The sequence below is a fragment of the Micromonospora sp. WMMD1128 genome (assembly GCF_027497235.1).
Taxonomy (GTDB): domain Bacteria; phylum Actinomycetota; class Actinomycetes; order Mycobacteriales; family Micromonosporaceae; genus Micromonospora.
In genome coordinates, this window is sequence record NZ_CP114902.1 from 4269727 (window position 1) to 4500412 (window position 230686).

The 230686-nt window shown below is 72.7% G+C and carries 177 protein-coding genes and 1 pseudogene (2 of these 178 running past the window's edge); 92 read left to right on the top strand and 86 right to left on the bottom strand.

The features are described from left to right. From O7602_RS19010 to O7602_RS19035, 6 genes are all read right to left on the bottom strand, one after another. A protein-coding gene (locus tag O7602_RS19010; protein ID WP_281583985.1) for an ABC transporter substrate-binding protein crosses the window boundary here: on the bottom strand, nucleotides 1-1038 show its 5' portion. 156 nt of this gene lie to the left of the window's left edge; the window shows 1038 of its 1194 coding nt (coding positions 1-1038); its start codon is at nucleotides 1036-1038; the stop codon falls past the left edge of the window. Nucleotides 1039-1085: 47 nt separating this feature from the next. After that, nucleotides 1086-1490, bottom strand: coding sequence for a roadblock/LC7 domain-containing protein (locus O7602_RS19015; RefSeq protein ID WP_181567524.1), 405 nt, complete (start codon nucleotides 1488-1490; stop codon nucleotides 1086-1088). An 18-nt stretch (nucleotides 1491-1508) separates the two neighbouring features. Next, on the bottom strand, nucleotides 1509-3902 hold the full coding sequence (locus tag O7602_RS19020; RefSeq protein WP_281583986.1) for a nitrate- and nitrite sensing domain-containing protein: 2394 nt from the start codon (nucleotides 3900-3902) through the stop codon (nucleotides 1509-1511). A gap of 253 nt (nucleotides 3903-4155) precedes the next feature. Continuing rightward, on the bottom strand, nucleotides 4156-4593 hold the full coding sequence (locus tag O7602_RS19025; protein WP_281583987.1) for a helix-turn-helix transcriptional regulator: 438 nt from the start codon (nucleotides 4591-4593) through the stop codon (nucleotides 4156-4158). A gap of 166 nt (nucleotides 4594-4759) precedes the next feature. Next, nucleotides 4760-6028, bottom strand: coding sequence for a cytochrome P450 (locus tag O7602_RS19030; RefSeq protein WP_281583988.1), 1269 nt, complete (start codon nucleotides 6026-6028; stop codon nucleotides 4760-4762). Between the two features lie 227 nt (nucleotides 6029-6255). After that, nucleotides 6256-9471: an Ig-like domain-containing protein gene (locus O7602_RS19035; protein ID WP_281583989.1), complete on the bottom strand. Its 3216-nt coding sequence runs from the start codon at nucleotides 9469-9471 to the stop codon at nucleotides 6256-6258. Nucleotides 9472-10218: 747 nt separating this feature from the next. Between O7602_RS19035 and O7602_RS19040 the strand changes: the two genes are divergently transcribed. From O7602_RS19040 to O7602_RS19065, 6 genes are read left to right on the top strand one after another with little or no spacing between them, the layout of a single operon-like run. Further along, nucleotides 10219-22167, top strand: coding sequence for a non-ribosomal peptide synthetase/type I polyketide synthase (locus O7602_RS19040; RefSeq protein ID WP_281583990.1), 11949 nt, complete (start codon nucleotides 10219-10221; stop codon nucleotides 22165-22167). Further along, entirely contained in the window at nucleotides 22164-25436 is a 3273-nt protein-coding gene (locus O7602_RS19045) for an amino acid adenylation domain-containing protein (RefSeq protein ID WP_281583991.1), read from the top strand. Before O7602_RS19040 ends, O7602_RS19045 begins: the two co-directional genes overlap by 4 nt. Next, nucleotides 25433-26476, top strand: coding sequence for a TauD/TfdA family dioxygenase (locus tag O7602_RS19050; protein WP_281583992.1), 1044 nt, complete (start codon nucleotides 25433-25435; stop codon nucleotides 26474-26476). Before O7602_RS19045 ends, O7602_RS19050 begins: the two co-directional genes overlap by 4 nt. Further along, nucleotides 26473-27492, top strand: coding sequence for a TauD/TfdA family dioxygenase (locus tag O7602_RS19055; RefSeq protein ID WP_281583993.1), 1020 nt, complete (start codon nucleotides 26473-26475; stop codon nucleotides 27490-27492). Before O7602_RS19050 ends, O7602_RS19055 begins: the two co-directional genes overlap by 4 nt. Next, nucleotides 27489-32789 (top strand): non-ribosomal peptide synthetase, encoded by a 5301-nt coding sequence (locus tag O7602_RS19060; protein WP_281583994.1) that lies wholly within the window; start codon nucleotides 27489-27491, stop codon nucleotides 32787-32789. Before O7602_RS19055 ends, O7602_RS19060 begins: the two co-directional genes overlap by 4 nt. Next, a complete protein-coding gene (locus tag O7602_RS19065; protein WP_281583995.1) occupies nucleotides 32786-33958 on the top strand; it encodes an aminotransferase class I/II-fold pyridoxal phosphate-dependent enzyme in 1173 nt (390 codons plus the stop codon). The genes O7602_RS19060 and O7602_RS19065 overlap by 4 nt, the downstream gene beginning before the upstream one ends. 3 nt (nucleotides 33959-33961) lie before the next feature. Here O7602_RS19065 and O7602_RS19070 read toward each other — a convergent pair whose 3' ends face one another. From O7602_RS19070 to O7602_RS19085, 4 genes are all read right to left on the bottom strand, one after another. Then, nucleotides 33962-34606: a response regulator transcription factor gene (locus O7602_RS19070; protein WP_281583996.1), complete on the bottom strand. Its 645-nt coding sequence runs from the start codon at nucleotides 34604-34606 to the stop codon at nucleotides 33962-33964. Continuing rightward, nucleotides 34597-35805: a histidine kinase gene (locus O7602_RS19075; RefSeq protein WP_281583997.1), complete on the bottom strand. Its 1209-nt coding sequence runs from the start codon at nucleotides 35803-35805 to the stop codon at nucleotides 34597-34599. The genes O7602_RS19070 and O7602_RS19075 overlap by 10 nt, the downstream gene beginning before the upstream one ends. Continuing rightward, on the bottom strand, nucleotides 35798-36625 hold the full coding sequence (locus tag O7602_RS19080; protein ID WP_281583998.1) for a DedA family protein: 828 nt from the start codon (nucleotides 36623-36625) through the stop codon (nucleotides 35798-35800). The genes O7602_RS19075 and O7602_RS19080 overlap by 8 nt, the downstream gene beginning before the upstream one ends. A gap of 219 nt (nucleotides 36626-36844) precedes the next feature. Further along, nucleotides 36845-37420 carry a winged helix-turn-helix domain-containing protein gene (locus tag O7602_RS19085; RefSeq protein WP_281583999.1) on the bottom strand — a complete coding sequence of 192 codons (576 nt, stop codon included), beginning with the start codon at nucleotides 37418-37420 and terminating at the stop codon, nucleotides 36845-36847. Nucleotides 37421-37668: 248 nt separating this feature from the next. On the opposite strand from O7602_RS19085, the gene O7602_RS19090 reads away from it, so the two are divergent. Further along, nucleotides 37669-42069: a S8 family serine peptidase gene (locus O7602_RS19090; protein ID WP_281584000.1), complete on the top strand. Its 4401-nt coding sequence runs from the start codon at nucleotides 37669-37671 to the stop codon at nucleotides 42067-42069. A 570-nt stretch (nucleotides 42070-42639) separates the two neighbouring features. On the opposite strand, the gene O7602_RS19095 is transcribed toward O7602_RS19090, so the two are convergent. The 3 genes from O7602_RS19095 to O7602_RS19105 all read right to left on the bottom strand — a co-directional run bounded on the left by O7602_RS19095 (nucleotide 42640) and on the right by O7602_RS19105 (nucleotide 45878). Further along, complete coding sequence (locus O7602_RS19095) at nucleotides 42640-43356, bottom strand: winged helix-turn-helix domain-containing protein (protein ID WP_281584001.1); 717 nt, start codon at nucleotides 43354-43356, stop codon at nucleotides 42640-42642. Between the two features lie 256 nt (nucleotides 43357-43612). Beyond that, on the bottom strand, nucleotides 43613-44569 hold the full coding sequence (locus tag O7602_RS19100; RefSeq protein WP_281584002.1) for a hypothetical protein: 957 nt from the start codon (nucleotides 44567-44569) through the stop codon (nucleotides 43613-43615). Nucleotides 44570-44846: 277 nt separating this feature from the next. Then, complete coding sequence (locus O7602_RS19105) at nucleotides 44847-45878, bottom strand: sigma-70 family RNA polymerase sigma factor (RefSeq protein ID WP_281584003.1); 1032 nt, start codon at nucleotides 45876-45878, stop codon at nucleotides 44847-44849. 105 nt (nucleotides 45879-45983) lie between these two features. On the opposite strand from O7602_RS19105, the gene O7602_RS19110 reads away from it, so the two are divergent. The 5 genes from O7602_RS19110 (at nucleotide 45984) to O7602_RS19130 (ending at nucleotide 49985) form a co-directional block, all read left to right on the top strand. After that, the gene (locus tag O7602_RS19110) at nucleotides 45984-46802 is read left to right on the top strand and encodes an alpha/beta fold hydrolase (RefSeq protein WP_281584004.1); all 819 of its coding nucleotides are present in this window, start codon (nucleotides 45984-45986) and stop codon (nucleotides 46800-46802) included. 160 nt (nucleotides 46803-46962) lie between these two features. Beyond that, the gene (locus O7602_RS19115; protein WP_281584005.1) at nucleotides 46963-47847 is read left to right on the top strand and encodes an aminoglycoside phosphotransferase family protein; all 885 of its coding nucleotides are present in this window, start codon (nucleotides 46963-46965) and stop codon (nucleotides 47845-47847) included. A 170-nt stretch (nucleotides 47848-48017) separates the two neighbouring features. Continuing rightward, nucleotides 48018-48476, top strand: coding sequence for a helix-turn-helix domain-containing protein (locus O7602_RS19120; RefSeq protein ID WP_281584006.1), 459 nt, complete (start codon nucleotides 48018-48020; stop codon nucleotides 48474-48476). 91 nt (nucleotides 48477-48567) lie between these two features. After that, complete coding sequence (locus O7602_RS19125) at nucleotides 48568-48921, top strand: hypothetical protein (protein WP_281584007.1); 354 nt, start codon at nucleotides 48568-48570, stop codon at nucleotides 48919-48921. Then, complete coding sequence (locus tag O7602_RS19130; RefSeq protein WP_281584008.1) at nucleotides 48918-49985, top strand: alpha/beta fold hydrolase; 1068 nt, start codon at nucleotides 48918-48920, stop codon at nucleotides 49983-49985. Before O7602_RS19125 ends, O7602_RS19130 begins: the two co-directional genes overlap by 4 nt. 25 nt (nucleotides 49986-50010) lie before the next feature. On the opposite strand, the gene O7602_RS19135 is transcribed toward O7602_RS19130, so the two are convergent. Together O7602_RS19135 and O7602_RS19140 are read right to left on the bottom strand one after the other, a co-directional pair. Continuing rightward, entirely contained in the window at nucleotides 50011-50970 is a 960-nt protein-coding gene (locus O7602_RS19135; RefSeq protein ID WP_281584009.1) for an FAD-binding oxidoreductase, read from the bottom strand. A 128-nt stretch (nucleotides 50971-51098) separates the two neighbouring features. Next, nucleotides 51099-51353 carry a DivIVA domain-containing protein gene (locus O7602_RS19140; protein WP_281584010.1) on the bottom strand — a complete coding sequence of 85 codons (255 nt, stop codon included), beginning with the start codon at nucleotides 51351-51353 and terminating at the stop codon, nucleotides 51099-51101. A gap of 101 nt (nucleotides 51354-51454) precedes the next feature. Between O7602_RS19140 and O7602_RS19145 the strand changes: the two genes are divergently transcribed. The 9 genes from O7602_RS19145 (at nucleotide 51455) to O7602_RS19185 (ending at nucleotide 59208) form a co-directional block, all read left to right on the top strand. Next, the gene (locus O7602_RS19145) at nucleotides 51455-52336 is read left to right on the top strand and encodes a helix-turn-helix transcriptional regulator (RefSeq protein WP_281584011.1); all 882 of its coding nucleotides are present in this window, start codon (nucleotides 51455-51457) and stop codon (nucleotides 52334-52336) included. A 4-nt stretch (nucleotides 52337-52340) separates the two neighbouring features. Then, a complete protein-coding gene (locus O7602_RS19150) occupies nucleotides 52341-52523 on the top strand; it encodes a DUF397 domain-containing protein (protein ID WP_281590393.1) in 183 nt (60 codons plus the stop codon). Nucleotides 52524-52587: 64 nt separating this feature from the next. Beyond that, entirely contained in the window at nucleotides 52588-52770 is a 183-nt protein-coding gene (locus O7602_RS19155) for a DUF397 domain-containing protein (protein ID WP_281590395.1), read from the top strand. Nucleotides 52771-52888: 118 nt separating this feature from the next. Continuing rightward, the gene (locus tag O7602_RS19160) at nucleotides 52889-53476 is read left to right on the top strand and encodes an AAA family ATPase (RefSeq protein WP_281584012.1); all 588 of its coding nucleotides are present in this window, start codon (nucleotides 52889-52891) and stop codon (nucleotides 53474-53476) included. Nucleotides 53477-53821: 345 nt separating this feature from the next. Continuing rightward, on the top strand, nucleotides 53822-54241 hold the full coding sequence (locus O7602_RS19165) for a GNAT family N-acetyltransferase (protein WP_281584013.1): 420 nt from the start codon (nucleotides 53822-53824) through the stop codon (nucleotides 54239-54241). Between the two features lie 341 nt (nucleotides 54242-54582). Beyond that, nucleotides 54583-57792: a hypothetical protein gene (locus O7602_RS19170; protein WP_281584014.1), complete on the top strand. Its 3210-nt coding sequence runs from the start codon at nucleotides 54583-54585 to the stop codon at nucleotides 57790-57792. After that, a complete protein-coding gene (locus O7602_RS19175; RefSeq protein ID WP_281584015.1) occupies nucleotides 57789-58016 on the top strand; it encodes a hypothetical protein in 228 nt (75 codons plus the stop codon). Before O7602_RS19170 ends, O7602_RS19175 begins: the two co-directional genes overlap by 4 nt. 74 nt (nucleotides 58017-58090) lie before the next feature. Beyond that, on the top strand, nucleotides 58091-58771 hold the full coding sequence (locus O7602_RS19180; RefSeq protein WP_281584016.1) for an HAD family hydrolase: 681 nt from the start codon (nucleotides 58091-58093) through the stop codon (nucleotides 58769-58771). Continuing rightward, nucleotides 58768-59208 carry a VOC family protein gene (locus O7602_RS19185; protein ID WP_281584017.1) on the top strand — a complete coding sequence of 147 codons (441 nt, stop codon included), beginning with the start codon at nucleotides 58768-58770 and terminating at the stop codon, nucleotides 59206-59208. Before O7602_RS19180 ends, O7602_RS19185 begins: the two co-directional genes overlap by 4 nt. Before the next feature lie 11 nt (nucleotides 59209-59219). Here O7602_RS19185 and O7602_RS19190 read toward each other — a convergent pair whose 3' ends face one another. Continuing rightward, nucleotides 59220-60164: an FAD-dependent oxidoreductase gene (locus O7602_RS19190; RefSeq protein WP_281584018.1), complete on the bottom strand. Its 945-nt coding sequence runs from the start codon at nucleotides 60162-60164 to the stop codon at nucleotides 59220-59222. Nucleotides 60165-60275: 111 nt separating this feature from the next. Between O7602_RS19190 and O7602_RS19195 the strand changes: the two genes are divergently transcribed. Next, nucleotides 60276-61220 (top strand): LysR substrate-binding domain-containing protein, encoded by a 945-nt coding sequence (locus tag O7602_RS19195; RefSeq protein WP_281584019.1) that lies wholly within the window; start codon nucleotides 60276-60278, stop codon nucleotides 61218-61220. Here O7602_RS19195 and O7602_RS19200 read toward each other — a convergent pair. Together O7602_RS19200 and O7602_RS19205 are read right to left on the bottom strand one after the other, a co-directional pair. Beyond that, nucleotides 61192-61806, bottom strand: a complete 615-nt coding sequence (locus O7602_RS19200; RefSeq protein WP_281584020.1) for a dihydrofolate reductase family protein — start codon at nucleotides 61804-61806, stop codon at nucleotides 61192-61194. The two genes, O7602_RS19195 and O7602_RS19200, sit on opposite strands and share 29 nt — an antisense overlap. An 87-nt stretch (nucleotides 61807-61893) precedes the next feature. Next, entirely contained in the window at nucleotides 61894-62205 is a 312-nt protein-coding gene (locus O7602_RS19205; RefSeq protein WP_348651288.1) for a DUF664 domain-containing protein, read from the bottom strand. 213 nt (nucleotides 62206-62418) lie between these two features. On the opposite strand from O7602_RS19205, the gene O7602_RS19210 reads away from it, so the two are divergent. Beyond that, nucleotides 62419-62844 carry a hypothetical protein gene (locus O7602_RS19210; protein ID WP_281584021.1) on the top strand — a complete coding sequence of 142 codons (426 nt, stop codon included), beginning with the start codon at nucleotides 62419-62421 and terminating at the stop codon, nucleotides 62842-62844. A gap of 15 nt (nucleotides 62845-62859) precedes the next feature. Here O7602_RS19210 and O7602_RS19215 read toward each other — a convergent pair whose 3' ends face one another. Next, nucleotides 62860-63609 carry a hypothetical protein gene (locus tag O7602_RS19215; protein ID WP_281584022.1) on the bottom strand — a complete coding sequence of 250 codons (750 nt, stop codon included), beginning with the start codon at nucleotides 63607-63609 and terminating at the stop codon, nucleotides 62860-62862. Between the two features lie 117 nt (nucleotides 63610-63726). On the opposite strand from O7602_RS19215, the gene O7602_RS19220 reads away from it, so the two are divergent. The 3 genes from O7602_RS19220 to O7602_RS19230 are packed head-to-tail and all read left to right on the top strand — an operon-like array spanning nucleotide 63727 to nucleotide 64845. Continuing rightward, a complete protein-coding gene (locus O7602_RS19220) occupies nucleotides 63727-64050 on the top strand; it encodes a metalloregulator ArsR/SmtB family transcription factor (RefSeq protein ID WP_281584023.1) in 324 nt (107 codons plus the stop codon). Then, nucleotides 64047-64511, top strand: coding sequence for an SRPBCC domain-containing protein (locus O7602_RS19225; RefSeq protein ID WP_281584024.1), 465 nt, complete (start codon nucleotides 64047-64049; stop codon nucleotides 64509-64511). Before O7602_RS19220 ends, O7602_RS19225 begins: the two co-directional genes overlap by 4 nt. Continuing rightward, nucleotides 64495-64845, top strand: coding sequence for a nuclear transport factor 2 family protein (locus O7602_RS19230; RefSeq protein ID WP_281584025.1), 351 nt, complete (start codon nucleotides 64495-64497; stop codon nucleotides 64843-64845). The genes O7602_RS19225 and O7602_RS19230 overlap by 17 nt, the downstream gene beginning before the upstream one ends. A gap of 11 nt (nucleotides 64846-64856) precedes the next feature. On the opposite strand, the gene O7602_RS19235 is transcribed toward O7602_RS19230, so the two are convergent. The 6 genes from O7602_RS19235 to O7602_RS19260 form a co-directional block, all read right to left on the bottom strand. After that, complete coding sequence (locus tag O7602_RS19235; protein WP_281584026.1) at nucleotides 64857-65252, bottom strand: hypothetical protein; 396 nt, start codon at nucleotides 65250-65252, stop codon at nucleotides 64857-64859. Continuing rightward, nucleotides 65249-65767, bottom strand: coding sequence for a phosphoribosyltransferase family protein (locus O7602_RS19240; protein ID WP_281584027.1), 519 nt, complete (start codon nucleotides 65765-65767; stop codon nucleotides 65249-65251). Before O7602_RS19240 ends, O7602_RS19235 begins: the two co-directional genes overlap by 4 nt. A 23-nt stretch (nucleotides 65768-65790) precedes the next feature. After that, the gene (locus O7602_RS19245; RefSeq protein WP_281584028.1) at nucleotides 65791-66693 is read right to left on the bottom strand and encodes a sulfotransferase domain-containing protein; all 903 of its coding nucleotides are present in this window, start codon (nucleotides 66691-66693) and stop codon (nucleotides 65791-65793) included. 184 nt (nucleotides 66694-66877) lie between these two features. After that, nucleotides 66878-67357 carry a cupin domain-containing protein gene (locus tag O7602_RS19250; RefSeq protein ID WP_281584029.1) on the bottom strand — a complete coding sequence of 160 codons (480 nt, stop codon included), beginning with the start codon at nucleotides 67355-67357 and terminating at the stop codon, nucleotides 66878-66880. A gap of 71 nt (nucleotides 67358-67428) precedes the next feature. After that, complete coding sequence (locus O7602_RS19255) at nucleotides 67429-70200, bottom strand: hypothetical protein (protein ID WP_281584030.1); 2772 nt, start codon at nucleotides 70198-70200, stop codon at nucleotides 67429-67431. Nucleotides 70201-70371: 171 nt separating this feature from the next. Continuing rightward, entirely contained in the window at nucleotides 70372-71079 is a 708-nt protein-coding gene (locus O7602_RS19260; RefSeq protein WP_281590397.1) for a TetR/AcrR family transcriptional regulator C-terminal domain-containing protein, read from the bottom strand. 101 nt (nucleotides 71080-71180) lie between these two features. Here O7602_RS19260 and O7602_RS19265 point away from each other — a divergent pair, with 101 nt between their 5' ends. Further along, nucleotides 71181-72164, top strand: coding sequence for an NAD(P)-dependent alcohol dehydrogenase (locus O7602_RS19265; RefSeq protein WP_281584031.1), 984 nt, complete (start codon nucleotides 71181-71183; stop codon nucleotides 72162-72164). A 96-nt stretch (nucleotides 72165-72260) separates the two neighbouring features. Here the strand turns inward: O7602_RS19265 and O7602_RS19270 are convergent, their stop codons facing one another. Beyond that, a complete protein-coding gene (locus O7602_RS19270; protein ID WP_281584032.1) occupies nucleotides 72261-73616 on the bottom strand; it encodes a hypothetical protein in 1356 nt (451 codons plus the stop codon). Between the two features lie 361 nt (nucleotides 73617-73977). On the opposite strand from O7602_RS19270, the gene O7602_RS19275 reads away from it, so the two are divergent. From O7602_RS19275 to O7602_RS19330, 12 genes are all read left to right on the top strand, one after another. Beyond that, a complete protein-coding gene (locus O7602_RS19275) occupies nucleotides 73978-74979 on the top strand; it encodes a LacI family DNA-binding transcriptional regulator (protein ID WP_281584033.1) in 1002 nt (333 codons plus the stop codon). Nucleotides 74980-75043: 64 nt separating this feature from the next. Further along, nucleotides 75044-76648 carry an FAD-dependent oxidoreductase gene (locus O7602_RS19280; protein WP_281584034.1) on the top strand — a complete coding sequence of 535 codons (1605 nt, stop codon included), beginning with the start codon at nucleotides 75044-75046 and terminating at the stop codon, nucleotides 76646-76648. Nucleotides 76649-76670: 22 nt separating this feature from the next. Then, nucleotides 76671-77954 carry a sugar ABC transporter substrate-binding protein gene (locus tag O7602_RS19285; protein ID WP_281584035.1) on the top strand — a complete coding sequence of 428 codons (1284 nt, stop codon included), beginning with the start codon at nucleotides 76671-76673 and terminating at the stop codon, nucleotides 77952-77954. Between the two features lie 11 nt (nucleotides 77955-77965). Then, complete coding sequence (locus O7602_RS19290) at nucleotides 77966-78916, top strand: sugar ABC transporter permease (protein ID WP_281584036.1); 951 nt, start codon at nucleotides 77966-77968, stop codon at nucleotides 78914-78916. Beyond that, nucleotides 78906-79748 carry a carbohydrate ABC transporter permease gene (locus O7602_RS19295; RefSeq protein WP_281584037.1) on the top strand — a complete coding sequence of 281 codons (843 nt, stop codon included), beginning with the start codon at nucleotides 78906-78908 and terminating at the stop codon, nucleotides 79746-79748. Before O7602_RS19290 ends, O7602_RS19295 begins: the two co-directional genes overlap by 11 nt. After that, on the top strand, nucleotides 79745-80662 hold the full coding sequence (locus tag O7602_RS19300) for an ROK family protein (protein WP_281584038.1): 918 nt from the start codon (nucleotides 79745-79747) through the stop codon (nucleotides 80660-80662). The genes O7602_RS19295 and O7602_RS19300 overlap by 4 nt, the downstream gene beginning before the upstream one ends. Continuing rightward, on the top strand, nucleotides 80659-81378 hold the full coding sequence (locus O7602_RS19305; protein WP_281584039.1) for a putative N-acetylmannosamine-6-phosphate 2-epimerase: 720 nt from the start codon (nucleotides 80659-80661) through the stop codon (nucleotides 81376-81378). The genes O7602_RS19300 and O7602_RS19305 overlap by 4 nt, the downstream gene beginning before the upstream one ends. Before the next feature lie 42 nt (nucleotides 81379-81420). After that, complete coding sequence (locus tag O7602_RS19310) at nucleotides 81421-81792, top strand: metalloregulator ArsR/SmtB family transcription factor (protein ID WP_281584040.1); 372 nt, start codon at nucleotides 81421-81423, stop codon at nucleotides 81790-81792. A gap of 428 nt (nucleotides 81793-82220) precedes the next feature. Further along, the gene (locus O7602_RS19315; RefSeq protein ID WP_281584041.1) at nucleotides 82221-83741 is read left to right on the top strand and encodes an arabinofuranosidase catalytic domain-containing protein; all 1521 of its coding nucleotides are present in this window, start codon (nucleotides 82221-82223) and stop codon (nucleotides 83739-83741) included. A 32-nt stretch (nucleotides 83742-83773) separates the two neighbouring features. After that, nucleotides 83774-85555: a family 43 glycosylhydrolase gene (locus tag O7602_RS19320; protein WP_281584042.1), complete on the top strand. Its 1782-nt coding sequence runs from the start codon at nucleotides 83774-83776 to the stop codon at nucleotides 85553-85555. Nucleotides 85556-85566: 11 nt separating this feature from the next. Then, nucleotides 85567-86691 (top strand): ricin-type beta-trefoil lectin domain protein, encoded by a 1125-nt coding sequence (locus tag O7602_RS19325; RefSeq protein WP_281584043.1) that lies wholly within the window; start codon nucleotides 85567-85569, stop codon nucleotides 86689-86691. A gap of 79 nt (nucleotides 86692-86770) precedes the next feature. Next, entirely contained in the window at nucleotides 86771-88120 is a 1350-nt protein-coding gene (locus O7602_RS19330; RefSeq protein ID WP_281584044.1) for a ricin-type beta-trefoil lectin domain protein, read from the top strand. A gap of 60 nt (nucleotides 88121-88180) precedes the next feature. On the opposite strand, the gene O7602_RS19335 is transcribed toward O7602_RS19330, so the two are convergent. Beyond that, entirely contained in the window at nucleotides 88181-89947 is a 1767-nt protein-coding gene (locus tag O7602_RS19335) for a ricin-type beta-trefoil lectin domain protein (RefSeq protein WP_281590399.1), read from the bottom strand. A gap of 225 nt (nucleotides 89948-90172) precedes the next feature. On the opposite strand from O7602_RS19335, the gene O7602_RS19340 reads away from it, so the two are divergent. The 4 genes from O7602_RS19340 to O7602_RS19355 all read left to right on the top strand — a co-directional run bounded on the left by O7602_RS19340 (nucleotide 90173) and on the right by O7602_RS19355 (nucleotide 94909). Beyond that, on the top strand, nucleotides 90173-91420 hold the full coding sequence (locus tag O7602_RS19340) for an extracellular solute-binding protein (RefSeq protein WP_281584045.1): 1248 nt from the start codon (nucleotides 90173-90175) through the stop codon (nucleotides 91418-91420). 4 nt (nucleotides 91421-91424) lie between these two features. Further along, nucleotides 91425-92312 carry a sugar ABC transporter permease gene (locus O7602_RS19345; RefSeq protein WP_281584046.1) on the top strand — a complete coding sequence of 296 codons (888 nt, stop codon included), beginning with the start codon at nucleotides 91425-91427 and terminating at the stop codon, nucleotides 92310-92312. Between the two features lie 62 nt (nucleotides 92313-92374). Next, nucleotides 92375-93136 carry a carbohydrate ABC transporter permease gene (locus tag O7602_RS19350; RefSeq protein ID WP_281590400.1) on the top strand — a complete coding sequence of 254 codons (762 nt, stop codon included), beginning with the start codon at nucleotides 92375-92377 and terminating at the stop codon, nucleotides 93134-93136. Nucleotides 93137-93169: 33 nt separating this feature from the next. Beyond that, nucleotides 93170-94909, top strand: a complete 1740-nt coding sequence (locus O7602_RS19355; RefSeq protein ID WP_281584047.1) for a glycogen debranching protein — start codon at nucleotides 93170-93172, stop codon at nucleotides 94907-94909. On the opposite strand, the gene O7602_RS19360 is transcribed toward O7602_RS19355, so the two are convergent. After that, nucleotides 94906-95925 (bottom strand): LacI family DNA-binding transcriptional regulator, encoded by a 1020-nt coding sequence (locus O7602_RS19360; RefSeq protein ID WP_281584048.1) that lies wholly within the window; start codon nucleotides 95923-95925, stop codon nucleotides 94906-94908. The two genes, O7602_RS19355 and O7602_RS19360, sit on opposite strands and share 4 nt — an antisense overlap. A gap of 179 nt (nucleotides 95926-96104) precedes the next feature. Between O7602_RS19360 and O7602_RS19365 the strand changes: the two genes are divergently transcribed. From O7602_RS19365 to O7602_RS19385, 5 genes are read left to right on the top strand one after another with little or no spacing between them, the layout of a single operon-like run. Next, nucleotides 96105-98501 carry a ricin-type beta-trefoil lectin domain protein gene (locus tag O7602_RS19365; RefSeq protein WP_281584049.1) on the top strand — a complete coding sequence of 799 codons (2397 nt, stop codon included), beginning with the start codon at nucleotides 96105-96107 and terminating at the stop codon, nucleotides 98499-98501. Between the two features lie 33 nt (nucleotides 98502-98534). Further along, nucleotides 98535-99899, top strand: coding sequence for an extracellular solute-binding protein (locus O7602_RS19370; protein ID WP_281584050.1), 1365 nt, complete (start codon nucleotides 98535-98537; stop codon nucleotides 99897-99899). A 5-nt stretch (nucleotides 99900-99904) separates the two neighbouring features. Then, nucleotides 99905-100783 carry a sugar ABC transporter permease gene (locus O7602_RS19375; RefSeq protein ID WP_281584051.1) on the top strand — a complete coding sequence of 293 codons (879 nt, stop codon included), beginning with the start codon at nucleotides 99905-99907 and terminating at the stop codon, nucleotides 100781-100783. A gap of 4 nt (nucleotides 100784-100787) precedes the next feature. Continuing rightward, entirely contained in the window at nucleotides 100788-101654 is an 867-nt protein-coding gene (locus O7602_RS19380) for a carbohydrate ABC transporter permease (protein WP_281584052.1), read from the top strand. Nucleotides 101655-101682: 28 nt separating this feature from the next. Beyond that, entirely contained in the window at nucleotides 101683-102822 is a 1140-nt protein-coding gene (locus O7602_RS19385) for a mandelate racemase/muconate lactonizing enzyme family protein (protein ID WP_281584053.1), read from the top strand. Between the two features lies 1 nt (nucleotide 102823). Here the strand turns inward: O7602_RS19385 and O7602_RS19390 are convergent, their stop codons facing one another. Genes O7602_RS19390 through O7602_RS19405 form a run of 4 tightly spaced genes read right to left on the bottom strand, consistent with a single transcriptional unit; the run spans nucleotide 102824 to nucleotide 105065 of the window. Beyond that, nucleotides 102824-103591 carry an FCD domain-containing protein gene (locus O7602_RS19390; RefSeq protein ID WP_281584054.1) on the bottom strand — a complete coding sequence of 256 codons (768 nt, stop codon included), beginning with the start codon at nucleotides 103589-103591 and terminating at the stop codon, nucleotides 102824-102826. 43 nt (nucleotides 103592-103634) lie between these two features. Further along, the gene (locus tag O7602_RS19395; protein ID WP_281584055.1) at nucleotides 103635-104093 is read right to left on the bottom strand and encodes a hypothetical protein; all 459 of its coding nucleotides are present in this window, start codon (nucleotides 104091-104093) and stop codon (nucleotides 103635-103637) included. A gap of 19 nt (nucleotides 104094-104112) precedes the next feature. Then, complete coding sequence (locus O7602_RS19400) at nucleotides 104113-104610, bottom strand: YcxB family protein (RefSeq protein ID WP_281584056.1); 498 nt, start codon at nucleotides 104608-104610, stop codon at nucleotides 104113-104115. A gap of 50 nt (nucleotides 104611-104660) precedes the next feature. Continuing rightward, on the bottom strand, nucleotides 104661-105065 hold the full coding sequence (locus tag O7602_RS19405) for a helix-turn-helix domain-containing protein (RefSeq protein ID WP_281584057.1): 405 nt from the start codon (nucleotides 105063-105065) through the stop codon (nucleotides 104661-104663). A 79-nt stretch (nucleotides 105066-105144) separates the two neighbouring features. Here O7602_RS19405 and O7602_RS19410 point away from each other — a divergent pair, with 79 nt between their 5' ends. The 3 genes from O7602_RS19410 to O7602_RS19420 all read left to right on the top strand — a co-directional run bounded on the left by O7602_RS19410 (nucleotide 105145) and on the right by O7602_RS19420 (nucleotide 108219). Continuing rightward, nucleotides 105145-105948 (top strand): SDR family NAD(P)-dependent oxidoreductase, encoded by an 804-nt coding sequence (locus O7602_RS19410; protein ID WP_281584058.1) that lies wholly within the window; start codon nucleotides 105145-105147, stop codon nucleotides 105946-105948. Nucleotides 105949-106370: 422 nt separating this feature from the next. Continuing rightward, nucleotides 106371-107678, top strand: a complete 1308-nt coding sequence (locus O7602_RS19415) for a cellulose binding domain-containing protein (RefSeq protein ID WP_281590403.1) — start codon at nucleotides 106371-106373, stop codon at nucleotides 107676-107678. A 121-nt stretch (nucleotides 107679-107799) separates the two neighbouring features. Beyond that, nucleotides 107800-108219 carry a PPOX class F420-dependent oxidoreductase gene (locus O7602_RS19420; protein WP_281584059.1) on the top strand — a complete coding sequence of 140 codons (420 nt, stop codon included), beginning with the start codon at nucleotides 107800-107802 and terminating at the stop codon, nucleotides 108217-108219. Between the two features lie 40 nt (nucleotides 108220-108259). On the opposite strand, the gene O7602_RS19425 is transcribed toward O7602_RS19420, so the two are convergent. The 12 genes from O7602_RS19425 to O7602_RS19480 form a co-directional block, all read right to left on the bottom strand. Further along, the gene (locus tag O7602_RS19425) at nucleotides 108260-110164 is read right to left on the bottom strand and encodes a hypothetical protein (protein ID WP_281584060.1); all 1905 of its coding nucleotides are present in this window, start codon (nucleotides 110162-110164) and stop codon (nucleotides 108260-108262) included. Next, nucleotides 110149-110928, bottom strand: coding sequence for an ABC transporter ATP-binding protein (locus tag O7602_RS19430; protein ID WP_281584061.1), 780 nt, complete (start codon nucleotides 110926-110928; stop codon nucleotides 110149-110151). The genes O7602_RS19425 and O7602_RS19430 overlap by 16 nt, the downstream gene beginning before the upstream one ends. A 40-nt stretch (nucleotides 110929-110968) precedes the next feature. Continuing rightward, nucleotides 110969-111352, bottom strand: coding sequence for an AtzH-like domain-containing protein (locus O7602_RS19435; RefSeq protein WP_281584062.1), 384 nt, complete (start codon nucleotides 111350-111352; stop codon nucleotides 110969-110971). Nucleotides 111353-111388: 36 nt separating this feature from the next. Beyond that, nucleotides 111389-113014 (bottom strand): regulator, encoded by a 1626-nt coding sequence (locus O7602_RS19440; protein ID WP_281584063.1) that lies wholly within the window; start codon nucleotides 113012-113014, stop codon nucleotides 111389-111391. 12 nt (nucleotides 113015-113026) lie between these two features. After that, on the bottom strand, nucleotides 113027-113716 hold the full coding sequence (locus O7602_RS19445) for a cysteine hydrolase (RefSeq protein ID WP_281584064.1): 690 nt from the start codon (nucleotides 113714-113716) through the stop codon (nucleotides 113027-113029). A gap of 11 nt (nucleotides 113717-113727) precedes the next feature. Continuing rightward, entirely contained in the window at nucleotides 113728-114417 is a 690-nt protein-coding gene (locus tag O7602_RS19450) for an isochorismatase family cysteine hydrolase (RefSeq protein ID WP_281584065.1), read from the bottom strand. 35 nt (nucleotides 114418-114452) lie between these two features. Further along, on the bottom strand, nucleotides 114453-116282 hold the full coding sequence (atzF, locus tag O7602_RS19455; protein WP_281584066.1) for an allophanate hydrolase: 1830 nt from the start codon (nucleotides 116280-116282) through the stop codon (nucleotides 114453-114455). Between the two features lie 66 nt (nucleotides 116283-116348). Further along, complete coding sequence (locus O7602_RS19460) at nucleotides 116349-117014, bottom strand: GntR family transcriptional regulator (protein WP_281584067.1); 666 nt, start codon at nucleotides 117012-117014, stop codon at nucleotides 116349-116351. A gap of 47 nt (nucleotides 117015-117061) precedes the next feature. Then, nucleotides 117062-117637: a hypothetical protein gene (locus O7602_RS19465; protein ID WP_281584068.1), complete on the bottom strand. Its 576-nt coding sequence runs from the start codon at nucleotides 117635-117637 to the stop codon at nucleotides 117062-117064. 14 nt (nucleotides 117638-117651) lie between these two features. Then, complete coding sequence (locus O7602_RS19470; protein WP_281584069.1) at nucleotides 117652-118830, bottom strand: ABC transporter permease; 1179 nt, start codon at nucleotides 118828-118830, stop codon at nucleotides 117652-117654. Continuing rightward, nucleotides 118827-119507 carry an ABC transporter ATP-binding protein gene (locus O7602_RS19475; protein ID WP_281584070.1) on the bottom strand — a complete coding sequence of 227 codons (681 nt, stop codon included), beginning with the start codon at nucleotides 119505-119507 and terminating at the stop codon, nucleotides 118827-118829. The genes O7602_RS19470 and O7602_RS19475 overlap by 4 nt, the downstream gene beginning before the upstream one ends. Further along, nucleotides 119504-120601 carry a peptidoglycan-binding domain-containing protein gene (locus tag O7602_RS19480; RefSeq protein ID WP_281584071.1) on the bottom strand — a complete coding sequence of 366 codons (1098 nt, stop codon included), beginning with the start codon at nucleotides 120599-120601 and terminating at the stop codon, nucleotides 119504-119506. Before O7602_RS19480 ends, O7602_RS19475 begins: the two co-directional genes overlap by 4 nt. A gap of 101 nt (nucleotides 120602-120702) precedes the next feature. Here O7602_RS19480 and O7602_RS19485 point away from each other — a divergent pair, with 101 nt between their 5' ends. The 3 genes from O7602_RS19485 to O7602_RS19495 are packed head-to-tail and all read left to right on the top strand — an operon-like array spanning nucleotide 120703 to nucleotide 123617. Beyond that, nucleotides 120703-121395, top strand: a complete 693-nt coding sequence (locus tag O7602_RS19485; protein ID WP_281584072.1) for a response regulator transcription factor — start codon at nucleotides 120703-120705, stop codon at nucleotides 121393-121395. After that, nucleotides 121392-123194: a HAMP domain-containing sensor histidine kinase gene (locus O7602_RS19490; RefSeq protein ID WP_281584073.1), complete on the top strand. Its 1803-nt coding sequence runs from the start codon at nucleotides 121392-121394 to the stop codon at nucleotides 123192-123194. The genes O7602_RS19485 and O7602_RS19490 overlap by 4 nt, the downstream gene beginning before the upstream one ends. 48 nt (nucleotides 123195-123242) lie before the next feature. Then, nucleotides 123243-123617, top strand: a complete 375-nt coding sequence (locus tag O7602_RS19495; RefSeq protein ID WP_281584074.1) for a YciI family protein — start codon at nucleotides 123243-123245, stop codon at nucleotides 123615-123617. Between the two features lie 61 nt (nucleotides 123618-123678). On the opposite strand, the gene O7602_RS19500 is transcribed toward O7602_RS19495, so the two are convergent. Continuing rightward, entirely contained in the window at nucleotides 123679-124932 is a 1254-nt protein-coding gene (locus O7602_RS19500; protein ID WP_281584075.1) for a cellulose-binding domain-containing protein, read from the bottom strand. Nucleotides 124933-125185: 253 nt separating this feature from the next. Here O7602_RS19500 and O7602_RS19505 point away from each other — a divergent pair, with 253 nt between their 5' ends. The 4 genes and pseudogenes from O7602_RS19505 to O7602_RS19520 all read left to right on the top strand — a co-directional run bounded on the left by O7602_RS19505 (nucleotide 125186) and on the right by O7602_RS19520 (nucleotide 131506). Continuing rightward, entirely contained in the window at nucleotides 125186-127009 is a 1824-nt protein-coding gene (locus tag O7602_RS19505) for a hypothetical protein (RefSeq protein WP_281584076.1), read from the top strand. Next, nucleotides 126984-127958, top strand: a pseudogene (locus O7602_RS19510) (glycosyltransferase family 2 protein); the annotation flags it as partial. The gene O7602_RS19505 and the pseudogene O7602_RS19510, both read left to right, overlap by 26 nt. Nucleotides 127959-128113: 155 nt before the next feature. Next, nucleotides 128114-128839: a DUF2306 domain-containing protein gene (locus O7602_RS19515; RefSeq protein ID WP_281584078.1), complete on the top strand. Its 726-nt coding sequence runs from the start codon at nucleotides 128114-128116 to the stop codon at nucleotides 128837-128839. Between the two features lie 213 nt (nucleotides 128840-129052). After that, a complete protein-coding gene (locus O7602_RS19520; RefSeq protein WP_281584079.1) occupies nucleotides 129053-131506 on the top strand; it encodes a helix-turn-helix domain-containing protein in 2454 nt (817 codons plus the stop codon). A 28-nt stretch (nucleotides 131507-131534) separates the two neighbouring features. On the opposite strand, the gene O7602_RS19525 is transcribed toward O7602_RS19520, so the two are convergent. The 3 genes from O7602_RS19525 to O7602_RS19535 all read right to left on the bottom strand — a co-directional run bounded on the left by O7602_RS19525 (nucleotide 131535) and on the right by O7602_RS19535 (nucleotide 134815). Then, a complete protein-coding gene (locus O7602_RS19525) occupies nucleotides 131535-131912 on the bottom strand; it encodes a UBP-type zinc finger domain-containing protein (protein WP_281584080.1) in 378 nt (125 codons plus the stop codon). 25 nt (nucleotides 131913-131937) lie between these two features. Then, nucleotides 131938-133650 carry a DUF1996 domain-containing protein gene (locus tag O7602_RS19530; protein ID WP_281584081.1) on the bottom strand — a complete coding sequence of 571 codons (1713 nt, stop codon included), beginning with the start codon at nucleotides 133648-133650 and terminating at the stop codon, nucleotides 131938-131940. Nucleotides 133651-133879: 229 nt separating this feature from the next. Beyond that, the gene (locus O7602_RS19535) at nucleotides 133880-134815 is read right to left on the bottom strand and encodes an AraC family transcriptional regulator (RefSeq protein ID WP_281584082.1); all 936 of its coding nucleotides are present in this window, start codon (nucleotides 134813-134815) and stop codon (nucleotides 133880-133882) included. 85 nt (nucleotides 134816-134900) lie between these two features. Between O7602_RS19535 and O7602_RS19540 the strand changes: the two genes are divergently transcribed. Continuing rightward, complete coding sequence (locus O7602_RS19540) at nucleotides 134901-135632, top strand: class I SAM-dependent methyltransferase (RefSeq protein ID WP_281584083.1); 732 nt, start codon at nucleotides 134901-134903, stop codon at nucleotides 135630-135632. A gap of 12 nt (nucleotides 135633-135644) precedes the next feature. Here the strand turns inward: O7602_RS19540 and O7602_RS19545 are convergent, their stop codons facing one another. The 5 genes from O7602_RS19545 to O7602_RS19565 form a co-directional block, all read right to left on the bottom strand. After that, nucleotides 135645-136331 carry a glycosyltransferase gene (locus tag O7602_RS19545; RefSeq protein WP_281584084.1) on the bottom strand — a complete coding sequence of 229 codons (687 nt, stop codon included), beginning with the start codon at nucleotides 136329-136331 and terminating at the stop codon, nucleotides 135645-135647. After that, on the bottom strand, nucleotides 136328-136954 hold the full coding sequence (locus O7602_RS19550) for an SAM-dependent methyltransferase (protein WP_281584085.1): 627 nt from the start codon (nucleotides 136952-136954) through the stop codon (nucleotides 136328-136330). Before O7602_RS19550 ends, O7602_RS19545 begins: the two co-directional genes overlap by 4 nt. After that, on the bottom strand, nucleotides 136951-137694 hold the full coding sequence (locus tag O7602_RS19555) for a PIG-L family deacetylase (RefSeq protein WP_281584086.1): 744 nt from the start codon (nucleotides 137692-137694) through the stop codon (nucleotides 136951-136953). Before O7602_RS19555 ends, O7602_RS19550 begins: the two co-directional genes overlap by 4 nt. Further along, nucleotides 137688-138647, bottom strand: a complete 960-nt coding sequence (locus tag O7602_RS19560; protein ID WP_281584087.1) for an acyl-CoA dehydrogenase family protein — start codon at nucleotides 138645-138647, stop codon at nucleotides 137688-137690. The genes O7602_RS19555 and O7602_RS19560 overlap by 7 nt, the downstream gene beginning before the upstream one ends. Before the next feature lie 164 nt (nucleotides 138648-138811). Beyond that, a complete protein-coding gene (locus O7602_RS19565; protein ID WP_281584088.1) occupies nucleotides 138812-139669 on the bottom strand; it encodes a helix-turn-helix transcriptional regulator in 858 nt (285 codons plus the stop codon). Nucleotides 139670-139754: 85 nt separating this feature from the next. Between O7602_RS19565 and O7602_RS19570 the strand changes: the two genes are divergently transcribed. After that, nucleotides 139755-140537, top strand: coding sequence for an SDR family oxidoreductase (locus O7602_RS19570; RefSeq protein ID WP_281584089.1), 783 nt, complete (start codon nucleotides 139755-139757; stop codon nucleotides 140535-140537). Between the two features lie 287 nt (nucleotides 140538-140824). Beyond that, nucleotides 140825-141646 carry a formate/nitrite transporter family protein gene (locus O7602_RS19575; RefSeq protein WP_281584090.1) on the top strand — a complete coding sequence of 274 codons (822 nt, stop codon included), beginning with the start codon at nucleotides 140825-140827 and terminating at the stop codon, nucleotides 141644-141646. An 87-nt stretch (nucleotides 141647-141733) separates the two neighbouring features. Here the strand turns inward: O7602_RS19575 and O7602_RS19580 are convergent, their stop codons facing one another. Further along, complete coding sequence (locus O7602_RS19580; RefSeq protein ID WP_281584091.1) at nucleotides 141734-142747, bottom strand: hypothetical protein; 1014 nt, start codon at nucleotides 142745-142747, stop codon at nucleotides 141734-141736. 63 nt (nucleotides 142748-142810) lie between these two features. Between O7602_RS19580 and O7602_RS19585 the strand changes: the two genes are divergently transcribed. Further along, nucleotides 142811-143401, top strand: a complete 591-nt coding sequence (locus tag O7602_RS19585; protein WP_281584092.1) for a TetR/AcrR family transcriptional regulator — start codon at nucleotides 142811-142813, stop codon at nucleotides 143399-143401. Nucleotides 143402-143422: 21 nt separating this feature from the next. Here O7602_RS19585 and O7602_RS19590 read toward each other — a convergent pair whose 3' ends face one another. Together O7602_RS19590 and O7602_RS19595 are read right to left on the bottom strand one after the other, a co-directional pair. After that, entirely contained in the window at nucleotides 143423-144472 is a 1050-nt protein-coding gene (locus tag O7602_RS19590) for an NAD(+)/NADH kinase (RefSeq protein ID WP_281584093.1), read from the bottom strand. A gap of 119 nt (nucleotides 144473-144591) precedes the next feature. After that, nucleotides 144592-145767 carry a metallophosphoesterase gene (locus tag O7602_RS19595; RefSeq protein WP_281584094.1) on the bottom strand — a complete coding sequence of 392 codons (1176 nt, stop codon included), beginning with the start codon at nucleotides 145765-145767 and terminating at the stop codon, nucleotides 144592-144594. Nucleotides 145768-145948: 181 nt separating this feature from the next. Between O7602_RS19595 and O7602_RS19600 the strand changes: the two genes are divergently transcribed. Beyond that, nucleotides 145949-146332 (top strand): hypothetical protein, encoded by a 384-nt coding sequence (locus O7602_RS19600; protein ID WP_281590405.1) that lies wholly within the window; start codon nucleotides 145949-145951, stop codon nucleotides 146330-146332. Nucleotides 146333-146375: 43 nt separating this feature from the next. Here O7602_RS19600 and O7602_RS19605 read toward each other — a convergent pair whose 3' ends face one another. From O7602_RS19605 to O7602_RS19630, 6 genes are all read right to left on the bottom strand, one after another. Next, the gene (locus tag O7602_RS19605; RefSeq protein WP_281584095.1) at nucleotides 146376-147578 is read right to left on the bottom strand and encodes a helix-turn-helix domain-containing protein; all 1203 of its coding nucleotides are present in this window, start codon (nucleotides 147576-147578) and stop codon (nucleotides 146376-146378) included. Then, nucleotides 147565-147729, bottom strand: a complete 165-nt coding sequence (locus tag O7602_RS19610) for a hypothetical protein (protein WP_281584096.1) — start codon at nucleotides 147727-147729, stop codon at nucleotides 147565-147567. The genes O7602_RS19605 and O7602_RS19610 overlap by 14 nt, the downstream gene beginning before the upstream one ends. 188 nt (nucleotides 147730-147917) lie before the next feature. Next, entirely contained in the window at nucleotides 147918-149081 is a 1164-nt protein-coding gene (locus tag O7602_RS19615; RefSeq protein ID WP_281584097.1) for a helix-turn-helix transcriptional regulator, read from the bottom strand. 312 nt (nucleotides 149082-149393) lie between these two features. Beyond that, nucleotides 149394-150290 carry a hypothetical protein gene (locus O7602_RS19620; protein ID WP_281584098.1) on the bottom strand — a complete coding sequence of 299 codons (897 nt, stop codon included), beginning with the start codon at nucleotides 150288-150290 and terminating at the stop codon, nucleotides 149394-149396. After that, nucleotides 150287-150655, bottom strand: coding sequence for a helix-turn-helix transcriptional regulator (locus O7602_RS19625; protein WP_281584099.1), 369 nt, complete (start codon nucleotides 150653-150655; stop codon nucleotides 150287-150289). The genes O7602_RS19620 and O7602_RS19625 overlap by 4 nt, the downstream gene beginning before the upstream one ends. A gap of 60 nt (nucleotides 150656-150715) precedes the next feature. Further along, nucleotides 150716-151288: a TetR/AcrR family transcriptional regulator gene (locus O7602_RS19630; protein ID WP_281584100.1), complete on the bottom strand. Its 573-nt coding sequence runs from the start codon at nucleotides 151286-151288 to the stop codon at nucleotides 150716-150718. Between the two features lie 48 nt (nucleotides 151289-151336). Here O7602_RS19630 and O7602_RS19635 point away from each other — a divergent pair, with 48 nt between their 5' ends. Continuing rightward, nucleotides 151337-152119: a class I SAM-dependent methyltransferase gene (locus O7602_RS19635; protein WP_281584101.1), complete on the top strand. Its 783-nt coding sequence runs from the start codon at nucleotides 151337-151339 to the stop codon at nucleotides 152117-152119. A 67-nt stretch (nucleotides 152120-152186) separates the two neighbouring features. Here O7602_RS19635 and O7602_RS19640 read toward each other — a convergent pair whose 3' ends face one another. From O7602_RS19640 to O7602_RS19665, 6 genes are all read right to left on the bottom strand, one after another. Continuing rightward, nucleotides 152187-152768, bottom strand: coding sequence for a DinB family protein (locus O7602_RS19640; RefSeq protein WP_281584102.1), 582 nt, complete (start codon nucleotides 152766-152768; stop codon nucleotides 152187-152189). Then, entirely contained in the window at nucleotides 152758-153711 is a 954-nt protein-coding gene (locus O7602_RS19645; protein ID WP_281584103.1) for a GlcNAc-transferase family protein, read from the bottom strand. Before O7602_RS19645 ends, O7602_RS19640 begins: the two co-directional genes overlap by 11 nt. After that, a complete protein-coding gene (locus tag O7602_RS19650; protein ID WP_281584104.1) occupies nucleotides 153708-154043 on the bottom strand; it encodes a YrhB domain-containing protein in 336 nt (111 codons plus the stop codon). Before O7602_RS19650 ends, O7602_RS19645 begins: the two co-directional genes overlap by 4 nt. A 72-nt stretch (nucleotides 154044-154115) precedes the next feature. Beyond that, nucleotides 154116-169553 carry a DUF6531 domain-containing protein gene (locus tag O7602_RS19655; protein WP_281584105.1) on the bottom strand — a complete coding sequence of 5146 codons (15438 nt, stop codon included), beginning with the start codon at nucleotides 169551-169553 and terminating at the stop codon, nucleotides 154116-154118. A gap of 10 nt (nucleotides 169554-169563) precedes the next feature. After that, nucleotides 169564-170355 (bottom strand): hypothetical protein, encoded by a 792-nt coding sequence (locus tag O7602_RS19660; RefSeq protein ID WP_281584106.1) that lies wholly within the window; start codon nucleotides 170353-170355, stop codon nucleotides 169564-169566. Then, nucleotides 170352-170771: a YbaB/EbfC family nucleoid-associated protein gene (locus tag O7602_RS19665; RefSeq protein ID WP_281584107.1), complete on the bottom strand. Its 420-nt coding sequence runs from the start codon at nucleotides 170769-170771 to the stop codon at nucleotides 170352-170354. The genes O7602_RS19660 and O7602_RS19665 overlap by 4 nt, the downstream gene beginning before the upstream one ends. A 303-nt stretch (nucleotides 170772-171074) precedes the next feature. Between O7602_RS19665 and O7602_RS19670 the strand changes: the two genes are divergently transcribed. The 13 genes from O7602_RS19670 to O7602_RS19730 all read left to right on the top strand — a co-directional run bounded on the left by O7602_RS19670 (nucleotide 171075) and on the right by O7602_RS19730 (nucleotide 193003). After that, nucleotides 171075-171395 carry a WXG100 family type VII secretion target gene (locus tag O7602_RS19670; RefSeq protein ID WP_348651289.1) on the top strand — a complete coding sequence of 107 codons (321 nt, stop codon included), beginning with the start codon at nucleotides 171075-171077 and terminating at the stop codon, nucleotides 171393-171395. 30 nt (nucleotides 171396-171425) lie between these two features. Beyond that, nucleotides 171426-171728, top strand: a complete 303-nt coding sequence (locus O7602_RS19675) for a WXG100 family type VII secretion target (RefSeq protein ID WP_281584108.1) — start codon at nucleotides 171426-171428, stop codon at nucleotides 171726-171728. Nucleotides 171729-171822: 94 nt separating this feature from the next. Then, on the top strand, nucleotides 171823-172740 hold the full coding sequence (locus tag O7602_RS19680) for a hypothetical protein (RefSeq protein ID WP_281584109.1): 918 nt from the start codon (nucleotides 171823-171825) through the stop codon (nucleotides 172738-172740). A gap of 12 nt (nucleotides 172741-172752) precedes the next feature. Beyond that, on the top strand, nucleotides 172753-175494 hold the full coding sequence (locus O7602_RS19685; protein ID WP_281584110.1) for a hypothetical protein: 2742 nt from the start codon (nucleotides 172753-172755) through the stop codon (nucleotides 175492-175494). Next, nucleotides 175487-175834: a hypothetical protein gene (locus O7602_RS19690; protein ID WP_281584111.1), complete on the top strand. Its 348-nt coding sequence runs from the start codon at nucleotides 175487-175489 to the stop codon at nucleotides 175832-175834. The genes O7602_RS19685 and O7602_RS19690 overlap by 8 nt, the downstream gene beginning before the upstream one ends. Before the next feature lie 19 nt (nucleotides 175835-175853). Further along, nucleotides 175854-179810, top strand: a complete 3957-nt coding sequence (eccCa, locus tag O7602_RS19695; protein WP_281584112.1) for a type VII secretion protein EccCa — start codon at nucleotides 175854-175856, stop codon at nucleotides 179808-179810. 52 nt (nucleotides 179811-179862) lie between these two features. Then, the gene (gene eccD, locus O7602_RS19700; protein WP_281590409.1) at nucleotides 179863-181233 is read left to right on the top strand and encodes a type VII secretion integral membrane protein EccD; all 1371 of its coding nucleotides are present in this window, start codon (nucleotides 179863-179865) and stop codon (nucleotides 181231-181233) included. A 6-nt stretch (nucleotides 181234-181239) separates the two neighbouring features. Then, on the top strand, nucleotides 181240-182592 hold the full coding sequence (gene eccB / locus O7602_RS19705; protein ID WP_281584113.1) for a type VII secretion protein EccB: 1353 nt from the start codon (nucleotides 181240-181242) through the stop codon (nucleotides 182590-182592). Nucleotides 182593-182599: 7 nt separating this feature from the next. Then, nucleotides 182600-185449, top strand: coding sequence for a hypothetical protein (locus O7602_RS19710; protein ID WP_281584114.1), 2850 nt, complete (start codon nucleotides 182600-182602; stop codon nucleotides 185447-185449). A gap of 7 nt (nucleotides 185450-185456) precedes the next feature. Beyond that, on the top strand, nucleotides 185457-188783 hold the full coding sequence (locus O7602_RS19715) for a right-handed parallel beta-helix repeat-containing protein (protein WP_281584115.1): 3327 nt from the start codon (nucleotides 185457-185459) through the stop codon (nucleotides 188781-188783). Between the two features lie 11 nt (nucleotides 188784-188794). After that, nucleotides 188795-189100 (top strand): YbaB/EbfC family nucleoid-associated protein, encoded by a 306-nt coding sequence (locus O7602_RS19720; protein ID WP_281584116.1) that lies wholly within the window; start codon nucleotides 188795-188797, stop codon nucleotides 189098-189100. A 47-nt stretch (nucleotides 189101-189147) separates the two neighbouring features. Then, complete coding sequence (locus O7602_RS19725; protein ID WP_281584117.1) at nucleotides 189148-191235, top strand: hypothetical protein; 2088 nt, start codon at nucleotides 189148-189150, stop codon at nucleotides 191233-191235. 166 nt (nucleotides 191236-191401) lie between these two features. Then, complete coding sequence (locus O7602_RS19730; RefSeq protein WP_281584118.1) at nucleotides 191402-193003, top strand: protein kinase; 1602 nt, start codon at nucleotides 191402-191404, stop codon at nucleotides 193001-193003. Here O7602_RS19730 and O7602_RS19735 read toward each other — a convergent pair. Together O7602_RS19735 and O7602_RS19740 are read right to left on the bottom strand one after the other, a co-directional pair. Further along, the gene (locus tag O7602_RS19735) at nucleotides 192973-196446 is read right to left on the bottom strand and encodes a BTAD domain-containing putative transcriptional regulator (protein WP_281584119.1); all 3474 of its coding nucleotides are present in this window, start codon (nucleotides 196444-196446) and stop codon (nucleotides 192973-192975) included. The two genes, O7602_RS19730 and O7602_RS19735, sit on opposite strands and share 31 nt — an antisense overlap. Then, nucleotides 196443-198767, bottom strand: coding sequence for an AAA family ATPase (locus O7602_RS19740; protein WP_281584120.1), 2325 nt, complete (start codon nucleotides 198765-198767; stop codon nucleotides 196443-196445). Before O7602_RS19740 ends, O7602_RS19735 begins: the two co-directional genes overlap by 4 nt. Before the next feature lie 242 nt (nucleotides 198768-199009). Between O7602_RS19740 and O7602_RS19745 the strand changes: the two genes are divergently transcribed. The 4 genes from O7602_RS19745 (at nucleotide 199010) to O7602_RS19760 (ending at nucleotide 201890) form a co-directional block, all read left to right on the top strand. Beyond that, complete coding sequence (locus O7602_RS19745) at nucleotides 199010-199372, top strand: hypothetical protein (RefSeq protein ID WP_281584121.1); 363 nt, start codon at nucleotides 199010-199012, stop codon at nucleotides 199370-199372. 113 nt (nucleotides 199373-199485) lie between these two features. Continuing rightward, nucleotides 199486-200109, top strand: coding sequence for a response regulator transcription factor (locus O7602_RS19750; RefSeq protein ID WP_281584122.1), 624 nt, complete (start codon nucleotides 199486-199488; stop codon nucleotides 200107-200109). Between the two features lie 37 nt (nucleotides 200110-200146). Then, a complete protein-coding gene (locus O7602_RS19755; protein ID WP_281584123.1) occupies nucleotides 200147-201394 on the top strand; it encodes an NAD(P)/FAD-dependent oxidoreductase in 1248 nt (415 codons plus the stop codon). 7 nt (nucleotides 201395-201401) lie between these two features. Beyond that, nucleotides 201402-201890, top strand: a complete 489-nt coding sequence (locus O7602_RS19760; RefSeq protein ID WP_281584124.1) for a MarR family transcriptional regulator — start codon at nucleotides 201402-201404, stop codon at nucleotides 201888-201890. 96 nt (nucleotides 201891-201986) lie between these two features. Here O7602_RS19760 and O7602_RS19765 read toward each other — a convergent pair whose 3' ends face one another. The 5 genes from O7602_RS19765 to O7602_RS19785 all read right to left on the bottom strand — a co-directional run bounded on the left by O7602_RS19765 (nucleotide 201987) and on the right by O7602_RS19785 (nucleotide 207861). Continuing rightward, nucleotides 201987-203582: a cellulase family glycosylhydrolase gene (locus O7602_RS19765; protein ID WP_281584125.1), complete on the bottom strand. Its 1596-nt coding sequence runs from the start codon at nucleotides 203580-203582 to the stop codon at nucleotides 201987-201989. Between the two features lie 634 nt (nucleotides 203583-204216). Then, nucleotides 204217-205128, bottom strand: a complete 912-nt coding sequence (locus O7602_RS19770; RefSeq protein ID WP_281584126.1) for an NADP-dependent oxidoreductase — start codon at nucleotides 205126-205128, stop codon at nucleotides 204217-204219. A gap of 342 nt (nucleotides 205129-205470) precedes the next feature. After that, nucleotides 205471-206484, bottom strand: coding sequence for an acetamidase/formamidase family protein (locus tag O7602_RS19775; protein WP_281584127.1), 1014 nt, complete (start codon nucleotides 206482-206484; stop codon nucleotides 205471-205473). Nucleotides 206485-206588: 104 nt separating this feature from the next. Beyond that, on the bottom strand, nucleotides 206589-206954 hold the full coding sequence (locus O7602_RS19780; protein ID WP_281584128.1) for a darcynin family protein: 366 nt from the start codon (nucleotides 206952-206954) through the stop codon (nucleotides 206589-206591). Beyond that, on the bottom strand, nucleotides 206944-207861 hold the full coding sequence (locus tag O7602_RS19785; protein WP_281584129.1) for an NAD(P)H-binding protein: 918 nt from the start codon (nucleotides 207859-207861) through the stop codon (nucleotides 206944-206946). The genes O7602_RS19780 and O7602_RS19785 overlap by 11 nt, the downstream gene beginning before the upstream one ends. A gap of 109 nt (nucleotides 207862-207970) precedes the next feature. Here O7602_RS19785 and O7602_RS19790 point away from each other — a divergent pair, with 109 nt between their 5' ends. Next, nucleotides 207971-208909, top strand: a complete 939-nt coding sequence (locus O7602_RS19790; protein WP_281584130.1) for a LysR substrate-binding domain-containing protein — start codon at nucleotides 207971-207973, stop codon at nucleotides 208907-208909. 82 nt (nucleotides 208910-208991) lie between these two features. Here O7602_RS19790 and O7602_RS19795 read toward each other — a convergent pair whose 3' ends face one another. From O7602_RS19795 to O7602_RS19805, 3 genes are all read right to left on the bottom strand, one after another. Then, the gene (locus O7602_RS19795; RefSeq protein ID WP_281584131.1) at nucleotides 208992-212024 is read right to left on the bottom strand and encodes an NACHT domain-containing protein; all 3033 of its coding nucleotides are present in this window, start codon (nucleotides 212022-212024) and stop codon (nucleotides 208992-208994) included. Between the two features lie 68 nt (nucleotides 212025-212092). Continuing rightward, nucleotides 212093-212257, bottom strand: coding sequence for a hypothetical protein (locus tag O7602_RS19800; RefSeq protein WP_281584132.1), 165 nt, complete (start codon nucleotides 212255-212257; stop codon nucleotides 212093-212095). 194 nt (nucleotides 212258-212451) lie between these two features. Next, nucleotides 212452-213231 (bottom strand): Ig domain-containing protein, encoded by a 780-nt coding sequence (locus O7602_RS19805; protein WP_281584133.1) that lies wholly within the window; start codon nucleotides 213229-213231, stop codon nucleotides 212452-212454. 346 nt (nucleotides 213232-213577) lie between these two features. Between O7602_RS19805 and O7602_RS19810 the strand changes: the two genes are divergently transcribed. From O7602_RS19810 to O7602_RS19825, 4 genes are all read left to right on the top strand, one after another. Continuing rightward, entirely contained in the window at nucleotides 213578-214633 is a 1056-nt protein-coding gene (locus O7602_RS19810) for an SMP-30/gluconolactonase/LRE family protein (protein WP_281584134.1), read from the top strand. Between the two features lie 28 nt (nucleotides 214634-214661). Beyond that, entirely contained in the window at nucleotides 214662-216401 is a 1740-nt protein-coding gene (locus tag O7602_RS19815; protein WP_281584135.1) for a PQQ-dependent sugar dehydrogenase, read from the top strand. Nucleotides 216402-216576: 175 nt separating this feature from the next. Beyond that, nucleotides 216577-216738: a hypothetical protein gene (locus O7602_RS19820; protein ID WP_281584136.1), complete on the top strand. Its 162-nt coding sequence runs from the start codon at nucleotides 216577-216579 to the stop codon at nucleotides 216736-216738. Beyond that, nucleotides 216735-216866 carry a hypothetical protein gene (locus O7602_RS19825; RefSeq protein WP_281584137.1) on the top strand — a complete coding sequence of 44 codons (132 nt, stop codon included), beginning with the start codon at nucleotides 216735-216737 and terminating at the stop codon, nucleotides 216864-216866. The genes O7602_RS19820 and O7602_RS19825 overlap by 4 nt, the downstream gene beginning before the upstream one ends. 9 nt (nucleotides 216867-216875) lie before the next feature. On the opposite strand, the gene O7602_RS19830 is transcribed toward O7602_RS19825, so the two are convergent. The 3 genes from O7602_RS19830 to O7602_RS19840 form a co-directional block, all read right to left on the bottom strand. After that, nucleotides 216876-217511, bottom strand: a complete 636-nt coding sequence (locus O7602_RS19830) for a DJ-1/PfpI family protein (RefSeq protein WP_281584138.1) — start codon at nucleotides 217509-217511, stop codon at nucleotides 216876-216878. Between the two features lie 13 nt (nucleotides 217512-217524). Beyond that, complete coding sequence (locus O7602_RS19835; RefSeq protein WP_281584139.1) at nucleotides 217525-218439, bottom strand: GlxA family transcriptional regulator; 915 nt, start codon at nucleotides 218437-218439, stop codon at nucleotides 217525-217527. 196 nt (nucleotides 218440-218635) lie between these two features. Beyond that, nucleotides 218636-220075 carry a helix-turn-helix domain-containing protein gene (locus O7602_RS19840; RefSeq protein WP_281584140.1) on the bottom strand — a complete coding sequence of 480 codons (1440 nt, stop codon included), beginning with the start codon at nucleotides 220073-220075 and terminating at the stop codon, nucleotides 218636-218638. Nucleotides 220076-220203: 128 nt separating this feature from the next. On the opposite strand from O7602_RS19840, the gene O7602_RS19845 reads away from it, so the two are divergent. Beyond that, nucleotides 220204-220758: a hypothetical protein gene (locus tag O7602_RS19845; protein ID WP_281584141.1), complete on the top strand. Its 555-nt coding sequence runs from the start codon at nucleotides 220204-220206 to the stop codon at nucleotides 220756-220758. Nucleotides 220759-220889: 131 nt separating this feature from the next. Here the strand turns inward: O7602_RS19845 and O7602_RS19850 are convergent, their stop codons facing one another. Next, nucleotides 220890-221777, bottom strand: coding sequence for an NAD(P)H-binding protein (locus O7602_RS19850; protein WP_281584142.1), 888 nt, complete (start codon nucleotides 221775-221777; stop codon nucleotides 220890-220892). A 69-nt stretch (nucleotides 221778-221846) separates the two neighbouring features. Between O7602_RS19850 and O7602_RS19855 the strand changes: the two genes are divergently transcribed. Continuing rightward, nucleotides 221847-222464: a TetR/AcrR family transcriptional regulator gene (locus O7602_RS19855; RefSeq protein ID WP_281584143.1), complete on the top strand. Its 618-nt coding sequence runs from the start codon at nucleotides 221847-221849 to the stop codon at nucleotides 222462-222464. 71 nt (nucleotides 222465-222535) lie between these two features. Here the strand turns inward: O7602_RS19855 and O7602_RS19860 are convergent, their stop codons facing one another. Further along, entirely contained in the window at nucleotides 222536-223372 is an 837-nt protein-coding gene (locus O7602_RS19860; RefSeq protein WP_281584144.1) for a helix-turn-helix transcriptional regulator, read from the bottom strand. 82 nt (nucleotides 223373-223454) lie between these two features. Between O7602_RS19860 and O7602_RS19865 the strand changes: the two genes are divergently transcribed. Next, a complete protein-coding gene (locus O7602_RS19865; RefSeq protein ID WP_281584145.1) occupies nucleotides 223455-224288 on the top strand; it encodes an oxidoreductase in 834 nt (277 codons plus the stop codon). 85 nt (nucleotides 224289-224373) lie between these two features. Next, entirely contained in the window at nucleotides 224374-225282 is a 909-nt protein-coding gene (locus tag O7602_RS19870; RefSeq protein WP_281584146.1) for a pyridoxamine 5'-phosphate oxidase family protein, read from the top strand. A gap of 79 nt (nucleotides 225283-225361) precedes the next feature. Here the strand turns inward: O7602_RS19870 and O7602_RS19875 are convergent, their stop codons facing one another. Then, complete coding sequence (locus O7602_RS19875) at nucleotides 225362-226564, bottom strand: helix-turn-helix domain-containing protein (RefSeq protein WP_281584147.1); 1203 nt, start codon at nucleotides 226562-226564, stop codon at nucleotides 225362-225364. A gap of 333 nt (nucleotides 226565-226897) precedes the next feature. Between O7602_RS19875 and O7602_RS19880 the strand changes: the two genes are divergently transcribed. After that, on the top strand, nucleotides 226898-228310 hold the full coding sequence (locus O7602_RS19880) for a helix-turn-helix domain-containing protein (RefSeq protein ID WP_281584148.1): 1413 nt from the start codon (nucleotides 226898-226900) through the stop codon (nucleotides 228308-228310). A 3-nt stretch (nucleotides 228311-228313) separates the two neighbouring features. On the opposite strand, the gene O7602_RS19885 is transcribed toward O7602_RS19880, so the two are convergent. Beyond that, complete coding sequence (locus O7602_RS19885) at nucleotides 228314-228880, bottom strand: NUDIX hydrolase (RefSeq protein WP_281584149.1); 567 nt, start codon at nucleotides 228878-228880, stop codon at nucleotides 228314-228316. A gap of 428 nt (nucleotides 228881-229308) precedes the next feature. Here O7602_RS19885 and O7602_RS19890 point away from each other — a divergent pair, with 428 nt between their 5' ends. Next, complete coding sequence (locus tag O7602_RS19890; protein ID WP_281584150.1) at nucleotides 229309-230454, top strand: hypothetical protein; 1146 nt, start codon at nucleotides 229309-229311, stop codon at nucleotides 230452-230454. A 200-nt stretch (nucleotides 230455-230654) separates the two neighbouring features. Here O7602_RS19890 and O7602_RS19895 read toward each other — a convergent pair whose 3' ends face one another. Next, nucleotides 230655-230686: the 3' portion of a hypothetical protein gene (locus tag O7602_RS19895; protein WP_281584151.1), read on the bottom strand. Its footprint extends 634 nt past the window's final position; only the last 32 of its 666 coding nucleotides appear in the window; its start codon lies off the right edge, out of view; the stop codon is at nucleotides 230655-230657.

Sequence of the window (230686 nt, forward strand, 5' to 3'; positions counted from 1 at the left end):
GATGCTGGCGTTGATCTTCTCCGGGGTGGCGTCGTCGCCGGCCGCCGCGATCGCCCGGTCCAGCACCGCCGCCGCGTCGTAGGAGGCCATCGCGTAGGTCGTCGGGGAGCCGTCGTGCTCGGCCTTCCAGGCGGCCACGAACGACCGGTTCTCCGCGTTGTCGAGGTCGGGCGAGTAGTTCAACACCGAGTAGATGTCCCGCGCGGCGTCGCCCTGCGCGTCGAGCACCCCGCCCTCGGTCAGGAAGCCGGCGGCGTAGAGCGGTACGTCCCTGATCTCCGACTGGGCGTACTGCTTGACGAAGTCGATCGCCGCGCTGCCGGCGTAGAACGTGTAGACCGCGTCCGCCCCGGACGCCTTGATCCGGGCGAAGTACGGGGTGAAGTTGGTGGTCGCCGGGAACGGCGTGAACGTGGTCTTGCCGTCGGGGTTGGCGAGCTTGCCGCCGGCGGAGGCGAACGCCTCGGTGAAGCCGCGTAGCTCGTCCCAGCCGCCCTGATAGTCCGGGCCGATGGCGTAGACGCTGCCGCTGACGTCCTCGCGTACGTGCGCCGCGATCGCCTGGCCGGGCTCGTCGGACAGGTAGGAGGTGTGCCAGACCCGGGACACGTCCTTGAGCTCCGGCCGTCCGTTGGACCCGACGAACGGCACCTTCGTCTCGTTGAGCAGCGGATAGACCGCGGCCACCGAGCCGCCGCCGACGATGCCGGTCAGCGCCACCACCCGGTCCTGTTTGAGCAGCTTGGTGGCGGCGGGTACGGCGGTCGCCGCGCCGTTGCCCTCGTCCGCGACGACCAGCTCGACCCGCCGGCCGCCGAGCTTGCCGTCGTGGGCGGACAGGTAGAGCTGGAAGCCGTCGCGGATGTCCTTGCCGACCGACTGGTAGGTGCCGGAGAGCGACGCGAGCAGACCGATCTTGACGGGGCCGCCGGAGCCGGCGGACGGTCCGTCGTCGGCGCAGGCGGGCGCGGCGAGCAGGACGAGCGCGAGCAGCGCCGCGGTGCGGGCACGACTGCGCCCGGGCAGGGTCAGGGACATGGTGTCTCTCCTGTGTCAGGGGTGCGGATCCGGCGGGACGCCGGCGGTCAGCGGCTGCGGCTCAACGCCGCCCGGGCCGCGGGGGTGAGCGCGTCACCGATGCGGTTCGCCAGCTCGGTCATCTCGTAGGAGACCTTGCCGACGTCGCACCGCGGGTCGGCCAGCACGAGCAGTGAGGCGCCGTCGTTGAAGGCCATGGAGAACATGAAGCCGCCCTCCAACTGGGTCACGTTGGAGATCACCGCGCCGGCGTCGAAGAACGCCGCCGCGCCGCGCAGCAGGCTGACCAACCCGCTGCCGGTCGCCGCCAACTGGTCGGCCCGGTCGGGTGGGAGGCCGCGGGTGGCGGCCACCATCAGCCCGTCGCTGGAGATGGCGATCGCGTGGGTGACCTCGGTGGCGCGCTCGGCGAAGGCGTCCAGCAGCCAGCCGAGATCCTGGTGATCGGTCACGTGCACTCCCTTGTCGGGTCAGTGGGTGATCAGGTTGGGCCGGCGGCCGGCGACACCGCGGGCGTACGCGGCCATCGCGGTGGCCACCCGGGCCGGGTCGCGGTGCTCGTTGGTCGGGCGGGACGCCGGCACGCCGCCGGGCACCAGGTGCTCCTGCGGCTGCCGCCGGGGCAGTCCGGACGTGGTGGTGCCGGTGACCCGGGGCTCGTCGGCACGCGCCGCGGTGCGCCAGGCGTCGTCGGCGGGGCCGGACCAGGACGGGCCGTCGCCGTCCGGCCGGTCCGCCTGGAACCAGTGGTTGACCTGGTGGAAGATGACCAGTTCCTCGGTGGGCGCCTCGCCGGCGCCGGCCGGCACCGGCTGGAAGACCGGGGCGACCGGGAGCGCCCGGTCGGCGGCCGGACCGCCGGCCCACGGCTGCGGGGCGGGCCGTGGGCCGGCGGACACGACGGGGGCCCGCCCGGCCGGGGAGGCGACCGTGTTGCGGGCCGCCCGGCGGGACGGCCGTTCGGGGGTGAGCAGGAACTCCTCGGGGGGCAACGACCGGATCAACGCGGCCGGGAGCGCCACCTCGGCGATGGTGCCGCGACGCGGCCCGGACCGGAGCTGGACGGCGGCGCCCAGTCGCATGGCGAGCTGCCCCACCACGACCAGGCCCATCGCCCGGACGGTGGCCACGTCGATGGCGGGCGGCTGGGCGAGCAGGTCGTTGAGCTGTTGCCGCCGGTGCGGGGGCAAGCCGACGCCCTCGTCGCTGATCTGCACGATCACCCGGTCGCCGAGGCTCCGGCCGGTCACCCACGCCTCGGTCGCCGGCGGCGAGTAGCCGGTGGCGTTCTCCATCAGCTCGGCGAGCAGGTGCACCACCTCGTCGACCGACTCGGCGGCCACCGCCACGTCGCCGTCGACCAGACCGAGGCGGATGCGGGCGTAGTGCTCGATCTGGCTCTGCGCGGCCTGGAGCACCTGCGGCAGCGGCACGTCGTGGTGGCGGACCCGCCCGACGCCCACCCCGCCGAGGACGAGCAGACTGGCGTTGATCCGCCCCATCCGGGTGGCGAGATTGTCGAGCGCGTAGAGCCGGTGCAGCCGGTCCGGATCGGTCTCGTCCCGCTCGACCAGGTCCACCTGGGCCAGTACGGCGTCGACCAGGCGCTGCTCCCGCCGGCTCAGGTGGATGAAGATCTCCTGGGTGTTGGCCCGCATCACGGCCTGCTCCGCCGCGGTGCGCACGGCGGCCCGGTGCACCGCGTCGAACGCCTGCCCGACCTCGCCGATCTCGTCGTCGCCGGAGACCTCGATCGTGTCGAGGGCCTGCCTGCGGGCCAGTTCGTCCGGGTCCACCGAGGCGCTGTCCCGCTCCTGCAACCGGGCCACCACCTGGGGCAGCCGCTCGTACGCGACCGCGTTCGCCGCGTCCCGCAGTCGCCGCAGCCGGCGGGTGATCTGGCGGGCCACCGCCCAGGTGACGAGCGCGGTCAGCAGCAGGGCCAGCACGGCCGCCGCCGCCTCCACGACGGTGCGCCGACGTTGGTCGGCGTGGGCGGCGCGGATGTCGTCGAGCACCGCACCGTCGACCCGCAGGCGCAGCTCGGCCAGGCGTACCGCCCATTGCCCGGTGGCGGTGAGCCAGGTGTCCAGGTCCAGTTCGAGGCGGTCCCCGGCGGCCGTCCGGGCCACCTGGTCGAGGATCCGTTGCAGCCGCACGGCGCTCTCGCCGCTGCCGGCCTGCTCCCACCAGCCCTGCCAAGCCGGCCGGGCGAGGGACAGGAAAGCCAGCGACGCCTCGGTGAAGCCGGTCCGGGCGGCGGTGATGTCCTGCTGCAACGCGGGCGTGACCTGGCCGGCGGTGACCGCGCGCAGCACGGCCACCTGTTGCTGGCCGACCGTCTCGGCCACCTTGGACAGCGCGGCGGAGGCCCGGATGCCGTCCGCGATCCGCGGGTTGACCACGCCGAGGGTGACGCTCTCGCGCAGGCCGAGCAGGTCGGCGATGACGATCCGGTAGCTGAAGGTCATCGCCGAGACCGAGGCGCGCTCGGCGGTGCGTACCTGCGCGCGTAGCGGGGCGAGGCCGGCGAGCGCCGCGTCGATGCGCGGCAGGACGGCCCGTTCGGCGGTGTCGCCGGCGGGCACCCGGGCGCGCTGCCGGCGGTATCCGGCGACCGCGGTGTCGGTGGCGGCGGTGGCGGCGGCGTACGCGTCCTGCTGCTCCGGAGCGCCCCGGGTCAGCAGGTCGGCGGCGACGATCCGCTCGTGCTGGAGGCGGTGGGCCAGACCGCCCGCCTCGGCGCCGAGCTGGGCGAGCTGCCCGAGGTCGCTGGCGCGGGCGGTCTGCCGGGCGCTCTCGGTGAGCGCCAGTCCGGCGAAGCCCATCACGGCGACGAGCGGGGCGGCCACGATGAGGCGCATGCGGCCACCGATGCGCCACCGGCGGCGGCGGGTCGGGTAGGGTCGGGCCGCGTGGGACCTCGTGCTCGACGCCACTGCTGACTCCCCGCGCTGATCGGCAACGTTCCATCTGCATTTGCGGATTGCACGTTCATTGCGCCGGAAGCCATGCGTCGAGACCAGACCCGACCGTGGTACAAACAGGCCGTACCAGCATCTGTACCCAGAGTTGGCGACACCGGCGACGCCCCGGAGGCGTTGGGCGCCGGGCCGGTCAGCGCCGGCCGGCCGCCGACGGCGGCGGGCCCTCGGGTTCGGGCTGGGCGAGCACCTGGCCGATCAACTCCCGCAGCTCGTCGATCGCCGCGACCACGGCCTGCGGATCGCGCGGGTCGCGTCGTGCGGTCGGACGGCCGACCGGCTCCGGCTCGCCGGGCCGGGGGCCCCGTCGCCCGTCCGCCGCCAACTGCTCCGCCGCGACCAACGGCCACAACTCGGCCAGCCGGCCGCCGGTGGTGAGCACCTCGTCGCAGCGGACGGCGAACTCCTGGCTGCCGAACCGCCGGCCGGACTCCACCGCGGCGACCGTCTCCCGGCTGAACCGCACCCGCTCGGCCAGCGCCCGCTGGGTCAGGCCGCGCCGGGTCCGCCAGCGGCGCAGCTCGACACGGAACTGGTGGCTGGCGGCGGAGGGAGCGGGTGTGCGATCCATGTGCTCACCTCCGCGACGCCGGGCCGGCATCGGCAGCAGATCGAGGGTGGGTGATGAATGGGCGTTCGCAGGGAGCCATTCTTAACCCACCGGCACGTGGGTGTGAAGACGTGAACGCGCTGCGTGTCCGCTCCCGCCGATCGTCGACACCCGCATCGGGACGCGGTCAGGCCGCCGGGCGGGCGGCCGGACGCCGACCGGCCGGCACCGCCACGTCGACGGTCACCGGCAGCGCGCGGTGCGCGCGGAACGCCAGGTTCGGCCGGAAGACCCGGTCGTGCCCGGTCGCCGGGCGCAGATCCGGCAGGGCCGCGGCGAGACGGGTGAGCGCGGTGCCCGCCTCCAGTCGGGCCAGCGCCGCGCCGATGCAGAAGTGCGGACCGTGCCCGAAGGAGAGGTGGTCGTGCGCGTCCGTCCGGTCCGGATCGAACCGGTTCGGATGGTCGAACACCGCCGGATCCCGGTTGGCCGCGCCGATCAGCAGCAGGCAGCGCGCCCCGGCGGGAATGGTGACACCGCCGAGCGTGACCGGCCGGTTGGTCACCCGCAGCCAGCCGTCGATCGCGGGCGCGTACCGCAGCGTCTCGGTGAGGAACGCCGGTACCCGCTCCGGCCGGTCCGCGAGCGCCCGCCACCGGCCCGGTTCGGACAGTGCCCGGTCCACCGCGTGGGCGAGCAACCCGGCGGTGGTCTCGTGGCCGGCGACCAGCAGGTTGAACACGATGCTGGCGGCCTCGGCGGCGGTCAGGACCTCGTCGTCGCCGCCCCGGTACGCCAGCAGCTCGGTCACGTAGTCGTCACCACCGACGTCGAGGCGGCACCGGACGAGGTCCTGGCAGTAGCGCCAGAACTCCAGCAGCCCGCCGGCCAGCCGGACCTGCTCGGCCGGGTCCGGGCTCCCCCAGACCAGGGCGATCTGGCCGTCGGCCCAGGCCCGGATCCGCGGCACGTCGCACGCCGGTACGCCGAGGATGTCCAGCAGGACCAGCAGCGGCAGCTCGGCGGTGAACTCCGGCACGAGGTCGACCTCGGCCCCGACCCGGGTGGCCAGGCGTGCCACCAGCTCGTCCACCCGGCGACGGACGATCCGGCCGTAGCGCTGCTCGACCCGTTCCGCGGTGTTGGCGAAGGTCACCCGCAACGCCCGCCGGGTCCGCGGATGCACCGGCGGATCGGCGGCGGCGGTGGTGGGTGGCGCATCGATCTGAGCGACCAGCGCCAGCGCTTCCGGGCAGATGTCGTACACCGGGGCGAGGGTGAGCGCGTTGCCGAACGCGCGCACGTCGGCGAGCGCCCGCCGCACGTCGGCATGCCGGGTGACCAGCCACAACCCGAGTTGCTCGTCGTGGTGCACCCCGCCGTCGCGGTCCAGCAGCCGGGCCCAGACGCCGGCCGGATCGGTGAGATACGCTCCCGCGAACGGATTCAACCGCATGACCGCCTCCTGCACTACCGGCCGCTTTCCTTACCGTGCGCTACCGGTCGAACACGAGTCAAGATATGCCGGCATCAATCTGTTTCTGCCGCTTTCCCGCACCTTGCGCCATGCGCCTTGCCATCCGGATGACCGTGCTCAAGGGATTGCCGTCCGCCCGAGACGGCCGCGGGCCGGCCCGGCGCCGAGAGATTCGACGCCGGACCGGCCCGCGGAGCGACGACGGCTCAGTCGGTGACGGTCACCGAGACGGTACGGGGCGGCTGCTGGTATTGCCCGTAGTTGTCCATCCCGCGGATCGTCACCGTGTACGTGCCGGCCGGGACGACCGGGGACGTGTAGGCGAAGTTCGACCCCGGGGACCCCGGGCTGGTGAGGAACGTCGCGATCCACGTGCCCGCCCGGCCGAACGTGCCGGCCGCGTTCATGCCCTGCCCGGCGCTGTTGGTGATCTGGAGCTCCACCTTCTGCATGCCGACGTCGTCGACGGCCCGGCCGGTCACCACGATCCGACCGCCGGAGTAGACCTCACCCTCGACCGGCGTGATGCTCGGCTCCAGCGTCGGGTCGAGGTCACCGGGGTAGACCAGGTACCTCGCGGTGGCGCCGGAGGTGTTCCCGTCCTGCTGGCCGACCGTGTCCACGGCCCACGCCTCGACGCTGTAGGTGCCCTTCGTGGGCAGGTCGATCGAGAGCGTGAACGCGGTGCTCGTCGCGTCCGGATCGGCGAGCGTCGCGTCGACCGTGGCGAACGCGGCGGCCATCGTGCCGTTGGGCTGCACGTACCGGCCGGTGTCCAGGTCGCGCAACGCCACCCGGACCGCCCGCACGCCCTTGTCGTCGGTGGCCGTGCCGGACAGGTCGAGGTGCAGCTGGTCGATGTTCTGGTCGGTGCCGGTGAAGTTGAGCCGCCCGTTCGGGAAGGCGTCGCCGGGCGTCTGCGCGGTGACGGTGAGCCGGCCCAGGTTGGAGTTGGACGTGGTCAGGCCGAGATTGTCGGTCGCGCGTACCCGGAAGTCGTACACCCCGGGGGTGAGCGGCACGCTGGTGAAGGACCAGTCGAACGTCGCGGCGTTCAGGTTGGTCGGTGAGATCCGGTGGTACGCGGCGACCGAGTCGGCACCCCAGGTGCCGTCGGCGGCCAGCGCCTCACGGGTGGTGTTGTTGCGCAGGTAGATCTCGACCGACCGCAGGGCGTCCTCGTCGGCGGCGGTGCCGGCGAACGTGACGGTTGCGCCGGGCTCCACGGTCAGCGGCGCGGCGGCGGTCGGCGGGGTCATCGCCACCGGCGCGGTGATCGCCACCGTCGGCGGGACGCCGGTGGCCGAGACGGTCCAGTCCCGGGTGTCGCCGCGCAGGTCGCTCTGCCCGGCGGTGTCGACCGCGGTGGCGGTCATCTTCCACTGCCCCTCGATCGGCAGCGTCACCTCGTACTGCCAGGTGGCGGACTTCGCACCGATCACGTCCGGCTCACCGCGGAACGTGTTGTAGACCGCCGCGACGCTGCCGTCGTCCTGGAGGTAACGGTTGTCCGGGGTGCGGAACGAGTAGATCAGCGAGCTGACGCCCTGGTCGTCGGTGGCGGTGCCGCTGGCCACGAAGCTCTGCGTGGCGAGCAGTCCGCCGGCCGGGGCGCTGATCCGGGTCGACGGCGGCAGATCGTCGAAGCGGAACGCCTCGATCTTCTTGACCGCCTTGGTGGTGTCGCCGGCCCCGCCGACGGCGAACGTCTTGGCCTGGATCTGGTAGGTGCCGGCGGGTAGCGACACCGGCAGCGTCCACGTGGTGGACGTGGCGTTCGGCTCGGCGAGCGTCGCCTTGATGCCCTTGAACGCGCCCCAGGTGGTCAGGTCGTCCTGGAGGTACCGACCGCTGGTGCGGTCCATGATCTCGACCTGGACCTTCGACACGCCGGCCGGGGCCAGCGCCTGCCCGGCGAGGTCGAACGACTCGCCGGCCTGCTTCACCGCGCCCTCGATCGGGGTGGTGATCGTGGTGTCCAGCGGCGACGGCGCGGGCTCGGCGGACAGGTCGAAGAAGGCCACCCGGCCGGTCGTCTTGCCGCCCTTGACGTTGCCGTCGCCGCCGACGAGCAGGCCGCGCGACGTGGCGAGCATCGCCTTCTCCCCCTCGTACGAGTTGGAGCCGGGGTTCCACTCCAGCGCGGTGCCGGTGACCGGGTCCAGCGCGCCGAGGTGGTCGCGGCGGACCACCTGGTCGCCGAGGCCGTAACCGCTCAGGCCCTGGCCGGTGCCGTAGCCGACGTTGTCCAGGCCGGGCCAGGGCACGTTCGAGGTGGGCGACTCCTGCCAGCTGAAGTGGCCGCCGACGTAGACGGCGGTGTCGGTGATCGCGACCGAGTAGATGCTGTCGAAGTGCCGGGAGACCCAGAGCGGCTCGACGTGGTCGTTTCCGGTCAGGGAGTACGCGATGGCGGTGTCGTTGATCGGCGGGCGGTCACCGCCGGAGCCACTGGTGACGACGAAGTACGAGTCGTCCGGCGCGATGTCGCCGGCGAAGACGCGCTGGATTCCGCCGACGAAGGAGAGGTTGTCCTCCCACAGCCGGGTCCGCCACGGCAGCAACGACTTGCCGGCCGTGTCGATCAGCGCCACCCCGTAGCGGTCCTGGCCGGCGATCTGGCGGCCGGTGTGCACGACGAGCAGCTTGCTGCGGTCGTGGGTGAGCTTGAGCTGCTGCACGGTGAGCATGCCGCCGACGCCGATGCCGCCGGTGAGCGGCAGGTTGAACGCGGTGTCGACCGCGCCGGTGGTGGGGTTGACCGCGGCGAGGCCGCTGCGGGAGACCCCGTTGACGGTGGCGAACTGGCCGCCGACGTAGACCGCGGTGGGGCTCACCGCCAGCGCGGTCGCCCGCGCGTTCGCGGTCGCGGTGAACGCGGCGACCGGCGCGCCGGTGGACGGGTTGAGCCGGGCGATCTTGCGCTTGGTGACCCCGTTGATCGTGTTGAACGAGCCCGCGATGTAGAGCGACGACCCGTCCGGTGACGCCTCGACGGCCGCCACCGCGCCGTCGATGGTCGGCTTGAAGCCGGTGTCCACCTTGCCGGTGTCGAGGTTGTAGGACGCCAGCGACCGCTGCGCGATCGCCGTGCCGCCGACATTGGTGATCGAGGTGAAGGTGCCGGCGATGAAGACCCGGTTGCCGATCACCTCGATGTCGGTGATCTCGCCATTGTTGATCCGCGGCGTGTCGGCGCGGGGCGTGGTCGGCATCAGCCGGGTGTCCCCCGGCGTCACCTGTGCCCTGGTGGCGACCGTACGGGCGGCGCCGAGCGCGGCGCTGCCCCCCATCGCCCGGGCGCCGGTCCGCCCGGCGGCGCCGGCGTCGGTGACGGTCGTGGTGGCGGCGAGCGCCGGCACCCCCGCCACCACGACCGCGCCCACGGCGAGCACCGCGACGGCGCGACTCCAAACTCGCATCGAGTCAACTCTCCCTGTCCGCGCGGACGGCGCCCTCGGGTGGCTCCCGACTCCCTCCGTCCGCGTGCCGGAGGTCACCGTAGGGAGGCAAGGAGTTCTCGCGATACGCCGCCGCGCCGGTTATCGACCGCTCGGCATCAATTTCGGCCACACCGGCGGGTCCCGTCCACCGATCGGGTGGACCCCACCCACCACCTCGGCGAAATGGTGTCGACCCAGCCGGATCTGACGCCTGGGCGACTGCCTTCGCGGGAAATGTCGACAAAGAACGGGGAAGTGTGTCGAGGAACGGGGTGCGACGCGGCGGGCAGCACGCCGACGCAATTGTCGAATCAATGACGGGGACGGCGCGATCCGCCCCGGACGAACGCGTCGAGCGGTCGCCCCAGCGGGCCGCGCGAAGATCGATCGTGACGGTAATCGATCAAGTTCGCTCTGTCAACGACGCCACCACACAAGGCCGTGAGCAGGAAAACTCTCGTCCGGTCGACATCGCCGGGGCCGGGATGCCGCAATCGCATTTCTTGCCGACGCTCGGGAATTGGCCGAAAGTGTTGCCTCAGGCACCGAACGCATCAACCGCCGACACGATCCGGGGATCGGCGGCCGAAGATCGCCGGTGCCATGATGGGCGTGGTTCCCCATCGAGGAATCCGGATCTTTTCCATCACCCGGCCGATCCGGGCGCGGTTCTCCGTGCCCGGACGACGCCCACCAGGCGGCCGGACAGTGACGAAGGCGGAGGCGATGACCGACGTCCTGCGGACCCGGCGACCGACCCGACCGGCGCGGCCCGACCCCGGCCGCTCCGCGCCGGCCACCGCCGCGCAGCGCCAGATGTGGCAACTGGACCGACTCGACCCCGGGTCGGCCGGCTACCTGGTGCCGTTGGCCTACCGGCTGCACGGGCCGCTCGACGTGCCGGCGCTGTCCGCGACGCTCGACGACCTGGTGGCCCGACACGCCGCGCTGCGGACCACGCTCGCGCCCGGACCGGGCGGCGACGGCGATGACGGCCGTCTGGTCCAGGTGGTCCACGAGCCTCGCCCGGGGCTGCTGCGGGTGCACGACCTCAGTGGCCTGCCGAGCTGGCAGCGCGACCGGGAGGTGCGGGCCCGACTGCGCGCCGCCGCCCGTGACCCGCTCGACCTGCTACGCGGGCCGGTGCTCCGGGCCGACCTGCTGCGGTGCTCGCCGGAGGAGCACCTGCTTCTGCTGACGATCCACCACGTCGCGATCGACGAGTGGTCGCTGGGCATCCTGACCGACGAGTGGGAACTGCTCTACGCGGCCCACCGCACGGGCCGACCGGCCGCGCTCGATCCGGTGGCCGGCGACTGCCGCGACCACGCGATCCGGCAACGGGACTGGCTGGCCGGGACGGAGTCCTCGGCCCAGCTCGACTACTGGCGGGACCAGCTCGCGGGCGCGCCGGCGGCGCTCGACCTGCCCACCCGGGGACCGCGCCCGGCGGTGCCGTCCGCCGCCGGCGCCACCCTCGCGGTGCCGCTGGAGGTGCCCGCCGAGGAACTGGCCGCGTTCTGCCGGCGGGCGCGGGTGTCGCCGTACATGGTGCTGCTGGCGGCGCTGCACGTGCTGCTGGCCCGGTGGACCGGCGAGCGTGACGTGGTGGTGGGCACGCCGGTGGCCGGCCGGCGCGGCCCGGAGACGCGGCACCTCGTCGGCCTGCTGCTCAACACCGTCGCGATCCGGGCCCGGCTGGACGACGACCCGTCCTTCGACCTGCTGCTGGACCGGGTGCGTGGCGCGGTGCTCGACGCCCTGAGCCGGGAGGAGTTTCCCTTCTCGACCGTGCTGGAGACGGTACGCCCGGCCCGGCGGGCCGGCTTCAGCCCGCTGTTCCAGGTGATGTTCGTGTACGGACGCGAGGCCGCCCCGCCCCGCCTGGACGGCCTCCAGGTGAGCGCCGTGGAGGTGCCGGTCGACACCGCGAAGTTCGACCTCACGGTCGCCGTCCGGGAGAACGACAGTGGTCTCCGGACCGTGCTGGAGTACCGCACCGACCTGTTCGACGCCGACACGATGACCCGCCTCGCCGGGCACTTCCAGACGCTGCTGGCGTCGCTGCTGGCCGAGCCGGGCGCGCCGGTGGGCTCGGCGGCGATGCTCACCGCCGCCGAGCACCGGCGGCTGGTCGCCGAGTGGAACCGCACCGCCACGCCGGCCGAGCCGGACGAGCTGGTCCACGTGCTGATCGAGGAGCAGGCCCGGCGTACCCCCGACGGGGTGGCGGTGACCGACGACGTGGCCGCGCTGAGCTACCGGGAGTTGCAGGCCCGGGCCGAGGCGCTGGCGGAGACGCTGCGCGCACGCGGGGTCGGCGTCGGCGCCCTGGTCGGGGTGCTGCTGCCCCGCACGGTCGGCTTCACCGTGGCGGTGCTGGCGGTGCTGCGGGCCGGCGCGGCCTACGTCCCGATGGACCCGGCGAACCCGCCGGCCCGGCTGCGGCACCTGATCGACGACACCGCCGCCCGGGTCGTGCTCACCTGCGCCGAGCTGGCGCACCTGGTGCCCGGGGACGCGGCGCTGCTGGTGCCGGGGCCGGACGACCAGGCGACTGTGGTGGAGCCGGCACGTGGTGGCGGGCCGCGCCGACGCCCGCGACGACGGCCCGCGCCCACCGGGGACGACCTGGCGTACGTCATCCACACGTCCGGATCGACCGGCCGCCCGAAGGGCGTGATGGTCACCCACCGGGGGGTGGCCAACTACGTGCGGTGGGCCACCCAGTCCTACCGGCTGCGCGCCGGTGACGTGGTCCCGCTGCACTCGTCGGTCGGGTTCGACCTGACCGTGACGAGCCTGCTGGTGCCGCTGGCCGCCGGCGCGACCGTCCGCATGATCGGTGCGCACCTCGGCCCGGCCGCGCTGGGCGAGGCGCTGCGCGACACCACCACCCCGTTCGGCCTCGTCAAGATCACTCCGGCCCAGTTGGAGCTGGTCACGCACCAGCTCCGCCCGGACGAGTTGGCCGGGCGGACCCGGTGCTTCGTCATCGGCGGCGAGAACCTGCGCGTCGACCAGGTCGCGCCGTGGCGGGCGCACGCGCCGGGGACCGCGCTCGTCAACGAGTACGGCCCGACCGAGACCGTGGTCGGCTGCGCCGCGTACGAGGTGGAGCCGGACACCCCGGCCGACGGTTCGGTGCCGATCGGCCGACCGATCGCCAACACGGCGCTGTACCTGCTCGACGCGTGGGGCAACCCGGTGCCGGTGGGCGTGGTCGGCGAACTGCACGTCGGCGGCGCCGGGGTGGCGCGCGGCTACCTGGGGCAGCCGGACCGCACCGCCGAGCGGTTCCGGCCCGACCCGTTCTCCGGCGTGCCCGGCGCGCGCCTGTACCGCACCGGCGACCTGGCGCGGCGCCGGCCGGACGGGGTCCTGGAATACCTGGGCCGCACCGACCGGCAGGTCAAGGTGCACGGCTACCGGATCGAGTGCGGCGAGATCGAGGCGGCGATCCGACGGCACCGGCCGGGCGCCGACGTGACCGTCCACCTGCGCCACGACGACCCGGCCGACCCGCGCCTGGTGGCCTACCTGGCCGGCGACGGGGCGGACCCGGCCGGGCTGGCCGCGGCGCTCGCCGCCGAACTGCCGTCCTGGCTGGTGCCGGCCGCGTTCGTCCGGCTCGACGCGCTGCCGCTGACCGGCAACGGCAAGCTCGACCCGGAGGCGCTGCCCGCACCGGGGCCGTCCGACGTCCGCCGGGTCACCGGCCCCCAGGCCGCCCGTCGGGAGCCGGCCGGTCCCGCCGCCACCGCCACGGCGGACCGGTGGGACGCCGACCGGGTACGCCTTCAGCGGCTCGTCGCCGACGTGTGGCGCGAGGTGCTCGGCGTGGACGAGATCGGCCCCCGGGACAGCTTCTTCGACCTCGGCGGGCACTCGATGCGGCTGCTGGCCGTGCTCGACCGGCTCCGCGCCCGCCTCGGTGACGTGCTGACCGCCACCGACCTGTTCCGCCATCCCACGCCCGAGTCGCTCGCCGCGTACCTCGTCGGAGTCACGACGACCGGCGCGGACCCGCAGCCGGCGGTCCTGCCCGTCGCGCCGCCGGCCGTGAGCGCCGGTCCGGCCGACGGCCCGGTCGCCGTGGTGGGCATGGCGTGCCGGTTCCCGGGCGCCCGCACGGTGGACGAGTTCTGGGCCAACATCCGCGACGGGGTGGAGTCGGTAGGTGAGTTCACCGTCGAGGAGATGCTCGCCGACGGCGCCGACCCGGCCCGCGTCGACGACCCGGCGTACGTGCGCGCCGGCACGTACCTGCCCGGCATCGACGAGTTCGACGCGGCCTTCTTCGGCTTCACCCCGCGCGAGGCGGAGACGCTTGACCCGCAGCACCGGCTGCTGCTGGAGTGCGCCTGGCACGCGCTCGAACACGCCGGCCACGACCCGTCCCGCCACGCCGGCCGGGTCGGTCTGTTCGCCGGCTCGGGCCGCAGCTCCTACCTGCTCGACCACCTCAACGGCCACCCGGAGCTGACCGGCGGGCTCAGCGAACATCAGATCTCGCTCGGCAACGACAAGGACTTCCTGCTCAGCCGCGTCGCGTACCAGCTCGACCTGACCGGCCCCGCGGTCACCGTGGCCACCGCCTGTTCGACCTCGCTGGTGGCCGTGCACCTGGGCCGGCAGAGCCTGCTCAGCGGCGAGTCCGACGTGGTGCTCGCCGGCGGCGTCAGCGTCTTCCCCGCCCAGCGACGCGGGTATCTCTGGCACGACGGCGGCATCTACTCCCCCGACGGGCACTGCCGTCCGTTCAGCGCCGACGCGCGCGGCAGCATCGAGTCCAGCGGCGTGGGCGTGGTCGTGCTCAAGCGACTGGCCGACGCGCTCGCCGACGGCGACACGGTCTACGCGGTGATCCGCGGCTCGGCGATCAACAACGACGGGGCGCGCCGCACCGGCTACACCGCGCCTGGTGTCGCCGGGCAGGTCGAGGTGATCAGCCGGGCGCTGGCCACGGCGGGGGTGAGCCCGCGCTCGGTGGGCTACGTGGAGGCGCACGGCACCGGCACCACCCTCGGCGACCCGATCGAGGTGGCCGCGCTGACCGAGGCGTTCCGGCGCGGCACCGACGCGCGGGGCTTCTGCGCGCTCGGCTCGGTCAAGGCCAACATCGGGCACACCGATGCGGCGGCGGGCGTGGCCGGCCTGATCAAGACCGTGATGGCGCTGTGGACGCGTACCCTGCCGCCGACCATCAACGTGGACCGACCGCACCCGGCGATCGACGTCACGACCGGCCCGTTCCGGCTCGACCACGCCGGCGGCCCATGGGCGGCCGACGGACCCCGCCGGGCCGGGGTCAGCTCGTTCGGCATGGGCGGCACGAACGCGCACGTGGTGCTGGAGGAGCCGCCGGCGGCACCGGCTCCGCCGCCGGTCCCGGCCGCGCCGGGGCCACGGCTGCTCGTGGTGTCGGCGCGTACCCCGGACGCGCTGGAGCGCGTCACCGGGCAGCTCCGCGACCACCTCGACGCCCACCCGGAGGTGGCGCTCGCCGACGTCGCGACGGCGCTTGGCCGCCGGCAGCCGATGACCCACCGGCGGTACGTGGTGGCGGCGGACCGCGCCGACGCGGTGTCCGCCCTGGACACCCCGGCGCGCCGGTTCACCGGCAGCCACCCGGGCGGCCGGCGGACGCTCGCGTTCGCCTTCCCCGGGCACGGCGCCCAGCACGTGGCGATGGGGGCCGGGCTCCACCGGTCCGAGCCGACCTACCGGGCCGTGGTGGACGAGTGCGCCGACCTGCTCGGCGGCGACCTGGGCCGGGACCTGCGCGCCGTGCTCGACCCGCCGCCGGGCCGGCACGCGGCGGCACAGCGGCTGCTCGACCGGCCCGCGCTGGTGCAGCCCGCGCTCTTCGTCACCGGGTACGCGCTGGCCCGCACGCTGCTGGCCCGGGGCGTCACCGCGGACCTGATGGTCGGCCACAGCCTCGGCGAGTACGTGGCCGCCTGCCTGGCCGGCGTCTTCTCCCTCGCCGACGCGCTGCGCCTGGTGCGGGTGCGCGGCGAGCTGGTGGAGCGGACCCCGGCCGGGGCGATGCTCGCGGTGGGGCTGCCCGAGGCGGCGGTGACCGGGCTGCTCGACGACGGGCTGTCACTGGCCGCGGTGAACGCCCCGGAGCTGTGTGTGGTCTCCGGCGACCCGGCGGCGGTCGGGCGGCTGCGGGACCGGTTGGCCGCCGACGGGGTCGACTGCCGGCCGCTGCGGGTGGCCCGCGGTTACCACTCCGCGCTGCTCGATCCGATCCTGGACGAGTTCGCCGCGCACGCCGCCGCCGTCGACTACGCCGAACCCGACCGTCCCTACCTGAGCAACCTCACCGGCGGGCCGGTCACGCCGGGCCTGGTCACCGATCCGGCGTACTGGGTGCGGCACCTGCGGGAGCCGGTCCGCTTCGCCGAGTCGGCCGCGTTCCTCGCCGAGCAGGAGGCCGCGCTCGTCGAGCTGGGCCCCGGGCACGCGCTCGGCGGCCTGGCCCGGCTCGCCGGGCTGCGCCCGGCCCACGCGGTGGCGGCGATGCGGCATCCCCGTGCCGACGCCGACGACCTGACGACGCTGCTCGACGCCGTGGGCCGGCTCTGGCTGGCCGGGGTCCCGGTCGACGCGGACCGCTTCCACGGCGACGGTGACCGGCGGGTGGCGCTGCCCGGCTACCCCTTCGCCCGACAGCGCCACTGGATCGCCCCCGCCAAGCCCGCACCCGCCGGGGCCTCTTTCCCGGAAAGCGTGGCTGTTCCGGGCGAGATGGCCACGCTTTCCGGGAATCAGCACGCGGCGGGCGAAGGGAATCGGCCGGCGTTGGGGACTGCCTTCGTGGTGCCGGCGGGGGCGGCGCAGGAGGTGGTGGCGGAGGTCTGGGGGGAGCTGCTCGGCATCCGGCCGATCGGCGCGCACGACGACTTCTTCGAACTGGGTGGACACTCGCTGCTCGCCACCCAGGTGGTGGTGCGGCTGCGCGCCCGCCTCGGCGTGGCGGTGCCGATGGAGACCGTCTTCGCCCGGCCCACCGTCGCCGCGCTGGCGGCGGCGCTGCCCGTACCGATCGACGGCTGGCCGACGGCCCAGCCCGCGGCGGACAGCCACGACGCGGCGACCCGGCCCACGGTCGTCGCCCCGGACGCGGCGAACGGGGAGCGCATCGCGCGCGCCGCGCCGGACGCCGGCCCGGCGCCGCTCTCCTCCGGCCAGCACCGCCTGTGGTTCCTCGACCAGGCGTACGCGCAGAACGCCTACACCGTCGGCACCACGCTGCTGCTCGACGGCAAGCTCGACCTGGACGCGCTGCGCGCCGCGCTGGCCGGACTGGTGCGGCGGCACGAGGCGCTGCGGACCGTGTTCCCGCTCGGCCCGGACGGCGACCCGGTCCAGCGGGCGCTCCCGGCCGGGCCGGTGGAGCTGCCGGTCCGGACCGCCCCGACGGACCCGGACCCGGACGCGCCGCCGAGCATCGTCGAGCCGGCGGTGGCCGGCGCGCTGCCCGGATGGGTGCACGCCGCCCTCGCCGCCGACGTGCGGCGCCCGTTCGACCTGGCCGCCGGGCCGCTGTTCCGGGCCGTGCTGCTGCGCGTCGCCGACGACCGGCACGTGCTGTCGCTGACCATGCACCACGGCGTCTCCGACGGGTGGTCGCTCGGCGTGGTGGCCCGCGAGGTGGCCACACTCTACGCCGCCGCGCGGGAGGGACGCGCCGACCCGCTGCCCGAACTGGCCGTCCAGTACGGCGACTACGCGCGCTGGCAGCGCGGCCGGCTGGCCGACCCGGACCACCCGGACCTGGCGTACTGGCGGGCGCAGCTCGCCGGGGTGCCGGCCGCCCTGGAACTGCCCACCGACCGGCCGCGCCCACCGGTGCAGACGTTCGACGGGGCGGTCCGCACGCTGGTCCTGCCCCGACCGGCCGCCGACGCGCTGCGCCGGTTCAGCCAGCAGCACGGTGCCACGCTGGCCATGACGTTGCTGGCGGCGTGGCAGACGGTGCTCTTCCGCTGGACCGGCCAGCGGGACTTCTGCGTCGGCACCCCGGTCGCCGGCCGGGTCCGCGCCGAGCTGGAGCCGATGGTCGGCTTCTTCGTCACCATGCTGCCGATGCGGACCGTGCTGGACGGCGACTGGACGTTCACCGAGCTGCTCGGTCGGGTCCGGCGCACCGCGCTTGACGCGTACGCGCACCAGGAGGTGCCGTTCGAGCGGCTGGCGGACCTGGTCGACGCGCCCCGCGACCTGAGCCGCAACCCGCTGTTCCAGGTGATGTTCAACCTGCTCAACGTGCCCGAGCAGCGGGACGTGGACGCGGCCGGGGTGCGGATGACCCCGTTCGCGGTCGAGCCGGGCATCGCCCAGCAGGACCTGGCGCTGTACGCGTACGAGGTGGCCGAGGGGCTGCGGTTCCGGCTGGAGTACAACACCGCGCTGTTCGACGCCACGACCGCCGAGCGGATGGTCGGCCACCTGGAGACCCTGCTCGCCGCCGCGGTCACCGACCCGGGCGTCCGGCTGGCGGCGCTGCCGCTGCTCACCGCCGCCGAGCGGGCCCGGCTCGCCGAGTGGAACGACACCGCCACGCCGGCCGGCTGGGACACCCCGCCCGACCGGACGCCGACGCTCGTCGACCTCTTCGCTCACCAGGTGGCGACGGACCCCGACCGGCCGGCGGTCACGTTCGGTCCGACCACAATCGACTACGCCACGTTGGACACCCGCGCCAACCGGCTCGCCCACCGGCTGCGCCGGGCCGGCGTCGGCCCGGACGTGCCGGTCGCGCTCTGCCTGCCCCGCTCGGCCGAGCTGCCGGTCGCGCTGCTCGGCGTGCTCAAGGCCGGTGGCGCGTACGTGCCGGTGGACCCGGAGTACCCGGTCGAGCGGCAGCGCTACGTGCTGACGCACAGCGGCGCCCCGGTGCTTGTCACCGACCCGGGCCTGGTCGACCGGTTCGCCGACTTCGACGGCACGGTGGTGACGCCGGACGCGGCCGGGGAGCCGGACACCGCGCCCCCGCCGTCGGTCCGGCCGAACCACCTGGCGTACCTGATCTACACCTCCGGCTCGACCGGCCGTCCCAAGGGCGTCCGGGTCACCCACGGCGCGGTGGTCAACACGCTCGGCGCGATGCGCGAACGCCCCGGCCTGACCCGCGACGGCACCATGCTGGCGATGGCCAGCTTCGCGTTCGACATGTCCGTGCCGGAGCTGTTCCTGCCGCTCGTGGTCGGCGCCCGGATGCTGCTGGTGGACCGCGACGTCGCCTACGACGCGTCCCGGCTGGCCGCGCTGCTCGCCGCCGAGCGGGTCACCCTGGCCCAGGGCACGCCGACGACCTGGCGGCTGCTGATCGAGTCCGGCTGGACCGGCACGCCCGGGCTGACCGCGGTCTGCGGCGGCGAGGCGGTGCCCGCGCCGCTGGCCCGGCAACTGGCCGACCGGGTGGACGCGCTGTGGAACCTCTACGGCCCGACCGAGGCCGCGGTCTGGGCGACCATGGACCGGATCACCCCGGACGAGAGCCGGCCCACGATCGGCCGACCGATCGGCAACATGCGGGCGTACGTGCTCGACGCGACGTCGCACCCGGTGCCGGTCGGCGTGCCCGGCGAGATCCACCTGGGCGGGCCGGGGCTGGCCCGGGACTACCACGGCGACGCGGCGCTGACCGCCGCGCGTTTCGTGCCCGACCCGGACGGCGGCGGCCGGCTCTACCGCACCGGCGACCTCGGCCGCCGCCTCGCCGACGGCCGGATCGAGTTCCTCGGGCGGGGCGACTCGCAGGTGAAGGTGCGCGGGTTCCGGATCGAGCTGGGCGAGATCGAGTCGGTGCTGCGCCGGCACGACGCGGTCCGCGACGCCGCCGTGGTGGTCCGCGAGGACACGGGCGAGAAAGCCGTGGTGGCCTACCTGACCCTGGCCGGCGGGCCCGAGCCCGACGCCGGGAGCGAGCTGATCGCCGACTTCACCGCCGACCCGGGGCCGTGGCGGGCGTACGTCCGGACCTGGCTGCCGGACTACATGGTGCCGTCGGCGTTCGTGCCGCTGTCCCGGATGCCGCTCAACGCCAACGGCAAGGTCGACCGGGCGGCCCTGCCCGCGCCCCGCCGCGACCGCGTCGCGGCCGGCGCCGGCGAGCCGGACACCCCGCTGCGGGCGGCGCTGGCCCGACGCTGGGCGGAGGTGCTCGGCTACGACCGGGTCGGCATCGACGACGACTTCTTCGACCTGGGCGGCGACTCGTTCCGGGCGATCAAGGCGCTGGCCGGCAGCGACCCGGCGATCAGCGTGCTCGACCTGTTCCGCCACCCGACCATCCGGGCGCTGACCACGCACCTGGACGCCACCGGCGGCTCCGCCGGCCGGCTGCTGCACGAGCTGACCCCGGCCCGGCCGGGCACCCCGACCACGCTGACGCTGCTCTGCGTACCGTTCGGCGGCGGCTCCGCGATCACCTTCCAGCCGCTCGCGGACGCCCTGCCGGCCGGGGTGTCGCTCTACGCGCTGGAACGGCCCGGGCACGACCTGAACCGGCCGGACGAGCCGATGCTCGACCTGGACGAGCTGGTGGACCGCTGCGTGGTCGAGGTGGTCGAGCAGATCACCGGCCCGGTGGCGGTGTACGGGCACTGCGTGGGCGGCGCCGAGGCGGTGGAGCTGGCCCGCCGGCTGGAGGCGGCCGGCGTCGACGTGACCGGCGTGGTGATCGGCGCGCACTTCCCCGCGCCCCGGCTGCCCGGCCGGGTGTTCGGCTGGCTGCGCCGGTGGTTCCCGGTGGAGCGCTGGGCGTCGAAGCGGCGGACGCTGGAGTCGCTGCGCGCGATGGGCTTCTTCACCGAGGTCTTCGACTCCGCCGAGAAGGACTTCGTGATGCGGGTGGTCCTCGCCGACGCGGCCCGGGGCGAGGACTACTACACCGACGTCTACGCGCGGGGGCTGCCCCGGAAGCTGTCCGCGCCGCTTGTGTGCGTGGTCGGGAGCGGCGACCGGGCCACCGAGTTGTACCAGGAGCGCTACCTGGAGTGGGAGTTCTTCGCCGACCGGGTGTCGCTTGAGGTCATCGACGGCGCCGGCCACTACTTCGCCAAGCACCAGCCGGCCGAGCTGGCCGGGATCATCCTGGCGCACTGCGCCGCCGCGCCGGACGGCGTCACCGCCGAATCCGCGCCGGACGGCGTCACCGCCGGACCCGCACCGGACGGCGTCACCGCCGGACCCGCACCGGCGGGCGGGGAGCGGCGCACCGGCGTACCCGGGACTGCGCGGCCGGGCGGGGCGGCCCGGACCGGCCCGACCGCCCCGATCGCGGCGGACGTCGCGGCCCGACGCCCGGCGACGCCCAGCCTGGCGGTGTTCTACCTGGTCGCGATCGGTCAACTGGTCTCGCTGATCGGCAGCGGGCTGACCGCGTTCGGGATGGGGCTGTGGGTCTACCAGCGCACCGGCTCGGTGTCGCTGTTCGCCACCGCCACCGTGCTGGCGCTGCTGCCGGCCGTGGTGCTGTCGCCGATCGCCGGCGCGCTGGCCGACAGGTGGGACCGCCGCCGGATCATGGTGCTCGCCGACTGCCTGGCCGCCACCGGCACGGTGAGCCTGGCGTTGCTGCTCTGGCTCGGTCAGCTCCACCTGTGGCACATCCTCACCGCGATCACCGTCACGGCCGTGGCCACCGCGTTCCAGCAACCCGCCTACCAGGCGGCGGTCACCCAGCTCGTGCCGAAGCGCTACTACGGGCGGGCCAACGGCATCGTCTCGCTCGGCACCGCCACCAGCACCGTGCTGGCCCCGCTTGTCGGCGGCGCGCTGGTGCTCGCGGTCGGGCTGCGCGGGATCGTGGTGATCGACCTGGTGACGTTCGCGGTCGCGGTCACCGTGACGCTGTCGGTCCGCTTCCCGGACACGCTGTTCGTCCGGCGGGAGGAGCCGTTCCGGCGCGAGGTGCTGGGCGGCTGGCGGTTCATCGTCCGGCGGCACGGGCTGGTCGCCCTGGTCGTCCTGGTCGCGTCACTGAACTATTTCTTCGCCATGGTCGAGGTGCTCGTCACCCCGCTCACGCTCTCCTTCGGCGACCCGGCGGTGCTCGGCCGGGTGCTCGCCGCCAGCGGCGTCGGCATGGTCGTCGGGTCGGTGCTGATGGGCGTCTGGGGCGGCACCGCCCGGCGGACCACAGGCATCCTGGCCAGCGTCGTGCTGCTCGGCGTCTCGCTGCTCACCGTCGGGCTGCGGCCGGACCCGCTGTTCCCGGCGCTCGGCCTGTTCGGCATGGGCCTGGCCACCGCACTTGTCAACACGCACTGGCTGGCCATCGTGCAGGCCAAGGTAGGACTGGAACTCCAGGGCCGGGTGCTGGCCATGGCGCAGATGCTGTCCTGGCTGATGGTGCCCGCCGGTTTCCTCAGCGCCGGCCCGCTCGCCGAACACGTGCTCGCACCGCTGGCCCGGCCCGGCGGCCCGCTCGCCGGACTGGTCGGCACCGGGCCGGGGCGCGGGATGGCGCTCGCCGCGATCCTGGCCGGGCTCTGCGCGCTGGCGCTCGCCGCCGGCGGCATCGCGTACCGGCGGATCCGGCGGCTGGAGGACGAACTGCCGGACAACGACCCGGGCCGCGTCGTGCTCGCCGACAAGGACCGCATCCAGGAGGAGGCGGACCGCCGTCTCGCGGCCGTGGGTGGTTCCCGGTGAGCGCGCCCGCCCGGCCCGCCGGACCGACCCGCCGCGCCGCCACCCGGCGGGCCGGCGGCGGCAGCAGCACCGTGGACTGTCTGCACCGGATGGTCGCCGCCCAGGCCGCCCGGACCCCGCAGGCGGAGGCGGTCCGGCACGGCGACGCCACGCTCTCCTACCGCGACCTCGACGAGGCGGCGAACCGGCTGGCCCGGGTGCTGCTGGCGCGCGGCGTCGCGCGCGGCGACCGGGTCGGTGTCTGCCTGCCGCGTACGCCGGACCTGGTGGTGGCGCTGCTCGCCGTGCTCAGGGCCGGCGCCGCGTACGTGCCGCTGGACCCGGCGTACCCGGCGGCCCGGGTGGCGTTCATGACCGCCGACTCGGGGGCGCGGCTGGTGCTGACCACCGCCGGCCTCGCCGACCGGTTCACCGGCCCGACCGTGCTCGTGGACCGGCTCGACCCGACCGGTGACGCCACCGACCCGGCCACGCCGGTCACGCCCGGGGATCTGGCGTACGTCATCTACACCTCCGGCTCCACCGGACGCCCCAAGGGTGTGGCCATCGAGCACCGCTCGGCGTCGGTGCTGCTGCACTGGGTGCGGCAGACGTTCGACGACACCGAGCTGGGCGGGATGCTCGCCGCCACCTCGGTCTGCTTCGACCTGTCCGTCTTCGAGATCTTCGGGCCGCTCGCCTGGGGCGGGCGGGTGCTGCTCGTCGACGACGTGCTGGCGCTGGCGACGCCGGGCGCGCAGCGGCTGCCGGTCACGCTCGTCAACACCGTCCCGGCCGCGATGGGCGAGCTGCTCACCGCCGGGGCGCTGCCGCCGGGCGTCCGCACGGTCTGCCTGGCCGGTGAGCCGCTCACCGCCGCGCTTGCCGCCCGGGTGTGGGCGCGTCCGCACGTGCGCCGGCTGTGCAACCTGTACGGGCCGTCCGAGGACACCACGTACTCGACCTGGGCCGAGGTGTCGCGCGACGGCGGTGACCCGCCGATCGGCCGTCCGCTGCCGGGCACCCGGGCGTACGTGCTCGACCCGGACGGCCGGCCGGTGCCGCCCGGCGAGGCCGGCGAGCTGTACCTGGCCGGCGCCGGGCTGGCCCGCGGCTACCTGGACCGGCCGGCGGAGACCGAGGCCCGCTTCCGGCCGGACCCGTTCCGGCCCGGCGAGCGGATGTACCGCACCGGTGACCGGGTCCGGCTGCGCCCGGACGGGCAACTTGCCTACCTGGGCCGGCTGGACGACCAGGTGAAGCTGCGCGGCTACCGGATCGAGCTGGGCGAGGTGGCCGCCGGGCTCGCCGCCCTGCCCGGCGTGCGGGAGGCGACCGCCGCCGTCCGGCCCGGCCCGAGCGGGGACCCGCTGCTTGTCGGCTACCTGGTCGGGGCACGACGCGACGACGTCCGGGCCCGGCTGTCCGAGGTGCTGCCGGCGCCCCTGGTCCCGGCGGCCGTGGTGTGGCTGGACCGGCTGCCCACGCTGCCGAACGGCAAGGTGGACCGCGCGGCCCTGCCCACGCCGGCGTTCGGCTCCACCGCCGACGCCGGCTCCGACGCCGGCTCCACCGCCGATGCCGGCTCCGACTCCGGTGCCGGCGCGGACCTGCTCGGCGCGACCGGCGCCCTGGTGGCGGCGGTGTGGCGGGAGCTGCTCGGCGTGCCGGTCACCCGCCCGGACGACGACTTCCTCGCGCTCGGCGGTGACTCGCTGCTCGCCCTGCGCTGCGCCACCCGGCTGACCGCCGCCACCGGCCGCCGGGTCCACCCCGGCGACCTGTTCACCCACCCCACAGTCGGCGCGCTCACCGAACACCTCGACGCCCCGTCCACACCTGACGATGAGGACCCCACTGGGCCGGAAGCGGGCACCACCGGGCCGGAAACAGGCGGCACCGGGCTGGAAGCGACCGGCGACCGGCCGGAGGCGGACGGCGGTGGGCCGGCACCGCTCTCCGCGGCGCAGCGGCGGTTCTGGTTCCTGCACCGGCTCGACCCGACCGACACGTCCTACCTGCTGGCGTTCGCGGTCCGCTTCGCCGCGCCGGTGGAGGCGGCACGGCTGACCCGGGCGCTGCACCTGGTGGTCGACAGGCATCCCGCGCTGCGTACCGTCTTCCCCACCGGCCCGCGGGGGCCGGTGCAGGTGGTCCGGTCCGACGCCCGGCCGCGCGTCGTCGTCGCCCCACCCGAGCCGGGCATCCCGCTCGACACCCGGCTCGCCCGGCTGACCGCCGAGGCCACCGCGACCCCGATGGACCTGGCGACCGGGCCGCTGCTGCGCGCCCACCTGCTCTCCGACGGCGAGGGGCGGGCGGAGGCGCTGCTGCTGGTCGTGCACCACGCCGTCGCCGACGACTGGTCGTTCGGGGTGCTGGTGCGGGACCTCGCGGAAGCCTACGACGCCCCGGACGCGCCACCCGGCGCTCCAGCGCCCGGCCCGGCCGTCTTCGCCGCCGCGCAGCGCGCCTGGCTGACCGGCCCCGCCGGCCAGCGCGCGACCGCCGAGCTGCTGCGCGAGTTGCACGGCGCACCCCACCTCCTGGAGGTAAGGAGGGGCCCCCGCTTAACGCATTCGGTAGAGGAAGGGGCCCCGCTTAACAGGCCGGGCCGAAGCGGGGCGGCGCTGCGGACCACCGTCGACCCGACGACCGCGAGGGCGGTACGGGAACTCGCCCGTGCCCGCCGGGTCAGCCTGCACATGGTCGGGCTGGCCGCGTTCGCGGCGCTGCTCGGCGTCGCCGCCGTCCGGGACGACCTGCTCGTCGGCGTCGCCTTCGCCGGGCGCACAAGCGTGGCCGCCGAACGCAGCGTCGGCTGCCACGTCAACACGCTGCCGCTGCGACTGCGCCCGGCGCCGGACCGGACGTTCGCCGACCTGCTCGCCGAGGCGCGGCGGGTCACGCTGTTCGCCGCCGCCCGCCAGGACGTCCCGTTCGACCTGCTGGTGGAGCGGCTACGTCCGGTCCGGCGGCCGGACCGCAACCCGCTCGTCCAGGTCGCGTTCGGGGTGCAGAACGCCCCGCCGGCCCGGCACCTCAGCGTCGCCGGTGGCGAGTTCACCGGCGTCGAGCTGACCCCGGACGCGGCCCGCCTCGACCTGACGCTCTGGCTGGACGACCGGCGCGACGCCCTGGACGCGCTCTGGACCTACCGCACCGACCTGTTCGACCACCACACGGTGGTGGAGTGGCACCGCCGCCTCACCGCGCTGCTGCGCACCGCCGCCGCCGACCCCCGGCGCAGTCTCGCCGACTGCGTCGACACCGCTGGGAGAGAGAGATGACCGATCAGATCCGGGTCGCGCGGCCCGTCCCCCGCCGCGGCCGGGAACGCACCCTGGTGGACGTACGACCGGACTGGCCCGGCGGTCCGCTGCCGGCGCTGGTGCGCGCCACCGTGCCCGACGTGTACCTGGCCGGCTGGCTCGCCGGACACCGCGACGAGGTGGACGAGCTGGCCCGACGCGCCGGCGCGGTGCTGTTCCGCGGCTTCGCGGTGGCCGGCGCGGACGACTTCCGCACCGTGATGGCGGCGCTCTCCGGCGACGTGCTGTCCTACGGCGAGCGGTCCTCGCCGCGCAGCCGGGTCGCCGAGGGCGTCTACACCTCCACGGAACACCCGGCCGACCAGCCGATCGTGCTGCACAACGAGCAGTCCTACACGGTCAACTGGCCGCTGCGCATCGTGTTCCACTGCGAGGTGGCGCCGGCCGCCGGTGGGCGTACGCCGCTCGCGGACAGCCGCCGGGTGCTGGCCCGGCTGCGCCCGGAGACGGTCGACGGGTTCGAGCGCCGGGGCGTGCTCTACCGGCGCAACTACCTGCCCGGGATCAGCCTGTCCTGGCAGACGGCGTTCCAGACCGACTCCCGCGCCGAGGTGGAGGCGTACTGCGGGCGCGCGATGATCGACGTAGAGTGGGTGGGCGAGGCGCAACTACGCACCCGGCAGGTCCGCCCGGCGGTACGGCGGCACCCGGTCACCGGGGAACGCACCTGGTTCAACCACGCGTTGTTCTTCCACGTCACCTCGCTGCCGGCGGACGTGAGCGCCGGCCTTCGGGCCGCGTTGGCCGAAGAGGACCTGCCCTACCAGACCGCGTACGGCGACGGCACGCCCATCCCGGACGAGGTGCTGGCCGAGCTGCGCGCCGCGTACGCCGCGGAGACCCGTTCCTTCGACTGGCGCGTCGGCGACGTGCTGCTCGTGGAGAACATGCTCGCCGCGCACGCCCGGGAGCCGTTCACGCCGCCCCGGCGGATCCTCACCGCGATGGCCGACCCGGTCGCCGCGCCGGAGCTGCACACCCAGGACGGCGCATCATGAGCGCCCCCGGACCGCGCCGCCGTGCCGCCGGCGGCACCACCACCGAGCCGGTGACTCGCCGCACGCTCGGGCCGGACGACTTCGTGCTGCTTGTCGAGGCCGCCGTGCCCGACCTCGACCTGGCCGGTTGGCTCGCCGGGCGGCGGGCGGAGCTGCTGGCCGACCTGGACCGGCACGCCGCGGTGTTCTTCCGCGGCTTCGACGTGCGCAGCGCCGACGACTTCGGCCGGGCGGCCCGGACGGTCGGCCCGGAGCTGCTGGGCTACCTGGAGCGGGCGGCGCCCCGGCACGAGGTGGCCGACAAGGTGTTCACCTCCACCGAGTTCAACGCCGCCCAGTGGATTCCGCTGCACCACGAGATGTCGTACTCGCACAACTGGCCAACCCACCTCTTCTTCCACTGTGCCCAGCCGGCCACCGGCGAGGGCGGCGCGACCCCGCTCGCCGCCGAGCGGGTGATCACCCCGCTGATCCCGGCGGAGGTGCGGGACCGGTTCGACCGCGACGGGGTCCGCTACGTGCGCAACTACGGCCCGCACCTGGACCTGCCCTGGCAGGAGGCGTTCCAGACCACCGACCGGGCGGAGGTGGAGGCGTACTGCGCCGCCTCGGCGACCGAGTTCACCTGGCTCGGTGACGACGGGCTGCGGACCGTGGCGCGGCGGCAGGCGACGGCCACCCACCCGCGTACCGGGGAGACGGTGTGGTTCAACCACGCCCACCTGTTCCACGTGTCGAACATGCCGCCCGAGGTGGCCGCCGCGCTGCTGCGCGAGTACGGCCCGGAGGGGCTGCCCCGCAACGCGTACCACGGCGACGGTGAGCCGATCCCCGACGAGGTGGTCGGCGGCATCCGTGCGCTGTACCGGCAGCACGCCCTCTCCGTGCCGTGGCGGCGCGGCGACGTGCTGGTGGTGGACAACTTCCTGGCCACCCACGGCCGGGAACCCTTCACCGGCGACCGGCAGATCCTGGTCGCCATGTCCGACCTCTACGTCAACCGGAGTGTGTGGTGAACGGATACCGTCTGTCCCCGGTCCAGCGGCTGGCCTGGGCCGGCAAGCAGGACCTGGTCCGGGCCCGGGTGCGGCTGGACCGGCCGCTCGACCGGGCCCGGTTGCAGGCCGCCGTCGACGCGGTGGTGGCCCGGCACGAGGCGCTGCGGTTGACCCTGGTGCACCACCCCGGCCTGCGGGTGCCGTTGCAGGACGTGGACGACGACCGTACCGTCACCGTCGGCGCGCAGGGCGAGCTGTCGGTGACGCTCACCGACGACGCGCTGGAGCTGGCCGCCACCCCGCTGATCGCCGACCCGGCGAGCCTGCGCCTGGTCCTGGCCGACCTGGCCCGGGCGTACGCGGACGACCTGCCGCCGGCCGACGAGGAGGCGTTGCAGTTCCTCGACGTCACCGAGTGGCAGGTGGAGGAGCGGGAGCAGGCCCCGGCGCCCGCGCCGGTCGCGCCGGCCGTCCGGCTGGTCGAGCCGCACGGTGACGACCCGGGCGCGGTGGTCACCGCCACGCTGCCCGCCGCCGACCTGGCCGGGATCGCCGAGGCCGCCGGCTGCGCCGCCGAGACGGTGCTCCTGGCCGCCTGGGCGGTCGCGGTCACCCGCCGGGCCGAGGCGCCCGCCGGGGTCGAGGACGCGGATCTGGTGCTGGCCCGCTGGCACGACGGCCGGCGGGCCGAGGGCACCGCCGCCGTGGTCGGCCCGCTCGGCGGCTACGGCCCGCTCCGGCTGGCCCTGCCGCTGCCGGCCGCGCCGGCCGAGCTGCTGGCCGCGGTACGCGCCACGGAGGCCACCGCCGACGAGACGTTCCACCTGGTCGACCCGGTCGACGAGGCGACCGGCGCGGTCGCCGGGTTCGCGGTGCAGCCGGCGGTCGCACCGGACACCCTCGTCCCCTTGGGCGCGGCGACCGCCGAGGTGCCCGTCCCGCCGCCGCCGACCGGCCCCCGGCTCACCGTGCTGACCGGCACCGGCGACGGCGAGGTCACGCTCCGGGTCAGCGGCGGGCGGTGGCTGCTCGACTCGCTGGTGGCGGTGCTGCGCAGTTTGCCGGCCGCGCTCGCCGGGGACGCGCCGCTGGCGGTGCTCGGCGCCGGGGAGGCCGGCTGGCTGTCCGAGGCCGGCGGATCGGCGGCCACCGCGTCGCCGCGTACCCTCGTCGACCTGCTGGACGCGGGCCTGGCCGGGATGGATCCGCAGGCCCCGGCCGTGGTGGCGGCCGACGGCGCGTACTCCGTCGAGGAGCTGGACCGGCGGGCCGCGCGGGTGGCCGCGGCGCTGGCCGCGCGCGGCCTGGCCGGCGCGCCGGTGGGCGTGCTCGCGACCCGGTCCCGGGACACCGTGGTGGCGTTCCTCGGCGTGCTGCGGGCCGGCGCGGTGTTCGTGCCGCTCGACCCGGACGCCCCCGCGCCGCGCGTGGCCGCGCAGCTCCGCGCGGTCGGCGCGGACTGCGTGGTGGGCGTCGGCGGGCCGGCCACCGTGTCCGTCGAGGAGCTGGTCGCGGCCGGTGGCCCGCCGCCGCCCGCGCCGGCACCGACCGACCCGGCGTACGTCATCTTCACCTCCGGCTCCACCGGCACGCCCCGGCCGGTGCGGGTGTCGCACGCCGCCGCCGCGCACCTGGCCGGCGCGCTGGAGGCGACCGTGTACGCGGACAGCCCGGCCGGCCTGCGGGTGGCCGTGAACGCGCCGCTGACCTTCGACGCCTCGATGAAGCAGCTCGTGCAGCTCGCCCATGGGCGCAGCCTCTTCCTGGTGCCGGAGGACGTCCGCCGGGACGGGGCCGTGCTCGCCGCCACACTCGCCGAGCACCGGGTGGACGTGCTCGACCTGACCCCGTCGCAGGCGCGCATCCTGCTCGCCGGGGCCGGTGACGCCCGGCTACCCCGGCTGCTGCTGCTCGGCGGCGAGGCCGTCGGCGACGACCTGTGGACCGAGATGGCGGCGCTGCCGGGCGTGCGCGCGGTGAACCTGTACGGACCGACCGAGTGCACTGTCGACAGCACCGTCGCGGAGATCCGCGCCGGGGAACCGCCGACGATCGGCCGGCCGCTGCCGGGCGTCGCGGTGCGGGTGCTCGACGAGCGGCTGCGCCCGGTGCCGCCGGGGGCGGCCGGGGAGCTGTGCGTGGCCGGTCCGCAGCTCGCCGACGGCTACCTCGGCGACAAGGAGGCGACCGCCCGCCGGTTCGTGGAGCTGCCGCTGCCCGACGGCGGCGTCGAGCGGGTCTACCGCACCGGCGACCGGGTCCGCTTCGACGCCGAGCGGCGGTTGCGCTACCTGGGGCGGCTCGACGACCAGGTGAAGATCCACGGGTTCCGGGTGGAGCCGGGCGAGGTCGCCGCCGTGCTGCGCGGCCACCCGGAGGTGGCCGACGCCGCCGTGGTCGCCCGCGACGACGACGGGTACGGCGATCGGCTGGTCGCCTACGTCCGGCCCCGCGCCGGGGCGTCGCTGGACCTGACCCGGGTGACCGGGATCAATCCGCACGAGACCCGTTACCTGTACGACGAGATCTTCACCCAGCGGGTCTACCTGCGCGACGGGATCGTGCTGCGCCCCGGCGCGACAGTGCTGGACGTCGGCGCGAACATCGGCATGTTCTCGCTCTTCGTGCACCAGGTCTGCCCGGACGCCACGATCCACGCGTTCGAGCCGGTGCCGGCCGTGGTGGAGGCGCTGCGCCGCAACGTCGCCGAGTTCGGCGTGCCGGCCACGGTGCACGCGCACGGGCTGTCCCGGGAGGCGGGCGAGGTCTCGTTCACCTACTACCCGGGCTATTCGATGATGTCCGGCCACGCCGCGTACGCCGACCCGGACGCCGAGATCGGGGTGATCAAGCGGTACCTGGCGAACGAGCGGGACGCCGCCGACGACGCCGGCGCTGATGCCGACGCCCGGGACGTGCTGCTCGACCGGGCCGACGAGTTGCTCGCCGAGCGGTTCGCCGGCCGGGAGCTGACCGTGCCGGTCCGGTCGCTGTCGGCCGTGCTGGACGAGCTGGCGCCGACCCGGGTCGACCTGCTCAAGATCGACGTGCAGCGCGCCGAGGCGGACGTGCTGGCCGGGCTGGACGACCGGCACTGGCCACTGATCGCGCAGGTCGCCATGGAGGTGCACGACGCGCCCGGCACCGCCACCGCCGGCCGGCTGGCCGAGCTGGTGGCGCTGCTGGAGGCGCGCGGCTTCACCGTGGTCACCCGCCAGGACGACCTGCTGGCCGGCACCGACCGGCACACCCTGCACGCGGTCCGCCCCGAGTACGCCGCCGCGCCCGGTGAGGTGATTGGCGGGGGCCCCGCCACAGCAGAATCCGATAACGCGGGCCCCCGCCTAACACTTCGGGAGTGGCTCGCCGAGCGGCTGCCGGCGCACCTGGTGCCGGCCGCGGTGGTGGTCCTCGACGAGCTGCCGCTGACCCGCAACGGCAAGCTCGACCGGGCGGCGTTGCCCGCGCCACGGCCCGACCGCCCGGCCGGCGACCCGGCGGTGACCCCCGCCAACCGGGCCGAGGAGATCCTGGTCGAGGCGTGGCGGGAGGTGCTCGGCGTGGCCACGTTCGGCGTGACCGACAGCTTCTTCGCGCTCGGCGGCGACTCCATCCGCAGCATCCAGATGCAGGTCGCGGCGCAGAAACGAGGACTGTCGTTCCAGCTCAACGACATCTTCACGCACCAGACGATCCGGGACCTGGTGACGCACGGCCGGATCACGCTGGACGGCGTGGCGACCGAGCCGGCCGCGCACGACGGGCGGTTCACGCTTGTCGACGCCGCCGACCGGGAGCTGCTGCCGGACGGGCTCGTCGACGCGTACCCGATGACCGCGCTCCAGCTCGGCATGGTCTACCACGGTGAGCTGACCGGCGACCCGGCCGTCTACCACAACGTCACCGCGCACGAGGTGGCCGCGCCGCTCGACGTGGCGGCGCTGCGCCGGGCGCTTGCCGTCCTGGTGGACGCGCATCCGGCGCTGCGGACCGGTTACGCGCTCGGCGCGTACACCGAGCCGTTGCAGCTCGTCCACGCGCGGGTGCCGGTCGACCTGCCGGTGACGGACCTGACCGGCCTCGACGCGCCGGCCCGCCGGGCCCGGATCGACGCGCTCGTCGCCGAGGAACGCCACCGTCCGTTCGACTGGGCCCGGCCGCCGCTGCTGCGGCTGCACGCGGTCCGCACCGGCGGCGACGGGTTCACGCTGCTGGTCGCCGAGCACCACAGTGTCCTCGACGGCTGGAGCCTGCACCTGCTCCTGGCCGACCTGCTCACCGGGTACGACCGGGAACGGGCCGGCACGCCCGCGGACGCCGACGCCGGGCTGCCGTTCCGGGAATATGTGGCGGCCGAGCGGGCGGCGCTTGCCGACCCGGTGATCCGGCGGTTCTGGCTGGACGGCCCCGGCGGCGCGCCGCCGCTGCTCGTCGGCGGCGCGCAGCCGAGGACCACCACCACCCAGCGGGTGCCGCTGCGGGACGGCACCACCGAGCGGGTGGCCGAGGTCGCCCGCGCCGCCGGGGTGCCGGTCAAGTCCTGGCTGTTCGCCGTGCACCTGCGGCTGATCGGCGAACTGGCCGGCCGGGACGACGTGGTCAGCGGCCTGGTGGTCGGCGGCCGGCCGGAGGGCGAGGGCAGCCCCGCCACGCTCGGGCTGTTCCTCAACACGCTGCCGGTGCGCCTCACGCTGGGCAGCCGGTCGGTGGCCGAGTTGGCGGCCGAGGCGTGGCGGGCCGAGCGGGAGCTGATGGGGCGCCACCGCTTCCCGCTCGCCGAAATCGTCCGGGCGGGCGGCGCGGGTCCGCGCTTCGACCACTTCTTCAACTGGACCCACTTCCCGCCGCGCCCGGCCGGCGACGGCACCCGCATCGTGGACAGTCGGGGCGTCACGGTGGACGTGGCGTTCAGCCTCGCCGTCGACGCCGAGCTGGATGCCGGGCGGCTCGGGCTGATGGTCCAGTACGACCACCGGCACGTACCGGCCGACCGGGTGGACGCGCTCACCGACGGCTTCCGCCGGTTGCTGGCGGCCGAGCCGGACGCGCCGTTGCCGCCGGTGGTCTCGCCGCCGACGGTCGCCGGGGGCGCGCGGGACCAGTGGGCGGACCGGGTGGCGGCGGCCTGGCAGGAGGTGCTGGGCGCGGCCCCGCGCGACCCGGCGACCGGGTTCCTCGCCGCCGGCGGTGACTCGCTGCGCGCGCTGCGCCTGGTCACCGTGCTGCGCCAGCGCCACGGCAGCGACCTGACGCTGCCGGAGTTCACCGCGCTTGGCAGCTACCGGGAGCTCGTCGACCGGGTGGCCCGCGGATGACCGGGTTCGGCACCGCCGCGGTGCACGGCGACGACGGCCTGGTCCCCGGCGGGGCGGTCGCGCCGCCGATCGTGCAGAGCGCCACGTTCAGCGCCGAGTCCGACGAGCGGTTCACCGAGATCGCCACCGAGACGCGGGGCAGCGCGTTCTACACCAGGTACGGCAACCCGAACCACGCGCAGGTGGCCGCCGTGGTCGCCGCGCTTGAGGGCGCGGAGACCGGGCTGGTCACCGCTTCCGGGATGGGCGCGATCAGCACGGTCGCGCTGGCCCTGCTCGCCGCCGGCGACCACATGGTGGTGCAGCGCAGCACGTACGGCGGCACCACCTCGCTGGCCACCGGGCTGCTGGCGCGCTTCGGTGTCGCCTGCACCCAGGTCGACCAGACCGACGCGGACGCGTTCACCCGGGCGCTGCGGCCGGAGACCCGGCTGGTGCTCGTGGAGACGCCGAGCAACCCGCTGCTGGAGCTGACCGACCTGGCCGCCGTCGTCGGGACGGCGCACGCGGCCGGCGCGCTCGTGGTGGTGGACAACACGTTCGCCACGCCGGTCAACCAGCGCCCGCTCGCCGCCGGCGCGGACCTGGTCTGGCACAGCGGCACGAAGTTCCTCGGCGGGCACTCCGACGTGTCCGCCGGGGTGGTGGTGGGCGGCGCGGAGCTTGTCGAACGGGTGTGGCGGACGGCGATCGTCACCGGCGCCACGCTCGGCCCGGTGGACGCCTGGCTGCTGCTGCGCGGCCTGCGGACGCTGTCGCTGCGGGTGGAGCGGCACAACGCCAACGCGCTGGCCCTGGCCGAGGCGCTGGAGGGCCATCCGGCGGTGGCCCGGGTCCGCTATCCCGGGCTGCCCTCGCACCCGCAGCACGCGCTGGCCCGCCGGCAGATGACCGGGTTCGGTGGGGTGCTCGGCGTCGAGCTGGCCGCCGGCCGCGACGGCGCGGCGGCGCTGCTGGCCGGGCTGCGGCTGGCCAAGCGGGCGGCCAGCCTCGGCAGCGTCAGCACGCTTGTGGTGCACCCGCGCTCGATGTGGGCCGGGATCGTGGACGCCGACCAGCTCGCCGCCGCCGGGATCGGCGCGGGCCTGGTGCGCGTCTCCACCGGTATCGAGGACACCGCCGACCTGGTGGCCGACTTCCGGACCGCGTTGGAGGAGGTGCCGGCCTGACGGTCAGGATCCGAGGTAGCGCAGGATCGCCAGCACCCGGCGGCTGTACCCGATGGCGTCGGAGAGGTCGAGCTTGTCGAAGATGGCGTTGACGTGCTTCTCCACCGCGCTCTGCGAGACGTGCAGCCGCTGGGCGACGGCGGCGTTGGTGTGGCCCTGCGCCATGTGGTGCAACACGTCGCGTTCTCGTGGGGTGAGACGGCTGAGCGGATCGGTGCGGCTCGTGCCCGACATGAGCTGCCGCACCACCTCCGGGTCGAGTGCGGTGGCGCCGGCGGCGACCCGGTCGAGCGCGTCGAGGAAGTCCTCGACCTGGGCGACGCGGTCCTTCAACACGTACCCGACGCCCTCGGAGCGGTCGGCGAGCAACTGCGCGGCATAGCGCTTCTCGACGTACTGGGACAAGACCAGCACCGCGACGGTGGGGAACTCGCGGCGGATCTCCAGCGCGGCCCGCAGCCCGTCGTCGCTGTTGGTGGGCGGCATCCGCACATCCGTGACCACCACCTCGGGACGGTGCCGCGCGACGGCGGAAACCAGGTCGTCGGCGTCGCCCACCGCGGCCACCACCTCGTGCCCCTCATCGACCAGCAACCGGGTGAGCCCGTCCCGGAGCAGCGTCGAGTCCTCGGCCAGGACTATCCGCACGGGAGCGTCGCCCGGATCGTGGTCGGACCGCCCGGCGGGCTGGACACGTCGAGGTTGCCGTCGAGAGCCGCGGCCCGCCGGGCGAGGCCACGCAGCCCGCTGCCGGCGGGATCGGCCCCGCCCCGGCCGTCGTCACGGACCCACATGTCCACTCCCCCGTCCCCGGCCCTGATCTCGATGTCGATCACGGAAGCGCCGGCGTGCTTCGCCGCGTTGGTGATCGCCTCGCAGGCGATGAAGTAGAGCACGGCCTCGACCGGACGCGGCGGGCGGTCGGGCAGTGCGTGGCTGATCCGCACCGGGATCGGCGTGCGCCGGGCCACCATGGTCAGCACCTCGTCCAGCGGGCTGTGGTCGAGCGCGGACGGATAGACCTGCCAGGCCACCTCCCGCAGCTCGTCGAGGGCCCACTGCACGTCGGCGTGCGCCTGGTCCAGCAGTGCCCGCGCCCGGTCCGGGTCGCGGCTACGTCGCGCGCGACCCAAAAGCATGCCGAGCGCGACGAGACGCTGTTGCACGCCGTCGTGCAGGTCCCGCTCGATCCGGCGGCGCTCCGCGTCGACCGCCGCCATGACGCCGGCCCGGCTCTCGGTCAGCTCGTCGATCCGGCGCCGAAGCGCGTCTTCGCCGTCGGGCTCCAGCATCCGCCGTGCGAGATGCCGATCCAGCGCGCCGACGCTGGCGACCGCCTGGAGGTTCACCAGGAGCAGGCCCGCCCCGATCACGACTTGCAGCAGCAGATCGGGCGCGGCGACGCCGCCGGACCCGACGGCACGGAGGAGAACGGCCGCGAGCACCACGCCCACGGCCAGCACCCCGACGGTGAGCGCACCGAGCAGGCCCGGCACGACCCGCAGCGCGAGGTAGCCGACGGCCCGCCGGCCGGTGGCGCGCAGCGGGGCGGGCGCCGGACGGTTCGCGGCCCAGGCCAGCCGCCGCCGCTCCCACCAGGCCGCCACCGGGGCGTACCGGAGGACGGCGGCGAGGACGCGGCGGCGCAGCGCCGGAACCGGCACGGTCAGGGCCAGCAGCAGGCCGGCCGCAACCAGGATCGCCACCTCGACGGCGGCGGAGACGACACCGGCGGCGACGCCGAGCACGGGCCGCGCCCACCGGCCGATCCGCACGCCTCCGGTCGGCGCCCCGGTCACCACCATCCGCCCCTCCCCGCCGGCCTGCCGGTGCCGCCGCTCACCCATCCTCCCCCAGGTGACCCCGGCTGCGGTACACCGTGCCGGATCGCACCGGCAGGCCCGGTCCGCCGACTCCGTCCGGCTCCGGTCGACGGCGGGCGTGTCCGGGGAGGGTACGGCATGAGCCACCCGGAGTCGGATCACCGGCGACCTCCGCGGCGACCGGACGTCGCCGCTGCCGGAGCAGGCCGGACACCACGAGCGCGCCGAGCACCAGCGCGCAGACGACGATGACGACGTTCTGGAGGGCACCCGCCCATTCCTCGACCACGTGCCAGTTGGCGCCGAGCTGGTAGCCGGCGAGCACGAACACGGTGTTCCAGACGAGACTGCCGAGCGTGGTGTAGAACAGGAACCTGCCGATCGGCATCCGTTCCACGCCGGCCGGGACGGAGATCAGGCTCCGGAAGATCGGAATCATGCGCCCGAAGAACACGGTCGCCGTGCCGTGCCGGGCGAACCACGCCTCGGTCCGGTCGAGGTCGCTCAGCTTGACCAGCGGGAGTCGCCGGACGACGGCCCGTACCCGGTCCCGGCCGAGCACCACGCCGACCTGGTAGAGGGCCACCGCGCCGACGACCGAGCCGAGCGTGGTCCAGGCGATCGCGGCGAACAGGCTCATCCGACCCTGGCTGGCGGCGAAGCCGGCCAGCGGCAGGATCACCTCGCTCGGGATCGGCGGGAACAGGTTCTCCAGCGCCACCGCCAGCCCGGCGCCGGGAGCGCCGAGGCGCTCGACCAGGTCGGTCGCGAATCCGGCCAGGCCGCCGGTGTCACCGGGCGTCGGCGCGGCGGAGGGGGTCGTGAGGTGCCATGAATCGATCATGTCCCCGACGCTATGGCTGTGGCGGGGCCTGGACCATGAGGGTGAACGCACGCCTGAGCGGGCCGACCGGACCGCGACCCTGGGGTTTTCCGCACCCCCGGTCAGGGCGCCTCGTCGCCGTGCTTCTCCTCCTGCGCCAGCACCGCGTCGCGGCGCTGCGGGTCGGTGTGCTCGGCCAGTGCGGCGGCGAGGCGCGGGTCGGCGGAGAGCCGCTCGCCGTCAGCCCTCGCGCACGCGGGGGCGGCGGTGGTCGGTCAGCCGCAGCCCGACGCCGCGTACCGCGACGACCGTAACGCCGGTGCCCAGCTCGTCGAGCTTGCGGCGGAGCCGTTTGACCAGGGACTGCACGTCGGCCCGGCGCTGCGTCGGCGTGTCGTGCCAGACCGCGCGGTGCAGCTCGGCGTAGCTCCACACCCGTACCGGCTCGGTGGTCAGGCAGGTCAGCAGATCGCGTTCCAGCCGGGTGAGGGCGACCTGCCGGTCCCCCCAGCGGGCGGTGGACCGGCCGACGTCGATCACCAGCGCGCCGTCGGCCGGCGACGCGGGGGTGTTAGGCGGGGGCCCCGCCACCTCCGAATGCGTTAACGGGGGCCCCCGCCTAACATCCACCGTGGGGGCGATCAGCTCGCGCAGCTCGTCCAGGTCGGCGACCAGCAGCAACGGCGCCACGCCGTCCAGCAGCTCGGTGAGCCGCAGCCGCTCGGCCGGGGACGGCGTCACGCCGATGACAAGCGAGAACGGCCGCTCCGCCGGATCGGCGCCGGCAGGCGTCGCGTTCGGGTCGTCCGCTGTCACCGCGCCCCCACCGTGACAATGACTGTCAAACAGGCCCCGACCTGTTGGTGACAAGTTGCTTACTTACGGTCATTGATCGCCCTCTGCTGTCGATCATAGTGTCCACACAGGTGACCGGCGTAGACCCGCACGGCGCCTAGGGGGCCTGGGGGGTTCGTTTCAAACCGGTGTGACCAGTCGGGAGCGCAGTCTCCTGGCCCTTCTGTCATGGCTCGACCATCCGCGGGTCATCCGAGGAGGCAGCACCGATGCTGAGACGTCCACACAGAAGGGGTCCGGCCGCGCGGCTGGTGAGCGCGGGCGCCGCACTGGTCCTCGCCGCTACCGCCCTGGCCGCCACCGGCTCCCCCGCGTCGGCGCAGGCCGGCGCGGGCACCGGCGCGACCGCCGGCGACAAGATCCGCCCCGAACTCACCCGCCAGCTTGAGGGCAAGAGCGAAGGCGACTTCTGGATCCACTTCGCCGGTCGGGCCGACCTGGGCAAGGCCGCCTCGGTCAAGGACTGGAACCAGCGCGGCACGGCGGTCGCCGCGGCGCTGAAGAAGACCGCCGCCGACAGCCAGGCGAAGATCCGCGCCGAACTGGACCGCGCGGGCACCAGATACCAGACGTTCTGGGCCACCAACGCCATCAAGGTCAGCGGCGGCTCCCTCACGATGGCGCAGAACTTCGCCGCCCACGCCGAGGTGGACGGCATCTACGCCCCGGTCGAATACCAGCTTCCGAAGACCACGCCGGGCACCGCCGAGAAGTCGACGAACGCCCTGGAGTGGGGCATCGCCAACATCAACGCCGACGACGTCTGGAACCAGTACGGCGTCAAGGGCGCCGGCATCACCGTCGCCAGCATCGACAGCGGCGTCCAGTTCGACCACCCGGCGCTGGTGAACGCCTACCGGGGCAACAACGGCGACGGCACCTTCGACCACAACTACAACTGGTACGACGCGGCCGGCGAGTGCGACGACGGGCCGTGCGACTCCGACGGGCACGGCACCCACACCATGGGCACCATGGCCGGCTCGGACGGCGCCAACCAGATCGGCGTCGCCCCCGACGTCAAGTGGATCGCCGCGAACGGGTGCTGCCCGACCGACGCCGCGCTGATCTCGTCGGGACAGTGGATGCTGGAACCCACCGACCTCGACGGGGAGAACCCGGACGCCAGCAAGCGGCCGAACATCATCAACAACTCGTGGGGCACCACCCAGCCCTCGAACGAGCCGTTCATGGAGGACGTCACCGACGCCTGGACCGCCTCCGGCATCTTCGGCGTCTGGTCCAACGGCAACAACGGCCCGTCGTGTCAGACCAGCGGGTCACCGGGCAGCCTGGCCAGCAACTACTCGGCCGGCGCGTACGACGTCAACAACAACATCGCCAGCTTCTCGTCCCGGGGCACCGGGCAGAGCGGCGAGATCAAGCCGAACATCTCGGCGCCCGGCGTCAACATCCGCTCCAGCGTGCCGGACAACTCGTACGCCAGCATCAGCGGCACCTCGATGGCGGCGCCGCACCTGGCCGGCGCGATCGCGCTGCTCTGGTCCGCGGCGCCCACCCTGGTCGGTGACGTCACGGCGACCCGCGCGCTGCTCAACGACACCGCGGTCGACAAGGCCGACACCCAGTGCGGCGGCACCACGGACGACAACAACGTCTACGGCGAGGGCCGCCTCGACGCGCTCGCGCTGCTCGCCGCCGCCCCGATCGGGGACAACGGCACGCTGGCCGGCAAGGTCACCGACGCGGCCGGCGCCCCGATCGCTGGCGCCACGGTCACCCTGACCGGCGCGGCGGACCGGACGCTCGTCACCGGCGCCGACGGCACGTACTCCTCGCTGCTGCCGGCCGGCGACTACCAGGTGGTGGTCGCGGCGTTCGGCTACGCGAGCCGCACGCTGACGGCGACGGTCACCACGAACACGACCACCACCCTGAACGTCACGCTGACCGCGGTGCCGAGCGTCACGGTCGGCGGGCAGGTCACCGACGGGTCCGGGCACGGCTGGCCGCTCTACGCGAAGGTGAGCGTCGAGGGCACGCCGATCTCCGACTACACCACGCCCACCAACGGCCGGTACAGCCTGAAGGTGCCCGCCGGTTCGACCTACCGGCTGAAGGTCGAGCCGCAGTACGCCGGCTACCTGACCGTCACCAAGGAGGTCACGGTCGGCTCGGGCAACCTCACCGCGAACATCGCGGTGCCGGCGAACCCGGAGGCGTGCACCACCGCGCCCGGCTACACCGTCAGCTCCGACGGCGTGTACGAGACGTTCGACGGCACCGGCGTGCCGGAGGGCTGGTCGGTGGTGGACAACGCCGCCTCCGGCCAGGTCTGGGAGTTCACCGACGCGGGTGAGCGCGGCAACCTGACCGGCGGCGACGGCAACTTCGCCATCATCGACAGCGACAACTACGGCAGCGGCGGCAAGCAGGACACCTCGCTCGTCAGCCCGGTGGTCGACCTGACCGGGGTGAGCGCTCCGGTGATCCGGTTCAACCAGGACTACAACTGGCTGAACAGCGACCGCGCGGACGTCGACCTGAGCCTCGACGGCGGCGACACCTGGAGCAACGTGCTCCGGCAGGCGGCCGACGTGCGCACCAAACTGACCGAGGTGCCGATCCCGCAGGCGGCCAACCAGTCGCAGGTGCGGGTGCGCTTCCACTACTACGACGCGAGCTGGGAATGGTGGTGGGAGGTCGACAACGTGCTGATCGGCAGCGGGCTCGTCTGCAAGCCGGTCGACGGCGGCCTGGTGCTCGGCCACGTCCGGGACGCCAACGACGACGGGTACGTCAACGGCGCCACCGTGACCAGCAAGGACCGTCCGGCGGAGAAGGCCACCACGGTCGCCACCCCGGACGACACCGAGCTGCCGGACGGCTTCTACTGGATGTTCTCGTCGCTGACCGGCACGCACCCGTTCACGGCCACCGCCGGCAACTACGTGAGTCAGACCAAGCAGGTGGACGTCGAGACGGACTGGGCCACCGCGGCCAGCTTCAGTCTCGCCGCCGGCCGGCTGTCGGTGCAGCCGACGTCGCTGACCGGCACGGCCCGGATGCCCAGCGGCAAGGTCAGCAAGACGTTCACGGTGAAGAACACCGGCGGGGCGCCGGTGAACGTCGAGTTCTCCGAACGGGACGGCGGGTTCGTGCTGCAACGCGCGGACGGCTCGCAGCTCTCCGAGCAGGCGCTGCTCGGCTCGACCGGCGCGGCGGCGCAGCGGCTGACCGCGGCCACGTCGTTCGCCGCCCGCCCCTCCGGCAAGTCGGCCACCTCGGCCGCCGCGCCGGCCGCTCCGCAGGCGGACCCCTGGACCACCATCCCGGGCTACCCGGCCAACGTGATGGACAACCGGGTCGTCACCGTCGACGGCAAGGTCTACTCCATCGGTGGCGGTGACGGCACCACGTCCAGCACCAAGAACTACCGCTACGACCCGGTCGCCCAGACCTGGTCCGCCATCGCCGACCTGCCCGGCGCGCGTACCGCGATGACGGTCGGCGTGATCGACGGCAAGATCGTCGCCAGCGGCGGCTGGGGGGCCTCCGGCCCAGACGGCACCACCTGGTCGTACGACCCGGCGGCGAACACCTGGACCGCCAAGGCGAACAACCCGGCGCCACGGTCGGCGGCCGGCCAGGCCGTCGCGGGCGGCAAGTTGTACGCGGTCGGCGGCTGCACCACGGCCAGTTGCCTGCCGATGTCCAACACGGTGGTCAGGTACGACCCGGGCGCGAACACCTGGGAGACCCTGCCGTCCTACCCGAAGTCGGTGGCGTTCCTGTCCTGCGGCGGGATCGACGGCATCGTCTACTGCACCGGCGGCAACGACGGGACGGTGTCGCAGAAGGCCGGCTACGCCTTCGACCCGGCCGCCAACGCCTGGACCGCCATCCCGGACGCGCCGGCCGACAACTGGGCCTCGTCGTACGCGGTGGCGAACGGCAAGCTCCTGGTCGTCGGCGGATCGCAGGGCGGCGCCATCACCAACGCCGGATTCGCGTACGACCCGGCGACCAACTCCTGGGCGAACCTGCCCAACGCCAACACCCCCCGTTACCGGGGCGGCGCCGCCTGCGGGTTCTACAAGATCGGCGGTTCGTCGGGCAGCTTCACGGCCACCAAGGACAGCGAGGTCCTGCCCGGCTTCTCCGAGTGCTCGGAGGTCGCGGCGGACGTCAGCTGGCTCACCGTGGACAAGTCCAAGGTCACGCTGGCGCCCGGCGCGAAGGTCAAGGTCACGGTCGGCATGACCGCGAACGTCGACCAGCCGGGTACGTACTCGGCGACCGTCGCGATCAAGGAGGACACCCCGTACACGGTGGCGCCGGTGGCGGTCACCATGGTCGCGCAGCCGCCGAACACCTGGGCCAAGCTGTCCGGCACGGTCTCCGGCAAGAGTTGCCAGGGCGGCACCGCGCCACTGCCGGGCGCGACCGTCCAGGTCGACTCGTGGGCTAGTTCCTACACGTTCACCACGGACGCCGAGGGCAAGTACGCCTACTGGATGGACCGGCGCAACAACCCGCTCACGTTGATCGTCGCCAAGGACGGCTGGAAGCCCCAGACACGCCAAACGAAGATCAATTCCGCCACGCCCACCGTGGAGGACTTCACCCTCGCCCCCACCCGCTGCTGACCCGTAGCGGCCGACAGGTCCGGCCCGCCCGGTGTTCCCCACCGGGCGGGCCGCTCCACGTCACCCCTTCCGCCCCCCGTCATCCGCGCAGCCCGCCCCGCCCCGCCCTACATTGCCCTACCCTGCCCCCGGCCTCGCCCTGTTCCCACCTGCCCTGCCCTGTTCCCGCCCTGCCTCGCCCTGCGTTGCCCTGCCTCGCCCCGCCTTGCCGATCATGGACTCTGCGGCTCTTGAAATGCGGCTCTTGCGACTTTTGCCACTTGCCACAACTCCCTGATCGACGAAACCGGAGGAAGCAGCCCGTCGATCATGAAGTTAGTTGCACGCAGCGTCCGAATTGTCGTCATTAACTTCATGATCGACGGCGCGGGCGGGTCGCCCACCTTCCCGCCCGATCCTCTTCGTTGATCAAGGAGTTTGCGTCGCGCGGGAGCGAATTCGGCTACCCAAACTCCTTCATCACGCCGGGGAGAGGTGCAGCGCGGGGCAGGACACCAACGCGGGGCAGGACACCAACGCGGGGCAGGACACCAACGCGGGGCAGGACACCAACGCGGGGCAGGAGACAGGTTAGGCGGGGGTCAGGCGGAAGCCGACGCCTCGGACGGCGTGGATCGTGGCGGCGGCGTCCAAGCGGCCCAGCTTGTGCCGGATACGGCGGACCACCGAGTGCATGTCGGAGCCCCGTCCGAGATGATCATTGCCCCAGACCGCGCGGTGCAGTCGCGCGTACGTCCACACCCGGCCCGGAGTGCCGACGAGGCAGACCAGCAGGTCGTGCTCCAGCGGCGTCAACCCGATCTCCCGCTCCCGCCAGCGCAACACCCGCCGGTCGGAGTCGACGGCCAACTCCAGCCCCGGAAACTCGACCGGTGCGTCGGCGTCGGCAGCCGGGCCCCGCACACCGGAACGCGCGCCCAGGGCGTCGACGGACGCGGCAGTGGCGGCGACCGGCAAGCCAACCTCTACCGACGAGCCAACCTCTACCGACGAGCCGGCATCCACCGACGAGCGAACATCCACCGGCAGAACAGCACCGGCTGGCGCGACAGCGTCGACGTCGGTCAAGGTTGCGGGCACCGCGGGCACCGGCGGCACCACGGGCGCCGGCGGCACCACGGGCGCCGGGGGCGCCGGCGGACGGCGGACCAGGTCGAGGAAGCGGCGGGCCTGGTGCGCGCTGGAGACGATCAGGAACGTCTCGGTGCCGCCGAGCAGTTGGGCGAGCTGCCGGCGCTCGGTCGCCGAGGTCGCAATGCCGATGACCAAGGACGGGATCGCTGTCATCCGTTCCCACCTTTCCGGCAGGCTGGCGCAGCGCCCGGCAATTGCCCGCGCCATTGCTGACGCGGCGGATCGGGCCGCCCACCTACGCGGAGCACGCGGTGCGGAGCGCGGCCTGAGGCGTGCTGGAGCTGCTGTTTCGTGAGGCTACGAGGCGAGCTACCGGGGATCATATAGCCGCCCACCGATGATTGGTATAGCAGTTAACGTCGATGTAACGGCATCCGACAAGATGACCTGAGCAAATTGCGGGCCGAGGTCACGCCGGCACCGCGTCCCACAGCGTCCGCATCGACCGGATGGCCGACCGGGTCTCCTGGAGATACTCGGCCGTGGTCAGCGACTGCCGCAGGCGCGCGTCCGGCACCGCCGCCGGGTCGACACCCACCGTCTCCACCGCGCAGCCGTACGGAATGCCGAGCGTCCGGATGGCGTCCGCCTGCTGGAACGGTACGAAGTGCTCGGTGGTGATCAGGAGGATGCGTTCCCCCGGCTGCGGCCGGGCCCGGGAGTCGGCCCAGTATGCACACGTGTCGGCGGTGTTGGCTCGCCGGTTCGGGTCGGACGACGGCGCGGCCAGGACGCTCAACCGCCGGCCGTCGGGAGCGTCGTAGTCGCGGGTCAGGGTTGACGCACCGACGTCGCCCCGCGGGCGGTAACCGGGGAACGCGGCCCGGACCGCGACGTCCATGGCGTCGAACTCGGTGGGGCAGGCGTCGACGCCCAGGTCCGCCGCCAGGGTCTGCTCCTGCGTCGAGGTGGGACGGAGGCTGCCCAGGCCGCACAGCGTGCCGCCGGTGACCCGGCCGCCGAGCAGCGCCGCCGCGTGCCGGGCCCGGATCAGGCAGCTGCGGAGCAGGCCACCGTGGATCAGGACGTGCTCGTACCGGTCCTGGCTCGGCACGCCGCGGTGCCGCAGGCCGAGCGCGGTGACCGCCGCACGCACCCGCTCGGTCACGTCCGCGGTGAAGTCCCGCCGCAGGGCGGTGGCGCGTTCGCCGCCACGGCGGAAGTCCCAGTGCCGGGCCGAGATCTCCCCCAGCCCGCGGAGCACATCCCCACGGAGCACATCCCCGGTCGGCCATCTCTCCTCGAAGCACTCGACCAGGTCGCGCATCGCGGGCGAGGTCGCCCAGGCGGCGATCTCCGCACGCAGGGCCACCGGATCGCCGTGCCGGCTCCATCGTGGCAACCCGATCCGGGCGTACGCGGTCATGGTCCTCGCCTTTCCACGAGCGATGAGATTCGGGCCGTACGGCGGTCTGATCCGGGTGACCACACTCGTGCTGCGGCTGGCCGATCGGACGCCGACCCGCGCGGAGATCGCGGTCCGCTGCGCCGAGACGGTACGCGGTCGCGAGCGGGGTGTGGTGGTCTGCGACGTGTCCGCGGTGACCCGGCCCGACGTGGTGACGGTCGAGGTGCTGGCCCGGCTCCGGCTGACCGCCCGGCGGTTCGGGTGGCGGTTGGAGGTCCGCGGCGCGGGCGTCGGCCTACGCGACCTGGCCGACCTGCTCGGGCTGGCCGACGCCCTCTTCGAGCCGGGCCGGCAGACCGAAGAGCGGGAAGAGGCGGTCGGTGTCGAGGAAGTGGTTGAGCGAGGTGATCCGCCCGCCGGAGAGCCCGATCACGATCAGCGACCAGGGCACGTGCCCTGAGTCGGGGTCGCGCCGGTACTGCCCGAACGCCGGCATGCCGTTGGCGGCCACCGGCACCAGGCGCGAGCCACGGCAACCGTTGCCCGTGCCGGTCATCCAGGCCGTGATGTGGTCGGGCCCGCGCAGCCACAGCGGCACCGGCGGCATCGACAGCGTCGCATCCTCGTGCAGCAGCTCGGTGAGCGCCGTCAGGTCGTACGCCTCGAACGCCCGCACGTAGCGGGTCAACAGCGCCTGCTGCTCCTCGTCGAGCGGCCGGCGCACGTCGGCGGCGGTGTCGGCGGACGCGAGCGTGGCCCGGGCGCGTTGCAGCGCGCTGTTGACGCTCGGCACGGAGGTGTCGAGCAGGTCCGCGACCTCCTGCGCCGACCAGGCCAGCACCTCGCGCAGGATGAGCACGGCCCGCTGCTTCGGCGGGAGGTGCTGCAACGCCGCGACGAACGCCAGCCGGACGGACTCCCGCCCGGCGATCACCTCGGCCGGGTCGCCGGCCGAGGGCAGCACCCGGTCGTCCGGCATCGGGCCGAGCCAGATCTGCTCCGGCCGGGGCTCGCCGGGGTGGGTGGCGGTGCCGCTGCCCGCCGGGCCGAGGTCCATCGGCCGGACCCGGCGCTGCGCGCTGGCGGCCATGTTCAGGCAGACGTTCGTCGCGATCCGGTAGAGCCAGGTCCGCAGCGCGGACCGCCCCTCGAACCGGTCGAAGTTGCGCCAGGCCCGGACGAAGGTGTCCTGCACCGCGTCCTCGGCCTCGAAGGCCGACCCCAGCATCCGGTAGCAGTAGCCGGTCAGTTCCGACCGGTACGCCTCGAGTTGCGTCTCCACGGGGACGCTCGCCACCTCGCTCACCTGTTCGAAACTAGCCCACATGCTGCGCGAACGCGAGCACCCGAAGTCGGGTGGCGCGCACCGATGAGTTCGCCGGGCGGGTCCGGTCCACCAGTCGTCAGCACGGAACATGCGAAGGAGCATCCGATGGCCACCATCGAGACGAGCGCCCCCGGGCGGTACGCCGACGTCAACGGCCTCCGCCTCTACGTCGAGTCGCACGGGTCCGGCCGGCCGATGATCCTGCTGCACGGCGGGCTCGGCTCGGGCGAGATGTTCACGCCGATCCTGCCCGCGCTGGCCGCCGGGCACCAGGTGATCCTGGTGGACCTCCAGGGGCACGGCCGCACCGCCGACATCGACCGGCCGCTCGACATGGCGCTGATGGCCGACGACATCGCCGCGCTCATCGACCACCTCGGCCTGGACCGGCCGGACCTGGTCGGCTTCTCCCTCGGCGGCGGCGTGGCGATGCACGTGGCGTTCCGGCACCCGGAGAAGGTGGGCCGGCTGGTCTCCGCGTCGGCGCACATCCGGCGCGACGCGGTCTACCCGGAGCTGCTCGCGCAGCAGGGCCAGATGAACGCCGCAGCGGCGGAGTTCCTCAAGGAGACCCCGATGTTCGAGTTGTACCAGCGGGTGGCGCCGCGTCCGGAGGACTTCCCCGGGCTGCTCGACAAGATCGGCGCGGCGATGCGGGTGGACTTCGACGTCACCGAGCAGGTGCGCGCCCTGCGGGTGCCGACGCTCGTGGTCGCCGCGGACGCCGACATGGCCCCGCCGAGCCACTACGTCGAGGTGTTCACGCTGCTCGACGGTGGGCTGCGGGACGCCGGCTGGACCGGCGAGGGCCGCCCGGCGGGCGGGCACGCGCTGGCGATCCTGCCCGGCCTGAGCCACTACGACCTCCACGACTCGCCGCTGTTCGCCGCCGTCACGCTCGCCTTCCTCGACGGGGGCCGCTGAGCCACCGCCGCCGGGGCGTCGCCGCGTCGTGCACGGGGGACGATGGGGCGACGCCCCGGCAGCGGGCAGGTGGGCGCGGGTCGGCCCGCGGCGGCGTCCCGCAGCGTGCCGCGACCCGAACTCGATTGACGGGACATCGAGCGGGTTCTACGGTCCCGCGATGCGCCCTGGAGAAATTGTCGTCACGGTCCAGCAGGTGCGCGCCCTGATCGACGAGCAGTTCCCCGAGTGGTCGGACCTGCCGGTCGTGGCGCAGCCGCTCAACGGCACCGATAACGCGCTGTTCCGGCTCGGTGACTTCCTCACGGCGCGGCTGCCGCGGGCGCGGTGGGCGGTCGACCAGGTGACGACCGACGCGACCTGGCTGCCGCGGCTGGCGCCACACCTACCGGTGCCGGTGCCGGTGCCGATCGCGGTCGGGCAGCCGGGCGGGGACTACCCGTGGCCGTGGACGGTCGTCCCGTGGCTGGACGGGCACAATCCGGAGGTCGGGCGGGATCTCTCCGACCTCGCCGTCGACCTCGCCGGCTTCGTGCACGCGATGATCGCGATCGATCCGATGGGCGGGCCGGTCAAGGAGGGGATCCAACGCGGCGTGCCGCTGGTGCGACGGGACGAGCTGACCCGCCGTTCGATCGCGGCGCTGGGCGACCGGATCGACGGGCGGGCCGTGACCGCGGCGTGGGACGAGGCGATGGCGGCGGACGAGTGGTCCGAACCGCCGGTGTGGCTGCACGGCGATCTCCTGGCAGGCAATCTGCTGGTCGATCGGGGCAGACTCACCGGAGTGATCGACTTCGGCGGTCTCGGCCGGGGCGATCCCGCGGTCGAGGTGCGGCCGGGCTGGAGTCTGTTCGACGCCCGCGCGCGGACCGTCTACCGGGAGGCGCTCGGGTTCGACGAGGCGACCTGGGTACGCGGGTGGGCCTGGATGCTGTCGGGCTCGCTCTACTGGTTGGCGGACCTCTGGGACTCGATCAGGGCGGACGACCGCGAGGACACGCTCCGCCACATCGACCACATTGTGCGTCACCGCCACGACTGACCGGGCCGCGCCCCTGCGGTGCCGTCTACCTTGACAAGCCGTACGAGATCCAGACCTACGCGGACGCGCGGCGCTCGCTCGGTGAACGGGCGCTCGACTCTGATGAGTCCCACACGGATGAGGAACGATCGTTCTTGACTGTTCGTTCCTAAACGGTTAGTGTTCTCGGCATGGGTCGCCCGAGGGGTTTCGACGAGGAAGTCGTGACGGCGGCGGCGGCCGAGTTGTTCGCCGGCCGGGCCTACGACGGGGTGTCGGTCGACGATCTCGTCCAGCAACTGGGGGTGCACCGCAACAGTCTGTACAAGACCTTCGGCAGCAAGCGGGGGCTCTATCTCGCCGCCCTGCGGTGGCACATCGCGCACCGGCTGCCGGCGCTGACCGAGCAACTCGCCGCCGGCACGGGCGTCGCCGACGACCACACCCTCGATCTGCTGTTGCTGGCCGCGGTCGAGCGCGCGCCCAGCGACGTCGAGGTGGCCGCTCTGGTGGCCAAGGCGTGGCAGGCTCTGGAACAGGCCCTGCCACGGGCGCCGGCGGCTGACCGCCCACGCGCGAACGGGGTGGACGCGCTGCTGGGTGAGCGACTGCGGGCCCGCGCCGCGGCAGCACCGGCCGATCCCTCGTAACCGAACCCTCTCCCCGCCCGACGCTGCCCGCGCCGGTGCGCCACCACGCCCCGCGGCCGGTGTCGCCGGGACTTGCGAAAGGACCGTTGTCATGGCCAGTGTCCGCATCGACGGCGACGATGTCGTCGTGGAGATCGAAGGCATGGACCGGTTGTGGTCGCTCAAGAGCCGCCTGGTGATCCCGTTGGCAAACGTCCGCGGCGCCACCGCCGACCCGGGCATCGCCGCCGACCCCAAGGGGGTACGGGCACCGGGCACCCACCTGCCCGGAGTGATCACGGCCGGCACCTTCCACCAGGACGGTGAGCGCGTCTTCTGGAATATCCGTGACGGTGCCCGCGCCGTCGTCATCGAACTCGCGGACGAGCGCTACGCCCGCCTGGTCGTGGAGGTCACCGACCCGGCCGCCACGGTCGCCCTCATCGAGCAGGCGGTGGCGCGATGATCCCGCTCGCCCGGCGGGCCGCCATCGGCGCCGTCCTGGTCGGGAGCATCGCCGCCGGGGTGCTTCCCGCCGGCGCCGCGCAGGCCAGGCCGCTCACGCCGGCCACGGACCGCGAGGTCACGTTCACCGTGGACGGGACCGTCACGTACGGCACCCTGCACCTCCCCGTCCATCGGCGGGGGCAGCGGATGCCGGCGGTGCTGTTGCTGCCCGGCAGCGGTTCCACCGACCGCAACGGCGACCAGCCGCCCGCGCTCACCCCGCACACCCTGGCCAAGCTCGCCGACGCGCTGGCCCGCGACGGGGTCGCCAGCCTGCGCTTCGACAAGTACGGCTCGGGCCGGACCGGGCTGGGCGCGTACGCCGACAAGCCGGAGACGATCGACTATCCCGCATTCGTCCGCCAGGCCGACGCCGCGTACCGGCTGCTCGCCCGCCAACCCGAGGTCGACCGGCGAGCGGTACGCCTGATCGGGCACAGCGAGGGCGCGCTGACGGCGCTGATGGTCGCGGTCGCCGCCGAACCCCGTACGGCCGGGGTCGGGCTGCTGCAACCCCTGGCGGAACGGTTCCTCGACGTGCTCGCCCGACAACTGCACGAGCAGCTCGCCGCCGCCGTCGCGGCGGGCCAGATGAGCCCGGAGGAGCAACGCGCGATCGGGCGCGCCGTCGACCGGGCCGTCGCCGACCTGCGGGCGCACCGCCCGATCGACACCAGCGCCATGCCGGCCGCGCTCGCCGCGCTCTTCCAGGGCCTCGGCGGTCCCAGCCGGCGCTACGTGGAGTCCATCGACGCCGTCGACCCCGCCTCGGTCGCACGCCGGCTACCCCCTCGAACCCCGGCGCTGCTCACCTGCGGAACCATCGACCCGCAGGTCCCGTGCGACACGACCACGCCGCTGGCGACGGCGCTGGCGCGGGCGCACACAGCCGGGCCGGGCCGGGTCGTGCTGCCGGGCGTGGGCCACGACCTGACCGACCCCGCGGATCCGGATGTGCTCGCCCCGGCGGCACTCGACGCGCTGCACCGGTTCATGAGGTGCGGCGCCCCGGCCGCGCGCTGACGTCGCCGCTCGCCGCCGACCGCCGTCATCGCTCGCCGATCGTGGGCAGGCGCCGGTCGCCGGCGGGTACGGCGGCAGCGCTGAGCCAGCGGCGGGCGGCCCCGAGCATGGCGGGTGGGCCGCACACATGGACCTGTTGGCCGGGCCGGCGGTGGCGGGCGGCCAGGGCGATGGCGCTGCCGCGCTCGGCCGGCCCGGCCTCGGGGTCGTCGGAGAAGGCGGGCACGATCGTCAGCCGGTCGTGCGCCTGTTGGAGCTTGTCGAGGGCGATCGCGTCGTAGAGGTCGGCGAACGTCCGCGCCCCGAGGATCAGCGTGACCCGCCGGCCGCCGGGCGCGTCGACGACCTGTTCGACGAGTGCGCGCAGGGGCGCGAGGCCGGTGCCACCGGCCACGAGCAACAGGTCTCCGTCGCCCTCGGTCAACTCCAGCCCGGTGTCGGCGGGCGCGCCGAGGTGGAGCACGTCGCCGGGGCGTACCTCCTCGACCAGGCTGCGGGAGACGGAGCCGGCGGCCAGGGCGCGGACGTGGAACTCCAGCGTGCCGTCCGGGCGGGGCGCGTTCGCCGGGGACAGCCACCGCCACCGTCCCGGCCGGCGCGGCGTGTGCACCGGGACGGCCTGGCCGGGCCGGTGGGGCAGCCGCCGCCGCGGTCGTACCGTCAGCATGGCGATGGTGTCGACGGGCCGGTCGTGGTCGATCACCTCGACCGGCCACCACGGCGGCCCGTCGCCGAGACGGGCGGCGGTGCGCTCGATCAGCCGCCAGGCCCGCCACCAGCGCACGCCGGGCGCGGGCAGCAGGGCGTCGCCGATCGCCGCCGCGTGCCAGGGCCGCAGACCGAAGCTTCGGTACGCGGACCCGAGCGCCCGCAGCGACGCCACCCGCCCGGCGCGGTCGTCGTCGCCTTCGAGCAGCCGCCGCAGCGAGGCGTGCAGCAGCGGCGCGTCACGTTCCGGCAGCAGCCCCGGACAACGATTTTCCACTGCGGTCCAGAATTGACAGGTCTCGTCGGTCACGAAAACCGCCAGGCGTCGGTGCGTTCGGCAGACATCGGCGGGCGCCTCCATACGGATTGGACGAGGTGGGAATTGTGAATGTGGAATTCGCATGATCACGTGCCGTCCGGGAGGTCCGGGTCGCGGCGACGGCAGGCACGATGCTGGGACTGCCATTGGCGTAGCGCCTGGCGAACACGGTCGTTCTGGGTCCGCGCGGTGATCAGCTCGCGGTTCAGGCATTCGAGTTCGTCCGCCACCCGGTCGAGATGGTCGCGGACCTGCACCGGATCCAGCCCGCGCCAGCGCGTGTCGAAGACGGCAGCGCGAACGTGGTGTGGGAGCAGGCGTTCCGGACGCGCGTCGGTCATGCCCACGATGGTCGATTCCTTACTGGTGTCGGACAATGTTTTGCCGCAGAATGCGGACCAAGGGATGAGGTGTCTTACGCGACCGCAGCAGAGGAGATGACGTGGACGACTCGGGGAGCACCGTCCCGCGTAGGCAACTCGGCAGATATCTGAGGGAGATTCGCGAAAACGCGCACATCACGGTGAGCGCGGCGGCCAAGCAGTTGGAATGGTCGACGCCCCGGATCTGGCGTTACGAAACAGGCCAGGTCCCGATGCATCCGAACGACGTGGAGGCGATGTGCCGGGTCTACGGCGCGTCCCGCGAAACGATCGAGACGATGCGGGCGCTGGCCCGGGAGACCAAGGCCCACGGCTGGTGGCACAGCTACGGCGAGGCGGTCGAAGACTGGTTCAAGTTGTACGTGGGCCTGGAAGCGGCGGCGACCAAGATCCGAAAGTACGAATCCGACCTGATCCCAGGGCTCTTGCAGACAGTCGAGTACATGACCGAGGTGATCGCCACCGACAACCCTCATCTGAGCAAGGGCGAGCAGCAGGCGAAGGTGGATGTCCGGCTGCGCCGTCAGCGGCTGCTGGCTCGCGCGGTGCCCCGGGCCCCTTACCTGGACGTGGTTCTCAACGAATCGGTGTTACGTCGACCGCTGCGGGACCGGACTGCCATGGTTAGGCAGCTCGATTCCCTGGTAGTGGCCAGCCAGCGACACAACATCGGCGTTCGGGTGCTGCCGCTCAGCATCGGGCTCTATCGTTGGGCGTCGGCCGGCACGTTCACCATGCTCGATTTCCCAGACGACGTGCGGGAGCCAGAGCCAACCACGATCTACATGGACGGGCCGTGCGGCGCGGTCTACCTTGACAAGCCGTACGAGATCCAGACCTATGAGGAAGCGTGGCGCTCGCTCGGTGAGCGAACCCTCGATGCGGATGAGTCCCGTGAGCTGATCACGGAGATCGCGAAGGAGATGACCGATGGAACGTGACGGGGTGTGGCGCAAGTCGTCCCGGTCCGGCGGCAACGGGGACTGCGTCGAGGTGGCCGGCTTCGCCGACGCGGTAGGGGTACGGGACACCAAGGACCGGCGGGGGCCGGCGTTGAGCTTCGACCCGACGAGCTGGACCCGGTTCGTCGCGGCCACCCGCACCGGCCGCTTCGGCGACCGGCCCTGAGCGGACGAGTCCCGTGAGCTGATCACGGAGATCGCGAAGGAGATGACCCATGGGACGTGACGGGGTGTGGCGCAAGTCGTCCCGGTCCGGCGGCGAGGGCAACTGTGTCGAGGTGGCCGGCTTCGCCGACGCGGTGGGGGTGCGGGACACCAAGGATCGGCGGGGACCGGCGTTGAGCTTCGACCCGACGAGCTGGACCCGGTTCGTCGCGGCCACCCGCACCGGCCGCTTCGACAACCGGCCCTGATCCGCTGATGGCGAGTCGGGTGCCGGGCCGCCGGCACCCGGGTCGTCCGGCTGCTCCCCGGCAACTCAGACCCTGCGCGACATCCTCCGGCATACCGATCCGACGCAGGAAGGACGAGATGAGCAGCAGGTTCGTGGTGATCACAGGTGGTCCCGGGGCGGGCAAGACCACGCTGCTCAACAGCCTGCGGCAAGCCGGCCACGCCTGCGTCGACGAAGCTGGCCGACAGATCATCCAGGATCAGTTGTCGATCGGTGGTCAGGCGCTGCACACTCGGGACTCACGGCTGTTCGCCGAGATCATGCTCAGTTGGGAGATCCGCTCCTACCGCCAGGCCGGCCGGCACGCCGGGGTCGTCTTCTTCGACCGGGGCATTCCGGACCTGGTCGGCTACCACCTCCTGCTCGGCCGACCCGTTCCCGAGCACGTGACAGCAGCGGCCGAGAAGTTCCGCTACCACCGGCGGGTGTTCATCGCACCGCCCTGGCCGCAGATCTACGCCACGGACAGCGAGCGACAGCAGGACTTCGCCGAAGCCGTCCGCACCTACGAGGCGATGGTTGCCGCCTACACCATGCACGGCTACGACCTCACCGTCCTGCCGCGCAGCGACATCGCGTCCCGCCGCGACTTCGTCGCCCGCCACCACACCTCCGTCGATGTTGGAATAGCGGCATCTCCCGAAATTCGCGCAGCGGACATCTGAGGCACCCGGTCACACCACTCCGTCTCGCTCCCGCGCGTCAACGTCGATCTTGGACTTATGGCACCTCCGATACCAACCCGAACCGACATTCCTCGCACCACAAGCCCAAGATCGACGAGGAGACCAGCCCAACCTCACCCGCCCCGCCGGTAGCCGAGCGGGCGATCATGAAGTTGGCGGCATCAACGGAGATCAACACCGCCGTTAACCTCATGATCACGGCGGTGGAGGAGGGGGGCGCGCGGAGTGGATTCCTCGCTGACTGTTCGCCCGGCCCGGGTCGCGGACGTCGCTCAGATGGCGCGGACGCATGTTCGGTGCTGGCAGGAGACGTATCGCGGGCTCATGCCGGACGCGGTGCTCGATGATCCCGGTTTCCCGGCCGCTCGGGAGCGGTTCTGGACCGCTGCCCTGACCGACGAGCGCTATCGCGAGAACCGCGCGGCGGTGGCCGAACGGGACGGCGACGTGATCGGGATCGCGATGTCGGGTCCGCCGCCGGACGCCGTGGCGGCGTGGACACGGCAGCTCCATGTCCTCTACGTGTACGCGACCGAGCACGGCACCGGTGCGGGACAAGCGTTGTTGCGGGCGGTCATCGACCCGGCGGAGTCGGCGGCGCTGTGGGTCGCCGATCCCAACCCCCGCGCGCAGGCGTTCTACCGCAAGCACGGCTTTGTCTCCGACGGGACGATCCGGGTCGAGGGCGGCGTACGGGAGATTCGCATGGTCCGTGACGTGCGGGCGCCGTCGCCGGCGCGGTGAGGACCACGCGGTCGACGTGCAGCGGCGAGACGCGCCGACTCCCTGTTCGTCCGTACCGGCGGATGGCCCGCCGTGACCACCGTGGCCGCGTGGATCCGGTTCGTCGCGGCCACCAGCGCCGGTCGTGTCGACTGACGTCCCTGAGCGAATCCGATTCGACCACCCACTTCATCTCGCGTGACGAGATTGATGTTCTGCACCATGGAACCCGCAGAGATCTTGGTAAAAATCGGCCCCTATAGGGGCCATTTCGTTCCAAGATCTCTGCGGTCGCATGCGGCGCGCGAGGACGCCCTCTTCAGGGTGCTGGAGAGCCGATCCGCCAGCACTAGGATGCGAGCGTGGCTCAGGTTTGGCGTCCGTATCGTCTGGTCGCCGCCGTCGTGGTGGTGCTGCTGCTCGGCGCGGGCGTGGCCTGGGGTGTCGACGGCGCGCTGGGGCTGAGCCACACTCCGGCCGACGTGCCACGCGAGACAGCCGTCGCCGCGCCGCCCCGCACGCCGGCCCCGATGCCGCCGCTGACCTCCATCGTCGTGCCGGACCACCTTCGCACGGTCAAGGCCGCCGCAGCCGTGGCCGACGCGCTCGCCACGCGGGGCCACCCCCGCCCCACGATCACCCGGACCGCAACACCCGCGCCAGCCCGAAATACACGCGCCGGCACAACCGATCCAGCCGGAATCGGCCGGAGCACCAGCACCGGCACAACCGGCCCGAGCGGAGCCGGTCCGAACGCGAACACGGCTCCGACCGAAACCGGCCGGAACGCGACCGCCGCGAGCATGTCGGCGGTCACCACGCTGAGCGCGGAGCTGCGCGCCAGCGACACCCCGGAGTCGTACCGGATCGACGCCCGCCGGACGGAGCTGAGCGTCACCGGCGACCTCGCGGGGGTGAGCGCCGGGCTCTACCGGCTGGCCGACCGGATCCGCTCGGGCGCCGAGGTGCTGCCGGCGGCGGAGGTCGGCCGCCCGGTCGCGCCCCGGCTGGGGCTGCGGCTGACCGACGCCGGTTCGGTGGGGCGCGAGGCGGATCCGACGGCGTTCGGCGACGACTACCGCCTCAACACCGACATCGTCACGCCCGCGCTGCTGCCCCGGGCGCCGTGGGTGGACGCCACGGCGGTGGCTCGGATCGACGCACAGTTCCGGCAGTTCGTCGACCACGCGGCGGCGCAGGGCTACAACGGCGTCGTGGTGCCCGGCTTCCTGGAGTACGTCACGTTCGAGAAGGTCGGCGACGGGCACGCGGTCTATCCGGCCGGCGACCCGCACGTGGACCGGGCCCGCGCGATGGTGGCGGCGTTCGGGCCGGTCTTCCGGTACGCCGAGCAGATGGGCCTGAAGGTCTTCCTGCTCACCGACATGCTGGCGGTGTCGCCGCCGCTTGAGGCGTACCTGCACCGGACCGTGGGCGGGCTCGACACCACCGACCCCCGGCTCTGGGCGGTCTACCGCGCCGGGCTGGCCGAGGTGTTCGCCGGCATGCCGTTCGTCGCCGGCCTGATGGTCCGCGTCGGTGAGGGCGGCGAGGTGTACGCGGGCGACGGCTGGGACTACACCTCGAAGCTCGCGGTCACCACCGCCGAGGGCGTCCGCACGATGCTGCGGGCGCTGCTCGACACGGCGGGACCGGCCGGCAAGGAGGTCATCTTCCGCACCTGGACGGTGGGCGTCGGCGCGGTCGGCGACCTGCACACCAACCCGCAGTCGTACGCCGAGGTGCTGGGCGGGTTCGACGATCCGCACCTGATCGTGTCCACCAAGTACACGCTCGGCGACTTCTACAGCCACCTGCCGCTCAACACCACGCTGCTCGGCGGCGCGCACCGGCGGATCGTCGAGTTCCAGGCCCGGCGCGAGTTCGAGGGGTTCGGCGCGCTCCCGAACGACCTCGGCCCGCTGCACCGGGCCGCGCTGCGCACGTTCCTCGCCGCGAACCCGCACGTCGAGGGCGTGTGGAACTGGACCCAGGACGGCGGCCCGCTGCGCGCCGGGCCGATGTCGCTCTACCTGCGCGCCGGTTTCTGGCAGCTCTACGACCTGAACACGTACGCGGTCGCCCGGCTGGCCTGGGATCCGGACACCGACCCGGCGCGGATCACGGCGGACTGGGCGTACCGGACGTTCTCCGCCGACCCGGCGACCGTGGCGGCGATCGGGCAGGCCATGGCGTTGTCCCGCACGGCGGTCACCACGGGCCTCTACATCGGCCCGTACGCGGACACGTCGGTGCGGGCGCTCGGGCTGGAACCGCCGCCGATGATGTGGATCTTCGAGTGGGACATCCCGACCGGGGACTCGGCGGCGCAAGACAGCATCTACGCGGTCACCGGCGACCGGGTCGACGCGGCCGTCGCCGAGGGCGCCGACGCGGTCGCGACCGCCCGGCGGATGCGCGCGCTGGTCGCCGGCACCGACCCGGCCACGTGGCGGGACGCCGAGCTGCGGCAGCGCTTCGTCGACACGCTCGACTACCAGGTGGACCTGTTCGGGACGCTCGCCGCCTACCGGAGCATGGTGCTGCGGCACGCGCAGTGGCTGGACACCGGTTCCGACACCGCGTACGCGCAGTGGCGGTCGGCGGCCGACGCGTACCGGGAGGCGCGGGACCGGCACCGGCAGCGCTACGCCGGGGACGTCGACCTGCCGGCGTACCACTTCACCGCGGCCGACCTCGGCGCACAGCGCGCGGACCGCGACCCGGCGATGGCCTGGGCGGCGCGGGCGCTGCTGGTCCTGGTCGGCGCGGTGGTGGCGCTCGGCCTACGCGGGCGCGACAGCGGGCGCGGGCCGGGGGGCGCGGCGGCGTGGGCGTTGCTGCTCGGCGCGGTGCGCCCGGGGCGGCTGGCGGACCTGCCGACGCCGGCGTCCCGGCTGGACCGGGTGCTGGTGTGGCTGGTGCCGGCGGCGGTGCTGGTGGCGAGCCGGCTGGTGTTCACCTGGTTCGCCGCGCCCGCGCACCTGCTTGTCACGCTCGGCGCGTGGGCGCTGTTCGCGCTCGTCGCGCGCCTGGCCGTGGGCCGCCGCGATCCGTTCCATCTGTGGGCGGTGCTCGGCGGGGTGGCGCTGCTGCGCAGCGTGCTGCTGCTGCTGGCGATGCTGGCCGCGCGCGGGCCGGGCGGCTACTGGTTCGTGTTCTGGACCGCGCCGACCCGCCGGGCGATCTACCTGACCGTCGCGGTGGCGGCGTTCTGCTGGCTGTTCGTGGCGACCGCCGTGGTGCTGCGCGACCGTTACCGGCTGGCTCGCCGCCGCGCGGTCGGGGTGACGCTCGCCGCCGCCGGGGTGCCGCTGGCGGTGCTGGCCGGGCTGGTCGCGTGGGTCGGCCTGGAACGCGCGCTGACGGTGTGGAACGACCAGATGGCGTTGCTGCCGTGGGGGCTGTCCCGCATCCTCGGTATCACCGTCTACCTGGGCATTCCGACGAGCCTGCCCGGGTACGCGGCCACGGCCGGGGCGGTGCTGACCGCCGCCGGGTTGCTGCTGTCGGTTGGTCGCCGCGCCCACGGGGTACCAACGGGACAGGAACCGCTGAGGAGGACGAGATGACCGACCCCAGGTACGCACCGATCGGGCTGGCCGCCGCTGGGCAACTGGGCGATGACGACAGCGAGACCGGCGGTGGTGAGGTCGTCGGCGCGGACGACGCGGCGGCCGACGCCGCGCGGGCCGGCGCCGACGTGGACCTGTCCGGAGCCACCCGGGACAGCGACGGCACCCCGGTGGGTGCCGCCGACGCCGAGGCCGACCGCGAGCGCGCCGCCGGCGCATGAGGTGACGAGCCGCCCCGCCCCCGGACCGCCGGGGGCGGGGCGGTGCCACAGGTCGGTTTGACGGGGGTGACCAGATGATCGAGGCGGTCTTCTTCGACGTCGGGGGGACGGTCCTCGACGAGACGCGGGAGTTCGCGGACTGGGCGGACTGGCTCGGCGTGCCCCGGCACACGTTCTCCGCCGTGTTCGGCGCGGTGATCGCCCGGGGGCAGGACTGGCAGGAGGCGTTCCGCACCTTCCGGCCCGACTTCGACCTCGCCACCGAGGTGGCACGCCGTGTCGCGGCCGGTCGGCCGGAGTCGTTCGGCGGGGACGACCTCTACCCCGACGCGCGACCGTGCCTTGCCGCCCTCCGGGAGCAGGGCCTGCTCGTGGGCCTGGCCGGCAACCAGCCGGCGCACGCCGAGGCGAGCCTGCGCGCCCTCGACCTGCCGGTGGACGTGATCGGCACGTCGCACGGCTGGGGCGTGGCGAAGCCGGCACCGGCGTTTTTCGCGCGGGTCGTCCACGCGGCCGGCGGTGACCCGTCGTCCATCCTGTACGTCGGTGACCGGCCGGACAACGACGCGCACGCCGCCATGGCGGCGGGTATGCGGGCCTGCCTGATCCGACGCGGTCCGTGGGGGCACATCCTCGACCTGCCGGACGTGGCGCAGCGGTGCCTGTTCCGGATCGGGTCGCTCGACGAACTCCCCGCCCTGGTGGCGGAACACAACGCCGGCTGTCGGTCCGCCGCACTACCCTCGCGGTCGTGACGATTCAACGCATGGACAACGTCGGCATCGTGGTCGACGACCTGGACGCCGCGGTCGCCTTCTTCACCGCGCTCGGCATGGAGCTGGAAGGCCGGATGTCGATCGACGAACCGTGGGCCGGCAAGGTCGTCGGGCTCGACGACATGCGGAGCGAGATCGCGATGATGCGGATCCCGGACGCGCCGGGCCGGCTCGAACTGGCGACGTACCACTCCCCGAAGGCGATCGTCCCCGAGCCGGCCGTCACCCCGTCGAACACGGTGGGCCTGCACCGCGTCATGTTCGCCGTCGACGACATCGAGGCCACGCTCGCCCGCCTCCGCCCGCACGGCGCCGAACTCGTGGGCGAGGTGATGCGCTTCGAGGACAGCTTCCTGCTCTGCTATCTCCGCGGCCCGAGCGGCATCATCCTCGCCCTGGCCGAGCAACTGAACTGACGGCGAGGACGCTAGACCGCCAGGGCCAGGTCCGCCACCTCGGCGGCGCAGCCCCAGGACAGCGTCACCCCCGCCCCACCGTGCCCGTAGGCGTGCACCAGGCGCCCGCCCGCGGGATCCACCTCGACCCGGGGGCCGCCGTGCCGGACCGGCCGCAACCCGATCCGCTCCCCCAGCACCGGCGCGCCCGCCAACCGCGGCACCAGGGCGACGCACCGCCGGTGGATCGCCGCCGCCGTCTCCGGGTCGGGTCGGGTGTGGCCGACGCCGGGCTGGTAGGTGCCGCCGAGGACCACGTCGTGCCGGCGCGGGTGCACGTACGTGACGCCGGCCGGGTGGTCCTCGTCGCGTACCGAGACGGTCAGGCCGGGATTCGCCACCAGCACGATGTGCCCGCGCGCCGGGTGGACGGCCGGGTCGGCGGCGAGTCGGCCGGCGGCCAGGCCGGTCGCGTTGACGACGGTCGGCGCGACCTCGTACGCCTCGGCGAGCGTGCCCAGGGCGCGGCGGACGATCCGGCCGCCGGCGGCCTCGACCTGCCGGTGCAGCCAGGTCAGGTAGCGGGTCATCTCCACCGTCGGAGCGGTGAACCGCAGCAGCGCCGTGTAGGGCACGTCGGCCGGCTCCGCCACCAGGTCGCCGCAGGCGTCGGCCCACCACGGCGGCCCGGTGTACGGGCGGCGCAGCCACATCCGGGTGGGCCGGTCCACCACCCCCGGCACGCCGTCTGCCGCCTGGCGGCGCAGTTCCGCGTGCGTGTCCCGGGCCCAGCGCAGCACCCGGGGGTCCTCCTCGGTGTGGCTCGGATACCACACCGCGGCGGCCACCGTGGACACGATCTCCGCCGGGTCGTCGGCGGTCAGCACGGTGACCCGCGCGCCACGCCGCTGGAGGGTGACCGCCGCCGTCAGCCCGATCACTCCCCCGCCGACCACCACCACGTCCGCTGCCGCCATCGTCCGCTCCCTCGCTCGTACCCTCGGTGTTCTTCCGATGGTGGGTGCCGGCGGCGCTGCCGTCCAAGACGGATCGGACCGGCGGCGATAAGCGGCGCTTATGATAGTGGCGTGGTCGACGGAACGGGCGCCTGGTCGGACCTGCGCCGGCTGCGCTCCTTCGTGGTGCTCGCCGAGGAGCTGCACTTCACCCGCGCCGCGGCCCGGCTGCGCATCGCCCAGCCCGCGCTCAGCCAGCAGATCCGGGCGTTGGAACGCCAGCTCGGCGCGCCGCTGGTGCACCGCACCAGCCGGGGCTGCACGTTGACCGAGGTCGGCGCGCGGGTTGCCGGCGAGGCGGCGCGGCTGATCGCCGACGTGGACGCCACCACCGCCCGCATCCTCGACCTGGCACGCGGTCGGGGCGGCCGGTTGCGGCTGGCGTACACCCGATCGGCGCGCGGCGGCCGGGTCGACGCGCTGATCGACCGGTTCCGGGCCGCCCACCCGGGCGTCGAGCTGGTCTCCGAGACGGCCTGGACGGCCCCGAACGTGGCCGGCCTGCTCGCCGGCCGGCTGGACGCGGCGTTCGTCCGACCGCCGGTGCACGAGCGGGCGTTGGCCTGCCGCACGGTCGACACCGAGGAACTGCTGCTGGCGCTGCCGGCCGGCCATCCGCTCGCCGCCGGCCGCCGCCGGATCACCCGGGCCGAGGTGGTCGACCTGCCGGCGGTGATGTGGCCACGGGAGAACGGGCCGGGCATGTTCGACCGGACGATCGCCCAGGTGTGGCCGGGTGGCGGCTTCCGGCTGGTCCGGCACGAGCCGGACGACGAGCAGTTGCTGCGCGCGGTGGCGCGCGGCGACGTGGTCGCGGCCGTGCCGGCCGGCCGGGCCCGGGCGTTGCGGCTGCCCGGCGTACGGCTGCGCCGGTTCACCGCCCCGACGCCCACCGTGGATGTCGGCCTGGCCTGGCCGGTCGACAGCACCAACCCGGCGGTGCGGGCGCTGCTCGCCCTGCTCGACCGGACGGACCGGCGACCGACGGTCAGTTCCCCGCCGGCACCTGCTCCTTGACCTCGTCGTAGCCGACCGGGCCGGGAGCCTCGGCCGGCGTGTAGATCACCCGGAGCACGCCGGTCGGGTACGCCTCGGTCGCGGCCACCCGCAGGTGGTACGGCGCGTCGCCCTCGTCGAACAGCTTGCGCCCCTTGCGCGCCGCCACCGGGTGCACCAGCAACCGCAGTTCGTCGACAAGCCCGGCGGCGAGCAACTGCTGCACCACGGAGATGGACCCGGGGATGAGGATGCCCTTGACGTCGGGGTCGGCCTTGAGCGCGGCGACCGCCTCCGCCAGTTCGCCCTGGATCAGCTCGGAGTTGCGCCAGGAGAACTCCAGCGGCTGCCGCGAGACGACCACCTTGCGCATGTCGCCGAGCTGCTTGGCGAACGGCGCGTCCTCCCCACCGGCGGCCTCCCGGTCGGGCCACGCGCCGGCGAAGCTGTCGTAGGTGGGACGGGCGATGAGCAGGACGTCTGCGGTCTCGTAGTCCTCGGTGACGGCCCGGCCCATGTTGTCGTCGAAGTAGGGGAAGTGCCAGTCCGGGTCGATCTCGGCGACGCCGTCGGCCGAGATGAACAGCGTGGAGATGACCTTCGCCATGTGCGGTGCTCCTTCACGTCAGGGTGATGTCGACGGGTAGACCGCCGCAGCATGCCAAACTCATCGGCCCGGGAGCGGGTTACCGGCTCAGATCGTGAAGTCCGGCGGCGCGCCCTCGCCCACTCGCCCGTCGACCGCCTCGCGGAGGAGGTCGGCGTGCCCGGTGTGGCGCGCGTACTCCTCGATCATGTCCAGGAGCATGGCCCGGACCGTCGGGGTGCGGCCGTCGGGCCAGGTGAAGGCGGCCGGACCGGCGAGCCCTCGCTCCTCGACCACCGCCGTGACAAGCGTGCACGACCGCTCGACCGCGCCGCGCCACAGCGCGTGCGCCTCGCCCGGGGCGTCGAGCACCGACAGCAACGTCTCCGCCTCGGTGAGGACGGCCGACACTCCACTCATCACCGGATCGTAGGCCGCCCGTGCCGCTCCCGGCTGTCCCTCCGCACGCCCCGGGTTGTGAGAAGGGGCCCCTTCTATACCGGAGGCGTTAAGCGGGGGCCCCGCCTTGCACCTGAGGTGATCAGGAATCGAGAAGCGGGCGTACCGTCGCAGGTCATAGCGTTCCTCCTGAGCGGGCGGCACCACGCCGGCCGACCAGGAGGGGGAACCGAGATGTCCGACGGATTCAGCGCCGAGGAGCGCGCCGCCATGAAGGAGCGCGCCGCCGAGCTTCGCGCCGAGGGGAAGAAGGGCGCGAAGAAGGCCGACGAGTTGCAGACCCTGCTGGACCGGATCGCGCAGATGGCGCCGGCCGACCGGGAACTGGCCGAGCGCGTGCACGTGACGATCACCGCCACCGCGCCCGAGCTGTCGCCGAAGACCTGGTACGGCATGCCCGCGTACGCGAACGCGGCCGGCAAGATCGTGGTCTTCTTCCAGGACTCGGGGAAGTTCAACTACCGCTACTCGACGGTGGGCTTCCAGGAATCGGCGAACCTCGACGACGGCGACATGTGGCCGGCGTCGTACGCGTTGCTGAGGTGGAGCCCCGAGGTGGAGAAGAAGCTCGTGGAGCTGGTGCGGGCGGCGGTTTCCTGACGGGCGGCGCGGCCCCTATGTCTGCCAGGACTTGAGGCCGCGGACCGCGGCGTCGGCGAAGTCGTCGGCGAAGTCAGGGTTGTTGCTGCTCGCCTCCCAGCCCTGGTCGTGCACCACCGTCACGCCGTCCGCCACCCGCACCACCGTGATCTGGCTGGTCGCGGTGCCCTCACGTGGGCTGCCGTCGATGTTGGTCGCGGGCCGGGTCAACGTTACGAGCAGACCCTCGTCGCCGGTGTCGGCGAGTGGCCGCGACCGGACGGTGACGGTGTTGCCGGCGTCCGGGAAGGACCGGCAGGATTCCACCGCCTCGCGGACCCGGCGCAGGTAGTCCGCGGCGTCGGTGCCCGCGAAGGCGAACACGGTCTGGTTGAGCGTGCCGAAGGGGACGTTCTCCGGCGGGTCCTCGGGTGTCTTGTAGGTGCTCATCATGGCGGCGGCAGCGGTCGACCGGCCGCCGGTGGCGAACTCCTCGGCGCACAGCTTCGGCAGGGCGTCGGCGACCTGCATCGACCGTGGGGTGCTCTTGCGCAGCTCGGGCGGCAGGTCGACGAAGGCGGACTTCGGGATCGTCACGGCCGTATCGGTCCCGCCGGTCGTGGGTGACGCCGACGGCGTGGCGGCGGTCGTCGGCACCGAAGTCGGGGCCGTGGTGGCTCCCTGTCCCTGGTCACCCCTGTCGGCGGTGCACGCGCCGGCCAGCAGCGCGGTGGCGAGCAGCGGCAGGCCCAGCAGCCGCCGGTGACGTCGATCAGGTCCGTTCACGTCAACCTCCGTCCGATGGCCCCTGCCCGGGCACCTGCCCGCTGCCGGCCAGACCGAAACACCATGGATATGAAAACACAGCTTTGCACAAATGTATGTTTGTTCTAACATGGCGGCGTGTCCGATCTCGATCTCGCGTTCGCCGCCCTCGGCGACCCGGTCCGCCGCGCCCTGGTGACCCGCCTCGCCCGCGGCGACGCCACGGTGGGCGAGCTGGCCGCGCCGTTCGACCTGACCCCACAGGCGATCTCCCACCACGTGGGGGTGCTGCGCCGCTGTGGGCTGGTCGAGCAGCGGCGCGAGGGCACCCGGCGCCCCTGCCGGCTCCGTGCCGACCAGCTCGCGCTGCTCGGCACGTGGATCGACGAGCAACGCCGGGCCTGGCACGACCGGCTCGACGCGCTCGACCGCCACCTCGCCGCCGAGGAGGGCACCCGGTGACCGCCCGAGCCGAGCTGCACGGCGACGAGCTGATCGCCCGGCGCCACCTGTCCGCCGCGCCGGACCGGGTCTGGGCCGCCTTCACCACGCCGGCGAGCATCGCGGCGTTCTGGGGTGGCTCGCACGCCCGGGTGCCCGCCGGGTCGGTGACCGTCGACGCCCGACCCGGCGGTGAGTTCGCGCTCGACACCCGGGCGCCGGACGGCGCGACCCGCCGGCTGCGGTTCGTCTACGTACGCCTCGACCCGCCCCGCGAACTCGTGTTCGACGAACCGGTCACCGGCCTACGCACCACCGTGACGCTCCGACCCGCCGACGACGGTACGGACCTCACCGTCCACCAGCGACGGCTCCCGCCGGAGCTCCGCAGCACCCGGGCGGTCGACGGCCTCGCCGCGATCCTCGACGCCCTCGCCGCCCACCTGACCGAGAACGGAGATCCCCATGACCACTCAACGTGACCTCGTCGACGAATACTTCGCCGGCTTCCGGACCAGCGACCACCCGCGCATCCTGGCGACCCTCACCGACGACGTCGAATGGGTCATCCACGGCCACCGCACCACCCGGGGGCGCACCGAGTTCGACGGCGAGATCGAGAACCCGGCGTTCACCGGCAGCCCGCAACTCGACGTCGAGCGGGTGCACGAGGACGGCCCGGTGGTCGTGGTCACCGGCGAGGGCCGAGGAACAAGCGTGGCGCACGGCCCGTTCCGGTTCGCCTTCAACGACCTGTTCACGTTCCGCGACGGGCTCATCGCCCGCGTCGACTCGTACGTCGTGCCGCTGCCCTGACCCGATCCGCGTCAGTGACAGACCGTGAGCAGACTGAGCGCGAGACAGCAGGAACCGGTCGACGCCAGCAGCACGGCGGCCACCGCCCGCAGCGCGACCTCCGCCGGCCGCCGGTCCCGCCACGCCACCGGCAGTGCCTGCTCCACAAGCACCGCCACCAACCAGCCGAGGAGCAGCAGCAGGAAGAGGCCGTCCAGGCGGTCGTCGCCGAAGGCGCTCGCGTTCCCGCTTCCCCCGTAGTTGGGGCAATCCCGCTGGTCCACGACCGGGCGGAGGACGAGCAGCGCCACCGCGATGACGACCGCGCCGCCACCAAGCGCCCGGAAACCGCCGAACCGGACCGGCCGTCGCGGTGGAACGTCAGGGGTGTCCCCGTGCTCGTTCGATGCCGGTGGTGTTTGAATCATCGGTCAAGGTCGGCGCGGGTGAGGAGTGGACGCAGCGTGATGCCCTCGGCAGCAAGCGCCTCGGCGCCGCCCTCCTGGCGGTCGATCACGCAGACCGCGGTGTCGACCCGGGCGCCGAGAGCCCGCAACTCCCGCGTGGAGAGCACCACCTGCCCGCCGGAGCTCACCACGTCCTCCACCACGAGCACCCGTCGCCCGGCCACCTCCGCCCCTTCGGCGAGGCGCGCCGTGCCGTACCGCTTCGCCGCCTTGCGGACGAAGACGCAGGGCAGGCCGGTGTGGCGACCGAGCGCGGTCACGACCGCGATGCCGCCCATCTCCAGACCGGCCAACACGTCGGTCCCCTCCGGAACCAGGGCGACCATCTGCCCCGCGACGGCGTCCAGCAGCACCGGATCGGCCTCGAACTGATACTTGTCGAAGTATTCGTCGGCGACCCGCCCGGAGCGCAGGAGGAACTGTCCGGTGAGTCGAGACCGGGCCTCGATCTGACGTACGAGATCGTCACGCTTCACGCGGGGATCCTGACACGCCTTCCCTATCGGGTGGCGGGCTCCTGTCCGTCCTGCGGACCGGCGGACCCGTCGCGGGTGGGATAGCCCAGCACCTCGGCGAGGTCGCCCGCCGCCGCCGTGTACGCAGCGTAGATCTCGTCGTCGAAGTGGTTGCGCCAGTCGCCGGCCGCGCCCTTGCGGTAGTGCGAGATCCGGCCCGGCGTCTCCTTGTCCTTCTTCATCTTCGTGAAGCTGTAGCGGGCGAGGAGCGTCTCCAGCTCGGCCGGGGGCAGCGTGATGCCGCAGTGGCGCAGCAACCGGTCCACCTCGTCGGCCTGCCGCTCGCCGGTCAGGTCCTCGTAGCGGAACAGCCGGAACGTCTCGGCGGGCCGGGCCTGCGCCCACGACCGCATCTGCCCGAACTGCTTCTTGTCGCGGAGCCGGTCGATGACGTAGAGCATCCCGTCCTTCTTCGGCAGCTCCTGCAACGCCTCGCGTGCCTGCGGGATGTCGCCCATCGGGGCGTGCGAGTTCCGCAGCGAGAAGTAACTCGACACCACCACGTCGCGGGGGTCGCGGATCACGAAGAACGCGCGGTACGTGCCCGCCTTCGGGACGGCCTCGAAGCGTTTGTGGGAGAGGAAGATCGCCAGGCCGGTGCGCCCGGCCGGGACCGGCGCGGTCGCTCCGCCGGGATAGAAGCGGGGGTCGTAGGGCAGCAGCCCGCAGTGGCGGTAGACGGCCGGGTCGCTGAACAACGCCTTGATCCACTGACTGCCGGTCTTGCGGACGGTGCAGTGGAAGATGTTGTCGAATTCGCTCCGGGCGACCACCGGAACGGTCAGCCGCATTCGCGCGTTGCGCGCTTCCATCTGCGCTCGCCGGGCCGCGACGCGCAGCGAGTTCGGCGAATTGTGCTTGGCGAATTCGACGGCGCGATTGATCATTTCTCCAGACCCTGTCCGCACCCTGGTGATCAGGGCGCACCGACGCTTTCGCGCATCTCGGACAGCCACGTCGGCAGGCTCCGGCCACTCGCCCCCCGGCCCCGATGCGCCGCCAAAATATCCCCGACGACCCCTTTGATGTCAATCCGGGAAAACCTGGGAGCTTGCTGAAAGCACGCCGTCGTCACACCCAGTAGGTGTCGTGCGTCAGGAAGAACTCGGTCCGCTCCTCCTCGCTCATCTCCGCCACCCGGTGTATCCCCTCGAAGTAGCCCTCCCGGGGTGCGCCCGGCGCGAAGTGCAACAGCATCGACGCGGGCTCACCGGACTCGTTGCGGAACCCGTGGACCCCGCCCTCGGGCACGTGGACGAAGTCACCCGGGCCGCAGTCGATCCAGCTCCGCCCGTCGTAGATGCGGATCGTGCCGCTGAGCACGAAGAACGACTCCGAGATGCTGCGGTGGAAGTGCGGGGCCGGGCCGCTCGGCGTCGCGCCCATGTCCCACCGGTAGAGCCCGAACTGGCCGTTCGTGCTGGCGCCGGTGGCCAGGTAGTGCGCCCCGCCGCCGCTGGCGTGGCGCAGCTCGGGCGCGGTGTCGGCCGGGCGGTAGGTGGCGCTGGTCTCGCCGGTGGATCCGCGGTAGCGCGGCGGTGGGTAGGTCATCTGCTCTCCGTCCCCGATCGGCGGATCCCCGGAATGGGAACGCCTCAGGATATCCACCGGCCCGACCGGGCTCACGGCTCGATCTGCTCCTCGTCCGGGACCACGGTCTCGACGTCCAGGTCCGCGTCGTCGAGGACCTCGATGACCCACTGCCACCGCCGCGCGTGGCGCATGCAGAACTCGGCGTACGCCGTGGCGAGGTCGTGGTCCGCCACGTCCAGCACCCGCAGCACGCGGTCCTCGTCGTCCGCTTCCCCTTCGAAGGCGCCCGCCATCGCGTGGCCCAGCTGGTCGAGGCACGCGTTGACCCTCGACACCGAGGAATGCACCCGGTCCTCGACCATGTTTGCCAGGTACGGTTCGTCGTCGTCGATCCTGCTGACCTGTGGCAGGTCGAGGTCGTCGTAGCGCGGCACCGCCGGCGGGAAGTGGAGTTCGGCGGTGCGCACGAGCCGGACCGCTTCGGTGACGAGCCGACCGAACTTCGCCCGATCTTCCCAGTGCAGCCCGTGGTCGCGACCGATCCGCTCGACGACCTGCCAGGTCTGTCGGTCCAGCCGCACCCACCGGAGGACGTCGTGCAGGAAGGATGGCCGCGGGTCGGGCTGCAACCGCCGCCGGTGCCACTCCCGTTCCAGCAACCGGGCGCCCTCGCACAACAACTGCTTGACGTACGAGGCGACCCGCACCTTCGTGACGTCCATGGGACGCAGCGACACCGGTTGCAGGGACTGGTAGATGTCCTGCTCGAAGAAGCGGAACACCGCGTGGTGGCGCAGCCAGGCCAGGTCCGAGTCGCTGCTGAGGATCCAGGTCCGCAGCCGGGACGCAGTGCCGTACCGGGTGTCGGACTGGGTGACGACACGGCCGGCGCGCCCGCTCTCCGTGCTCTGCAGCGCAGCGCGCAGGTTGTCGACGGCCAGGTGGGTCAGGAGTTCCACCTCGCCCCTCGGGTTGGCCCGGGGCAGCCCGCACCTCCGTTCGTCCGGGTCCCGGTCGGGCAGCTTGCGGGGATACCCGCCCAGGGCGAAGGCCGCCACGCACGCCGCCGTGTAGTAGTCGAGGTGGTTCATCGGCCCGAACCAGTTCCATCGGCGCTGCACCCACCAGATGCGCTGCTCCAGCGCCCGGGGATCGGCCGGCCACCCGATCACCAGGGCCTGTCGCGCCTTCACCCGGTGGTGGCGGTGCCACCAGGTCGGTAGGCATTCCGCGTCCCGCACGTCGAACTCGATGCGTTCCAGCGGGGCGTCAGCACCGGGGCGCTCGCCCGACATGGCGGTTCCCGCGGCGCCACGCCGGTCGTCGTTCAACGCGCTCATCAGGCGCAGCGGCGCCCAGAGGTCGCGCATCGCGCGCAGCAGCCGGCGGCCGATCTCGCGGTCCACGGCCGGCACGAGCCGGGCCAGGGCGGCGTCGTCGTGCAGGCGGTGGAACTCCTGCCAGGCCGCGAGCGCCAACAGGGTACGGGCGGAGGACTCCTTGGTGAGCAGGACGCGCACGTGGTCCTTCGCCTGTTCCTCGGTGGCGAGGGTGGTGCGGTTCGCCACGGCTGGCCAGTAGCGGTCGGCCAGGGCGGCGCAGAGCCGCTGCCGGACCTGGTCGTGCACCCGGTGCCGCTCGGTCCGCCGGTCGTCGGACGGATCGTCGGCGAACCACTCCCCCACCAACCGCTCGGTGTAGCCGAGCGCGCGGGCGTACTGGTAGCGCAGTCGGATCCACTCCGGGTGGCGACGGAGCAGGCGCAGGGTGGACCAGGTGAACCGCCAGGGACGCACGAGGCGGTAACGCCTCCGGCTCCAGAGCGCACCCGTGTAGCGACCTTCCAACTCGACCACGGCGAGAGCCGCCTCGTAGGTGTGCAGGGCGTCGAGGAAGAGCCCGAGGTCCTCCTGCACGCTCGCCACCATCATCCTGATGTTGATGTTGAACGGGTCCAGGCGCAGCGCCTCCCGGTACCACCAGAGCGCGTCGTCGAGCTTCTGGTCGTCGTGGCGCTTCTTCGCCTCGTTGTAGCACTCGAACAGCTCGGCGGGCATGTCACGGCCGTACCACTTGCGCCACGGCGGGTTCTTCGCCAGCCGGGTGGCCGGCAGGATCTTGGCCATGGTCCAGTAGGCCGCCCGGCAGGTGGCGTCCTCCCAGCTCCGCCCCCACATGGTCGTCGTCGTGCTCTGGGCGCGGCCCAGCAGCGACGTGACCGTGACCGACAGCCCGAACTGCGGCTCCTGCGTCCGCTTCTGCAGTGTCGCGGTGACGAAGTATCCGTTCCGTGGCCACAGGGCCGCCACCACGCGCGTGATGACCTGCATCGGGGACGAGGTGTCGCCCTGCTTGGACAGCGCGTCCATGAAGCCCTGCGGCGCCGGGTCGGAGGGGCCGGCGTACGGCGGGTAGATGTCGGTGTCCGCCAACTGCCGGCAGAACCGGCTGCGCAGGTAGGTGGCGCACCCCTCCTCCTCGTCGGTCCCGTTCTCGAACTTTCGGATGTCGATCGGCCCGGGACGGTCGGCGAAGCTCGCCTGCCGCCAGGACCGCCACGCCACGTAGGTGAGCAGGCCGAGGCCGAGCAGGCCCAGTTGCCGCCACCGCAGCGGGCCGGCGGCGAAGAACATGATGCGGGCGCCCGCCAACACCCCCCGCACCCCGTCGGTGAGGGCCGGCCACACCTGGTGGGGCGCCCACCGGGGCACCTTGACGACGCCGTCCCCGGCCAGATAGAGGCAGACCAGCAGCGCCGTGCTGAACAGCAGGGCGAGCGTCAGCGCCGCCCTCGGGTGCGGCGTCGGGAGCGAGGCGGGCGCGGCCCGGGACCGCCGCCCGGTCCGGCGCGGGGCCCGCACGTCCCAAGCGTCAGGGCGAGGGACGTGGCACCGACGGTGCTCCCCCACACCCCACATCCGCCGCCCCCGCGCCTCTGACCTGCCCTTCAGCCTAGGCAGGAGGGTCTCGGACACGAGCCGGGAATGCGAAATCGCCTCCGGCCGTCCGCCCGGTTCAGCGGGCGCCCGCCGTCAGGGCGAGGAGGTCCAGCCCTGGCGGTGCAGCCGGTCGACGCCGTCCAGCAGCAGGTCCAGCGCGAACTCGAACTCGAACTGGTCGTCGCAGCCCGGCCCGACCACCGACGCGTCGTCGTGGGACGCCGCGCCGGCGATCGCGGCGAGGTGTGGGAACCGGGCGGCAGCCTCCGGCGGGAAGCCGGCCGCCGGGTCGGGTTCGGCCGGGCCGGAGCGGCCGGCGCGGCGGGTGGCGTCGAACAACTCCTGGCTGAAGCCGAGGATCCGGCTGCCCATCGCGTGCATCACGTGGTGGGCCAGGTCGGTGGAGAACCCACCGGCCCGGAACGCGCCGACCATCGAGTCGAGATAGCCGAGGACACCGGGCGTCGGCGTGTTCCGCGACTCGATCGCGAGCGCCGCCCAGGGGTGGCGGAGCAGCATCTGCCGCGCCGAGAGGATGCGTCCGCGGACCGTCGGCTTCCAGTCGGCGTCGGGCTCCGGCGGGTCGATCTCGCCGACCACCGCGTCGATCATGCCGTCGAGCAGTTCGTCCTTGTTCGCCACGTGCTTGTAGAGCGCCATCGGCACGACGCCCAGGTGCTGCGCGAGGTTGCGCATGCTGAGGGATTCGATCCCGCCCGCGTCGGCGAGCGCGACGGCGGTACGCAGGACGCGCTCCCTGCTCAGGGGCGTGCGGCGGAGCGCCTCGGCCTGCTCGACCATGTCGTCCTCGTCTTCCGGGGTCAGTGCTTGCACCCTAACTCCCTTGACAGGTGTACGGCGTACACCCATGATAGGCGTACGCCGTACACCTGGGAGGAACCATGAAGGCGATCGTGCAGGACCGATACGGCCCGCCGGAGACGCTGACGCTCGCGGACGTCCCCACGCCGAGACCCAACCCCGACGAGGTGCTCATCCGGGTCGAGGCCGCCTCGCTCAACGCGTACGACTGGCACGCCATGCGGGGCGACCCGCGGATGGCGCGGTTGGCGATGGGGCGGGCCCGGCCACGGGCGCGCATCCGCGGCCGGGACGTCGCCGGCCAGGTCGAGGACGTCGGCGCCGACGTGCAGGGCATCCGGCCGGGCGACGCCGTCTTCGCCGACCTCGGCGACGCCAACGGCGCGTTCGCCGAGTACGCGTGCGTACCCGAAGCCCTGGTCGCGCCGCGGCCGGCGAACCTGACGCCGCAGCAGGCGGCGGCCCTGCCGCTGGCCGGCGCCACCGCGCTCGCCGGGCTGCGCGACGCCGGGCAGGTCGAGCCCGGCCACCGCGTCCTCGTCAACGGCGCCTCCGGCGGCGTCGGCACCCTCGCGGTCCAACTGGCCAAGGCGCTCGGCGCGACCGTGACCGGCGTGTGCAGCACCCGCAACGTCGACCTGGTCCGTTCACTCGGCGCCGACCACGTCGTCGACTACACCCGCGACGACTTCACCCGGGCCGCCGGCCGCCACGACGTCGTGTTCGACCTGGTGGGCAACCGCTCGCTCACCGCGCTGCGGCGGGCGTCCACCCCGACCGGAACGCTCGTGCTCTCCGGCGGCGGCGTCTACCGGGGTGGCAGCCTCGTCGGGCCGGTCTGGTTGATGGCCCGTGGGCGGCTGCTGGCGCCGCTGGTCCGGCAGCGCGTCGTCGTCCTGTCCACCACGCCCGGCCGGGACCACCTCGACGCGCTGCGCGCCCACGCCGAGGCCGGGCACCTCACCCCGGTCATCGACCGCGCGTATCCCCTGCACGAGGTGCCCGAGGCCATCCGGTATCTGGAGGGTGAGCACGCCCGGGCGAAGGTCGTCATCACCCTCTGACGGATCTCTGAGGTCGGCGGCGGGACGGGGACGACTGCGGGGCGGTGCACCGCACCGCCCCGCAGCGCGCGGCCGAGAGCCGCGCCGGAGCACCCGTCAGCCGCCGCGCCGGTCGTGCGGGACGGTGACGGTGACGGTGCAGCCCGCCGGCCGGCCGATCTCGTCGTGACCGGCGTAGGTCAGGCGGTACACCCGGTCGCCGCCGTTGCCGGCGCGTTCCGCCCGCAGCTTGCCCCGGGTGTCGGCGGTGCCGGTGGTGAAGCCGCTGACGTCGGTGGCGTCGCCACCGGTCACGCCGCTGAGGGTAAACGCGTGCGGGCCGAGCACCCCGTCGCGCAGGTCCACGCGGACGGTGACGTCGACGAGCTTGTGGTTCGGCGGCCACAGGACCGGCCGGTCCACCACGCAGTCCAGCGGCCGTACCGGCAGGGGTGCGGCAAGGGTGGCGGTGGCGTGCCCGATCGTCGCGGTGAGCCGGGCGCCGGCCTCGTAGTACATGTGCGCGGTACGGCCGTCGAAGTAGAACGTGGGAGCGGCCGACCGGCCGAGGTCGGGCGCGGCGGCCATCGAGTCGTGCACGACGCCGAGGTGGACCTCCTGGTCGAAGTTCGCGCCCACGTCGACCGCGTGCATGTTGCCGTCGGCCGCATGGTAGATCACCAGGTTGCGGTCGTTCCAGCGGAGGAAGAACGGCCCCGAGGCGTTCGGCCCCTCGTCGCCCTGCGGGGTGACGATCGGCTCGGGCTGGATGGTCCAGGTCCGCGCGTCGTTCGAGACGGCCCAGCGGATCCGGCGGGACACCGGCCCGGTGGGGCCGGGCGCGCCGCCGGTGGGGTTGTCCATGAAGACCATGAGGTACCGCGTGCCGAGCCGGGCCACGGACTGTTCGAACACCCGGGCGTACGAGGTCTCGCCCCCGGTGCTCGCGTCCCGGCTGACGGCGGTGCCGCCGTAGCTGAAGTGGATGCCGTCGTCGGAGGTCGCGTACCGGGTGATCGAGTTCTCGCCGTGGTAGTAGAGGAACAGCTTGCGCTCGCCCTCGATCCACACGGCGTGCGGGGAGGAGACGTGGCTGACCGTGCTGTAGTGCGGCAGCCAGGTGTTGGCGACGAGCGGGTTCCCGTCGTACTCGGTCCACGGCCCGTCGATCGAGTCGGCGTACGCGAGCGCGATGCCGCCGGGGCGCTCGTGCGGCGCGTAGTAGAGGTAGTAGGCGCCGAGCGGGTTCGGGAAGTAGTCGGCCGCGCGGATGACGCTGGGGAAGATGAACTCGCCCGTCGGGTTGTAGGCGAGGTCGTCCTTGTCGAAGGCGGTGCCCGCGTAGGTGAACGCCGGGAAGCCGAGTCCGGGATCGGCGGCGGCCGGCACGGCGCCGGCCGCGGTGACCGCGAGCAGGGCGACGCCGGCGGTGGCGACGGCGCGTCGGGGTGACGGTACGGATGGTCTGGGCATGCGTCTTCTTCCTGTGCTGTCGGGTGGCACCGAGGGACAGGGGTAACTCTCGGTAGAGGTACAGGCGTCATCGACCGTCGGGGCCGAAGCGCCGCCGGGGTGCTAATACGTATTAGCTTCTATGTTTCTCAAATGTTGCGCGCCAACCGCCGCCACTGTCAAGGGGGCCACCCCGACGAGCCGCTAATGCGCATTACTTTAGGGAGTTCACCCGCCGGAAATCTTCATCTACCCCTTGACAGCGCTCCGGGTCAGCGGTCACGCTCCATCCCAACGCCGAGCGCTAATACGCATTAGCCGCCCCGGAAGGACCGACGTGACCGCTCCCCCCAAGCGTGTGACCCAGCGTGACATCGCGCGGATGGCAGGTGTCAGCCAGGCGACCGTGTCGCTGGTGCTGAACAACCGGACCGACGCCGACGTGCGCATCGCCCCGGAGACCCGGGACCGGGTGCTGCGGGTCATCGCCGAGACCGGCTACGCCGCCGACCCGGCCGCCCGCCGCCTCGCCTCGCGGTTCAACCGGATCATCGGCGTGTTCACGTACGAGCCCGCCTTCCCCAGCGGCAGCCGGGACTTCTTCCACCCGTTCCTGCTCGGCATCGAGGAGTACGCCGAACGGGTCGGCTGCGACCTGCTGCTGTTCACCAGCGCGCCGGTGGTGGACGGCCGGCGACGCATCTTCCACCAGGACAACCGGCTCCGGCTCGCCGACGGCTGCCTCCTGCTCGGCCGCGAGATCGACGGCGCGGAGCTGGACCGGCTCAACCGCGACGGATTCCCCTACGTCGCCGTCGGACGCCGCGACGACGCCAGCGGTCCGGTGCCCTACGTCGGCGCCGACTACGCCACGGCGGTGGCCCGCCTCGTCGAGCGGGCGTTGCGCGACGGTCACCGGCGCCTGACGTACGTGGGCATGGGCATGACCGCCGAGTCCTCGCAGGACCGGCGGCGCGGCTTCGACGCCGCGGCGACCGGCGCGGAGCACGCCCGGCAGCTCGTCGCGGCGGCCGGCGAGGCCGACGCCGCCGTCGACGAGCTGCGGGCCGACGGCAGCACGGTCGCCTTCGTGGAGGACTTCGCCACGGCCGTCGCGCTGGAGTCGGCCGCCCGCCGGCGCGGGCTGTCCGTGCCCGGCGACCTGTCGATCGTGACACTCGGCGACCCGACGTCCCCGGTGCCCACCGACATCGCGTTCACCGGCTTCCACATCCCGCGCGAGGAGATGGGCCGGCAGGCCGTCGAGGTGCTCACCGGCGTCATCGACGGCAGCGCGGCCGGGCCGCAGCAGCGCCTGCTCCCCTGCGAACTCGTCGAGGGCGACACCCTCGGCGCACCCGAACCGGCGGTCGGCCGGCACTGAGCTGTCGGACGGCACTGAGCGGTCGACCGCACCGAGCGGTCGACCGGGCAACTGGAAGGAAGCAATGGCAAAGATGCGTGCGGACGTCCTCGTCGTCGGCGGCGGACTGGGCGGCGTCGCCGCGGCGCTCGCCGCGGCGCGGGCCGGCCGGTCGGTCGTCCTGACCGAGGAGTTCGACTGGCTCGGCGGGCAGCTCACCAGCCAGGCCGTCCCGCCCGACGAGCACTCCTGGATCGAGCAGTTCGGCGCCACCGCCAGCTACCGGGAGCTGCGGGACGGCATCCGGGACTACTACCGCCGCCACTACCCGCTCACCGAACGGTCCCGGGCCTGGACCGACCTCAACCCGGGCGCCGGCTGGGTGAGCCGGCTCTGCCACGAGCCCCGGGTGGCCGTCGCGGTCCTGGAGCAGATGCTCGCGCCGCACCGGGGATCCGGGCGGCTGACGGTGTTGCAGCCGTACCGGCCGGTGGCCGCCGAGACCGACGGGGACCGGGTCACCGGCGTCACGCTCGCGCACCGGGACCGGGACGACCGGATCGAGGTGGTGGCGCCGTACGTGCTGGACGCCACCGAGACCGGCGAGCTGCTGCCGCTGACCGGCACCGAGTACGTCACCGGGTTCGAGTCGCAGGCGGAGACCGGCGAACCGAGCGCCCCGGCGCAGGCGCAGCCGATGAACATGCAGGCGGTGTCCGTCTGCTTCGCCCTGGACCACGTCGACGGCGATCACACCATCGACCGTCCCGCCTCCTACGACTTCTGGCGCGACTACAAGCCCGACTTCTGGGGCGACCGGATGTTGTCCTGGCGGTCGCCGCACCCCCGGACGCTGGAGATCGTCGAGCGCAGTTTCACCCCGAACCCCGACGACGATCCGCTGAGCGTCCACGCCGACCAACGGCTCAACCCCGGTGACGGCAACCTGTGGACGTTCCGGCGCATCGCCGCGCGGCGCAACTTCGTCGACGGGGCGTACGGCAGCGACATCACCCTGGTCAACTGGCCGATGATCGACTACTTCGAGAGCCCGGTCATCGACGTGCCGAACGCGACCTGGCACCTGGCCCAGGCGCGCGAGCTGTCGTACTCCGTCCTGTACTGGTTGCAGACGGAGGCCCCCCGTCCCGACGGCGGCACCGGCTTCCCCGGGCTGCGGCTGCGCGGCGACGTGACCGGCAGCGGCGACGGCCTGGCGCAGGCGCCCTACATCCGGGAATCCCGCCGGATCCGCGCCGAGTACACGGTGGTGGAGCAGGACCTCTCCCTCGCGGTACGGGGTGAGCACGGCGCGGTGAGCTACCCCGACTCGATCGGCGTGGGGATGTACCGCATCGATCTGCACCCGTCGACCGGCGGCGACAACTACATCGACGTCGGCTCCTGCCCGTTCGAGATCCCGCTCGGGGCGCTGATCCCGCAGCGGATGGAAAACCTGCTGCCGGCCGGCAAGAACATCGGCACCACGCACGTCACCAACGGCAGCTACCGGCTGCACCCGGTCGAGTGGAACGTCGGCGAGGTCGCCGGCCTGCTTGCCGACTTCTGCCTGACGCGGGGCGAGTCCCCGCGTGCGGTCCGCGGCACCCCCCGCCTGCTGGCCGAATTCACTGATCGCGTCTCGGCCGCCGGCGTCCAGCGCCACTGGCCGCAGATCGCGGGCTACTGAAACCCCCGGTGAGGAGAAGATAGTGAAAACACGAAAGGGTCTGGCCGCCGTCGCCGCGGCGTTGTCAGGTGTCCTCGTGCTGTCCGCCTGCGGCGGTGGCGGCGAGGCGAAGGACGACGGCCCGGCCAGCCTGCGGATGACCGTCTGGTCGGCCAACGAGGCGCACCTGAAGCTGTTCAACGAGATCGCCGACGAGTACCGCAAGAGCCACCCGGACGTCACGGAGATCACGTTCGACCCGCTGCCGTTCGACAACTACACCACCACTCTGACCACGCAGATCGCCGGCGGCAACGCGCCCGACCTGGCGTGGATCTTCGAGAACTCGGCCCCGGACTTCGTCGCCTCCGGCGCGCTGCGCCCGCTCGACGACACGCTCAAGAAGGCCGACGGCTACCAGTACGACGATCTCTCCGCCGCCACGCTCAAGCTCTGGCAGGAGGACGGCAAGCTGTACGCGTACCCCTTCTCCACCTCGCCGTTCGGGGTGTTCGTCAACACCGACATGGTGCAGAAGGCCGGGCAGAAGACGCCTGCCGAGCTGATCGCGGCCGGGCAGTGGACCTGGGACAACGCGCTGGCCACCGCCGGCGCGACCGCGGCGAAGTCAGGCAAGGCCGGCCTGGTGATCCGCGACTTCGACTACAAGGGCTGGGACAACCTGTCCACCTTCTGGACCGGCTGGGGCGCCCAGGCGTGGAGCGAGGACGGCCGGAGCTGCGGCTTCGCCAGCCCGGAGATGGTCGACGCGATGACCACCCTGCACAAGGCCATCTTCACCGGCAAGGCGTTGCCCGGGCCGGGCACCACCGCCGACTTCTTCGCCGGTGACGCGGCCATGACCGTCACCCAGATCTCGCGCGCCTCGCTGCTGAAGGACGACGGTTTCGGCTGGGACCTGGTCCCGCTGCCGGCCGGTCCGAAGGGCCCGTACGCGGTGGTCGGCCAGGCCGGCCTCGGGGTGATGAAGAAGAGCCCGCACGCCGAGCAGGCGGCCGACTTCCTGGCGTTCTTCACCAACCCCACCAACTCGGCGAAGCTCGCCCAGTTCTTCCCGCCGCCCCGCACGTCCCAGCTCACCGCCGAGACGCTCGGCAAGACGAACCCGAAGCTCAAGCCGGAGCAGCTCCAGAAGGTCGTCGTCGACGGCATCACCAGCGGCGTGGTCAAGCCCAGCCACGCCGGGCAGGCCGAGCTGAGCCAGCAGGTCCGGGCCGGTCTGGACCCGCTGTGGCAGCCGGACGCCGACGTCAAGGCCGTGCTCGACGGCCTCTGCGCCAAGATCCAGCCGCTGTTGGCGAAGTAGGGCCGAGAATCATGACCCAGACGGACACCAGGGTGGGCCCGGCCGCTGTTGCCGGGCCCACCCCGGGCCGGGCCCGGCCGTTCTGGACCAGCCGTCGCCGGGACCAGCTCACCGGTTACCTGTTCATCGCCCCGCAACTGCTCGGCAGCGTGCTCTTCGTGATCGTGCCGCTGGTCCTCGTGGTCTGGTACAGCCTGCACGAGTGGAACGTGCTCGCCGGCAGCTTCGAGTTCGTCGGCGCCGACAACTACACCGCGCTCGCCGACGACCCCAACCTCGGCTCGGTCCTGCGGGCCACCGGGCTGTTCTCCGTCGGCCTGGTGGTGTTCAACCTCGGCCTGGCGCTGCTGCTGGCCGTGCTGCTCAACCAGAAGCTGCGGGGCACCATCCTGTTCCGCACCCTGTTCTTCTCCCCCGTGGTCGTCTCCCTGGTGGCCTGGACCATCGTCTGGGGGTTCCTGCTGCAGAAGAACGGCGGGATCAACGGTCTGCTCGACACCGTCGGCGTCACCGGGCCGAACTGGCTGCGCGGCGAGGGCACCGCGATGCTGTCGGTCGTCGTCGTGCAGGTGTTCAAGAACGTCGGCCTGAACATGGTCCTGTTCCTGGCCGCCCTCCAGGGCGTGCCGGCGGACCTGTACGAGGCCGCGGAGGTGGACGGCGCCGGCCGGATGCGCCAGTTCTGGCGGATCACCGTGCCCCTGATCAGCCCGACCATCCTGCTGACGTCGATCATCACGGTGGTCGGATCGCTCCAGGTCTTCGCGCAGATCGCGGTGCTGACCCAGGGCGGGCCCGGCACCTCGACCACGGTGCTCGTCTACTACCTCTACCAGCAGGCCTTCCAGTTCCATCACTTCGGCTACGGCGCGACGCTGTCGATCCTGCTGTTCGTCATCGTGCTCGCGCTCACCGTGCTGCAGTGGCAGATGCGCAAGAGGTGGGTCTTCCATGAATCGTGAGCTGTCCCGCCGGGCCAAGCTGGTGCTCTACGGGGCGCTGCTGATCCTGGCCGTCCCGTTCGTCTTCCCCACCTGGTGGATGGTCACCTCGTCACTGACGCCGGTGGCGGACATCTTCGCCTTCCCGCCGAAGCTGCTGCCGACCGACCCGAGGCTCGACGCCTACCGGCGGGTGTTCGAGTTGCAGCCGTTCGGGCAGCAGTATCTGAACAGCCTCTACATCGCGCTGCTGGTCACCGTCGGCACGCTCGCCGTGGCGGCGCTCGCCGGGTACGCCTTCGCGCGGATCCGGTTCCGGGGCCAGAACCTGCTGTTCCTGGTCGTCCTCGCGGGCCTGCTCATCCCCAGCGAGGTGACGATCGTGCCGCTGTTCCAGATGTTCTTCAAGGCCGGGCTGATCGACACCCACTGGCCGCTGATCCTGGTGCCGATCTTCGGCGCGCCGAGCGTGCTGGCGACGTTCATCATGCGGCAGTTCTTCATCAGCCTCCCCGACGAGCTGGAGGAGGCGGCGCGGGTCGACGGGTTGGGCCGCTTCGCCACGTTCTGGCGGATCGCGCTGCCGCTGTCCCGGCCCGCGCTGGGCGCGGTGTCCATCTTCACCTTCCTGCACAGCTGGAACCTCTACCTGGAACCGATCGTGTTCCTCTCCTCGCCGGAGAAGTTCACCCTGCCGCAGGCGCTCACCCAGTTCGTCGACGCGTACGGCGGCCCGATGTGGGACGTCCAGCTCGCGGCGGCGTCGATGACCGCGCTGCCGGTCCTGGTGGTGTTCGTCATCGCGCAGAAGCAGTTCGTCGAGGGCCTCGCGCACACCGGCCTGAAGGGGTGACCGCGCCGGTGATCGGCGTCGACATCGGCGGCACCAAGACCGCCGCCGCGCTCGTCGACCCGGACGGACGGGTGCGGGCCCGCCGGGAGGCCCCCACCCCGGCCCGCGCCGGGCCCGAGGCGGTGCTCGACACCGCCGCCGGCCTGGCCGCGGACCTGTTCGACCCGGTCGGCGCCGGCCCGGTGGGGGTGGGCACCGCCGGCACCGTCGACCCGGCCACCGGCATCATCCGGTACGCGACCGACAGCCTCCCCGGGTGGGCCGGCACTCCGGTCGCCGGCGCCCTCGCCGCGCGGCTGGGCCGACCGGTGCGCGTCACCAACGACGTGAGCGCCGCCGCGCTCGGCGAGAGCTGGGCCGGTGCCGGGCGGGGCCGCCGGCACGTGCTGCTGGTGGCCGTCGGCACCGGGCTGGGCGGGGCGATGGTCCGCGACGACCGCGTCGAGACCGGCGCTCGCGGGGCGGCCGGCCAACTCGGGCACCTGCCCGCGCCCGGCGCGCACCGGCTGCGGTGCGGCTGCGGCAGGTACGGGCACCTGGAGGCGATCGCCTCCGGCACCGGGCTGTCCGCCGCGTACGCCGTCGCGACCGGAACCCGGGTCACCGGCCGGACCGTGGCGGAACGCGCGAACGCCGGCGACCGGATCGCCGGGCAGGTCGTCGACCGGGCCGGCGCCGCCCTCGGCGCGGCCCTGGCCGGGCTGGTCGCCCTGCTCGACCCGGAGACCGTCCTGGTCACCGGCGGGGCCGCCGCGGTCCTGCTGCCCGCCGCGTCCGCCGCCTACCGGGCGGAGCTGCCCGAGGGCTGGGCCGGCGTGCCGCTGCTGCCGGCCGCGCTGGGCGCCGACGCCGTCCTGGTCGGTGCGGCCCGGCTCGCCACTCGAACGACCGACGACGGAGGGACCGGACCGTGAGCGTCCTCGACGACCTGGCCGGCGGGCTCGTGGTGTCCTGCCAGCCACTGCCCGACGAGCCGGACGACCCGATGCGCGACCCGTACGTCCAGGCCCACGTCGCGGCGGCGGTCGTGCGCGGTGGCGCCGTGGCGGTCCGGGTGAACGGCCCGGACGACGTCCGGGCGGTACGCGCCGCCGTCGACGTGCCGGTGATCGGGCTGTACAAGCACGGCGCCGGGGACGTGTTCATCACGCCGACCGCGGCGCACGCGCTGGAGGTGGCGCGGGCCGGCTCGCACGTCGTCGCGGTCGACGCGACCGACCGTCCACGGCCGGACGGGCGCGGGTTCGCCGACACCGTACGCGCGCTGCGGGAGCGGACCGACGCGCTGGTCCTGGCCGACGTTTCCACCGTGGCCGAGGGGGTCGCCGCGGTGGCGGCCGGCGCGGACGCGGTCGCCACCACGCTGTCCGGCTACACCGCGAACAGCCCGTCCGCCGACGGGCCTGACCTGGGGCTCGTGGCGCGACTCGCCGCGCTGCTGCCGGTGCCGGTGCTCGCCGAGGGGCGGTACCGCACCCCGGAGCAGATCGGCCGGGCCTTCGCCGCCGGGGCGCACGCGGTGGTGATGGGCAACGCCGTCACCTCCCCACTGTGGATCACCCGTCGGCTGGTGCCGGCCACCCCCCGCGCGGGGCGCGGACCGCGTCCGAGGGAGATTCATCACCCGTGATGGTTGCCGTTTTGCCATCGCATCGATGGCGTTGGTGCGACTATGGAGGGCGTGGGAACTGCGAAAACTGCCATGCCGTCCATCTCGCCGCTGACCGGTGAGCCGATCAAGCGGGCCGACGCCGAACGCCTCGCCGGGGTGCTGAAGGCGTTCGCCGATCCGGCTCGGCTGCGGCTGATCAGCCTGATCCAGTCCGCCCCGCAGGGCGAGGCGTCGGTGAGCGACCTGACCGCCCCGCTCGGGCTGTCCCAGCCGACGGTGAGTCACCACCTGCGGATCCTCACCGAGGCCGGGCTGCTCGAACGGGAGAAGCGCGGCGTCTGGGCCTACTACCGGGTGGTGCCGGCCTCGATCGCCGCGATCGCGGACCTGCTGACCCCGCCGCGCAAGCGGGCGACGAAGCGCGCCCGCTGAGCGCGTTCACCTCGCCGCGCCGCATTCGGCCGAGTCGCATTCCGGCGCGTCGCATTCGGCTGCGCCATATTCCGCCGCGCTTGGCCGGCGGCACTCCGGACACGGCGTAGAGCCAGCACGGCGCGGCGCGCCTCGCGCCCTTCGACGCGTCGGCCCACGGCTCCGACCGGAGTCTGTCCGGTGCGCGCCGGCGCGTCCGGCCCGCCAATGTGTTCTAATTATTCGCGTCGATGTTCGCGCTAACATCGATGACCGGCTGCCACCACCGGCACCTCCGGCATCGTCATGCGTGCGGGCCTCGCGCCGGAACCGGGCGCCGGCGGTGGGTTCACCCTGCGCGGGTCAGCGTTCCATCGACGGCCATCACCACCCGTGAGGCTCCGCGCCGGTACGGACGGTCCCGGAGCCTGCGTATCCGAGGAGCCGTCATGCCCATCTCCCGTCCCCGAACGCTCCGGCACAGACGCCTACGCCTGGCGATCTCGGCCCTGGCCCTCGTGCTGGCTGCCGGCGGCACCGCCGTGGCGACACAGACACGGGTGGCCGTCGCCGCCCCCGGACCGGGCGCCGTCGTGGGCGCGCAGTCCGGCCGCTGCGTCGACGTGCCGAACGGCAGCACCACGAACGGCACCCAGGTCCAGCTCTACGACTGCACCGGCGTCACCGCGCAGAACTGGACGTACACGTCGGCCCGTCAGTTCACGGTCTACGGCACCAAGTGCCTGGACGCCAACGGCCAGGGCACCAGCAACGGCACCGCCGTGATCATCTGGGACTGCAACGGCCAGGCCAACCAACAGTGGAACGTCAACGCCAACGGCACCATCACCGGCCAACAGTCCGGCCTGTGCCTGGACGCCAACGCCGCCGGCACCACGAACGGCACCAAGCTGATCCTCTGGACCTGCAACGGCCAGGCCAACCAGCGGTGGACCACGTCGACGACGCCGACGTCCGCGCCGCCCACCTCGCCGCCCCCCACCGGTGGCCGGCCGTGCGACCTCTACGCCGCCGGCGGGACGCCGTGCGTGGCGGCGCACAGCACCACCCGGGCGCTGTTCTCGGCCTACGGCGGCAACCTCTACCAGGTCCGCCGGTCCTCGGACAACGCCACCCGCAACATCGGGGTGCTGAGCGCCGGCGGCTACGCCGACGCCTCCGGCCAGGACTCGTTCTGCGGCGGCACGACCTGCGTGATCACGGTGGTCTACGACCAGTCGGGACGCGGCAACGACCTGTGGTACCAGGGTTCGGCGCAGGTCCCCGGCTCGTCGTCCAGCCGGCCGGCCACCGCGACGAGCGAGTCGTTGACCGTCGGCGGCGCCAAGGCGTACTCGCTCTACATCAACCCCAACAACAGCTACTGGCGGGACGGCCACCTGACCGGCGTTCCCACCGGCAGCGCACCCGAGGGCATGTACATGGTCACCAGCGGCACCCACGTCAACGGCGGCTGCTGCTTCGACTACGGCAACAGCGAGACCACCCGCAAGGCCGACGCCGCGGGAGCGATGGACGCGATCAACTTCAGCACCAGCTGCTGGTTCGGCGGCTGCTCCGGCAGCGGCCCGTGGGTGCAGGCCGACCTGGAGTGGGGTCTCTTCCCCGGCGGCAGCTCGTCCTGGAATCCCAACCAGCGCGCCTTCACCAGCAAGTTCGTCACCGCCACGCTGAAGAACAACGGCACGTCGCGCTTCGCCATCAAGGGCAGCAACGCCCAGTCCGGCAACCTCTACACGCTCTACGACGGGTCGTTGCCCAACGGCTACAGCCCGATGAAGAAGCAGGGCGCGATCATCCTGGGCAGCGGCGGCGACTGCTGCAAGCCCGGCGGTGGCGCCAACCTCAGCGCCGGCACCTTCTACGAGGGGGCCATGGTGGCCGGCTATCCCTCGGACGCGACCGAGAACGCCGTCCAGGCCAACATCGTGGCCGCCGGCTACCGCTGAGACCACCGCACACCACCCCCGAAAGGACCGTGATGTTAACGCTCTCAAGAAGGCCGGCCCGGCGCGGACTCGCCGTGCTCGCCAGCCTGCTCGTCGTGATCGGGCTCTTCCCGGCGATCGCCCGGGCGGACAACCCGATCGTGCAGCACATCTACACCGCCGACCCGGCGCCGCTGGTCTACAACGGCCGGGTCTACCTCTACACCGGCCACGACGAGGACAACTCGACCTGGTTCACCATGAAGGAGTGGCGGGTCTGGTCGTCCGACGACATGGTCAACTGGACCGACCACGGGTCGCCGCTCAACCTCGCCACCTTCAGCTGGGCCAAGCAGGACGCCTGGGCCGGCCAGGCGATCTACCGCAACGGCAAGTTCTACTGGTACGTACCCATGGTCGTGCGGGCGACCGGCCAGATGGGCATCGGCGTGGCGGTCTCCGACAGCCCGACCGGCCCGTTCCGGGACGCGATCGGCCGCCCGCTGGTGAGCAACGGCGAGATCGACCCCACCGTGTTCATCGACGACGACGGTCAGGCGTACCTCTACTGGGGCAACCCGAAGCTGTGGTACGTGAAGCTGAACTCGGACATGATCTCGTACTCGGGCAGCCCGACGCAGATCCCGCTGACCACGGCGGGCTTCGGGACCCGGACCGGGGACGCGAACCGGCCCACCCTGTACGAGGAAGGGCCCTGGGTCTACAAGCGCAACAACCTCTACTACAACGTGTTCGCCGCCAAGTGCTGCTCGGAGTTCATCGGCTACTCGACGGCGCCCGGCCCGACCGGGCCGTGGACCTACCGCGGGACGGTCATGCCCACCCAGGGCAGCAGCTTCACCAACCACCCCGGGATCGTCGACTTCAAGGGCGGTTCCTACTTCTTCTACCACAACGGCGCGTTGCCCGGCGGCGGCGGTTTCACCAGGTCGGTGGCGGTGGAGAAGTTCTCCTACGGGTCGGACGGCTCGATCCCGACGATGTCCATGACCAACGCGGGCGCCCCGCAGGTCGGGACGCTGAACCCGTACGTCCGGCAGGAGGCCGAGACGATCGCCTGGGGGCAGGGGATCGAGACCGAGCCGGCCAGCGGCGGTGGCATGAACGTCGGCTTCATCGACAACGGGGACTACATCAAGGTCAAGGGCGTGGCCTTCGGCTCCGGCGCGACCTCGTACACCGCCCGGGTGGCCTCGGCCGGTAGCGGCGGCACCATCGAGTTGCGCCTGGACAGCACCAGCGGCCCGCTCGTCGGCAGTTGCCGGGTGTCCGGCACCGGCGGCTGGCAGACGTGGACGGACACGACCTGCGGGGTCAGCGGCGCCACCGGCACCCACGACCTCTACCTGCGGTTCACCGGTGGCAGCGGCTCGCTGTTCAACATCGACCACTGGCGGTTCAGCTCCGGCACCGGCACCCCGCCGACCACCGCGCCGCCCACCACCGCGCCGCCGACCACCGCACCGCCGACGACCCCGCCCCCGACCACCGCACCGCCGACCACCCCGCCGCCCACCAGCGGCGCCTGCGCCGCGACCTACCGCACCACGAGCACCTGGTCCGGCGGCTTCCAGGGCGAGGTGACAGTCACGGCCGGCGCCTCGGCGATCAACGGCTGGACGGTGGGCTGGAACCTGGCCGGAGGCCAGAGCATCAACCAGATCTGGGGCGGCACGCTGAGCACCAGCGGCTCCACGGCGACCGTCCGCAACGTGTCGTACAACGGCTCGGTGCCGGCCGCCGGCTCGACCACGTTCGGCTTCCTGGCCAACGGCTCGCCGTCGACCCCGTCCCTGACCTGCACCAGCCCTTGAGAGGAACACTCATGCGCAGAAGGACAGGGTGGCTCGCCGCAGCCGCCGCGTTGGCCATGGCCGTCGCCGGGGTGCTCACCCCGGCCGGCCCGGCCGCAGCCGAGTCCAACGGCGGGGTACGGGTGATGCCGCTCGGTGACTCGATCACCGAGGGCACCCAGGTCCCGGGCGGCTCCCGGATCGGTCTGTGGCAACGGCTCGCCGCCGGCGGCTACCGGATCGACTTCGTCGGCTCCCAGTTCAACGGGCCGGGCAACCTCGGCGACCACGACCACGAGGGACACCCCGGCTGGCGGATCGACCAGATCGACGCCAACATCACCGGCTGGCTGAACGCCTACCAGCCGCGCACCGTGCTGCTGCACATCGGCACCAACGACATCCTGCAGAACTACAACGTGTCCGGCGCGCCGAACCGGCTCTCCACCCTGATCGACCACATCACCGCGACGGCGCCCAACGCCGACGTGTTCGTGGCGCAGATCATCCCGCTTGCCAACTCCGGCCAGGAGTCGGCGGTACGCACCTTCAACGCCGCCATTCCCGGCATCGTGCAGTCCAAGGTGAACGCCGGCAAGCGGGTCCACCTGGTCGACCAGCACTCGGCGCTGAGCACCGCCGACCTGATCGACGGCATCCACCCGACCGCCGGCGGTTACGACAAGATGGCCGCCGTCTGGTATGCCGCGCTGCGGTCGGTGGACGGCAGCATCGGCACCCCGGGCAACGGCGGCGGCACCACCTACCAGAACGTGCAACTGGTCGGTGGCGGCTCGGGCCGGTGCCTGGACGTGCCGAACGGCAGCACCACCAACGGCACCCAGGTGCAGCTGTACGACTGCTGGGGCGGCACCCCGCAGCGCTGGACCTACACCTCCGCGAAGCAGTTGCAGGTGCTCGGCAACAAGTGTCTCGACGCGAACGGTAAAGGGACCGCGAACGGCACCAGCGTGATCATCTGGGACTGCAACGGCCAGGCCAATCAGCAGTGGAACCTCAACGCCAACGGCACCATCACCGGCGTGCAGTCCGGACGCTGCCTGGACGCGGCCGGCTACGGCACCGCCAACGGCACGAAGATCAACCTTTGGGACTGCCACAACGGCACCAACCAGCAGTGGAGCACCCGAAGCTGACGTGCAAGGCGGGGCCCCTTCTTAACGCCTCCGGTATAGGAAGGGGCCCCGCTTAACCACTCGAAGGAAGGAGGACGCCATGCCGAGACATCGGCTCATCGTCGGCGTCGTCGCGGGAGTGGCGGGACTCGTCCTCGCCATGGGCGGCGTCGCGTTCGCCGCCGGTCAGGATGCCGCCGGCGTCAGCCCGCTGGCGGCGACCGCCGGCTGCGGCAGGGCGCCGGCGCTGACGAGCGGCTCGCACACGATCTCCAGCGGCGGCCAGAACCGTTCGTACATCCTGCGAATCCCCGACAACTACGACAACAACCACCCATACCGGCTGATCTTCGGCTTCCACTGGAACGGCGGCACCGCGGGCGACGTCGACTCGGGCGGGACCAGCGGATACCCGTGGTCCTACTACGGGGTCCGGGCGCTGTCGAACAACAGCGCGATCTTCGTCGCACCGCAGGGCAACGGCAACGGCTGGGCCAACCCGAACGGCCAGGACCTGACGTTCGTCGACGACATGGTCCGCACGTTCGAGGCCGGCCTGTGCGTGGACACCACCCAGTTGTACGCGATGGGCTTCAGCTACGGCGGCGGCATGAGCTACGCCATCGCCTGTGCCCGGGCGAACGTATTCCGCGCGGTAGCGGTCTATTCGGGCGCGAACCTCAGCGGGTGCAACGGCGGCACCCAGCCCATCGCGTACCTCGGGATCCATGGTCTGCGTGACGGCACGCTGCCGATTTCGGCGGGCCGCGCGCTGCGCGACCAGTTCGTCCGCAACAACGGCTGCACCCCGCAGAATCCGCCGGAGCCGGCGCAGGGCAGCCTGACCCACGTGGTCACCTACTACTCGGGTTGCCGGGCGGGCTACCCGGTCGCCTGGGGCGCCTTCGACGGGCCGCACGCCCCGAACGCGGTGGACGGCACCGCCGACCCGTTCGCGCCGGGCGAGCGGTCGTGGACGCAGGCCGTGGTGTGGCGGTTCTTCACGCAGTTCGACGGCACCACCCCGACGAACCCGCCGACCACGCCACCGACCAGCCCGTCGCCCACCACCGGGCGGCAGCTCGCCGGCGAACAGTCCGGCCGCTGCGTGACCGCACCGACCCAGACCTCGGGTACGCAGGTGCAGTTGCAGGACTGCGCCGGGCAGTCCGGTCAGCTCTGGACCGCCGGCGCCGGCCGCCAACTGCAACTGGCCGGCAACCTGTGCCTGGACGCGAACGGGGCGGGCACCAGCAACGGCACGGCGGTCATCGTGTGGGGCTGCAACGGCCAGGCCAACCAGCAGTGGAACGTCAACGCCAACGGCACCGTCACCGGTGTGCAGTCCGGGCTCTGCCTCGACGCCAACGCCGCCGGCACCGCGAACGGCACGAGGCTCATCCTGTGGTCCTGCAACGGCCAGGCCAACCAGAGGTGGAGCTGGCGCTGAGGTGTTAAGCGGGGCCCCTTCCCATACCGCAGGCGTTAAGAAGGGGCCCCGCCTTGCATCTCAGGGGCGGAGGGTCCAGCGTTGGTTGGCGCCGTTCAGGCACTGCCAGAGCTGGATCTTGGTGCCGTTGGTGGTGCCGAAGGCGCTGGCATCCAGGCACAGGTTGGACTGCACGCCGGTGATGGTGCCGTCGGCGTTCAGGTTCCACTGCTGGTTGGACTGGCCGTTGCAGTCCCAGATGACCACCGGGGTGCCGTTCGCGGTGCCCTGGCCGGAGGCGTCCAGGCACTTGTTGCCGTACACCGTGAGCTGCTTGCCCGACGTGTAGCTGAACCGCTGGTTGGCGTTGCCGTGGCAGTCCCAGAGCTGGATCTGGCTGCCGTTCGTGGTGGTGGCGCCGGGCACGTCCGCGCACCGGCCGGACTGGCCGCCGACGATCTGGACGTTCTGGTTCGTCGGCCCTCCGCCACCGGGCGGCAGCAGGGTGACTGTGGACGTGTCGCTGATGGCCGAGTGCGACACGTTGACCGTGGTGCCGTTGTTCGACAGCGTCACCACGGTGTCCCGCACCGTGACCGGCCCGGACACCGCGCCGCCGTTGTTGTACGGGATGTTCTGCACCACCACCCGGACCTGGTTGTTGACCACGATGCCGCTTGTCGCGTCCAGGCGCTGGATGTTGACCGCGACGTTGCCGGTGGTGCGGTGGCCGCCGATGAGGATCTTCGCCGAGCCGGTGTCGCGGGTGGCGAACGCGTCGTAGGAGGCGCTCGGGGTGACGGAGGCGATCTGGCCGGTCATCGAGCCGTAGTACTGGTACGCCCACCACTCGCCCTTGGGCTGATACTGCCCGCTGGAGTTGTGGGTGAGCAGGTTGCCCAGGTCGTTGTGCAGGTTCTGGCCGCCGGCCCAGTTGGCCCGCAGCCCGTCCGCGCCGGCGCGTTCCAGCCGGGCCAGGTACCACGCCCCAGCGGCCGGGTTCTGCTCGTTGGACGCGCCGTACTCGTTGATCTGGTGCGGTCGCGGGTGGGCGATGCCCCGCGAGTCGAGCGTCTGGTTGGCGGTGGCCACGTTCGACACCGGGTCGCCGGGCAGCGAGTGCCAGCTGAAGATGTCCGGCACCACGTTGTTGGCCTTGACGTAGTCCAGGTACTGGGTCCACCAGCCGCTCGTGGACGGTACGCAGGCGCAGCTCGGCCCGACGATGAGCATGCCCGGGAACGCCGACCGGATCCGCTGGTAGGTGCGTCGCCACAGTTCGAAGTACTGCGACTGGGGCCGGTTCCAGAACAGGCTGATGTTCGGCTCGTTCCAGATGTCCCACTGCACGGTGATCCCGGCCGAACGGACGTCGGAGAAGAGCCGGTCCAGGAAGCGGTCGTAGTCGCTCCAGTCACCGTTGTCGCCGGGGAAGCGGCTGATCGAGGCGCCGTCGGCGCCCCAGAGGTCGTGGTCGAGCAGCACGAACGTGCCGCCGAGGGCGGCGGTGCGGCGGGCTTGGGCGACGGTGGCGTTCCAGCGTCGGTCGTAGCCGCCGCCGACCCAGCCCTGGCCGGGTAGTTGGGCGCCGCCGGCGCGCATGGCCCGGAACTTCACGTCCCGGAAGTAGCTGTCCGGCGGGTTCTGGCCGTTCTCGGTCATCCCGTAGATCCACCCCGATCCGCGGTACGTCGGCGTACCCAGGGAGGCGGAGAAGTTGACGGTGAGCGACTCGTCGGCGGCCCGTGCCGGGGACGCGGCGACCGCCAGCGAGCAGGCGACGGCGAGGGTACCGGCCGTGATCCGGGCGGCGAGGCCGCGGATCCGGGGTGCCCGGGCGTGGGGGATGTTCACTGCGACTCCTTCGGCAGTGTGGTGGGGCTGCGGAGGACGTCCTAGCGAATCGATTCGCCGGGCAGCCTAGGCGTCGACGTCTATGGATGTCAACGCCATGACCAGCCTGTGGCGAACCAGTTTCGCCCAGAGGCGATCGAGCACCTTGACCGCATACATCGACCGGCTTATCTTCGGTCGAACCGATTCGCCGTTTCGCTGCCCGAGAGGGGCCACACCATGACGACATCCGCCTGGCGGCGGGGCGTGGCCGGCGCCGCCCTGACCGCCCTCACGGTCGCCGGCACCGTCACCGGCTGCTCCGCGAACGACACCCCGGAAGGCGGGGCCGGCGGCGCCGCGTACACCGTCTGGGACCCGTACCCGCAGTTCGCCGGCGGATCCGACTGGGAGAAGCTGCTCGACACCTGCGGCAGCTCCGCGGGCGTGCCGGTGCGACGCACCGGCTACGACACCACCGACCTGACGAACAAGGCGCTGCTCGCGGCCCAGCAGGGCAACTCCCCCGACGTGCTGATCATCGACAATCCGGTCATCTCCACGCTCGCCCAGGCCGGCGCGCTCACCTCGGCGGACGAGACGAAGCTCGACACCTCCGCCTCGGCGCCCAACCTGCTCGGCGCCGGCCAGCTCGACGGCCGGACGTACGGCGTCCCGATCGGGGCGAACACGCTCGCCCTCTGGTACAACAAGGACCTGCTGGGCAAGGCCGGGGTGGACGTCGCGTCGGTCCGGGACTGGCCGTCGCTGACCGCTGCGCTGGCGAAGGTGAAGGGCGCCGGCAAGAAGGGCATCACGTTCTCGGCGATCGGCACCGAGGAGGGCAGCTTCCAGTTCCTGCCCTGGTTCTGGGGCGCGGGCGCCCAACTGACCGCGCTGGACTCGCCGCCGGCCATCTCCGCGCTGACGCTGTGGTCCGACTGGCTGACCCGGGGGTACGCGCCGAACTCCGTCATCAACAACACCCAGACCACCAGCTGGCAGGAGTTCGCCGGCGGCGACTACGCGTTCGCCGAGAACGGCACCTGGCAGCGGGCCAACGCCGAGAAGCTCGACTTCGAGTACGGGATCATCCCGGTGCCGGCGAGTGGCGGTGGCACCGCCCCGGCCCCGACCGGCGGCGAGTTCGTCTCCATCCCCGTGCAGCGCGACACCGGCCGGTACGAGGTCGCGCGGAAGCTGGTGACCTGCCTGACCAACCCGGAGAACCTGCTGACCACCGACACCACGCTGTCGTACGTCGCGCCGGTGGCGGCGGTGCAGGAGAAGCAGGTCGCGGCCGACCCGGAGCTGAAGGTGTGGGTCGACGCGGTCAACGCCGCCAAGGGTCGCACCGGCGACAACCTCGGCACGCGGTACCCGAAGATCTCCGAGCAGTTGTGGACCGCCGTGCAGGGCGCGCTCAGCGGCGCGAAGACGCCGCAGGCGGCCCTGTCCGCCGCCCAGGGCGCAGCCGCCACCAAGTAGATCCATGAGCCGAAACCGCACCGACCGGTGGACGGCGTGGGCGTTCCTCGCCCCGGTGACGGTCTACCTGCTGGTCTTCTACGCCTATCCGCTCTACCGGAACGTCGAGCTGAGCCTGCGGCGCTACACAGTCCGCTCGTTCGTCTCCGGCGACGCCCCGTTCGCCGGGCTGGACAACTACCGGGACGTGGTGACCCATCCGACCTTTCTGCCGGCGCTCGTGCACACGGCGGTCTTCACGGCGGTGTCGCTGCTGTTCCAGTTCGCCCTCGGGCTGGCGCTCGCGGTCTTCTTCCACCGGCACTTCCCGCTGTCGGCGACGCTGCGGGCGCTGTTCCTCGTACCCTGGCTGCTGCCGCTGATCGTCTCGGCCTCCACCTGGTCGTGGATGCTCAACAGCGATGCCGGCGTGGTCAACGCGGCGCTCGGCGCGGTGGGCCTCGACCCGGTCAACTGGTTGACCTCGCCGCGGTGGTCGCTGGTCTCGGTGATCGTCGCGAACATCTGGATCGGCATCCCGTTCAACCTGGTCGTCCTCTACAGCGGTCTCCAGGCCGTCCCGCCGGAGGTGTACGAGGCCGCGGCGCTGGACGGGGCGAGCGGTCCGCAACGGTTCTGGCGGATCACGTTCCCGTTGCTGCGGCCGGTGTCGGCGATCACGCTGCTGCTCGGGCTGATCTACACGCTGAAGGTCTTCGACCTCATCTGGATCATGACCAGGGGCGGGCCGACCGACTCGTCCACCACGTTCGCCACCTGGTCCTACCGGCTCGGTTTCGGCAGCCTGCTGCCGGAGTTCGGGCCGGGCGCGGCCGTCGGCAACCTGCTGATCGTGGTCGCCCTCATCTTCGCGTTGAGCTACGCCCGAGCGCAACGGAGGCAACGGTGGTGACGAGAAGACCCGCGCGTACCGCCTGGTGGCGGACCGGCCTCGGGCTGGTGTTCACCGCGCTGATGCTGTTCCCGGTCTACTGGATGGTCAACGTCTCGTTCACCCGCGACGGCGACCTGCGGGCCGACCCGCCGCACCTGTTCCCCGTCGACGGCACCGTCGAGGGTTACCGGGTGGTGCTGCGGGAGCAGTTGCCGTACCTCGGCACCAGCCTGCTCGTCGGGCTCGGCACGGTGGCGCTGACCGTGGCCCTCGCCGCGCCGGCCGGCTACGCCCTGGCGAAGTTGCGCCCGGCCGGCGGCGGCGTGCTCAGCTTCGTACTGCTGATCGCGCAGATGATCCCCGGGATCATCATGGCGATGGGGTTCTACGCCATCTATCTCCGCCTCGGGGTGCTCAACTCGGCCGCCGGCCTGGTGCTCGCCGACTCCACCATCGCCGTGCCCTTCGGAGTGTTGATCTTCGCGGCGTTCATGTCCGGCATCCCGGACGAGGTGCTGCACGCCGCGGTGGTGGACGGCGCCGGCCGGTGGCGGACGTTCTGGTCGGTGGTGCTGCCGCTGAGCCGGGGTTCGGTCATCACCGTGTCGCTGTTCGCCTTCCTCTGGGCCTGGTCGGACTTCCTCTTCGCGTCCACGCTCGACGCCGGGGGCGCGGCCCGGCCGATCACGCTCGGCATCTACCGCTACATCGGCAACAACAACCAGCAGTGGAACGCCATCATGGCCACCGCAGTGGTCGCCTCCGTCCCCGCCACCGTCCTGCTGATCGTGGCCCAGCGGTACGTCGCCGCGGGCGTGACAGCGGGCGCCGTCAAGGACTGAGCCATCCGTACCCCAGAAAGGCAGCCAGCGCAGATGACCGTTGCCCCCTCCGGTCCGGCGTTCTCCGTCCGGGAGATTCCGTTCAGCCACCGCGGGTCCTGGCTGAGCGTCTCCCCCGTGGTCGCCGAGAACACCTACGCCGACGATCTGCACCTCGTCTCGCACCGCAACGGCATGCACCCGGTGCTGCGGTTCAGCGCGCCGGCCGACGCCACGGTGACGGCCCGGCCGGCGCTGCTGAGCTGGCACGACCGGGTCGGCCGGGTCGAGCTGACCTACGCGGGCCCGGACACGCTCCGGCTGCGCGGGCGGGGGGCCGGGCTGCGGATCACCGCCGCCGCGGCCACCCTCACCCCGTTCAGCGGGACCTACCTGTACGACGACCCGACGGACTCCTCGGCCGTGTTCACCTCGTACGAGACCGGCCGCCGCTACCGGGTCACCGTGCTCGCCGGCACCGCCGAGACGGTCGGGGCGCAGGCCCTCGGCACCGCCGACCGGGGCCTGCTCCTGCCCGCCGACCGGCCGTGGGAGGTCGCGATCGAGGAGTACGCGACGGCCCGCCGGCCGTACCCGGACACCGCCGACTTCGACGACCTGGTCGACGCCGGCCACGCCGACTTCGCGGCGTTCGTCGAGGCGGTCGCGCCGTGGCGCGACGCGGAGACCCCGGCCGCCGAGCTGGCCGGGTACGTGTTGTGGTCGGCCACGGTGGGTGCGGCCGGCTTCGTCACCCGGCCTGCCGTCCTGATGTCGAAGCACTGGATGAACAAGGTGTGGAGCTGGGACCACTGCTTCAACGCGCTGGCCCTCGCGGACGGCGACGCCGACCTCGCCTGGCACCAGTTCCACCTGCCGTTCGACCACATGGACGACGCCGGTGCGCTGCCCGACTCGGTGACGCACTCGGAGATCCTGCACAACTTCGTCAAGCCACCGATCCACGGCTGGGCGTTGCGGCGGCTGCGTCAGCGGTCGGGCCGGTCGCCGTCGCGCGACGACCTGGTCGAGGTCTACGAGCGGCTGGCCCGGTGGACCACGTTCTGGCTGGACCACCGGCGGGCGCCCGGTCGATGCCTGCCGCACTACCAGCACGGCAACGACAGCGGCTGGGACAACGCCACCACGTTCGACGACGACCGGGTGATCGAGACGCCGGACCTCGCCGCTTTCCTGGCGATCCAGCTGGGGTGCCTGGCGGAGCTGGCCGACGAGCTGGAGCGCCCGGCGGAGGCGGCGCGGTGGGCGGGCGTCGCCGGCGAGGTCCGCGAGGCGCTGCTGGGTGAGCTGTGGACCGGCGAGCGGTTCACCGCGCGGGCCCCCGGGGCCGGGAGCAACCGGGCCGGGAGCAACCGGGCCGGGAGCAACCGGGCCGGGAGCAGCCTGCTCGACCTGATGCCGGTCGTGCTCGGCGAGGCGCTTCCGGCCGCTGTCGCCGCCGTCCTCGCCCGCCGCGTCGAGAGCCATCTCACCGAGCACGGGCTGGCCACCGAGCCGCTCGACTCGCCGTACCACGCCGCCGACGGCTACTGGCGCGGCCCGATCTGGGCCCCGGCCACCGTGCTGATCGAGGACGGGTTGCGCCGGGCCGGGCACACCGCGCTCGCCGACGAGATCAGCCGGCGGTTCCGGGTGCTGTGCGAGCGGTCCGGCTTCGCCGAGAACTTCGACGCCAAGACCGGCGCGGGCCTGCGGGACCGCGCGTACACCTGGACCGCGAGCGGCTATCTCCTGCTGGCCGGCGACGACCGGCGGCGGCGGGCCGGCGGTTAGCGGACGGTCCGGGGCAGCGGGCCGGTGCTGGCACGCAGCGAGATCGGCGGGCGGTAGAGCCGGTGCCGGGGCGCGGTCTCGGGCGCGGCGATCCGCTCCAGCAGGAGCGACACGGCCGCCGCGCCCATGTCGACGATCGGCACGTCCGCCGCGGTGAGCGGCGGGCGGAAGTTCTCCGCCCAGTGCCGGGCGGCGACCCCGGTGAGGGAGAAGTCGCGCGGCACCACGAGCCCGGCCGTCTCCAGCGCCCGCTGCATGCCGGGCAGGGCCGCCTCGTTCACGGTGGCCACGGCGGTGACGTCGGGATGGCTCGCCAGCAGTTCCTCGACGCACGCCTCGCCGGCGGTGACGTCGTCGCCGCAACAGACGTCGATGCCGACCAGGCCGCGTTCCCGGGTCGCCGTGGTGAAGCCGGTGAGCGCCCGGCTGCCCGGGCCGTAGCCCGCGGCGACGAGTTCGGCCGACCGGTTGACCAGGGCGACGGTGCGGTGCCCCAGGTCCGCCAGGTGGTGCACGCAGCTTGCGATGAGGCCGGCGTAGTCCACGTCCACCCAGCTCATCCCGTGCGGCTGGGCGGTGCGGCCGATGGTCACGAACGGCAGGCCGGTCTGCTCCAGCCGGGTCACCCGCTCGTCGGTCAACCGGATCTCCATCAGGACCACCCCGTCGACGCGGCGGCCGGTGACGATCCGTTCGAACGACCGGTCGTGGTCGCCGCCGGAGGGCGACAGCAACACGTCGAGGTCGGCCCGGGCGGCGGCCTCGACCACGCTTGCGACGAAGCCGAGTTGCATGTCGGTGAGGCGCTGGCTGGCGGGTGGGATGACCAGGCCGAGGGTGCGGGTCCGGCCCTCCTTGAGGGCACGCGCGCTGGCGTTCGGGCGGTAGTCCAGCTCGTCGATGACGGCCTGGATGCGCTGCCGGGTGGCCGCCGAGACCGGCCGCTTGCCGCTCAGCACGTACGACACGGTGCTGCGGGACACCCCGGCCCGCCGGGCGATCTCACCGATGTTCATCCCGCTCCCGGCAACGGTCGTCGAATCGGTTCACCTGGTGCGCAGACCCTAGGTCGGGGCGGTGACACCTGTCAACGCGCGGGCCCGCACATTATAGACGTATCTCTATATTGACCGGTCCGACATCGATGCTTAACATCAGACGTCATACCTATGTCCCCTCGACCGGGGAGGTCCCCGTGAAACCATTCGCCCTGCGACGGTCCGCCGCGGCCGGCCTCGCGCTGGCGACGGTGGCCGCCGGCATCGCGGTGGCGGCCTTCGCCTCGTCCGCGTCGGCCGCCGTCACCACGCTGTACGCGGCCCCCGGCGGCACCGGCAGCGCCTGCTCCGCGGCACAACCCTGCGCGTTGTCCGCGGCCCAGGCCACGGTGCGCACGATGACCGGCGGCATGTCCGACGACATCGTGGTGCAGCTCGCCGACGGCGTCTACCGGGTGACCTCGCCGCTGACGTTCGGCGCGGCCGACTCCGGGACGAACGGCCACACCGTGCGCTGGCAGGCCGCGTCCGGCGCGCACCCGGTGATCAGCGGGGCGAAGCAGGTGACCGGCTGGTCCGTCGCCGATTCCGGCCGCAACATCTGGAAGGCCACCGTCGGCGCCGGGCAGGACACCCGGCAGCTCTACGTCGACGGCCAGGTCGCCACCCGGGCCCGTACGCAGGTGAACCGGTCGGACTTCAGCGCCTCGGCCAGCGGGCTGCGGATCACCAACGGCAACCTGAACTACCTGAACAACGTCGCCAACGCCAACCGGGTCGAGGTCGAGGGCGTCAACTCGTTCACCGACCGCTACTCGCCGGTGCAGAGCATCAGCGGCGGCATGCTCACCATGGCGCAGCCGGCGTGGAACAACAACAACTTCGGCTACGACACCCTGATGAACCCGTTCCGGGCCGGGCCCTTCTACCTGGTGAACGCGTACGAGTTCCTCGACTCGCCGGGTGAGTGGTACGTCAACACCGGCACCGGCACGCTCTACTACATCCCGCGCTCCGGCCAGAACATGTCGAACGTCGACGTCGAGTTCCCGGTGGTGCAGTCCCTGGTCCAGGTCGGCGGCAGCTACGCCAACCCGGCGCACCACATCGCGTTCAGCGGCATCACCTTCACCGGCACCAGTTGGCTGGGCCCCAGCAGCAACCAGGGTTGGGTCGACCAGCAGACCGGCTCGTACATCGCCGGCAACTGGTCGTGGCCCGGGTTCGGCTCCTGCACCTCCGGCTGCCAGCAGTTCGAGGCGGCCCGGCCGAACTGGTTCCAGATGCCCGCCGCGGTGCAGGTCTCGGCCGCCAACACCATCACGTTCAGCGACTCCCAGTTCGTCAACCTGGGACAGACGGCCGTCGGCATCGGCAACGACGCCAACGCGCACGGCACCGGCGTGGGCCTGGGCGCCAGCAACATCACCGTCACCCGCTCCGAGATCGCCCGGAACGCCGCCGGCGGCTTCGTCATCGGCGGCGTGCGCGCTGACGCCCACCACCCGAGCGACACCCGGATGACCAACCGGGACATCACCGTCAGCAACAACCGGATCCACGACCTCGGCCTCGACTACCGGGGCATCAGCTCGGTGCTGCCCACCTACGTCACCAACGCCACGATCAGCCACAACGAGATCTACAACCTGCCCTACTCGGGCATCACCATCGGGTACGGCTGGGGATCGAACGACGCCGGCGGCAACAACGAGTACGCCAACCGCGGCCTCTACAACTACCAGCCGCGCTACAGCACGCCGACGACCGCGTCCAACAACCGGGTGGTCGGCAACTACGTCCACGACGTGATGCAGCAGATGAACGACGGCGGATGCATCTACACCCTGGGGTGGGACCCGAACGCGCTGATCAGTGAGAACTACTGCCTGCGCACCAACGGCTACTTCGGCGTCTACTTCGACGAGGGCTCGAAGTACTACACCGTCACCAACAACGTGTTCGCCAACACCGGCACCTGGGCCACCGCCAACTACTGGGGCGGCGAGAACATGGGCAACTGGACGGTCACCAACAACTGGTCGACCAACGGCAGCACGAACGTCACCAACGGCGACCGGGGCAACGTCGTCTACGGCAACACGACTGTCGGCAACGGCAGTTGGCCGTCCGGCGCGCAGAGCGTGATGAACTCCGCCGGCCCGCAGGGCACCGGCGGCCCCACCACCCCGCCGCCCACCGGCGGCGCCCGGCAGATCGTCGGCGGGCAGTCCGGCCGGTGCGTGGACGTGCCGAACTCGTCCACCACCAACGGCACCCAGGTGCAGCTCTGGGACTGCGGCAGCGCCAGCGGCCAACGCTTCACCGTCACCGCCGGCCGGCAACTCCAGGTGTACGGGACCAAGTGCCTGGACGCCAACGGCCAGGGCACCAGCAACGGCACCGCCGTGATCATCTGGGACTGCAACGGCCAGGCCAACCAACAGTGGAACGTCAACGCCAACGGCACCATCACCGGCCAACAGTCCGGCCTGTGCCTGGACGCCAACGCCGCCGGCACCACGAACGGCACCAAGCTGATCCTCTGGACCTGCAACGGCCAGGCCAACCAGCAGTGGAGCCTGCGCGGCTGACCGGGCCGGCAGCGATCGGGAAGGACCACCGACATGGCACACGTACCGCGCGTCAACGCCGCCCGCCGGTCGCTGCTCGCCGCCGGCGTCGTGGGGACGATCGCCGGCGTCCTGGCGCTGACCGGGTGCGGCAAGGACGAGTCCTCCCCTGGCGCCTACGGCTTCCCCCAGGTCACGCAGGACGACAAGGCCACCATCACGGTCTGGGTGGACGCCGACCGCTCGAAGGCGGTCGACGCGTTCCGGAAGGCGCACCCCGACGTCGCGCTCAAGGTGGAGTCGTACGACGGGTCGGCCAACGGCTCCAACTCGTTCCGCACCAAGATCCAACTCTTCGACCGGGCGGGCAGCGGCTGGCCCGACGTCGTGTTCTCCACCCAGAACAACGACGCGGCGTGGGCCAGCCAGCAGAGCAACGGCAAGCAGGCGTTCGCGGCCGTGCTCGACCGCGGACTGGTCCCGAGCGGCGTGCTCGACGGGTTCACCACGGGCGCGCTGAATCCGTGCACGGTGGACGGCAAGGTGTACTGCCTGCGCAACGACCTGGCCCAGGTGGTGCTCTGGTACAACCGGAAGCTGCTCGACGACTTCGGGTACACCCTGCCCGCCACCTGGGAGGACTACCAGGCGCTGGGCGAGCGGGTGGCACGCGAGCACCCCGGCTATCTGGTGGGCACGGTCGGTGACCCGTGGACCCCGGAGATCTACTTCTGGGGCAGCAGGTGCCAGGCCAACGGCATCACCGGCCCCCACGCGGTGACGGTGCACACGGACAGCACCGAGTGCCGGCGCGCCGCGACGCTCGTCGACACGCTGGTCCGCAACCGCACCGCACCCAACATCAGCGTCTTCACCCCCGAGTTCGTCAAGACGTACGCGGACAAGGTGCTGATGCTGCCCGGCCCGGCCTGGTACGCCGGTGCCATCTTCCACAACCCGCAGTCCCTCGACGTGCCCGCCGGACAGCTCGGCGTCGCGGCCCCGCTGCCCTGGCGGGGAGAGGAGCCGGTCACCGGCAACGTCGGCGGCGGCACCTGGTTCGTCAGCAGCCACTCCCGCAACCTGAAGGCGGCGGCGGCGTTCGTCGAGTTCGTCACGACCGCCGACGACTACCAGGTGGCGCTCGCTCCCGGCTACCCGGCGTACGCGCCGGCCGCCGAGAAGTGGATCAAGCAGCAGGAGGCGAGCGGTTACTACGCCACCGACCTCGGGCCGGTCACCGAGGCCGGGGCGATAATCTGGAACGGCTGGGGCTCCGGCGTCTTCAGCCAGGAGGCGATCTGGGCCAAGACGGTCACCCCGGCGATCGCGAGCGGCCGGCGCGTGGCCGACCTGCTCCCCGAGTGGGAGCAGGCGATCAGGAACCAGGCCCAGGTCAACGGCTACACGGTCAAGTGACGCCGATGGCGGCCGGCGGCACGAGAGGGCGCGGCGCGCTGAGCTACGGCTTCGTCGCGGCGTACGCGGCGCTGGCCCTGGCGTTCGGCGTGCTGCCCGCTCTCTACGCCCTCTGGCTGGCGTTCACCACCGGGGCCGGCGGCTTCGCCGGGCTGGACAACTTCACCCGGGTGCTCGGCGACTTCCGGTTCGGGCCGGCCGTCGCCCACGTCGCGCTCTACCTGGTGATCTGGCTCGCCGCGCTCGTCGTGCTGGTGTCGTTCCTGGCCGTCGTCGTGCACGCGGTGCGGGTGCGCTGGCTCAGCCGCACCCTCCGGCTCGTCTTCTATCTGCCCGGCGCGGTGGCCGGCGCGTCGAGCGTGCTGCTCTGGCTGTTCGTGCTCGACCCCACCGCGAGCCCGGTCAGCGGCCTGCTGCGCCTGTTCGGCTTCCACAGTTTCGTGCAGGTCATCGTGCCGGGGAACCTGCCCGCGATCTTCGCGATCATCGCGTTCTGGACCGGCGCGGGCGGGTGGGTCGTCATCATGTACGGCGCGTTGAACACCATCGGCGCGGAGGTGATCGAGGCCGCCCGCATCGACGGGGCGAACGCCGTCCAGATCGCCTGGCACGTCCAGCTCCCGCTGCTACGCAAGTGGATCTCGTACATGGGCATCATGTCGCTCGCCGCCGGCACCCAGCTCTTCGTCGAGCCGCAACTGCTCTCGCAGGCGAGCAACGCGGTCGTGCCGAACGACTACTCGCTCAACCAACTGGCCTACCAGTACGCCTTCCAACACAACGACTTCAACGGCGCGGCGGCCATCTCGCTGCTGCTCCTCGTCGTCGCCCTCGCCCTGTCCGCCGTCTTCGTGGTGCGCGGCGGCCTGTTCGGAACGGACTGACGCCATGACGGCACGCGCCGGCCGGGCGGTGCTCGGGGCCGTGGTCACGGTCTTCGTGCTCTTCTTCGTCGTCCCGATCGTCTGGCTGCTGGTGGCCACCACCAAGTCGGCGCGCGATCTCGTCGGCACCGACCCGTTCCGCCCCGGTAGCCTCGGCGACCTGAGCGACAACTGGCACCAGCTCTTCGGGTTCCAGGACGGCGCGGTCACCACCTGGGTCGCCAACTCGGCCCTGTACGCGCTGAGCGCGCTCGTCATCACTGTGGCCGTCAGCATCCCGGCCGGGTACGCGCTGGCGCTCACCGAGTTCCGCCTGCGCCGGCTGCTGCTGGTGCTGACGCTCGTCGTCATGCTGATCCCGAACACCGCGCTGGTGCTGCCGATCTTCCTCGAACTCAACGTGGTGGGGCTGATCGGCAGCCCGCTGTCGGTGATCCTGCCGATGTCGTTCTTCCCGTTCGGCGTCTACCTCGCGTACGTCTACTTCTCCACCGCGCTGCCGCGCGACCTGCTGGCGGCGGCGCGCATCGACGGGTGCGGCGAGTTCCAGGTCTTCGCCCGGATCGCGTTGCCGCTCGCCACCCCGATCGTGGCGCTCGTCGGGTTCTTCAGCTTCGTGCAGAGCTGGAACAACTTCTTCCTGCCCTTCGTGATGCTGCCCGCCAGCGACGGCTACCCGATCCAGGTCGGCCTGACCTCGCTGCTCGCCTCCACGCCGGCGTTCAACCCCAGTTCCGCCGGGGCCCAGTCGGTGCAGTTGCCGACGCTCGCCCTGGCCACCGTCGTCTCGGTGCTGCCGGTGCTCGTCGTCTTCGGATTCGCCCAGCGCTTCCTGGTCGCCGGCATGACGGCGGGCGGCACCAAGGATTGACCACGACGCCCACGGAGGGGACACCACTGTGAAGGTCACCGGCTACCGCAGCCGCACCACCGCGCACGACTGGGGACGGCTGATCGGCGACGCCAACGGGGTCATGCCGGATACCCGTACCGCCGTGCCGGTGCTGATCCTGGAGACCGACTCGGGCCTGGAAGGCGTCGGTCTCGGCGCGCACCCGGAGGTCGAGCGGGTGTTCCGCGCGATCGACGGCGAGGATCCCCGGTCCGCCCCGGCGTTGTACGACCGGATGTTGAACCAGGTCTTCAAGACCGGCCACGCCGGCGCGACGTTCGGGACGATCGGCGCGATCGACATGGCGCTGTGGGACCTCAAGGCGAAGGCCGCCGACGAGCCGCTCTGGCGCACCATCGGCGCCGCCGACCGGTTCGTCCCCGGCTACGCCTCCGGGCTGGACATCGCCCTCGACGACGACGCGCTCGGGCGGCTGTACGAACGCTTCGCCGAGCGCGGCTTCGGCGCCGCCAAGCTCAAGGGCGGCCACGACGTCGAACGGGACCGGCGCCGGCTGGAGGCGATCCGGGCGATCCTCGGCCGCAACTCGCCCCGCCCGGCCCTGATGTTCGACGCGAACGAGGCGTGGAACCGCGCGCAGGCCGTCCGGTTCGTCACCGCGCTGGAGCGTACCGTCGACCTGACCTGGATCGAGGAACCGGTGCGCCGGTGGGACGCGGCAGGTCTCGCGTCGGTCCGCCGCGGCGTCCGGGCGGGGGTCGCCACCGGCGAGAACCTCACCGGCCTCGAACAGTACCGGCCGCTGCTGGACGCGGACGCCGTCGACGTCGTGCAGGTGGGCAGCGTCTGGGGCATCACCCACTTCCTGCGTACGGCCGCCGTGGCGCACGGACGGGACCTGCCGGTCAGCCCGGTGGCATACCACGCCAATCCACTCGCGCACGCCGCCGCCGCCGTGCCCAACCACCTGGCCTGCGAGATCCAGGACTTCTCCTGGCCGATCGGGTTGACGGTGGACCAGGAGATCGCGGACGGCGGCATCGTCCTCGGCGACCTGCCGGGCCTCGGCATCCGGGTCGACGAGCGACGCCTCGAAGCCGCTCCGGCGCTCACCGACCCGCCCGCGGCGGCCGGTCCGCACGTCCGCCCCGACCGGGCCGGGTTGCGCCTCGTCCCCGAGCGCTGAGTCACGCCGGGGCGCCGCCGGGCTCCGGCTCCTCGGGCGGCCCCTGGAACCGGCGTCGTTGCCAGGAACCGACGATGTGGTCCCGCATCGCCCGCTCGGCGCCCGCCACGTCCTGGCGGGAGATGGCGTCGACCACCCGCGCGTGCTCGTCGAGCGTCGACTCGAACGCGCTCTCGTACTTCAGCCCGTGGTAGCGGCTGCTCTCCAGCGCCCGCCGGTAGAGACGCTTGCAGATGTTCTCCGCCAGGCGGTTGCGGGACAGCTCCATGATCGTGAAGTGGAAGACCACGTCCGCCTGCCGGAACGAGTCGGTCTCGTGCCGGATCTCGCGCATCGCCGCGAGCGCGTGCTCGACCCGGGTCAGCTCCTCGGTCGTCCGCCGGCTCGCCAGGGTGCCCGCCATGGCCCCCTCCAGGCTGCCCCGGACCACGGTCAACTCGTCCAGAACCCCCAGCGACTCATCGTTGTCGATGAGCGCGGACAGCACGAACGGGTCCAGCATGTTCCACGAGCCGACCCGGGCCACCTGGGTCCCGCGACCCTGCGAGACCACCACCAGGCCCTTCTCCTCGAGCCGCTTCACCGACTCGCGAATGACCGTGCGGCTCACGCCGAAATGCTCGCTGAGCGGCCCTTCCGGGGGAAGCATCTCGCCCTCGCCGAGCTGGCCGGTGACGACCAGCTCGACCAGCTCGCTCACCACCGCCACCCCCAGACGCTCCGCCGGGCGGCGAGGCGGGAAGGCGAACCCATCGACGCGAGCCGTCATGGCCACACCCTAGCCGTACGGTGCCCGTTGCCGGCCGGCACATCTAGGCGGTGAGCAGGCGCCGGATCCGCTCGTACTCGGCGGCCATCTCGGGTGTGGCGAGGAAGTCGTCGAGCGCGGCCGAGACCTGGTGGTCGACCTGCTCGATCGAGCGGATGGCCAGCTCGTAGATCTCGTCACGCCGGCCCGTCTCCCGGTAGGTCGTCAGGTGTTCGAGCGCCGAGACGACGGTCAGGAGCGCGGGATCCATGTCCCCGTCGCTGAGGATGCCGTCGTCGATGCGGGTCAGCAGCGCGCGCAGCTCGGCCGCGCCGGCCGTCCGGGCGCGGTCACAGGCGACGGCCAGCGCCGCCGCCGCGTCCTCGTCGAGCTCGTCCTCCGTCAGCAGGTCCTCGGCCCGGACCATGCGCTCCACCGTCTCGGCGCCGAAGACGCGGAGACTCTCGTCGCCGGCACCGGTGACCAGCCGTCGGATCTCCGCTTCGAGTTCGTCGTATCGCACCGCCGCAGCTTATCGATCATCACGGTCGCCGCAGCAGCCCACGTCCGGCCATGAAGGCGCGCAACGTGTCGTCGTCCCCGGGGGCCATCAGCCGGCGCGGGATCACGGTCGCCGGCATCCGGCCGACGTACACGATCCAGAACTCCGGGGTGTCCTCGACCCGGGCGACCCCGTCCCAGGCGATGCCGCCGGACTCCGAGCCGCTGCGCATCATGATGTTGTCGTCGGTGATGTCGTAGCCGCCGTCTACGGCGTAGCGGCCGGAGCGGCGTCGGGCGCGCCACCGCACCCAGGGTGAATAGAGCATCGACAACAGCCCGCCGACGATCAGCGCCGTCCACAGCGACGAGAACCGGCCGCCGGACGGGACCACCCGGGAGACGACGAGACCGACCACCCCGACCGCCGCGAGGGCCGCGCCGACGTATCCGAACCGGCGCAGCCGCACCCTGGCGAGCGCGGCGGCCACTCGGCCCGGGTAGGCGGGATCGGCTGGTACGTCGAAACGGATGTGCACGCCCGAACGATAGTGCCCGGCGCGGCGGCGGGCGCGGGCCCCGCCGAACCTCAGGCGGCTGCGCGTCGGGCGGCGGTGATCTCGGCGTGGTGGTCGACCGCCCAGCCGGCCAGCGCGGAGAGCGGCTCCAGCAGGCTGGCACCGAGGGGCGTCAGCCGGTACTCGACGCTCGGCGGCGACGTCGGCAGCACCTCCCGCTCGACCAGGCCGTCGCTCTCCAGCGTGCGCAGCGTGCGGGTGAGCATCCGCTGGCTGATGCCCTCGACGGCGCGGTTCAACTCGTTGAACCGGTACGGCCGCCGCCCCAGCAGGGTGACAAGCACAAGCGTCCACTTGTCACTGACCCGCCGCAGCACGTCGGTGACCGGGCAGTGCTCGTACTCGCCGGCCGGAACGGGCTCCGGCAACCGGTGCCCGGTCAGCGCGGTACGCACACCGGTGTTTCCTGTGGCCATGAAAGTGCCTTCTTTCGCGTCCGCCCGGCCCCCGCCCAGGATGAGCACGGTCAACGGGAGACGGTAGTCGGGGGGCGGCATGGCAGTCGTGGTGGTCAGCGGTGGCACCAACGGGATGGGACGCGCGTTCGCCCTGGAACGCGCCGCACGCGGAGACCGGGTGGTGGTCCTCGGCCGCAACCGCGAGCGTGGCGAGGCGATGGCGGACGCCTCCGTCACCTTTCTTCCCGTCGACCTGTCAAGCGTCGCCGAGACCCGGCAGGTCGTCGAGCACCTCGTCACGGCCTACCCCGTCGTGGACGCGCTGGCGCTGTTCGCCAACGCCGTGGCGCCTCGCCGCGTCGTCACCGCCGACGGCCTGGAGCGCACGTTCGCGCTCTACTACCTCAGTCGTCACCTGCTCAGCTTCGGGCTGCGTCCGGCGCTGGACCGGGCCGCCACGCCGGTGATCGTGAACGTCGCCGGTGTGGGTGTCACCAAGGGCGGGGTCCGCTGGTCGGATCCGCAGCTGGTGTCGGGCTACTCGGCCGTCACCGCGCAGCTCCAGGCCGGTCGCGCCAACGACCTGCTCGGCGTCGGCTTCGCCCGCCGGTCCGGCAGTCGCGCCCGCTACGTGCTCTACCACCCCGGCTTCACCAGAAGCGGCGACCGGAGCACCCTTCCGCTCGTCGTCCGCGGGCTGCTGGCGGCGGCCTCGGTGATGGCGCGCCCGGTCGCGGAGGCGGTGGCTCCGATCCACCGTTTCCTGGACGCGCCGCCGACCGCGCCGCTGACCGCGGTCGACCGGAACCGGCAGCTCCCGCTCAGTTTCCCCACGCTCGATCCGCGCGACGCCGACCGCCTGATGGACCTCACGGAGGAGCTGACGGCCCACCGGCTGTGAGCGTTAACAGTCATCGTGCCGTCCGGAAGTTTCCGGCGGTCCGGGCGAGAGTTTCGGTGGCGTCGGCGCGCTTCGCGGGTGGGGACCGCCGCACCTGACCGGGAGAAACGCGGCCGGCGCGGCCGGCGACCGGGGCGCGTTCCGGAACGCGGGCGGTTGAGAATGTTATCGATAAACTGCTATCTTTCGGAACAGGGAGCGAAGGGCACGCTCCCGGTCACCCCGGCAGTCGGAAGGTGCCGCCGAGGCACACCTCCCGCCGCTCGGTGACCAGTCCGGGCCGTCGCGCCGACGGCAGCGACCGCGGGTCGCTGCCGGACGATGTCGGCCCGCCGCATGCCCTGTCCCCCCGCCCTCCCGCAGGCGAACCCCGCGCGCGCCCGGGCACCGGATCACCACCACCACTGGCAAGGAGGCAAGCAATAGTGAAACGTACACAGCTTCTCTCGTCCCTCGCTGCCGCCACCGTGCTCCTCGCGGCGACCGCCGCCGGCGTACTGAACGCCGGCTTCGGCGGCGCGGCGGAGGCCGCGACGAACGGCACCCTCGCCGCGACCGCCGGCTGCGGCAAGGCACCCACGCTGTCCAACGGCACCCGCACCATCACCAGCAGCGGGCAGAACCGCAGCTACATCCTGCGGATCCCGGACGGGTACGACCGGAACCACCCCTACCGCCTGGTCTTCGGCTTCCACTGGCTGAACGGCTCGGCGAACAACGTCGCGTCGGCCGGCTACTACGGGCTGCTGCCGCTGTCGAACAACAGCACGATCTTCGTCGCGCCGCAGGGCATCGACGCCGGCTGGGCCAACACCAACGGCCGGGACCTGACCCTGTTCGACGACATCTCCCGGCAGGTCGAGAACGACCTCTGCGTCGACACCACCCAGCGGTTCGCGCTCGGCTGGAGCTACGGCGGGGCCATGAGCTACGCGGTGGCCTGCGCCCGGGCCAGCGTCATCCGCGCCGTCGCCGTCCTGTCCGGCGCCAACCTCAGCGGATGCAACGGCGGCACCGCGCCCGTGCCCTACTTCGGCATCCACGGCACCCACGACAGCGTGCTGAACATCTCCATGGGCCGGTCGCTGCGCGACACGTTCGTCCGGAACAACGGCTGCACCGCGCAGAGCCCGCGCGAACCGGCTCTGAACAGCTTCAGCCACATCACCACCACCTACTCCGGCTGCCGGTCCGGCTACCCGGTGCAGTGGGCGGCGTTCGACGGCGACCACACCCCCAGCCCGGTCGACGGCTCGGGCAGCCCGAACGACTCCCGGACCTGGACGTCGGGCGAGATCTGGCGGTTCTTCAGCCAGTTCGAGTCGACCACGCCGCCGACGACCGCCCCGCCGACCACCACGCCGCCGACGACCACCCCGCCCACCACGACCCCGCCCACGACCACGCCGCCGACGACTCCCCCGACGACCGGCTGCGCGGCCACCTACCGCACCATCAACACCTGGCCGGGCGGCTTCCAGGGTGAGGTCACCGTGGCCAACAACACCGCCGCCGGCATCAACGGCTGGACCGTACGCCTGACCATGGCCGGCGGCCAGGCCATCAGCAGCCTCTGGAACGGCGTCAACACGGGCACCACGGGCAACGTGAGCGTCCAGAACGCCGCCTACAACGGCACGTTGGGCCCGAACGCGTCGACCACCTTCGGGTTCACCGCCACCGGCAACGGCGCCACCGCACCAGGCAACGTCACCTGCACCACCTCCTGACCGCGGCGCAGACGCGGGCCCGGAGCCACCCGGCTCCGGGCCCCCGTCCCGCGGTACGGCGAGCGACGGCCGCGGCCGGTACGTACAGTGCGGAGACAGAGCCGTCGCGAAGAGGAGAGCCATGTCGAAGCCGCCGCTGCCCGAGCCCGCCGTCGCCATGCTGCGCAAGCCGAACCCCGCAGTCATCGCCACGCTGCGCCCCGACGGGCAACCGGTCTCCGCGGCCACCTGGTATCTCTGGGACGACGGCCGGATCCTGGTGAACATGGACGAGGGCCGCCGCCGGCTGGCGCACCTGCGCAAGGACCCCCGGGTCACCCTCACCGTGCTCGACGAGCAGGGCTGGTACACGCACCTGAGCATCATGGGTCGCGTCACCGAGTTGCGCGACGACGAGGGCCTCGCCGACATCGACCGGCTCGCGCGGCACTACACCGGCGACGCCTATCCGCGACGGGAGCGTGCCCGGGTCAGCGCGTTGATCGAGATCGACCGCTGGCACGGGTGGGGCGCGCTGAAGGACAGCAGCCAGGTCGGCTGACTCCGGCGAAGAAAACTCTCCGACCCGGCGTCCCGAGCGGTCAGGTCAGGCTCGGCTCCCGCGGTGACCGGTCGAGGCGGTGCCGGCGTTGGTGGCGCAGCGGGATGACCGTGCCGGTGACGATCAGGGCGAGACCGAGCGCGATGAACGCCAGGGCGACCGGGATGCGCCACGGGTCGTCGAGGTAGAGCGCGGCGAACCACACCCGGCTGTCGCTGCCGCTGTGGATCATCCAGAGCGGGATGAGGCCCTGCGGGATCAGCGGGATCCAGCAGAAGGTCCAGCAGAAGGTGACAAGCGTCGACGTACCCCTGGGCAGTTTCGGCACCGGCGCCGCGACCCGCCCCCGCTTGTCGACGGCGCCCAGGGACACCGTGCCGCCGCCGCGCATCGCGGCGAGCAGCTCCGGGCCGGTCGCCCGCAGCCGGTCCGCGGCCCGCCGGCCGCCCCACATCGTCAGCCATCCGCCGGTGGCCATCCCGACCGCGACCGCCGCCCAGCTTACCGCGGGCCGGTCGAAGTGGGTGCCGGCCCAGGCGACCGCGGCGGCGGGCGCCGCGGTGAGGCAGGTCAGCAGCAGGGCGCCGATGACCTGTCCGAAGATCGGGCCGGCTTCGAGCGGGTTGCCGCTGCGACGTTTCGGCTCCATCACCGGGACCAGGGCGTAGACGGAGATCAGGGCGAGCAGTCCGGCGCCGCCGCCGAGCGTGGCGGCCAGCAGGGCCAACGCCCAGGGCCAGGTCTCGGCGGTGCCGCCGAGGATCGTGCCGACGACGGTGAGCACGATGGTGACCGGGGCGACCTGGAGCAGCCAGGCGAGCTGCCGGCCGCGGATCTCGGCGCGCTCCCCACCGGGATTCACCAGGCCCAGCCACAGGGCGGTGCCGTCGAGGCCGATCAGGTTCGACGAGGTGGCCGCCGCCATCACCGCGACGATCAGCCCGGCCCAGGGCAGCATGCCCCACCAGTCGACGACCAGCGGGACGAGCGTGTAGAGGATCCCGAAGAAGACGGCGTAGCAGAACAGGTGGGTCCGCATCAGGTCACGGGACCAGGTGCGCAGCTCCTTCGCGGCGACCACGCCGGCGGCGCCGCGGTCGGCGAGCCGGTCGAGCGGCGACCCCTGCCGCCCGCTGCCCGTCGGCGCCCACTGGTTCGGGCGGGTGGTGAGCCGGCGCACCAGCAGGCGCGCCCAGATCGCCAGCGCCGCGACGATCAGCACGGTCAGCCCGGCCAGCGCGGCGGCCACCCGGACCCAGTCGCCGTCGCCGGCCGCCTCGATCGCGGTCATCCCCCACGACGACGGCAGCCAGGCCAGCACGGTGGCGAACCGGGGCGGAAACCCGTAGGTCAGCAGCTCCGAGTCGACCGCCGCCCAGATCAGCACCCAGGACTGGTTGAGCAGCACCGCCATGGCCGCGTTGACGAGCGCGGCCAGGGCGGCGCCGAGCCGGGACCGGACGGCGACCGCGAGCACCCCGACCACCAGCCGGGACAACACCAGGACCAGGACCAGTTGCAGCGGCACGGCCGCGACGGAGACCGCGACACCTGCCGCGCCGTGGCCGACGGCGTAGACGACGAGCGACGCGAAGGCGACCAGGCTGACCACCGGCGCGATGCCGACGAACCCGGCGGCGAGCAGGCCGGACGCGAGGCGCAGCGGTCGCAGGGGCAGGAGGCTGAAGTGCTCCGGCCGCAGGCTGTCCTCGCCGCCGCCGGTGTAGACCGGACCGAGGAGCCAGCCGAACATCCAGCCGGCCAGCAGCACGGCGAGCAGGTCGGCGCGGGCGGCGCCGGGGACGAGGTCGGTGCCGGCCAGCGCGATGGTGCCGACGGCCAGCAGCAGGCCCACCACCCCACCGGTGATCATGTCGGCCGCGCGGGAGCCGGTGAGCGAGTGCGCCAGCACCCGCAGGCGCATCGCGATCAGGACGCCAGCCACGACGGCACCCTCCCGGCGCCGGCGCCCTCGCCGACGAGCTCGACGAAGCGGCTCTCCAAACTCTCACCGCCCCGCACCTCGGCCAGCGTGCCGACGGCCACCACCCGACCGGCGTCGATCACCGCGACGTGGTCGCAGACCTGCTCGACGAGCGCCATGACGTGGCTGGAGAGCACGATCGAGCCGCCGCCGGCGACGAAGGTCCGCAGCATCCCCCGGATGGTCAACGCGGAGACCGGGTCGACCGCCTCGAACGGCTCGTCGAGCACGAGCAGTCGCGGGGCGTGCAGCAGCGCGGTGGCGAGGCCGATCTTCTTCCGCATGCCGGTGGAGTAGTCGTTGACGAGCGTGCGCTCGGCGTCGAGCAGGTCGAGGATGTCGAGCAGCTCCTCGGCCCGACCGGCCGCGGTGGCCCGGTCCAGCCCGCGCAACCGGGCCAGGTAGACCAGCAGCTCGCGGCCGGTCAGCCGCTCGGGCAGCGCCAGCCCGTCGGGCAGCACGCCGACGAGGGCGCGGGCCTCGACCGGCGCGGACCAGACGTCCACGCCGAAGATCGCGGCCCGGCCCGCGTCCGGTCGGAGCAGCCCGACCGCCATCGACAGCGCGGTGGTCTTGCCGGCCCCGTTGGGGCCGACGAGCCCGTAGAACGAGCCGGCGGGCACCGAGAGCGTGACGTCACGCACGGCGGTCTTGGGGCCGAAGCGCTTGACCAGCCCGGTCAGCTCCAGCGCGGGCGACGAGCTGTCCGGTGCGGGCAGTCGCATGGGGAGACACTTCCGTCCGACGGGGATGGTCGGGCCGATCCTAGTCGGGTGACGCGGGTTCGGAGACGTGCGCCGTGACGATCCGCCAGCCGGCCGGCAGGCGTACCCAGGTCTGGGTCTGCCGGCCGGTGGCGGGGGTCCCGGCGTACCCGAAACGGGTCGTCACGACCGCGAGGTCGGGTCCGAACGTGGTGACCATCGGGTCGACGAGCCGGCGGCCGGCGGGCAGCGGTGGCTGCGCGGCCCGCCACTTGCGCTGCTCGTCCAGGCCGTACTGGTGGTCGGCGAGGCCGAACCGCACGGTCCGGTCGGAATCCCAGAACCAGCCGCAGATCCGGTCCGCGTCGCCGTCGACCAACGCCTGCTCGTAGTCGGCGAAGGCCGCCGTGACCTCGGCCACCACGTCCGACCGGTCGATCTCCATGCGGTTCGTCCCCTTCCGCCGTCGGGTCCGCCGGCCTCAGCCGCGCACCGCCGGCGCCGGCTGTTCGACGGCGACCGGGCCGGTGGGTACGGGCGGTTCGTGCCGGCGGTCCAGTTCCCGTTCCTCCTCGTCGGGGACTCGGGGCGCGGGACGGCCCAGCGCGAAGACCGCGCAGATCACCGCGATGAAGAGGTAGCCGAGCGCCACCGGACCGTTGGCGTTCCACTCGATCTTCTCGCCGTGGATCAGCCCGACGAAGGACAGCAGCGCGCCGGTGCCGGCGAAGATCGCGGCCCGCAGGAACCGCTTGTCGATGATGAAGACCACCGTCGCGCCGAGCACCAGGCCGGCGAGGATCGCGCCCCGGCCGAGCACGAGCAGGCCGTCGTAGACCACGCCGGCGCCGTTGAGCGCGTCGTCGCCCACCGCGGCGGCGGTGGTGCCGGCCGCGGCCAGGGCGTTGTCGATCTGGCTGGTGGCCCACGCCGCGATGTTCGGGATGAGCGCGGCGACCACGGCGGCGGCGTGCGCCCGCGGTGTCGCCTGGAACGCCTGCGCGCCGATCAGCAACCCGATGTAGAGCAGGATCGGCACGATGGCAGGCGTCGGGAAGATCGTCGCCAGCAGGCCGAACATGCCCAGGAAGCAGAGCACCGCGATCACGATGCCGGTCGCCATCGAGTAGCCGCTCCGGCCGCCGGCCGCCTTCCAGCCCGGATGCCCGACGTAGACGGCGGGCGGGAACGGCGAGCCGAGCGCCGCCCCGATCACCGCACCCGCGCCGTCGGCGAGCAGCACACTGCGCAGGTTGTAGTTGTCCCCGGCGGTCGCCGCGCTCTCCACGTTGGACATGCCCTCGGTGAAGTTGTAGACCCCCAGCGGGATCGCCGTCGCCAGCAGCGGCGCCATGTCACCCAGCCCGGTGAGCAGCAGGTCGACCCGGAACGAGGGTACGGCGACCGCGACGTCCCGGGCGGCGGCCGTGACGTCCGGCACCGACATGGCCCCGCCGAGCCAGCCGATCGCGGTGCCCAGCAGCAGCGCGGCGAGCCCGATCGGGAAGTTGAACGGCAGTTTCACGTCGGTGAGCAGGCCGATCAGGAGCAGCGCGAAGACCGGCAGGGCGACCCAGGCCATCCGCCACATCTGCCCGGCCGGATTCATCGAGATGAACGTGACGGAGATGCCGGCGAGCGTGCCGAGCAGGGCGGCCCGCGGCGCGTACCGGCGGATGTAGGGACCCACGAACGCGCCGATCAGCACGATCACGCCGATGATGAACGCCCACGCCAGCCCGGCCTCCCACGCCCGCACCGGATCCTCGGTGCGCAGGTAGATCGGCAGCATGATGACGAAGATGACGATGAACATGTGCGGCACGCTCGGCCCGTACGGCAGGGCCGTCACGTCGGTGCGGTTCTCCCGCCGGGCCAGCCGCCGCGCCAGGTGCGTGTAGTAGATGTTGCCGGCCACCAGGGCGATGCCGAGCGCCGGCAGGATGGTGCCGAACACCTCCCCCTCGGGGAGGTTCACCACCGCCAGGCACAGCCCGGTCAGGGTGAGCACGTTGACCAGGACGTTGACGCCGAAACCGAAGAACGCGTTGGTGTCGCCGCGCACCCAGAACGGAAGCGGCACGGCGGCGGACTTGGTGGGGACCATGGCTGCTCCAGGTCAGGAGGAGGGCTGCGGAAGGGAGGCGGTGGGCAGCGCGGCGCGGACCGAGGTGGAGTCGGCGACCCACCCGAAGATCCCGCCCTGGGCGGCGATCATGTCGAGCCCGACCCGGTGGAACTCCGGGAAGTAGGACCCGACGCAGTCGGCGAGCACGAGGCACTCGTACCCGCGGTCGTTCGCCTCGCGGACGGTGGTGTGCACGCACACCTCGGTGGTGACACCGGTGACCAGGAGGCTGCGGACGCCCCGCGCGACGAGCAGGGAGTCCAGGTCGGTGGCGTGGAACGCGCCCTTGCCGGGCTTGTCGACGACCGGCTCGCCGGGTCGCGGCGCCAACTCGTCGACGATGTCGTGGCCGTACTCGCCCCGGACCAGGATCCGGCCGTTGGGTCCGGGGTCGCCGATCCGCCGGCTCGGCGCGCCCCGCCGCAGCTTGGCCGGCGGGCAGTCGGAGAGGTCGGGCAGGTGCCCCTCGCGGGTGTGGATGACGGTCAGGCCGGCGGCGCGGGCGTCGGTGAGCAGCGCGGCGAGCGGGGCGATGGTGCGGCGGAGCTGGCCGACGTCGTTGCCGAGGCTCTCACCGAACCCGCCGGGCTCCAGGAAGTCGCGTTGCATGTCGATGACGAGCAGCGCGGTGCTCGGGACGTCGAAGGTGTAGGGGGCGGGGCGGGCGGCGACGGTCACCATGCTGCTGCTCCTCATTCCGTGGTGGCGGCGATGACGTCGTCGGCGGTGGCGACGCAGCCGAAGACGCCGCCCTGCATGGTCACCATGTGCAGCGCCGCGTCGTGGTTGGCCTTGTCGGTCGCGCCGGTGCAGTCGGAGAGGATCAGGCACTCGAATCCCCGGTCGTTCGCCTCGCGCATGGTGGTGTGCACGCACACGTCGGTGGTGATGCCGGTGAGGATCAGGTGCGTGATGCCCCGGGTGCGCAGCACCAGGTCGAGGTTGGTGGCGTAGAAGGCGCCCTTGCCCGGCTTGTCGACGATCACCTCGCCGGGCGCCGGGGCGACCTCGGGCACGATCTCCCAGCCCGGTTCGCCCCGGACCAGGATCCGGCCGGCCGGGCCGGGGGCGCCGATCTCGGCGCCGATCCGCGCCGACCGCCAGCGCTTGTTCGCCGGCAGGTCGGACAGGTCGGCCTGGTGGCCCTCCCGGGTGTGCACGACGAGCATCCCGAGGGACCGGGCGTGCGCCAGCAGCCGGGCGGTGGCCGGCAGCCCGGCCCGGGTCAGGCCGATGTCGTAGCCCATCGCGTCGACGTAGCCGCCCGGGCCGCAGAAGTCGGTCTGCCAGTCGATGCAGAGCAGAGCGGTACGCGCGGTGTCCGCCGCGCCGTCGTACGGCCACGGGTAGGGGTTGGCCGGTACCGGCCCGATGCTGCCCATCCTCACTCCCTGCTGTCGTCGTCACGGGGTCGCGTTCACCGCCGGGCGGCGTGGCGCCAGGCCCGCCATCCGCCGGCTGCGCTGATGTCCTCGACCTGCGGTCCCACGGCGTACGCCTCGCAGAGGAAGCCGAGCACGTCCCGCCCGTCGTGCAGTCGCACCCAGCCGAGCGAGAGCGGCGCCGGCACCCCGGCCAGGAGCCCGCCCACGGCGGACGCCGGCAGCCGCCACAGCTCGACGTCGATCGGCCGCCCGTCCGGGGCGGCCGGGGCGGCCCGGACCAGGCCGGGTAGCCCTTCGCCGTCCGGGGTGTCCATCCGGTAGAGCCGGTAGAGCGGCGCGGTCCGGGCCGCGCCGACCAGGGTGGCCCCGAGGCCGGTCAGCTCGCCGTTGCGGGACTCGCCGGCCAGGTGCCGCCCGACGACCGCGATCAGCAGCTCCGCGCGCGGGCCGGCCGACGCGGGCGGCGCGGCGGTCCCGGCCCCCGGGCCGCCCTCGGCGGTCTCGCCCACCGGGTCGCCGCCGGTGGTGAGGGCGGCGGCGAGCCGGGCCAGGGTGAGGTCGCTGAACGCGGGACCGACCAGGGTCAGGCTCGCCGGCCGGCCGGCGTCGGTGAACCCGTTGGGTACGGTCACCGCGGCCAGGTCGAGCAGGTTCGCGAACTGGGTGTAGCGGCCGAGGATCAGGTTCCGCCCGATCGGGTCCTCGGCGATCTCGTCGAGTGTGAACGTCGTGCCGACGGTGGGCACCACGAGCACGTCGATCTCCTGCCAGAGCTGCTCCACCCGGGCGGCCAGCTCGCGGAGCCGGTGCCGGCCCCGGAAGGCGTCGATCGCGTCGTAGCCCCGGCCGGTCTCCAGCACGGTCCGGGTCACCGGGAGGACCGACCCGGGGCGCGCCCGCAGGAATTCGTCGAGCGCGACGAGCCGCTCGGCGACCCAGGGGCCCCGGTAGAGCAGATCCCCCGCCTGGAAGAAGGCGTCGAGCGGCACCTGCCGCACGCCGCCGACCAGGGCGCCCAGTCGCCGTACGCCGTCGTCGAACCGGTCGGCCTGCCCGTGGTCGCCGAAGAAGTCGAGGTCCGCCGCTCCGGGCACCCCGAGGCGGAGCGTCCCCGGCGCGCCGGCGACCGCCCGGTCCGCCGGCAGCGCGCGCCCCCACGGGTCGGCCGCCGAGACGCCCCGGGCGGCGTGCAGCACGTCGACGGCGTCCGCCACGTCGGTGGCGAAGACCGACACGCAGTCCAGCGAGCGGCAGGCCGGCACCACGCCGGCGGTGCTGAGCAGGCCCCGGGTGGGCTTGAGGCCGACGATCCCGTTCATCGCCGCCGGCACCCGGCCGGAGCCGGCGGTGTCCGTACCCAGGGCGAAGCTGACCTGGCCGGCGGCGACCGCGACGGCCGATCCGGAGCTGGAGCCGCCGGAGATGAGGCCGCCGCCGAAGACGCTCTCGCCACGGCCGTACGGCGATCGGGAGCCGGTCAGGCCGGTGGCGAACTGGTCCAGGTTGGTCTTGCCGACGAGCATCGCGCCGGCGTCGAGCAGCCGGCGCACCACCGGCGCGTCCTCGGTGGCCCGGTAGCCGAAGTCGGGGCAGCCGGCCGTGGTGGTCATGCCGGCGACGTCGATGTTGTCCTTGACCGCGAACGGGATGCCGTAGAGCGGCAGCACGGCGGGGTCGGGGTGGCGGGTCAGCGCGTCGGCGCGGGCCCGCAGCTCGCCGGCCGGGACGGTGCTGATCCAGACCGGCCCGCCCGCCTGCCCGGCGAGCCCGGCCAGGACACGTTCGGCCTGTTCGGCGGCGTTCGTCGCGCCGCTGCGGTAGGCCGCCCGCAGCGCCGCGATCGAGTCGATTCGCTCTGCCATACTGTCGATTGTCGACAGTATGGTTACGAACGACGGCGCGGTTCGTAACGACGCCGTGACGCGCGACTAGCCGAGGTACGAGCGCGCGCCGTGCGCGGAGAGCACAGCGAGCACCTCCTCCGGATCTCCCCCGGCGACCGCCTCGAACAGCCGCTCGTGCCGGTGCACCCCGTCCGACGGCTGGGCCAGCTCCGCCTCGCGACGCAGGTTGACCGCCATGTAGAGCTGCACCTTCACCAGGATGGAGTCGTACACCGCCGACAGTTGCCGGTTGCCGGCGAGCGCGACGAGCGCGACGTGGAACGCCCGGTGCGCACCGGCAACCGCCATCCGGTCGCCCAGCCGCACCGCCTCCCGCATCCGGTCCAGCGCCGCCCGCAGGCCGACCAGGTCGCTCTCCCGACCCACCGGGACGCCCGCCCGCACCGCGAAGCGCTCCAACACGTCCCGCAGCTCGTACAACTCCCGTACGTCGCGGTCCGAGAGGGTGGCGACCCGGGCCCCCCGGCGGGGCACGTGCTCGACCAGCCCCTGCTGGGCCAGCAGGCGCAGCGCCTCCCGCAGCGGTGCCCGGCTGATCCCCAGACGCCGGGTCAACTGCTCCTCCACCAGGCGTTCGCCCGGGTCGCTCCGGCCACTGAGGATCTCCCGGGTGAGCCGGGTGACGGCGAGGTCCACCAGGCTGACACTCTCCAGCTCGCCATCCGTCGGCGATGCGGCCACGTCGTTCACGCCGCCGAGTCTGCCACCTGAACCCCGCCGTCCGGATCGGGCCGCTCCTAGCCCTTCCTGCCGTCGAAGGACTTCGCCTGGCACTCCAACTCCATCGCCTCGTTCGGCGCCCAGTCGTTGAAGCCGGGGCCCGGCACCCACCTGCCGTCCTTCTTGACCAGGGGCTTGCCGTTCGCCACGACGCACCTGTGGTAGTTCTCGTTGTCGTCGGCCCAGTACGGGTTCTTGTCCTCGTCCAACTCCGGGGCCAGGACCGGCCGAAGCTTCCCGCACGCCTGCACGTACCTCGGTTCGTTCGCCAGGATGCGCCCGTTCGTCTCGTTGGTGTCGCCGCCGGCGAGATCCAGCAACCCGTCCGCCGTGGTGCGCGTCGGCACGCCCTCCTTCTTCAGGCACTGCAACCAGGGCTGGTTCATCCGGTTCTGCTCCTCGGTCGTGGTGTCCGGTCGGATCACCGGCGCCACCGGAGCGGGCGCCGTCGCGGCGGGAGCGGCGGCGCTCGACGACTCGAGCGTCGCCACCTCCGGACGGCCGGCGGGCTCCGCCTTCCGCGGCAGCGCGGCGCACCCGGCGAGGACGCCCAGGGAGACGGCGAGGACGGCGACGGGAAGCTTCGTACGCATGAGGGGACCTTTCGTCAGGTGGACGCGAGGGCTTCGGTGGGGGTGAGACGAGCGGCGCGCATCGACGGGTAGACCCCGGCGACCACGCCCACGAGCAGGGCGCCGCCGATGCCGGCACCGAGCGCGGCCGGCGGGATGACCGGCGGCCAGTCCTGGTGCGCCGCGTACCCGACGGTCGCGGCGACGCCGAGCAGGGTGCCGACGACGCCGCCGAGCAACGACAGGGCGACCGACTCGGCGAGGAACTGCGCGCGGATCTGGCCCCGGTGGGCGCCGAGGGCCCGGCGCAGGCCGATCTCGCGGCGCCGCTCCAGCACCGAGATGACCATCGTGTTGGCCACCCCGATGCCGCCGACCAGCAGCGCCACCCCGGCGAGGCCGAGGAAGAGCGCGCTGAACGTGGTTTCGGTGGTGCGTTTCGCGGCGAGCGCGTCCGAGGGGCGGGTGACCCGGACCAGGCCCGCCCGGCCCGGCATCACGGTCGCCGGCAGCACCTCGCGGACCGCTTCGACGGCGGGCTCGTCACAACGCACGTAGACCACCGTGGGCCGACCGTCGAAGCCCAGCTCGCGCTGCGCGGTGGGCCAGCCGACGAGGGCGGCGCGATCAATCTCGGGGGCCAGCGGGACCGGGTCGAGAATGCCCGTCACGGTGAACCAGCGGCGGCCGATGAAGAGCTGCGGGCCGCCGGCCGGGGTCTCGATGCCGAGCCGCCCCGCAGCCTCCGCGCCCAGCACGACGGCCGGGAACCGCGCGGTCGGGGCGTCGAGCCAGCGACCCGACCGGACGTGGCCGTCGAGGAGGTCGAGCAGTCGCGGCTGGGCGGCCAGCACGGTGGTGGCCGCCGAGTTGTCCGCGCGGTCGTTGCGCGCGATGGTGCTGCGTGTGTTCGCCACCGCCGCCGCGTCGGTGACCGGTCCGATCCGACGCGCCATCTCGCTTGCGTGCTCGTCGAACGCCGCCGGCGGTTGCTGGTCGGGCAGCGCGCTGGCCTGGAGCAGATTGGTGCCGAGCTTCGCCAGGTCGCGCATCAGGGCCTGCTCGCTGGCGGCCGGGATGCCCATCACCACGACCATCGTGGCGATGCCGATGGAGATGCCGAGCGCCGACAGGGCGGCCCGCGCCCGGCGTACCCGCAGGCCCACCAGGCCCAGGGCGAGAAGGTCTCTGGGGGACAGCCGCGTGGTCCTCATGCCGGCCTCGTGTCCGCGACGACGGCGCCGTCGCGCATCTCGACGCGGCGCGGCAGCGACCCGGCGACGTCCCGGTCGTGGGTGATCACCACGATCGTGGCGCCCTCCGCGTTGAGCCGGCGGAGCAGGTCGAGCACGGCCCGCCCGTTCGCGGTGTCGAGCGCGCCGGTGGGCTCGTCGGCCAGCACCAGGGCCGGCCGGGTGGCCAACGCGCGGGCGATCGCCACCCGCTGCTTCTCGCCGCCGGAGAGCTGGTGCGGCAGGTGCTCCGTCCGGTGCCCGAGGCCGACCCGGTCGAGCGCCGCCCGGGCCACGTCGCGGCGCTCCCGCCGGGGTACGCCGGCGTAGAGCAGCCCGGTGCCGACGTTCTCCGTGGCGGTGAGGCCGTCGGTGAGGTGGAACTGCTGGAACACGAAGCCGATGCTGCGCCCGCGTAACGCGGACACCTGCCGGTCGGAGAGCGTGCCGACGTCGTGTCCGCGCACGAGGACCGTGCCGCTGGTCGGGCGGTCCAACGTGCCCATGATGTTGAGCAGGGTCGACTTGCCGGAGCCGGAGGCGCCGACGATCGCCAGCAGCTCGCCGTCGGCGACGGTGAGCGAGACCCGGTCGAGGGCGGTCACGGCGCCGCCGTAGACCATGCTGACGTCGCGTACCGCCAGGACGATGTCGGTCATGAGGCGGTGACCACCCGGGTGCCCTCGTCCACGCCCGCGCCGCTGATCTCGACCATGCCCATGGCGAACATGCCCGTCTCCACGGCGACCGTCGGTCCACCCGCGACCTGGACGGCGTAGCCGCCCTCGCGCAGCGCGAGCAGCGCGGCGATCGGCACCGCGAGCACGTCCCGGCGGCTCTCCCCCGCGAACGACACCTGCACCGGCGCCGAGTCCAGGTTCCGGACCGCCGCCGAGTCCCCGAGCTCCACGGTCACGGTCACCTCGGCGGCGGTGGCGTCCTCGTCCCCGCCCGCCTCGGGGCTGCGGGCGTCGCGGTCGATCCGGGTGACCCGGCCCCGGGTCGTGTCGCCGGCCGGCAGTTCCACGTCGACCGTGGCACCGTGCCGGATCGAGCCCAGCTCGGCGGCCCGCACCGCGACGGTGACGACCTTCCGCGTGCCGGTGACGGTGAGCACGTCACCGGTCGCCGGGTCGCCGAGCTGGGCGGTGACCCGGCTGACCCGGGCCGCGCCGGGCAGCACGACCACGTCCACCGGGTCGAGCACGCCGGTCGCCGGCAGGCCGGCGTCCTTCTGCCACGCCTTGACCGCGCGGACCACCTGCGCGGTGAGCACCGCGTCGCCGGGCCGGACGGTGAGCGTGGCGGACTTCCCACTCGGCTCGTCACCGACCCGGTAGCCGAGGGCACGCAGGTTGTCCACCAGCACCCGGACGTCCCGGCCGACCAGGTCGGGGCCGTCCAGCTTGCGGAACAGCGGCGTAGTTCCGTAGAGGACCGTCACCGGGCGGTCGTCGTTGCGGTACAGCGGCCGGCCCCGCTTCACCGCCGCGCCGACGGCCGGCAGCCAGGTCACCGTCCCGCCGGTCGCCCGGATCGTGCGCGGCACCCCGTACCCGAGGGTGCCCGGCATCGTCCGCGCCGTCGACAGGTCGGTCCGCTCCACCGCCACGGTCGCCGCCGCGTTGTCGTGCTTCCCGGCCCGGACCGGCTCGTCGGCGGCAGCGAGCCACCTGGTCACCACGACCTGGCCGGCGACGCCGGCGGCCAGCACCACGGCGGCGAGCGCCAGCGCCCTTGCCCGTCTCGTCATGCCCACCACGGTGGCCGGGAGTCGTCCGGACCCGGTCAGCGGTTTGTCGAGCGGTTGTCAGGTTTCGCCGGCGGCGTCGTCGGGGGTCCTACAGTCGGACCGTGCTCGCCAGAATCCTGATCGCGGAGGACGACCCCCGGCAGGCCGAGATCGTGCGGCGTTACCTCCAGGCCGCCGGCTGGGACCCGGTGGTGGTCGCCGACGGCCGCGCGGCCATCGCGGCCGTCCGGCGGCGCGTGCCCGACCTGGTCGTGCTCGACGTGATGATGCCGGAGATCGACGGCCGGGACGTGTGCCGGGTGCTCCGGGTCGAGTACGACGTGCCGATCCTCATGCTCACCGCGCGTTCCGGCGCCGACGACCGGGTGCTCGGGCTGGAGGTCGGCGCTGACGACTACCTGACCAAGCCGTACGACCCGCGTGAGCTGGTCGCCCGGGTGCGGGCGCTGCTGCGGCGCGCGGCCCGGCGTCCGCCGCGGGAGGCCGGGCTGCGGGTGGGCGCGCTGACCGTGGACACGGCCGGACACACGGTACGCATGGACGACGTCGACGTCCCCTGCACCCGCCGCGAGCTCGCCGTGCTCGCGGTGCTGGCCGCCGAGCCGGGGCGGGTCTTCACCCGGCCGCAGCTCGTCGAACGGATCAACGGCCTGGACCGGAACGCCACCGACCGGGGTGTCGACATGCACGTGATGAACCTGCGGCGCAAGCTGGAACGCGACCCGCGCCGCCCGGCCTACCTGCTGACCGTGCACGGCGTCGGCTACAAGCTCGTCGACGGGTCGGCCGGGTGAGCCGTCCCGTTCCGCCGCACCGCAGCCTGGTGGTGCGGCTGCTGGGCACCTCGGTGCTGATCGTCGTGCTGTCGGTGGCGACCGCCGCCTGGCTGGCGGCGAAGACCGCGACCAGGGCGGCGCAGGAGGAGCGCGGCGAGTCGCTGGCCGGCGACTCGCGGATCTACGACACGCTGCTCGGGTACGCGGCGACCCACCCGGCGTGGGACGGCGTCGAGTTGACCGTCCAGGCCCTCGGCGAGGAGACCGGGCGGCAGGTCACACTCACCACGACCGACGGGACGCCGATCGCCGCGACCCATCCGGGGGCCGCGTCGCCGGACCGGCCGACGGCGGTCGTCGACCCGCTCGGCGCCGCCTCCGGCGTCATCGATCCCCGCGCGGTCGGCCCGTACGAGCTGACCCCGCGGGAGCGGGCCGAACAGCACCGGCTGGCCGAGCAGCGGGTGAGCTGCCTGCGCCGGCAGGGCATCGAGGCGACCGTGCACGAGGCGCCCAACGGTCGCGCGGTGGTGCGGCTGGGCTCGCGGAACCCGACACCGCGGGCGGACTGCCGGTTCCGCGAGACCACGGCCACCAGCACCGAGAAACTGGCGGTGGGCGATCTGCGGGACCGGGTCACCCCGTGCCTACGGGAGCGTCGGATCGGCGCCATCGACCTCGACTACGACCTCACCTGGCAGTTCCACGACCCGGAGGCGCCGGCCAGCCGGGTGGACGCCCAGGACTGCGTGGACGAGGCCCGGCGCGCGCAGCTCCGCCCCTACGTGGCCGAGCCGGCCCGCCTCTACCTCAGCCGGCCCGCCCGACCGCCGACCCCGGTGTTCGACCTGTCCGCCGGCAGCACGCTGCGGATCGCCGGGGCCACCGGGTTCGTGCTGCTGGTCGCGATCACCGCGACCCTCGTCGTCGGCATGCGCCTGGTGCGGCCGTTGCGGGCGCTCACCGCCGCGGCGGATCGGGCCACCCATCGGCCCGAGCCGGTGGCGATCGCCCGCAACGACGAGATCGGCCGCCTGGCCGGCGCGTTCAACGACCTCGCCGAACGCAGCGAGCGCAGCGAGGCGCAGCGCCGCACCATGGTCAACGACATCGCGCACGAGCTACGCAGCCCGCTGACCAACATCCGCAGTTGGCTGACCGCCGGCCAGGACGGGCTGGCCGACCTCGACCAGGACATGCTGCGGCTGCTGCTGGAGGAGTCGGGCCTGCTCCAGCACATCGTCGACGACCTCGCCGACCTCGCCGACGCCGACGCCGGCACGCTCGCCCTGCACCCGGGCGAGCACGACGTCGCCGAGCTGCTCGCCCAGGTCACCGAGGCGCACCGGGGCGCCGCCGACCGGGTGGGCGTCGCGGTGCGGCGCACCGTCACCGGTGATCCGGTGGCGGTGGTCGACCAGGCCCGCTTCCGGCAGATCGTGGGCAACCTGCTCAGCAACGCGATCCGGCACACCCCGGCGGGCGGCCGGGTGGAGGTGCGCGCCCGGGACGACGGTGGCGACCTCGTCGTCGAGGTCGCCGACACCGGGGTGGGCCTCTCGTCCGCGGACCTGCCGCACGTCTTCGACCGGTTCTGGCGTGCCGACAAGGCCCGCACCCGTGCCACCGGTGGCAGCGGGCTGGGCCTGTCGATCGCCCGCCGGCTGGCCCAGGCGCACGGGGGCAACCTGACCGCCGTCAGCACGCCGGGCGCGGGCAGCACCTTCACGCTGCGACTGCCCGGGCACGGGCGGGTCGCGCCGATCGGGAGCGAATCCGGCCGGCGCGGCGTCGAACCCGGGGTGACTCGTTCGTAGCACAGGTGAGGGCGACCGGGCACGGTCGCCGGGAGACGGGAGCAACGCATGGCGCGATATCTGATCTCGTTCAACGACGGCGGGATGGACCACATCCCCACCGAGGAGTTGCCCGAGGTGAGCAAGGCCACGCACGCGGTGACTCAGGACGCCGTGGACGCCGGCGTGTTCGTGTTCGGCGCGGGACTGGAACGCCAGCAGGCGAGCGTCGTGGCCACGGACGGAATGGTCACCGACGGTCCCTACCCGGAAACCAAGGAGGTCATCGGCGGGTTCGTGGTCGTCGACGTGGCGTCCCGCGAGGAGGCGCTGGCCTGGGCCGCCCGGTTCGCCGAGAGCTGCCGCTGCGCGCAGGAGGTTCGGGAACTCCTGCCCGATCCCGAGCTGGACGCGATGCTGTACCGGGCCGACCGGCGATGGTGACGGTCGAGGGTGCGCCCCGTCCACCGGGACACACCCTCGACCCCTCCACGTTCCCGCCGGGTCAGCAGCCGATCCGGCTGGACCCGACCGCGACGTCGTCGTACCAGAGGGTGTCCGACCCACCGCCGTAGCTCTCCCAGCCCAGCTTCAGGTCGGTGAGCTGCGGTCGCCAGGTGCGGTTGTACCACTGGCCGTCGATGTCGTGCGTCGGTGCGCCGTCCGCGGTCAGCCCGGCGACCGCGGACCCGTCCAGCCAGGTACGGAGCTGACCGGCCGAGCCGTCCACCATGAACTCCAGGCAGGCCCACCGGTTGGTGGGCAGCGGCAGGCTCTGCGCCACGCCGGCCGGGCTCTGTTCGGGCAGGGTCGCGTCGTCGGAGGCGCGGTTCCACTGCATGGCGCCGTTCTGGCCGCCCATCCGCAGGTCCTTGTTGCCGTCGGCGGCGTCGGTCATCGCCAGCATGGTGGTGTGGTCGGTGGGCTGGGCGGTGGTGTGCCGGACCCAGATCCGGGCGTACCGGACACTGCCCACGCTGCCGAGGTTCTTGGTGGCCCGGATGAAGACGTGGTTGCAGTATCCGGCGGCGCCGTTGATCCGGACCGCCCGGCTGCCGCTGTGGGTGGTGGTCGTGTCGATGGTGGCCGTGCCGGCGCCGGAGCAGTCCGGGTTCACCACGCTCCAGTCGCCGGACGGCGTCGAGCCGGTCTGGTTCTCGAAGCCGTCGCAGAGCACCGCCCCGGCGCACCCGACCGGCGGCGGCGCGGTGGTCGGCGGGTCCGTCGTGGGCGGGGCCGTGGTGGGCGGCGCGGTCGTCGGCGGGGCCGTGGTGGGCGGCGCGGTCGTCGGGGGCGGGGTGGTCGGGTTCATCGTGGTGGGCCCACCGGTCGGCTCGGCCCCGTTGCACGGCACGCCGTTCAGGGTGAATCCGGTGGGTGCGCCGCCGCCGGAGGCGAACGTGCCCTGCACGCCGAACTCGGTGGAGCCGCCGGCCGGGATGCTGCCGTTGTACGACACGTTACGTGCGGTCACCGTCGTCCCGGACTGGCTGACCGTGGCGTTCCAGCCGTTCGTGACGCGCTGGTCCCCGCCGTACGTCCAGGTGACGGTCCAGCTGGAGACGGCGGTGTCGCCTGGGGAAACCTTGATGTTGGCGGTGAAGCCGCCGGGCCACTGGTTGTTCGTGTAGTCGACCCGGCAGCCCTGCGCGGCGGCGGCCGGGCCGGTGAGCAGGGCCGTTCCGGTCGCGGCCACGGCGGCGGCCAACGCGGCGGCGGCGGCCAGGGTCGGGGCGGGGCGGGCACGGAGAATCGTCATGGAGGGTCCTTCTGCCATCGAGCGGGGCGGTAGCGGCACGGCGGCGCGCGTCCTGGACGGACGCGGTGCGACGACGCGCTCCGGTTGCGGCGCGGCGGTGCGCCACAGGGATTGGTCGGTGCTATGACCGATGTGCCCGGCTCGGGCGGTGCCCGCCCTCAATCTATTGACATATTGCTATTCAATCAAGCAGCCTGGTCCACACTTCGGACACTGATCGACATCGTCAATAGCATCGCGGAGCATCGATTCCATGAATGCCCGGTCCGCCGACGCTCGACCCACCACCGAGAGCGCGAGCCCCGAACAGACCCCCGCCGGAGCGTCACCGAGCGGGCGTGACCGGCGACGCCGACCGCGCCCCGAATGGGTTGTCGCGGCCCTGGCCAGCCTGCTGTTGGCGGTGGTGCTGACCTGGCCGACGATGCGACACCCGGCGACCACGATCCCGGGCGATCTCGGTGACCCGACGTTGCAGGCGTGGCAGGTCGCCTGGGCGGGACACGCCTTGCTCAACGAGCCCCTCAATCTCTGGCATTCGAACACGTTCTATCCCGAGAGATACACATACGCCTACAGTGACACGCTTCTCGGATATGCCCCGATCGGGATGCTCGGCTCCGGATTCGAGGCGGCCGTGGTGCGGTACAACGTGCTGTACGTGCTGCTGCACGCGCTTGCGTGCTTCGGGGCGTACGCGCTGGCGCGGCAGCTCGGGGCGAACCGGTGGGGCGGCGCGGTCGCCGGGGTCGCGTGGGCCTTCGCGCCGTGGCGGCTCGCGCACTCCGGCCACCTGAACATCCTGTCCAGCGGCGGCATCGCCCTCGCGCTGGCGATGCTGGCCCGTGGTCACGGCTGGTCGCTGCGCCACGGATACCGGCCGGAGCGGCGACGGCCCGGCTGGGCACTGGCCGGGTGGCTCGTCGCCGCCTGGCAGGTCACCCTCGGCTTCGGCATCGGGTTGCCGCTGGTCTACTTCCTGCTGGCCGCGGTGCTGGTGGCGGCCGGCGGCTACGGCTGGTCCTGGTGGCGTCGGCGGGAACGCCCACCGTTCGGCCGCCGGCTGCTGCTCGCGGACCTGGCCGGCGGCGCCGTGTTCGGCACCGTGACACTGCTGCTGGGCCTGGTCTTCCTGCGCGTGGTCGACCTCAACCCGCAGGCCCAACGGACGTTGGACTGGACGAAGATGTTCTCCCCACCACTGATGGGGTTCCTCACCGCGCCGGCCGACTCGTGGATGTGGGGCGAACGGCACGCCGCCGCGCGCGAACAGTTGAGCTGGCCGCCGGAGATGGCGCTGCTGCCGGGGATGACAGTGCTCGGGCTCGCCGCGGCCGGGCTGATCGTCTCGGCGTACCCGCTGCGGCGCCGGATCGCGCTCGGGCTCGGCGTGCTCGGCACGGTGCTGCTGGGCCTGGGCGCCACGCTCGGCGGGGACGGGGACCCCGGCTACCTGACGTTGTCCACGCACCTGCCGGGCTGGGACGCGCTGCGCACCCCGGGCCGGATGATGCACTGGACCAGCCTGCTGCTGGCCCTGCTGGCCGCCGGGCTGGTGACCGCGCTGGCCGAGTCGCCGGGCCGGCACGCCCCGTCGACCGCGCCGGACGGGTCGCCGGAGCGGCACACCCCCCGCCGTGCCACGCGGATCCTCATGCCGCTGCTCCTGCTGGTGCCACTGGGCCTGGTCACCGCGGAGGGGGTCAACACCACGCCCCACCCGGCCGTGCCGACGCCCCCGGCGGCGATGCGGGCCGCACCGGAACCGATGCTGGTGCTGCCCGCCGGCGGGGTGGGCGACCTGACGTACATGCTGTGGACGACCGACGGATTCCCCCGGGTGACGAACGGGTTGGCCGGGTTCGAGCCGGTCAGCCAGGCACAGACCAAGGCCGCCATCGCGTCCTTCCCCGACCCGGGCAGCGTGGCGTACCTGCGCGGGATCGGCGTGCGTTCGGTGGTGGCCGTGCCGAGCCGAGCTGCGGGGACGCCGTGGGAGGGCATCGAGACGCGACCCGTCGACGGACTGGGCATCACCCGGGAGGAGCTCGATGGCGCGCTCGTCTACCGCCTCTGACCGGGACGGCGCCGGGACGGCGACCGTACGGTTGTCGCTCGTGGTGCCCTGTTTCAACGAGGAAGCGTCGGTGGAGCGGTTGCACGAGACGGTGCACGCCGCGCTCGCCGGGCTACCCGACGTGGAGGTCGAGGTGGTGTACGTCGACGACGGCAGCACCGACGGCACCCTGGAGGCGCTGCGCCGGCTCGCCGCCGCCGATGCGAACGTCCACTACACGTCACTGAGCCGCAACTTCGGCAAGGAGGCGGCGATGCTCGCCGGCCTGCGGCGGGCGACCGGCGACGCGGTCGTCATCATGGACGCCGACCTCCAGCACCCGCCGCGGCTGCTGCCCGAGATGGTGACGCTCTACCGGCAGGGCTTCGACCAGGTGATCGCCCGCCGGGACCGGCGTGGTGACCGGTTCGTCCGCACGATGGCCTCGCGGTCGTTCTACCGGGCCATCAACTGGTGGATCGACGTGCGCCTGCTGGACGGTGCGGGGGACTTCCGGCTGCTGTCCCGGCTCGCGGTGGACGCGATCCTGACCATGCCGGAGTACAACCGGTTCTCCAAGGGCATGTTCTCCTGGATCGGCTTCCGGACCGTGGTGGTGTCGCACCGCAACGAGGTCCGGCAGGCGGGGCGGAGCCGGTGGACGTTCGGCAAGCTCTTCAACTACGCCTTCGACGGCCTGCTGTCGTTCAACAACCGGCCGCTGCGCCTGGCGATCTACGGCGGCCTGTTCCTCACCCTCATCGCGGTGGTCTACATGGCCTGGGTGGTCGCGGACGCCGTCGAGAAGGGCATCGACGTCCCCGGCTACACCACGATCATCGTGAGCGTGATCGGGCTGGGCGGCATCCAGATGATGCTCCTGGGTGTGATCGGGGAGTACATCGGCCGGATCTACTACGAGACCAAACGCCGGCCGCACTATCTGGTGCAGGAGACCGAGCGCCCGGCCGAGCGGTGAGCCCGCGTCTCCGCACGGGCGGCGGCGCCGGTTCGCGGAGCGGGTGCCAGCACCACCGGGAATGCGGGAGCCTGCACCGCTGATCCGGCGGCCCGGACGGCGCATCGTTCTCCCCATCAGGTTCGTCACTGCCACGGGGAGGCGACATGCCCACGAGGATCGACAGTCCGGCCGCGGCCGGCGTGCCGGCCGGTCGACGCCGGGTGCGCCGGCAGTTGCGCTGGGCGGTGCCGTTGCTGCTGGTCGCGATCGTTTTCGTCGGGTACGCGCTGCCGCCCTACCTGACGTTCGATCCGAGCCGGTCGCGGTTGCCGGTCCCGGAGGCCCACCCGCAGTACTATCCGCTGCTCGTCGCGCACATCGTGTTCGGCTCGGTGGCGCTGCTCGCCGGATGTTTCCAGGTGTGGCCGTGGTTCCGCCGCCGCTATCCGGTCGCCCACCGGTGGATGGGTCGGGCGTACTTCTTCGGTGGCGTCTTCCCGGCCGGCGTCGCCGTGCTGGGGGTGGCGCCGCTGAGCAGCACCGGCTTCGTCTCCCGGGTCGGCAACACCATGCTGGCGGTGCTCTGGCTGGCCACCGCCGTCGCCGGCTACCGGATGGCGCGGCAACGCCGGTTCGTCGACCATCGCCGGTGGATGGTGCGCAGCTTCGCGTTGACCCTGTCCATCGTGGCGAACCGGCTCTGGGTGGTCCTCTTCGTCGTCCTGCTGACGCCCCAGCTCGACACGACCTACGGCGGCGACCAGGACGCCCTGATCCGGGCCGCGGCCGGCGCCAGCGTCTGGATGAGCTGGGTGGTCAACCTGCTGGTCGCCGAATGGTGGCTGGAGCGCGGCCCCGCCCGCGGCCGGACCCGGCCGGTGGGGACGTGACCGGCGCAGGCCGTCGCGGTGTTGGTGTCGTCGATGGCGGAGTGCCACGGCCGGATCCCGTCCTTCGGGAGGGAACTGTCGTACATCAGCGCGGGTCTATGGGTCTGCGTGTGCGCGGCCCTACCCTCCCGGTGGGCGGCCGGGTGGGGCCGGTGGGGAGGCCGGATGTCCGATCAGGTGGCGCGTCGTGGTGCCCGGAGAACACCGCCGGGCGTGACCGCGACGGACCGCTCCGCGAGTCCACTGATCCACGCCGCCGACGCGGCCCGGACCGTGCCGGAACTGGCCGGCCTGCTGCGCGAGCTGCGCCGCCGGGAGGCTCGGCAACAGGGCGAGACCCAGTTGACGTACCGGCAACTGGCGGCGAAGACCGGCTGGTCGCGAGGGGTGATCGGGGAGTACTTCGCCGGGAACATCCTGCCGCCGACGGAACGGTTCGACATCCTGATCCGGTTGCTCGGGGCGACCGCCGCCGAGCAGGGGGCGCTGGCCACCGCGCGGGACCGGGTGGAGGAGGCCCGACGGCAGCCGGACCGGGAGGAGACACCCGCGGTACGGGCCGGCGGCGGGCGGGCCCGCTCCCGGCCGGCACGGCTGCCCGTACCGCGCCAGTTGCCGCCGGCCCTGCCCGGCTTCGTCGGCCGCGCGGCGCAGTTGGCGCGGCTGGACGCCGGCGACGGCCGGGACGGGCCGGCGGCCGGCGGGCCCGCCTCGACGATCGTGGTCCTGTCGGGCACCGCCGGGGTGGGCAAGACGACACTCGCGGTGCATTGGGCGCACCGCGCCGCCGAACGGTTCCCCGACGGCCAGCTCTACGTGGACCTGCGGGGCTTCGACGCCACCGGTGCGGTGGTGACCCCGGCGGAGGCCGTGCACGGATTCCTGGAGGCGCTGGGGGTGCCGCCGGAGCGGATGCCCGTCCATCTGTCCGCGCAGGTCGGGCTCTACCGCAGCCTGCTCGCCGACCGCCGGATCCTGGTGCTGCTCGACAACGCCCGCGACGTCGAGCAGGTCCGGCCCCTGCTGCCGGGCAGCCCGGGTTGCCTGGTCCTGGTCACCAGCCGCAACCGGCTCGCCGGTCTGATCGCGGCCGAGGGCGCCCGGTCGGTCCCGGTGGGGCTGCTCAGCGCCGCCGAGTCGTGGCAGTTGCTGGCCCGACGCCTGGGCGCGGACCGGCTGACGGTCGAGCCGCAGGTCGTGGACGAGATGGTCGAGCGCTGCGCGCGGCTTCCGTTGGCGCTGGCGGTGCTCGCCGCCCGGGGCGCGGCGCACCCGGCCTTTCCGCTCGCCACCCTCGCCGCCGAACTGCGCGAGGCGGCCCGGCTGTCGGACGCGTTCGACACCGGGGACGCCGGCACCGACGTGCAGGCGGTTTTCTCCTGGTCGTACCGGAGTCTGACCCCACCGGCGGCGCGGCTGTTCCGGCTGATCGGCTGCCACCCGGGCCCGGAGATCGGGATTCCGGCGGCGGCCAGCCTCGCCGGCCTGCCCCGCGCCCGGATGCCCCGGCTGCTGGCCGAACTGGCCCACGCGCACCTGCTCACCGAGCACGCCCCCGGCCGGTTCGGCGCGCACGACCTGCTGCGGGCGTACGCGGCCGAGCTGACCGAGCGGCTCGACCCGGACGACGAGCGGCAGGCGGCGATCCGACGTGGACTGGACCACTACCTGCACTCCGCGCACGCCGCCGCGGTGCTGCTGCAACCGGGCTGGGATCCGGCCCCACTCGACGACGCCCCGCCCGGGGTGGTGCCCGAGGAGATCACCGACCCGGCGCACGCACTCGCCTGGTTCCACGCCGAGTACCGCGTGCTCCTGGCGGCGGTGGTGTACGCCGAACGTACCCGCTGCGACGGTCATGCCTGGCGGCTCGCCCGGACCCTGGTGGACTTCCTGCAACGCCAGGGACGCTGGTCGGACCTGGCCGACGCCCAGCGGACCGCCCTGACCGCGGCGCGGCGGGCGGGCGAACGCGCCGGCCAGGCCAACGCCCACCGCGACCTCGCCCGCGCCCTGGTCCGTCTGGGCCGGGAGGAGGAGGCCGCCGGCCACTACCGCAACGCGCTGGCGATCTTCGCCGACCTGGCCGACGACAGCGGGCAGGCCCGCACCCACCGGGCGTTCGGCGCCATGCTGGACACGCTGGGCCGGTACGAGGAGTCACTGCACCACGCGGCGCGGGCGCTGGCGCTCTACCAGCGCACCGGCCACCGGGCCGGGCAGGCCAGCGCCCGCAACGCGATGGGGTGGGCGCACGCCCGGCTCGGCCGGTACGGGGCGGCGCGCGAGCACTGCGAGCGGGCGTTGGCGCTGCTGCGCCGCACCGACGACCGGCACGGGGAGGCCAACACCTGGGACAGCCTGGGCCTCATCCACGACCGGCTCGGGCACCACCGCCGGGCGATCCGGTGCTTCGGCCGGGCGCTGACGCTCTACCAGCGCATCGGTGACCGGTACGACGAGGCCGACACGTTGACCCGGCTCGGTGACTGCCGGCACTCCTCCGGTGACCGGGCCGGCGCGCTCCGCACCTGGCGGCGGGCCCTGATCATCCTCGACGGCCTGGGCCATCCGGACGTCGAGGGGGTACGCGAGCGGATGGCCCGGGCGTCGGGTGCGTCTCCCGACGCCCGGGCGACGACACACGTGCCCGACGCGTCCTCGTGACGCCGGGCCGACCCAGCCAGCCTCACAGTCAGTGCAGCCGGGCCTTCCAGTCCTGCGGCACCCGACCCCGGGGGCCCGGGGCGGGCTGGTCGAGCGGGCGCGCGTGCGGCTCGGCCAGCTCCGGCCCGTCGGCGTGGAGCTTGTCGTCGGTGTAGTCCCAGAACCACGACTCACCGGGCTCGAAGCTCTGGACGAGCGGGTGACCCGAGGTGGCCGCGTGCGCGGTCGCGTGCTGGCCCGGCGAGGAGTCGCAGCAGCCGACGTGGCCGCAGGCGGCGCAGCGGCGCAGGTGGAACCACCACCCGCCGGCGGACTCGCACTCGAGGCAGCCCGTTCCGCTCGGCGGGGCGGCAGGATCGATCGCCGCGGTCACGGCCGGTGGCTCCGGCTGGGGCTGGTTGTCCATCTCCGGAGCCTACCCACGGGTGCGGTCATCGGCAGTTCCTGCCCTTGTTGAGGCAGGTGGCGATGCGTTGCATGGTCTGGGCGGAGTTGACGTTGACGAAGTCGTTGTGGTCGGAGAAGGGGTTGTGGTTCTCCTCCGGGAAGGAGTCGAGGGCGTACTCTCCCTTGACCTGCACGTTCCGCGGGATGTCGTAGGAGATCGTGATCCGGAGCTGCGGGATCGCGACGAAACCCGGCGGGCAGGCGCCGGTGGCCCGGTCGGCGAACGCGACGTGGTCGCGGTGGTTGGCGCTGTCGGTGTTCGCGCCGTCCCAGCAGCCGGGGAAGTCCTGGACCCGTTGCACCTGACGACCGGGCGGGCAGATCGGATACCTGTCGGAGAGCCGGTCGGTGAAGCCGGAGCAGGTCCAGGTGGCACGGGCGTTGGCCGGGCCGCGGCTGGTGGGTTTGGCGTCGCCGGTCAGTTCGCGCAGGAACTTGGGCATCGGCACGACCTTGCCGACCGGATTGCCGCGGTATTCGATGAGGACCGACGCCGGTCGCAGGATCTCGCCGGTGTTGTTGGGGAGTTCCAGGTTCGCGCCCTGCGGGTCGGGCAGCGGGCTCGCGCTGCCGGTCGGGGCCGGGGACGGTGGGCCGCCGCGCTGGTCGAGGGCGCACGGGGCGAGAGCGTCGAGGCCCTGGGGACGGGTGCCGGCGCGGCCGATGGCGATGGTGATCCGGTCGAGCACGGCGATCCGCTTGGCCCGCAGCGGGCCGAGGACGGCGTTCTCGACGAAGCCGGCGCCGCCTTCGCCGCGGCTGGTGACCAGCCGTTGGTTCGCCTCGGAGATCTGCCGGTCGAGTTCGCCGAGGCCGCGGTCGACCTCGGCGAGGGCCGACCGGGGCACGCCGGGCAGGCGATCCCGTACGGACGGGCAGGTCACCTGCGGGGTGGCCGACCTCGTGGCGACGGGGTGCCCGCCGCCGTGCAGTCGGGCGTGGATGGCGTCGTAGCTGACGTCGCAGTCGGTCAGTGAGCGCAGGCGGGCCGGGTACTGCCCGCCGGCTCGACGGATCGTGTCCCCGATCGCGACCAGCGAGGCCGCGCGGCGGGCCCGCAGCCACTGCAACACGTCGTTGTTGAGCTGGACGTGCACGCCGCGGGTGGCGGTTACCCGCCGGTCGGCGGCGACCCGGTACCGCTCCAGGTCGGCCAACTGACTGTCGACCGCCGCCTTCGCCCCGGTGGGCACGGCGGGGAGGCGGTCACGCACGGACGGGCAGACCACCGTCCCCGAGGTGGCGGCCAGCGCCCGCTGGATGTCCCTGCCGTCGGCGCGCACCGAGCGGTCGATCCGCACCACCGGCCAGAAGTACGAGGACTTGTCACCGTTGACGCAGGTGGTTCCCGAGGCGTCCAGGTCGGCGTCCGAGGAGTTCGCGGTGATGGCGAGGTTGCCGACGAAGTCGTGCACGTGCTCGGCGCCGTTCCGCACCCCGGGTTGGGCGACCGGGTTGTCCGGGCTGAACTTGCGGTTGCCGTTGGTCCCGCAGTCGACGGTGAACCGGCCGGTCGAGGCGTCCGGCCCGGTCCGGGGCCGGTCCACGTTCGGCGTGACCCGTTCGATCGGGACGAAGGACGACAGGTTCGTCGCCGCGTCCGCGGTGCCCTTACCGCCGCTGGAGACGAACGTGGCCGTCAGCGCGGCCGTCGCGGCGAGCACCACCGCGCCCGCGACGATCCGGGTGGGTGTCACACCACCCGACGGTCGCCTTCCGTAACGCCTTCTCATGTCGTCTTCTCCTCGGTCGCGGGGGCCGGCCTTCCGGTGCTCCGGCTGTCGCGTTCGGGTACGGCGTCGCCGGGTGCGGCCGATCAGCTTTTCCCGGCGCGTCACCGATCGGTAAGAACTCGGTCGGCCCTCGTCCGGCGGACCGGCGGTGTCCACCGTCGACCCGGGGACGCCGACCGCGGACAGGTCACGCTCACGACCCGGCGCGCTGGGAGCGACGCCACCGCTGGGGCGTGATGCCGTAGCGCTCGCGGAAGCGACGGACGAGATAGGCGGCGTCGCGCAGGCCGGTTCGGGCGGCCACGACGTCGAGCGGCAGGTCGGTCTCGCGCAGCATCCGCCGGACCTCGATCATGCGCCGTTCGGTGATCCATTCGAGCAGCGGGCGGCCGGTGCGGCGGCGGAGCACGGTCGTGAGGTGCCCCGGCGTGTAGCCGATCGTGCGGGCGATGTCGGCGGCGGAGACCGGTTCGCGGAAGGTCGCGTCGATCTCGGTGAAGACCCGCTCCACGAGCGGGTCCGGCGTGGCCGCGGCGTCGGGCGCGAGTCGCGCCGCCGCGACCAGGAGCCGGGTGAGCAGCGCGGCGACCGCCTCGCGGGCGCCCCGACGGTCCGGGTCGGCGAGTTCCCCGGCCAGGTCCACCAGCCACGCCGACCACGTCGCCCGGTCGGGCTCGGCGATCCGGCCGTGACCCGTGCCGGACGCGAACAGGGCCAGGAGCGGATGGTGCGCCCAGGCCAGCGGGGAGACCGAGGCCAGCGCCGGGACGGCGTCCGGGATGAACGCGACCGCCCACGCGCGACCGCGGGCGAGTTCGGCCGTGACCGCCCCGCCGATGACCTGACCGGGCGACACCGCGTGCACCTCGCCGGCGCGCAGCGACCGTTCCACGCCGTCGACGGTGAACGCGCCCGTGCCCTCCTCGACATAGACCAGGACGAGGAAGTCGTGGGCGTGCCGGTGCTCCGGCGGGAGGCTCGCCCGGGCGGCGTCCGGGTCGAAGCGGGTCACCGAGACGGCGGGCCGGCCGGGACGCTGCCGGTAGCGGTAGACAGGCGTCCCGTCGGGCCGCACCGTGCGCAGCCCCCGCGCCGCGTCCGGCGGGTCACCTACCGAAGAAAGTCCCATGGTTGCCACGTTAGGTCCGGCACGACAACCCCGGAAAGTCCAAGACTCGGAGGCGGCCGACCCGGCCCGTCACCAGGAGGCATCGATGGCAGCTCCGACCCACGTCCGCATCCTCGACAACCGAACGCCGCAGGAGCGGGACCGCGCGTTCCTGCCCGGCGCGGGCAAGACCTGGCTCCTGCCGCTCTACGACACCTTCAGCCGCGTGGCCGGCATCCGCGCGCTGCACGAACGCGCGGTCGAACTCGCCGGCATCGAACCCGGCCAGGCCGTGGTCGACGTCGGTTGCGGCACGGGCAACCTGTCGTTCGCCGTGCTCGCCGCCCGGCCGGACGCGCGGGTCACCGGCCTCGACCCCGACGCGGACGCCCTCCGCAGGGCGGCCCGCAAGGCACGCCGTCGCCGCGTCGGTCTCACCCTCGTCCAGGGGTACGCCGACCGGCTCCCCGCCGGGGACGCCTCGCTCGACCACGTGGTCTCCTCGTTGGCCCTGCACCACGTCGACGACGACGGTCGGGTCGCGTTCGCACGCGACGCGCGGCGTGCTCTTCGGCCGGGAGGCACGCTCACGGTCGTCGACCTCGGCGGCCCGGCGTCCACCGCCGGGCACCCCGCACACGGCCATGGACACAGCCCGTTCCGGGCCCTGACCCGCCCCATGCGTTCCCGCGTCGCGCACAGCCCGGTGGTGGCCCGCAACCACGGCAACGGCCTCGTCACGCTCCTGACCGACGCCGGGTTCGGCGACGCCCGGGAGGTCGCGCACGTCGACCACAGATTCGGCCGGGTCACCTTCGTGCAGGCGTCCCGACCCTAGGCGGTCGTTGCCTCAGCGGGACGCCGGCCGGCCGTCGAGGGCATCGAGGTAGCCGGCGAAGCCGTGGGGGGCCCGGCCGTGCCGCCGGGCGCTGGTCCGGACCGGGCAGCCGGCGTCGGCGACGACCCGCATGGCACGCCGGCGACCGCGCTCGACCAGGTCGTGGTCCTCGCCGGAACGCAGGTCGGAGAATCCGCCCAGCCGCTCGTACGCCGCCGCGGCACAGCCCAGGTTCGCGCCGTGGACGTGCCGGTGACCGGCGGTGGTCAGGCCCTGCCGATACCGGATCTCGAAGCGTTCCCGGACCTGCTGGGAGCGGACCGCCCAGTCGGTGACGCGCACGGTGCCGACCAGCAGGTCGGCGCCGGCGTTGGCGTGGCGCAACTGCCAGCCGCCCCACCGCCGGGGCACGCGGCTGTCCGCGTCGGTGGTGACGAGCCACAGGCCGTCCGAGCCGTGGCGCAGGGCGTACGCCATGCCGGCGGCGCGGGCCCGGCCGACGCTGCGGGCCCGTACCGTCACCACGACGGCGCCGAGGCCCTCGGCCACGGTGGCCGTCCCGTCCCGGCAGTCGTCGGCCACGACGATCACCTCCGAGCGCACCGGCAGGTGACGGAGCGCGCCGCGGACCGAGATCAGGCAACCGGGTAGCGACGCCTGCTCGTCGTGGGCGGGCACCACGACCGCGATCCGGTTCACCGCAGACCTTCGGCCTGCGCGACGGAGCGGGCCGGCGGCGGCACCCGGACGAAGACGTCCAGAAGGAAGTCCGCCTCCTCGTGGCGCACCGTCCGCACCAACCCGTCCACGTCGTCGAGCAGCCGGTGCACGTCGTCCCCGCCACGAACGTGTTCGGCCACCGCCGGCCGCCAGTGCACGGCGACGAGCGTGCCGCCCGGCGCGAGCGAGTCCACCGTCCGGGCCGTCAGCAGGTCGAGACCGGCGTCGTCGAGGTAGTAGCCCAGCTCGGAGAGCACGACCAGATCGAAGGGTACGTCCGTCGCGGCCGGCCACTCGTCGGGCACTTGCATCCGCTCCACCCGCACGTGGGCCAGGTCGGAGAGCCGTTGCCGGGCGCGGGTCACGGGCGCGGCGGCGAGGTCGACCGCCAGCAGCCGGTCGCACCGGGCGGCGAGGCGGCGGGTGAGCACGCCTGTCGAACATCCCGGCTCGAACGCCGACCGGTATCGCCGACGAGGCAGGCAGGCGACGGTCAGATCGTGCTTGCGCTGTTCGTACCAGCGGGTCTCGAAACTCCACGGGTCCTCGGCCCCGGCATACATGTCGTCGAAGTACGCCGCTGGAGTGCGTCGTGCGGTCATGGCACGAGCACCGTCTCGTAGGGACGCGCGAAGCGGGCGAGGACGTGCGGGGGAAGGATCGCGGCGTCGGCGGGGTCCGGTCCGAGCGGCCGGACCTGGCTGCGGAAGGCGTCGATCGCGTCCCGCTTGGCCGACCTGGCCGCCCCGGTCAGGTCGACCCGGCGCGCGCGGTGCCACGGCACCTCCGGATCGTCCGGCTCGGCCCAGTGCCACGTCCAGACGGGAAACTCCAGCAGCATCGCGCCGGTACGCCGGCAGGCCGCCGCGGCGGCCCGCCCGACCGCCTCGTGGTCCGGGTGGCCGTCGCCGCGCCAGGTCGTGACGCACCACCGGCCGGGGGTCAGCCGGGCGGTCAGCGTGTCGGTGAGCGCCGCCTCGTCGACCCCGCCGTCGGGATGCCCGAGATGGTCGATGGCGGCGGGCGCGACGCCGAGCAGTCCGCACGCGGTGACCGTCTCGGCCCGCCGGATCGCGGCCAGTTCCGCCCGGGAGTGGACCGTCGAACCGGGATGGGACGCCTCGCCGTCGGTCACCACCGCGATCTCGGCGCCGGGACCGTCGGCGAGCATGGCGACCAGGCCGCCGACACCGAGCACCTCGTCATCGGGGTGCGGGGCGACGACAAGCGGCGGCGACGACCACGCCGGGTCGTCCAGGGTCAGCGTGGGCCAGGTGGCCGGAGCTGTCCACGTACGCCACCTCGTCTCGTCGGTGCCCGCGCCGACGATCGGTCTCACCATCCGGGGTCCCCCTCTGCCGTCACCAGTTCGCCCAGGTGAGCCAGGTCCGCCTCCGCGTGGCTCTGGCGCACGTACACCGTCAGGTCGGCGACCCGCCTGGCGTGGTCGGCGTCCTGGCACAACGGGCCTGCCCCCAGCGCCCGGCCGACCCGGTCCACGACGGCGGTGGCGGTCGCCTCGACGGTGGCGCGGACCCGGTGCGCCAACCGATCCGCGTCGCCGGTCGGGTTCGCGTCGACCTCGTCGGCGGCGGCGAACAGGACGGCGCGGGCGGCGGTCAGGGCCACGTCGACGGCCCCGAGGTGCGCCATCGCGTGCGGGCCGAGGTCACGGCGCCGCGCCGCGGCGTGCAGGGTGTCGGCGATCCCGACCGCGCCGCCGTACCAGCAGGCCGCCACGCCCAGCCCGCCGTGCCAGAAGCCGGGCCGCGCGGTGTAACCGCCGGGACCGCCCACAGGTACGGCGGTCACACCGTCGAAGCGGACGGTCCGGCTGTCGCTGGCGGCCATGCCGACGGCGGGCCAGGTGCCGGCCAGCGGGGTGACTCCGGCCGCGCCGACGTCGATCGCGAAGAGTCGTACCTCGTCGGCGGCGACGGCGGTCACCAGGGCCCGGGACAGCAGACCCGCCCCGGAGCACCAGGGACGGTCACCGGTCAGCCGCCACCGGGAGCCGTCCCGGGAAGCGGTGACCGAGGCCGGTGCGGCGGCCCAGACGCCCCACGGTTCGCGGCGCCACCCGGGGTCGATCGCCGCACCCAGCTCGGCGAGGATCGCCAGCGCGTCGGCGTGCCCCTCCCCCAGCCGCGCCAGCGCCGGGTCGGCACGGCCGAGTTCGACGAGGCGCCGCCACCGCTCGGCCGTCCGTCCGCCGCCGGGCAACGGCAGGTCGAGACGCCCGTCGCGCACCGCCGACCGGAACGCCGCCGCCGTGTGCTGCTCCCCCGTGGTCACCCTCGGATCCCCACCCGTCATCGCGAACCCCCATCCCGGCAACCGACGTGGGTCGCGGCCGGAAGATGCCCTTCCCTCGGGGGGCGAAACATCGCCTGACATGGTCGGGCGCGCACCTGCCGCCGGTCGTTACCGGATCCCGGCCACCGGCTGCGCCGGTGCGGTCAGGGTGACCGGTGCGTCGGGGCGTAGTCGGGACCGACCACGGCGAGCAGGGCCAGGGTGTCGGCGTCCGGGGATCCGGCCGGTGCGGTGTAGAGCACGAGGTGCTGGTCGCGGTCGGTGAGGTCGAGCGAGTCGCAGTCGACGGTGATCTCGCCGACCACCGGGTGGTGGAAGGTCTTGGTGAGCATCGACGCGGCGCGTACGTCGTGGCGGTCCCAGAGGCGGGCGAAGTCGGGGCTGCCCTGGCGCAGCTCGGCGACCAGGCCGGTCACCGCGGGGTCGCGTGGATACCGGGCGTGGGTGGCCCGCAGTCGCCGGACGGCGTGCCGGCGGAACTCGGCGGCTTCCGAGACGCCGTACACCGGCGCGGTGCCGGGCACCGGCCCGAGGAACGCCCGGCGCGCGAGGTTGCGCTCCCGCGGGGTGAGCCGCCCGAAGTCCTCCATGAGCGCGGCGGCGAGATCGTTCCAGGCGAGCACCTCGAAGGTCGCGGACGTCACGAACGCGGCCGTGCCCGGCAGCCGGCCGAGAAGCGCGAGGATGCTCGGGCGTACGTCCCGGCGGTGCAGCCCCGCGCGGCTCGGCGTGGCGCCGGCGAGAACGTGCAGGTGGTCGGACTCGACGTCGGTCAGCCGCAGCGCGCCCGCGACGGCGGCGAGGACCTCTCCCGAGGGCCGCGGCGCGCGGCCCTGTTCGAGTCGCACGTAGTACTCGGTGGAGATGTGCGCGAGCACCGCGACCTCCTCGCGACGCAGGCCCGGCGTACGCCGTCGCCGGCCGGGGGCGAGGCCGGCGTCCTCCGGTCGCAGCCGCTCGCGGCGGCTGCGCAGGAACGCCCCGAGTTCGTGTCTGTCCATCCCCCAAGTCTGCCTCCCGCGTGGCGGCGGAGCCTGGTACCACCGGTACCTGTATGCGCGGTCGAGCCGCCACCACGCTTGGGGCATGACCAACGACGGGAACACCACACCGATCGGCCTGCTCACCGGCAAGGTCGTGCTCATCACCGGCGCGAGCCGCGGCATCGGGGAGGCCGCGGCCCACCTGTTCGCCCGCGAGGGCGCCGCGGTCGTACTCGCCGCCCGCGGCGCTGACGCCCTGCACCGGATCGTCGCCCGGATCCGCGCCGACGGCGGCGTCGCCGACGCGGTCACCCTGGACCTCGCCGACCGGGCGAGCGTGCGCGCCGCCGTCGACCGCGTCGACGAGCTGCACGGTCGACTCGACGGCGCCTTCAACAACGGCGCGGCACTCCAGCAGCCCGGGCCGCTCGACACGACAAGCGACGAGGACGTGGAACGCCAGTTCACCGTGAACTTCCGTGGGCACTGGACGGCGATGACCGCCGAGGCGGCCCTGATGCGGCGCACCGGCGGCGGCGCGATCGTCAACACCTCAAGCATCGGCAGTCGCCGTGCGAACCGGGACCTCCCCGCCTACGGGGCGATGAAACGGGCGCTCAACAGCATCACCGAGACTGCCGCCGTCACCTGGGCCAGGCAGGGCATCCGGGTCAACGGCATCACCCCGGGCGGCACCGCGACCGAGATGATCGACGCCTGGGAGGCGGCGTCCCCGGGCGTGATCGAGCGGATCAACACCCTTATTCCGCTGGGTCGGATGGCCGAACCACGCGAGGTCGCCGAGGCCGCCGCCTGGCTGCTCAGCGACCGCGCCGCCATGGTCACCGGCGCGATCGTCCCGGTGGACGGCGGCGCGGGCGCCTGACACCTCCCGCCCCCTTGACCCTCGACCTGGTGGAGCCCGCACCCTTCGTGCGTGACATCCGGAGAAAGTGAGACGCGACAAGGTGTCCGGTGATCGAGCTGGAGCGGCTGCGGCCGATCCTGCAGGGTGCAGCACCGGCCGCCGGGGCCGCCCGGGCGGTGCCGGCAGCAGTACGACCTTCTCCGGCAGCGCGTCCGGTCCGCCCTGGAAGCCGGTCCGGCACCGCCGACGGCGGCCGAGACGACCATGTTCGGGCTAATCTGTCCCAGTTCGGGTACGGCGGGACGATGAGCGAACAGCGCCGCAATGCCGACCGTGCCGAGGAGGCCACCCCCGAGCGACCAGAGCCGGAGCTCGAAGAGGCGTTCGACCGGTTGGTGGAGGAGGGCGACACGCGGTTGGCCCGGCCGTGGCCGGCGCTGATCGCCACCGGGCTGCTCGGCGGCATCGACGTGGGCACCGGGGTGCTGGCGTATCTGCTGGTCGAGCACGTCACCGGGCAGCCGCTGCTGGCCGGGCTCGCGTTCAGCATCGGTTTCGTGGCGCTGCTGCTGGCCCGCAGCGAGCTGTTCACCGAGAACTTCCTGGTGCCCGTCACCGCGGTGGCCGCCCGGCGCAAGTCGCTCGGGTCGCTGCTGCGGCTGTGGGCGGTCACGCTGGCGGGCAACCTGGTCAGCGGCTGGCTGCTGGCCTGGCTGATCGTCACCGGCCTGCCCGGGTTGCGCGAGACCGCGATCGAGTCCGGCCGCTTCTACGCCGACCTGGGCGTCAACCTGCGCTCGTTCGTCCTGGCGGTGCTCGCCGGCATGGTGATCACCCTGATGACCCGGATGCAGCACGCCACCGGGAGCCTCGGCGTGCAACTGGTGCCGGCCCTGCTGTTCGGCGCGCTGCTCGCCGGCGGCCAACTGTTCCACAGCGTGCTGGACTCGATCCTGATGTTCGCCGCGCTGGCGACCGGGCACGCCCCGTTCGGCTACCTGGCCTGGCTGGGTGCACTGGGCTGGTCGGTGCTGGGCAACGTCGTCGGTGGGGTGGGCCTGGTGGCGTTCCTGCGGCTGGTGCGGGTGGAGCACCGGCTGCTCCGGGAACGCGCCGACCAACCCTGAAGCGTTCCGGATCGGCGCCCCGGGAGGGTCGACGCTGCGCACGGGTGACGCCACCTGCCCAGCGCCATGGGGAATGACGCCGGACGGCTAGCCGGCGGGCCGGCTCGACGCGCGGGAGCGCCCGTACTCCGCGAGGGCGTGGAAGGCGGCCTTCGGCGTCCACGAGCCGTCCGGCAACACCCGGACGATCCCCCGCGCGGCCAGGTCGTAGTCGTGCTCGGGGTCGCCGGTGGTCGGCAGGTGCCGGTTGGCGAACGTGTAGACGAACGCCGCCTCCACCCCACCGGCCTCGTAGTCGCGCAGCAGGTCGACGAGGTAGCGGGCCTGGCCCTCCTCGTCGCGCTCCAACTCCGCGGTGAGCGTGGCGGCGCGGCCGTGCTCGTCGTACGTCACCGGCTCGGTCGCGCCCGCGACGTCGGCGGCGCCGCGGTACGTGCAGCAGCCGAACTCGGTCGCGGCGTAGGGTTTGCCCTGCCCCACCGCCGCCGCCAGGCTCTGCGGGAACGCCGCGGCGTTCGTCGCGTCGCGGTAGCCGGCGTCGCTGGCGATGATGTCGAACGGCGTCCAATCGACGTCTTCCAGCGGGATCGAGGCGTATCCGACGGGGCCACCGAAGCGTTCGCGCACCGCGGGCACCGCTTCGGCGAGGAAGTCGCGCACCGCGGCCCGGGCGGCCGGGACCGCTTCCCGCATCCGCATCGGATCGGTGAACAGCGCCATGCGCTCGGCCAGGTCGCGGCCGGGCAGGAAGCCGTCGGTGAACATGGAGATCTCGGAGCCGGTGAGGTACACGACCGGGACGCCACCACGCCGCAGCCGTTCGGCCCGCTCGGCGCCGTCGAGCACGAACGCCATGAGTTCGTCGCGGTCCAGGCCGTTGGTGAACGGGCAGTACCACACCTCGAGCCCCGCCTCGGCCGCCAGCCGCGCGGCCACCTCCAGCCGGTCCTGGACGCCGCCGGTGATCCGCACCGCGTCGCAGTGCAGCTCGTCGCGGATAACGCGCATGTCGTTGCGTACGGTGTCGGGGTCGAACGGCTCGTGGGTGGTGGATCCGGCGCTGACGAAGCCGGTGTCGTAGTTCATGCCGAAGACGCGCATCAGGAACCCTCTCCTTAAGGTACGCCTCGTACCCTATAAGGTACGAGGCGTACCCTGCAAGGCATGGGCACGAGGCGTCGGGGCGCGGAACTGGAACGGGCGATCCTGCTCGCGGCGGCGGCGGAACTGCGCGAGTCCGGATACGCGGGCATGACGATGGACCGGGTCGCCGCCCGCGCCGGCACCAACAAGAACGCCATCTACCGCCGATGGCCGCACCGCGCGGCGCTGGGCATCGCGGCGTTCCGCCACCTGTCCGACGCCGCCCTGCCGCACCCGGACACCGGCGGCCTGCGGGGCGACGCGCTGGAGATGCTCCGGCGGGCCAACGAGACGTGGTCGTCGCCGCACGGCGCGATCCTGCGCGGCCTGATCGCCGCCGCGGCCGACGACCCGGAGCTGCTCACCCTCATGCGCGAACGTTCCGGCGCCGACACCATGGACCGCGCGTGGATCACGATGCTCGAACGGGCCGTGGCCCGCGGCGAGGCGCCGGCCGCGGCCATCCACCGCCGGGTGGCGACCACACCGATGATGCTGCTGCGCGCCGAGTACGCGATGCGCGGCGTCCCCTCGGTCCCCGATGAGGTGCTCGTCGAGATCGTGGATGAGGTGTTCCTGCCCCTGGTGCGCGGTCGCGGCCGACCCGACTGATCGGCGGCCCGGTCCTCGACCTCAGGCCCTCATGTCCCGCAGGTGCCGCAGGTCTTCCGGCACCGGGCTGTCCGGCCGGTAGACCAGCGGGGCGTCCCCGTCCGCCGTGGCGGCGGGCGCGTCGGCGAGCGAGAAGCGGTCCCGCAGGCGTCCGAAGAAGTCGGTCGAGCCGAACCGGAGGATCCGCAACCGCCACGGCGCGGCGTACGCGGCCACCCAGTCGCCCGGGTCCAGCACCCCCCGCAACTGCCCGTCGATGCTCACCGCGACCTGCCCCGACCGGGGCAGCACCCGCACCCCCACCGACTCCTGCGGGGAGAACAGCAGGCTGCGGTTGAACGCCATGTGCGGGGCGACCGGAGTGAACACGAGCGCGTCGAGCAGCGGCGACAGGACCGGCCCGCCGGCCGCGAAACTGTAGGCCGTCGAACCGGTCGCGGTGGAGACCATCACCGCGTCGGCGGAGTACGAGGCGAACAACCGCCCGCTGATGTATATGCCCAGGCTCGCCTGCCGGTCCCGGGCGAGCTTCTCGAAGACCACGTCGTTGACGGCGACGACGTCCAACGGCACCCCCCAACCGACGGCCTCCGGCGTGCTGTCGCGCACCCCGGGCGGAGGCATCGCCGGACCCCGGCCGTAGCGCAGCAGCGTCCCGAGCTCCGGGGGGATCTCCAAGGGCCGGGAGGCGCGCATGGTCAGGGTCATCCGCTCCTCCACGTCCACCGGGCCGACCCGCGCGGCCTCAAGGGTCTCGATCGTGCGCTCCGGTGGCACCTCGGTGAGGAACCCGACCCGCCCGACGTTGACCCCGAGGACCGGGCAGTCGACCACCGCGGCGATGTGCACGCCACGCAGGAAGGTTCCGTCGCCGCCGATCGTGACGATCAGGTCGAGCAGGCCGATCGCCCGTGTCTCGTCCCGGCCGGTGCGCCGCTCGGTCGCGTGCCACACGTCCAGCTCGACCGTCTCGACCCCCCGGTCGACGCCCCAGGCCCGGATCTCCTCAGCGGCCCGGGTCGCCTCCGCCTTGCCGGAGTGCACCACCAGTCCGATCCGGTCCAACCGCATCCGTGCCCCCCGGTTCCGCGCCGCCACCCGCCGCCGACCTCCACCGTGACACACCGGGCCGGCGATGGCCGCGCCACCGCCGTAGTCACCGGATCGGATGGTGCGCCGAGCGGTCCGGACTACCCCGCCCGGAGGGTGAGCAGGGTGATCTCGCTCGGCGCGAAGATCCGGAACGGCGGCCCCCAGAACCCCGTCCCCCGGCTCGTGTAGAGCTGGGTCCGACCGTGCCGGCTGAGGCCCTGCACGACCGGCTGGTCGAGCCGGACCAGGTAGTGGAAAGGCCACATCTGGCCGCCGTGGGTGTGCCCGGACAGTTGCAGATCCACGCCGGCGGCCACCGCGTCACCGATCTGCTTCGGTTGGTGGGCCAGCAGCAGCACGGGCAACTGCGGATCGGTGCCCGCGAGCGCCGCGGCGTGGTCGGCCCGGTGACCGGCCAGGCCGGACGAGGCCGCGGTCACGTCGTCCACCCCGGCGACGACGAGCCGGGCGTCGTCCCGCTCCACCACGAGGTGCCGGTTGTGCAGCGGCTCCCAGCCGAGGGTCCGCATGTGCTCGACCCAGCCCTGCGCCTCGCCGTAGTACTCGTGGTTGCCCGTCACGTACACCCGGGCCAGCCGGGCCCGGACGGCGCCGAGCGGCGCGGCCTGCGCCCGGCGCTGGTCGACGGTGCCGTCCGCGATGTCGCCGGTGTGACAGACGATGTCGGCGGCCAGGTCGTTGACCACCTCGATGGTGCGGGCGGACCAGCGGGCCCGGTCGAGCGGGCCGTAGTGGGTGTCGGTCAGCAGCACCACCCGGGCCCCGTCGAGGCCCGCGCCGAGCCGGTCGACGGTGACGTCCACCCGCCGGACCCGAGGCACGCGCATCGCCTCGGCGTACCCCCAGACGGCCAGGACGACCGAGACGGCGCCCACGCCGACCGCCACGGACCGGGACCGGACCGGGTCCGCGACGCCCGCCGCGGCCAGCACGAGCCGGGCCACGTTGCCCAGCAGCGCCCAGACGAAGAGGATCCAGACCAGGCCGAGGAGCGTGTCGCCGATACGGGCTGCCGCGTCCAGCCGCCGGCGGCCGTGTCCGAGATACATCAGAGCGGGAAACGCGACGAGCGCGGCGACGAACACCGCCGTGCCGGCGGCCACCACCGGCGCCGGCCACCGCGCGGCCACCGTCAACGTCCACCAGGGCAGCCCGAACAGCAGTGCGAGGACCGCGACAAGCGTCGCGCCGGACACCAACGGTCGCAGCGACCGTCGCGCCGGCCGCGTGTGTACGGCGTCGCCAGCTGTCATCGTCGTCCCTCCGTCGGGTCCGTGCAGCATGACACGACCCGGCCCGGATCGACCACGCGCTGAGCCGGACGCCCGTGCGCGCATCCACAGGCATGGCGACACTCCGCAGGGGGAAGAGAACGGGGGTCGTGGGCGCGCTCCCACGGCTCGTCCCCTCGCAGAATGGAGGCTCCTCGTGGTCATGGCGCTACTGCTCGACCTCGCCAATATCGTCGGTGGGTTCCTGCTGGCTGCCGCGCTGCTGCGGCTGTTGCCACGGGTCGGCGACGACCTGGACCGGCTCGCCGGTCGAGCCGCTCCGGTCGCCTGGATCGTCGGCCTGGTGGCGCTCGTGACCGGCGGCTACTACCTGATCGTCCACCTCGTTTCCGGCCCCCGGGTGTTTCACTTCGAGGTGGTCGGCATCGGCGTCGGGTTGGCTCTGCTGTGGAGCCGGCTGACCGGGCGGCAGGAGCCGCGGGCCGAGCAGCCGGGCGGGGCCACGGGCGTCCGCCTGCTGCTCGCGGTCTTCGGTCTCATCGCGATCGCGGTCGGCATCCAGGGTCTGTTCACTCCGGACGGATGACCGGAATTCCCGTCGGCCCGGCCGCCGGGATGCGCGGTCATCGTCAGCCCGTGCCGAGGGTGGCGGCGAGGTCGGTGAGCGTCGTCGGGGCGCGCGGGTCGCGGGCGACCCGAAGGAGTACGTCCCGACCGGCTGGGCGGTGGCGGAGCTCGGCCGGCGCGATGCGGTCGACTGCGGTCAGCGCACGGCCGGCGTTGACCGGGTCGTCGGCGTGCAGGTAGGCGCGGGCGGCGTCGATCAGGTGCGCGGCGCGGTGTTCGGTGGGCAGCCACCGCCATCCGTCGCCGGTGGCGACCTGCTCGTGCCGGACGATGGCCTGCCGGGTCTCGCCCAGCTCGGCGGTGGTGGTGATCCGAGCCAGCTCCACCGCCGTGGGTCCGAACCCGGTCCGGTGGTGGTCGTGGCCCTCGCCCACCCGTGCGGCCATCTCGGCGGCCTCGTCGAGCAGCTTCGCCGCCGTACGGTCGTCGCCGTCGCGGGACGCGGCCAGGGCGGCCTGGACGAGCAGCGTCCCGCACAGCGACAACTCGGGCGGGCTGCCGTCCTCGATCACCGGCGGGGCGATCCGGTAGGCGGCGGCCAGCATCGCCGACGTCGCCAGCCTGGCCCGTCCCGACTCGCGCAGGACCGGGCCGAGCTGCACGGCGGCGGCAGCCACCGCCAGTCGGTCACCGGTGGCGGCGATCATCGCCCGGTCGACGGCCAGCCACGCCACGTCGACAGCGCCGAGCTTCGTCAGCAGCGACGCCGTCACCCGGTACGCCTCCACCAACAACGCGCGACCCGTCCCGGGTTCGTGGGCGTGGGTCCGCTGCGCGTCGGCCAACAACCGCGGCACCAGCTCGACCACCTGCGGATACCGGGCGTGCTGGAAGGTGCTCCACACGTGCCCGACCGCCCCCGCCAGCGCCTCGACCGGCAGCACCGGGCCACGGCCGACCGGGCGGCCCAGGGCGATCTCGTACGTCGACAGCGCCGCGCGGATCCGCTCCACCCCCTCGACGCGCTCGGCCACCCCGACCGGCTCGGTGTGCCGGCCGAGCAGCACCGCCGTGTCGATCCGCAGGGCGACGGCGATCTCCCGAAGCGTCGACACCTTGTCCAGCGACCGGACACCCCGCTCGACCTTGTCCACCCAACTCTTCGACTTGCCCAACCGGTCGGCGAGCATCTGCTGGGACAGCTTGCGCCGGCCCCGCCAGTACGCCACCCGCCGGCCGACCGGCAGCAGGTCACTGCTGTCCACGGCGCCACCGCCGGTCCGGCACCGCCCGGGTCGTCTCCTCGACCGGTATCCGGTCCGCCTCGGCCTGCTGGAGAAGCCGCCGCCGCGCGGCCTCCCGCTCCGCCTCCTCAATCTCCTCGCCTCGGCTTCCCGACGGGGTCTTCTCGCTCATCCCTACCTCCGCTGGCAGGGGCACGACGGCATGCTCGGCCAAGGACCGACACCGCCGCGCCCGACTCCATGCGGGTCACCTTCCGGCGACAACCGTGACCGAACGTGATCCGCCTGGTGACAGCATCGAGTGAATGGCCGGTTACCCCAAGGTGACACGTGTCCGCTGGACGAGCGGGCTGTCCGCTGTCAGGACGCGGGCCGGTACGTCTCGTAGACCTCGCGCAGCGCCGACACCTCTGTCGCACCGGTCTGCTCGACCCGCCGGAGTACCTCTCCTGCCCGCCACCAGTTCGACGGCACCACCCGCCCGGAGCGGATCGCCTCGGCGGCGACCGCGCTCGCTTCGTCGGGCTGATCGGCCGCGACCAGCGCCAAGGCCAGGTCGAGACGTGCGGACGCGGAGCGCCGAGGGCGGTCGCCGCCGTCTCCGCGCGGATCCAACTCCGCCAACACGACCCGGGCGACCTGCTCCGCAGCCGGGTCGCCGGCCCAGGACAGCGTCGTCGCCGTGTACGCCAACGCCTTCGTCGGGTCGTACCGGTAGTGATGCTCGGCCTGCTCCGGCACGGACAGGTTCGCGGTCAGCCGCTCCAACCGGTCCAGCGCATCGCGGGTCCGCCGGACATCACCCACGCGCGCCCACACCCTTGCCTCCTGCGCCGTCGCCTGGATGTACGCCGAGCTTCCGCGAGGTGCCACCCGCTGGGCCTGCTGCGCCAGTTCGAGCGCCTGCCGGTGCTCGCCCCGGGTGAGCCGGTCCCATGCCCGGGTTTCCAGGCACCACGCCTGGATCTCCGCATGCTCGCCGTGTCCGGCGAGCTTGGCAGCGGCAACCAGGTGCGCGCCGGCTGCGGAATGCTGCTCAAGGTCGATGTGCACAGTCGCCCGCAGCACGGTCAGCCAGCCGCCGGCAACGATCAGACGCCGCCGCTGCGCAAGGGTGCCCCGGCCGTCGAGCAGCCGACCCACGTACGCCAGATGCCGCCGCACCATCGGAAGCAGGTCCACCGGCGGCGTGGTCGCGTACGCGCTCGCCAGATCGTCGACGCCCGCCTCGATCCGGCTCAGCGTCTCGACGCTCACGTCACTGGCACGCACCCGAGCCAGCAGTTCATCGGCCTCCGCATCGTGGTCGACGGGCAGGCCGACAAGCCGCACGAGTGCCCCGCCGGCCTGAAGAATTTCATCGAGATGCCGAGCCGTCTCGGACGTCGGGGCCTTGGCGCCGGTCTCCAGATCGTGCAGGTGGCTCTTGCCCCGATGCGCGAGCTGCCCAAGCGCCCGCAGCGACAACCCACGGCCCACACGCAGCGCCCGCAACCGAGCCCCGAAACGCGGATCGACGTGCATCACAACGACGCTCCCAGCGCAGGAAGGAGGAACGCGCTTCAGCTCTCATCAGTGGACGACCACTACGGACGGTACACCGAATAGTCACGTCAACGTAACAGCCACCGCTGCCGGCTCGCGCCCGTGCCGGGTGGGCGGGATGCCTGCTGCGCGGACACACCCATCGCCCGGACGCGACACGGGTGGAACGGTATGGACGTCTGCGGCGCCCCGAGACGTCCATAGCGTTCCACCCATGGCCAGCGTGCGGCACGAGTGGAACGGTATGGACGTCTGCGGCGCGCAGCTGCCAGCGGGACGACGAAAGCTGGGTCAGGCGCGGGTGCGCTGCCGCAGCCGGGTCGAGACGACCGCGCCGACCGCCAGGAGGACCGCGACCACCAGCGACGGCAGGGCGTCGGGCCGGCGCAGCAGCTCCCCCGCCGACCCGGTGTCGCCCAGTTGATGGAGCGTGCCCAGCAGGAGGGTCGGCGCGACGGCGATCAGCAGGCGCTGGTCGGCTGTCGCCACCCAGAGGAAGGCGGCCAGTCCGACGGCCACCAGGGCGGCGGCGCCGATCCGGGCGCCCGTGTCGACCATGCGGAGGCCGTCCGCGGAGATCAGGTGCAGGGCGAGGATGCCGGCGGTGACCAGGACGGCGTTGGCCCGGGGCGTCGGCGGTACGTCTGCCGGACGCCGCAGGCCCGCCACGACCAGGGGTGCGGCGACGACCGGCGCCCACCACTGTGGCAGGCCGTTGAGGAAGAGGTACGGGGAGATCACGGTCGGTACCACCGCTGCGGACACCACCAGGGCGGCGGCGGTGCGGGTGCGGCCCGCGACGAGCGCCACGAGCGCCGCGCCGACCATGATCTCGTGGACGCCCTGATTCCGCAGGACGGTCAGCGGGTCGGAGAGGCCGCCGAACTGGAACGCCTCGATCAGGTCGTCGAGGCCGATGAGCGCGCCGAGCGCCAGCACCGCCATGGCGCCCAGGTGGATGCCCTGCCAGAGCAGCACGGCGGTGGGCCGGGGCGCGGTGCTGCCGCCGTGCACCTGGAGGGCGCCGCGGATCAGCGAGGCCGCCTCCCGGACGCTTGGCCAGCGGCGGGTGGTCGGCTCGTCGCCGATGAGCGTGTCGATCAGTTCGTCGGCGCGTTCGCGCCGGTAGTCGGCCGGATAGGCCCGCAGCAGCATCCGGTAGCGCTTCTCCAGAACATCGGCACTCATGCTGGTCTGATCCTCGCGGTAGAAGGTTGACGGGTGCTTTCCTGCGCCAGGCGGTCCATGACCACCCGGGCGGCCCGGGCGAGCCGGTCGGCTTCCTCGGCGAGCAGGCGGTAGCCCTCGTCGGTGAGCCGGTAGTAGCGACGGGCGCGCCCGTTGACGATCTCCTCACCGTCGGCGGTGACGAGGCCCTCGCCGAGCAGCCGGTCGATCACCGAGTAGAGCGAGCCGGCGGCGAGGGTCACCCGTCCGTCCGACAGCTCGGTGACCCGTTTGATCACGGCATAGCCGTGGAGCGGGCCACCGAGCAGGGCAGCAAGAACGAAGTACGACGGTTCCCGCAGCGCGGGACGCGAAGTCGATCGCATGAGCTGAATATACAAGCAACATGAGTATCTAGCCAAGGTGGCCCGCTCCGGCGTACCGCGTCAGCGCAGCACGCTCGCCACGACGTTGTGCACGTCGTCGACCGGCGGATCGCCGTGGTGCTCGGTGAACAGCAACTGCACGGCGCCGATCAGGGTCGGCGCCAGCACCTGCACGTCCGCGTCGGCGGCGATCCGACCGAGGTCGTGTTCGGCCGCCAGATAGCCGGCCACCGCGGCGACCGCCTCGCCCACCAGGGGAAACCGGGCGGTGCCGGCCGCGCGCAGGCGGTTGCGCAGCTCGTCGCGGGCGATGGTGAGCACGATGATCGCGGACATGACCGGCTCGAAGAGTTTGAACATCGCGTCGGTGAGGTTGCCGGCAACGGTCCCCGTCCCGGCCGCGTCGCGGAGTGCCACACCTTCCGCCTCCACCCACGCGATGCGGTCGAGCACCAGATCGACCAGGAACGCGTCGAAGTCGGCAAAGTATCGGTGCAGCACGCCCTTGGCGACTCCGGCCTCGTCGGTGATCGCGCGGCTGGTCAACGCCGTGACACCGCCGCGGGTCAGCACCCGCACGGCCGCGTCGAACAGTTGCTGGCGCGGATCGCGCAGAGCTACGCCGGTCGGCATGCAACGCTCCCGCTTCGTTAATGGGCGATCGCCCATTAGAGTGGGCACATGGTCACTCTACCGCCGCAACCGCACGAAGCCCGCCGCGTCGCAGAGTCGTTCGGAACCGACCCCGGGCGCTACGACCGCAGTCGGCCGCCGTATCCGGATGCGTTGATCGAGCACATCGTCGCCGCCGCACCGGGCCCCGCATTTGTCGACGTCGGATGCGGGACCGGGATCGCAGCCCGCCAGTTCCGCGCCGCCGGACGTACGGTCCTCGGGGTCGAGCCCGACCCTCGGATGGCCGAATTCGCCCGCGCGAGCGGCATCGACGTCGAGGTGGCGACCTTCGAGGCGTGGGAGCCCGCCGGCCGAAACTTCGACGCGATCGTCTCCGGCACGGCCTGGCACTGGGTCGACCCGGTCGCCGGAGCCGCCAAGGCAGCCGAGATATTGCGCCCGGGCGGCGTCCTCGCGCCGTTCGGCCACGTCTACGAACTGCCGTCGCCGATTGCCACAGCGCTCGCTGACGGGTTACGCCGGGCGGCGCCGAACCTGCCCTACCGACAGCCGACCGGTTCCATTCTCGACGGCTACCGCGCCCTCTACGACCGCGCCGCCGAGGGAGTCCGCGCGTCCGGCTGTTTCGCCGAACCCGAGATCCGCCGTTACGACTGGCAGCGGACCTACGCCCCGGACCAACTGCTCGAACTCATCACGACCTCCGGCGGCCTCGCGAGCCTGCCACCGGACAATGTCGCCGAGATCCTGTCGACGGTCACCCCCGCGGTCGACGGCGACGTCACCCTCGCCTACGCCACCTGGCGCCTGACCGCCGTCCGCACGTAACCCATTGACGCCGCTCGCCGCGACAGGGCAGCAGCAGAGCCAGAACAGTCCACTGCCGTCGGTCAGGTCATGTCGCCTCGTCAGCCGACCTGGCGGCCTGCTCGATCTTCGTGCAGTAGGCTGCGCGGGCTTCCTCGTCGATCTGGTTCTCATGTTCGGCGCGCAACCCGGTCCGGCCGTCGAGGCCCTCGCGCAGGATATCGGCGTGCCCGGCATGCCGGATGGACTCGCCGAGGACATGGACCATGACGGCGAACAGGTTCGTGTCGGCATAAGGCTCCGGCCACCACGGCACGTGGCCGGGGGCGTCGAGGGGAAGCGCGTTGATCGTCGCGTCCGAGTGTTCCCACATGCGCCGGTAGAACGCGATGATCTGATCGCGGGTCTCGTCCTCGGTCGCCCACAGATCGCTGCCGTTGGAGTCCTGCCACCGGGGCAGCGGTTCCGCGCAAGGGCGGTCGAAGACCTCGCCGAAGTACCTGGCCTCGACGGTGGCCACGTGTTTGACCAGGCCGAGGAGGTTGGTCCCGGTCGCTGTCAAAGGTCGGCGGGCGTCGTATTCGGACAAGCCGTCGAGTTTCCAGAGCAACGCCTTGCGGTCCCGCCGCAGTCTCCCGTGCAGGTTGGCTCTCGCGAAATCATCGATCATGCGGCATGAGCCTGCCATGGGCTACCGGTTGCCGAATGCCCGGGAACTGACCGGCGAGCGTCTCGGCGGTCGCCGTGCGTCGTCCGAAGTCGATGCCCGCGTACTCCTGATAGGCCGACATCGGGCGGACCGGGCCGCTGCCGAAGCCGCCCACGATGACGTACCGCAGCAGGGTCAGCACCCGGCGGCGGCCGGCCCGGTCCAGGTCGTACCAGTGACCGGCACCAGGTGTCCGGTGGTCCATCCAGTGCCGGGCCTGGTTCTCCCGCACGTAGTAGTGCCAGGCCAGCACCTCGACCGGGTGGAAGAGGTCGTAGCCCCAGGTGAACGCGCGGGTGGCGAGGTTGATCTCCTCGCCCTGGTAGTAGATGCGCTCGTCGTAGGGCACCTCGCGGACGAACGAGCCGGGGGCGAAGAGGAACCCGGCGGCCACGAAACGTGCCGGGACCGGCCCGCTCGCCTGCTGCCAGCCCGGGATCCGGAAGTGCCGGAACCGCGGCAGGCCGTCGTGGGTCCAGCCGTGGAGCGCGATGAGCGTCGGCTCGCCGCCTCCGGCGCGCTCCCGAGCCGGGTCGTAGGGCGAGGGATAGCAGCTCAGGATCGGTTTGGCCGCCCCGGTTCGCGCGGCCATCGCGATCAACCTGGTGTCCCAGCCCGGGGCGAACCGGGTGTGGCTGTCCACCTGGAGATACCAGTCGGAGTCGACGTAGTGGCGTTGGATCCGCGCGCGGGCCCAGCACACGCCGCGGCTGCGCCGGGCGTCGAACTCCAGCACCGTGACGCGGGGATCCGCCCGCAACGCCGACACGTCCTCGTCGCCGAGGTGCTGCCAGTTGACCACGATGCGCAGCTCGTCCGGGCGGTCGGCCTGCGCGAGGCAGTCGAGCACCGTCGGCACCAGCTCCGGATCGCGGTACGCCGCCACCGAGACGAAGATGCTCATGCGGCTCCCGCGAACGGGTCCGGCCTCGCCGGCTCGAAGACCAGGGGCAGGTCGTGCGCCATGGCGTACTCGTTGAGCCATCGCTCGATCGGCCCGCTCGACGGCGCGACCCACGGTTCGGCGTTGTTCTTCGGCACCACGAGCGGGCCGGTGGCGAGGCTCGCCATGATGTCGCCGGTCTCGATCGCCCGGACGGTGTCGAACGGGAAGACCCAGCACCACAGCCGTTCCGTGGCGGCCTCCGGCAGCAACGTCAGCGGCTCGCCCGGCCTCTCCTCCTCGACCCGCCGGAGCGCCACGGTGGCCCGGGCGAGTGCCCTGTCGGCGTTCATGTCTCGTCCTTCCGTCGTTCTTCCGGTGGGGTGCCTACCCCGGTCACCGTGGTGACCGGGGCAGGCGGCGGATCACTTGACCGGGGCGCCGATGCGGCGCTCGACCACCGTGCCGAGCGCGTCCCGGCTGAAGGTGGTGACCGCACCGGCCGCGTCGGTGTGCGCGACGAGCTGCCCCGCGGCGTCGTACGCGTACCGCTGGGTGCGGCCGTCGAAGTCGGTCTCCTCGGTCACCCGGCCGTTCGGGTCGTACGTGTACCGCCACGTCCGGCCCTGCGGGTCGGTGATGGTGGTCAGGCGCAGCTCGGTGTCGTACGCGTACCCGGTGCGGTTGCCGGCGTCATCGATCCGGGCCGTCACCAGGTCGAACGCGCCGTACTCGAAGCGGGTACGGCGGCCGGCGGCGTCGACGGACTCGACCAGGTTGCCCTCGCCGTCGTAGCCGAACTCCTCGACGCTGCCGTCCGGGTTCTCCCGCCAGGCCAGCTCCCCCTCAAGCGTCCAGCCGACCTGGGTGGTGCCGTGGTCGTCCTCGACGGCGGCGACGCGGCCGAGGTTGTCGTACTCGAAACGGGTCTGGGTGTCGCCCTTCGTCAGCATGGTGATCAACCGCGCCGCGTCCCGGACGATGGCCGTGGGACCGGCCTGGGTGACCGTGCCCGGCCCGTCCTCGACGGGTCGGTCGAAGCGCACCACCTCGCCCGCGGCGTCGGTCTCGGCGAGCACCCGGCCGTCGTCGTCGAAGGCTCGCTGCCGGGTGCTGCCGTCGAAGTCGGTCCAGGACGAGGGACGGCCCGACTCGTCGTACGTGATCGTCGACGTGCTGCCGTCCGGCCGGGTGACGGTCGCCAACCGCCCGTCGGCGTCGTGGTCCCAGGTGGTGGTGCGGCCCAGCGCGTCGGTCCGCGACCGCAGCCGGTTCGCGCCGTCCCACTCGGTGCGGGTCGTCCCGCCGAGCGGGTCGGTCTCCGCGACGACCTGGTAGCGGTCGTTCAGCTCGTACCTGCGCACCGCGCCGAGCGAGTCGGTGACGACGGTCAGTCCGTCGGAGTATGCGAACCGGTAGCGCAGGTGGCCACCCTTGCCGTCGGTGCTGACGCAGCGGCCGTCCGCGTCGTAGGTGTAGGTGTACCACTCGCCGTTGCGGTCGTCCCAGCGCACGATCCGCCCGTCGGCGTAGCCGAAGCGGGTGGCCGCGCCCGAGCTGTTGAACACGTCGACCAGGTTGCGCTCCCGGTCGTAACCGAACCGGTACGCGGCCACCATGACGCCGGACCGGTTCGGCAGCCAGAGCACGGTCAGCAGGCCGCCGGAGGAGCTGAAGCCGATCCGGGCGCCGCCGGTGGAGCGCAGCTCGGTCGGGGTGCCCGCCTCGTCGCGCGCGACCGACCAGCGGAGGTCACCCTCGGTCACGTCGCTGAGCAGCGACTCCGGGCCGTTCCCGGCGGCGAAGACCAGGACGCGTCCCGACGTCGGGTCGGTCAGCAGCCAGCCACCGCCCTTGAGCCGGCGCAGCGGCAGGGCCCGGCCGACCTCCGGCACCGCCTCCGCGCCCTCGGCGGGCAGCGGGTAGGTGAGCACGGACCCGTCCACGGCCAGGTAGCGGACCCGGTCGCCGTCGACGACGACGCGCTGGTCGAGCGTCGAGGCCCAGGACGGGCCGAAGGAGCGGCCCCACCGGTAGTCGGAGCGGTGCGTCCGCGCCAGGGTCAGGCCCGGCAGCACCGCGTCGGTCTCGGTCAGGATCATCCGGCCGGTGGTCACGTCGATCGGGTCACCGGCGGTCGGCGTCTGCTCGGTCGTCTTCGCGACCGTGGCCGGCGGCACGTCGGTGAAGGACGCCAGCGCCGGCTCCGGGGTCGGGCCGGGGTGGTTCGTGGTGTCGATGAGGACGGCCGTCCCGTCCGGGCCGATCGTCGGTACGGTGCCGAGGCCGCCGAGCTGGCGGTCGATGAAGACGACCGGGCCCGAGGGGAACCGCGTCACGTTCAACACCTGGACCGGAGTGCCGGCCGGGCCGGGGCGGACGGCCACGATGCCCTGGCTGCGGGTGCCCTTCGGCAGGTCGCCGAGCGCGTCCATCAGGCCCTGCGTGGTGCCGACCTCGGTGACGGCGCCGCCCGGGTACGACCTGCGCAGGTCGTCCAGGGTCTTCGGGACCGACGCCGGCGGCGTGTCGAGGACCCGCGCGGACCGTTGGTACTCGTCGACCATCAGGGCGGACTCGATGCCGGTCCGACCGTTCCCGTCGGCGCCGACCCGGCCGACCCAGCCGAGGTACCTGTTGTCGAAGGTGGCCAGGTCGGTGTCGGTGGTCGCGCCGTGCACGTTGCGCGCGATCACCTGAAGGTTCGCGCCGTTGGTCAGCGGCACGTCGCGCAGCAGGTCCCGCGGGTTGACGGCGGGGCCGTCGGTGGTCGACGACGGCGTGTGGCGGGGGAAGAAGTCCGCGTCGTCGAGCGTCGACTCGATCGCCGGCAGCGGGTGGTCCGGGTCGAGGCCGGTGATCCGGTCGTGGGTCTGCTCGTAGAGGTTGACGACCGGTTGCAGGTCCGCCTGGCCGCGCGAGTCGAGAGCCGCGACGAAGCTGTCCCACAGCGCGGTGGCGGCGTCGTGGTCGGGGTGCGACTCGTGCCGACCGAGGAAGTCGCGGACCGCGTCGGCGCGGTCGTCGGCGAGCGTGGCGAGGTCGTCGAGGATGCGCTGACGCCCCTCCACCCCGAGGCCGGGGTCGAGCACCCGCGGCGTGGGCTGGTTCGGGTCCGTCGCGGTGACGTCGACGAAGGCCATCCGGATGTACGGGTCGTAGGAGCCGTAGGGATTCGAGGACATGCCGGGATAGCTGCTGTACTGCACCGGACCGAAGGCGGTGGTGGTCGGGCCGTACGTGCCGGGGTATCCGGAACTCGGGTAGGAGGAACCCGAATAGCCGCCGCCGGGACCGTTGTTCCCACCGTACGACGGCTGGCTGCTCGTCGGCGCGGGTGCGTCGTCGAGATACCGCTGGATGCGGGCCACGAGCGCGTTCGCCGCCGCGGTCCGGTCCCGGGCGTTGTGGTGGTACGTCCGGGCGTTACGCCGGGCGGTGTCGTTGTGCCCGAACGTGGCCTGGGTGGCGTCCCGCAGCTCGTGCGCGTAGGACTCGTTGCGCCGGGCGCGGGAGGCCGCGCTCTGCGCCTGGCGCAGCAGGTCCGTCAGGGTGGCGTGCACCCGGTTCGGCGACCGGTCCCGCCGCAGGTCCCGCTCGATGTCGCGGAGGGTGTCCTCGATGCGCCCGTCCTGGCTGCGGACCGCCTGGATGATCTGGTGCGCCTGCGAGGAGGTGAGCGGCGGCGGCGCGGTGTTGTTCCGCACCATGGCCATGAGTTCGTCGGACTGGCGGTCGATGCCGGCGAGGTTGGCGCTGCGGGTCGTCAGGTAGCGGAACTCGGCGCCCACCATCTGTGGCGGGTCGACGTCGTCGTGCGTGGTGTTGATGCCGAAGTCGTTCTGCAGACTGAAGAACGGCACGTCCCGGCCGTCGGCGTAGCGGTATCCGTAGATGGCGTTGTCCGCCGCGTTCCGGATGGTCTGGTTGGAGAAGTAGTCGACCCGGTTCGTCTCGTAGTCGAAGAGCTGGCGGGTCTGGACGAACACCTGGTTGGTGTCGTACCTGCCGAACTGCTCCTGCATCAACCGCTTGATGTGGTCGGCGCGATCCACCAGGTAGTCCCGGATCGGCTTCGGCAGGGCCGCGCGCATGTCCCGGAACTCCTTGCGCGGGGCCAGCAGGAGGAAGTGCTTGTTCAACAGGCGGGTGCCGCTGCTCGCCTCCTGCGCCACGGCGACGATCGGCGTCGCGATGGCCGGGAAGGTCATGGCGATGTGCCCGTTCAGGCGGGTCTCGTGCCAGGGCAGCGCCCGGCCCCGGGTGTGGTCGCGGAAGTCGGCGGCCACCCGGCGGCCGAGGTCGAGGGCGGTCTCGGCGAGTTGTCGCGGGGTCTGGTTCGCGCTCGCGGAGTAGTTGTTCGCGGCGTACCCGAGGAAGCGGGGCAGCGTGTGGTTGTAGAGACCCACCGTCCACTGCGTGTACGGCGAGGAGAACTGGCCGCCCTGGACGCCGACCCCGACGCCCGCCGAGATGCCGCCGACGTGGTGGAACCGGATGCCCGGCACGTTCCGCAGCACGTCCCGCAGGGGGACGATCTCTCCCGGTGGCACCCGGAGGATGGCGTCGAGCGCCTCGTCGCGTGCCTCGCGGACCGTGCTGGTGCGCGGGGCGTCCTCCCACGACTCCACCCGGCTCGGCCCGGTGACCACCTCGATGATCATGACGGTGCCGGTGCGGTCACCGATGGTGCGGTTCTGGCTGTCGACCTTGAAGACCAACCCCGGGGCGCGGGCGATCGTGTCGCCCAGGTCGAGGCGGAAACCCTCGACCCGGACGCCGATCTGGATGGCGAGTTCCGTCTCGGTGGCGATCCGCCAGTGGGTGTCCGCGGTGGCGATGTCGGCGGCGGACGGGACCGGACCGCCGGGCATGTGGGTCTGGTCGTGGACGACCTCGGTGACCCGCCCGTCGGAGTCCGCGGTGTAGGTGACCCAGACGTCGTCGGAGAAGGCGTGCCCCCGGCCGGTGGTGAAGACGGTCGTCTGGGCGGCCGTGACCGGCACGTCCGGCAGCCGCTTCGCCAGGTCGACGGCGAAGAGCGGGCCCGCGTCGCAGGCGACGACGGTGATCGGTCGGTTGTTCCAGCCGGGGTCGTTCTCGATCAGACCGCCGATGACGTCCGGGTCGTAGGCGTGCCCACCGGCGACGATCTCGCCGTCGACGCCCTCCACCGCCAGCTTGTAGTCGGGCCCGACCGGGAGGGAGTCGGCGTGGGTCTGGTGGGCGACGTCGGTCTCGTGCAGCATGCGCAGACCGGCCGGGGTGAAGACCGGCCGGATCGGGCCGAACTGCGTCCCGTCGGACTCCTCGACGACCCGGCCCCGGCGCCGCGTGGCCGTGTCCCGGCCGCTCTCGGCCGGGGGCCGGTCGCCCCGCCCCGGCAGCGGCGGCAACTGCTGCCGGACGTCGTCCACCGTGGAGATCCGCGCCAGCGGCGTCGGCCCGACCTCGGAGAACCAGGTGTCGGCGGGTTGGACCGTGTTCACCACCTGCGTCAGCGGTGGCGTGCCGTACAGGGCCTCCGGCGACGGCGGGACGGCCCGGGCCGGCACCTGCCGCGGCTCACCGTCGGTGACGGTGGCGTCGGCAAGCGGGTCCAGGGCCGGCTGGGTCACCTTGCAGCTCGCCAGGCCGAGCGGGTCCGCGAAGGTGAGCGGGTCCGGCACGTACGCCGTGGGGTTCGGCCCGCCGACCAGGCCGAGCGGGTCGGGGCTCAGGTAGCGCGCGGTCGCCGGGTCGTAGAACCGGAACCGGTTGTAGTGCAGGCCGGTCTCGGCGTCGAAGTACTGCCCGGGGAAGCGCAGCGGCGTGGCGGCCGGGCCGTGGCCGCGGCCCCACAGGTCGCTACGCGCCCACCAGCGCAGCGCGCCGTCCGGCTCCACCAGGTGGGTCGGCGTGCCGATCAGGTCGGTCACGACGGTACGCAGCGCGTCGTCGTCGGTCTGGGTCACCGGCGCCGAACCGTCCGGCCGGTACTCCCACGAGGTGGTGGCGGTGGCGCCGGCCGCGTCCCGGTGGTGCTGCTCCACCATCAGGTCACCGGACCAGGCGAACCGCACCTCCTCGACCACGCTGTCGTCGGCGGCGAGGCGCTGCTTGGCGATCCGGCGACCGAAGCCGTCGTAGCGGTACCGCCACCGGTCCCCGACCGGCGTGACCACCGCCACGATCCGATCCTCGGCGTCCCAGACGAAGCGCCAGTCCCCGGCCGCGTCGGCGCGGGCGACCAACCGGCCCTTCGCGTCGTGCGCGAACGTGGCGTCGTCCGACCGGACGAGGCGGGTGCCGTCGAACTCCCACCGGCCGCCGCCCGCGCCGGCCAGGTTGCCGGCCGCGTCGTAGTCGTACCGCTCGCGCTCCGCCCCGTCGGCGACCACCCGGTGGATCCGGCCCGTCCCGTCGGCCTGGAAGGAACGCTGCCCGTCGAGCGTGTCGGCGACCGCGGTCACCCGGCCGGTGGCGTCGTAGCCGAAGCCACGTTCGGTGGCGCCGGCGATGTGCTGGGCGGTCAGCCGCCCGGCGGCGTCGAACGTCTGACGCAGTGCCGTCACGTCGTCGACGGTCCGGCTGATCTCCCGCCCGAGAGCGTCGTGCCCGAAGCGCACCAGGTGACCGCCGGTGCGCAGGCTCTCCGGCCGGCCGTCGGCGTCGTACGACCACCGGCTCGACCGACCCGACGGCGTGGTACGCGCCCGCACCGTGCCCAGCGCCGCGTCGTACGAGGTGCGGACGGTCCGGTCGTTGATCGTCTCGGCGGTCACCCGACCCTGCTCGTCGCGCTCGAAACGGACCACCGCGTCCGGGTTCGTCACCGTGGCGATCCGGCCGTGCTCGTCGTACTCCAGCCGCGTCACGGCGTCGCCGACGCGCCGCTCGACGACCCGTCCCCGCAGGTCGTAGCGGTAGTGGGTGGTGTCACCGGCCGGGTCGGTGTGCGTGATCAACTGCCCGGCGGCGTCGCGCGTGTACCGCTGGGTACGGCCGTCGAAGTCGGTCTCCCCGATCAGCCGGCCGGCCGCGTCATAGGTGTACCGCCACACCTGCCCGGCCGGGTTCGTGACCGAGGTCAGCCGTAGTTCGGTGTCGTATCCGTACTCCGTGCGGTTGCCGACCTCGTCGATCCGCGCGGTCGGCAGGTCGAACGGCCCGTATTCGAACCGCACCGCCCGACCCGCTGCGTCGATGCTCTCCACCAGGTTCCCTTCGCCGTCGTAATGCCATTCCTGCCGGGATCCGTCCGGGCCGACGCGCGACGCGAGGTCGCCCTCCAGCGTCCAGCGGAGTTCCGTGCTGCCCTCGTCGGTGTCGATGGCGACCACCCGCCCGAGGTCGTCGTGTACGTGGTGGATGTCGCCGGGCCCGCCGGCCGTCGACGCGGCAGGGGGTGCGGCGTCCGGCGCGGACCGGCTGCCGTCCGGCCGGACGACCACCGTCGGCCGCCCGTCGGCGTCGTACTCGTAGCGCGTCGTGCGGCCCAACGGGTCGGTCCGCGACAGCAGCCGGTACGCGTCGTCCCACTCGTGCCGGGTCGTCGCGCCGAGGCCGTCGGTCTCCGCCACCACCTGGAAGCGGTCGTTCAGCTCGTACCGGCGTTCGGTGCCGAGCGAGTCGGTGACCACGGTCAGCCCGGCGGCGTAGTCGAACCGGTAGCGCAGGTGACCGCCCCGGCCGTCGGTGTCGACGCAGCGGCCCGCCTCGTCGTAGGCGTAGCTGTACCACTCGCCGTTGCGGTCCGCCCAGCGCACGATCCGCCCGTCGGCGTACTCGAAGCGCTCGGGGTCGCCCGAGGAGTTGACCACCCGGACCAACCGGCGGTCCCGGTCGTAGTCGAACCGGTACGCCGCCACGGACGTCCCGTCCCGACCGGGCAGGCGCAGCGCGGTCACCAGCCCGTCGGCAGAGACGAACTCGACAGTCGCGCCGGCCGAGGAGCGCACGTGCGTGACGGTGCCGCTCCCGTCCCGCGCGAACGACAGGCGGTGACCGCCGTCGCTCACGTCGCTGAGCAGCGACTCACCGCGGATCGCCGGGGCGAACACCCGGACCTGGCCGGACGCCGGGTCGGTGAGCAACCAGCCGCCGCCCACCAGCCGGCGCAGCGGCAACGCGCGCCCGATCGTCGGCACCGCCGTCGCGCCCTCCGCGACAAGCGGGTACGTGAGGATCGACCCGTCCGCGGCCAGGTACCGCACCAGCGCACCGTCGACGACGACGCGCTGGTCCAACGTCGAGGCCCAGGACCGGCCGAACGAGCGGCCCCAGCGGTAGTCGGAACGGTGGGTACGCAGCAGCGGCAGCCCCGGCAGCGTGACGTCGGTCGCGGTGAGGATCATGCGGCCGGTGGTCACGTCGATCGGGTCGGCTTCGCAGTACGTCTCGTCGGTGCTCTTCGCCACCGCGGCCGGCGGCACGTCGCCGAACGGCTCACCCAGGTAGGCGTCCGGGTCCGGGTTGCTGGACCGGCGTGATCCGCCGGACCGGCGGTCGCTGTCGGACCGGCGGTCGCTGTCGGACCGGCGGTCACTGTCGGACGGCGCGATGCCGCTGGAGCTGTGATGCGCGTCGGCCGGCGGGAAGTCGTAGTTCTCCCAGTCGGGGGCGAAGGTGGCGGAGCCCGGGCGCTCCGGGAGCTGGCCGGATGCCGGGCTGCCCGACCCCACCGTGGTGTTGTGCCGCGCCGGGGGCGGGAAGACGCTGTCCATCAGGTCGGCGACCGAGGAACTGCTGTCCGACCCCTCCGAGACGTCCTGCGCGTACTCGATCACGGCAAGCATCTGGTCGAGCCGGGCCAGGGGATTGTCCGGCGTCTGGTGCTGCTGCGCGGACGACAGCTTCCGGGACAGGCTCTCCGGGCTCTCCATGATCTCGGGCTGGTTCGCGTCCGACACCACGAAGATGTAGTTGCTGTCCCGGCGCTCGAACGCCGGCACCTCGGACAGCGAGTTCTGCAACCCGATCCGGTTGTATTCCGCACGCCGGTAGGAGAGCTGGTCGTAGAGCTGCTGCTGATGGTCGTCGAACGACTTGGAGGTCTGCCCCTTCTGGAGCTTCGGCACCCGCTCGTCGTACGACTGCCGCGACCGTACGGTGTACTCGCCGGCCTTCGCGATCGTGTGGTCGTCGACGAACTCCCAGGCGACGACCCGCAGACCGTCGATCTCGCCCTGCCGGACCTTGTCGAACAGCACCTGCGCCTCGACGTCGTGCAGCACGCTCGGCACCATGACCGCCCGGTAGACGTGCGCGTCGACCATGCCGTCGGTGACCGCCACGAGCTGGTGGGAGAACTGCTCCCACATTCGGTTGAAGCCGGGCGGGTAGTTGGCGAAGGTGCCGGTGCCGAGCATGACGTTGTCGAAGATCTGCCCGCCGGGTGTCGCCTCGAGAATCCGCTGGCCGTTCTGCTCGGTGATCCGCTCGGCGACCGCCGGGCCGACCTTGCCCCAGAGGGCCAGGTTCGACCGGAACTGCCGCACCGCCTCCGGCAGGGTGGTGTCGAAGTCGCTGTCGTGCTGGTGCCGGTACCACCACTTGGCGGGCACGGAGAAGGCGTGGTTGTCCGCCATCACCTGCGCGAACGGGGTGGCCCGGTCCGCGCCGAACCGCCGGACGACCTCGGCGTCGATCTCGTCGTTCGTCCGGCCCTGGGCCTTCAGTTTCAGCTCGAACCGCATCTGGTGCTTGAAGTCGCGGTACGCCTTCCGCAGCTCGCGGTCGTGCCACAGCCGGTCGTACCGGGACATCCGATATTCGATCTTGTCCCAGTCCTCCTGCGCCTTCTGGAAGTCGACCGAGGAGTTCTGCGGGGGCAGCGGCTGGAGACTCTGCTGCACGTCGCTGTGGGAGGAGTCGTCCGACCAGGACAGCGGCGACGCGCGGTCGTCCTCGGCGACCGGCGTGTCGTACGGGCCGGACGGGGTCTGCGGCCCGCCGATCAACTGCTCCGGCGACGGCGGGGCCGCCTGCGGCGGCAGGATGCTCGGCTCGCCGCGCTCACCGGCCGGACCCGGCGAACGACTGCCGCTGCGGCCCGGCCTGCACGGGGTCAGGCCGAGCGGGTCGGCGAGGGTGAGCGGGTCGTCGACGTACGCGGCCGGGTTCGGCCCACCGGCCAGCCCGAGCGGATCCGGGCTGAGGTAGCGGGCCGTGACCGGGTCGTAGTAGCGGAACCGGTTGTAGTGCAGGCCGGTCTCGGTGTCGTGGTACTGCCCCGGGAAGCGCAACGGTGTGCCGGCCGGGCCGCCGGTGCGGCCCCACAGGTCGCCCCGCGACCGCCAACGCAGATGCCCGCCCGGCGCGACCAGGTGGGTGGGTGTGCCGATGCCGTCGGTGACGACCGTGTGCAGCCCGTCGGCGTCGCTGGCCTGGGCGACCGGCGCGGAGTCGCCGGGACGGTAGTCCCACGAGACGGTGCCGGTGGCGTCGGTCTGCTCGACCATCAGGTCGCCGGCCCAGGCGAAACGCGTCTCCGCCAGGACCGTGCCGTCGCCGGCCAGGCGCTGCTTGGCGACCCGGCGGCCGAACCCGTCGTAGCGGTACCGCCACCGGTCGCCGCCGGGCGTGGTGACCTCCGTCAACCGGTCCTCGGCGTCCCAGGTCAGCCGCCAGGTGCCCGCCTCGTCGACGCGGGTGGTCAGGCGGCCCTTCCCGTCGTAGGAGAACCGCGCGTCGTCCGCGCGCAGGAGCCGGCCGCCGGCGAACTCCCACTGCCCGTCACCGGCGCCGACGAGATTGCCGGCAGCGTCGTAGGCGTACCGCTCCCGGACGACGCCGCCGGCGGTCACCGCGCGGACCCGGCCGGTCCCGTCGGCCCGGAACGAACGGTCGCCGTCGAGCGAATCGGTGATCACGACGACCCGGTCGGAGGCGTCGTGGTCGAAGCCGCGCACGGCGGCGTCCGCGACGTGCTGCGCCGCCAGCCGGCCCGCCCCGTCGTACGCCTGCCGCAACGCGACCACGTCGTCGACGCTGCGGCTGACCTCCCGCCCGGCCGCGTCGTGGCCGAACCGCAGCACGTGCCCGCCGGTGACGAGCGTGACCGGCCGGCCCCGCCCGTCGACGGTCCACCGGCTGGCCCGGCCCGACGGGGTGGTCCGGACCACCACCCCGTTCCCCTCGTAGGAGGTACGGACGGTCCGGCCGTCGACGGTCTCCGCGACGATCCGGCCCCGGTCGTCGCGTTCGAACCGCACCACCGCGTCCGGGCTCGTCACCTCGGCGAGGTGGCCGGCGTCGTCGTATGCCAGCCGGGTGACCGCGTCGCCGGCCCGGCGCTCGACCACCCGGCCCAGCAGGTCGTAGCCGAAGTGGATGGTGTCGCCCGCCGCGTTCGTGCGGGCGATCACCTGCCCGGCCGCGTCGTGGGCGTAACGCTGCACGTGCCCGTCGAAGTCGGTTTCGGTGACGAGCCGCCCGGCCGCGTCGTAGGCGTACCGCCACACCTGGCCCAGCGGATTCGTGACCGCGACCAGCCGTAGCTCCGTGTCGTAGGCGAACTCGGTCCGGTGCCCCGCCGCGTCGATCCGGGCGGTCGGCAGGTCGAAGGGACCGTACTCGATCCGCACCTTCCGCCCCTCGGCGTCGGCGCCCTCCACCAGGTTTCCCTCGCCGTCGTACCGCCACCGCCGGGTGCCGCCGGCCGGGTCGGTGCGCCAGGCCAGATCCCCCTCGGCGGTCCACCCGAACTCGGTGACGGCACCGTCCGCCAGCCGCACCGACCGGGGCCGCCCCAGACCGTCAAGGTCAACATCAGTCCCGGGTACGCCGTCCGCCCGCTCGCCGTCGGTCCGCGTGCCGTCCGTCTGCGTGCCGTCCGTCTGCGTGCCGTCCGTTCGCGTGCCGTCCGGCGGGGCCGGGTGGTGGCTGCCGTCCGGGCGGATCGTCGCGACCGGGCGACCCGCCTCGTCGTAGTTGAACCGGGTGACCCGCCCGAGCGGGTCGGTGCGCGACCGGAGCCGGTTCGCCGCGTCCCACTCCTCGCGGGTCGTGGCGCCGAGCGGATCGGTGACCGCGGTGACCTGGAGACGCTCGTTCACCTCGTACCGGTGCAGCCCGCCGAGCGAGTCGGTCACGACAGTGACACCCTCGCCGTACGCGAACCCGTACCGCAGGTGACCGCCGTTGCCGTCGGCGCGCACGCACCGGCCCGCCCGGTCGTAGGCGTACGTGTACCACTCGCCGTTGCGGTCCTCCCACCGCACGATCCGGCCGGCGTCGTCGTAACCGAGCCGCACCGGGTCGCCGGAGGAGTTCCGTACCTCGACCAGGCGGCGCCTGTCGTCGTACCCGAACGTGGGTAGCTCGACCACGTCGGCGCCGTCGGCCGGCACGAACCGCGCGCCGGTCACCAGGCCGGCGCGGGTGTGCAGCTCCACCCGGTCCCCGGACGACGACGCCAGCAGCGTGGGGGTGCCGGCGTCGTCCCGGGTGACATGCCACCTGACGCGGTCCGTCGCGACGTCGGAGAGCAGGGCCTCGCCGTCCTCCCCGGCCGGGGCGAACAGCAGCAGCGTGTCCCGGTCGGTGATCGCCCAGCCACCGCCTCTCAACCGCCGTAGCGACGCGGGTCGCCCGAGCAGCGGCAGCGCCTCCGCGCCCTCGACGGGCATCTCGTAGGTGAGAATCGAGCCGTCGGCGGCCAGGAACCAGGCCCGCGTCCCGTCGGCGACGACGCGCTGGTCCAGCGTGGACGTCCACCTCGGGCCGAAGGTCCTCCCCCAGTGACAGTCCGATCGGTGGGTACGCTCCAGCGCCAGGCCGGGCAGCCGCGCGTCCGTCTCGGTGTAGATCATCCGGCCGGTCGTGACATCGATCGGGTCACCGACGCAGACGGTCTCACCTGTCGACTTCCACACCGAGGCGACCGGCACGTCCCGCAGCCACGCCCCCTTCCCACCCCACTCACGCCCCTGCCCCCGCGCCCCGCCCGCGCGCGTCTCGCCGGCTCGCGTCTCGCCGGAGGAGATCTTGGTATGCGGGCGCCCCTCGGGGGGCGGTTTCGTACCAAGATCGGTGTGGTCGGGGTCGGTTCGGGGCGCGTAGGGCGGTGGGGACGGGGGGAGGTCCGCGTAGGGGGGTGGGGGCGGTGTGTCGGCTACGGCTGGGTTCGGCGCGGGCTCGACCGAGTCGGCGTAGGACGGCGGAACCGATGCCGGCGGTACGGGGCGGCTGCCCGCGCCCGGCGTCGAGGTCTTCGCGTCCGTCGTGGTCGACGGCGTGGAGCCGGTGACCCTGGGGCCGGTGACCGGGACCGGGAGCGGCCCGATTGCCGGCGTGATCGTCGAGGTGGAGGCGGGTTCGGTTGCGGACGTGCGTGTCGGAGTCGACGGCTGTCCGGTTGCCGGCGCCACCGGTGCCGTCGCCGGCGGCTGACCCTCGGGTGTGGACCTCGGCGCGGCGGGCGGGTCGATAGCCGGCTCGGTCTCCGGTGCGGCGGGGGGAAGCACAGCGATGGGTTGGGTGCCGGTAGGGCCGGCGACCCGATCGGTCGGGGGCGGTACGGCCTCGCCGGCAGTCGTGTCCACTGGTCGAGCTGCCTGATCCTGCGCGCCCGGGGTGACGTGGGTCGGCCCGGGCCGACCCGGCTCGGCCGGCGTGTCCCGGGGCTGAACGGCGCCGGACTGGGCGGCGGCACCGGGCTGGGAGGCGGCGCCCGGCTGGACGGCGCTGGGCGGGGCGGTGCCGGGCGGGGCGGTGCCGGGCGGGGCGGTGCCGGGCGGGGAGTCGACAGGTCGGGACCCGGCGGGCTCGGTGGTGCTGGGTCGCAGGGTGACAGGTGAGGCGACCTCCGGCGACGACGTGGCGGGCGACGAGGTCTGCGGGGTCGCGACCTGGGTGGTGGGGGTCGGGGCCTGAGCGGTCGGCGGGCCGCCCGGCGCCGTATCGACCTCCTGGCCCGGCGTGGCCGGCGGGCTGGTGATCGGGCCGGGTGTCGCGGTGGACACGGGCACGGCGGGTGCCACCGGGGGTGACGTGGTCGGGCCGGTGGTCGATGGAGTGGATGACCCTGGAGTGTCGAGGCTGCCCGAGTTCGGACCCGTCGGGGTCGTCGGACCCGATGGGGTCGACTCGCCGGCGGCGGGGATCGGGCCGGACTGCGCGGCCACCGGCGGCGGGGTGCCCGGCGGCGAGGTGGCGGGCGCAGTCGTGTTCGAAGGCGTCGTCCCTGGCGGTGGTCCCGCCAGGTCGACGGCCGGCGGTGCGGCCGGCGGCGTAGAGGTCGGGAGCTGCGTGGTGGGTGGAGCCGGGTTCGCCGTCGGGACCGGAGCGGGCGGGGTCGTTGCGGGAGTCCCCGCCTGGGGTGGAGTCGCCGTCGGGGCGGTGGGCGGCGCGGGTTGAGCCGGAATCTCGTTCGGCGCGGCCGGAGCGGACGCGCGGTCGACGGTGGCCGGGTCAGCAGTGGGGTCCGGCACCGCGTCGACCGGCGACCCGACGACGGCCCGGTCAGCCGGCGGGGTCTCGAAGCCGGGTAGTCCGGCACGCGGAGTCCCGCCTGCCGAGGGCGGCCGTACCAGGTCGGTCTGCGCTGCGGGCGGCTGGACGATGGAGCCGCCGGCCGACGGATCCCCGGGTCGCCCCGGTTGCGGACGGCTGCCGTCCACGGCGGCGACCGGCGGCGTGGCCCGGGGATCGGGACCGGCCGGGGGCTGGGGAGCCGAACCGGCCGGGGGCACCTGAGCGGGCGGGGCGTTCGAGGTGGGAACGGTGGACGGCGGACCCCCGGACCCGGGGGCGGGGACTGTGGAGCCGGGCCCGGGGACCGTCGAGCCGGGCGCGGGGGCCGTCGAGCCGGGCGCGGGGGCCGTCGAGCCGGGCGCGGGGGCCGTCGAGCCGGGCGCGGGGACCGGGCCGCCGGGTCCGGACCGGACCTCGGACCGTTCGTCGGTGCCGACGCCACCGGGGCCGGTCAAGGCGGGGCCCGTGGCCGCCAGGTCCTTCGCGGGACCGGGACCGGTGATGCCGGGCGGGGTGGGAGTTCTGGGGCCGCCACCGAAGGCGCCGCCGAAGTCGTGGGCGTAGCGGCTGGCGTACGTGCCGACGCCGGACGAGATCGCGGTCGCGAGCGCGTTGAACTGGCCGGCGGCCCCGATCATGGCCATGTAGGCGAACTCGCCGAGCGTCTCCCCGATCGCGCCGAGCCCGGCCTGTCCGTGGGTGTTGCCGGCCAACCTGGGGAAGTAGCGTCCGCCGACCAGGAAGACACCGCTGGCGACGGCGCCGACGGCGACGCCCGCGCCGACCGAGTCCAGGACGTCCGAGCCACTGAACCCGTCGCTCTTGTTGCCCTTGGCGATCACGTAGGTCTGGGCGATGACGTTCTCCGCGCCCTCCTCGATGCCCTCGTCGACCGCTCCGATGACGAGCCGGGCCATCAGTTGCTGGAGTCGGCTCTGCAACCTGTCGAGCAGCGCCTGGGTGAGCTTCTGACCGATGTTGAGGTACGCGGGGACGAGCGTGGCGCCGAAACCGGTTGCCATCGCCGCGGCGATGTCCAGGACGATCATGAACGCCGCGACGACGATCTGGGTCTGTCCGTAGTCGATCTGTTCGTTTGCCTGGTTGGCGACGTCGCCGGCGATCAGGGCCGTGCGGATGCCCGCCGGAAGCGGCCGGGTGATGATCTGCTGGAACTGGGCGAACGCGTCGGCGGCCGGACCGTCGAGGTTGCCCTGGAGCCCGACGCCGAGCGCCTGGGTGGCGGCGATCCCGTTACGCAGGTTCGCGCTGAACTGTCGCAGCTCGGCGCTGAGTGCCTTGAGCTGCGACGGATCGCCCTTGGGAAACTGCTCACCGACGGTGTAGAGGATCGCGTCGTACGCCCACTGCCAGTTGGGGTCGTTGGGAATGTGGAAGTCGCCCATGGGTACGGCGTCAGCCGGGATCCACGGTCATCGGCGTCGCTGACCCGTCCGGCTTGAAACTGATCAGCAGCGGGCGGTAGCCGGGCGCGGAGGGTTCGACAGCGGCGTCCTCCTTCCGCTTGACCAGGAAGAACTGGTCGCCACTCGGGTCGACGGGCTGGCCGTCGGCGGTGGTCGGCTGCCGGGTACCAAGCGGGATGACCGAGTCGTAGTAGTTGGCGTCGATCCGGGAGGTGCCGTCCGGGAACGTGGTGAGCGTCTGCAACTGGTAGCCCGGGGGAATCGGTTCACCGTCGACGAACAGGCCGGTGGTGTCGTACGTCCGGAACGCCGAGATCGCGGGGATCAGCGGGGTGAGCTCGGCGGGCTCCTCCTCGACCCGGAAGGCCACCACCGCGTGTGCGGGAGTGAGCGGAACCGGGTCCTGCGCGTCCCCGTCGGGTCCGGCCGCGAACGACGCGGAGAGCGGTGTGAAATCAGCGGCGATCCTGCGTCCGGCCTGGGCCGCGTCCTCGTCCGCCTGCCGATAGCCCTCGCCGCTGACGCGCAGCCCGACGGCCGCGTACTCCAGGTAACCCCGGACGCCGAGGATGCTGCCCTCGACGCCGTCCATGGTCGAGTCGAAGCGCTTCTGGAACTGGTTGCCCATGTCGTCGTCGCCCCAGGCGAGCGCGTACCGCGCCCGCAGCAGGCCCAGATGACGGAGGCACTCGTCGTAGCGCTCGATGTGCTGGAGGTAGGTGTCGCCGACCGAGATGACGCCTTCGGGATCGACCCAGAGGGGTCCGTTCGGGTGGTTCACGGCTGTTCCGGGCTGAGGCCGAGCAGGGCGCGGACACCGCTCGTCATCCGGGGTCCGCCGGGCGGCAGGTACATGTCGGGGCCGGCCTCACCGCGTACCATCCTGGCCGCGTCCATGCCCGGTGGCAGCAGCGGCGCGATCAGCTCCGCCGCCTGTTCCATCACCTTCTCCTTCGCCTCGGCGAAGGTCTGCAGGATGGTGGTCTGCAACTCGGTGGGGGTCATCCGCCGGTACGCGCCGGTCGGGAAGGCGATCTCGGTCAGTACGCCGTTCTGCCCGACCGTGACGGTCACCTCGCGTCGGGGCGAGGTGGCGGAGCCCTGCACCTTCCTCATCCGTTCCTGAAGGTCGCTCAGGCTGCTGCGCTGCCGTGCGTACTCCGCGAACAGCTCCTCGACGCGATCGTCCACGTTCACCGGCCGGCCCCCTTCTGCGAGAGATCCAGTAGATGGCGGCCGTGCCGAGGCCGGAAGGGGCGCGGCGGTTGTCGGGCACGAACGTGCAGGGCTTCTTTCCCTACCGCACGGCCACGGCCCGTTACCGGCCCGGCGCGTGTGGCGTACCGGGGTGAAGTAGGCAGAGTTGCCTGTCATTCGGACATGCGCCCCGCGCGGAGCTTGCCGCGCCGGGGCGATCACCAGGATCTTCGGCACGGCGGACGCCGAGCACATCTGGTTCGACGTCGTCACCCCTCGACGTACGACGAAAGGAGTGTCGTTGTGACCATGCCAACGGTGCAGACCACCGACCCGGGTATGCAGGCGGCGGCCAACGAGTTCGCCAACAAGGCCCAGGAGTTCACCGGTCACCTCCGCAGCGTCAACTCGGAGATGGCCGCGCTCCAGGCGAGTTGGCACGGTACCGCCTCGAACAACTTCAACCAGGCGATGGACAACTGGGAGCGGTCCTTCCAGACCGTCATCAACCAGTTGCTGCACATGCTGGACGTGATGGGCGTCACGACCGCCGGCTACCGGACCGCCGAGGACGACGCGTCGCAGACCGCCCAGTCGTTCGGTTCGGCGCTCCCCGGCGTCTGACCCGTCACCATCTCTGCGAAAGGAACCTCGGTGTCCAACTACCGGTTCGACTTCAACCAGGCCGACGCCACCCTCTACGACATGAACCAGATCAACGGCCGCATCTCGAGCGCGCTCGACGAGATGGAACGCAACGTCGAACGGAGTCTCCAGGAATGGACCGGTGACGCGCGCAGCGCCTATTACGTGGCCAAGGCCGAGTGGCGCAACGCCGCCGGCGCGATGACGGTCCACCTTGAGCGGGCCCGACAGACGCTGCTCACGATCTCCGACAACTACGGGACCACCGAGCAGCGGCACTCCAAGATCTGGAACGACGTCCGCGGCGGCTGACCGTCGGCCGGCTGCCGGGTCTGGTGCCCCCGGCAGCCGGCACGCCCCGGGCACCATCTCCTCCGAGTCGGCCGCGCTGGAAAGGTTGTGACGGATGGCTTCCATCGATTTCGGCTATCCCAACGAGAAAGCCATCGACTACATCGGCATCCTGGACAAGTTCAACAACGGTGAGATCGACGGTTTCTCGAAGGAACATCCGGACGGTTGGATCCAGGCGGTCATCGACCGGGTTCAGTCGGACATCATGTCGAGCCGGACCAACCACGTCGACTGGTCGGACTACTCGGCGGAGGAGCGGGCCGCCTACGAGTGGTACCGGGACGAGGTCGTCGACAACTGGGACGACGTCGTCAAGGACTTCAAGGACAACGACGTCCCCGACGAGGATTCCGTCGAGTGGGACGAGTTCGGGGAGTCCGACAAGCTCGACATCGACGGGAAGATCGACACGCCGGACGTCAAGGCGTACACCGGGGGCGACAACAAGGACGGCGACCTGAAGGTCAGCACCGAGGCCATCCGATACTTCGCGAACTCCATCGGCGAGCTGTTCGACAACCCGAACGGCAGGGGCGGCAGCCTCATGCTCACGGTGGGCGACAAACTCGGCGACCTCGACGTGCTGCCCGGCAAGTTCGCGGTGGCCGAACTGATGCGCCGCAAGATCCACGGTGGCGGCGAGGGCGTCGGGCTGATCGGCGACACCCAGGGCCTGATGGAAAAGATCCACCAGACGCTCTACACCCTGCGCCAGGACCTGCTCACGATGGCGGACTCCTATGAGAAGACCGAGGACGGCAACGCGCGTACCGGCAAGGACTTCGAGGAGAAGACCGCCGAGTTCAACGCGATGACCGAGGAGGAGTTCAGCAAGGCCATGGGTGATTCGTGGGGGAACATCGGCGACATCGGTGACTTCGGCGGCGGCGACTCCTCGGGTTCGGGCGGCAGCGACGGCGACGGGGACGGCTCGGGCAGCGGCGACGGCTCGGGCGACGGAGAGAAGTAGGCACCGCGGGGCATGGCAGACAACGACTCGGACGACTGGACCAACTCCGTCGACAAGCCGGCGACCTTTCCGCCGCCGAACACCTCGGTCGAGGACGTCAACGACCTGGAGACCTGGGCGCGGATGGACCCGCCCGGGTGGCGCCGGATCAAGGCCGCGATCAGGGGCGGCTCGGCGATCGAGAGCGACGCCGGCCGGGAGTACGCCGCGACCCTGGTCAACTACCAGAGCCTGATCGACGCCGCCAACGCGTTCCAGGAGGCGTACAACCTGCTGCACTGGCTGGAGACGTTCGTCAGCGTCCACTCGCATGCCATCGCCGGTGAGGAGAAGCCCTGGCAGGGCACTGCGGCCCGGGCGTTCCTGGCCAAGATGGACTATCTCGGCGACTACCTGGGCAGCCAGGCCGAGCGGTTGCTCGGTGGCGCGGGCATGCCCGAGACGTCGAGCGTGCCATACCAGTTGATGATGAACGCCAGCTACCTCAAGTGGGCGCAGGAGCAGGTCGACTACCTCGACGTGACCTGGGCGCAGATCGCCGCCGCCGACGGCGCCAACCACACGGGCGGCGGCAACGTGGCGATCAGCTCGACCCGGTTCGCCCGGCCGATGACGGACCAGATGCTCCAGGTCGCACAAACACTGGCGAAGCAGTACGCGCGGCTGCGGTACGGCTCCGTCAGCGGACCCGACGGCGACGGCAGCCTCGGACCCGAGCCGCCGACGCCGCCGGCCGAGCCGACCCCACCGCCGGACCCGCCGACCCCACCGCCCGTCGATCCGCCCACGGCCCCGCCGGACCCGCCACCGTACGACCCACCGACGCCGCCGCCGACCGAGTTGCCGCCGACGCCGCCACCGTACGAACCGCCGCCGACCGAGTTGCCGCCTCCGACGGGCGTGGAGCCGCCGCCCGTCGCCGATCCGCCCGACCTTTCCACGGCCGAGATCCCCGACGTGGATCCGCCCGGCGGCCCGGGCGTCGAGCCGCCGGGATCCGGACCCGACGGGCCGGCCCTCGCCCCTCCCGTCGCCTCGAATCCACCCGATGGCCTGCCCGGCCTCAACGACCCGGAATTCCACAGTCGCATCGCCGATCCACCGGGTGTCAGCAATCCACCGGGCCTCGGCGGCGGGCCGGGTGGCGGTGGACCGGGCGGAGTCGTCCCGCCCGTGGTGCCGGCTCCGCCGGGCGGCGGCAACCAGGGCAACGGCAACAACAAGCCGGTGGTCCCACCCGCTCTCCACACCCCGCCGACCAACCCCGGTGGCGGCAACAACAAGCCGGTCGTCCCGCCAGCGGTCAGCGCCCCACCGACCAACCCCGGCGGGACCACGGGCAACGGCAACAACAAGCCGGTCGTCCCACCCGCTCTCCACGCCCCACCGAACGCCGCCGGCGGTGTGGACCTGCCGGGCGCACCCGGCGCCGGCGGCGGCCTGCCCGGCGGGGTCAACCCGCCGGGCGGGGTCAACCCGCCGCCCGGCGGTCAGGCGCCTCCCGGCCTGCCCGTCGGTAGTCCGCCGCCAGGCGCGCCGATGGGACCCATGCCGGGGACACCCGGCTCCCCCGGCGCCGGGCAGGGTGGCGGATCGGCGGCGGAACGTCCCGACGCCGCCGGACTTGTCGAAGGCGACCAGGACGACTGGACCCCGGTCGTCCCCCCGCCGGTCGACCCGTCCGCCCCCGGCGGCGCCAGCCCCGGCGGCATCAGGGAACCCGGGATCAGTCAGCCGCCGGCCGCGGTGGGACCGGGTGGGGTGCCGGTGGCACCGCCGATGCCCGGCTCGCCCGGCTCACCGGGTTCTCCGGGTGCGGGCGGCGGCGCTACGCCGGACCGCCCCGATGCGGGCGGACTCGTCGACGGCGATCCGAGCGACTGGACCCCACCCACGGATGAGGTCGGTCTGCCGTCCGCTCCCGACGGCGCCGCCGCCGGCGGCGCCGGTCTGCGGGATCCGCAGGTGGAGCAGCCGCCGGTCGGGGTGCCGCCGGTCGGGGCGCCGCCGGTCGGGCAGCCGCCGGGCGCGGCGGGACCGGGCGGGGTGCCGGTGGCGCCGCCGATGCCAGGTTCGCCCGGCTCACCCGGCACCCCGGGTGCGGGCGGCGGCGGGACGCCGGACCGACCTGACGCCGGCGGACTCGTCGACGGCGACCCGGACGACTGGACGCCACCCACGGACGAGGTCGGTCCGCCGTCCGCTCCCGACGGTGCCGCCGCCGGGGGCGCCGGTCTGGGGCTCGGCGAACCGCAGGTGCCGGTCGTCGCGCCGGTGCCGGTCATCGTGCCGGCGTCCACCGCGCCGGCCGCGCCGCGTACCCCGAGGACGCCGTCCCCGTCCGGGCCGACCCCGCCCGGCGGACGGGACCGGGGACCCGCGCCGCGGCCCGGGGCCGACGACCCGGACGTGGTCCCCGGGCCGGAGTGGCGGTCGGAGGACGCTCTCGCCGTACCCGTCGTCGGGGCCGACGCCCCGGTGGGTCCGGTCGCCGCCGTCCCGGCCGTACCCCTCCCGGTTTTCGGCGGCCCGGGGGACGACGACCGGACGCCGGCCGACCGCCCGGACGCGGCCGGGCTGCTCCGCGAGGAGGAACCCACCTGGACCGGGGCCGAGCCTCCGGCGGACGAGGACCGGGTGGTGATCGTGCGGCCCGCCGGAGCGGACGCCGAGACGTCGGCCTGGGACGACTACGGGGACGCGTGGTGGCTGCACGGCGACGTCGAGCGTACGGAACGGACGAGCGATGGCTGACCAGCTCGAACCGACGCCCTTCAAGGCGTGGAAGCGGGAACGGCCGGTGGCGTCGCCCGGCGGCACCCGGCCGGCGATGTGCGGCGGCCCGGAGTACACCGCCGCCCAACGCCTCGACCTGATGCGGGAGAAGCAGCGGGCCATGGACGAGGCGGCCCGCGAGCGGGCGGAGGCCGAGGCGCGCAAGGCCGCCAAGCGTCGCCGGCCGAAGCCGGCCGACGAGGACGACGACTTCCTCGCCGCCGAACGGCTCCGCAAGGACCGGTACGCGGTCAAGCTGCTCCGGCAGGACGACTCGGCCTGGGGCGGCGGCGGGGCTGGCACGGGGGTGCTCGGATGAGCCACGACGGGATGCCGACATGAGCACGGTCACGGTCAAACGCCCGCCCCGCGCGTCCGGGCCGGAAACCCCGGACGGGGAGGTGGAGTTGCAGGAACCGCCACTGATGGCGGAGGAGGCGCCACTCGACTTCCGCTCGTTCGCCATGATCGTGCCGATGGGGCTCGGCATGGGCGCGATGATGGCCATGTTCGGCCTCTACAGCCGGGCCCCGGTGTTGTACGTGATGGGCGGCGCGATGGCCGTCGGCATGCTGGTCATGGGCGTGATGCAGGTCGGCCGGGCGGCGGCCGAGCGCAAGCGCCAGATGCGCGGGGAACGCCGCGACTTCCTGCGGTACATCGCCCAGTTGCGCCGCCAGGCGCGCAAGGCCGCCGAGCAGCAGCGGGCGGCGGTGATCTGGAACAACCCGCAGCCGGACTGGCTCTGGTCGGTGGCGATGAGCAGCCGGCTGTGGGAGCGGCGACCCAGCCACGACGACTTCGCGCGGGTGCGGATCGGGCTCGGCCGGCAGAACGCCATGCTGCGGTTCCTTCCTCCGCAGACCAAGCCGATCGAGGACCTCGAACCGCTCGCCTCCATCTCGTTGCGGCGTTTCTCCGAGGCGTACCGGACGGTCTCCGGCGTACCCACCTCGGTGGGCCTGCGCAGCTTCACGAGCGTCGAGTTCGAGGGGGAAGCCGACGCGGCCGTCGACCTGGTCCGGGCGATGGTGGCCGCGCTCGTCACCCTGCACGCGCCGGACGAGCTGCGGGTGGCGGTGCTGGCGCCGGAGGTCCACCGGGGCCCGTGGAACTGGATCAAGTGGCTGCCGCACAACGCCCACCCGACCGCGTTCGACGCGGCCGGCCCGGTACGGATGTTCGCCGGCGGCCACGAGGAACTGATGGACCTGCTCGGCGCGGAGATCTCCGACCGGGGCGATCACGACCGGGAGTCCCGGCCCTCGTCCACCGAGCCGTTCGTGGTGATCATCGCGCACCTGGCCGACCTGCCGGACAGCTCGCGGCTGCTCGGCGCGGGCATCCGCAACGTCGTGATGCTCGACCTGACCGGCCGGATGCCGGGCGGACCCAAGGTGCTGCGGTTGACCCTGGACGGGGAACAGGTGACGTTCCCCGCCGGGGAGACCACCGGCTCGGCGGCGCGCGACGGGCTCGGCGCCACCGAGTGCGAGGCGCTGGCCCGGATCATCGCCCCCAAGCGGACGAGTGGCACCCTCGACGTGGTCGAGGAGCCGCTGGAGAGCGACTTCGAGTTGACCACGCTGCTCGGCATCCGCGACGCGCACACCTTCGACGTCGCGGCGCTGTGGCGGACCCGCGCGCCGCAGCGCAACCGCCTCACCGTCCCGATCGGTGTCACCGAGGGCGGCGAGGTCATCGGGTTGGACCTGAAGGAGTCCGCGCAGGGCGGGATGGGACCGCACGGGCTGCTCATCGGCGCGACCGGATCGGGCAAGAGCGAGCTGCTGCGGACGCTGGTCTGCGCGCTGGCCGCCACGCACTCCTCGGAGATCCTCAACCTGGTGCTCGTGGACTTCAAGGGCGGGGCGACCTTCCTCGGCATGGAGAAGCTGCCGCACACCTCGGCCGTGATCACCAACCTCGCCGACGAGCTGCCGCTGGTGGACCGCATGCAGGACGCGCTCAACGGGGAGATGACCCGCCGCCAGGAGGTGCTGCGGGCCAGCGGGTACGCCTCACTGTTCGACTACGAGAAGGCCCGCGCCGCCGGTGCCCAGTTGATGCCGTTCCCGGTCCTGCTGATCATCGTGGACGAGTTCAGCGAGCTGCTCTCCAGCAAGAGCGAGTTCATGGACCTGTTCGTCTCGATCGGCCGGCTCGGCCGGTCGCTCGGCGTGCACCTGCTGCTCGCCTCGCAGCGGCTGGACGAGGGCCGGATCAACCGGGTCGAGGGCCACCTGTCGTACCGGCTCGCGCTGCGGACCTTCTCCAGCATGGAGTCCCGGTCGGTGATCGGCGTAGGCAAGGCGTACGAGCTGCCGCCCGAGCCGGGCAACGGCTACCTGAAGATCGACACCACGAATCTGGTCCGCTTCAAGTCGGCCTACGTGTCCGGGCCGTACCGGGGCAGCGGGCTGTCCAGCTCGACCGACGAGGACGAACGGATCACCGCCGAGGTCGTCCCGTTCACCACCGGCCAGGTCGCGGTCCGGCACGATCCGGGCCGGGTCCGGACCGCCGACCCGGTCGAGGAGAGCGAGCCGGAGGAGACCGACAGCACTGCCGGGCCGAGCCTGGTCGAGGTGCTGCTCAACCGGATCGCCGGCACCGGACCGCCGGCCCGCCAGGTGTGGCTGCCGCCGCTGTCGACCGCGCCCAGCCTGGACACGCTGCTGCCGAGCGTCGTGCCGGATCCGCTGCGCGGGATGACGGTGGACGACCCGGGCGCGCAGGGCCGCCTCCGGGTGCCGGTCGGCGTCGTCGACCGGCCCGCCGACCAGCTCCGCGAACTGCTCACCATCGACCTCGGCGGAGCGGACGGGCACGTCGGCATCGCCGGTGCCCCGCAGAGCGGCAAGTCGGCGTTGCTGCGCAGCCTGATCCTCGGGCTGGCGCTCACCAACACCCCGCAGGAGGTGCAGTTCTACGGGCTCGACTTCGGCGGTGGCGGGCTCGCCTCGATCGCCGGGCTGCCGCACATCGGCTCCATCGCGACCCGGATGGAACGCGACCGGGTGGTCCGGACCATCGAGGAGATCTGGCAGGTGATGGAGCGTCGCGAGCACGAGTTCGCCAACCGTGGCCTCGACTCGATCGGCGCCTACCTGGCGGCCCGGGCCCGGGGCGAGATCACCGACGCGTACGGGCACGTGTTCCTGGTCGTCGACGGCTGGTACACGATGAAGCAGGACTTCAGCGACCTGGAGACGCGCTTCCAGGAGCTGGTCTCCCGGGGACTGTCGTTCGGCATCCACGTGATCGTCTCCACCACCCGCTGGTCGGAGATGCGTACCTGGCTGCGGGACCTGCTCGGCACCCGGCTGGAGCTGCGGCTCGCGGACTCGATGGAGTCCGACGTGGGCTCGCGCAAGGCGGCCACCGTGCCGCACCAGCCGGGCCGGGGCCTGACCAGCGGCGGCCTGCACTTCCTCGGGGCGCTCCCCCGGATGGACGGCAACTCGTCCGTCGACGATCTCGCCGAGGCGACCAAGTCGACGGTCGAGGAGATCAGCACGTTCTGGAGCGGCCCGCCGGCGCCGAGCGTCCGGATGCTTCCCACCCACCTGCCGGTGGAGAGCCTGCCCGTGCCGGAACCGGCCTTCAAGGTGTGCCTGGGCCGCGACGAACAGCGGTTGGCCCCGGTGTGGCACGACTTCCTGACCACCCCGCACCTGCTGGTCCTCGGCGACAACGAGACCGGCAAGTCGAACCTGCTCCGGCTGGTGCTGCGGGCGATCCAGCAGCACTACACGCCGGATCAGGCGAAGGTCGTCCTCGGTGACTCGCGGCGTGACCTCGACACCGCGATCACCGCCGACTACCAGGTCGGTTTCGGCTTCACCGGCGACCGGCTGCACGAGTTGGCCGGGCAGACAAGCGTCTCGATGAACCGTCGCGTGCCCGGGCCGGAGATCTCCTCCGAGCGGATGCGCCGGCGCGACTGGTGGGAGGGGCCGGAGCTGTTCGTCATCGTCGACGACTACGACCTGATGACCCGCTCGGCCGGCGTGGGCTCCGCGCTCGACCCGGTGTTGCCGCTGCTGGCCCAGGGCGTCTCCATCGGACTGCACGTGATCATCGCGCGCAGCACCTCGGGCGCCATGCGGGCCATGATGGATCCGGTCCTGCGCCGGATGTGGGAACTCGGCACCCCGGCCACGCTGCTGTCGTACCCGAAGGAAGAGGGCAAGTTCCTCGGCGAGGCGGCGCCCCGCAGGCTGCCGCCCGGCCGCGCCCAGCTCGTCACCCGGCGCAGCGTGAAGCTGATCCAGACCGGACACGTCTCATGAGGAAGGGACCACAGTGAGCGCCACGCTCAGTGCCGAACTCTGCCGGGTCACCGTGGTCGGTCCGGCCCGCAAGGTCGACCTGGCGGTCCCGGCGACCACCACGGTGGCCACCCTGTTGCCGCTGTTGGTGCAACAGACCACGGAGAGCACCCAGCACCCCGACGCGGGCGTCGGCGACGGGGCGTGGGTGTTGCAGCGCCTCGGCCAGGTCCCGTTCGAGCTGTCCGGCACCCCGGAGAGCCTGGACTGGCTCGAAGGGGAGGAACTGCACCTCCGCCCGGCTGAGGACCCGCTGCCGGAACTGGACTTCGACGACCTCGCCGACGGCATCGCCACCGCCGTCAACCGGCGCACCGACCGCTGGCAGCCCGAGTACCGCCGGGTCCTGTTCCTCCTGCTGTCGGTGGTCCTCATGGGTGCCGTCGCCGCAGTGCTCACCGCGCACGGTCCGGCCCTGCCGCAGGTCGTGGCCGGCGCTGTGCTGGCCGGCGCGCTCCTGGGCGCGGCGCTGTTCTGTGGCCGCCGACTGACCGACGGCGCGTTCTCGCTGCTCTTCGGCGGCGGAGCGGCCGGTTTCGCGGCGGTCGCCGCCGCGAGCGCGGTCGACGGCGATCCGGAGCGCATCGCGGTGACCGGCGCGGCCGTCCTCGCCGCCGCCGTCGCCGTCCTCGCCGTCGCCGCGCTCCTGTTGCTCGCGCACCGGACCGTCGCGCCCCACCTGCCGCTGCCGCCGCTGCTGGTGGCCGGGCTGACCGGCCTGGTCACCGCGGTGATGCTGCTGATGCGCGACGGCAGCGGGATGAGCATGCGACGGGTCGCCGCCGTCGCCATCCTGCTGATCTTCGTGGTGATCGTGCTGGCCCCCCGCATGGCGGTGAAGCTCTCCCGGCTGCGCGGTCCGCAACTGCCCAAGACCAGCGAGGACATGTCGTACGACATCGAGCCCGCCGCCTCCGACCAGGTCCACCGGCGGACCGACGACGCGGACACCTACCTGACCGGCGCGATGGTGACGGCGGCGCTCGTGCTGCCGGCGCTGTTCCACCTCACGATGGGTGTCCGCGGCTGGGCGGGGTGGAGCTTCGTGCTGGTGGTCGCCAGTGCAATCCTGTTGCGCTCGCGTACCTTTCTCGGTCTCTGGCAGCGCTGCCCGCTCGTCGTCGCCGGTACCGTCGGCTACCTCATGGTGATCACGAAGCTCGCCGACATGCTGTCGCCCGCCTGGCGATGGGTGTTGCTCAGCACGCTTGTCGGGCTGCTGGTGCCGCTGGTGCTGGCGGCGCTGCGGCCCTGGCCACGGCGGATGCTGCCGTTCTGGGAGTACACGGCGACCTTCTTCGACGTCGCGACGGGCGTGGCCGTGCTGCCGATCCTGGCGCAGGTCCTCGGCATCTACGCCTGGGCCCGCGGACTCTTCGGGTAGCCCGCCGTGCAGACCCAACGCGACCACGTGCACGCCCACAGCTTCATGACCGGGCGACTGAGTTCGGCGCTCGTCCAGGGTGAGCCGACGAGCGCGCAGATCCCCGGGCAGCGGGCGCTGACCGGCCTGCTGATCGGGATCATCGTGGTGCTCCTGGTCGGCGGCGGGTTCGCCGTCTACGGCTGGATCGTGCCCGGCGGCAGCCGGGCGTACGGGCAGGCCGGGGCGATCCTGGTGGAGAAGGAGTCCGGCGTGCGGTACGTCTACCGCGACGGCGTGCTCTACCCGACGCCGAACCTGACCTCCGCGATGCTGTTGCAGGGTCCGTCCGCCGCGGTGAAGCTCATCTCGCGCAACTCGCTCAAGGACCTGCCGCGCGGTCCGGAGATCGGCATCGCCGACGCGCCGCAGTCCGTTCCCGGCGTCGACGCGCTGGTCCGGGGTCCGTGGTTGGCCTGCCTGCCGGGGTCGGTGGTGGACCGGCCCGGCGCGAAGCTCGGCATGAACCTCGACCCGCGCGCCCCCGCCACGCCGTTGACCGACGACACCTTCGCGGTGGTACGCGGACCGGACCGGGTCACGTACGTGCTCGCCGGGCCGTTCAAGTTCCCGGTGGCGGACGAGTCGGTGCTTGTCGCCCTCGGCGCCGCGAACGCGCGGGTGGCGTTCGCCCCGGCCGCATGGCTGGACGAGTTGCCGACCGGCGCCACGCTCGGCGCGGCCCGGATCCCCGACGCGGGCACACCTGGACCCCGGGTCGCCGGGCGGGTCCGCCCGGTGGGCACGCTCTTCCGGCAGCAGCCGGCCGCCGGGGCGGAGCAGCTCTTCGTGCTCCGCCCGGACGGGTTGGCGCCCGTCAACCGGATGGAGTTCGTCCTCGCCACGGTGCGCGGCGGCGACGCGCCGGTGACCCTGGACGCGGCAGACGTCGCGGGCGCGCCACGGTCCCGCGACCGTACGCTCGCCGACCGGCTGCCCGACCTGACCGGACACCACTGGCACGACCCCGGCCGCGAGGTGCTCTGCCTGCGGCAACGGCCGTTCAACGAGACGGTGACCAGCGAGATCGTATTCGCCGAGCGGTACATCGCGGGGATCTTCGACGACGGCACACCCATGGTGGTGGCCGAACCGGGGTCCGGCATGACGGTGACGCCGATACCCAAGGCGCGTCCCGTCGCCGAGACGGTGTTGATCTCGGACGAGGGCATCGCGTACCGGCTCGCCGACGCGGATGCCGTCGCCTCCCTGAAACTCGCCTCATCGGCTGCCGTCCCGTTCCCGAAGGGCCTGCTGGCGGCGATGCCGCAGGGCCCGACGCTCAGCCGTAAGGCCGTCAACGGTCCTGCTAGGGGGTAGCGCGTCCATGACATCCATCCGGAATCTGCTGCGCGGCGGGCGGAGCACGCCCGGCGACGTGGTGCAGCACACGGTCGGCAACGCGCTCGTCCTGCACCACCCGGACGAGATCAGCGGCGAGGCACAGTCGCTCGCGCTCTCCGTGGTCGCGGACGGCGAGAACGACCTGGTCGTACTCGATCTGGGCAGCGGCATCCCGATCGGCTCCTGGGAGTCGATGGCGGGTGTCCTGCCGCGCCGCCGTCGCGGCATCCGGCTGGTCGCCTGCGGGCAGCGCAACGACACGGCGGCGATGGCCGGGCAGTGGCTGTCGGAGCGGCTGAACCGGACGGTCATCGCGCCCGACGGCGATCTGGTCCGCGGGTCGGCCGGGGCGCTCTTCGTGCACTCGAAGCCGGGCAGCGGCTGGGTGCGGTTCCGGCCCGGCAAGCCGCCGGCCTGGGACGCCAAGCGGTATCCGACGCCGGTCTGGGACACGGCCGCGACCGAACGCCGGGCCTCCAGCTCCACCGGCGAGATCGAGCCCCTGCCCGGCGGCGTGTGGATCCACGACGTACGGGCGCCGGAGGTCGTCGCCGAGCACCGTGGTCGCCTCGTCGCCGACCTGCCGTGCCAGCCGGACACGATGACAGTCCTGCTCGGCTGCCCGGGCACCGAGCCGCTCTCGCTCGACGACGTGGTCCGGTTCTGGCGGGACCTGGATCCGGACAACCGGCTGCGGACCCGGTTCGTGCAGTACGGCGAGGTACGCATGCCGGAGGGTGAGTCGTTCGGTCAGACGCTCGCCGACCAGCTCGGCGCGAAGGTCGTCTGCTACCCGGGGGTCCCGATCGGCGCACCGGGCAAATTCGAGATCCGGACGGTACGCGCCGACGGCGTGCTGGGCTGGCCGCCGTTCGCCCAGGAACTCGGCTACTCACCCCGGGCCCACCCCAACTCGTTGGCCCGCCGGCCGCTGCTGCTCAGCCACCGGGGGCCGCTGCGGTGGACCGAGGAGATCGCACCCCGGGTCTACTGGTACGCCCCGGACGCGGTGGTCGAGGTGATCGAGGCCGGGCTCTGGATCCGTCCGGCGGACGAGCCGGGCAACGCGGAACGGGTCCGGGCGACGCCGCTCGACCCCGAGGGCATCACCATGATCTTCGACGACACCGAGTCGAAGCGGACGGCGCGGATGCGGGAGCTCGCCGACGACCTGGCGGCCCGGATCGACCGGGCGATGGGGCAGCCGCACGCGTTGTTCCCGGCATCGGTGTTGGTGCCGGGGCAGAAGCCGGGCGGCCACGCGGCGGCGACCCTGACCTCGGCGTCGCCGTCGACGCCGCCCGCGCCGGCGGCCGGCGCCGCGCCCGCCCCCGAGGTGGCGGCGGAGATCCCGACCGTCGGCATCACGGGCATCCCCGAGCCGATCGCGTTGTCCCCGGCCCCGCCTGCGGCACCCGCCATCCAGGTGACCGTCTCCACCTCGGCGCTCCCGCCCGCTCCTACCGTCCGGTCCACTCCGTCGCTTCCGCCAGCTCCGGTGATCCGGCCCGCTCCTGCGGTCCTGGCCGCCCCGCCGGTTCCGCCCGTTTCGGCGGCTCCGCCCGAGCCGGTGGCTCAGCCCGCGCCGGTGGCTCAGCCCGTGGTCCCCGTGGCTCCGTCCGCTCCCGTGGCTCCGCCGGCGCCGGTCGAGATCCCGACCGAGTCCACGATCGACGGTCCCGCCCCGGTCGGTTCGCCGGGCCTGCCGGGAGCGACGGCGACGGCCGGTACGGCGCTGCCGCCGTCTCCGCCCACCACGCCACCCGTGCCCGCGCGGCCCGTGCCCGCGCCACCCGTTTCCACCCCGGCTGTCGTGCCCGCGCCGGTGTCGGAGCCGGCGGGCGGGGACGTGCCGGTGGGGCCGGCGGGCGGGGACGTGCCCGCAGGGCCGGCGGGCGGGGCTCTGTCGACGGAGCTGGCGGGCAGGGACGCGCGGGTGGGCGAGGACATGTCGACGACGTCCGTCCGCGCGACCGAACCGGCGGCGGACAGCCCGAGGCCCGGTGCCCGGCTCCAGCCGGTGGTGCGCCCGGACGCCGCCGCCCTGCTTCCGGCGCACGGGCTGGCCGAGGAGCGGGCCTGGCTGCGCCGGTCCCTGAGCCGGGACTTCGACGCCATGGCCAGCTCGGTCTCCCGGATCATGTCGGAACACCCGGGCATGAAGGCCGGCGGTGACAGCAGCGCGGACGACATCCTGGTCGACTCGGTGGCGACCCGGCTGTTCCTGACCCGGCGGGGTGCCGGCATCGACGCCGGCCTGCGGTCGGGTGCGATCGGTCCACACGTTCCGCTCGCCCGTTGCGCGGTCTCCGGCCTCTCCCGGCTGCCGTCGTACCGGGGAAGCACCATCGTGCGTACCTCGCCGACCGCGGACGAGTGGGACCTGTACCGGGGGCGGCGGCTGGTCACCGACTGGAGTTTCGTCGCCGTGCTGACCGCGCCCTGCGCCGGTCAGGACGGCGACACCGACGTGCTGATCTGGTCGATGACCGCCCGCCGGACCGCCCTGCTGGAGCCGGAGGGGGACGAGCGCGTCGAGGACCGGGTGGTGTTCCTGCCGGGTACCCACTTCAAGATCCTGGAGGCGACGGAACCGGACGGTGGGCGTCGCGGTGCGATCCTGCTCCGCGAGATCGGCGCCAACGAAATCGACGACGACGGCCGGGTCGACCGGAAACGGTTGTCGCTCGACGAACTGGCCGTCACGTCCCTGCGTCGCAGCGTCGACAGGTGGGCCGGCGCGGACCCCCGCAAGCGGATCGGTGTCGCCTCGGCCGGTCGGTTCGGCACGCTGCCCGGCCTCGTCGGCCCGCCGGCCGGGAAGAAGGGGTGATTCCGCAATGACTCGACAGGTCCTCACGGTGGGCGGCGGGCAGCCCGGTGCGTTCGCCACGATCGGCGCGGCGGTGGCCCGCGCGGAGCCGGGCGCCACCATCACCGTCCACGCCGGCCGGTACACCGAAAGGCTCGTCGTCGGTCACCGGATCACCATCGCCGCCGCGCCGGGCGCCCTCGTCGAGGTGCACACGGAGGAGGGCAGCGTCCTGGCCGTGCACGGCGAGGGCGCGCAGGTGCGGGGCGTCACGCTGTCGAGCGCCGACCCGAAGCTGGCGGCGGTCGACGCGTACGCCGGTGAGGCGGCCCTGGACGGCTGCCGCGTGGCCGGTGCCGCCTGGGTGACGCTGCTGGCCCGGCTCCAGGGGACGATCGCGCTGCGCAACTGCGAGATCAGTTCCGCCGCGGGCGCCGCGATCGTGGTGACCGCGCCGGGTACGAGCACGGTGGAGGACACCGTGATCCGCGACGCCGCCACCTCCGGCGTGGTGATCAGCGATCAGGGATCGCTGACGCTGCGCCGCTGCACGGTGGAGCGGACCGGGGCGAACAGCATCTGCGTCAACGGGGACGGCCGGCTCGTCGCCGAACACTGTGAGATCACCGCCGCCGGGAAACCGGCGCTCGTGGTGGACCAGCGCGGGCACGCCCGGATCAACCGCCTGCGGGTGCGCCAGAGCGCGAACGTCGACGTGTTCGTGCGCGGCGACGTCGACGTGGTCGTCACGGATTCCGAGTTCACCGGCGCGCTCTTCCAGTCCGTCCACGTCGCCGGTGGCGCCGCGCCGACGTTCCGGGGCTGCACGTTCGGCTCGGCCGGCCGCAGCGCCGCCCACGTGACGGGCGCGGCGAAGCCGACGTTCGCCGACTGCGTCTTCGCGGACTCGCCGGTCGGGCTGACGGTCGAGGACAAGAGCACGCCCCGTTTCGAGGGGGTGACCATCCGGGGCAGCGGTGCGCAGGCTGCGGTGGTGACCGGCGCGGCGTCGATGACCGTGCAGCGGTTGCGGCTCGCCGTCACCACCGGGTCCGGGCTCCTGGTCACCGAGGGCGCCGCGCTCGACGGCACCGACCTGGTGGTCGATTTCGCCGGCGCCGTCGCGCTCGAGCTGCGCGACTCGGCGCGCGGCACCGTCCACGACGCCCGGTTCAGCGGTACGGCGGCCACCGGCGTCCTGGTCGGCTCGGGCGCGTCGCTGACGCTGCGGTCGGCGGTGCTGGACGGGGCCGGGATGCGGGTGGCCGACCACGCGGACCTGCGACTGCAGGACACCGAGTTCACCGACGTGGCGGGTGACGGCCTCCAGGTCGGCGCGTCCGGCGCGGTGACCGCCGGCCGGGTGCGGATCCGCCGGGCCCGCCAGGCGGGGATACGGCTGGAGCGCGGTTCCCGGGGCACCTTCACCGACTGCGAGGTGCTGGAGAGTGGCGCCGCCGGGTTCGACGTGGACACCGCGGAGCCGGTGTCGATCACCAATTGCGTCGCCCGGGACAGCGGCGGCGACGACGTCCGGCAGGCCGACGACGCCGACCTCACCATCGCCTCGCTGACCACCGGGCGGGCCGCCCGGTCGGTGGCGCCGACCTCCCCGGCCCCGGTCGGCCCCGGGTACGCACCCGACGCGGCTCCGGCGGACGAGCCCGAGGTGGTGGCGGACGGTGAGCTGAGTGGACCGTTGCGGGAACTCGACGGCCTGATCGGCCTGCGCGGGGTGAAGCACGAGGTCACCGCGCTGATCAACCTGATCAAGATGGCCCAGGTCCGGCAGCAGATGGGCCTGCCGATGCCGCCGATGAGCCGGCACCTGGTCTTCGCCGGCCCGCCCGGCACCGGCAAGACGACTGTTGCGCGGCTCTACGGGGCGGTCCTGGCCGAGCTGGGCATCCTGGCCAAGGGCCACATGATCGAGGCGGCCCGGGCGGACCTGGTCGGCCAGTACATCGGCTCGACCGCGATCAAGACCACCGAGTTGGTCAACAAGGCGATCGGCGGGGTGCTCTTCATCGACGAGGCGTACACGCTGTCGGCCGGCTCCGGCGGGTCGGGCCCGGACTTCGGTCAGGAGGCGATCGACGCGCTGATGAAGATCATGGAGGACCAGCGCGACGAACTGGTGGTGATCGTCGCGGGTTACTCGGAGCTGATGGAGAAGTTCCTGGCCTCCAACCCCGGCCTGGCCTCCCGGTTCACCCGGACCGTCGAGTTTCCGAACTACTCCGTCGACGAACTGGTCACCATCACCTCGAACCTGTGCCGCAAGCACTACTTCGAACTGACCGACGACGCCGTCGCGGGACTGACCGCCTACTTCGAGCGGATCCCGAGGACCTCGACGTTCGGTAACGGCCGGGTGGCCCGCAAACTGTTCGAGGCGATGATCAACAATCAGGCGTCGCGGCTGGCGGCCACCCCACCGACCAAGGACGCGCAGATCAACCGGCTGACCGCCGAGGACCTCGCCCCCGAGCTGGAACTGCTCGCCGATCTGCCGGTGGAGCGGAAGAACCAGCCCGACCCCGGCCAGAACCCGGCCGCCGCGATCAACGCGGCCCGGAGCTGGCAGCGGATCGGGCAGTTGGTCGGCGCGACCGACGCCCGTGAGGCGATCGGCGCGACCCTGCTCCAGCTCTGCGAGTTGCGCAATCGCCGCCGCTCCTACGGCCGGCACGGCAACGCCCTGCTCTCCGGCGTACCGGGCAGCGGTCGCCGTGAGCTCGGCCGGCACTACGCCGCCGCCCTGTCCGAGCTGGACCTGGTCCCGGTCGGTCAGCTGGTGCGGGTCTCGACCGCCGAGCACCTCGCGCCCGAGTGGCCGGGGCAGACGCACAGCCTGGTCCGGAGCGCGCTCCAGGACGCGGCCGGCGGCACCCTGATGGTCGACTACGTGGACGACGGCACCGGCGCCGCACCGGAGATCGTCGAGGCGCTTGTCGAGCAGATGCCTCCCGGGCTGGGCGACCCGGTGGTCGTCCTGGTCGCCGAGCCGGCCGGGCTCGCCCGGCTGCGGGTCGCGGTGCCCGGTCTCACCGAGCTGTTCGGGCCGGAGTGGACCATCCCGGAACTCACCGTCACCGAACTCGCCGAGGTGGTGGCGCGCCACCTCGTACGCCGTGGCCACGAGATTCCCGACGACGTCCGGGTCGCGCTCACCGGGCTGGCCGCGCGGGCGCCCGAGCGAACCGTACGCGCCGCCCACCTGCTCTCCCGGAGCCTGAGCCGGGCCACCGGGTCCCGCACCCTCGCGCTGGCCGACGTGACCGGGCTGGTCAGCCGCAACGATCCGGCCACCACGGCGGCCCGCCACCACGGCGGCCTCGCCGCGGTCGGTTGAGAGGAGACGCGATGTCGCAGCAGCCCACCCGCGAGGAGATGATCGAGGCTGGCCGTGCCTTCGAGCAGCGGCTGCGCAGCGCGCAGGCCAGTCTCGAACAGGCGCTCGTCACCGGCCGGTCCGCCGACGGCGCCGTGGTCGTGCTGGCCAGCGGCCTCGGGCAGCTCAAGGCCGTGCAGGTCAGTCCCGCCGTGTTCGACGCCCGCGACGTGACGGCCCTGCAGGACGCGATCGCCCAGTCGATCCGGGCCGCCGCGGCCAACGCCGCCGAACTGGCCCGGGAAAAAATGGGCGCGGTCGAGATCAATCTCTACTGACCGGCACCGGTGCCGGGTGTGGTGAGGGGACGAGTCGAATGAGGATCATGCGCTCCCTTCGCGGCGGGCAGCCGGCGGGGATGTCCCGGCACCGGGTCGGCAACGCGCTCGTCCTGCACGCGCACGAGCGCATCAGTGTGGCGGCCCGGTCGCTGGCCCTGGCGGTCGCCGAGGACCCCGCGTACGACATCGTCGTCCTCGACCTCCACGACGAGCTGCCGATCGGCGCCTGGCGGGCGGTCGCCACGGCGCTGCGACGCCACCGGCGCGGTATCCGTCTCGTCGTCTGCGGCGCGTCCGCCGACACCGGCGCCCTCGCCGCGCAGTGGCTCTGCGACCGGCTGCGCCGCCCGGTCGTCACGCCGCACGGGCGGATCATCCGCGCGGCGGACGGGACCCTCCTGGCGGGCGCCGCCGACGGCGGTGGCTGGGTGCGCTACCGCCCGGGCCGGTCGCCGGTCTGGGACGCCCAGCGCTATCCCGCCCCGGCGTGGGACGCCGCAGCCGCGCGGTTCCGGGTGACGAGCGCGGTGGGCGCCGTCGAACCCCTTCCCGGCGGGGTCTGGATCCGCGACACCCGCGATCCGGCGGTGATCAGCGAACGCTGGCGGTGGCTGGTGTCCGCGCTGCCGTGCCAGCCCGACGTGATGACCGTCGTCCTCGGTTGCCCGGGCACGCCGCCGCTCGCCGTCGACGACGTCGCCCGCTTCTGGCGGGGCCTCGACCCGGACGGTCGGCATCGGGCCCGGTTCGTCCAGTACGGGCCGGTCGCGCTGCCGGCCGGCGAGGTGCTCGGCCAGCGGCTGGCGGACGTGCTGGAGTCGCCGGTGGTCTGCCTCGGCGGCATCCCCGTCGGGCGGCCCGACCGTACGCAGATGCGCACCGTCACTCCGGACGGCGGCCCCGGTTGGCAGGTCCTCGTCCGGGAACTCTGCTTCACGCCGCGCGCCACGCCCGGCGCCGCGGCCAAGCTGCCACGGATCCTCAGTCACCGGGCCCCGGCGCTGCTCGGCGAACCGGTCGGCCCGTTGAGCCACCGCTACGCCGCGGACGCGGTCGTCGAGATCGTCCAGTCCGGACTGTGGATCCGCGCCGACGACACGCCGCGCAACGCCGGCCGGGTCCGGGCCCACCCGGCCGACCCGAGCCGGCACGCCCTCATCGTCGACGACACGGTCCCGTCCCGGGTCGCACGGTTCCGTGAGCTCGCCGAGGATCTGGCCGCCCGGCTGGACCCGGACACGAGGGCCCGCAGCACCCTGCACCTCGCCTCGGCGGTGGCGGCCGGGTGGCGAGGACGGCCGGGGGGCCGGGCCGACGACAACGCCGGTGACGGACTGACCCACCGGTTCACCGCCGCGGACCTGGCCTTCCCGCCGACGCCCGCGCCGGACGCGCGGGGACTTCCCACCCCGGCGGGGCTCGACGCGGAGCGGGCGTGGCTGCGCCGACGCTTCGGCCGGGAGTTCGACGTCGCCGCCGACTCCGTGTCCCGGCTGCTCACCGAGCACCCACACCTGCACGTGGGGGGCGACTCGGTGGTCGACGCCGTCGCCGTACGCCTGTACCTGTCGGGGGCGGGCGAATCCGTGGACGGCGAGTTGCGATCCGGGTCGGCGGGTGACTCTGTCTCCTTCGCCCGGTGCGTGGCCGCCGGGGTGGCCCGGTTGCCGTCGTATCGGGGCGCCGCCTGCCTCTCCGCCACGCTGTCCGCGGCCGAGCTGCGGGAGATCGCCGCGCGGGAGACCCTTACCGATCGGGGATTCACCCACGCGCTGACCGAGCCGCCGATGAACGTGCCGGGAAATGTGGACGTCCTGCTCTGGTCGATGACCGCCCGCCGGACCCGGTTGCTGGAGCCGGCGGACGAGCAGCGCGCCGCCGGCCGGGTGCTGTTCCTGCCCGGCACCCGCTTCCGGGTGCTGGAGACGACGCCAGCGGGTGACGGCCGCCCCGGCCGCCTGTTGCTGCGGGAACTCTCCGCCGAGGAGCCGGTCCGCGAGCGCGGTCCCTTCGACGACCTCGCGCTGACCTCGTTGATCCGGTGCCACGAGCGGTGGGCGGCGACCGGGCGCCGGGCTCGGGTCGGCAGCGCGGCGGTGCCCCGCTTCGCCCACCTGCCGGGCCTCGTGTGACGCAGCGTGGCCACACCGTTCCGCCGCCCGGTCCCGCACGGCGCCGCCCGAATGTGCCGAGCGGTCACGATACGTGTCGTTGTCGATCAGTCGATGCCTTGATATACCTGACGATGCCGGCATCGGCGTTCGGTGCGGATTCGTCGACTCCGTCCATGAAGGAGACATGATCGACACGGCATACCGCGTGCGTCCGCTGGGCTCGGCCGATCCGGAACGCGTGGGTGACTACCTGCTCGTCGGCCGGCTCGGCCGGGGCGGCATGGGCATGGTCTACCTTGCGGAGAGTGACGACGGCAGTTACGCCGCGATCAAGCTCATCCATCCGGATCTCACCACCGATCCCGAGTTCGCCCGCCGCTTCCGCGGCGAGGTCGAGCGAGCGCGGCGGGTGCCGCCGTTCTGCACCGCCGAGTTCCTCCACGCCGATCTCGACCATGACCCGCCGTACCTCGTCGTGGAGTACATCGACGGTCCGAGCCTGGAGGAGGTGATCGCCGAACGCGGTCCGCTGCGCGGCGGGGCGCTGCACTCCCTCGCCGTCGGGGTGGCCACCGCGCTGACCGGCATCCACAGCGCGGGGATCATCCACCGCGACCTCAAGCCGGACAATGTCCTGCTCGCGCCGGGCAGCCCGAAGGTGATCGACTTCGGCATCGCGCGGCCGTTCGAGGCCACCAGCCAGCACACGCGCGCCGACGTGATGGTCGGCACGGTGGCCTACATGGCCCCGGAGCGGTTCTCCGGCGAGTCGGAGACACCCGTCACCGCCGCCGCCGACGTGTTCGCGTGGGGCTGCGTGATCGCATTCGCCGGCACCGGCAGGACGCCGTTCCACGGCGACTCGCCGTCCGCGACCGCAGCCCGCATCCTCACCCAGCCGCCGCGACTCGACGGCCTGCCGGAGTCCCTGCGGGACGCGGTCGGCGCGGCCCTGGCGAAGGATCCGACCGCCCGGCCGACCGCACCGGAGCTGCTCACGATCCTGCTCGGCAACCAGTCCGGTGCGCCGTCGACCGTCGACACGCAACCGTCGGCGCCGTCCGCACCGGCGGTCCGGCCGGCCCGGCGCGGGCGAGCGGTGCTGGGTGCCCTCGTCGCGCTGCCGGTGCTGGTCGGGGTGGCGATCGCCGGCCTGGTCGCCGACGCCGACGACACGCCCCAGGCGGGACCCGACCCGTCACCGTCCACCGGGTCGCCGTCGCCGTCGCCGACGAGCGGGGTCTCCGCGCAGGCGCCGCCGGCACCGAAGCCGACCGTCACCTCCGCGAGCACACCCGCACCGACCCGGTCGCGCCGCGCGGCCGACGACCCCGGCGAGCTCTTCAAGCCGGCGGCCAGCGCCACGGCCACGCCGACGGCACGGGCCTCCGTGAACACCTCCGGCCGGAACCTGGCCCTCGGTCGGCCCGTCACCGCCTCCAGCGTGGAGGGCGCCAACTGGGCCGCGGCGCACGCCGTCGACGGTGACCTCGGCACGCGGTGGGGCAGCCAGTTCAGCGACCCGCAGTGGTTGACCGTGGACCTGGGCGCGCAGTGGCGGATCAACGAGGTCGTGCTGCGCTGGGACTCCGCCCGCGCCTTCGTCTACCGGCTTGAGGTCTCCGTGGACGGTCGGCGGTGGACGAAGGTCTACGGCACCCTCCTCGGCGCGGGCGAGGTCGACCGGATCCCGGTCGACGGCGCGACCGGCCGCTACGTCCGGATGTACGGCACCCAGCGGAACGGCAACTACGGCTACTCGCTGCACGAGATCGAGGTGCGCTGAACGCGCCGTTGCGCCGGCGGGCGGTCGGGGGCCGGGAACACGCCGTACTCCCCCAGCCGGCGATGCGTTCGGCGCAGATCCCACCCCGCGCCGAGCACGGCGTACCGTTCCGCCGCCTCGCCGCCGGCCCGGGCCGCCGCGTGCGGGTGTCGGCCGGCCGCGAGCAGCACCGCCGCGTCCTCCAGCGCCGCGGCCAGTTCCACCACCCGGCCGACCGCGCGGTAGCGCGCCGCCGCGGCCAGCGCGGGCTCCGCGTCGCCGGTGAGCAGCGCCCGGCAGCGTAGCGCCGCCGGATGCGCCCGTGCCGGCCGGACCTCCCGGGCCGCCTCGTCGGCGCAGATCGCCGCCGCCCGCTCCGCCACGTCGCGTCGACCCAGCTCCAACGCGAGCCGGACGACACCGGGAAGCCACTGGTGCCGCATCAACAGCGGGGCGTACGCGGGCACCAGCAGCGGTTCGAGGACGTGCAGGGCCTGCTCCGGGCGGCCCTGCCGCTCGGCGACAAGCGCGCGGGCGACAAGCAGGAAGTCGGAGTTCTCGCGCTCCGCCTCGGTGGCCGGCACCAGGTCGGTCGAGTCCAGGTGCCCGCCGGCCAGCACGGTGTCGTCGCGGTGGGCGGCGACAAGAGCGGCGACGCCGTGCAGCACCATGGCGACCGCTCCCGGCTCCCGGGTGCCCAGCAGGGTGGATCCGAGCGGATCGTCGGTGACCGCACCGACCACCGTCAACACGTCGTCCCAGCGGCCCGACCAGTAGTGCTGCACGGCGGCGGCGACGTGCAGCCCGGACGGCAGTCGGTGCCGCAACGCGAAGAGCGCGGCCTCGCGCAGCGTCCGCTCGGCCTCCTCCAGCCGGTCCAGGTTCTGCAACGTGAACGTCCGGTTGTCCAACAGGTCCAGGTACAGGCCGCTGAAGGCCGGGTTGTCGCGCATGACGTCGAGCGCGCGGTCGGCGTACTCAAGTGCCCGCTCGTGGTCGCGCCGGATGGTGTTGGTCAACCAGGTGGTCTGCAGGGCGAACGCCGCCTCGTACGGCTGGTTCGCGGCGAGCGCGGCGGCGTGCAGCGCCGCCGCCGTCCGGTCCGCCCGATCGAGGTCGTCGAGGGGACCCCGGTGGAGGTTGGCCCGCAGCATCCGGTGCCGGGTGTGCCAGAGGGCGGGGACGGTCGGGTCGGCGAGCGCCTCCTCGACGATGCCGAGCGCCGCCGCGGCGTCGCCGCCGCGCCGGGTCATCGCGGCGAGCAGGTGACGCATCTCGGCCCGCTCGGCCGGGTCCGCGGCGAGCCGGACCGCCTCCCGTGCCTCGTCCAGAGCCGGACGCTCGCGCCGGAATTCGAGCCGGACCAGCGCGACAAGCAGACGTCCCCGCTGCCCCGGATCGGGCCGGTCGGTGCCGAGCACCCGACGCAGCAGCTCGCCGGCCAGCCACGGCGCCCGGCGGGTCAACTCGACGTGGTGGGTGGCCAGCCAGGACACCACCCAGCCGTCCACCGCCGAGGTCGCGGCGGCAAGCTGCTCGGCCACCCGCACCACCGGCCTGCCGCCGTTGGCCAACACCTCGGCGATGTGCCGGTGCAGGGCCGAGCGGGCCGGGGCGGGGACGCTCTCGTACAACATCTGCCGCAGGAACCGGTGTCGGAAGGCGAGGTCGGCGCCGGCGTCCACGACGACCCGCGCGGCGAGCGCCTCCTCCAGGCTGGACACCAGGTCGAGGGCGGGGTGACCGGCCACCGCGCCGACGTCGTCGACCGAGAAGCCGGCGCCGAGCAGCGCCGCCGTCCGGAGCACCTCCTGGGTGCCGGACGTGAGGCTGTCCATGGTGGCGCGGATCATCGCGAGCAGCGGACGTGGGGCGTCGATCGCCGTGCCGTCGGGGATGTCGGCCACCTCGTCGACCACCCGGACCACACCCCGCCGCAGCAGGTCCGTGGTCAGCTCGTGCGCGTAGCGGGGGTTGCCCGCCGAGTCGGCCACCACCTCGGCCAGGTTCGGTCCCGGTGGCGCGCCCACCAGGGCGGTCACCACCTGCTCGACCACGTCGGCGGGCAACGCGTCCAGGTGGAGCAGATGACCCTGCCGGGCCTGGACGGCGCGGCGCAGCCGGCCCAGCTCCCGGGCCCTCGGCTCCAGCCGGGCGGCGGCCACCAGGAGCAGCGGGAGCCGGCGGGTGAGCGCCACCAGACGTTCCCAGAACGGGGCGGCGCCGGAGCGGTCGGCGCCGTGCAGACCGTCGAGCACCAGCACGAGGGGGCCGGCGGCGCGTACCTCGGCCAGCACCCGTTCGGTCAGCTCCGCGGTGGCGCCGCCCGCCCCGCCGGGCCGCCCGGCGACCGGCGGGTGACCCTCGGCAGGGTCGGGGGCCAGCCCCAACGCGCGGAGCGTCGCCGAGAGCGGGCCGTGCTGGTCCGGCTCCGCGACGGAACCCCAGGCGACCCGGCAGCCACGCCCGGCCGCCTCGTCGACGGCGGCGCGGAGCAGGCTGGTCTTGCCGATGCCCGGTTCGCCCTCGACCCAGACGGCGGCGCCCCGGCCGGCGGCGACTGCGCCGACCAACTCCCGCAGCAGGCGCAGCTCCGCCTCGCGGCCCGGCAGGTCCGCCGGAGGTGACCCGTCGAGCGCCGTCGTCGGCCCCGGGCCGGCACCGGTCCGGACGTCCGGATCCGCGCCCGACCCGGAGACGATCCGGTGCAGCCGGGCGAGGGCGGCGCCCGGTTCGACTCCCAGCTCGGCCCGGAGGGTGTCCCGGGCGGCCCGCCACGCCGCGAGCGCCTCGGCCCGCCGGCCGCCGCGGTGCAGCGCGAGCACCAGCAGCTCGTGCAGGGGCTCGCGCAGCGGATGGTCGCGGACCAGCACGGCGAGGTCGGCCACCACGGCATCGTCGCCGATCTCGACGAGCATCCGGGCCCGCGCCTCGGCGGCGGCGAGACGCCGCGTGGCGAGCCGGCCACGCGCCGCGTCGAGGTGATCACCGGGGAGCCCGGCGTACGCCTCGCCGTGCCACAGCCGCAGCGCCTCGTCGAGCCGGGCCACGGCGGCGGTCCGGTCGCCGGCCGCGCGCAGCCGCTCGGCCTCGGCGGTGAGCGTCTCGAACCGCTCGCTGTCCAGGTCCTCGGGGCGCAGGCGCAGGGCGTACCCGCCCGGCCCGGAGGTCAGCGACCCGGGCCCGAGGCCGCGACGTAGCCCGGAGATGTAGGTGTAGACACTGCCCGCCGCGGTGGTCGGCGGCGACGGCCCCCACGCCCCCGCGATCAGCTCGTCCCGCCCGACGTCGCGTCCCACTGCCGCGGCAAGCAGCGCGAAGATCACTCGCTGCCGGGCCGGGCCCAACGGGATGTCCCGTGCACCGCGCCAGGCCCGGACCGGCCCGAGGACGGACACCCGCAGCCGATCCTCAGGGGTGGTCGTCGTCGACTCGTCGGGAGGCGAGGTGGCGCTACCGGTCACGACGGCCGTCCGTCGCCGATGAGGCCCGAGCGGGACAGGTGCGGCTGGGTCGGGTTGCCGGGCAGGCTCGGCCGGATCCGCCCGAGCAGCGCCCGCAGCCGGTCGATCCACTGCGGGCCGATCCGGCGTTCCCGCAGCGCCGCGTGGGCGATCTCCGCCGCGGTCTCGACGTCGCCCCGCCGCTCATGGCTGTGCGCGGCTATCCACCGCATCTCCCCCGCCAGCTCCGGATCGGCGGTACGCGCGGCGACCCAACCGGCCTCGGCCGCGGCGTGGTGATCGGCCCGTAGCAGCAGCCGGGCCAACCAGGCCGTCAACGTGAGCCGCCGGTCGGGGTCGAGGGCGTGCTGGGCGTGCGCCCGGGCGAGGGCCGCGACGGCGATCCGCGGCGACGCCTCGGCGACCCGCTCGACGTGCTCGGCCAGCCACCCGCCGGCGCAGTCGTCGACCGGCACCGGCCCGGCGAGCAGCAGCGCCGCCACCCGTTCGGGCGCCGCGCCCACGGTGGCGAGCCGCCCCGCGTACAGGCGGCAGAGGGCGACCCGGAGCGCGGCCGGCGTGCTCTCGTGCAGGGTGCGGGCGACCACCCGGTGCCGCAGGCGCAGCCGGTCCCCCGACGCGAGGATCCCGGCGGCCCGCACCGGTGCCACCATCCGGTCGAGGTCGTCGGGGTGGTGGTCGGTGGCCGCGGCCAACTCGGCCATCGTGCAGCCGGCCGGCAGCGCGCCCGGCACCCGCACCTCGTAGGCGCTGAGGAACGCGATAGCCCGCAGCACCTGGCGGAGATCGTCCGGGTACGGCGCGAGGTGCGCCCGGACCGTCGCGACCAGAGCGGCCACCGGGAACGGCTCGACCCCGTGCACGGCGAGCCGGCGCAGGTAGTCCGGGTGGCCGCCGGCCAGGTCGAGGATCCGGGCCAGGTCCGGTGGCTCGGGCGGTTGCGGGGCGACCGTCCGGACCAGCGCGCCCGCCGAGGCGGAGTCCAGCGGACCGATCGTGACGATCTCGGCGACGGACCGCCCGACCACCGGCTCCGCGCCGGAGTGGACAGCCACCGGCTCCGCGCCGGAGCGGACGGCGGCGACGAGCAGCAGCGGCAGCTCGGCCGCCTGCTCGCCCAGCGTGGCCCAGGCGCGCAGCGTGGTCGGGTCGGCCCAGTGCAGATCGTCGATGACGAGGACGAGCGGCCCGTCGGCGGTGGCGCGACGGACCAGTGTCACGGCCCGGGCCACGGCGTCGGCCTCCGCCCGGTCGAGGCCGTCGAGGCCGGCCGCGCCGTCGAGGTCGTCGAGGCCGGCCGCCAGCGCCGACTCGACGCAGTCGCGCAGGGCGCCGAGCGGGACGTCCCGGGTGACCTCGTCCCCGACCGCCCAGCCGACACGGCATCCGTCCGGGACGCTCCCGAACGCGACCGTGAGCAGGGCCGTCCTGCCGATGCCGGCGGAACCTTCGAGCATGATGCTGCCGCCCCGCCCGGCGGCGGCGTCGGCCATCCCCCGGCGAAGCCGACGCAGCGCCACGTCCCGGCCGAACAGCGGGTTCGCGCCGGCCCCGGAACGCGGCCCGGGCCCGCCCGCCGGGCCACCTCCGGGACGGACCTGCCCACCGGTGAGCGGTACGCCGGGGGGCCGCGTGCCGCCGCCCGTCACGACGGACGCGCCCGCGGCCGGGGCGGCCCCCGGCGGCGCGGCGGCGAGCCTGGCCCGCAGCTCCTCCCGGTGCGGGTACGCCTCCGCCAGCTCGCGCCGGACCTGGCCGGCCTCCTCGTGGCGTCCGCGCCCGGTCAGCAGCTCGGCGTACCGCTCGGCGGTGGCGAGCCGCAGCTCGGTCAGGCGCAGCCGCTGCCCCTCGGCGTACGGGCCGGGGACCCCGGCGAGCGCGTCGCCATGCCAGAGCCGCAGGGCCGCCGCCACGGTGGCCAGCTCCGCGTCGGCGTCCCCGGCGGACCGCTGCCGCCGGGCCGTCTCGCGCAGCGACTCGAACCTGAGCACGTCGACGGAGTCCGGCGGGAGCCGCAGCTCGTACATGCCGCCGCCCGAGCTGAACAGTCGCCCGGCCGTCCACCGGCTCCGGGCCGGCTCCAGCATCTGGCGCAGCGTGGAGACGTACGTGTAGATGTTGCCGGTCGCGCTCGACGGCGGGTCCTCACCCCAGACGGCGTTGACCAGCTGGTCGCGGGAGACACGCTGCCCCGCGTGCAGTGCCAGCACGCAGAGCACCGCGGTGCGACGGGTCGAGCCGAGGACCAGCTCGGTGCCGTCCTGCCAGGCTCGCACCGGACCCAACAGACGGAGGCCGATTCCCACCTGCTCCGCTGACATGCGGGTCTAACACCTCACTGCCGACGGAATCTCGATGAATGCCCCACCCGCCCGCTTGCTCCGCACCTGTCGATTGTCCCCCATCCACGCCGAGGCTGCCCGGTCAGGATGATCGTCCCGCATCGTCCTTGTAAACAGGAGCGGTCGTGGTAGGACGAAAGAGCGGGCAGACCGGGCCGGAGTCCGGGCAGTTCCGCTGCCGGCGCCTTCCCTCTCCATCATGGAGCTGGTGCACTCGCCGGGTGTCGGCTGATCCGAGAGCTCCGTCGAACCCGTTCGCCGGCGAGCTTCTGCTCACCCTCGCCCGTGAGGGGCGGTTCGTGCTGGCGCCGGACCAGGCCGACGAGGCCATCGCCGAGCTGGAACGCACTCTCTCGGCGGTGCGGGCCCGGCTGCGGATCCTGCGCATCTGGCAGCACGTGCCGACCCAGCGGGTGGATGAGATCCCCGACGACCTCGCCCTGGACGTCGTCGACGCCATCTTCGCCGATCAGCTCGCGCCCGGCCGGCTGGAGTTGGCCGCGACCGAGATCCCCAAGTACATCGAGGCGTTGCGCCGGGCTCGGCTGATGCCGCCGGGCACCGCCCGGCCGACCTGTGGCTGAGCTCCGGACCGGACACCTTCACGTGCCGAGGATGGGCCGTGAAGGCGGCGTGGAGATTTTCTGAAGGGCCGGTCCGCAGACTTCCACCGCTACCAGGAGACACGGAGGTTTCGGTGGAAAAGGTCAGACTCGTCCTACAGGCGTCCGACCCGTTCAGCTACGCGGGGCTGGACAGCTTCCTGCGGTCCTGTCCGGCGCTCGAACTGTTGCCCGCCGACGACCGCACCGGTGCGCAGGTGCTGGTGTTCGGCTGCGAGCAGCTGACCGTGGACGTGGTGGCGATGCTGCGCCGCTCGGCCGCCGAGACCGGCCTGCCGGTGGTCCTCGTACTCCGGGAGATCACCGAGAGCGAGTTGCTCACGGCGGTGGAGTGCCGGGTGGTGGCCATCCTGCCGCGCGCGGCGGTGACCGCCGACCGGCTGGCGCACAGCGTGGTGGCCGCGGCCGGCGGCGGCGGCATCATGCCGCCGAACCTGGTCGGCGAGCTGCTCAAGCACATCGAGCGGCTCCAGCGTGAGGTGCTCGCCCCGCACGGCCTGAACGCCTCCGGCCTCACCCCCCGCGAGGTCGACGTGCTCCGCCTGATGGCGGACGGATTCGACACCGGTGAGATCGCCGGCAAGCTCTGCTACTCGGAGCGGACCGTCAAGAACGTCATCTACGGCGTCACGCACCGGCTCAAGCTACGCAACCGTTCCCATGCGGTCGCGTACGCGCTGCGTGCCGGCATGATCTGACCCGCGCGGAAATCATCTTAATGGTTAAGATAACTGGGTGACCATATCGACAGACTTCTCGGTGGCGATCGCCGGCGCCGGACTCTCCGGACTCTGCCTCGCCCACTATCTGATGCGTTCCGGCATCGACGTGCACGTCTACGAACGGGACCCGGGGCCGTTCGTCCGGCGGCAGGGCTACCGGATCATCCTCGACCGGTACGGGCTGGAAGCGCTGCGCGAGAGCCTGCCCCGCCCGCTGTACCGGCTGGCGCTCGCCACCGGCGACGAGCCCGGCGGGCACATGCGCTTCACCGACAGCCGGTTGCGGGACGCCTTCACGATCACCTTCAAGGACGACCCGCACGAGACCCGGCAAGTGGACCGGCTGACCCTGCGGTCGATCCTGCAGTCCGGGCTGGACGGGCGGATCCACTACGGCAAGGCCGCCGTCGCGGTGGACGGCGACGGTCCGGCCGGGCTGCGGCTGCGGTTCTCCGACGGTGGGGCGGTGACGGCAACCGTCGTGGTGGGCGCGGACGGCGTCGGCTCGGCGCTACGCGCGCAGCTGATGCCGGACGCCGAACCGGCGGACACCCCGATGGTGGGCATCTACGGCCGGTCGCCGCTGTGGCGCGACGGCGCGAGCGTCATCCCGGACGCGCTGCGTACCAGCGGGGTCCTGGCCATCGCCGACCGGCCGGGCCGCGCCTTCTTCTTCACCTCCATGCGGTTCGGCGAGAGCCCGTCGGAGGCGTTCGCGCGCCTGGCCCCGGGCAGCTACGCCCCCACCGGCGACGACTACGTCATGTGGGCACTGCTGCTCCGGCGGGAGGAGCTGCCCGTCGGCGCCCGCGGGGACCTGCGGACGCTGTGGAAGTTGGCGGCCCGGATGAGTGCGGATTTCCACCCGCTCGTCCGGCGGCTGGTCGACACGGCCGAGTTGGACGCCACGGTGCTCAACCTCTTCGCCACCGGCCGGCGGCCACGCCGGTGGGCGGTGCCCCGGGCGACGATGATGGGCGACGCCGTGCACGTCATGCCGCCGTTCGGCGCGCACGGCGGCAACACCGCGCTCCGCGACGCCGCCCTGCTCGGCCGCCGGCTGGTCGAGGCCCGCGCGAACGGCACGCCGGTGGAGGAGGCGATCGCCGGATACCAGGACGAGATGATGCCGTACGCCTTCCGCGCCGTCGGCTCCGCCGCCACGCTGATGCGCCGCCTCACCGGAGACGCCGCCGCACCGCACTGGTTGCTGACCCGCGTGTTGCCTCGGCTGCACCGGGTCACCGTGCCGGAGGCATGATTGCGGGATGTCCCACGAGCCGGACCGTGCCGCCGCGATCGCCCACCTCATGCGCGCCGGGCGGGAGACGTCGCGGCTGTCCACGGTGTTCCGGTACGCCGTCGCGGAGCGACTGGGCCTCACCGTGAGCGATCTGGAATGCCTGGACCACCTCGCGGACGTCGGATCCGCCACCGCGGGGCAGATCGCCGAGCGCACCAACCTCACCACCGGGGCGGTCACCAGCATGCTCCGCCGCCTGCAACAGGCAGGCTACGTGACGGCCGAGCGCGATCCGGCGGACCGGCGGCGGGTCATCGTCACCCCGCGGCCGGAGCGGATCGCCGAGATCGAGCGACCGTACGAGCGCTTCGCCGAGCGGGCGCGGCGGCTCATCGAGGGCTACCGCGTCGAGGAGGTCCGGCTGCTGGTCCGGCACTACGACCGCATGCAGGCGATGTACCTCGCCGAGTTGGACCACCTCCGCGCCGACGACACCGCGCAGCGGTCCGCCTGAGTCATCTCACCCGGACGCCGTTGCCGGCCCGACGGACCTGACCGCGACCGCGTGGGCCGGGCGTCCGTGACGCCCGGCCCGTCGGTCACGGCCTGCTCAGCTCGCCGCGCAGGACAACGACGGTACGCCGTTGGTGCCGCTCGACGATCCCAGGAAGCCGAAGGTCGCGCTACCGCCGGCGCTTATCGAACCGTTGTAACTGACGTTGCGGGCGGTAACCGTCGACCCGCTGCTGGTCACCGTCGCGTTCCACGCCTGCGTCACCTGCTGCCCGTTCGCGTACGTCCAGGTCACCGTCCAACCGCTGATCGCCGAACCACCGGCGGTCACCCGTACCTCGGCCTGGAAGCCGCCCTGCCACGAACCGGTCACGGTGTACGACGCCGAACAGGACCGCCCGTTCGGCGGCGGACTCGTCGGCGGCGTGGTCGTGGGCGGGGTCGTCGTCGGCGGGGTCGTCGTGGGCGGGGTCGTCGTCGGCGGGGCGGTGGTTGGGGTGCCGCCACCGACGGCGCTCATGATGGCGTCGATGATGCCCTGCTGGGTGACCGTGGCGCTGCTGCGGTTGAACAACCCGAACCCGTACGCCCCGTTGTAGCCGTTGTCCCAGTAGGCGGTGGCCGCCCCGTACTTCTTGGCGGTGGACACCAGCGTGCGCGCGTAGTCCGCGCGGTACCTGTTGTTCGTCGAGTCGGCAGACGTCTTGTCGACCGAACCGTACTCACCGACGAACACCGGGTATCCACGCGAGACGAACGTGTCGCGCACCTTCTTGAGCTGGGCGTCCATGAAGTCCTGCTGTCCCCAGGTCGACTTCCGCGCCGGGTTGGTGGCGGCCGGCCCCCACTGCGTGATGGTGCCGTTCTCCTCGCCGGCGAAGTCCCAGGGGTCGTAGTAGTGCACGGAGATCATGAGCCGCTGCTCGTTGGCGGGCACTGACGACGACCGGTACTGGTCCGTCGGCAGCACGAAGCCGTAGTTGCCCACGGTGTAGTCGATGTTGGTGTTCCAGCCGGGGACGAGCAGCCAGCGCGAGGCGTTGTTCCCGCCGGTCCGGCGCACCGTGTCCACGAAGATCTGGTTGTAGGCGTTGATGTTCGAGTAGCACGGCTGGGTCGGATTGCCGTACTGCCCGTCGAACTCCTCGTTCATGGACTCGAAGATGAGGCGCTCGCTGTAGCTCTGGAACCTGGTCGCGACCTGCTGCCAGACCTTCTGGTACTTGTCCTTGATCGTGGTCTGGTTGGACGAGTCGCAGATCAGCCACGAGCCGGTGATGGTCTTGTAGCCGTCACCGTGCATGTTGATCAGCACGTACAGGCCGCGACCGTAGGCGTAGTCGACGATCTCCTGGATCCGGTTCAGCCAGGCGGAGCTGATCGTGTAGTTCGGGGCGGACCCGATGTTTCCCAGGTACGACACCGGGATCCGGATCGTCTTGAATCCCGCCGCCTTCACCCGGTCGATGAACGCCTGCGTCACGACCGGGTTGCCCCATGCCGTCTCGCTGGGGATCCCGTTGGCGTTGGCCTCGAGGGTGTTGCCCAGATTCCAGCCCGCCCCCATGTTGGCGACGAGTTGGGTGGCGTTCACCTGGGCCATGCTGTCGGCCGACGCGGAACTCGTCATCACGGCGGCGGATCCGGCCAGCGCCAGTACGCCGGAGAGTATGGCGAACTGAACCTTTCTCAATGTGGACTTCACAAGCATCTCCCGTCTTCGAACCAACCGTCACGCTGGGTTGTCGAAGCGTTTCGACGATAGTCGATTGCCTACGCTGGCAGTCGATGGGCTGCCAAGGATAGATGCATGTCCATAAATGGAGCAACTCGTGGGTCACCTGCCCTGCTGCTCCCACCACCTGACGGCGGTCTGCGACGTTACCTCGGTAGGCTCCCCTCGCACCGGAGGCAAGGATGGACAGCGGTTCGACTCCACCGGCTTCCGACGACGCGCGCGCCACGACCGTTGCCCACCGTCGGCGCCGGATCGTCGTGGCCCTGCTCGGGGTGCTGACCGCCATTCCGCTTGTCGCTGACGCCGCCCCCGCATCTGCGGGTGACACCCCCGCCAGCCGCTCCGCCGTGCCCTCGCCCGCGCTCGCCCAGGCACGGCTCCTCTCCGGCGTGATCGCCACTGCCGCCGGCTTCGGACACAGTCTCGCCCGGCCGGCTCTCCGCGGGGCGGCCGGGGCACGCCCACGCCGGGCGCGCTCAGCTCGGAGTCAGCAGGTCCGGGTAGCCGACGGCGCGGCCTCCCCTTCGCCACGTTGCTCGTGGTGGCCCCGCCCGGCGGACGTCGGGCAGGCTGGCCCCGGCCTCCGACCTCAGCCGAGCACGAGCGCCAACCGGCTCCGCACGTGGGCGTTCTCGCTGGCGCGGTGCGCCTCGGCGATCCGGTCGAAGGGGAAGGTGCGGTCGACGGGGAGCCAGAACCGACCAGCCTCGATCAACTCACCGATGTCGGCGAGTGAACGGAAGCCGTGACCGTCGACGAAGCCGTTGCTGAAGTGCACACCGTGTTCCTTGGCGCCCTCGATGTCGGCGATCGTCACCACGTTCCGGGCGTCGCCGGCCAGGCCGACGAGTTGGGGCAGGATCCCGTTCCCCGCGACGTCGAACGCGACGTCGACTCCGTCCGGTGCGAGGGCCCGGACCCGATCCACCATGCCGTCGCCGTAGATCACCGGCTGTGCGCCGAGCAGCCTGAGGTAGTTCTGGTTGGCGGCACTGGCCGCGCCGATCACCCGGGCGCCGCGGGCGGCGGCGAGCTGCACGGCCGTGCTGCCGATGCCACCGGACGCGCCGTTGACGAACAGGGTGGTGCCGGCGGTGACGCCGAGTTGATCGATGACTCGGGTCGCCGTCTCCAGCGCGACGGGCAGCGCGGCGGCGTCGACGAAGCCCAGCGACCGGGGGATCACCGCCCGGAACGTCAGCAACGCCAGTTCGGCCGCGGCGGCGCCGTCGTCGGAGATGCCGAAGACCCGGTCGCCGACGGTCACGTCGGTGACGCCCTCGCCCACCTCGTCGACCACGCCGGCGACGTCGCGCCCCGTCGTCTGCGGCAGCTCCGCCCCGAAGCTCACGGTCCCGGCGCGCACCTTGGTGTCCGTCGCGCTGATCCCCACCGCGCGCACGACGATGCGGACCTGGCCGGGGCCCGGATGCGGATCCGGCAGGTCGACGATCGTCAGGACCTCGGGGCCGCCGAACTCGCGGAACTGTGCTGCTCTCATGACGTTCTCCTCAGCTCTCCATGGGTCTGGTCAACTCAGAACGCCAGTGCGTAGCCGGTCACCACCCACCGCCGGTCGCCGTCGGAGAACCCGAGGTGGCCGTCCGCGCCCTGGACCGCAAGCGTCGTCCCGCCCGCTCACACGGCCCGCACACGCCGCTCACACGGCCGCGCACGAGGCACCGGCCCCGGATTTGGCGGTGCGGGGCGCGCGGGTGACGATCGTGGGGTGGACGGGGATGTGCGGCTTCGCCTCGAACTGCTCGGCGCCCTGCAGGTCTTCCGTGGTGACGTCGTCCTCCCGGTGCCGGGTGCGCGGTCGCAGGGCGGGCCGCGTCGACGGTCAACGGTGGGCCAGGTGGGCCCGGCCCGTCTCGCGCAGCCGCGCGTGCACGCCGTCGTACGCGGTCACCCCGCCCAGATAGCGCCGGGCCACCCGGGCCAGCATCGTGTAGTTCGGGTCGCAGACGTTGCCCACCGGCGCTTCACCGGCCTGGCTGACCAGCTGGTAGGCGTCGAGCTGGTCCAATCCCACCAGCTCGGCCGTCCAGGTGACCAGGTCGTGCTGGCTGATCCGGTACGCGTCCTCCAGCGGCCGGGCCGAGCCGGTGCTCATCAGCGCGTCGTCGGACTCCAGGCGCGGCCACGGCGTCGGCACGCCCTTCACCAGGTCGAGGATCAGCGTGGTGTGCATCGCCGCCTCGACCCCGCTGCCACACACCTCACCGTGGCCCTGCCGGCAGTGACCGTCACCCACCGCGAACAGCGCGCCCGGCACGTTGACCCCGAAGTACGCGGTCACGCCGGCCCGCAGCTCGGGCGAGTCCATGTTGCCGCCGTGGGCGTCCGGCACGATCGTCATCCGCGACTCGAACGCCGCCGGCGCCACCCCCATGGTTCCGTGCATCGGGTCCAGCGGCAGCGCCACCGTGTGGTCGCCGCGCCGGGCCCGGTACGTCACGGTGCCGGCGGCGACGTCGACGTCGTACACCCAGACCAGCTCCTCCAGCGGTGGGTGCAGCGTAGCCGTGGTGCGCGTGCCGGTCAGCGCGCCGAAGTGCGGGAAGGTGCTGGAGACCGCCCAGTCCCGGGCCGGTTCGATGGCCACCACGTGCACCGCGAGCGTGTCCCCCGGCTCGGCGCCCTCGACGTGGATCGGCCCGGTCACCGGGTTGAGGTAGGGGAACTCACACACCCGTGACGGCAGGTCGTCGATCCCCCGCACCCGACCGCCGTAGCAGTCCTCGGTGTAGAGCTGCACGATGGTGCCGGGCCGGACCCGCAGGACCGGCTCCCGGCCGCCGAAGGTGTACGACATCTCCGCCGGCTCGGGCCGGTAGGTGACGACCTCGGTCATGGCAACTCCTCGTCTCGGTCGGTGGTGGCCGGCACACGTATCCAGTGGCATACCGCACCACCCGCACGGACATCCCTACACCGTCACGCCGACGCGCAGAAGCGTCAGGTGGCGAGGGTCGCCAGGGGCTCCAGGCCGTAGGTGCGGGCGTAGCCGTTCTCGATGCCCACGAGCAGGTCGACGACCTGAAAGTAGCGGTCCCAGAAGGGAGTCTCACGCAGCGCGTCGATCAGCAGGCGGTAGGCGTCGTGGTCGTCCGCCTCCCAGACCCAGATGTCGGTGACCCGCGCGGAGTAGAACTCCGTGTCGTAGAAGCGGGAGCGGACACCGCGGGTGCGGGCCTGGATGACGGGGAGAACGTGGGTGGTGAATGCCTCGACGCGCTCGGCCACGGTCATCGCCAACCACTCGGGCGTGGTCTTGACAAGCATGAAAGCGGTGACCGGCGACTCGGTACGCTCAGTGGGCATCGACGATCTCCTTCGTGGCGAGGACAGCGGGCCGGAGCGTTCGGGCGCACCACTGCGCGAACGCGGTTGCCGGCTCCGCCTGCGGGGAGCGGTCGACGCCGGAGTCCAGGCCGTCGTCCTTGGCGCGTTTCATGTCGACCATCGCCTCGACGAACGCCTCGTTGAGGCCGTAGCCGAGCATGCTGGAGCGCAGTTCGTCGAGCGACTGACGCTGATAGCGGACCGGACGGCCCAGTTCCTCGGTCATGATGCGGGCCAGATCGTTGGGCGAGAGGTCCTGCGGGCCGAGCACAGGGACATGGCCCACGCCGGCCCACGCGCGGTCCGACAGCAGCCCGGCCGCGGTGGCGGCGATGTCGGCGACGGCCACCATGGGGGACGGACGGTCCGCGGCGACGGTGTCGGTGAAGACGCCGTCGTCGCGGATCGAGTCGACCTCCTCCAGCAGGTTCTCGAAGAAGGACGGGCAGGCCAGGGCGCGGTAGGCGACACCGGAGCCCGCGATCAGGTCGTCCATGGCCAGGGAGGCGGTGACCAGCCCGGCCCGGGCGGCCTGCGGGGTTCCACGGCCGAGCGCCGAGACGGCGACCACATGGCCGACGCCGTGAGCGGCGAAAGCCCGCGCGGCCGGGCGCGTGAAGCCGCTGTAGGCTTCGTCGGGCGGGACGGAGGCGTCCGGCGGCACCAGCCAGAAGACGGCGTCCGCCCCGGCGAAGGCTCGCTCCACGGTCGCGGCGTCGCCGTGCGAGCCGACGACCACCTCGACCCGTCCACGGACGGCCTCGGGCAGCCGGGCCGGATCCCGGACGACGACACGCAACTCCTCGCGGCGTGCGGGTGCGGCCTCGATCAGCAGCGACAGCAACTGCCGCCCGATGTTCCCGGTGGGACCGGTAATGACGATCATGAAACCTCGATTTGTTGGATCGGCAGGACCCACTCATCGTCCGGTGACCGCCGTGTTGCCACAATGGGAACCTCAGCATCCAATCATTGCCTGAAGTGGAATAAGTGCGGTGAGCAGCCCAACCTCGAACCTTGACGCCAACCTCGCCGTCGCTCTCGACGCCCTCCTGACCGAGCAGAGCGTCACCCGCGCCGCCGCGCGGCTGCGGACCTCCCCCGCGGCGATGAGCCGTACCCTGGCCCGGCTGCGCCGGGTGCTCCGAGATCCACTACTTGTGCGGGCCGGACAGACGATGGTGCCCACTCCGCGCGCCGAGGCGCTGCGGGACGAGGCCGCAGCGGTGGTACGCCGGCTGGAGGCGTTGCTCGCCCCGAGCGGCGGGATCGACCCCGCGGCACTGCGGCGCACCTTCACCGTGCAGGCTGCGGACCTGGTCGGTGCCGCGGTCGCGCCCGGTCTGCTCCGGCTCGCCCGACGCCAGGCGCCGGGTGTTTCACTGCGGGTGCTGGCGGAGGAGTGGGAGGCCGGCCCCGCACTGCGTGACGGACGGATCGACCTGGAGATCGGGGCCATCGACCACGTCGACCCGGAGACTCGGGTCGAAGAACTCGTCACCCTGCGGATGGCGGCCGGTGTCAGGGCTGGGCACCCCCTGACCGAAGGAGTTCTGACGGCCGCCAGGCTCGCCGCGGCCGAGCACGTGGCGGTCAGCCGCCGCGGACGCTTCACCGGGCCGCTTGATACGGCCCTGGCCGCGCAGGGGCTCAGTCGTCAGGTCCGCGCCGTCCTGCCCGGACACCTCGCCGCGATGATGCTGGCCGCAGCCGAGGACATGGTCTGCCTGGTGCCGACCGCCCTGCCGGGCGAGCCTCCGTCACGGCTCAGCGACACGGCGCACGCGCTGGGACTGCGCCTGCTGGCGATCCCGCTGCCACTGCCACCACTGACGATCGGCATGGCCTGGCACCCACGCCACAGCGTCGACGGTGCCCATCAGTGGCTGCGTGACGCCGTACGCCGAGTGCTCTGTCCCGCCGGAGAGGAATAGTCGAGGCTTGTTCAGGGCATGGTCGACGTGTTGATGGGGTGCCCGAACCAGAGGGTTCACCGGATGCGGGCAGGTCGCGCACTCAGGTGGGCGTGGGGCTCGTGGGCGGCGCGGCGGCGGGCCCGTCATGGACATTCTGTGGAGCGGACGGGCCGTCTCCTGGTTCGAGCAGGCGACGGATCAGCTCACAGGTGCGGTACGGATCTCGGACACCCTTGAGATGGGCGACGACTGTCCCGTCGGCGGTTGCCGCCACGTCATGCCAGCCGACACTTCGGCGGTTGACCCGTCGGACTGTCGCGCCGCCCCCGGCGACGTCAGCGGTGATGACCTCTATCTGTCCGTAGCCGAACAGCCGACCCAGTGGGGAATGCTCGTATCGCAGATCGATGATCCGTTGCAGGGGCACCTCGACACGGTCAGACAGCGCCACCACAAGCATCCGCCGGTCGGTGACGGTCACATGATCGTGGGAGGAGAGGAAGACCGGCACAACCACGGCGATGAGCAGCACGCCCGCCAGCAGGAGGCGGCTCGGAATCAGCAGGGAGAGACACGGAAGGAGGAACAGGCCGATGACGACGCCGGGTGCGGCCGTCCGGACAAGCAGCGCCACAGGATGCAGGCGCAGGTGAAGTCTCACCTGCTCGCCGGGAAGCATGGCGCTGCCGTCGGCCAGTCGACGCCAGGGACCCAACTGCCAGGTCTGGGCGACGGTCCAGTCGGTGAGCCATCCGTCGAGCGGCTCAGCGACGTGGGCGCCGGGAGCCGACGGGCGGGCGGCGAGCCTCGCGGCCAGGGCGGGGTCGCGCCAGCGTTGCCGGGACCAGGGCAGCGGCTGCATGACCAGCGCACCCGCTCGGGGAAGGTTTCGCCGCCGTTCGATCCAGGTGACGAACTGTTCCACGCGCTTCTGCACGAGGCTGTTGGCGTCGGCCTCGGCGAGGTGGTTCTGGAGCCGAAGGTGACGAAACTGGTAGACGGCGCCGATCTGCCGCAGGACGCCACGCCGGTGGGCGTCGATCAGAAATGGCATGAGCCGCCAGGGCAGGCGGAACCTGAGCGCGTAGGACAGCCGAACCGCCGCGAAGCGCTGGGACGCGGGGCCGAAGGCGCTGAAGATCAGGGTCCCAGCGGTGTCGGTCATGACATAGACCAGGTATCCGACGAGCATGACGGGGCCGGCGATCAGCCAGACGAGGATCGTGTGGAGGGCGCGCCTACCGACCATGGCGATCAGTCCGGCGCGTCTGTCCATTCGCATGAGCTGCGCGGGCCCGACGGCGCGGGAGACGTCCACCGGCTGCACCAGCCACGTCGGAGCGTTCGCCGCCACAAGGACACCGAACACCGTTGCCACCAGCAGGAAACCGTTGAGCTTCGGCACCGTCACCTGTGGTTGCCAGGTCCGCAGCACGCCGATGGTTACCAGCCCGGTGAGCGCGGCGGCGGCCCAGGCCATCGCCAGCCGGAGCCGCCAGGGCAGACGGCGGCGTTCCAAGGACGAGGGCAGTTGCGGGACCATTACGGCGCGGCCCAACGCGGTGAGCGTGCCACCCAGGATCATCCACAGCACCACCCACCACGCGAAGATGCCCGGTTCGAACAGCACGCCGACGTCAACCTCCGGCAGCCAGGAAGGCTCGAACAAGAAGTCGATTTCCTTCGGCACTTCCGGCGGGAGGGGGACACCGACGGGGCCTGCTGACGCCAGTCTGCCCATCTCGACGAAGAGGTTCCGCCCCGCGTCCGCGGCGTCCATGGCGACGACGAGGGCGACGACGCCCCAGAGAAGTGCCATGCGTACGGCGGAGCGCACCGCCGCGATGAGCGATACCCAGGCGACATTCGGATCGGCCATCCGCCACCAGGCGAGATCTCGGCTGTCCGCGCGGTTCAGGTCGGCGGCCAGCGCGGCCAGCCACCGCCGCGCCTGGTTGGGGCGGCAGCGAAACCCGGTAGGCCCCGGCCGATCGGCGTAGACCGCGGGAATCAATGCTTCGAGCAGGTGCTGTTCCATCGCCGCCGCATCGGCAAGACCGAGCAGCTCCGTCGGATCGTTGCGCCGGCGCTCGTACACGGTTCGGGCCAGCCACAGCATCAGCGGGTTCGTCAGCACCTGAGCCGGCGCGCCGTCCGGGGCGGCGGAGAAGTCATCGAAGACGGCCTGCCACCGCCCTGTCCGACCGCCTGCGGTGGCATCCAGGAGATATCGCCGCACCTCGTCGGTGGACAGCGGACGCAGACGCACCGCTGTGGCCAGAGCTATCGAACGCCCGGCGTGATGCTCCGCGAGCCGGTACTCCTCCGGTCGGCTCGTCATCACCAGCGGCCGGTCCGAGCCGTAGGCGTTGATCTGCTCGATCACCCAGGCGCGTTCCGGCGTGGACAGCTCGTCCAGGCCATCCAGGACGGGAAGGATTCCGCCGGCGTCGACAAGCGCCTGAGCGAGAGTGACGGGCGTGTCGTCTCCAGCCAGGACCCGGGTGGCGAGCGCCGGGCTGAGATTTACCAGTTCGTCGGCCAGCCACCGGGACAGTGTCGCTCCGGCCTGCCAATTGCCCAGCGGCACGACGACGGGTGCGGGGTCTCCGGCCGATCGTGCGGCCAGGAGATCGCGGACCAGCCGGGCCGCCAGCACGCTCTTGCCCGAACCGGCCCGGCCCAGGATGACCAGCCGTGGTGTGGTCATGGCGGTGAAGAACGCCGCGACGTCGGTGAACACGCCGGTGCTGCGACTCGGAGCGCCGGTTCCGCCGGCGGTGGTGGCCGGACCGTCGACGGTCTCCCAGCGCACCGGCAGCGGCCATGGATCGTTGATCCGCCGTAGTCGTTCCTCGTTCGCCCACACGCGCCCGAGCGCCACGGCCAGGTTCTCGGTAGCCTGCTCGATGTCGATGGTAGCCAGGGGCTTCGGCTGGGCCCATCCCATGAGCCGACGCAGGACCGCCGCCAGGGTGCCGGCGGCCAGGATCAGGAATCCGGCGATGCCCGCGACCTTGTTGCCCCAGTCGAGATCCCGTGCGCGGACCGCCCAGCCGACCCGGGCGAGCAGGGTGACAGCCGCGCCGATGACCATCACTGCGAGCAGTCGGCGTACCCGCACGCTCCGCACGCCTCATCATCACCGATGAGCCGGAGATGCTCAATCATCGACCGAGCGGACTTCCCGCCCCACGTGGGTCAGTCGGGGCGACGCTCCCCGCCCGCGTCGCTCAGGCCGTCAACAAGCCTCGCCGCCTCGTCCACCGAGATGGCCATCGTGGTGCTGAGCAGCTCGACCGCCTGCTCGCGCTGCCCGGCGTCCACAAGTGCCGCGATCCGGAGCCAGGCGAACGCGTCGACCATCGCGTCGTGCCTCTCGCCGGGCGCCAGCGGCCACCCGTCCGGCGGAACGGTGGCGTCCGGAGCCGACCGGTCGTCCCACAGGCGGGTGTCCGCCTGCGAGGAAGCAGCGGCGGCGGCGCGGCGCGGCAGGTGCTGGTCGAGGGCGCGGGCGGCCGAGGCACCGCAGCCAGAGCTTCCCCAGTGAAGGCAGTTGGTCAGCAGCGCGTGCAGGGGGACTCTTTTCGGACGCTCCAGGTGAAGGTGGTACTGCCCTGTCCGCCTCCATCGGCCGTGACCGTGACGTTATAGGTGCCGATGGTGCTGAGTGTGCCGCTGATCCGACCGGTCGAGGAGTCGATGGTCAACCCAGGCGGCAAGCCGGTCGCCGACCAGGTGTACGACCCGCTCCCGCCGGTGGCCTGCATCTGCAGCGCCACGCGGTCCGGCTTGAGCGAGCTCTGGGTGCCTGGATTGATGACCGTCACCGCCCCGCTCGGCGGGGTGGTGGGAAGATCCGGTGGCGGACACGTCAGCGATGCCAGCTGAGACTCTGCCGTTCTGGTGATGAACTCCGGAGTCCCCGAGAGGAATTGGATGGTGGCGGTCGCTCGACCCGAGTAGTAGCCCGAATCGCAGAGCGCACCCGGGCTGTTGACGCCAAGACCGAACAGGGTCACGTTGGTGTTCTGCCACACCTCCGTCCGGCCGTTCACTGTTTGGCCAGGGCCGGGGACCAGCCCGTGGTAGAGCAACTCCACGGTGAGGTCGACGCGACGCACCGTACCGTCACACTGGACAGATGCGGTGAAATTGATGATCTTGGGATCCTCGGTCTTTCCCGGCGGGCTGTCCGGCGAGATCCACCCACAGTAGTGACCGTCGGAAACCGCGGCGGACGCCGGTGCGGCGATACCCAGGGATGCGATGACCATGGCAGCCGCTGACATGGTCATCAGTAGGCGGGATCTGTTGCTACGCAAGAGTTCCGCATGCATCGATATATGGTCGCACGGCGGCGCCGGAGTCAGCAATGACGGCTTTCCACAGGGTCCATAACGGCCCCAGCCCGCCGCCAGAGCGAGGCTGCGCCGCAGCGCGGCGTCGAGACGTCGGATCCGGGCCGCTCAGCAAGCAGGCAATCCACCCACCGTCCGTGTCGACGCCGATGTGGAGTTGGGCAGGTGCCGAAGGTGATCGTGGGGATCTGATGCGGGGTGCCGCTTCCTCGCCTAAGCTGCGTCACGTAGACATCGATGTCTATCAATAGTAGGCGTCGGTGGTCGGATCCAGTTCACCGGCAACCACGGGCCTCGCATTCACCGACCCCGATTGGAGTACCCGATGACCTGGCGTCCAACCATCGCCGCACTCGCCGGCCTGGGCCTCGCACTCACCACCGCCGCAGGCCCCGCCGGTGCCGCGCCCCTTCGGCACGCCGCTGATGTGAACGCTCACACCCGACCACTCGCCGGCCCACCCGGCGCGCCCCCCGGGGTCTGCCCGGGCGGCACCGGGTACGGCCCGCCCCTGCCGGCCAGCTCCGTGTCCGCCACGAAGATCCGGAGCGGGTTCTCGTTCCTCGAAGGACCGGTCTGGATCGCCGACGGCGGCTACCTGCTGATGTCCGACATGGGCGCGGGCGCCGGGCCGGACAACGTGCAGCCCGCCACGATCCGCCGGTTCACCCCGCCGGGGACCTTCGACACCTTCATCGCCGACGCCGGCAGCAACGGCCTGGCGCTCAGCCCCGACGCCCAGCAGATCATCGCCGCCACCCACGACCAGCGGAACGTCTCCGCATACCGGCTGAGCGACCGGGCCCGCAGCACCGTCGCCGCCGACTACCAGGGCCGGGCGTTCAACTCGCCCAACGACGTCACGGTCCGTTCCGACGGCGTCGTCTACTTCACCGACCCCAACTTCCAGCGCGGCAACCGACCCGACCAGATGAGCGGACGTACCAGCGTCTTCCGCGTCTCCGGCGGCCAGGTGTTGCTCGTGGACGACCGGCTGCGGCAACCCAACGGCATCGCGCTCTCCCCGGACGGCAGCACACTCTACGTGGGCGCCTACTCCGAGAACAAGATCTACAAGTACGTCGTCCAGCCCGACGGCAGCACCGGCGCCCGCAGCGTCTTCGTGAACTACCTCGGCGGGCCCGACGGGGTCACCATCGACTGCGCCGGCAACGTCTACTGGGCCTCCGGCTCGGACGGGCTGATCCACGTCTACTCGCCCGCCGGCGCGCAGCTCGGCACGATCCGCTCCGGCGGCGCCGGCACCACGAACGTGGCGTTCGGCGGGCCCGACCGGCAGACCCTCTACATCACCTCCGGCCGGACGAACGACTCCGGCCTGTACAGCGTGCGACTCAACGTCCCCGGCTACCCGTACTGACCACGCACCCCCGGAAGGAAAAGCACCCGTGCGCACCACTTTTCACCAGCGCCGACACCGCGTACCACTCGCCCTGCTGATCTGCGCCGGCACCGTCCTGACCGGCGTACCCGCCAACGCCGCGCCGGCCGCGGCGGCGACCGGGAGCCGGCCGGCGGCCCGGCCGGCCGCCGACACCAGCCCACCCACCCGGCCGACCGGCCTGCGCAGCAGCCGGCTGACCTGCCAGTCCGTCACGCTCTCCTGGTACGCCTCCCGGGACAACGTCGGCGTCGCCTTCTACGACATCTACCACGACGGCCAACTCGTCACCTCGGTCTCCGGACGGACGCTGACCGCCACGCTCAGCGTCGTGCAAGGTGTCACCTGGGGCTGGTACGTCAACGCCCGCGACGCCGCCGGCAACGTCTCGCAGGCCAGCTCCACGCTCTCGGTCACCCCGCCGTTCTGCCAGCGGGACACGTCTCCGCCCAGCACGCCGACCAACCCGGCCGCGACGGTCAACGGTACGGACGTGACGCTCACCTGGTCGGCCTCCACCGACAACGTCGCGGTCACCGGCTACACCATCCTTCGCGACGGTACGGCGGTCGGCTCCACCACCGGCACCGCCGGCAACCCGCCGGCGACCACGTTCACCGACACCGGGCTGACGCCGAACACCGACTACCGGTACACGGTGACCGCCCGGGACGCCCAGGGCAATGTCTCGGCGGCGAGCGCCGCGGTCACCGCGCACACCGGCTCGGGCTGCACGAGCCCGGTCTGCGGCGCCACGGCGGTCACCACCGAGAGGGATCTGCCCTGGGGCCTGGTGCAACTACCAGACGGCACGGTCCTCTACGGCCGGCGCGACCTGTTCGACATCGTCGCCATGAACCCGGACGGCACCGACAAGCACAGCATCGGCACCGTGCCGAACGTGGCCGGCACCAACGGCGAGGGCGGCGTGCTCGGGCTGGCCGTCTCGGCCACCTTCACCACCGACCACTGGCTGTACATCTACCACACCACCACGACCGACAACCGGATCGTACGCATCCGCTACGACGGCACGCTGCAAACCGACACCAGGCAGGTGCTCGTCACCGGAATCCCGCGCAACAAGTACCACAACGGCGGCCGGCTGCGCTTCGGCCCCGACGGCAAGCTGTACGCCGCCGCCGGAGACGGACAGGACCCGGACGTGGCCCAGGACACCAAGAACCTGGGCGGCAAGGTGCTGCGGCTCAACCCCGACGGCACCGTGCCGGCGGACAACCCCTTCGGCAACTACGTGTGGAGCTACGGCCACCGCAACCCGCAGGGACTCGCCTTCGACTCCCAGGGCCGACTCTTCGAGCAGGAGTTCGGCAACAACGTCATGGACGAGACCAACATCATCGTCCGGGGCGGCAACTACGGCTGGCCCGTCTGCGAGGGCACCTCCGGCGACTGCGCCAACCCGAACTTCCGGGCCCCGATCCGGACGTACCCGGTGGCCGACGCCTCGTGCAGCGGCATCGCGATCGTCCGGGACGTGCTCTACATCGCCTGCCTGCGCGGCAACCGGATGTACCGGGCGGAGATCAGCGGCAACACGCTCACCAACGTCCAGCAGTACTTCGTCGGGACGTACTTCCGGCTGCGCACCGTCGAACCGACCCTCGACGGCAACCTGTGGCTGACCACGAGCACCGGCGGGGACAAGGACAGCATCCCGAACAACAGCAACGAGAAGATTCTCAAGGTGACGCTCGGTGGGGCGGCGTCCAGCCCCACGAGCTGAGGGCGAGCCGGGAATCCGACACCGCCGGCCCCGGAGGGGTTCCGCGTCACGCGGGCACCCTCCGGGGGGCGGTGGGCAATCCATCCACCGTCCGTTCCGACGCCGCCGCCGTCCCGGGCCGGCCGGGACCGGTGCCCCTGGTGGGCCGGGACGCCGCGGCGGTTGACTGCTCGGCATGACCGACACCTCGCCGGACCACATCCCGGCCCACGTCAAGAACTCCTACCCGACCTGCAACGAGTACACCCGCACGCCCCGCCTCACCCCGCCGCCGACCACCGCCGGCACCGACGAGGCCGTGCCGGCGGTGCCGGTGCGCCTGATGATCGTCCGGTGACCGTGGCTGCGGTGCTCACCGGAGGTCAGGCCAGCGGGTACGCGAACCAGCCGTCGGCTGGTCGGGTTGACGGGATGCACGTTTCACTGCTGGAGCTTGTCCTCCGGCGCTACAACCGGGCGGTGTGAGCCCTCGGCTCAGTTCACGATGCTCTCGCGGCGGGCGAGGACCGCCTGCACGACGGCGTGGGGCGCAGTGGCCGGGTTACCGGCCTGATAGGGCGGTTGCGGTTCGTACTCGTGGGCGAGTTGGATGGCCTGGGCGGTGATGTCACCGCCCAGGCGACCGGCAAGGGTGAAGGCCATGTCGAGGCCGGCGGAGACGCCGGCGGCGGTGATGTACTTGCCGTCGGCGACGACGCGTTCGCTCACCGGGACGGCACCGAGCGGGGCGAGGTCGTCGCGACACAGCCAGTGGGTGGTAGCCCGGCGGCCGGTCAGCAGGCCGGCGGCGGCGAGCAGCAGCGAGCCCGTGCAGACCGAGGCGGTCCAGGTGCTGTTCCGGTCAGCGGCACGCAGCCAGCGCTGAACCGGGCCGTCGTGCATGTGTGCATTCTGTCCCGGGCCGCCGGGGACGACGATCACGTCCGGGCCAGGCACGTCGGCGAGCGCCGCGTCGGCGTACAGGCGCAGGCTGCCGACCTCGTTGCCGACCGGGCCAGGTTGTTCGGCGACGAACGTGACGTGCGCTCCGGGCAAGCGGCTGAGCACGTCGTAGGGGCCGACCGCGTCCAGCGCGGTGAAGCGGTCGAAGAGCAGGATGGCGATCTGCATGGCTGTATTCCCATCAGAACCGGCGCCGGTACTCGGCGGGTGGGACGCCCAGGACGCGGATGAAGGCGCGGCGCATCGCCTCGCTCGTGCCGTAGCCGCATCGGGCGGCGATCCGGTCGATACTGTCGTCATTCTCCTCCAGTAGGCGGCGGGCCGTTTCCAAGCGCACGCCGTCGACGTAACGGCCTGGAGTCTCGCCGACCTCTGCGGTGAACGCCCGGGCGAACTGCCGCGGTGACAGGCTGGCTCGCCCGGCCAGCGCCGGAACCCGGAGGTCGGCGTGCGGGTTGTCGGCGATCCACCGCTGCACCTCCCGCAACCCGGGACGGCTCGCAACCTGGGCGGAGAGCTGGGCGCTGAGCTGTGTCTGGTTGGCCGGGCGGCGCAGGAACATCACCAGGTGCCGAGCGATGGCCAGCGCGACATCACGGCCGAGGTCCTCCTCGACCAGCGCGAGCGCGAGATCGATGCCGGCGGTCACGCCGGCAGAGGTGGCGATCGGCCCATCGCGTACGAAGATCGGCTCTGGATCGACCTGAACGTCGGGATACCGTCGTGCCAGGGTGCCGCAGACTCGCCAGTGACTGGTGGCCCGGCGTCCGGCCAGCAGCCCGGCCTCGGCCAGTAGAAACGCGCCGCTGCACACCGAAACCACCCTTCGCGCCCGCGATGCGTGCGCCCGCAGCCATTCCACGATCAATGGATCGATGTCTCGGGTGCCCTCGCCGCCCGGCACGACCACGGTGTCCAGTGGCGGCACGGCTGACAGGTCCGCGTCGGGTGTCAAGGTGAGGCCGCTCGACGTGCGTACCACCTCGCCGTCGGTGCTGGCGGTCGTGACCCGGTACGCCGACCCAGCGCCCGCGAACACCTCCAGCGGGCCGGTCACGTCGAGACTCTGCACACCTGCGAACAGCAGGATCAGCACGTTACGACCGGACATGCACACAGCCTGATGCCTCGCCCCGGTGGCAGCAACGTCGTAGATCCCACCTTTCCTGCCGTGGCAAACGCCGACCTGCGCGCCCTGGGGTGGCGAGGTCGCGGCTGGCGGTAGCTCGAATGGCCCGGGGCCAGGTCCATGCGGCGCGCAGGACAAAGACCAAGGAGCGTGTGAATTCTGTTCACCAGTCGTCGACGGCGTGCAGGCGGACGACGCCGTCGCGAGCCCCAACGGCCAGCGTGGCGCCGTCGGGTGCGTATTCGAGTGAGGTGACCGGGCCGAACCGACCGTCGAAGGTGTGGACCAGAACGCCGTTGCTGGCGTCGAAGATCTGTATCCGGCCGTCACCGTCGTACGCGGCGATGCTGTTTCTGATCAGTGGGTTGAACGCGATGACCGTCGAGCGGGCATCGCTGCGAAGGAAGCGGACCGGACGGCCGTTGCTGGCGTCCCAGATGCCCGGCGGTGCGCCCGCCGCGGCGACGGCGAGAGTGTTTCGGGTCAGCGGGTCGAACCGGACCGAGGTTACCCGTGCCGGAATCTGTTCGCCGACGCTGACGCGTGCGCCGTTGCTGCTGTTCCAGACCTCTAGGGCACCGTCGCCACCGACGGCCAGGTGGCCCTCATTGTGGCAATCGAAAGCCAGGGCGGTGATGTCGGTCAGTCCGGTGTGGAGTTCCCGGACGAGTTGGCCGGTGTCCGTCTGCAGGATCCGGATCGTTCCGCTCTCGCCGACGGTGGCGACGATCCCTCGTCGGCGCGGATCGAACGCGAAGATCATCCTGTCCTCGGCTGCCTGTCCTGTGATGCTGAGTACGGGTTTGCCGGCGGTGGTGTCCCAGAGCCGGAGCAGGCCGTTTGTGCCGGCGGTCGCGAGGATGTTGCGGTTCAGCGGATCGAACTGCACGTCAGTGACCTGCTCATCACCGGTGATGAGGGTATGGCGCCGCACGACGGTGTGGGTGTCCCAGACCTCTACCACACCGCCGGCACCGGTGATGGCGATGTTCCCGGCGGCGAACTTGCCGAACGGGCTGAAGGCCACAAGCGTCACCGCAGCCGGCCTGGCGACACGGATCTGGTTGGTGGTGGTGGTGCGGAGACCCGTCAGTGTGCCCGGGCGCGGCGCGATCATGCCGAGCAGCACCAGGGCTACTGCTGTCACCGCCAGCAGTACCGGTCGTCGTGCCCGCCGTAGCAGCCTGGCAGTGGTAGGTGCCCGATGCCGGATGTCCGGCCGGTCCCCGAGGGGGAAGCTGTCATCGTCGGGGTCTTCACCGGGTTCTCGGGCCGTTGCCTGCCCCGCCGGGGCGGGGTGCCGATGCGGCGACGGCGGCGTGCCGCGGGCGTTGTCGGATGCGGCAGCACGCGCCTTCTCCCAGCGCTCGGTCCACTCGGCCGGATCGCCGCCGCACGCCCACACGTACGCCTCGACCGTCTCCCACCGCGGTACGTGGTCACCGCCCGCGGCCTCCGCCAGTGCGGTCCGGGAGCGGCCGGTCCGCCGAGCCATCTGCAGGTACTTCGGGGAGCCGGCAGCGATCCGCAGGGCACGCAGCTCTGCCGCAAACGCGGCGGCGGGTCCGGAGGACGGGTCAAGGGGACGTTCCGTACGCGGCATGCTACCCAGCGTGCAGATAGACCGTCGACTCGCGCAATAGACCGTCGTCACTGGCGACGTCCTCAGGGTGGCATACAAACAGGGCAGGTCGCGGCAATCCGATCGCGGCAACGTTCATAGGAGGCCGGATGTCACTGATGCCCTTGGCTCGCATCGCTACCGCGGTGGCGACGCTCGCCGCGCTGCTGGCCGGCGCCCAACCAGCAGTCGCACACGCCGCCGAGCAAGACGGCGACGTCCAGATGCCGGCGATGTTCGGCAATCAGCGCATCGATCTTGCCGGCGACTGGAGGGGTGCCCGAGTGTGCTCGGTGTGGCGGGCGCAGTCGCACGTCGAATGCTTCGCCGACCAGGCGCAGGCCGACCGACGAGCGGCCACCCTGCGAGGCACCCTTTCGGAGGCGCAGTTGCTGGCATCCTGCAGCACGCCGCTCAGGCTGTTCCAGGACGCCGACAGGAAAGGCCGAATGCTGCAGTATTTCGACCGTGGCTATTGGCAGAACATCCCGCTCGACTTCAACGACCAGATGTCGTCGTACCAAACCGGAAGCTGCACGTCGCACCTGGCTGAGCACTCCGGCGGCGGCGGCTACTGGTACCCGGGGTATACCGGGCCGAACTACATCGAGTACTGGGTGGGTGCTACCTGGGACAACCGGGTCTCGTCGATCAAGAACGACTGACGCGTGCGGTGACCAGGCGACGCGGATCAGATGAGCCACATCTGGTCCGCGTCGTCCGGCGAGCAAGCCGGTCACCGCATAGAGCGACAGTTCCGCGGGTTCTGCCACGGCATCAGTGTCATGCGGCTCTCTCAGGCGCCGTGTGACTCAGCCACTGCCGGCTTGACGTTTTCCAGGGCGAACTCATGGAAAGTGGTGGGCGTGGTGTTCTGGGCGGTTCTCGGGATGGCGTTGTTGATGCCACGTTCACCTGCCACATCCATGTCGATCATGGATTGGGCCATCGCCGCGGAGACGCCGCGGCCGAGGAGGAACTCCTTGACCGCGGCGCGGTCGAGGAGTTGGTACCGGATGGGCGTGCCGAGAACATCGGTGAGGATCGCGGCGATGTCGGCGTAGGACAGGTCCTCACCGCCGAGGGACTCGACCGAGTCCTGACCGGTCCAGTCACGGTTGAGCAGATGGCCGGCGGCGAGCGCCGCGATGTCCTTCGTCGCGATCCACGGCATGGTGAAGTCGGCCGGCAGCGTGCCGGTGACGGCCCCGCCTCCGATCGCGGCGGTCTGCCGGAGAATGTTGTCCATGAAGGTCGGCAGCGCCAGGGCGCGCACGTGCGCACCGGTGCTGCGCAAGAGGTCCTCCATGGCGTGCGAGGCCGACACGTGCCCGGCGTAGATCTGCGAGCCGCGCCCGAGTGCGGAGACGACCACGACGTGCGGCACGGCGTGGCGCACCACGGCGTCCGCGCCCGGGATCGAGGCGGAGACGTACGCCTCGTAGGGGCTGCTCGCGGTCGGGGCGGCCGGCATCAGCCAGAACAGGGCGTCGGCACCGGCGAGGGCGCGGTCCAGGGTGGCGAGGTCCTGGTGCGATCCGGTGACGACCTCTGCCCGCTCTCGCACGTCGGCGGGCAGTTTGCCCGGATCGCGGACGACGAGGCGGACCGGCTCGTCGTGGGTCAGCAGGGTCCGGACGAGCTTGCTGCCGATCTGCCCGGTAGGGGCGGTGACAACGATCATGGATGATGACCCCCATCAGCATCGGGACGAAGTAAACTCGACTGTACCGTATACATTGAGGTGGACGCCATGGCCCGACGCGGGGAAGCACTGCGCGAGCACATCCTCGACACGGCGAAGGTCGCGTTCCTGGAGACCGGCTTCGAGCGAACCTCCATGGACGCGATCGCACTGCGGGCGGGAACCTCGAAGCGCTCCCTGTACGCGCACTTCCCGACCAAGGACGCGCTGTTCCTGGCGGTCGTCGCGCGCACCCGCGCCCTGTTCGCCGAACGCATGGGCATCCCCGCCGACTACGCCGACGAACCGACGGAAGCAGCCGTCCGCTACTGCGGGCGCTTCGTGCAACTGCTGCGCTGGTCCTCGGTGGGAAAGATGGCGCGACTCGGCATCGCCGAGGCGGACCGGCTGCCGGACCTGGCAGCCGGACTCTTCGACGTCCTCTTCGGCGTCACGACCAGCAACCTCGCCGCCCACCTGGAGGGCGGATCGGGACTCGCGACCGACCAGGCCGAGGCCGTCGCGAACCAGCTGATCGGCCTCGCCGTCCATCCGGTGCTCCCCCGGCTGCTGTTCGGAGTCGACCCGCTCACCGAGGAGGTGCCGGACCGGGCCCGCCTGGCGAGCGATGTCGACCTCGACCGGATCCGGCGGCTCGTCCACCTCAGCGTTTCGGCGGCAACCTGACTCTCCGCCTTGGCACTTCCGGCCGGTGGCGGCCGGGACGGGTCCGCAGCAGCTCCCGGCCGGCCTCTGACTCAGAGGATGGCGGAGCGGCGGGTGGCGTCCAGCGAGCCGAGCAGGGTCAGCGCCTGCGCGCTGGAGCTGCCGGGGTCGGGCTGAAAAATGACCAGGAGCTGGCCGTCGGCTCCGCGCACGTCGAAAGACTGCGAGGTCAGGAACAGCGGTCCGACCTCGGGGTGGACGAGCTCCGTCGGATCCTCGCTCTTGCCGTAGATGACCTGCGAGGACCACAACGCGGCGAAGGTCTCGCTCCGCTCGCTCAGGGTGCTCACCAGCTCCCGCAGACGGGGGTGATCCGGGTCGAGGCCGTCGGCGTGGCGCAGGCCAGCCACGATCGACTCGGCGAAACGCTGCCAGTCGGCGAAGAAGTGCCGCGCCGCCGGGTCGAGGAAGGTCATCCGGGCCAGGTTGTCCACGGCCTGGAACGGCGAGAACAGTCCCTCGGCCAGTGGGTTGAGTGCCATCAGGTCCTTGGCCGGGTTGAGCACGAAGGCGGGGACGGTCGCGTATCCGTCGAGCAGGTGGCGCAGCGGCACGCTGATCGTCTTTCGCGGCGTCCGCCGGGTGCCGGGCACCGCCCTGGCCAGCCGATACAGGTGGTCGCGGGCCGGATCGTCCAGACGCAGGGCCGCGCTGATCGCCTCGAGAACCTGCGCGGACGGGCTGCGCTCGCGCCCCTGCTCCAGGCGGGCGTAGTAGTCGCTGTTCATGCCGGCCAGCACGGCGACCTCCTCGCGTCGCAGCCCCGCGACGCGTCGCACACCGTGCGAGGGCAGGCCGACATCGCCGGGAGCCAGGCGGGAACGGCGCGCACGGAGGAAATCCCCCAGGCTGTTTCTTACGGTCACCATCCCAGGCTAGGCCGCCGCGCTCCGGCCTGCCTGGGTACGGCTCGTCCTGGTTGCCGACCGCGAGACCGCCCAGGATGGCTACATGACCAGCAAGAACTTTCTGATCACGGGAGTCAGCACCGGACTCGGCCGTGCCTTCGCCGTCGCCGCGCTGGACGCGGGCCACACCGTCATCGGCACCGTCCGCACGGACGCCGACGCCGAGGCCTTCGCCGCCTTGCGACCCGAGCGGGCGCACGCTCGCATCCTCGACGTCACCGACCACGCGGCGGTATTCGCCACGGTGTCCGACGCCGCACAAGCCGTCGGTCCGATCGACGTGCTCATCGCCAACGCCGGCTACGGCCTTGAGGGCACCTTCGAGGAAACGCCGCTGGCCGCGCTGCGCGCCCAGTTCGACGTCAACGTCTTCGGAACGGCCGCCACCATTCAGGCAGTCCTGCCGTCCATGCGCGAACGCCGCCGTGGCCACATCCTCGCCGTCACCTCGATGGGCGGCCTGGCCGGTTTCCCCGGCGTCTCCGGCTACTGCGGCAGCAAGTTCGCGCTCGAAGGCATCCTGGAGTCGCTCGCGAAGGAGGTGGCCGGCTTCGGTATACATGTCACCGCCGTCGCCCCCGGATCGTTCCGAACCGACTGGGCCGGACGCTCGATGACCCGGACCCCGCGCACGATCCCCGACTACGACGACCTGTTCGACCCGATCCGCGCGGCCCGGCAGGACGCGAGCGGCCGGCAGCTCGGCGACCCGGCCCGCGCCGCCGCCGCTGTCCTGCACATCCTCGATCTTCCGCAGCCTCCGAACCACCTGGTCCTCGGCTCGGACGCCCTGCGGGTCATCCGGTCCGGCCGCGAAGCGGTCGACCACGACATCGCAGCGTGGGAGAAGCTCTCCCGCTCCACCGACATCCCCTGACCGGAGCGCTGCGACGGCCGAAGTCCCCGGAGCGTCCGCTAGCTTGCTCAGGCAAGATCACCGCGACACCCGCCAGGAGACCCACATGAACGACGCCGGCATCGCTCTCGACGCCTACCGCACCTGTGAGTTCGCGACTCTCGCCAAGGACGGGACGCCGATCGCGTGGCCCACCTCAGGTCTGTTCCGCACAGACGGAAAGATCCTGTTGACCACGGCGATCGCGTACCCGCACAAGGCGTTCAACGTTCGCCGTGACCCACGAGTCGCCCTGCTCTTCTCGGACCCGACCGGCAGTGAGCTCGACAGTCCGCGGCAGGTGCTGGTCACCGGCTCGGCGACCTGCGCCGACACGGTGCACACCGAACCCGTCGGAGACCTCGCTGACTTCTGGCGCATGATCTTCACGCGGCAGCCGAAGAGCGGCGCCTACCTCGACTGGCCGGCGAACCGCTTCACCGACTTCTACTTCATGCGGCTACGGATCGAGGTCACCCCGGACACCACCCTCGACCGGGCGCTGCCGACGTCCCGGACGGCGATAACCGACACGTCGCTGGTCGGGGCACCGGTTCTGGCGTCGTACCCGTCGGCGGTTCTCGCCGGCCGCGACAAGACCGGCGCACCGGTGCTCGTGCGAACAACGCTGGCGGACGGCCCCGGCGGATATCTCGTCTCCGTACCCGACGACCTACCGCTCGGGGAGGGCCCGGCGTCGTTGCTGGTTCACCGGCACGACGATCAGCTCTGGAACCTGCACAACGCGAGTGTCCGCGGCCGTCTCACCAGCCACGACGAGGCCGGCTGGGTGTTCGCCCCCGACCGGCTGACCGAGCCGGGATCCCGTTTCCGCGCCGGCCCGCTCGACGCGATCCGCACCGCCCGACGGCTCCGCGCTGCCACTCAGCGCTACCTGGACCGCCGATCGATGACCCGTCCCACGATCCCCTGGGACGCATATCGCGCTCTGCGAGCTGAGACGAGAACCCGCTGACGTACGGCCTTCCTGGTGACGGTGATGGTCATGTTGCCTTGTCGTCGTCCGGCACCCTGTACACCGCGTGTAGCGCTGCTCAGCCGACCCCGAGCGTGGTGGCGAGCTGAGTGATCGTGGTCGGGGCACGGGGGTCGCGGGCAATCTCGGCAACAATGTCGCGGGCGACCGGCCGGTGGGTGATTTCGGCCGGTGCGGTGCGCTCGGCTTCGGTCAGTGCGCGGGCCGCGTGGCCCGGATCCCCGGCGTGTAGGTGGGCGCGGGCGACGTCGAGCAGGTGCGCGGCGCGGTGTTCGGCGGGCAGCCACCGCCAGCCGGCCCGCGCGGTGGCCTTCTCGTGCCAGGCGAGCGCCTCGTCGGTGTCGCCGTTCTCCACGGCTACGGCAGCGCGGGCCAGGTCGACGGCGGTCGGTCCGAAGCCGGTGCGGTGATGGTCGTACCCGTCGCCGACCCGTTCCGCCATGCCGGCGGCCTCGTCGAGCAGTTCCCCGGCGGCGGACTCGTTGCCGTCCTGCGCCGCCGCCAGGCCAGCCTGAATGAGCAGGGTCCCGCACAGGGACAACTCCACCGGCGGGCCGTACTCGATCACCGGCGGGGCGATCCGGTACGCGGCAGTGAGCATCACCGACTTCGCCTCCCGCACCCGCCCGAGCGCCCGCAGCACCTGCCCGAGCTGCACGGCCACGGCAGCGACCAGGACCCGGTCGCCGGTGGCGGCGAGCATCGCCCGATCCACCGCCAGCCACGCCAGCTCGGCGTCGCCGAGCTTGACCAACAAAGCAGCGGTGACCCGGTACGCCTCGACCAGCGGCACCCGACCCGCCACCGGAGCCGCGGCATCGGTGCGCTGCGCATCGGTGAGCAGATCCGGCACCAGATCGACCATCTGCGGGTAGCGGGCGTGCTGGAACGTCGTCCACGCGTACCCCACATCCCGCACCATCCGATCCACCGGCACCACCGGACGGCGACCCGCCGACTTGCCCAACGGGATCTCGTAGCGCGACAACGCCACCCGGATCCGCTCGACGCCCTCAACCCGACCGGTCACCTGGACCGGCGCGGCGTCCTGGCCCACAAGCGCGGCCGTGTCGATACGGAGCACACGGGCGATCTCCTGAAGCGTCGACAACTTGTCCAACCGCCGCACGCCCCGCTCGACCTTGTCCACCCAGCTCTTCGACTTACCGAGCCGATCAGCGAACACCTGCTGCGACAGCTTCCGCCGGCCGCGCCAGTACGCCACCCGCCGACCCACCGGCAACAGCTCAACGCTGCCCACGACGCCACCGCCGATCCGGCACCGCCCGGGTCGTCTCCTCCACCGGGATGCGATCCGCCTCCGCCTGGGCCAGAAGCCGCCGCCTCGCCGCCTCCCGCTCAGCCGCCTGGATCTGCTCACCCCGGCTCACCGCCGGCTCGTCACCCTTACCCGGCATCCCTTACCTCCGACCGCCACTTCAGGTGATGGAGAAGCTACGGAAGGCTATGGGCAGGCTCCATGGCCAGCGGACATGTCACCGTGACATGGGACGGCTCGACGAGCGCGAATGGGTCGCCATAAGCTCATCCCTCGAACACCATGAGTAGTCGAAACGTGACGCTGGGAGCCGCCGTGCTGCTCGATCCGCTTCGAATACCAGAGGACGCATGGTCACGCGGCGAGGTGCTGACCGTCTTGGCCGCCCGCGACATCGGCGGGCTGTTCCGCTGGATCACCCGCCTCACGGGCGAGAGCCAGAGCCGCATCGGGGCCGCCGTCGGGTTGGAACAGGGCTACGTCAGCCGGATCATGGCCGGACGCAAGGTCACCTCGATCGACGTCCTGGAGCGGATCGCCGACGGGTGCCGAATGCCCGGCCAGGCGCGGATCACCATGGGCTTGGCACCCCGTGAGACCTCACCACCTGCCAGCCCCGACCGGCGCACTCCCACCGAGCCGCCATCGCACCGGACCTGGCAAGACGACGTACGCAGTGCCGCAGAGCTTTGGCGAGGTGACGTGAACCGTCGAGACGTACTCCGACAGGTGGCCTTCAGTTCCGCCGGCTACACCCTGCCGGCGCTGCGCTGGTTCACCGCCCCCGATCCAGCCCCGGTGACCCAGCCTGGTCGCAACGCCGTCGGTCAACCGCAGATTGACACCATCCGCGCGATGACCGCGACCTACCGCGGGCTGGACAACCAGTACGGCGGCGGGCACGCCCGCGACACCGTCGCCCGCTACCTCCACCAGGAGGTGACCCCACTGCTCACCGACGGCCGATACGATCACCCCACCGGCCAACGACTACTCAGCGCCGCTGCCGAACTGGCCCAGCTCGCCGGCTGGCAGGCGTACGACACAGCCGAACACGGCATCGCCCAGCGGTACCTCACCCTCGCCCTGGACTTCGCCCACGCCGCCGGTGACAACGGCCTCGGCGCGGAGATCCTCGCCGCGATGAGCCACCAGGCCACCTACCTCGGCCACACCGCCACCGGCCTCGACCTCGCCCGCGCCGCCGGCCAAGCCGCCCGCCGCGCCGGAGTCCCCGTCCTGGCCGCCGAAGCCCACGTCATGGAAGCCCACGCCCTGGCCAAAGCCCGTGACGAACGAGCCTGCGCCGTCGCCCTGCACCAGGCGGAACAAGCCCTCGACCGGGCCGACCGCAGTACCGAACCGCATTGGCTCAGCTACTTCGACGAGGCGTACCTGTCGGCCAAGTTCGGCCACTGCTTCCACGCCCTCGGCCGCAACACCCACGCCGAACGCTTCGCGGTCCGATCCCTACGCATGGACAACCGCTACGTACGCGGCAGAGCCTTCAACCTCGCCCTACTCGCCAGCATCCAAGCCCAACAAGGCGAAGTCGAGCGGGCCTGCATCACCGGTGCGGAGGCGCTGAGCCTGACCACCCAGCTTCGCTCCGCCAGAGCGGTCCGCTACCTGCGCGACCTGCAAACCCATCTCGCCCCACGCCGGCGGCTACCCACCGTCCGGCACTTCACCGGCCGCGTCGACGCCACCCTCGGCCCACGACGCTGACCGTCACAGCTCTCCCCTGGCCTTACGCGCAACCAGCTCAAGCACCGCGACCAAGGTGCCGGCACCGACGATCTCGCCCTGAGCCACGAGCCGGTACGCCTCTTCTAGCGGAATCCAGGCGACCTGCTCAGCCTCGTTCACGTCCACCGGCGTGCCGATGTGCTCGGCCTGCCGGGCCAGGAACAGCAGATTCTCGGCGTCGGCAGTACCGACCCACGGCTGGAAGGACAGCAACGGCTCGACAGCTTGAGGGCGCCAGCCGGTTTCCTCCTCGACCTCCCGCACCGCACACGCCGCCGGCTGCTCCTCGCCGTCGACATAGCCGCCGGGCAGCTCCCACACCCACCGGTCGAAGACGAACCGGTGCCGTCGCATCAACAGCAGTCGCTCCTGGCCGTCGAGCACGGCGACCATGGCCGACCGGGGAGCCCGGATCACGTACTGCTCAAAGCGGACCCCGTCAGGCAGCTCGACCTCGGCGATGCTCAGCCGGGCCCGCCTGGTGTCGTCCACGACCCGCTCGCCATGAATGGTCCACCGGGTCAACTCCGTCGACTGCTTCTCCACCACCCCGCCAGTATCCGCACGCGCCCCCTCACCATGCTCGACAGGTAGCACCTGCTTCCCGCACCACCCGGCCACCCGACCCCTCGCTTGTAAGTTCTGGGCGCGTCGTCCGGACGCGTCCGCGTACGTGCCTGACGTCGGCCGCTGATCCGCAGCCGCCCACCCCCGACTCCGCGTCCGGCCCTGTTGCTGTCACCGTTGCTGTCGACAGCAGCAGGGCCGCCGGCATCCAGGACGGACTCTCAGCTTCGGGAATTGGGTTGGTCTATACGTCGCGTAGCGACATTCTGATAACAGACGGCGCACAGCGTGTTCGGCTCGCCGGTTGAGCGTCGCTCGCTGGCCTAAAATGACCGCAGCATCGGGCACGCTACGGGCACGGGGCTCATAGGCAAGCGCTCGCGTCGGGAAGCAGCGTCTAGAGTGGGCCGATGACCGCACGTTCGCAGGAGATTCGGGGTCCACTCTCATGGCGTAACTGGGATGCGACTGCCGGAGACAGCCACACACTAGGCGAATTTGCGCTTTACGCGGATGCTCACATTACCGGTGAACAAGCCGCGATTGGGCCGATGTCCATCCTCAACACCATTCCGGGATTCCCGGAAGGCGATCTCAGGTTATCAATGATCGTCCGAATGTCGTTTGGTGCGGTATCCATTCCCGACATGGCACGTCGCTACACTGCGACTTACCACGGTGGCGGGATATTCGATGAGATCGCCAGCCTCATCAGCCTCGCACTCGGAATACGATGCAAGAGCGGCGGCATGACAAGAAGGTGGGATATCAAGCAGGATCCCCTAGGCCACCCGTACGAGTTCGACCACAAGCCGCCCTACTTGCCGTTAGTCGACCGGCGGCGGCCAATGCTGCCCGGAATCACGCAGACGGTATTACTCGACGACATAGGGCCTCTGTTTAACGCATACTCCAACGCCGCGCCCGACGTCGCTACCGCCATCGTCCGAGCAGCCCGGCTCTACCAGCAGGCCCTCTGGACGGCAGAATCAGACCCAAACCAAGCTTGGATCCTGTTTGTTAGCGCAGCAGAAGTGGCGGCGGAGCAACATACAGCCTTACGCACAGAGTCACCGCGTGAGAGAATTGAGGAACTCTGGCCAGAAATGGGTGCCGCACTCAACACCATATCCGAACAAACGGCATTTGAGATAGCGGAACTACTGGCGCACCTCGTTAAGTCCACAAGCAAGTTCGTCAACTTCTTCCTCCACTACCTACCCGATCCGCCTCTTCAGCGACCAAGCGAAGACCTCCAGCTTGACTGGTCGCGGATGAAGCGAAAGATATCCAAGGTCTACGAATATCGGTCTAAGGCGCTGCATTCCGGCACTCCGTTCCCGGCTCCGCTGCTTCAGCCGCCGATCAAAGTTGATGACGGGCCGCCGCCAGAGGTGCCCTTCGGCATATCAGCCAGCGACGGGACCTCTGTTTGGATGTCGGGCGACCTGCCGATGCATTTGCACATCTTCGAATACTTGACCCGAAAAGCATTGCAGTCGTGGTGGTTGCAGGTTTCCAAGCGCAATGAAACCGCGAGGCCGCAATCAACGTGAAGCAGCATTTGACATCCAACAACCTGATACCCCATGGATCTCAATTCCGTCGGCCGCCGTCTCGACGGCATGGGCCTCTCCGGCACGAAGGAACCACCAGCCGTCGATGAGCTTCGTCAGCAGTAGGGCTGAGCCGTCCGAACGTTCCACCGCAGTCCACGGACGTCCGGCGGTGCTCGCACTCGTCGTCAACCAGCTAGTCACTCAGTCGGGGAGTTCTCGGTTGAGCTAG

Bases quoted from the DNA above. Each gene is read 5' to 3' on its own strand.
- O7602_RS19020 (WP_281583986.1), bottom strand. From the start codon at position 3,902: ATGCGCCTCATCGTGGCCGCCCCGCTCGTCGCCGTGATGGGCTTCGCC.
- O7602_RS19025 (WP_281583987.1), bottom strand. From the start codon at position 4,593: ATGGATCGCACACCCGCTCCCTCCGCCGCCAGCCACCAGTTCCGTGTC.
- O7602_RS19030 (WP_281583988.1), bottom strand. From the start codon at position 6,028: ATGCGGTTGAATCCGTTCGCGGGAGCGTATCTCACCGATCCGGCCGGC.
- O7602_RS19035 (WP_281583989.1), bottom strand. From the start codon at position 9,471: ATGCGAGTTTGGAGTCGCGCCGTCGCGGTGCTCGCCGTGGGCGCGGTC.
- O7602_RS19040 (WP_281583990.1), top strand. From the start codon at position 10,219: ATGACCGACGTCCTGCGGACCCGGCGACCGACCCGACCGGCGCGGCCC.
- O7602_RS19050 (WP_281583992.1), top strand. From the start codon at position 25,433: ATGACCGATCAGATCCGGGTCGCGCGGCCCGTCCCCCGCCGCGGCCGG.
- O7602_RS19055 (WP_281583993.1), top strand. From the start codon at position 26,473: ATGAGCGCCCCCGGACCGCGCCGCCGTGCCGCCGGCGGCACCACCACC.
- O7602_RS19065 (WP_281583995.1), top strand. From the start codon at position 32,786: ATGACCGGGTTCGGCACCGCCGCGGTGCACGGCGACGACGGCCTGGTC.
- O7602_RS19075 (WP_281583997.1), bottom strand. From the start codon at position 35,805: ATGGGTGAGCGGCGGCACCGGCAGGCCGGCGGGGAGGGGCGGATGGTG.
- O7602_RS19080 (WP_281583998.1), bottom strand. From the start codon at position 36,625: ATGATCGATTCATGGCACCTCACGACCCCCTCCGCCGCGCCGACGCCC.
- O7602_RS19090 (WP_281584000.1), top strand. From the start codon at position 37,669: ATGCTGAGACGTCCACACAGAAGGGGTCCGGCCGCGCGGCTGGTGAGC.
- O7602_RS19095 (WP_281584001.1), bottom strand. From the start codon at position 43,356: ATGACAGCGATCCCGTCCTTGGTCATCGGCATTGCGACCTCGGCGACC.
- O7602_RS19100 (WP_281584002.1), bottom strand. From the start codon at position 44,569: ATGACCGCGTACGCCCGGATCGGGTTGCCACGATGGAGCCGGCACGGC.
- O7602_RS19105 (WP_281584003.1), bottom strand. From the start codon at position 45,878: ATGTGGGCTAGTTTCGAACAGGTGAGCGAGGTGGCGAGCGTCCCCGTG.
- O7602_RS19110 (WP_281584004.1), top strand. From the start codon at position 45,984: ATGGCCACCATCGAGACGAGCGCCCCCGGGCGGTACGCCGACGTCAAC.
- O7602_RS19115 (WP_281584005.1), top strand. From the start codon at position 46,963: ATGCGCCCTGGAGAAATTGTCGTCACGGTCCAGCAGGTGCGCGCCCTG.
- O7602_RS19120 (WP_281584006.1), top strand. From the start codon at position 48,018: ATGGGTCGCCCGAGGGGTTTCGACGAGGAAGTCGTGACGGCGGCGGCG.
- O7602_RS19125 (WP_281584007.1), top strand. From the start codon at position 48,568: ATGGCCAGTGTCCGCATCGACGGCGACGATGTCGTCGTGGAGATCGAA.
- O7602_RS19130 (WP_281584008.1), top strand. From the start codon at position 48,918: ATGATCCCGCTCGCCCGGCGGGCCGCCATCGGCGCCGTCCTGGTCGGG.
- O7602_RS19140 (WP_281584010.1), bottom strand. From the start codon at position 51,353: ATGACCGACGCGCGTCCGGAACGCCTGCTCCCACACCACGTTCGCGCT.
- O7602_RS19160 (WP_281584012.1), top strand. From the start codon at position 52,889: ATGAGCAGCAGGTTCGTGGTGATCACAGGTGGTCCCGGGGCGGGCAAG.
- O7602_RS19165 (WP_281584013.1), top strand. From the start codon at position 53,822: ATGCCGGACGCGGTGCTCGATGATCCCGGTTTCCCGGCCGCTCGGGAG.
- O7602_RS19175 (WP_281584015.1), top strand. From the start codon at position 57,789: ATGACCGACCCCAGGTACGCACCGATCGGGCTGGCCGCCGCTGGGCAA.
- O7602_RS19180 (WP_281584016.1), top strand. From the start codon at position 58,091: ATGATCGAGGCGGTCTTCTTCGACGTCGGGGGGACGGTCCTCGACGAG.
- O7602_RS19190 (WP_281584018.1), bottom strand. From the start codon at position 60,164: ATGGCGGCAGCGGACGTGGTGGTGGTCGGCGGGGGAGTGATCGGGCTG.
- O7602_RS19200 (WP_281584020.1), bottom strand. From the start codon at position 61,806: ATGGCGAAGGTCATCTCCACGCTGTTCATCTCGGCCGACGGCGTCGCC.
- O7602_RS19205 (WP_348651288.1), bottom strand. From the start codon at position 62,205: ATGAGTGGAGTGTCGGCCGTCCTCACCGAGGCGGAGACGTTGCTGTCG.
- O7602_RS19210 (WP_281584021.1), top strand. From the start codon at position 62,419: ATGTCCGACGGATTCAGCGCCGAGGAGCGCGCCGCCATGAAGGAGCGC.
- O7602_RS19230 (WP_281584025.1), top strand. From the start codon at position 64,495: ATGACCACTCAACGTGACCTCGTCGACGAATACTTCGCCGGCTTCCGG.
- O7602_RS19235 (WP_281584026.1), bottom strand. From the start codon at position 65,252: ATGATTCAAACACCACCGGCATCGAACGAGCACGGGGACACCCCTGAC.
- O7602_RS19245 (WP_281584028.1), bottom strand. From the start codon at position 66,693: ATGATCAATCGCGCCGTCGAATTCGCCAAGCACAATTCGCCGAACTCG.
- O7602_RS19250 (WP_281584029.1), bottom strand. From the start codon at position 67,357: ATGACCTACCCACCGCCGCGCTACCGCGGATCCACCGGCGAGACCAGC.
- O7602_RS19260 (WP_281590397.1), bottom strand. From the start codon at position 71,079: ATGGTCGAGCAGGCCGAGGCGCTCCGCCGCACGCCCCTGAGCAGGGAG.
- O7602_RS19265 (WP_281584031.1), top strand. From the start codon at position 71,181: ATGAAGGCGATCGTGCAGGACCGATACGGCCCGCCGGAGACGCTGACG.
- O7602_RS19270 (WP_281584032.1), bottom strand. From the start codon at position 73,616: ATGCCCAGACCATCCGTACCGTCACCCCGACGCGCCGTCGCCACCGCC.
- O7602_RS19275 (WP_281584033.1), top strand. From the start codon at position 73,978: ATGGCAGGTGTCAGCCAGGCGACCGTGTCGCTGGTGCTGAACAACCGG.
- O7602_RS19280 (WP_281584034.1), top strand. From the start codon at position 75,044: ATGGCAAAGATGCGTGCGGACGTCCTCGTCGTCGGCGGCGGACTGGGC.
- O7602_RS19290 (WP_281584036.1), top strand. From the start codon at position 77,966: ATGACCCAGACGGACACCAGGGTGGGCCCGGCCGCTGTTGCCGGGCCC.
- O7602_RS19295 (WP_281584037.1), top strand. From the start codon at position 78,906: ATGAATCGTGAGCTGTCCCGCCGGGCCAAGCTGGTGCTCTACGGGGCG.
- O7602_RS19310 (WP_281584040.1), top strand. From the start codon at position 81,421: ATGGAGGGCGTGGGAACTGCGAAAACTGCCATGCCGTCCATCTCGCCG.
- O7602_RS19315 (WP_281584041.1), top strand. From the start codon at position 82,221: ATGCCCATCTCCCGTCCCCGAACGCTCCGGCACAGACGCCTACGCCTG.
- O7602_RS19320 (WP_281584042.1), top strand. From the start codon at position 83,774: ATGTTAACGCTCTCAAGAAGGCCGGCCCGGCGCGGACTCGCCGTGCTC.
- O7602_RS19325 (WP_281584043.1), top strand. From the start codon at position 85,567: ATGCGCAGAAGGACAGGGTGGCTCGCCGCAGCCGCCGCGTTGGCCATG.
- O7602_RS19330 (WP_281584044.1), top strand. From the start codon at position 86,771: ATGCCGAGACATCGGCTCATCGTCGGCGTCGTCGCGGGAGTGGCGGGA.
- O7602_RS19340 (WP_281584045.1), top strand. From the start codon at position 90,173: ATGACGACATCCGCCTGGCGGCGGGGCGTGGCCGGCGCCGCCCTGACC.
- O7602_RS19345 (WP_281584046.1), top strand. From the start codon at position 91,425: ATGAGCCGAAACCGCACCGACCGGTGGACGGCGTGGGCGTTCCTCGCC.
- O7602_RS19350 (WP_281590400.1), top strand. From the start codon at position 92,375: ATGCTGTTCCCGGTCTACTGGATGGTCAACGTCTCGTTCACCCGCGAC.
- O7602_RS19355 (WP_281584047.1), top strand. From the start codon at position 93,170: ATGACCGTTGCCCCCTCCGGTCCGGCGTTCTCCGTCCGGGAGATTCCG.
- O7602_RS19360 (WP_281584048.1), bottom strand. From the start codon at position 95,925: ATGAACATCGGTGAGATCGCCCGGCGGGCCGGGGTGTCCCGCAGCACC.
- O7602_RS19370 (WP_281584050.1), top strand. From the start codon at position 98,535: ATGGCACACGTACCGCGCGTCAACGCCGCCCGCCGGTCGCTGCTCGCC.
- O7602_RS19375 (WP_281584051.1), top strand. From the start codon at position 99,905: ATGGCGGCCGGCGGCACGAGAGGGCGCGGCGCGCTGAGCTACGGCTTC.
- O7602_RS19380 (WP_281584052.1), top strand. From the start codon at position 100,788: ATGACGGCACGCGCCGGCCGGGCGGTGCTCGGGGCCGTGGTCACGGTC.
- O7602_RS19390 (WP_281584054.1), bottom strand. From the start codon at position 103,591: ATGACGGCTCGCGTCGATGGGTTCGCCTTCCCGCCTCGCCGCCCGGCG.
- O7602_RS19405 (WP_281584057.1), bottom strand. From the start codon at position 105,065: ATGGCCACAGGAAACACCGGTGTGCGTACCGCGCTGACCGGGCACCGG.
- O7602_RS19410 (WP_281584058.1), top strand. From the start codon at position 105,145: ATGGCAGTCGTGGTGGTCAGCGGTGGCACCAACGGGATGGGACGCGCG.
- O7602_RS19420 (WP_281584059.1), top strand. From the start codon at position 107,800: ATGTCGAAGCCGCCGCTGCCCGAGCCCGCCGTCGCCATGCTGCGCAAG.
- O7602_RS19430 (WP_281584061.1), bottom strand. From the start codon at position 110,928: ATGCGACTGCCCGCACCGGACAGCTCGTCGCCCGCGCTGGAGCTGACC.
- O7602_RS19435 (WP_281584062.1), bottom strand. From the start codon at position 111,352: ATGGAGATCGACCGGTCGGACGTGGTGGCCGAGGTCACGGCGGCCTTC.
- O7602_RS19440 (WP_281584063.1), bottom strand. From the start codon at position 113,014: ATGGTCCCCACCAAGTCCGCCGCCGTGCCGCTTCCGTTCTGGGTGCGC.
- O7602_RS19445 (WP_281584064.1), bottom strand. From the start codon at position 113,716: ATGGTGACCGTCGCCGCCCGCCCCGCCCCCTACACCTTCGACGTCCCG.
- O7602_RS19450 (WP_281584065.1), bottom strand. From the start codon at position 114,417: ATGGGCAGCATCGGGCCGGTACCGGCCAACCCCTACCCGTGGCCGTAC.
- atzF (WP_281584066.1), bottom strand. From the start codon at position 116,282: ATGGCAGAGCGAATCGACTCGATCGCGGCGCTGCGGGCGGCCTACCGC.
- O7602_RS19465 (WP_281584068.1), bottom strand. From the start codon at position 117,637: ATGCGTACGAAGCTTCCCGTCGCCGTCCTCGCCGTCTCCCTGGGCGTC.
- O7602_RS19470 (WP_281584069.1), bottom strand. From the start codon at position 118,830: ATGAGGACCACGCGGCTGTCCCCCAGAGACCTTCTCGCCCTGGGCCTG.
- O7602_RS19475 (WP_281584070.1), bottom strand. From the start codon at position 119,507: ATGACCGACATCGTCCTGGCGGTACGCGACGTCAGCATGGTCTACGGC.
- O7602_RS19480 (WP_281584071.1), bottom strand. From the start codon at position 120,601: ATGACGAGACGGGCAAGGGCGCTGGCGCTCGCCGCCGTGGTGCTGGCC.
- O7602_RS19495 (WP_281584074.1), top strand. From the start codon at position 123,243: ATGGCGCGATATCTGATCTCGTTCAACGACGGCGGGATGGACCACATC.
- O7602_RS19500 (WP_281584075.1), bottom strand. From the start codon at position 124,932: ATGACGATTCTCCGTGCCCGCCCCGCCCCGACCCTGGCCGCCGCCGCC.
- O7602_RS19505 (WP_281584076.1), top strand. From the start codon at position 125,186: ATGAATGCCCGGTCCGCCGACGCTCGACCCACCACCGAGAGCGCGAGC.
- O7602_RS19515 (WP_281584078.1), top strand. From the start codon at position 128,114: ATGCCCACGAGGATCGACAGTCCGGCCGCGGCCGGCGTGCCGGCCGGT.
- O7602_RS19525 (WP_281584080.1), bottom strand. From the start codon at position 131,912: ATGGACAACCAGCCCCAGCCGGAGCCACCGGCCGTGACCGCGGCGATC.
- O7602_RS19535 (WP_281584082.1), bottom strand. From the start codon at position 134,815: ATGGGACTTTCTTCGGTAGGTGACCCGCCGGACGCGGCGCGGGGGCTG.
- O7602_RS19540 (WP_281584083.1), top strand. From the start codon at position 134,901: ATGGCAGCTCCGACCCACGTCCGCATCCTCGACAACCGAACGCCGCAG.
- O7602_RS19550 (WP_281584085.1), bottom strand. From the start codon at position 136,954: ATGACCGCACGACGCACTCCAGCGGCGTACTTCGACGACATGTATGCC.
- O7602_RS19555 (WP_281584086.1), bottom strand. From the start codon at position 137,694: ATGGTGAGACCGATCGTCGGCGCGGGCACCGACGAGACGAGGTGGCGT.
- O7602_RS19565 (WP_281584088.1), bottom strand. From the start codon at position 139,669: ATGGACAGACACGAACTCGGGGCGTTCCTGCGCAGCCGCCGCGAGCGG.
- O7602_RS19570 (WP_281584089.1), top strand. From the start codon at position 139,755: ATGACCAACGACGGGAACACCACACCGATCGGCCTGCTCACCGGCAAG.
- O7602_RS19575 (WP_281584090.1), top strand. From the start codon at position 140,825: ATGAGCGAACAGCGCCGCAATGCCGACCGTGCCGAGGAGGCCACCCCC.
- O7602_RS19580 (WP_281584091.1), bottom strand. From the start codon at position 142,747: ATGCGCGTCTTCGGCATGAACTACGACACCGGCTTCGTCAGCGCCGGA.
- O7602_RS19585 (WP_281584092.1), top strand. From the start codon at position 142,811: ATGGGCACGAGGCGTCGGGGCGCGGAACTGGAACGGGCGATCCTGCTC.
- O7602_RS19590 (WP_281584093.1), bottom strand. From the start codon at position 144,472: ATGCGGTTGGACCGGATCGGACTGGTGGTGCACTCCGGCAAGGCGGAG.
- O7602_RS19595 (WP_281584094.1), bottom strand. From the start codon at position 145,767: ATGACAGCTGGCGACGCCGTACACACGCGGCCGGCGCGACGGTCGCTG.
- O7602_RS19600 (WP_281590405.1), top strand. From the start codon at position 145,949: ATGGCGCTACTGCTCGACCTCGCCAATATCGTCGGTGGGTTCCTGCTG.
- O7602_RS19610 (WP_281584096.1), bottom strand. From the start codon at position 147,729: ATGAGCGAGAAGACCCCGTCGGGAAGCCGAGGCGAGGAGATTGAGGAG.
- O7602_RS19615 (WP_281584097.1), bottom strand. From the start codon at position 149,081: ATGCACGTCGATCCGCGTTTCGGGGCTCGGTTGCGGGCGCTGCGTGTG.
- O7602_RS19620 (WP_281584098.1), bottom strand. From the start codon at position 150,290: ATGAGTGCCGATGTTCTGGAGAAGCGCTACCGGATGCTGCTGCGGGCC.
- O7602_RS19625 (WP_281584099.1), bottom strand. From the start codon at position 150,655: ATGCGATCGACTTCGCGTCCCGCGCTGCGGGAACCGTCGTACTTCGTT.
- O7602_RS19630 (WP_281584100.1), bottom strand. From the start codon at position 151,288: ATGCCGACCGGCGTAGCTCTGCGCGATCCGCGCCAGCAACTGTTCGAC.
- O7602_RS19635 (WP_281584101.1), top strand. From the start codon at position 151,337: ATGGTCACTCTACCGCCGCAACCGCACGAAGCCCGCCGCGTCGCAGAG.
- O7602_RS19640 (WP_281584102.1), bottom strand. From the start codon at position 152,768: ATGATCGATGATTTCGCGAGAGCCAACCTGCACGGGAGACTGCGGCGG.
- O7602_RS19645 (WP_281584103.1), bottom strand. From the start codon at position 153,711: ATGAGCATCTTCGTCTCGGTGGCGGCGTACCGCGATCCGGAGCTGGTG.
- O7602_RS19650 (WP_281584104.1), bottom strand. From the start codon at position 154,043: ATGAACGCCGACAGGGCACTCGCCCGGGCCACCGTGGCGCTCCGGCGG.
- O7602_RS19655 (WP_281584105.1), bottom strand. From the start codon at position 169,553: ATGGGCGACTTCCACATTCCCAACGACCCCAACTGGCAGTGGGCGTAC.
- O7602_RS19680 (WP_281584109.1), top strand. From the start codon at position 171,823: ATGGCTTCCATCGATTTCGGCTATCCCAACGAGAAAGCCATCGACTAC.
- O7602_RS19685 (WP_281584110.1), top strand. From the start codon at position 172,753: ATGGCAGACAACGACTCGGACGACTGGACCAACTCCGTCGACAAGCCG.
- O7602_RS19690 (WP_281584111.1), top strand. From the start codon at position 175,487: ATGGCTGACCAGCTCGAACCGACGCCCTTCAAGGCGTGGAAGCGGGAA.
- eccCa (WP_281584112.1), top strand. From the start codon at position 175,854: ATGAGCACGGTCACGGTCAAACGCCCGCCCCGCGCGTCCGGGCCGGAA.
- O7602_RS19710 (WP_281584114.1), top strand. From the start codon at position 182,600: ATGACATCCATCCGGAATCTGCTGCGCGGCGGGCGGAGCACGCCCGGC.
- O7602_RS19715 (WP_281584115.1), top strand. From the start codon at position 185,457: ATGACTCGACAGGTCCTCACGGTGGGCGGCGGGCAGCCCGGTGCGTTC.
- O7602_RS19720 (WP_281584116.1), top strand. From the start codon at position 188,795: ATGTCGCAGCAGCCCACCCGCGAGGAGATGATCGAGGCTGGCCGTGCC.
- O7602_RS19725 (WP_281584117.1), top strand. From the start codon at position 189,148: ATGCGCTCCCTTCGCGGCGGGCAGCCGGCGGGGATGTCCCGGCACCGG.
- O7602_RS19730 (WP_281584118.1), top strand. From the start codon at position 191,402: ATGATCGACACGGCATACCGCGTGCGTCCGCTGGGCTCGGCCGATCCG.
- O7602_RS19740 (WP_281584120.1), bottom strand. From the start codon at position 198,767: ATGTCAGCGGAGCAGGTGGGAATCGGCCTCCGTCTGTTGGGTCCGGTG.
- O7602_RS19760 (WP_281584124.1), top strand. From the start codon at position 201,402: ATGTCCCACGAGCCGGACCGTGCCGCCGCGATCGCCCACCTCATGCGC.
- O7602_RS19770 (WP_281584126.1), bottom strand. From the start codon at position 205,128: ATGAGAGCAGCACAGTTCCGCGAGTTCGGCGGCCCCGAGGTCCTGACG.
- O7602_RS19775 (WP_281584127.1), bottom strand. From the start codon at position 206,484: ATGACCGAGGTCGTCACCTACCGGCCCGAGCCGGCGGAGATGTCGTAC.
- O7602_RS19780 (WP_281584128.1), bottom strand. From the start codon at position 206,954: ATGCCCACTGAGCGTACCGAGTCGCCGGTCACCGCTTTCATGCTTGTC.
- O7602_RS19785 (WP_281584129.1), bottom strand. From the start codon at position 207,861: ATGATCGTCATTACCGGTCCCACCGGGAACATCGGGCGGCAGTTGCTG.
- O7602_RS19800 (WP_281584132.1), bottom strand. From the start codon at position 212,257: ATGGTCGACGCGTTCGCCTGGCTCCGGATCGCGGCACTTGTGGACGCC.
- O7602_RS19805 (WP_281584133.1), bottom strand. From the start codon at position 213,231: ATGCATGCGGAACTCTTGCGTAGCAACAGATCCCGCCTACTGATGACC.
- O7602_RS19810 (WP_281584134.1), top strand. From the start codon at position 213,578: ATGACCTGGCGTCCAACCATCGCCGCACTCGCCGGCCTGGGCCTCGCA.
- O7602_RS19820 (WP_281584136.1), top strand. From the start codon at position 216,577: ATGACCGACACCTCGCCGGACCACATCCCGGCCCACGTCAAGAACTCC.
- O7602_RS19830 (WP_281584138.1), bottom strand. From the start codon at position 217,511: ATGCAGATCGCCATCCTGCTCTTCGACCGCTTCACCGCGCTGGACGCG.
- O7602_RS19840 (WP_281584140.1), bottom strand. From the start codon at position 220,075: ATGCCGCGTACGGAACGTCCCCTTGACCCGTCCTCCGGACCCGCCGCC.
- O7602_RS19845 (WP_281584141.1), top strand. From the start codon at position 220,204: ATGTCACTGATGCCCTTGGCTCGCATCGCTACCGCGGTGGCGACGCTC.
- O7602_RS19850 (WP_281584142.1), bottom strand. From the start codon at position 221,777: ATGATCGTTGTCACCGCCCCTACCGGGCAGATCGGCAGCAAGCTCGTC.
- O7602_RS19855 (WP_281584143.1), top strand. From the start codon at position 221,847: ATGGCCCGACGCGGGGAAGCACTGCGCGAGCACATCCTCGACACGGCG.
- O7602_RS19860 (WP_281584144.1), bottom strand. From the start codon at position 223,372: ATGGTGACCGTAAGAAACAGCCTGGGGGATTTCCTCCGTGCGCGCCGT.
- O7602_RS19865 (WP_281584145.1), top strand. From the start codon at position 223,455: ATGACCAGCAAGAACTTTCTGATCACGGGAGTCAGCACCGGACTCGGC.
- O7602_RS19870 (WP_281584146.1), top strand. From the start codon at position 224,374: ATGAACGACGCCGGCATCGCTCTCGACGCCTACCGCACCTGTGAGTTC.
- O7602_RS19890 (WP_281584150.1), top strand. From the start codon at position 229,309: ATGACCGCACGTTCGCAGGAGATTCGGGGTCCACTCTCATGGCGTAAC.